General features: G+C 67.6%; 200 protein-coding genes and 3 tRNA genes (2 of these 203 running past the window's edge). 137 read left to right on the top strand and 66 right to left on the bottom strand.

The window, feature by feature from the left end; all coding sequences use genetic code 11:
• The 9 genes from JF543_RS04460 to JF543_RS04500 form a co-directional block, all read left to right on the top strand.
• On the top strand, window positions 1-110 hold the 3' end of the coding sequence (locus JF543_RS04460; RefSeq protein WP_206821020.1) for an MFS transporter. The gene continues 1345 nt to the left of window position 1, outside the view; the window shows 110 of its 1455 coding nt (coding positions 1346-1455); its start codon lies off the left edge, out of view; the stop codon is at window positions 108-110.
• Window positions 111-278: 168 nt separating this feature from the next.
• Window positions 279-1265 (top strand): hydroxyacid dehydrogenase, encoded by a 987-nt coding sequence (locus JF543_RS04465; protein WP_347401308.1) that lies wholly within the window; start codon window positions 279-281, stop codon window positions 1263-1265.
• Between the two features lie 33 nt (window positions 1266-1298).
• The gene (locus tag JF543_RS04470; RefSeq protein ID WP_206822837.1) at window positions 1299-2363 is read left to right on the top strand and encodes a substrate-binding domain-containing protein; all 1065 of its coding nucleotides are present in this window, start codon (window positions 1299-1301) and stop codon (window positions 2361-2363) included.
• A gap of 115 nt (window positions 2364-2478) precedes the next feature.
• Window positions 2479-3873 (top strand): N-acetylglucosamine/diacetylchitobiose ABC transporter substrate-binding protein, encoded by a 1395-nt coding sequence (gene ngcE, locus JF543_RS04475; RefSeq protein ID WP_206822838.1) that lies wholly within the window; start codon window positions 2479-2481, stop codon window positions 3871-3873.
• A 7-nt stretch (window positions 3874-3880) separates the two neighbouring features.
• Window positions 3881-4789: a carbohydrate ABC transporter permease gene (locus tag JF543_RS04480; protein WP_206822839.1), complete on the top strand. Its 909-nt coding sequence runs from the start codon at window positions 3881-3883 to the stop codon at window positions 4787-4789.
• A gap of 8 nt (window positions 4790-4797) precedes the next feature.
• On the top strand, window positions 4798-5745 hold the full coding sequence (locus tag JF543_RS04485) for a carbohydrate ABC transporter permease (RefSeq protein WP_347401089.1): 948 nt from the start codon (window positions 4798-4800) through the stop codon (window positions 5743-5745).
• Between the two features lie 54 nt (window positions 5746-5799).
• On the top strand, window positions 5800-7083 hold the full coding sequence (locus JF543_RS04490) for an alpha-L-fucosidase (RefSeq protein ID WP_206822840.1): 1284 nt from the start codon (window positions 5800-5802) through the stop codon (window positions 7081-7083).
• A 40-nt stretch (window positions 7084-7123) separates the two neighbouring features.
• Window positions 7124-10204 carry a carbohydrate-binding protein gene (locus tag JF543_RS04495; RefSeq protein WP_206822841.1) on the top strand — a complete coding sequence of 1027 codons (3081 nt, stop codon included), beginning with the start codon at window positions 7124-7126 and terminating at the stop codon, window positions 10202-10204.
• Window positions 10205-10257: 53 nt separating this feature from the next.
• Window positions 10258-10671: a RidA family protein gene (locus JF543_RS04500; protein ID WP_206822842.1), complete on the top strand. Its 414-nt coding sequence runs from the start codon at window positions 10258-10260 to the stop codon at window positions 10669-10671.
• Window positions 10672-10807: 136 nt separating this feature from the next.
• Here JF543_RS04500 and JF543_RS04505 read toward each other — a convergent pair whose 3' ends face one another.
• Genes JF543_RS04505 through JF543_RS04530 form a run of 6 tightly spaced genes read right to left on the bottom strand, consistent with a single transcriptional unit; the run spans window position 10808 to window position 16528 of the window.
• On the bottom strand, window positions 10808-11542 hold the full coding sequence (locus JF543_RS04505; RefSeq protein ID WP_206822843.1) for a tyrosine-protein phosphatase: 735 nt from the start codon (window positions 11540-11542) through the stop codon (window positions 10808-10810).
• Window positions 11539-12330 (bottom strand): ABC transporter ATP-binding protein, encoded by a 792-nt coding sequence (locus JF543_RS04510; RefSeq protein ID WP_206821014.1) that lies wholly within the window; start codon window positions 12328-12330, stop codon window positions 11539-11541. Before JF543_RS04510 ends, JF543_RS04505 begins: the two co-directional genes overlap by 4 nt.
• Window positions 12327-13133, bottom strand: coding sequence for an ABC transporter ATP-binding protein (locus tag JF543_RS04515; protein WP_206822844.1), 807 nt, complete (start codon window positions 13131-13133; stop codon window positions 12327-12329). The genes JF543_RS04510 and JF543_RS04515 overlap by 4 nt, the downstream gene beginning before the upstream one ends.
• Window positions 13130-14011: an ABC transporter permease gene (locus JF543_RS04520; RefSeq protein ID WP_179409100.1), complete on the bottom strand. Its 882-nt coding sequence runs from the start codon at window positions 14009-14011 to the stop codon at window positions 13130-13132. Before JF543_RS04520 ends, JF543_RS04515 begins: the two co-directional genes overlap by 4 nt.
• Complete coding sequence (locus JF543_RS04525; RefSeq protein WP_206822845.1) at window positions 14008-15024, bottom strand: ABC transporter permease; 1017 nt, start codon at window positions 15022-15024, stop codon at window positions 14008-14010. The genes JF543_RS04520 and JF543_RS04525 overlap by 4 nt, the downstream gene beginning before the upstream one ends.
• A 1-nt stretch (window position 15025) precedes the next feature.
• The gene (locus JF543_RS04530; protein ID WP_179409099.1) at window positions 15026-16528 is read right to left on the bottom strand and encodes an ABC transporter substrate-binding protein; all 1503 of its coding nucleotides are present in this window, start codon (window positions 16526-16528) and stop codon (window positions 15026-15028) included.
• A 91-nt stretch (window positions 16529-16619) separates the two neighbouring features.
• Here JF543_RS04530 and JF543_RS04535 point away from each other — a divergent pair, with 91 nt between their 5' ends.
• Window positions 16620-17435 carry a GntR family transcriptional regulator gene (locus JF543_RS04535; protein ID WP_179409098.1) on the top strand — a complete coding sequence of 272 codons (816 nt, stop codon included), beginning with the start codon at window positions 16620-16622 and terminating at the stop codon, window positions 17433-17435.
• Here the strand turns inward: JF543_RS04535 and JF543_RS04540 are convergent.
• Together JF543_RS04540 and JF543_RS04545 are read right to left on the bottom strand one after the other, a co-directional pair.
• Window positions 17402-18304: a metallophosphoesterase family protein gene (locus JF543_RS04540; RefSeq protein ID WP_179409097.1), complete on the bottom strand. Its 903-nt coding sequence runs from the start codon at window positions 18302-18304 to the stop codon at window positions 17402-17404. The genes JF543_RS04535 and JF543_RS04540 overlap by 34 nt on opposite strands.
• A 63-nt stretch (window positions 18305-18367) precedes the next feature.
• Window positions 18368-19135 (bottom strand): siderophore-interacting protein, encoded by a 768-nt coding sequence (locus JF543_RS04545; RefSeq protein WP_179409094.1) that lies wholly within the window; start codon window positions 19133-19135, stop codon window positions 18368-18370.
• A gap of 118 nt (window positions 19136-19253) precedes the next feature.
• On the opposite strand from JF543_RS04545, the gene JF543_RS04550 reads away from it, so the two are divergent.
• Genes JF543_RS04550 through JF543_RS04565 form a run of 4 tightly spaced genes read left to right on the top strand, consistent with a single transcriptional unit; the run spans window position 19254 to window position 23131 of the window.
• Window positions 19254-20246 (top strand): ABC transporter substrate-binding protein, encoded by a 993-nt coding sequence (locus JF543_RS04550; protein ID WP_206822846.1) that lies wholly within the window; start codon window positions 19254-19256, stop codon window positions 20244-20246.
• Window positions 20243-21292, top strand: a complete 1050-nt coding sequence (locus JF543_RS04555) for an ABC transporter permease (protein WP_410339602.1) — start codon at window positions 20243-20245, stop codon at window positions 21290-21292. Before JF543_RS04550 ends, JF543_RS04555 begins: the two co-directional genes overlap by 4 nt.
• On the top strand, window positions 21282-22376 hold the full coding sequence (locus tag JF543_RS04560) for an iron chelate uptake ABC transporter family permease subunit (protein ID WP_206822847.1): 1095 nt from the start codon (window positions 21282-21284) through the stop codon (window positions 22374-22376). The genes JF543_RS04555 and JF543_RS04560 overlap by 11 nt, the downstream gene beginning before the upstream one ends.
• Window positions 22373-23131 carry an ATP-binding cassette domain-containing protein gene (locus JF543_RS04565; protein WP_206822848.1) on the top strand — a complete coding sequence of 253 codons (759 nt, stop codon included), beginning with the start codon at window positions 22373-22375 and terminating at the stop codon, window positions 23129-23131. The genes JF543_RS04560 and JF543_RS04565 overlap by 4 nt, the downstream gene beginning before the upstream one ends.
• Window positions 23132-23157: 26 nt before the next feature.
• On the opposite strand, the gene JF543_RS04570 is transcribed toward JF543_RS04565, so the two are convergent.
• Complete coding sequence (locus JF543_RS04570) at window positions 23158-24096, bottom strand: DNA-3-methyladenine glycosylase family protein (RefSeq protein WP_206822849.1); 939 nt, start codon at window positions 24094-24096, stop codon at window positions 23158-23160.
• Between the two features lie 258 nt (window positions 24097-24354).
• Window positions 24355-25044, bottom strand: a complete 690-nt coding sequence (locus JF543_RS04575; protein ID WP_179409089.1) for a winged helix-turn-helix domain-containing protein — start codon at window positions 25042-25044, stop codon at window positions 24355-24357.
• Window positions 25045-25382: 338 nt separating this feature from the next.
• Between JF543_RS04575 and JF543_RS04580 the strand changes: the two genes are divergently transcribed.
• Genes JF543_RS04580 through JF543_RS04590 form a run of 3 tightly spaced genes read left to right on the top strand, consistent with a single transcriptional unit; the run spans window position 25383 to window position 29997 of the window.
• A complete protein-coding gene (locus JF543_RS04580) occupies window positions 25383-25691 on the top strand; it encodes a GNAT family N-acetyltransferase (protein ID WP_206821005.1) in 309 nt (102 codons plus the stop codon).
• A 47-nt stretch (window positions 25692-25738) separates the two neighbouring features.
• On the top strand, window positions 25739-26917 hold the full coding sequence (locus JF543_RS04585; protein ID WP_206822850.1) for an exonuclease SbcCD subunit D: 1179 nt from the start codon (window positions 25739-25741) through the stop codon (window positions 26915-26917).
• Window positions 26917-29997, top strand: a complete 3081-nt coding sequence (locus JF543_RS04590; RefSeq protein WP_206822851.1) for an AAA family ATPase — start codon at window positions 26917-26919, stop codon at window positions 29995-29997. Before JF543_RS04585 ends, JF543_RS04590 begins: the two co-directional genes overlap by 1 nt.
• A gap of 15 nt (window positions 29998-30012) precedes the next feature.
• Here JF543_RS04590 and JF543_RS04595 read toward each other — a convergent pair whose 3' ends face one another.
• A complete protein-coding gene (locus JF543_RS04595) occupies window positions 30013-30570 on the bottom strand; it encodes a nucleoside phosphorylase (protein WP_179409085.1) in 558 nt (185 codons plus the stop codon).
• A gap of 74 nt (window positions 30571-30644) precedes the next feature.
• On the opposite strand from JF543_RS04595, the gene nadE reads away from it, so the two are divergent.
• From nadE to JF543_RS04610, 3 genes are all read left to right on the top strand, one after another.
• Window positions 30645-31457 carry an ammonia-dependent NAD(+) synthetase gene (gene nadE, locus JF543_RS04600; RefSeq protein WP_218848096.1) on the top strand — a complete coding sequence of 271 codons (813 nt, stop codon included), beginning with the start codon at window positions 30645-30647 and terminating at the stop codon, window positions 31455-31457.
• Between the two features lie 96 nt (window positions 31458-31553).
• Window positions 31554-35072, top strand: a complete 3519-nt coding sequence (locus JF543_RS04605; protein ID WP_347401090.1) for a TM0106 family RecB-like putative nuclease — start codon at window positions 31554-31556, stop codon at window positions 35070-35072.
• On the top strand, window positions 35069-35857 hold the full coding sequence (locus JF543_RS04610) for a hypothetical protein (RefSeq protein WP_206822852.1): 789 nt from the start codon (window positions 35069-35071) through the stop codon (window positions 35855-35857). The genes JF543_RS04605 and JF543_RS04610 overlap by 4 nt, the downstream gene beginning before the upstream one ends.
• Window positions 35858-36089: 232 nt before the next feature.
• Here the strand turns inward: JF543_RS04610 and upp are convergent, their stop codons facing one another.
• Complete coding sequence (upp, locus tag JF543_RS04615) at window positions 36090-36722, bottom strand: uracil phosphoribosyltransferase (protein ID WP_206822853.1); 633 nt, start codon at window positions 36720-36722, stop codon at window positions 36090-36092.
• 77 nt (window positions 36723-36799) lie between these two features.
• Here upp and tadA point away from each other — a divergent pair, with 77 nt between their 5' ends.
• Window positions 36800-37255 carry a tRNA adenosine(34) deaminase TadA gene (gene tadA, locus JF543_RS04620; protein WP_423494682.1) on the top strand — a complete coding sequence of 152 codons (456 nt, stop codon included), beginning with the start codon at window positions 36800-36802 and terminating at the stop codon, window positions 37253-37255.
• A 77-nt stretch (window positions 37256-37332) separates the two neighbouring features.
• Here the strand turns inward: tadA and JF543_RS04625 are convergent, their stop codons facing one another.
• Entirely contained in the window at window positions 37333-38223 is an 891-nt protein-coding gene (locus tag JF543_RS04625) for an alpha/beta hydrolase (RefSeq protein WP_206822854.1), read from the bottom strand.
• 13 nt (window positions 38224-38236) lie between these two features.
• Window positions 38237-39208 carry a cation diffusion facilitator family transporter gene (locus JF543_RS04630; RefSeq protein ID WP_179409080.1) on the bottom strand — a complete coding sequence of 324 codons (972 nt, stop codon included), beginning with the start codon at window positions 39206-39208 and terminating at the stop codon, window positions 38237-38239.
• Window positions 39209-39259: 51 nt separating this feature from the next.
• Between JF543_RS04630 and proC the strand changes: the two genes are divergently transcribed.
• Entirely contained in the window at window positions 39260-40096 is an 837-nt protein-coding gene (gene proC, locus JF543_RS04635; protein ID WP_206822855.1) for a pyrroline-5-carboxylate reductase, read from the top strand.
• A gap of 72 nt (window positions 40097-40168) precedes the next feature.
• Here the strand turns inward: proC and JF543_RS04640 are convergent, their stop codons facing one another.
• From JF543_RS04640 to JF543_RS04650, 3 genes are all read right to left on the bottom strand, one after another.
• A complete protein-coding gene (locus tag JF543_RS04640) occupies window positions 40169-41242 on the bottom strand; it encodes an alpha/beta hydrolase (RefSeq protein WP_347401091.1) in 1074 nt (357 codons plus the stop codon).
• Window positions 41243-41355: 113 nt separating this feature from the next.
• Window positions 41356-42018, bottom strand: a complete 663-nt coding sequence (locus tag JF543_RS04645; RefSeq protein WP_374222195.1) for a potassium channel family protein — start codon at window positions 42016-42018, stop codon at window positions 41356-41358.
• A 1-nt stretch (window position 42019) separates the two neighbouring features.
• Complete coding sequence (locus JF543_RS04650) at window positions 42020-43450, bottom strand: TrkH family potassium uptake protein (protein WP_179409076.1); 1431 nt, start codon at window positions 43448-43450, stop codon at window positions 42020-42022.
• 104 nt (window positions 43451-43554) lie between these two features.
• Here JF543_RS04650 and JF543_RS04655 point away from each other — a divergent pair, with 104 nt between their 5' ends.
• The 9 genes from JF543_RS04655 (at window position 43555) to JF543_RS04695 (ending at window position 52991) form a co-directional block, all read left to right on the top strand.
• Window positions 43555-43965 (top strand): ArsR/SmtB family transcription factor, encoded by a 411-nt coding sequence (locus tag JF543_RS04655; protein ID WP_206550484.1) that lies wholly within the window; start codon window positions 43555-43557, stop codon window positions 43963-43965.
• A gap of 82 nt (window positions 43966-44047) precedes the next feature.
• Entirely contained in the window at window positions 44048-44239 is a 192-nt protein-coding gene (locus JF543_RS04660) for a helix-turn-helix domain-containing protein (protein ID WP_179409074.1), read from the top strand.
• 113 nt (window positions 44240-44352) lie between these two features.
• A complete protein-coding gene (locus JF543_RS04665; protein WP_003792170.1) occupies window positions 44353-44451 on the top strand; it encodes a 30S ribosomal protein bS22 in 99 nt (32 codons plus the stop codon).
• Window positions 44452-44533: 82 nt separating this feature from the next.
• Window positions 44534-44809 (top strand): glutaredoxin family protein, encoded by a 276-nt coding sequence (locus JF543_RS04670; protein ID WP_206820999.1) that lies wholly within the window; start codon window positions 44534-44536, stop codon window positions 44807-44809.
• Window positions 44806-45108 carry a Dabb family protein gene (locus JF543_RS04675; protein WP_179409072.1) on the top strand — a complete coding sequence of 101 codons (303 nt, stop codon included), beginning with the start codon at window positions 44806-44808 and terminating at the stop codon, window positions 45106-45108. The genes JF543_RS04670 and JF543_RS04675 overlap by 4 nt, the downstream gene beginning before the upstream one ends.
• A gap of 148 nt (window positions 45109-45256) precedes the next feature.
• Entirely contained in the window at window positions 45257-46051 is a 795-nt protein-coding gene (locus tag JF543_RS04680; protein WP_206822856.1) for a basic amino acid ABC transporter substrate-binding protein, read from the top strand.
• A gap of 22 nt (window positions 46052-46073) precedes the next feature.
• Window positions 46074-46865 (top strand): amino acid ABC transporter permease, encoded by a 792-nt coding sequence (locus JF543_RS04685; protein WP_206820998.1) that lies wholly within the window; start codon window positions 46074-46076, stop codon window positions 46863-46865.
• Window positions 46862-47617 carry an amino acid ABC transporter ATP-binding protein gene (locus tag JF543_RS04690; RefSeq protein WP_179409070.1) on the top strand — a complete coding sequence of 252 codons (756 nt, stop codon included), beginning with the start codon at window positions 46862-46864 and terminating at the stop codon, window positions 47615-47617. The genes JF543_RS04685 and JF543_RS04690 overlap by 4 nt, the downstream gene beginning before the upstream one ends.
• 136 nt (window positions 47618-47753) lie before the next feature.
• On the top strand, window positions 47754-52991 hold the full coding sequence (locus JF543_RS04695; RefSeq protein WP_206822857.1) for a lamin tail domain-containing protein: 5238 nt from the start codon (window positions 47754-47756) through the stop codon (window positions 52989-52991).
• Window positions 52992-53112: 121 nt separating this feature from the next.
• On the opposite strand, the gene JF543_RS04700 is transcribed toward JF543_RS04695, so the two are convergent.
• Window positions 53113-53295, bottom strand: coding sequence for a YegP family protein (locus tag JF543_RS04700; protein ID WP_179409068.1), 183 nt, complete (start codon window positions 53293-53295; stop codon window positions 53113-53115).
• Between the two features lie 120 nt (window positions 53296-53415).
• Between JF543_RS04700 and JF543_RS04705 the strand changes: the two genes are divergently transcribed.
• From JF543_RS04705 to JF543_RS04720, 4 genes are all read left to right on the top strand, one after another.
• Window positions 53416-54240 (top strand): sulfite exporter TauE/SafE family protein, encoded by an 825-nt coding sequence (locus JF543_RS04705; protein WP_206824229.1) that lies wholly within the window; start codon window positions 53416-53418, stop codon window positions 54238-54240.
• A 96-nt stretch (window positions 54241-54336) separates the two neighbouring features.
• Window positions 54337-55596 (top strand): ABC transporter substrate-binding protein, encoded by a 1260-nt coding sequence (locus tag JF543_RS04710; protein WP_206822858.1) that lies wholly within the window; start codon window positions 54337-54339, stop codon window positions 55594-55596.
• 44 nt (window positions 55597-55640) lie between these two features.
• On the top strand, window positions 55641-56489 hold the full coding sequence (locus JF543_RS04715; RefSeq protein WP_206822859.1) for a carbohydrate ABC transporter permease: 849 nt from the start codon (window positions 55641-55643) through the stop codon (window positions 56487-56489).
• On the top strand, window positions 56486-57328 hold the full coding sequence (locus tag JF543_RS04720; RefSeq protein WP_206822860.1) for a carbohydrate ABC transporter permease: 843 nt from the start codon (window positions 56486-56488) through the stop codon (window positions 57326-57328). Before JF543_RS04715 ends, JF543_RS04720 begins: the two co-directional genes overlap by 4 nt.
• A 134-nt stretch (window positions 57329-57462) precedes the next feature.
• On the opposite strand, the gene aspS is transcribed toward JF543_RS04720, so the two are convergent.
• Entirely contained in the window at window positions 57463-59250 is a 1788-nt protein-coding gene (gene aspS, locus JF543_RS04725; RefSeq protein WP_206822861.1) for an aspartate--tRNA ligase, read from the bottom strand.
• Between the two features lie 146 nt (window positions 59251-59396).
• Between aspS and JF543_RS04730 the strand changes: the two genes are divergently transcribed.
• On the top strand, window positions 59397-59786 hold the full coding sequence (locus tag JF543_RS04730) for a DUF5684 domain-containing protein (protein WP_206822862.1): 390 nt from the start codon (window positions 59397-59399) through the stop codon (window positions 59784-59786).
• Window positions 59787-59788: 2 nt separating this feature from the next.
• Window positions 59789-60427, top strand: coding sequence for a histidine phosphatase family protein (locus JF543_RS04735; RefSeq protein ID WP_179409063.1), 639 nt, complete (start codon window positions 59789-59791; stop codon window positions 60425-60427).
• Between the two features lie 19 nt (window positions 60428-60446).
• On the opposite strand, the gene JF543_RS04740 is transcribed toward JF543_RS04735, so the two are convergent.
• Complete coding sequence (locus JF543_RS04740) at window positions 60447-61346, bottom strand: NAD(P)/FAD-dependent oxidoreductase (RefSeq protein WP_206822863.1); 900 nt, start codon at window positions 61344-61346, stop codon at window positions 60447-60449.
• Between the two features lie 61 nt (window positions 61347-61407).
• Here JF543_RS04740 and JF543_RS04745 point away from each other — a divergent pair, with 61 nt between their 5' ends.
• The 5 genes from JF543_RS04745 (at window position 61408) to ccsB (ending at window position 65999) form a co-directional block, all read left to right on the top strand.
• Entirely contained in the window at window positions 61408-61818 is a 411-nt protein-coding gene (locus JF543_RS04745) for a MerR family transcriptional regulator (protein ID WP_206822864.1), read from the top strand.
• Window positions 61819-61927: 109 nt separating this feature from the next.
• On the top strand, window positions 61928-62518 hold the full coding sequence (locus JF543_RS04750; protein ID WP_347401092.1) for a TlpA family protein disulfide reductase: 591 nt from the start codon (window positions 61928-61930) through the stop codon (window positions 62516-62518).
• Window positions 62515-63279, top strand: coding sequence for a cytochrome c biogenesis CcdA family protein (locus JF543_RS04755; protein ID WP_179409060.1), 765 nt, complete (start codon window positions 62515-62517; stop codon window positions 63277-63279). The genes JF543_RS04750 and JF543_RS04755 overlap by 4 nt, the downstream gene beginning before the upstream one ends.
• A gap of 31 nt (window positions 63280-63310) precedes the next feature.
• On the top strand, window positions 63311-65020 hold the full coding sequence (resB, locus tag JF543_RS04760) for a cytochrome c biogenesis protein ResB (protein WP_347401093.1): 1710 nt from the start codon (window positions 63311-63313) through the stop codon (window positions 65018-65020).
• Window position 65021: 1 nt separating this feature from the next.
• On the top strand, window positions 65022-65999 hold the full coding sequence (gene ccsB, locus JF543_RS04765) for a c-type cytochrome biogenesis protein CcsB (RefSeq protein WP_179409058.1): 978 nt from the start codon (window positions 65022-65024) through the stop codon (window positions 65997-65999).
• A 175-nt stretch (window positions 66000-66174) separates the two neighbouring features.
• On the opposite strand, the gene JF543_RS04770 is transcribed toward ccsB, so the two are convergent.
• On the bottom strand, window positions 66175-68526 hold the full coding sequence (locus tag JF543_RS04770) for a transketolase-like TK C-terminal-containing protein (RefSeq protein ID WP_431522684.1): 2352 nt from the start codon (window positions 68524-68526) through the stop codon (window positions 66175-66177).
• A 225-nt stretch (window positions 68527-68751) separates the two neighbouring features.
• Here JF543_RS04770 and JF543_RS04775 point away from each other — a divergent pair, with 225 nt between their 5' ends.
• Window positions 68752-69213, top strand: a complete 462-nt coding sequence (locus tag JF543_RS04775; protein ID WP_179409056.1) for an Lrp/AsnC family transcriptional regulator — start codon at window positions 68752-68754, stop codon at window positions 69211-69213.
• A gap of 98 nt (window positions 69214-69311) precedes the next feature.
• Here the strand turns inward: JF543_RS04775 and JF543_RS04780 are convergent, their stop codons facing one another.
• Window positions 69312-71399: a YhgE/Pip family protein gene (locus tag JF543_RS04780; RefSeq protein ID WP_206822865.1), complete on the bottom strand. Its 2088-nt coding sequence runs from the start codon at window positions 71397-71399 to the stop codon at window positions 69312-69314.
• Entirely contained in the window at window positions 71396-74257 is a 2862-nt protein-coding gene (locus JF543_RS04785) for an MMPL family transporter (RefSeq protein ID WP_347401094.1), read from the bottom strand. Before JF543_RS04785 ends, JF543_RS04780 begins: the two co-directional genes overlap by 4 nt.
• A gap of 126 nt (window positions 74258-74383) precedes the next feature.
• On the opposite strand from JF543_RS04785, the gene JF543_RS04790 reads away from it, so the two are divergent.
• Window positions 74384-74998 (top strand): TetR/AcrR family transcriptional regulator, encoded by a 615-nt coding sequence (locus JF543_RS04790; protein ID WP_206822866.1) that lies wholly within the window; start codon window positions 74384-74386, stop codon window positions 74996-74998.
• Window positions 74999-75023: 25 nt separating this feature from the next.
• Here JF543_RS04790 and JF543_RS04795 read toward each other — a convergent pair whose 3' ends face one another.
• Complete coding sequence (locus JF543_RS04795) at window positions 75024-76001, bottom strand: o-succinylbenzoate synthase (protein WP_206822867.1); 978 nt, start codon at window positions 75999-76001, stop codon at window positions 75024-75026.
• Window positions 76002-76348: 347 nt separating this feature from the next.
• The gene (locus JF543_RS04800; protein WP_347401095.1) at window positions 76349-77029 is read right to left on the bottom strand and encodes a peptidylprolyl isomerase; all 681 of its coding nucleotides are present in this window, start codon (window positions 77027-77029) and stop codon (window positions 76349-76351) included.
• A gap of 71 nt (window positions 77030-77100) precedes the next feature.
• Here JF543_RS04800 and JF543_RS04805 point away from each other — a divergent pair, with 71 nt between their 5' ends.
• The 9 genes from JF543_RS04805 to JF543_RS04845 all read left to right on the top strand — a co-directional run bounded on the left by JF543_RS04805 (window position 77101) and on the right by JF543_RS04845 (window position 85864).
• On the top strand, window positions 77101-78012 hold the full coding sequence (locus JF543_RS04805; RefSeq protein ID WP_206822869.1) for a 1,4-dihydroxy-2-naphthoyl-CoA synthase: 912 nt from the start codon (window positions 77101-77103) through the stop codon (window positions 78010-78012).
• A 163-nt stretch (window positions 78013-78175) separates the two neighbouring features.
• The gene (locus tag JF543_RS04810; protein WP_206822870.1) at window positions 78176-79294 is read left to right on the top strand and encodes an AMP-binding protein; all 1119 of its coding nucleotides are present in this window, start codon (window positions 78176-78178) and stop codon (window positions 79292-79294) included.
• 29 nt (window positions 79295-79323) lie between these two features.
• Window positions 79324-80115 (top strand): class I SAM-dependent methyltransferase, encoded by a 792-nt coding sequence (locus tag JF543_RS04815; protein ID WP_179409046.1) that lies wholly within the window; start codon window positions 79324-79326, stop codon window positions 80113-80115.
• Window positions 80116-80314: 199 nt separating this feature from the next.
• Window positions 80315-81580, top strand: coding sequence for a sensor histidine kinase (locus JF543_RS14365; protein WP_347401096.1), 1266 nt, complete (start codon window positions 80315-80317; stop codon window positions 81578-81580).
• A 15-nt stretch (window positions 81581-81595) separates the two neighbouring features.
• On the top strand, window positions 81596-82231 hold the full coding sequence (locus tag JF543_RS04825; protein ID WP_179409045.1) for a response regulator: 636 nt from the start codon (window positions 81596-81598) through the stop codon (window positions 82229-82231).
• Between the two features lie 121 nt (window positions 82232-82352).
• Window positions 82353-83114: an ABC transporter ATP-binding protein gene (locus JF543_RS04830; RefSeq protein ID WP_179409044.1), complete on the top strand. Its 762-nt coding sequence runs from the start codon at window positions 82353-82355 to the stop codon at window positions 83112-83114.
• Window positions 83111-84598, top strand: a complete 1488-nt coding sequence (locus JF543_RS04835; RefSeq protein WP_431522685.1) for an FtsX-like permease family protein — start codon at window positions 83111-83113, stop codon at window positions 84596-84598. The genes JF543_RS04830 and JF543_RS04835 overlap by 4 nt, the downstream gene beginning before the upstream one ends.
• 139 nt (window positions 84599-84737) lie before the next feature.
• Entirely contained in the window at window positions 84738-85412 is a 675-nt protein-coding gene (locus JF543_RS04840) for a 2-phosphosulfolactate phosphatase (protein ID WP_179409043.1), read from the top strand.
• 65 nt (window positions 85413-85477) lie between these two features.
• Window positions 85478-85864 carry a DUF3054 domain-containing protein gene (locus JF543_RS04845; protein WP_206822871.1) on the top strand — a complete coding sequence of 129 codons (387 nt, stop codon included), beginning with the start codon at window positions 85478-85480 and terminating at the stop codon, window positions 85862-85864.
• A 7-nt stretch (window positions 85865-85871) separates the two neighbouring features.
• Here JF543_RS04845 and JF543_RS04850 read toward each other — a convergent pair whose 3' ends face one another.
• The 3 genes from JF543_RS04850 to JF543_RS04860 form a co-directional block, all read right to left on the bottom strand.
• Complete coding sequence (locus JF543_RS04850; protein ID WP_179409041.1) at window positions 85872-86360, bottom strand: SprT-like domain-containing protein; 489 nt, start codon at window positions 86358-86360, stop codon at window positions 85872-85874.
• Between the two features lie 79 nt (window positions 86361-86439).
• A complete protein-coding gene (locus JF543_RS04855; RefSeq protein WP_179409040.1) occupies window positions 86440-86970 on the bottom strand; it encodes a hypothetical protein in 531 nt (176 codons plus the stop codon).
• A 105-nt stretch (window positions 86971-87075) separates the two neighbouring features.
• Complete coding sequence (locus JF543_RS04860) at window positions 87076-87945, bottom strand: spermidine synthase (protein WP_206822876.1); 870 nt, start codon at window positions 87943-87945, stop codon at window positions 87076-87078.
• Between the two features lie 190 nt (window positions 87946-88135).
• On the opposite strand from JF543_RS04860, the gene JF543_RS04865 reads away from it, so the two are divergent.
• The 33 genes from JF543_RS04865 to JF543_RS05025 all read left to right on the top strand — a co-directional run bounded on the left by JF543_RS04865 (window position 88136) and on the right by JF543_RS05025 (window position 129695).
• Window positions 88136-89428, top strand: a complete 1293-nt coding sequence (locus tag JF543_RS04865) for a sugar ABC transporter substrate-binding protein (RefSeq protein WP_179409038.1) — start codon at window positions 88136-88138, stop codon at window positions 89426-89428.
• A gap of 14 nt (window positions 89429-89442) precedes the next feature.
• Window positions 89443-90417, top strand: a complete 975-nt coding sequence (locus JF543_RS04870) for a carbohydrate ABC transporter permease (protein WP_179409037.1) — start codon at window positions 89443-89445, stop codon at window positions 90415-90417.
• The gene (locus JF543_RS04875; RefSeq protein WP_206550461.1) at window positions 90414-91247 is read left to right on the top strand and encodes a carbohydrate ABC transporter permease; all 834 of its coding nucleotides are present in this window, start codon (window positions 90414-90416) and stop codon (window positions 91245-91247) included. The genes JF543_RS04870 and JF543_RS04875 overlap by 4 nt, the downstream gene beginning before the upstream one ends.
• Window positions 91244-92722: a glycoside hydrolase family 3 N-terminal domain-containing protein gene (locus tag JF543_RS04880; RefSeq protein WP_206822878.1), complete on the top strand. Its 1479-nt coding sequence runs from the start codon at window positions 91244-91246 to the stop codon at window positions 92720-92722. Before JF543_RS04875 ends, JF543_RS04880 begins: the two co-directional genes overlap by 4 nt.
• A gap of 14 nt (window positions 92723-92736) precedes the next feature.
• On the top strand, window positions 92737-93543 hold the full coding sequence (locus JF543_RS14600) for a MurR/RpiR family transcriptional regulator (protein ID WP_179409034.1): 807 nt from the start codon (window positions 92737-92739) through the stop codon (window positions 93541-93543).
• Window positions 93544-93718: 175 nt separating this feature from the next.
• Window positions 93719-95398 (top strand): ABC transporter substrate-binding protein, encoded by a 1680-nt coding sequence (locus tag JF543_RS04890; RefSeq protein ID WP_206822880.1) that lies wholly within the window; start codon window positions 93719-93721, stop codon window positions 95396-95398.
• 80 nt (window positions 95399-95478) lie between these two features.
• Window positions 95479-96483 carry an ABC transporter permease gene (locus JF543_RS04895; protein WP_179409032.1) on the top strand — a complete coding sequence of 335 codons (1005 nt, stop codon included), beginning with the start codon at window positions 95479-95481 and terminating at the stop codon, window positions 96481-96483.
• On the top strand, window positions 96483-97451 hold the full coding sequence (locus tag JF543_RS04900; protein WP_206822881.1) for an ABC transporter permease: 969 nt from the start codon (window positions 96483-96485) through the stop codon (window positions 97449-97451). Before JF543_RS04895 ends, JF543_RS04900 begins: the two co-directional genes overlap by 1 nt.
• Window positions 97448-99142: an ABC transporter ATP-binding protein gene (locus JF543_RS04905; RefSeq protein ID WP_206822882.1), complete on the top strand. Its 1695-nt coding sequence runs from the start codon at window positions 97448-97450 to the stop codon at window positions 99140-99142. Before JF543_RS04900 ends, JF543_RS04905 begins: the two co-directional genes overlap by 4 nt.
• Before the next feature lie 223 nt (window positions 99143-99365).
• Complete coding sequence (locus JF543_RS04910) at window positions 99366-102866, top strand: DNA-directed RNA polymerase subunit beta (RefSeq protein ID WP_206820977.1); 3501 nt, start codon at window positions 99366-99368, stop codon at window positions 102864-102866.
• 62 nt (window positions 102867-102928) lie between these two features.
• Window positions 102929-106804, top strand: coding sequence for a DNA-directed RNA polymerase subunit beta' (rpoC, locus tag JF543_RS04915; RefSeq protein WP_179409028.1), 3876 nt, complete (start codon window positions 102929-102931; stop codon window positions 106802-106804).
• Between the two features lie 256 nt (window positions 106805-107060).
• Entirely contained in the window at window positions 107061-107981 is a 921-nt protein-coding gene (locus tag JF543_RS04920; protein ID WP_206822884.1) for a carbohydrate kinase family protein, read from the top strand.
• An 86-nt stretch (window positions 107982-108067) separates the two neighbouring features.
• Window positions 108068-108149, top strand: a tRNA-Tyr gene (locus tag JF543_RS04925).
• A 489-nt stretch (window positions 108150-108638) separates the two neighbouring features.
• On the top strand, window positions 108639-109523 hold the full coding sequence (locus JF543_RS04930; protein ID WP_206822886.1) for a bile acid:sodium symporter family protein: 885 nt from the start codon (window positions 108639-108641) through the stop codon (window positions 109521-109523).
• A gap of 9 nt (window positions 109524-109532) precedes the next feature.
• Window positions 109533-110024: an FBP domain-containing protein gene (locus tag JF543_RS04935; RefSeq protein WP_179409025.1), complete on the top strand. Its 492-nt coding sequence runs from the start codon at window positions 109533-109535 to the stop codon at window positions 110022-110024.
• Window positions 110025-110075: 51 nt separating this feature from the next.
• Window positions 110076-110870: an enoyl-CoA hydratase/isomerase family protein gene (locus tag JF543_RS04940; RefSeq protein WP_206822888.1), complete on the top strand. Its 795-nt coding sequence runs from the start codon at window positions 110076-110078 to the stop codon at window positions 110868-110870.
• A 74-nt stretch (window positions 110871-110944) separates the two neighbouring features.
• Window positions 110945-111958, top strand: a complete 1014-nt coding sequence (locus tag JF543_RS04945; RefSeq protein ID WP_206822890.1) for a hypothetical protein — start codon at window positions 110945-110947, stop codon at window positions 111956-111958.
• Entirely contained in the window at window positions 111955-112755 is an 801-nt protein-coding gene (locus JF543_RS04950; protein WP_206820972.1) for an inositol monophosphatase family protein, read from the top strand. Before JF543_RS04945 ends, JF543_RS04950 begins: the two co-directional genes overlap by 4 nt.
• Before the next feature lie 157 nt (window positions 112756-112912).
• On the top strand, window positions 112913-114235 hold the full coding sequence (locus tag JF543_RS04955; RefSeq protein ID WP_347401097.1) for a M23 family metallopeptidase: 1323 nt from the start codon (window positions 112913-112915) through the stop codon (window positions 114233-114235).
• A 68-nt stretch (window positions 114236-114303) separates the two neighbouring features.
• Window positions 114304-114375 (top strand) — tRNA-Thr (locus JF543_RS04960).
• 32 nt (window positions 114376-114407) lie between these two features.
• Window positions 114408-114481, top strand: a tRNA-Met gene (locus tag JF543_RS04965).
• 109 nt (window positions 114482-114590) lie between these two features.
• Entirely contained in the window at window positions 114591-116060 is a 1470-nt protein-coding gene (locus JF543_RS04970) for a DUF3375 family protein (RefSeq protein WP_206822891.1), read from the top strand.
• A complete protein-coding gene (locus JF543_RS04975) occupies window positions 116053-116826 on the top strand; it encodes a DUF4194 domain-containing protein (RefSeq protein ID WP_431522599.1) in 774 nt (257 codons plus the stop codon). The genes JF543_RS04970 and JF543_RS04975 overlap by 8 nt, the downstream gene beginning before the upstream one ends.
• Window positions 116823-120170 carry an SbcC/MukB-like Walker B domain-containing protein gene (locus JF543_RS04980; RefSeq protein ID WP_206822893.1) on the top strand — a complete coding sequence of 1116 codons (3348 nt, stop codon included), beginning with the start codon at window positions 116823-116825 and terminating at the stop codon, window positions 120168-120170. The genes JF543_RS04975 and JF543_RS04980 overlap by 4 nt, the downstream gene beginning before the upstream one ends.
• 209 nt (window positions 120171-120379) lie before the next feature.
• On the top strand, window positions 120380-121264 hold the full coding sequence (gene truA / locus JF543_RS04985; RefSeq protein ID WP_206822895.1) for a tRNA pseudouridine(38-40) synthase TruA: 885 nt from the start codon (window positions 120380-120382) through the stop codon (window positions 121262-121264).
• Window positions 121261-121929, top strand: coding sequence for an endonuclease/exonuclease/phosphatase family protein (locus JF543_RS04990; RefSeq protein ID WP_206820967.1), 669 nt, complete (start codon window positions 121261-121263; stop codon window positions 121927-121929). Before truA ends, JF543_RS04990 begins: the two co-directional genes overlap by 4 nt.
• A gap of 214 nt (window positions 121930-122143) precedes the next feature.
• The gene (rplM, locus tag JF543_RS04995) at window positions 122144-122590 is read left to right on the top strand and encodes a 50S ribosomal protein L13 (RefSeq protein ID WP_179409016.1); all 447 of its coding nucleotides are present in this window, start codon (window positions 122144-122146) and stop codon (window positions 122588-122590) included.
• A gap of 26 nt (window positions 122591-122616) precedes the next feature.
• Window positions 122617-123102: a 30S ribosomal protein S9 gene (gene rpsI / locus JF543_RS05000; protein WP_179409015.1), complete on the top strand. Its 486-nt coding sequence runs from the start codon at window positions 122617-122619 to the stop codon at window positions 123100-123102.
• A 17-nt stretch (window positions 123103-123119) separates the two neighbouring features.
• The gene (glmM, locus tag JF543_RS05005) at window positions 123120-124478 is read left to right on the top strand and encodes a phosphoglucosamine mutase (RefSeq protein ID WP_206820966.1); all 1359 of its coding nucleotides are present in this window, start codon (window positions 123120-123122) and stop codon (window positions 124476-124478) included.
• 142 nt (window positions 124479-124620) lie between these two features.
• Window positions 124621-126036 (top strand): O-antigen ligase family protein, encoded by a 1416-nt coding sequence (locus JF543_RS05010; protein ID WP_179411657.1) that lies wholly within the window; start codon window positions 124621-124623, stop codon window positions 126034-126036.
• Entirely contained in the window at window positions 126006-127646 is a 1641-nt protein-coding gene (locus tag JF543_RS05015; protein ID WP_179411656.1) for a polysaccharide biosynthesis tyrosine autokinase, read from the top strand. Before JF543_RS05010 ends, JF543_RS05015 begins: the two co-directional genes overlap by 31 nt.
• Entirely contained in the window at window positions 127639-128799 is a 1161-nt protein-coding gene (locus JF543_RS05020) for a glycosyltransferase family 4 protein (protein ID WP_206822897.1), read from the top strand. Before JF543_RS05015 ends, JF543_RS05020 begins: the two co-directional genes overlap by 8 nt.
• A gap of 14 nt (window positions 128800-128813) precedes the next feature.
• A complete protein-coding gene (locus JF543_RS05025) occupies window positions 128814-129695 on the top strand; it encodes a polysaccharide pyruvyl transferase family protein (RefSeq protein WP_206822904.1) in 882 nt (293 codons plus the stop codon).
• Here the strand turns inward: JF543_RS05025 and JF543_RS05030 are convergent.
• Genes JF543_RS05030 through JF543_RS05040 form a run of 3 tightly spaced genes read right to left on the bottom strand, consistent with a single transcriptional unit; the run spans window position 129670 to window position 133222 of the window.
• On the bottom strand, window positions 129670-130893 hold the full coding sequence (locus tag JF543_RS05030; protein WP_206822906.1) for a hypothetical protein: 1224 nt from the start codon (window positions 130891-130893) through the stop codon (window positions 129670-129672). The genes JF543_RS05025 and JF543_RS05030 overlap by 26 nt on opposite strands.
• 24 nt (window positions 130894-130917) lie before the next feature.
• Window positions 130918-131967, bottom strand: coding sequence for a glycosyltransferase family 4 protein (locus JF543_RS05035; protein ID WP_206820961.1), 1050 nt, complete (start codon window positions 131965-131967; stop codon window positions 130918-130920).
• Window positions 131968-131998: 31 nt separating this feature from the next.
• Entirely contained in the window at window positions 131999-133222 is a 1224-nt protein-coding gene (locus JF543_RS05040; RefSeq protein ID WP_206822908.1) for an acyltransferase family protein, read from the bottom strand.
• A gap of 80 nt (window positions 133223-133302) precedes the next feature.
• On the opposite strand from JF543_RS05040, the gene JF543_RS05045 reads away from it, so the two are divergent.
• From JF543_RS05045 to JF543_RS05060, 4 genes are read left to right on the top strand one after another with little or no spacing between them, the layout of a single operon-like run.
• Window positions 133303-134343, top strand: a complete 1041-nt coding sequence (locus JF543_RS05045) for a glycosyltransferase (protein WP_206822910.1) — start codon at window positions 133303-133305, stop codon at window positions 134341-134343.
• Complete coding sequence (locus JF543_RS05050) at window positions 134328-135308, top strand: hypothetical protein (protein ID WP_206822911.1); 981 nt, start codon at window positions 134328-134330, stop codon at window positions 135306-135308. The genes JF543_RS05045 and JF543_RS05050 overlap by 16 nt, the downstream gene beginning before the upstream one ends.
• The gene (locus tag JF543_RS05055; protein ID WP_179411648.1) at window positions 135305-136210 is read left to right on the top strand and encodes a hypothetical protein; all 906 of its coding nucleotides are present in this window, start codon (window positions 135305-135307) and stop codon (window positions 136208-136210) included. Before JF543_RS05050 ends, JF543_RS05055 begins: the two co-directional genes overlap by 4 nt.
• A gap of 20 nt (window positions 136211-136230) precedes the next feature.
• Complete coding sequence (locus JF543_RS05060) at window positions 136231-137046, top strand: alpha-1,2-fucosyltransferase (RefSeq protein WP_206822914.1); 816 nt, start codon at window positions 136231-136233, stop codon at window positions 137044-137046.
• 12 nt (window positions 137047-137058) lie between these two features.
• On the opposite strand, the gene JF543_RS05065 is transcribed toward JF543_RS05060, so the two are convergent.
• Window positions 137059-138870 (bottom strand): ABC transporter ATP-binding protein, encoded by a 1812-nt coding sequence (locus JF543_RS05065; RefSeq protein WP_179411646.1) that lies wholly within the window; start codon window positions 138868-138870, stop codon window positions 137059-137061.
• 145 nt (window positions 138871-139015) lie between these two features.
• Between JF543_RS05065 and JF543_RS05070 the strand changes: the two genes are divergently transcribed.
• A complete protein-coding gene (locus tag JF543_RS05070; protein ID WP_179411645.1) occupies window positions 139016-139477 on the top strand; it encodes a hypothetical protein in 462 nt (153 codons plus the stop codon).
• A 34-nt stretch (window positions 139478-139511) separates the two neighbouring features.
• Here JF543_RS05070 and JF543_RS05075 read toward each other — a convergent pair whose 3' ends face one another.
• The 4 genes from JF543_RS05075 to JF543_RS05090 are packed head-to-tail and all read right to left on the bottom strand — an operon-like array spanning window position 139512 to window position 144671.
• A complete protein-coding gene (locus tag JF543_RS05075) occupies window positions 139512-140651 on the bottom strand; it encodes a glycosyltransferase (RefSeq protein ID WP_179411644.1) in 1140 nt (379 codons plus the stop codon).
• Complete coding sequence (locus JF543_RS05080) at window positions 140648-141685, bottom strand: glycosyltransferase family 4 protein (protein WP_206822916.1); 1038 nt, start codon at window positions 141683-141685, stop codon at window positions 140648-140650. The genes JF543_RS05075 and JF543_RS05080 overlap by 4 nt, the downstream gene beginning before the upstream one ends.
• The gene (locus tag JF543_RS05085) at window positions 141682-142815 is read right to left on the bottom strand and encodes a glycosyltransferase family 4 protein (RefSeq protein ID WP_206822922.1); all 1134 of its coding nucleotides are present in this window, start codon (window positions 142813-142815) and stop codon (window positions 141682-141684) included. Before JF543_RS05085 ends, JF543_RS05080 begins: the two co-directional genes overlap by 4 nt.
• Window positions 142815-144671, bottom strand: coding sequence for a glycosyltransferase (locus tag JF543_RS05090; protein ID WP_347401098.1), 1857 nt, complete (start codon window positions 144669-144671; stop codon window positions 142815-142817). Before JF543_RS05090 ends, JF543_RS05085 begins: the two co-directional genes overlap by 1 nt.
• Before the next feature lie 286 nt (window positions 144672-144957).
• On the opposite strand from JF543_RS05090, the gene JF543_RS05095 reads away from it, so the two are divergent.
• From JF543_RS05095 to JF543_RS05105, 3 genes are read left to right on the top strand one after another with little or no spacing between them, the layout of a single operon-like run.
• On the top strand, window positions 144958-146229 hold the full coding sequence (locus JF543_RS05095; RefSeq protein ID WP_206822924.1) for a glycosyltransferase family 4 protein: 1272 nt from the start codon (window positions 144958-144960) through the stop codon (window positions 146227-146229).
• 17 nt (window positions 146230-146246) lie between these two features.
• Window positions 146247-147134, top strand: a complete 888-nt coding sequence (locus JF543_RS05100) for a hypothetical protein (RefSeq protein ID WP_206822926.1) — start codon at window positions 146247-146249, stop codon at window positions 147132-147134.
• Between the two features lie 29 nt (window positions 147135-147163).
• A complete protein-coding gene (locus tag JF543_RS05105) occupies window positions 147164-147400 on the top strand; it encodes a PqqD family peptide modification chaperone (RefSeq protein WP_206822927.1) in 237 nt (78 codons plus the stop codon).
• An 11-nt stretch (window positions 147401-147411) separates the two neighbouring features.
• Here the strand turns inward: JF543_RS05105 and JF543_RS05110 are convergent, their stop codons facing one another.
• The 8 genes from JF543_RS05110 to JF543_RS05145 all read right to left on the bottom strand — a co-directional run bounded on the left by JF543_RS05110 (window position 147412) and on the right by JF543_RS05145 (window position 156155).
• Entirely contained in the window at window positions 147412-148077 is a 666-nt protein-coding gene (locus JF543_RS05110) for a low molecular weight phosphatase family protein (protein ID WP_206822931.1), read from the bottom strand.
• A gap of 9 nt (window positions 148078-148086) precedes the next feature.
• A complete protein-coding gene (locus tag JF543_RS05115) occupies window positions 148087-148560 on the bottom strand; it encodes a VanZ family protein (RefSeq protein ID WP_206822933.1) in 474 nt (157 codons plus the stop codon).
• A 189-nt stretch (window positions 148561-148749) separates the two neighbouring features.
• Window positions 148750-150138, bottom strand: a complete 1389-nt coding sequence (locus tag JF543_RS05120; protein WP_206822935.1) for a sugar nucleotide-binding protein — start codon at window positions 150136-150138, stop codon at window positions 148750-148752.
• A gap of 57 nt (window positions 150139-150195) precedes the next feature.
• On the bottom strand, window positions 150196-151185 hold the full coding sequence (gene rfbB, locus JF543_RS05125) for a dTDP-glucose 4,6-dehydratase (RefSeq protein WP_206824238.1): 990 nt from the start codon (window positions 151183-151185) through the stop codon (window positions 150196-150198).
• Window positions 151186-151187: 2 nt separating this feature from the next.
• Window positions 151188-152060 (bottom strand): glucose-1-phosphate thymidylyltransferase RfbA, encoded by an 873-nt coding sequence (gene rfbA, locus JF543_RS05130; protein ID WP_206822938.1) that lies wholly within the window; start codon window positions 152058-152060, stop codon window positions 151188-151190.
• Between the two features lie 38 nt (window positions 152061-152098).
• A complete protein-coding gene (locus JF543_RS05135; RefSeq protein ID WP_206822940.1) occupies window positions 152099-153205 on the bottom strand; it encodes a glycosyltransferase in 1107 nt (368 codons plus the stop codon).
• The gene (locus JF543_RS05140; protein WP_179411634.1) at window positions 153205-154515 is read right to left on the bottom strand and encodes a UDP-glucose dehydrogenase family protein; all 1311 of its coding nucleotides are present in this window, start codon (window positions 154513-154515) and stop codon (window positions 153205-153207) included. Before JF543_RS05140 ends, JF543_RS05135 begins: the two co-directional genes overlap by 1 nt.
• 92 nt (window positions 154516-154607) lie before the next feature.
• Window positions 154608-156155 carry a sugar transferase gene (locus tag JF543_RS05145; protein ID WP_347401099.1) on the bottom strand — a complete coding sequence of 516 codons (1548 nt, stop codon included), beginning with the start codon at window positions 156153-156155 and terminating at the stop codon, window positions 154608-154610.
• Between the two features lie 255 nt (window positions 156156-156410).
• Here JF543_RS05145 and JF543_RS05150 point away from each other — a divergent pair, with 255 nt between their 5' ends.
• Genes JF543_RS05150 through JF543_RS05160 form a run of 3 tightly spaced genes read left to right on the top strand, consistent with a single transcriptional unit; the run spans window position 156411 to window position 159270 of the window.
• Window positions 156411-156983, top strand: a complete 573-nt coding sequence (locus JF543_RS05150; protein ID WP_206820943.1) for a hypothetical protein — start codon at window positions 156411-156413, stop codon at window positions 156981-156983.
• Between the two features lie 44 nt (window positions 156984-157027).
• A complete protein-coding gene (locus tag JF543_RS05155) occupies window positions 157028-158065 on the top strand; it encodes a MauE/DoxX family redox-associated membrane protein (protein WP_206822946.1) in 1038 nt (345 codons plus the stop codon).
• Window positions 158065-159270, top strand: a complete 1206-nt coding sequence (locus JF543_RS05160; protein ID WP_206822947.1) for an anhydro-N-acetylmuramic acid kinase — start codon at window positions 158065-158067, stop codon at window positions 159268-159270. The genes JF543_RS05155 and JF543_RS05160 overlap by 1 nt, the downstream gene beginning before the upstream one ends.
• Here the strand turns inward: JF543_RS05160 and lepB are convergent.
• Window positions 159233-159943: a signal peptidase I gene (lepB, locus tag JF543_RS05165; protein ID WP_206822951.1), complete on the bottom strand. Its 711-nt coding sequence runs from the start codon at window positions 159941-159943 to the stop codon at window positions 159233-159235. The two genes, JF543_RS05160 and lepB, sit on opposite strands and share 38 nt — an antisense overlap.
• Before the next feature lie 104 nt (window positions 159944-160047).
• On the opposite strand from lepB, the gene JF543_RS05170 reads away from it, so the two are divergent.
• Window positions 160048-161100, top strand: coding sequence for a hypothetical protein (locus JF543_RS05170; RefSeq protein WP_206822952.1), 1053 nt, complete (start codon window positions 160048-160050; stop codon window positions 161098-161100).
• Window positions 161101-161106: 6 nt separating this feature from the next.
• Here JF543_RS05170 and JF543_RS05175 read toward each other — a convergent pair whose 3' ends face one another.
• Together JF543_RS05175 and JF543_RS05180 are read right to left on the bottom strand one after the other, a co-directional pair.
• Window positions 161107-162546 (bottom strand): polysaccharide biosynthesis tyrosine autokinase, encoded by a 1440-nt coding sequence (locus JF543_RS05175; protein WP_206822956.1) that lies wholly within the window; start codon window positions 162544-162546, stop codon window positions 161107-161109.
• Window positions 162547-162611: 65 nt separating this feature from the next.
• Window positions 162612-163979 carry a polysaccharide biosynthesis tyrosine autokinase gene (locus JF543_RS05180; protein WP_206822962.1) on the bottom strand — a complete coding sequence of 456 codons (1368 nt, stop codon included), beginning with the start codon at window positions 163977-163979 and terminating at the stop codon, window positions 162612-162614.
• Window positions 163980-164064: 85 nt separating this feature from the next.
• Between JF543_RS05180 and JF543_RS05185 the strand changes: the two genes are divergently transcribed.
• The 8 genes from JF543_RS05185 to JF543_RS05220 all read left to right on the top strand — a co-directional run bounded on the left by JF543_RS05185 (window position 164065) and on the right by JF543_RS05220 (window position 173330).
• Window positions 164065-165300 (top strand): hypothetical protein, encoded by a 1236-nt coding sequence (locus JF543_RS05185; RefSeq protein WP_206822963.1) that lies wholly within the window; start codon window positions 164065-164067, stop codon window positions 165298-165300.
• A 160-nt stretch (window positions 165301-165460) separates the two neighbouring features.
• A complete protein-coding gene (locus JF543_RS05190; protein WP_206822964.1) occupies window positions 165461-167248 on the top strand; it encodes a polysaccharide biosynthesis protein in 1788 nt (595 codons plus the stop codon).
• Window positions 167241-168374: a DegT/DnrJ/EryC1/StrS family aminotransferase gene (locus tag JF543_RS05195; protein WP_206822967.1), complete on the top strand. Its 1134-nt coding sequence runs from the start codon at window positions 167241-167243 to the stop codon at window positions 168372-168374. The genes JF543_RS05190 and JF543_RS05195 overlap by 8 nt, the downstream gene beginning before the upstream one ends.
• 1 nt (window position 168375) lies before the next feature.
• Window positions 168376-168996: a sugar transferase gene (locus JF543_RS05200; protein WP_347401100.1), complete on the top strand. Its 621-nt coding sequence runs from the start codon at window positions 168376-168378 to the stop codon at window positions 168994-168996.
• Window positions 168993-169655 carry a NeuD/PglB/VioB family sugar acetyltransferase gene (locus JF543_RS05205; RefSeq protein ID WP_206822970.1) on the top strand — a complete coding sequence of 221 codons (663 nt, stop codon included), beginning with the start codon at window positions 168993-168995 and terminating at the stop codon, window positions 169653-169655. Before JF543_RS05200 ends, JF543_RS05205 begins: the two co-directional genes overlap by 4 nt.
• The gene (locus tag JF543_RS05210; protein WP_206822972.1) at window positions 169652-170917 is read left to right on the top strand and encodes a glycosyltransferase family 4 protein; all 1266 of its coding nucleotides are present in this window, start codon (window positions 169652-169654) and stop codon (window positions 170915-170917) included. Before JF543_RS05205 ends, JF543_RS05210 begins: the two co-directional genes overlap by 4 nt.
• Before the next feature lie 38 nt (window positions 170918-170955).
• Complete coding sequence (locus JF543_RS14605; RefSeq protein ID WP_206822973.1) at window positions 170956-172032, top strand: glycosyltransferase; 1077 nt, start codon at window positions 170956-170958, stop codon at window positions 172030-172032.
• Window positions 172033-172046: 14 nt separating this feature from the next.
• Window positions 172047-173330 carry a lipopolysaccharide biosynthesis protein gene (locus JF543_RS05220; protein ID WP_242519573.1) on the top strand — a complete coding sequence of 428 codons (1284 nt, stop codon included), beginning with the start codon at window positions 172047-172049 and terminating at the stop codon, window positions 173328-173330.
• Between the two features lie 536 nt (window positions 173331-173866).
• Here JF543_RS05220 and JF543_RS14610 read toward each other — a convergent pair.
• From JF543_RS14610 to JF543_RS05240, 4 genes are all read right to left on the bottom strand, one after another.
• Complete coding sequence (locus JF543_RS14610) at window positions 173867-175048, bottom strand: O-antigen ligase family protein (protein WP_206822977.1); 1182 nt, start codon at window positions 175046-175048, stop codon at window positions 173867-173869.
• A 202-nt stretch (window positions 175049-175250) separates the two neighbouring features.
• Window positions 175251-177380 carry a cell wall-binding repeat-containing protein gene (locus tag JF543_RS05230; RefSeq protein ID WP_206822981.1) on the bottom strand — a complete coding sequence of 710 codons (2130 nt, stop codon included), beginning with the start codon at window positions 177378-177380 and terminating at the stop codon, window positions 175251-175253.
• Between the two features lie 147 nt (window positions 177381-177527).
• A complete protein-coding gene (locus JF543_RS05235) occupies window positions 177528-178199 on the bottom strand; it encodes a low molecular weight phosphatase family protein (protein ID WP_347401101.1) in 672 nt (223 codons plus the stop codon).
• A 20-nt stretch (window positions 178200-178219) separates the two neighbouring features.
• Window positions 178220-178873 carry a response regulator gene (locus tag JF543_RS05240; RefSeq protein WP_206822984.1) on the bottom strand — a complete coding sequence of 218 codons (654 nt, stop codon included), beginning with the start codon at window positions 178871-178873 and terminating at the stop codon, window positions 178220-178222.
• Window positions 178874-179113: 240 nt separating this feature from the next.
• Here JF543_RS05240 and JF543_RS05245 point away from each other — a divergent pair, with 240 nt between their 5' ends.
• A complete protein-coding gene (locus JF543_RS05245; protein WP_242519399.1) occupies window positions 179114-180256 on the top strand; it encodes a sensor histidine kinase in 1143 nt (380 codons plus the stop codon).
• Window positions 180257-180440: 184 nt separating this feature from the next.
• On the opposite strand, the gene JF543_RS05250 is transcribed toward JF543_RS05245, so the two are convergent.
• Together JF543_RS05250 and JF543_RS05255 are read right to left on the bottom strand one after the other, a co-directional pair.
• Complete coding sequence (locus JF543_RS05250) at window positions 180441-181445, bottom strand: LCP family protein (RefSeq protein WP_206820925.1); 1005 nt, start codon at window positions 181443-181445, stop codon at window positions 180441-180443.
• Between the two features lie 4 nt (window positions 181446-181449).
• Window positions 181450-182388 carry a Ppx/GppA phosphatase family protein gene (locus JF543_RS05255; protein WP_179411611.1) on the bottom strand — a complete coding sequence of 313 codons (939 nt, stop codon included), beginning with the start codon at window positions 182386-182388 and terminating at the stop codon, window positions 181450-181452.
• Between the two features lie 43 nt (window positions 182389-182431).
• Here JF543_RS05255 and coaA point away from each other — a divergent pair, with 43 nt between their 5' ends.
• The 4 genes from coaA to JF543_RS05275 all read left to right on the top strand — a co-directional run bounded on the left by coaA (window position 182432) and on the right by JF543_RS05275 (window position 186635).
• Window positions 182432-183385 carry a type I pantothenate kinase gene (gene coaA / locus JF543_RS05260; RefSeq protein WP_179411610.1) on the top strand — a complete coding sequence of 318 codons (954 nt, stop codon included), beginning with the start codon at window positions 182432-182434 and terminating at the stop codon, window positions 183383-183385.
• A gap of 142 nt (window positions 183386-183527) precedes the next feature.
• Entirely contained in the window at window positions 183528-184079 is a 552-nt protein-coding gene (locus tag JF543_RS05265) for a hypothetical protein (RefSeq protein ID WP_179411609.1), read from the top strand.
• Window positions 184080-184327: 248 nt separating this feature from the next.
• The gene (locus JF543_RS05270) at window positions 184328-185032 is read left to right on the top strand and encodes a fructose 1,6-bisphosphatase (protein ID WP_206822986.1); all 705 of its coding nucleotides are present in this window, start codon (window positions 184328-184330) and stop codon (window positions 185030-185032) included.
• A gap of 109 nt (window positions 185033-185141) precedes the next feature.
• Window positions 185142-186635: a glycosyltransferase family 2 protein gene (locus tag JF543_RS05275; protein WP_179411607.1), complete on the top strand. Its 1494-nt coding sequence runs from the start codon at window positions 185142-185144 to the stop codon at window positions 186633-186635.
• A gap of 8 nt (window positions 186636-186643) precedes the next feature.
• Here the strand turns inward: JF543_RS05275 and JF543_RS05280 are convergent, their stop codons facing one another.
• The 4 genes from JF543_RS05280 to JF543_RS05295 all read right to left on the bottom strand — a co-directional run bounded on the left by JF543_RS05280 (window position 186644) and on the right by JF543_RS05295 (window position 191342).
• Entirely contained in the window at window positions 186644-187570 is a 927-nt protein-coding gene (locus tag JF543_RS05280) for a response regulator transcription factor (RefSeq protein ID WP_206822988.1), read from the bottom strand.
• 118 nt (window positions 187571-187688) lie between these two features.
• Complete coding sequence (locus tag JF543_RS05285) at window positions 187689-188612, bottom strand: glycoside hydrolase family 6 protein (RefSeq protein WP_242519400.1); 924 nt, start codon at window positions 188610-188612, stop codon at window positions 187689-187691.
• 61 nt (window positions 188613-188673) lie between these two features.
• Window positions 188674-189795, bottom strand: a complete 1122-nt coding sequence (locus tag JF543_RS05290) for a hypothetical protein (RefSeq protein WP_179411604.1) — start codon at window positions 189793-189795, stop codon at window positions 188674-188676.
• On the bottom strand, window positions 189792-191342 hold the full coding sequence (locus JF543_RS05295; RefSeq protein ID WP_206822990.1) for a sensor histidine kinase: 1551 nt from the start codon (window positions 191340-191342) through the stop codon (window positions 189792-189794). The genes JF543_RS05290 and JF543_RS05295 overlap by 4 nt, the downstream gene beginning before the upstream one ends.
• Window positions 191343-191576: 234 nt before the next feature.
• On the opposite strand from JF543_RS05295, the gene JF543_RS05300 reads away from it, so the two are divergent.
• On the top strand, window positions 191577-192383 hold the full coding sequence (locus tag JF543_RS05300; RefSeq protein ID WP_179411602.1) for a hypothetical protein: 807 nt from the start codon (window positions 191577-191579) through the stop codon (window positions 192381-192383).
• 137 nt (window positions 192384-192520) lie between these two features.
• Window positions 192521-194368, top strand: coding sequence for a glutamine--fructose-6-phosphate transaminase (isomerizing) (glmS, locus tag JF543_RS05305; protein ID WP_206822991.1), 1848 nt, complete (start codon window positions 192521-192523; stop codon window positions 194366-194368).
• A gap of 40 nt (window positions 194369-194408) precedes the next feature.
• On the opposite strand, the gene JF543_RS05310 is transcribed toward glmS, so the two are convergent.
• Window positions 194409-195251 (bottom strand): DUF559 domain-containing protein, encoded by an 843-nt coding sequence (locus JF543_RS05310; protein WP_206822992.1) that lies wholly within the window; start codon window positions 195249-195251, stop codon window positions 194409-194411.
• A 283-nt stretch (window positions 195252-195534) separates the two neighbouring features.
• Here JF543_RS05310 and JF543_RS05315 point away from each other — a divergent pair, with 283 nt between their 5' ends.
• The 14 genes from JF543_RS05315 (at window position 195535) to JF543_RS05380 (ending at window position 208400) form a co-directional block, all read left to right on the top strand.
• Window positions 195535-196701 carry an ROK family transcriptional regulator gene (locus JF543_RS05315; RefSeq protein WP_179411599.1) on the top strand — a complete coding sequence of 389 codons (1167 nt, stop codon included), beginning with the start codon at window positions 195535-195537 and terminating at the stop codon, window positions 196699-196701.
• A 266-nt stretch (window positions 196702-196967) separates the two neighbouring features.
• The gene (locus JF543_RS05320; RefSeq protein ID WP_179411598.1) at window positions 196968-198659 is read left to right on the top strand and encodes an ABC transporter substrate-binding protein; all 1692 of its coding nucleotides are present in this window, start codon (window positions 196968-196970) and stop codon (window positions 198657-198659) included.
• A gap of 52 nt (window positions 198660-198711) precedes the next feature.
• Window positions 198712-199707 carry an ABC transporter permease gene (locus JF543_RS05325; RefSeq protein WP_179411597.1) on the top strand — a complete coding sequence of 332 codons (996 nt, stop codon included), beginning with the start codon at window positions 198712-198714 and terminating at the stop codon, window positions 199705-199707.
• Entirely contained in the window at window positions 199700-200692 is a 993-nt protein-coding gene (locus JF543_RS05330) for an ABC transporter permease (RefSeq protein ID WP_206822993.1), read from the top strand. The genes JF543_RS05325 and JF543_RS05330 overlap by 8 nt, the downstream gene beginning before the upstream one ends.
• A complete protein-coding gene (locus tag JF543_RS05335) occupies window positions 200689-201558 on the top strand; it encodes an ABC transporter ATP-binding protein (RefSeq protein WP_179411595.1) in 870 nt (289 codons plus the stop codon). The genes JF543_RS05330 and JF543_RS05335 overlap by 4 nt, the downstream gene beginning before the upstream one ends.
• Window positions 201555-202394, top strand: a complete 840-nt coding sequence (locus tag JF543_RS05340) for an ABC transporter ATP-binding protein (protein ID WP_206550384.1) — start codon at window positions 201555-201557, stop codon at window positions 202392-202394. Before JF543_RS05335 ends, JF543_RS05340 begins: the two co-directional genes overlap by 4 nt.
• Window positions 202395-202559: 165 nt before the next feature.
• Complete coding sequence (locus tag JF543_RS05345) at window positions 202560-202922, top strand: holo-ACP synthase (RefSeq protein ID WP_206822995.1); 363 nt, start codon at window positions 202560-202562, stop codon at window positions 202920-202922.
• A 159-nt stretch (window positions 202923-203081) separates the two neighbouring features.
• Window positions 203082-204182: an alanine racemase gene (gene alr / locus JF543_RS05350; RefSeq protein ID WP_206822997.1), complete on the top strand. Its 1101-nt coding sequence runs from the start codon at window positions 203082-203084 to the stop codon at window positions 204180-204182.
• Complete coding sequence (gene tsaE, locus JF543_RS05355) at window positions 204179-204658, top strand: tRNA (adenosine(37)-N6)-threonylcarbamoyltransferase complex ATPase subunit type 1 TsaE (RefSeq protein WP_179411591.1); 480 nt, start codon at window positions 204179-204181, stop codon at window positions 204656-204658. Before alr ends, tsaE begins: the two co-directional genes overlap by 4 nt.
• Window positions 204659-204707: 49 nt before the next feature.
• On the top strand, window positions 204708-205289 hold the full coding sequence (gene tsaB, locus JF543_RS05360; RefSeq protein WP_206823001.1) for a tRNA (adenosine(37)-N6)-threonylcarbamoyltransferase complex dimerization subunit type 1 TsaB: 582 nt from the start codon (window positions 204708-204710) through the stop codon (window positions 205287-205289).
• Window positions 205286-205834: a ribosomal protein S18-alanine N-acetyltransferase gene (gene rimI / locus JF543_RS05365; RefSeq protein ID WP_206823005.1), complete on the top strand. Its 549-nt coding sequence runs from the start codon at window positions 205286-205288 to the stop codon at window positions 205832-205834. The genes tsaB and rimI overlap by 4 nt, the downstream gene beginning before the upstream one ends.
• Entirely contained in the window at window positions 205831-206901 is a 1071-nt protein-coding gene (tsaD, locus tag JF543_RS05370) for a tRNA (adenosine(37)-N6)-threonylcarbamoyltransferase complex transferase subunit TsaD (protein WP_206823009.1), read from the top strand. Before rimI ends, tsaD begins: the two co-directional genes overlap by 4 nt.
• On the top strand, window positions 206898-207326 hold the full coding sequence (locus JF543_RS05375) for a DUF4190 domain-containing protein (RefSeq protein WP_179411587.1): 429 nt from the start codon (window positions 206898-206900) through the stop codon (window positions 207324-207326). Before tsaD ends, JF543_RS05375 begins: the two co-directional genes overlap by 4 nt.
• 3 nt (window positions 207327-207329) lie before the next feature.
• Window positions 207330-208400 (top strand): hypothetical protein, encoded by a 1071-nt coding sequence (locus tag JF543_RS05380; protein ID WP_206823012.1) that lies wholly within the window; start codon window positions 207330-207332, stop codon window positions 208398-208400.
• Between the two features lie 8 nt (window positions 208401-208408).
• Here JF543_RS05380 and JF543_RS05385 read toward each other — a convergent pair whose 3' ends face one another.
• A complete protein-coding gene (locus JF543_RS05385) occupies window positions 208409-209587 on the bottom strand; it encodes a THUMP-like domain-containing protein (protein WP_206823015.1) in 1179 nt (392 codons plus the stop codon).
• Between the two features lie 141 nt (window positions 209588-209728).
• On the opposite strand from JF543_RS05385, the gene groES reads away from it, so the two are divergent.
• From groES to JF543_RS05410, 5 genes are all read left to right on the top strand, one after another.
• Window positions 209729-210025 (top strand): co-chaperone GroES, encoded by a 297-nt coding sequence (gene groES / locus JF543_RS05390; RefSeq protein WP_099196502.1) that lies wholly within the window; start codon window positions 209729-209731, stop codon window positions 210023-210025.
• Window positions 210026-210224: 199 nt separating this feature from the next.
• Window positions 210225-211316 carry a hypothetical protein gene (locus JF543_RS05395; protein WP_206823018.1) on the top strand — a complete coding sequence of 364 codons (1092 nt, stop codon included), beginning with the start codon at window positions 210225-210227 and terminating at the stop codon, window positions 211314-211316.
• 95 nt (window positions 211317-211411) lie between these two features.
• On the top strand, window positions 211412-211630 hold the full coding sequence (locus tag JF543_RS05400) for a hypothetical protein (RefSeq protein ID WP_206550375.1): 219 nt from the start codon (window positions 211412-211414) through the stop codon (window positions 211628-211630).
• A 20-nt stretch (window positions 211631-211650) separates the two neighbouring features.
• A complete protein-coding gene (locus tag JF543_RS05405; protein ID WP_347401102.1) occupies window positions 211651-213525 on the top strand; it encodes a dynamin family protein in 1875 nt (624 codons plus the stop codon).
• Window positions 213522-215177, top strand: coding sequence for a GTPase (locus JF543_RS05410; protein ID WP_206823031.1), 1656 nt, complete (start codon window positions 213522-213524; stop codon window positions 215175-215177). Before JF543_RS05405 ends, JF543_RS05410 begins: the two co-directional genes overlap by 4 nt.
• A gap of 460 nt (window positions 215178-215637) precedes the next feature.
• Here the strand turns inward: JF543_RS05410 and JF543_RS05415 are convergent, their stop codons facing one another.
• The 3 genes from JF543_RS05415 to JF543_RS05425 form a co-directional block, all read right to left on the bottom strand.
• On the bottom strand, window positions 215638-216438 hold the full coding sequence (locus JF543_RS05415; RefSeq protein WP_206820910.1) for an IniB N-terminal domain-containing protein: 801 nt from the start codon (window positions 216436-216438) through the stop codon (window positions 215638-215640).
• Window positions 216439-216580: 142 nt separating this feature from the next.
• On the bottom strand, window positions 216581-219106 hold the full coding sequence (locus tag JF543_RS05420; protein ID WP_206823032.1) for a LuxR C-terminal-related transcriptional regulator: 2526 nt from the start codon (window positions 219104-219106) through the stop codon (window positions 216581-216583).
• 18 nt (window positions 219107-219124) lie between these two features.
• Window positions 219125-221101: an Hsp70 family protein gene (locus JF543_RS05425; RefSeq protein WP_206823033.1), complete on the bottom strand. Its 1977-nt coding sequence runs from the start codon at window positions 221099-221101 to the stop codon at window positions 219125-219127.
• 132 nt (window positions 221102-221233) lie between these two features.
• Between JF543_RS05425 and rarD the strand changes: the two genes are divergently transcribed.
• The gene (gene rarD / locus JF543_RS05430) at window positions 221234-222181 is read left to right on the top strand and encodes an EamA family transporter RarD (protein WP_224817368.1); all 948 of its coding nucleotides are present in this window, start codon (window positions 221234-221236) and stop codon (window positions 222179-222181) included.
• Window positions 222182-222299: 118 nt separating this feature from the next.
• Complete coding sequence (locus tag JF543_RS05435; RefSeq protein WP_206820907.1) at window positions 222300-223553, top strand: ABC transporter substrate-binding protein; 1254 nt, start codon at window positions 222300-222302, stop codon at window positions 223551-223553.
• Between the two features lie 213 nt (window positions 223554-223766).
• Here JF543_RS05435 and JF543_RS05440 read toward each other — a convergent pair whose 3' ends face one another.
• The 4 genes from JF543_RS05440 to JF543_RS05455 are packed head-to-tail and all read right to left on the bottom strand — an operon-like array spanning window position 223767 to window position 227804.
• Window positions 223767-224534: an ABC transporter ATP-binding protein gene (locus JF543_RS05440; protein WP_179411576.1), complete on the bottom strand. Its 768-nt coding sequence runs from the start codon at window positions 224532-224534 to the stop codon at window positions 223767-223769.
• Window positions 224531-225481, bottom strand: coding sequence for an ABC transporter ATP-binding protein (locus JF543_RS05445; protein ID WP_206823035.1), 951 nt, complete (start codon window positions 225479-225481; stop codon window positions 224531-224533). The genes JF543_RS05440 and JF543_RS05445 overlap by 4 nt, the downstream gene beginning before the upstream one ends.
• The gene (locus JF543_RS05450; protein WP_206550368.1) at window positions 225471-226448 is read right to left on the bottom strand and encodes a branched-chain amino acid ABC transporter permease; all 978 of its coding nucleotides are present in this window, start codon (window positions 226446-226448) and stop codon (window positions 225471-225473) included. The genes JF543_RS05445 and JF543_RS05450 overlap by 11 nt, the downstream gene beginning before the upstream one ends.
• 3 nt (window positions 226449-226451) lie before the next feature.
• Window positions 226452-227804, bottom strand: coding sequence for a branched-chain amino acid ABC transporter permease (locus tag JF543_RS05455; RefSeq protein WP_347401103.1), 1353 nt, complete (start codon window positions 227802-227804; stop codon window positions 226452-226454).
• 254 nt (window positions 227805-228058) lie between these two features.
• On the opposite strand from JF543_RS05455, the gene guaB reads away from it, so the two are divergent.
• The 3 genes from guaB to JF543_RS05470 form a co-directional block, all read left to right on the top strand.
• Window positions 228059-229561, top strand: a complete 1503-nt coding sequence (gene guaB, locus JF543_RS05460; protein WP_206823041.1) for an IMP dehydrogenase — start codon at window positions 228059-228061, stop codon at window positions 229559-229561.
• Window positions 229562-229816: 255 nt separating this feature from the next.
• Window positions 229817-230368, top strand: a complete 552-nt coding sequence (locus JF543_RS05465; protein ID WP_206550366.1) for an OsmC family protein — start codon at window positions 229817-229819, stop codon at window positions 230366-230368.
• 82 nt (window positions 230369-230450) lie between these two features.
• A protein-coding gene (locus tag JF543_RS05470) for an MFS transporter (protein WP_206823042.1) crosses the window boundary here: on the top strand, window positions 230451-230686 show its 5' end (the start). 1117 nt of this gene lie beyond the right edge of the window; the window shows 236 of its 1353 coding nt (coding positions 1-236); its start codon is at window positions 230451-230453; its stop codon lies beyond the right edge, outside the window.

Consider the following 230686-nt stretch of genomic DNA (forward strand, 5'->3'; position numbering starts at 1 on the left):
CGGTGTGGATCGTGTGCGGCGCCACGGCACTGGCATCCGCGGTGCTTCTCGCCTTCGTGCCCAAGCAGGCGTTCACCGACCGCGCTGCCGAGGTCGCGTCGACGCACTGAGCGCGCGACGGACGTCGCGACCGCGGAGCTACCACAAAGTGATCGTTTGATCGAATTCTGGTTGACCGAACAGTCACTCTCCGTGATAGTGGAGTGATCTTCTTCCGACCGCAGGAGCACTGTGATGATTTTGACCTCGTCCGCCGCAACGTCGCGTGGGGCGAGCCGGTGAGCCTGCGCCGACCGCGCGCGGCACTGGCCATGACCCCCGATCTGCCCGAACCGCTGTTCGGTGCGGACTACGCAGAGCGCTTCGCGCCGGCGGTGGAGCTGCTCGGGTCTCTCGAAGACGTCGCCCCGGAGCAGTGGGAACAGATCGAAGTGCTGATCGGATGCTGGGGCGCGCCCGAACTGGATGCCGACCTGCTGGCGCGCATGCCCCGGCTGCGCGGCATGGTCTACGCGGCGGGTTCGGTGCGCGGCATCATGACGTCCGAGGCCTACGAACGCGGAGTGCGGATCAGCTCGGGAGCCGACGCGAACGCGGTGCCGGTGGCGGAGTTCACGTTGGCCGCGATCCTGCTTGCCGGCAAGCGCGTTTTCGCCATCGACGAGGAGTACCGGCGCACGCAGCAGTACCGGCCGGCGAGCACCGCGCACGAGCGATGGGGCAACTTCGGCACGCGGGTCGGCATCATCGGCGCCTCGCGCATCGGTCGGCGGGTGATCGAGTTGCTCGCGCCGTTCGACGTCGAGGTGCTCGTGTGGGACCCGACCCTGCAGCATGACATCGACGGCGTGACCCGGGTCGGGCTCGACGAACTGCTGTCCACGTCGGACGTGGTGAGCCTGCACGCACCCTCGCTACCCGAGACCCGGGGAATGCTGGGAGAGCGCGAGCTGGCCCTGCTGTCGGACGGCGCCACGCTGATCAACACCGCACGCGGCGCGCTGATCGACCAGGACGCTCTCGTGCGCGAGCTGAACGCCAGACGGATCCACGCCGTGATCGACGTCACCGAACCCGATGTGCTGCCCGTCGGGCATCCGCTGTTCTCGGCACCCAACCTCACCCTCACGCCGCACATCGCCGGCTCGCAGGGGTCTGAGCTGCGTCGACTCGGAGACGCGGCCTTTGACGAGCTGCAGAGATTCGCACGCGGCGAGATGTTTCGCCATGACGTGTCGGAGCCGCAGTTCGCGCTGCTGGCCTGACGCGACGGAACCGCAGGTTGAGAAGGAGAAGTCATGCGAGCGGCAGAGCGACGCTCGGCGATCGAACGTGAGCTGAACCTGACCGGACGCGTCGACGTCGCGGTGCTGGCCAGACAGCTCACCGTCTCGCCGATCAGCATCCGACGCGACCTCAACGACCTCGTCGAGAAGGGGATCGCGCGCCGGGTGCATGGCGGGGCGATCGCCGCGCGGATGCCCTCCGCAAGCGGCCCGCAGATCGTGCGACGCCCGCCGCCCGCCCGCAGCGAGGGCGGGATCATCGGCCTGGTGGTGCCCTCATCGCACTATTACTACGCCGGGGTTCTGGAAGGCGTGAAAGCCGCGGCGGTCGAGGCGCGCGTGCGCGTGGCGCTGCTCGTCTCGGGGTACTCGCAGGAGCAGGAGCTGGCCCAGATCAAGCGGCTCGTCGATCGCGGAGTGACGTCTCTCATCGCCACACCCGCCGTCATCCCCGAACGCGACCCGCGCACCTACGAGGCCCTGCGGGAGGTCGGTAGTCCGGTCGTGCTGCTCGAGCGGGACGGCGGCGATGACTTCGCCATGCTCGACTCGGTGCGCTCCGACCACGAGTTCGGAGCCAGGCTGGCGTTTCAGCAGCTCGCAGACGACGGGCACCGGTCGGTGGCGCTGGTGTCGGCCGAGCGCACGCCCACGGCCGGATGGCTGCGCGCCGGATTCGAGGCGAAGCGCGGCCTGTTCGATGGTGCGACCGAGCGGATGGCGATCCCCTCGGCTCCGGAGTACGCCCCGGAACTGCAGGAGAGCCTCGACACTGTGCTGGACCGCTTCGCACAGCTCGGCACGACCGGAGCGCTGGTGCACTCCGACCTCGCCGCCGTCGCGCTCGCGCAGCGCGCCCGCGAGCGCGGCATAGACGTCTCGGTCATCGCGTACGACGACGAGATCGCGGCGCTTGCCGACCCGCCCATGGATGCTGTCGCGCCGCGCAAGCATGAGGTCGGGCGGCTTGCGCTGATGACCGCGCTGGAGCGGGCGGGGCAGAGCGCGGAAGACGTGGTGCCGCGGCATGTGACGGTGCCGCCCGCGTTCGCGCTGCGGCGTGCGCAGGACGCGTAACGACCAGCTTCTGATCGTTTGATCGTTATGGTTTGAGTCGTCCAATCGATCGGTCATAGCATCGCGTCGACGGAGAGCCCTTTCCCACGGCTCGCCCCGGACCGAAGGAGTTCCTGTGCAGATCACCCCCACCACCCGTCGGCGGGCCACCGCCACCGCAGGGGCGCTCGTGCTGAGCGCAACCCTGCTGCTCACCAGCTGCGCGTCCACCGACGCGGCACCCGCGGATGCCGGCGAGCCGGTCGGCCCGTTCGGTGCTCCCTCGGCGCAGTCGATCGAGGTCTACGCGTTCGATGGCGGATACGGCACCGAGTACACCGACGCCGTGATCAAGGTCTACAACGAGCAGCTGCCTGACAGCGAGGTCGACCTCAAGTCAGTGCAGGAGATCTCGACGCAGCTGCAGCCGCGCTTCGTCGGCGGCAACCCGCCGGACCTGATCGACAACTCGGGCAAGCCGATCGAGACCACGACGCTCGCTGACAGCGGCCAGCTTCTCGACCTGGGCGAGCTGCTCGAGGCGCCCTCGTGGGATGACCCTGACGTGACCGTCGGCGAGACCCTGACCCCCGGTGTCGTCGAGACCGGCACGTACGACGGAAAGCTGCTCGAGCTGCGCTACGTGAACACCGCCAAGGGCCTGTGGTACTCGCAGTCGCTGTTCGAGGAGCACGGCTGGGAGATCCCCACCACCTGGGACGCCTTCGTCGAGCTCGGTGAGCAGGCGAAGAACGAGGGCATCGCCCTGTTCGCCTACCCCGGACAGGTCATCAGCTACCCCGCCGACGTGTTCATCACTCTGATCGGCAAGCAGGCGGGCATCGACGCGCTGCGCTCGCTCGACAACCTCGAGAGCGGTGCCTGGGAGTCGGATGTCGTCGTCGACGCGTTCGGAGCCCTCGCCGAGCTGCACGACAAGGACCTGATCCTGAAGGGCTCCGAGGCGCTGACGCACACCGAGGCGCAGACCGAGTTCGTCCGGGGTGAAGCACTGTTCTACCCGGCGGGCTCGTGGCTCGAGAACGAGATGAAGGGCGTCACGCCCGAGGGCTTCGACATGGCGATCACGCCGATCCCGCTGCTCGACGAGGCCACCGCAGCGCTCGGATTCGAGCAGTTGCAGGTCGCGCCCGGTGAGGCATTCATCATCCCCACCGAGGCGAAGAACCCCAAGGGGGCGATGGAGTACCTGCGGGCCATGCTCTCGAAGGAGGCCGCGTCGGAGTTCTCGCGCCTGACGGGCGCACCCACCGTCGTCAAGGGTTCGCTGGAAGGCGTCGACGTCACGCCGGCACTGCAGACGGTGACCGACGCGATCGAGGTCGGCGGCAACGCCGAGCTGCGTGTGTCGTTCCGTGGCTGGTACGAGCCGCTGCGCACCCAGTGGTTCACGACTCTCGGTGACGTGCTCGCTGGCCGGGTAAGCCCCGAAGAGGCCTCGCAGACGATGCAGCAGGCGGCCGACGAGATCGCCGCTGACGACAGCATCACGAAGTACACGAGGGACTGAGCGCGCCATGAAGCACGGCCGCACCAGATTCATCACCCTCTTTCTCGCAGCTCCGCTGGTCCTGTACGGGGTGTTCATCCTCTACCCGTACGTCCAAGGCGTGATCATCTCGTTCACGGACTGGAGCGGCTACTCGCGCGACCGGGAGTTCATCGGCTTCGCGAACTACATCAAGCTGGCCGGCGATGATCGATTCTGGGCGGCCCTGTCGCACAACGCGATGTTCCTGCTCGTCCTCCCACCCGTCACGCTCGGTATCGCGCTGGTCTTCGCCGCGCTCACCAGCGTGGCGGGCGGGAAGGGCGGACGGGTCGGCCCGATCGCCGGCTCCGGCTGGTACCGGGCGATCTACTTCTTCCCGAACATCCTGCCCATCGTGATGAGCCTGGTGCTCTGGCAGTTCGTGTTCAATCCTCGTATCGGCCTGCTCAACGGCTTTCTCGAAGCGGTCGGACTCGGGGCCTGGGCGCACGCCTGGCTCGGTGACCCGAACACCGCGCCGTGGGCGGTGCTGAGTGTGCTGGTGTGGGGGCAGATCGGCTTCTACTACGTGCTGTTCTCGGCATCGATCCAGGGCATCCCGCGCGAGTACTTCGAAGCCGCCCAGCTCGACGGCGTCGGCCGGTTCCGCATGTTCTTCACGATCACGCTGCCGATGATGCTGCAGACCGTGCAGGTCGCGTGGATCTACATCGGGATGTTCGCGCTCGACATGTTCGTCACCGTCGCGATTCTCACACCCGACGGTGGACCTTCCGGCTCGACGGACGTCATCGCGACATACATGCAGCGGCTCGCGTTCAGCGGCGGTCGCTTCGGCTACAGCGCGACCATCGGCGTCGTGCTCACGGTGCTCACGCTGCTGTTCGCCTTCATCACCTTCCGTGTGACGCGCCGCGAGCGCGTCGAGTACTAGGAGTCGACGTGACCGCTCCGATCATGACCCGTCCCGAGGCTCCGTCGAAGGGCGCCTCGTCGCCGGCATCCGCTCCGGCTCCCGGTGCGGCGCTTCCGCGCAAGCGCCGCACCAACCCCTATTCGTGGCTGACCGAGTCGCTCGGCAAGGGCGTCGCGCATGTGTTCCTGATCGCGTGGGCGGTCATCGCGCTGTTCCCGATCCTGTGGGGTGTGTTCAGCTCGCTCAAGGCGAATGACGAGATCTTCGCCTCGCCCTGGGCGATGCCCGAGGCGCTGCAGTGGGACAACTACGTGCGCGCCTGGAACGAGGCCGATATCGGCCGGTACTTCTGGAACACGATCGTCGTGGTCGGCGGATCGCTGATCGTCACCATGGTGCTCGGCGCGATGGTCGCGTACGTGCTGGCACGCTTTCAATTCCGTCTGAACCGCCCGATCTTCTACCTGTTCATGGTCGGCATGATGTTCCCGATCTTCCTGGCGATCGTGCCGTTGTTCTTCGTCGTCAACGACCTCGGCCTGCTGGGCACGCATCTCGGGCTGATTCTGGTTCTGTCGGCCTACGGGCTGCCGTTCACCGTGTTCTTCCTGGTCGGGTTCTTCGCGACGCTGCCCGAGTCGGTGGCCGAGGCAGCCCTGCTTGACGGATGCGGGCATGCCGAGACGTTCTTCCGGATCATGCTGCCGATGGCCAAGCCGGGGCTGGTGAGCGTCGGGATCTTCAACTTCCTCAACCTGTGGAACAACTACCTGATCCCGCTCGTGCTCAACCCGGACCCCGAGAAGTACGTGCTCTCGCAGGGACTCGCATCCCTTGCCATCACTCAGGGCTACGCCGCCGACTATGGCGCACTGTTCGCCGGTCTGGTCATCGCGATGCTGCCGGTGCTGGCCGCCTACCTCGCCTTCCACCGGCAGCTGCAGGGCGGCATCTCTCTCGGCGCGCTCAAGTGACGCCGACGACGCCGCAGTAGTACGTCTCGAATACGACGAAGGAGTACGTTTTCCATGACTGACACCGCCGATCGCACCGCGTGGTTCCGCCACGATCACTTCGGCATGTTCATCCACTACGGCACCTATTCGGTGCTGGGGCGGCAGGAGTGGGTGAAGCGTTTCGACCGCGTCCCCGATGACGAGTACGTCCGGCTCGCCGACCATTTCGACCCCGACCTGTTCGACGCCGGTGAGATCGCCCGGCTGGCCAAAGCGGCCGGCCAGAGGTACGCCGTGCTGACAGCGAAGCACCACGAGGGCTTCTGCCTGTGGGACACGGCGACCACTGACTACTCGATCGGCACGACGCGGGGGCGCGACCTCGTGCGCGAGTACGTCGACGCGTTGCGTGCCGAGGGTCTGCGCGTCGGGCTGTACTTCTCGTTGCTGGACTGGCACCACCCCGACTACACGGTCGACTGGTCGCATCCGCTCGGCAACCGCGACGACATCGATGACCTCAACGCGAACCGCGATATGGACCGTTTCCGGGCCTACATGCGTGAGCAGCTGCGCGAGCTGCTGACCGACTACGGCACGATCGACTACCTGTTCGTCGACTTCACGCAGCCCGGCCCTGTCGACGGTGTTCCCGGCAAGACGCCCGAGGACTGGGACGCCGAGGGGCTCATGGCAATGTGCCGCGAGCTGCAACCCGAGATGATCATCAACGATCGGTTCGGCATCCCCGGCGACTTGGCCACCCCCGAGCAGTACCAGCCGGTCAAGCCGATCGAGGTCAACGGCGAGAAGGTGCTGTGGGAAGCGTGCCACACCATCAACGGTGCCTGGGGTTACGACCGCGAGAACACCGATGACAAAAGTCCCGAGCTGCTTGCGCGAATGCTGGCGCAGACCGTCTCGCTCGGCGGAAACCTGCTGCTCAACGTGGGTCCGACCGCGCGCGGTGAGGTACCCGAGGGACATGACGACATCTTGCTCGAAGTCGGGCGGTGGTTGCGCCGCAACGGCGGTGCGATCTACGGCGCCGGCCCTTCGGAGTTCGAATCGCCCTCGGGCGTCGTTTACACGCAGAACGGCAACAAGCTGTTCGCGCACATCTTCGACTGGCCGTTCAAGACGCTGTACCTGCCGGGGCTGGCCGACCGGGTGACGTTCACTCGCCTGCTATCCGACGGCGCGGTCATCAACACGTACCCGATCGTCACCGACCCCGATCACGTCGGCGCGAGTCTGCACCCGGCCGCGCCGGAACCGGGCACGCTTGTGCTCTCCTTGCCGGTCGTCCGTCCCAAGGAACTGCTTCCGGTCATCGAGTTGACGCTCACCGACTGAAGCAGAACACTCCATCGATCTACACAACGAGGTGAAGAGCATGAGAAAACACAGGACCCGCTGGGCCAGTGCGGCGATCGTCGCCGCACTCCTGGTCTCACCGATCTCGGCGGCCGCCGTCGAGGTTGGTGAGGACGCCGTCGCGAACGGCTCGTTCGAACAATTCACGGGGGCGAACCCCGACAGCTGGGGGCGCTGGAACGCAGCCGGAACGGGGGAGGTGACACGGGTTCCTGGCATCGCCGGGCAGAACGCCGTGCAGATCACGACCAACACGACTTCGTCGCGCCTGGCGTTGGTGCAGGACGTGCCGGTGACCGCCGGGCTGTACCGATTGGACTTCCAGGTGAAGCGTACGGGCATGTCGGGCAACGGCACCGCGGGCATCCGCATCAACGTCGCGGGGGCGACGTCGGCTCCGTTCATCGGCGGAAACACCGACACCGACGGCTGGACGCCCGCTTCCGCATGGGTGCGGGTGCCCGCGGGGTCGACCAGCGCGCGCGTGCACCTGTTCAACGACATGGTGAGGGGCACGATGACGGTCGACGACGTGCGCTTCTCCAGGGCGGATGCCGACGACTTCGTCCTCGCATCGATCACGGCATCCGGCGACATCGGGCTCGATTGGGATGTGACGGATGCGCGAGGCGCCGACCACTACGAGATCATGCGCGAGACGGTGGGGTCCGAAGCGGAGGCGCAGCTGGTGCGCCGAGTGCCGGCCGTTCTCACCGAAGCGACCGACCAGGACTGGAACCCCGGCGAGAGCTACGTGTACACGGTGATCGCGCGCGACAGCGGTGGGGCGGAGGTGTTCCGCACGACGGAGGCGACGATCACCGCGCCGGACGAGAGCAACATTCTGACCAGCTCGTTGGCCGCAATCGAGGCTGAGGCAGATGTGCATCTCAGTTGGGCCGCTGCGCGCGATGTCAAGGGAGCGCTGTCGCTCGTGGCATCTGACGAATCCCTCGCGGGTGGAGATCTCTCTGACGCGACGACGGTCGCCACCGGCGTTGAGGCGGTGGGATCGGCCCGAGCCCAGACACCGGCGCGGTACTTCGCGCTCGTCGCGGACGGCGAGGTCATCGCCACCGCAGCACGGGGAGCGCAGTCGCATCCACGCATCATGTTCACCGATGAGGTGCGCGACAAGATCGCGCGCATCACAGCGGTTCCCGGCACCCCGCAGGAACAGCTCGAGGTGATCACCGCGCGGGTCGACGGAGGTGTCGGGACCTCGGGAACCTCGGCACATCGCTACGCCCGCGAGGCCGCCTTCCTCTACCAGGTGACGGGTCAGCAACGGTACGCGGACCTGACATTCGAGGCGTTCGAGATCGCCGCGGATGAGACGCCATTCGGCGCCAGTCAGCCACTGGATACCGCGAACCCCGCTTCGCAGCTGGCGCTCGCCTACGACTGGGCGTACAACGGTTGGAGCAACACCCAGCGGACGTTCGCGCAGGAGTACTTCGAACGCGCTGCGGTACTGCTCGAACTCGCCGATCACCCCAACATGGTGTGGGACGACAAGGCGAGCAACTGGGTCGGCGTCACGCGCGGCGCAGAACTTGCGCAGCATCTCGCCGTGCGCGGTGACGGTGACTACGGCATGCGTGATGCGCGGATCGCGCGTCTGCTCGACCAGCTCTCGCGTCACGCGGAACAGGGCTACTCAGAGTCCGGCTGGTATCAAGAGGGGCTCGACTACCTCGACTACGACAACATGATCGCCACCACTGGCGTACTTGGGTCGTTCGATGCGGGTATCGATGCCATCAAGGAGGCATGGTACGAGCCGCAGACCGCGAGTCTGCTGCTGCATGCCGCATCGCTCCGGCAGGGGACGGGATCATCTCTGCAGTGGGGCGTGGGGACCGGCGGCCAGCCGGCATGGCCGCTGTACTTCGACCGCGCGGCCGAAGATGGTGAGCTCGACCGCGTCGCCGCGATGTTCGAGCGCACGCAGGGGCATCTCGCCGAGAACGGCTGGTACTCGCCGGGGTTCGGGCTCTACACCTTCGCCTACTGGCCGGAGGAGAGCCCGCCGAGTCTTCGGAGCGATGAGGTGCTTCCCGCGCTGTACGACGCCGAGTCCGGCGTCGCGATGTTCCGCAACCGGATCCAGGATGCCGATGATGTGCTCATTGGGCTGCACAACCGCAACCACGACCACCTCGGCTGGAGCGGCCTCGACACCTTCGGGCTCTCGATCATCGGCGGTGACACGCTGTGGGCGGGGCAACCCGGCAAGAGCGCGGCCGATGCGGCCAAGTACTCGCGGGTGTTCGTCGACAATGAGATCGCACAGGAGGTCGGGCACGGTCGTACCGAGGCATCCCGTTCGTACAACGCGCAGGGTGGCGGCTACGTGCTGTTCGACGGTGCAGGCAACCTGGGGGTCGCGACGGCCACGCGTGAGGCCGCTGTCGACATGACGCCCCGCGCGACAGCCGACACCATCATGGTGCTCTCGGACTCGTTCTCCGACGACGAGGCCCGTCGTTGGACGTGGCAGCTGGCGCCGCAAGCCGGGGTGACGGCTGAGATCGCCGATTCGGTCGACGGTGCGCGCCAGATCGTCCTGCGCAATGGTGACGCCTGGATGCAGCTCACGCTGCTTGATGCCGATGGTGCCGAGATCACGTACGCCGATGGAGTGCTGCGGATCCAGCGCGCCGGGAAGACCGCCGACTTCGACATCGTCGCGGCGTTCGGTACAGGCGCGGACCTGCCCAGGGTGGAGGTGATCGGAACCGTCATCGCCATCGACGGGTTCGTCGCGGATGCCAGTGACCTCGCCGACTTCGAGCCGGTGTCGGCGGCCAATGTGTGGGACGCATCAGCCTCGTACCGCGCTGGTGATCGAGTCAGCTTCGAAGGAAGCCTGTTCGAGGCGATACGGCCGACGAGCGCCGATGAACCGGGCGAGAAGCCGCGCGGTCCGTGGCAGCAGATCCGGGCGATCGGGGATACGTCGATCTGGACTCCGACAGGAGAGTTCCAGCGCGGCGACGTGGTCCTGCACGAGGGGCAGACCTACACGGCGATGCGCAAGAACCGCGGCTCCGAACCGGGCCGCTCCAACGACCGGGCCTGGACGCTGACCGACTGAAAGCCCGCCCGTCGCTGGGGTCGTGCGGTGCTCGGGCACGGCAGACTAGAAGGATGACCGCTGTTTCCCTGATCCGTGCCGATGCCCTCTCTGATGCCGCCCAGTACGCCTATGCCGCCACCGCCCCCAGCGATGCCCGGCTCATCTTCCTCGCGGGCGCCTGCCCGCTGAACACCGACGGAACGACCGCCGCCGTCGGCGATTATGCCGGCCAGGCAGCGAAATGCCTGGAGACACTGCACGGTGCGCTCGCCGCCGCCGGTGCCGAGCTGACCGACATCATCAGTACCCGGGTGCTCGTGGCCTCCACGCAGCAGGCCGACCTCGTCACGGCGTGGGAGGTCGTGCGCGACGGGTTCGGCGACCACGACGTGCCGAGCACGCTGCTGGGCGTTACCGTGCTCGGGTACGACGACCAGCTCGTCGAGATCGAGGCCATCGCCGCCGTCGTCGACGAGGCCCGCTGAGCGAACGCGCCCGCGCGTTCGTACTCCCGTCGCAGTTTCTCCCGCTTCGCGCCTGCGGATGCGGGAGAAACTGCGACGGGAACGTGGAGCGCCGTCGCGGATGCGGGAGAAACTGCGACCGGAACGCGGAGCGCCGTCAGCGACTGGCGGGGACGAGCATCGCCTTGCGCAGCTGCGTGAGCGCGTCGTCATCGACTCCGTGCGCTCCCAGGTACTCGGCGCTGCCGCCCCAGGTGCGTTCGATGCGATCGAAAGCTCCCTGCAGCAGCTCGGGAGGTGAGGCGGTGGCCCGATGTGCGGCCATGCCCGGCAGGTTCTCGGCGTCGACATCGGCGAAGAGATCGGCGAGGTACTCGGCGCCGAGGCGCTGCTGCGACTGCGCGAAGTCGTCGAGCACCAGGGTGCGCTCGACCCCGAGCACGTCCAGCACGAGCGCGCTGAGCACGCCGGTGCGATCCTTGCCGGCCGTGCAGTGGATCAGCACGCCCCGCTCGGCGCCCGCCGCGATGGCGCTGAACGCGCGGGCGAGGGCGGCGCCACTGTCATCGATCATCACCGCGTAGAGCTCGGCGAGGTCGGCGAAGCGGATCTCGTGCAACCGATCTTCGAACACCGGCATCGCGCGTGCGCTGAGCGACGGATGCTGCCAGGCGCCGGGCGTCGAGGCGCGCTCACGTGCGTCGCGCAGGTCGAGGATCGTTGCGACGCCGAGACCGACGACGGCTTCGCTCGCCGGCTGCCGCTGCGATAGCGGTGCGGCCGAGCGCCAGACGAGATCCGCCCGAACGACGCCACCGTCCGCGGTCGGGAGTCCGCCGACCGGGCGGAAGTTGTGCAGCGGGGTCGGGGTGATCAGCTGACCACTCATCATGGGGTGCTCCTGGGGGCGTCGGCGGGGCGGGGCGGAAGCAGAGGCACGCTCTCGATCAGCTCTCGGGTGTAGGGATGGGTGGGGTTCTCCAGTACGTCGATGACCGGGCCGCGTTCGACGATGCGTCCTTCGGTCATCACCAGCGCATCGGTGCAGAGTCCGTCGATGATGCCCAGGTCGTGCGAGACGGCCACGATCGTCAGCTCCTCGTGCGCAGCCAGGCGGCGCAGCAGGCGCAGAACCTGCGCGCGCACCGATACGTCGAGCGCGCTGACCGGTTCGTCGGCGATCACGACCTCGGGGCGCACGGCGAGGGCGCGGGCGATCGCGACGCGCTGGCGCTGCCCGCCAGACAGTTCGCGGGGCAGCCGCTGTGCCGCGTCGGCGGGCAGCTCGACGGCGGCGAGCATCTCGGCTGCGCGGGCATCCGCATCCCATTCCGGGCGGAGGGCGCGCACCGGTTCGGCGATGATGCGCCCCACCGGCATCCGCGGGCTCAGCGACGCGAACGGATCCTGCAGCACCACCTGCACGCGACGGCGGAAGTCGCGGGCGGCACGCCCGCGGCCGGCGGGAACCCGCTCACCGCGGTAGGTGACGGTGCCCGTCGTGGGGCGCTGCAACCCGAGCAGGACGCGGGTCAGCGTCGACTTTCCCGAGCCCGACTCGCCGATGATCCCGAGGTGACGGCCGGCGTCGATGCGCAGATCGATGTCCTGCAACGCCGCGCGGTCCATCCCCGGGTAGGTGACGCCGATGCCGTCGGCATGGAACAGCTCGGTGCTCATGCGGCCACAGCCTCCCGCATACGGCGCGGCTGCCAGCCGGTGGCGTACGCGGCATCGATCAGCTCGGCCGTGTAGGCGGTGCGCGGCTGGTGGATCAGGTCGGCCGGACGGCCCTCTTCGACGATCCGCCCCGACTGCATCACGATGATGCGGTCGCACTGCGAGGCGGCGACCGCCATATCGTGGGTGACGAGCAGGCTGCCCGCGCCGCTGCGGTTGACCAGGTCTGACATCAGGCGCAGCACGCGTGCCTGGACGGTCACGTCCAGGGCGGTGGTCGGTTCATCGGCGAGCAGCAGCCGCGGCGACGTCGACATCGCCATCGCGATCATCACCCGCTGGCGCTGCCCGCCCGAGAGCTCATGCGGATAGCGCCGCACCAGTTGCGCGGCATCGGGCAGGCCCACGCTCTCGGCCAGGCGGATCGCCGTCTCACGTGCGGCGCCACGGGGCAGCATCCCGTGGGCGCGCAGGGGCGCCACCAGGTGCCGGTGGATCGGGAGCAGCGGATCCAGCGCGCTCTGCGGTTCCTGAAAGACGCAGCCGACGATCTTGCCGCGCAGGGCGCGCAGCGTCGCGGCATCCGCGTCGATCGTCTCGACACCTTCCACACGAACGCTGCCCGACAGCTCTCCGCGCGGCGGGCGCAGCCCGAGCACGGCCATGCTGGTGAGCGACTTGCCGGAACCCGACTCGCCGATGAGTCCCACGCGCTCGCCGGCATCGACATGCAGTGAGACATCGTCGACGACGGTGCGTCCGTCGATGCGGATCGTGAGGTTGCGGATGTCGAGGAGCGTCATGCGGGCACCTTCTTTGTGGAACGGCGGGCGGTTTTGGGGGAGGGGCGGGCGGATGCTGCGCGCACCTGGTCGGGTTCGAGTGCGTCGCGCAGTGCATCGCCCAGCAGGGCAAAGCCGATCACCAGCGTCGTGATGGCCAGGCTCGGGGCGATCAGCACTTCGGGGCGCACGAGCACCTGCGATTGCAGATCGGCGAGCGTGCGTCCCCACGACGGGGTCGGGGGTGGCGTGCCGAAGCCGAGGTACGACAGGCCGGCCTCGGCCAGTGCCGCGACCGAGAGCAGCTGGGTGGCGCGGATCAGCAGCGTCGGCGCCGTATTGGGCATCACGTGACGCCACACGATGCCGCCAATGCTCACCCCGCCGGCCGTCGCCAGCGTGACGTAGGGGCTCGCGAGGGCGCCGCGCAGTTCGGGAACCATGGTGCGGGCCACGACGACCGCGCCGCCGAGCCCGATCGCGAGCGACGAGACCCAGATGCTGGCGCCGTACGAGGTGACCAGGATGATCGCCAGCACGAGCGTGGGGAAGGCGATCGCGATGTCGATGCCGCGTTCGAGCAGAAGACCGAGTCTGCGTGAGGCGAGTGCGGCTCCCAGTGCGAGGGGGAGCCCGACGGCGACGGCGATCAGCGTCGCGAGCACGGTGGCGAGCATCGTCGACTGGGCGCCGACGAGCAGGATGCTGAACAGGTCGCGACCACCGTTGTCCGTGCCGAGCAGATGGGCGGACGACGGCGGCAGCCAGCGGTCGGCGGGCGAGAAGACCGTCGGGTCGTACGGAACCCACAGCAACGAGATCAGCGCGGCACACGTCGGGATGCCGACGAGCACGAGCCCGGTGATTCCGAGCGGATGGCGCAGGAAGCGAGCGATCATGAGGTCCTCCGGATGCGCGGATCGAGAACGCGTGAGAGCGCGGTGAGCGTGACGGTCGAGATCATCACCAGAGCGGTGAGCACGAACAAGGTGCTCTGAATCGAGACGATGTCGCGGTTGCCCACATCGGCGAGCAGCATGCCGCCGACGCCGGGCAACGCGAACAGCTGCTCGACGATCACCGACCCCATCAGGACTCCGGCGATCTCCAGGCCGAGCACACCCAGCAGCGGAAGGGCCGCATTGCGCATGCCCTGACGCACCAGCACCGCACGCAGCGGCCATCCCTGCGCGAGCCCCGTGCGCACCCACTCCTTCATCAGCACATCGATCGTGGCGCTGCGCACGAAACGCACGAGCACGGCCGCCTGGCCGATCGCGATGGCGGTGGCCGGAAGGATGAGCGCGCGAAGCGCCTCGCCGGGCTCCGCCCACCGGTCGGCCGGGAAACCCTGCACCGGGAAGAGGCGGGTGGGAAGAGCGACGAACACCATGAGGGCGAGGCCGAGCACGAAGGTCGGCACGGCGGCGGCGAGCTGACTCAGAGCCGCGATCGCACGGCCCAAGGCCGACTCGCGGTACACGGCCGCGACGACACCGACCGGCACGGCGATGAGCACGCTCAGCACCAGGGCGAGCAGGCCGAGCGGAACCGTCACCTGCAGCTTCTCACCGAGCTCGGCCGCCACCGGACGCGAATCCAGTGCCGAGGTGCCCAGGTCACCCGTCAGCACGCCGCCCATCCAGTCGAGATAGCGCGCCCACAGGGGACGATCCAGACCCATCTGCGCGCGCAGCGCCTCGAGCTGCTCGGGGGTGGCATCCATTCCGCCGATGACCGCCGCGGGGTCGCCGGGCAGCACCGCCAGCAGGCCGAAGATCACCATGCTCGCGGCGATCAGCGACACCACCAGCACGGCGGCCTCGTTGAGCAGTTCTGCGGCGACCCGCCGGACACGGTGTGAACCGTGTCCGGCGGGCATCCGCACCTGCGCAGGTGCAGTCGTGCTCATGTCACTCGGCGGCGGTGATGCCGCTCACCCGGAAGTTGTTCGAGATGCGGTCGACGGGGAAGCCCGCCACGTCCTCACCCGCGACGATGACGGTCTGCGGCGAGTACAGCCAGTCGCTCGCCGAGTCGGCCGCGACCAGCTCGGCGACCGCACGCAGCTTCTCGTCGCGCTCCTCGGGCGTGGCCGACTGCCGAGCCTCGGTCACGAGTGTCTGCGCCTCGGCATTGTCGTAGTTCCAGTAGTAGGCGGGGTTGCCGTAGTACGTGATCGTGGCGGGGTCCACGTGCAGCACCATGGTGAGCTCGTAGTCCTTGTTCGTGTAGACGTCCTCGAGCCAGGTGGCGAACTCGACCGTGTCGATCGTGACGTCCACGCCCACCTCGGCCAGTTCGGCCGCGATGAACTCGGTGATGATCGTGTCGTAGGTGTTCGCGACGGTGAGGGTCAGGCTCAGGTCCTCCTGGCCCGCTTCGGCGAGCAGTTCCTTCGCGGCGGCCTGGTCGTACGGTGCCGAGTCGGTGGCGTCGACATGCCAGGCGTCGGTGGGCACCGTGATCGTGCCGACCTCGAGGGCCTGCCCGCCGATGACCTCGATGAGCTCCTGCTTGTCGATCGCCTGGCGCAGCGCCTGACGCACGCGCTGGTCGTCGAACGGCGCGACGGCGTTGTTGAAGCCCAGGGTCATCCAGCTGGTCGAGTCACCCTCGACCACCTGGAACTCAGCGTCTCCGCCGAGCAGCTCGGCCGTCTCGGCGCTGACGCCGGCGAGGATGTCGACCTCGCCGCTGCGCAGTGCGCTCGCCGCCGTGGTCTCGTCGGCGATGTAGTGGTACACGACGCCGCCGTTGAGCGGCGCTTCACCCCAGTAGTCGGCGAACGGCTCCAGCGACAGGGTCGCGCCGCGGTTCCACTGGCCGAGCGTGTAGGGGCCGGTGCCGTTGGTGGCCGAGGCGAGGTCGACCGACGACTCGAGCGGGACGACATAGCCCGCCGAGGTGGTCAGCGACTCGAGAAAGTTGATGTCGCGCTCTGACAGGGTGACCACGACCGTGGTGTCGTCGGTGGCCTCGACCGAGGCGACCGAGCCCATGCGCTTCGCGTCGGGGTTCGTCGATCCCTCGGCGCTGGACGCCTGCAGCGAGGCGACGACATCGGCGACGGTCATCGGGGTGCCGTCGTGGAAGGTCACGCCCTCGCGGACCGTGAAGGTGTAGGTCAGCCCGTCGTCGGAGATCTCCCAGTCGGAGGCCAACGCCGGGAGGATCTCGAGGTCCTCGCTCAGGCCGACCAGGCCCTCGTAGACGTTGCCGCGCATGACCTGCACGAGGCCGGCGCCCGAGGTGGTGGTCACATCGAGGCTGGTCGGCTCGAGTCCGACGCGGATGTCGATGATCGCGGATTCGGAGGACTCGGGGGCGTCCGTGCCCGTGGCGGGCGAGGAGGCGCAACCGGCGAGCAGCACGCCGCCGAGGATGAGTGCTGTGGACGCAAACGTTCTGCGCATGGCTTACCTTTCTGTTGCGGGGTTTCCCCGCGGCTGTGATCGAGACGTCTATATGTCTACGGATCGACGGTGTCGAGAAGAGGAGTGCCAGGTGAACGATCGGCGAAGTGAGCGTGTCCGACCGAGCACGGGCACGCCCGCGTACCGGCGCATCGCCACTGCGTTGTGGGAGCAGATCCAGTCGGGCGAGCTCGCCCCGGGCGAGCGGCTGCCGAACGAGGCCGACCTCGCGGCGCGCTTCGGCGTGACCCGGCTGACGCTTCGCCAGGCCGTGATCGAACTGCAGCGACTGGGTGCCGTCGAGATCCGACGGGGCGTGGGCACGTTCGTGATGTCACCGCCCGACCTGGTCGAGATCGTCGCGAGCGTTCCGTCACTGCGCCAGGAATCGGATGCCACCGCTGACGCGCTCGACGAGCACGCGCTGCGCCGATCCGCCCGTCCGGTGCGGATGGTCGACGAGCGCATTCTGCAGGCCGGGGCGGCTACCGGCCCGTTCGCCGATGAAGCCGCCGCGCATCTCGACCTGCCTGTTGAGCGCCTGCACCGCCTGGACACCGTGATGGTGCGCGACGGGCGGCATTGGATCGCCAACAGCTACTGGTTCGATGAGCGATGGGCCGGTGTCGACGAGCTGGTCGACGCCCATGCGCTCGTCGTGCGGGCCTTCGCCGATGGGTTCGGCCTGCAGCTCGGCTACCTGTGGCGGGCGTTCAGTGCGGTCGGGGCCGACTTCGACGACGCCGAGACCCTCGGTGTGCCCACGGGCACCGCGCTGCTCGTGCGAGACGGGGTATCCGCCGATGAGAGCGGACACCCCGTGTTCTACGTCCGTCGCCGCCTTCGGGGCGATGACGCGAAGTTCGTACTGCGTTACGACACCGAATCGGCGCGCGTCGACGGCTGACCCGCGGCATCGATGATCCGCGCCACGATGTCGGCGGGGAAGCGGAACACCTCGGTGTCATCCGACATCCGCTCGACGAACGGCGCCACCCGCACGCGCTCGCCACGGATGTCGACGACCGCGCCGCCGAAGCCGTCGATCGCGGACTCCTCGCGCGGGTCGTCGAAGGAGCGCGCGATGTTGGCGACCCCCGGAGCGACGACGACCGGGACCCCGGCGACGGTTTCGACCAGCGGCAGGTGGTAGTGCCCACTGAGCACCACGCGCACGTCTGAGCCGCGCATTACGTCGAGCAGCGCGTGGGTGTCGTCCGCATCGAGCGCGAGCGCCTGCAGCAGCTCGGTCTGCGCGTCGATCGGCGGGTGATGGATCACGAGCACCGTGCCGTTCGGTGCGGGGGTGGCCAGCTGGGAGCGCAGAAACTCGAGCTGCTCGGGTTCGATCGATCCGTATCCCCGCTGCGGGATCGAGCTGTCGAGAACGATCGTGCGCCAGCCGTCGACGGTGGCGGTGGATGCTACGGGGCGGGCCTCGTCGGTACCCGCCATCACCTGTTCGCGGGCATCCGGCTGGCCCCCACCGAGTACCTCGCGGAACGTCTCGCGGCGGTCGTGGTTGCCCATCGCATAGACGACGCGTGCACCGCGCTCACGAGCCCAGGTGCCCAGCGTCTCGCGCAGCCACCGGTACGACTCGGCGGTGCCGTCTTCGCTGACATCCCCCGAGCAGACCACCAGGTCGAAGCGCAGGTGGCCGACATGCCCGAGCGCCCGCGTCAGATGCTCGCGCGTGTCGACACGGTCGTAGTGGCGGCTGTCATCGCCGAAGAGATGGGTGTCGGTGAGATGCAGGATGCGCAGAGACGTCATGCCAGCAGCAATACCAGCCCGAGGTGAACGTCTGTGCGCACCTCGGGCCGGCGTATGCCCGGATCAGTGCGGCGCGTGGTACTCGTCCTCGCCGCGCTTCCAGTAGCCCTTCACGACGGCCTTGGATGTGTCGACGCCCCAGCGTTCGAGCAGCGCACGGCCGGGCTTGACGATGGACTGCTCTGCAGCGATGAAGCAGAACGGGTCATCGCCGACAGCATCCGCCGGTCCCAGACCGTCGAGGAAGGCGATCAGCGCCGAACCCGCCGATGCCTCGCCGCGGTGCAGCCACTCGACCGTCACGGGTGCGTCGATCTCGACTTCGTCGGCGGCCGAGACGACCTCGATGACGATGCGCGCGGGGGTGTCTGCGGGGATCATCGCGGCGAAACGACGGATCGCAGGGATCGCGGTCTCGTCACCCACCAGCAGCCACGACCCCGGCGTGCCGGTGATGACCGCCGAACCGCGCGGACCGCCGACGCCGACGAACGATCCCAGCGGTGCCGAGGCGGCCCAGGGGGCCGCGACGCCCGCATCGCCATGGATCGCGAACTCGACGTCCAGCCAGCCGTCGCCCCACGCGAGCGGCGTGTACTCGCGGCTGGGCGCCGCACGCATCTCCTCGACCGAGGCGGTCGGGGCGGAGGCGAAGAACAGGCGCATGTGATCGTCGGCGCCGGGCGAGTCGAAGCCCGCCAGGTCCTGACCAGTCAGCCGTACTCGCACATAGTTCGGCGCCAGCCATTCCCGGCTCTCGAGGGTCACAGAGCGGAAGCGCAGGTCGAGTCCCTGGCGTTCGATCGAGAACGCGGATTTCACATCGGTCATAAAGTAAGGCTAACCTAATCACGTCAGGCAAGGTTGTCCTAACCTCACTTCGCGGCGCAGGTTCGCAGTATCCCTGCAGAGCACCGCCGCATCGCCCCCGCAGAACAGGAGTCCCTCCATGTCCGTGTCCAGAATCACCACGACCGCCGCGCTCGGCGCGGTCGCCCTTCTCGCACTGACCGGCTGCAGCACCGTCGGCGCAGCCGAGGAAGGCGACGCGAAAGCACCGGCAGCCGCCGAGGGGCAGCAGTTCCCGGTGACCGTCACCGACATGGCCGGCAACGAGGTCACTATCGAGAGCGCCGACAGCGTCATCGTCACCGACAACCGCCTGTTCCGCCTCGTCGCCGACTGGGGCATTGAGCTCTCCGCAGCCCCGCGCGCCCTGATGAGCAGCGAGAACCCGCTCGCCACCGACGAGGGCATCGTCGACCTCGGCACGCACGCCGAGCCCGACTTCGAGAAGGTCGTCGAGGTCGACCCCGACCTGATCGTCAACGGCTACCGCTACAGCGGCCACGCCGAAGACATGCAGAAGGCCGCGCCCGACGCCGCCTTCGTCGACATGACCAACGAAGAGCTGAGCGTCGACGAGTACCTCGTCGAGAGCGTCACCCTGCTCGGCGAGATCTTCGGCAAGCAGGACGAGGCCAAGGACCTGATCGACGACTTCCACGCGGCGGTCGACGAGGCACAGCAGGCCTACGACCCCGAGGTCACCGTGATGGGCCTGGTCACCAGCGCCAACGAGATCCGCTACTCCAACCCGCTCGACGGCCGCGGTTCGAGCATCTTCTTCAGCCTCGTCGGCCTGACCCCCGCGCTCGAATCCGAGGGCTCGAGCAACGACAAGGGTGATGACATCTCGATCGAAGCGATCGCCGAGTCGAACCCCGAGTTCCTGCTCGTGCTCGACCGTGAGGCGGCGTTCTCCGACAGCGAGTCCACCCCGGCGCTCGAACTGATCACCTCGTCGACCGCGCTGGCACCCGTGCCCGCCATCGAGAACGAGGCCATCTACGTCATGCCCGCCGACTTCTACCTCACCGAAGACATCGTCACCTACACCACCGTTCTCAACGACCTCGCGAAGGAGTTCGCGGCTCTGTGAGCACGGGTACCACACCGCTGCCGGCGGGTCAGCGCGTCACGCACGTCGACGCGCTGGCCCGCCGCGCCGCGGTGTCGCCACCGGCGTCGCGCCTGCGGCGCAGCCTGCCGGTCATCATCGCCCTCATCCTCACTGCCGGACTGCTCACACTGTCGGTCTTCACCGGCGTCGCCGACATCACCGACACCGAGGGCCGCGGTCACGAATTCACCTGGATCACCCGCATTCCGCGCACCATCGCCCTGGTGCTCGCCGGCGCCAGCATGGCAATGGCCGGGCTGATCATGCAGTTGATGACCCAGAACCGCTTCGTCGAACCGACCACGGTCGGCACCACCGAGTGGGCGGGTCTCGGCCTGTTGCTGACCTACATCATCATTCCGATGCCCTCGCTCATGATGCGCATGACAGTCGCCATCGTGTTCGCCTTCATCGGCACCCTGATCTTCTTCCTGTTCCTGCGCCGCGTCACGCTCAAGTCATCGCTGATCGTGCCGATCATCGGCATCATGTTCGGCGCCGTGATCAGCGCGATCTCGACGTTCATCGCGCTGGAGTACGACCTGCTGCAGACGCTCGGCACGTGGTTCGCGGGCCGCTTCACCGGAATCGAGGTCGGGCGCTACGAACCCCTCTGGATCGTCGCGATCGTCGCCATCATCGTCGTCTTCGTCGCCGACCGGTTCACCGTCGCAGGGCTCGGCAAAGAAGTCGCCACGAACGCCGGACTGAACTACGAACGCGTCGTGCTGCTGGGCACCGGACTCGTCGCCGTCGTCACCGGCGTCGTCACCGTCGTGATCGGCGCACTGCCGTTCCTCGGCCTGATCGTGCCGAACCTCGTCTCGATGATCCGCGGCGACAACCTGCGCAGCAACATCTTCTGGGTGTTCCTGGCGGGCATCTGGGTCGTGACCGTCTGCGACATCATCGGCCGTGTGATCATCATGCCGTTCGAGGTGCCCGTGTCACTGGTGCTCGGCGCCGTCGGCTCCGTCGTCTTCATCTTCCTGCTGCTGCGTACGAGGAGGACCCTTGTCCGCTGACACGGCACCCGCTGACACCGCCTCCGCTGACACCGCCTCCGCAGAGTCACCGGCATCCGCTCGTCTCGCACCCGCGTCGGGCGACCGACGCGGCAGCGCGTACGCCGACGATCGTCACCGCCGGCGCTACCGTCTGACACTCGGCGGTCTCATCGTCCTCGCCGTCGCGATCGCCGTGCTCATGCTGACGTGGGACAACCAGCATCCGCTCTTCAGCGAGAAGTGGTGGCGCATCTCGAACATGCGCTCCGAATCGCTCATCGTGATCGCCCTCGTAACGCTGTGCCACTCGTTCGCGACCGTGGCATTCCAGACCGCCACCAACAACCGCCTGATCACCCCATCGATCATGGGCTTCGAGTCGCTGTACATCCTCATCCAGACCGCCGCGGTGTTCTTCTTCGGCATGAGCGGTCTGGATCAGATCGACGGATTCGTGCAGTTCCTGCTGCAGACCGCGATGATGATCGCCTTCGCTGTGCTGCTCTACTCGTGGCTGTTCTCGGGCAGGCTCGGCAACCTGCATGTGATGCTGCTCGTCGGCATCATCATCGGCACCGGACTTGGAACACTCTCGACGTTCCTGCAGCGGATGCTCGATCCCAACGAGTTCGACGTGCTGCGCGCCCGGATGTTCGGCAACGTCGGCAACGCCAACACCGACTACCTGTGGTTCGTGATCCCGGTGTGCCTGGTGACGGGCGCCTCGATCTGGCTGATGGCGCGCCGCCTGAACGTCGTCGCGCTGGGCAGCGAGATCAGCACGAACCTCGGCATGAACCACCGGCGGCAGGTGATGCTCACTCTCACCCTGGTGACGGTGCTGATGGCGATGAGCACCGCGCTGGTGGGGCCGATGACGTTCCTCGGCTTCCTGGTCGCAACCCTCGCCTACTCGATCACCGACACCCACGACCACCGGCGCATCCTGCCGGTCGCCTGGCTGCTGGGCTTCGTGGTGCTCGGAGGCGCGTACTTCTTGCTGCGGCATGTGCTGCCCATGGTCGACACCGTCACGATCATCGTCGAGCTCATCGGCGGCATCACGTTCCTCATCGTCGTTCTCAGAAGGGGGCGCCTGTGATCCGGCTGTCCAACGTCACCAAGCGCTACAGTGCCGATGTCGAGATCGGACCGATCTCGCTCGACCTGCCCGCCGGGGGCATCATCGCCCTGGTGGGGCCGAACGGTGCTGGCAAGTCGACCGTGCTCACGATGATGGGGCGCCTGCTCGCCCCCGACGGCGGTTCGGTCGAGATCGGCGGCATCGATGTGCACCGCACGCCGTCGAAGAAGGTCGCCAAGACCGTGTCGATCCTGCGTCAGGAGAACCACTTCGTCACGCGGCTCACGGTACGGCAGCTGGTCGGCTTCGGCCGCTACCCGTACAGCGGCGGGCGGCTCATCCAGGCCGACGAGGACAAGATCTCTGAGGCCATCGATTTCTTGGGGCTCACCGACCTCGAACAGCGCTTTCTTGACCAGCTCTCGGGCGGTCAGCGGCAGCGTGCGTATGTGGCGATGGTGCTGGCGCAGGACACCGATTATCTGCTGCTCGACGAACCGCTGAACAACCTCGACGCCCAGCATTCGGTGCAGATGATGCAGCAATTGCGACGGGCGGCCGATGAGCTGGGCCGCACGATCGTGATCGTGTTGCACGACATCAACTTCGCCGCGGCCTACAGCGACCACATCGTCGCCATGGAAGAGGGGCGCATCGCCGTGCACGGCACCCCCGACGAGATCATCCGCGACGACGTCCTCAGCCGGGTGTTCCGCACGCCCGTCACCGTGATCGACGGCCCGAACGGTCGTTTCGCCGCCTATCACCGCTGACCCCGTTGCGGCGCGGCGAGGCCGCGTCAACGGCGCCGGTGGTCTTCGGGGGCCAGCCGCGGTCCACGGCGCGACTCTCGGATGCCGGCGGCATAGACCAACCGGATGACTCGCTGCCGGTGACCGGCCCAGGGCGAGAGCAGCTCGAGCATGCCCGCATCGTCGGTGCGCGAGCCGGTGAGCGCGAACCCGATCTCGTGCGGCAGGTGGGCGTCGCCGAGAGCGACGGCGTCGGGGTCGCCGAGGGCGCGCAACCGTGTCTCGGCCGAGGTCCACTGCCCGATCCCCGGCTGGCTCGTCAGCACCTGGTCGCGGTCGTCGCCGTCGGATGCCGCGTGCAGTGCCCGCACGATGCTCGGGGCACGCGATGCCGCCCGCACGATCGTGCGGGACTGCGGGGGCTCCACGCCGGCGCGGTGCCACTGCCAGGACGGGATTCTGCGCCAGCTCTCTGCCGCGGGTGCGGCGAACATCGGGCGGGGCGTCGGCCCTGGGGTACGTTCGCCGAAGTTCGTGACCAGGTACCGCCAGGCACCGAAGGCCTGCAGGCCCGTCACCTTCTGCTCGAGGATCGCGCAGGCGAGGGCCTCGAAGACGAGATCGGTGCGGGGGAGTCGGATGCCTGGGAAGCGCCGCGCGATTGCGGCGAGGCCCGCGTGCGCCGAGACGTCGAAGCCGGTCAGGTCGTCATCGGCGCCGCACACCTGTGGCATCCGATCGATCGCCTCGTCGGCGCCGGGGCCCCACGCAGCCGCGTGAATGCCCTGGGAGTCCTGCCGCAGGCACAGTGTGGCGATGCCGCTCCCGGTGCGGAACGCCAGCCACAGCCGTCCGCCGTCGACGAGCATCGTCGGATCGTTCGGCCCGCGCACCAGCATCCCGACCGTCCGCATGAGGTCTACCGGATGGGCCGGACGGTAGACGGTCTGCGCCACCGGCTGGTGCGGTGCAGCATCCGTCGTCATGTCGGCAACCCTACGCGCCGGCGCCGACGCTCTCGTCTTCGGGGTTCTACGTCGCGGCGCCCGTCGTTGCGGCGCCTTTCGCCGACACCCCTACCTACCGTCGACACCCCTACCTACCGCCGACACCCCTAGCTACGGACGCCCACACCTGGGGGTCTCGGCGAGAACTCGGGGTCTCGGCGCAGAGAAGTCGCGTGACGAAGCAGTGGACAGCAGCGGCGCGCCACGCGAGGCGGCAATGAAGAGACGCGAGTCGGGTCAGAAACGGTCGGGCGACGGGGTGCCGTGGCCGTACCGGATGGAGACATCGGCGTGGCGGTCGAAGCGGTATCCGACGCCGCGCACGGTGCGCACGATGTCCTCGTGACGGCCGAGCTTGGCGCGCAGGCGCCGCACGTGCACGTCGATGGTGCGCTCGCCCGGGGCCTCTTCATCGGACGACGCCTGCCACAGCGCCGAGACCAGCTCGGTGCGCTCGATCGTGCGTCCCTCGCGCAGCACCAGGTACTGCAGCAGCTCGAACTCCTTGTAGGTGAACGCCGCAGACTCACCGTCCAGCAGCACACGCTTGCGCGAGATGTCGACGACGACGCCGGCCTCCTGGTCCTTCTCCTCCTCGACGGCGGCCTTGGCGCGGGCGATCGCACCCGGCTCGTGCAGCGCGAGGCGCACGACGTCGAGGTCGCGGCCACCGGATGCCTGCGGAGCGAGCGCCACGGTCGCGTGGGTCTCGGCACCGGGAGCGAGCTCGGCGAGGGTGCGACGCAGCGCGTCAACGAGCACGGGCAGGCTCACACCGGCCGAGGCGGCCTTGATCTCGTCGATACCGACATAGAGCGCGAAGCCTCGCGGCGAGCGTACGGAGGGGAGGTCAGCTGCGGCGTCGGCGGGGGAGATGACGCGGACGGGAGCGGTGACGGGGCGATCGAGGAGAGCAGTGGTCGACATGATGATGAAACCTTCACGGATGCGAGAGCCGGTGGCTCTGTTTGCGTTGCACGAAAGACCGGGCGGAGCCGGTGGAATGGGCGCGTAGGGTGGGCGCTCCGAGACCCGCCCCTCAGATCGAGGAGCGACAGCGGGTCAGGCTGGGTGGTTGCGCCTTAGCAACACATTCGGCAACACATGCCAACGCGGCCGGGCATCATCATCCCGGCAGTCCCGTTCGCCTCCTGGGCGGATACAGGGCATGCGTTGGTGGTCATGGGGGCGATTATTTCTCATGATGACGCGTCGTGTCAAAACGTGACAATCCGGTGTCTGAAACAGGACGTAACGTGGGGTGGGTGACATCTCCGCTTCCTGCTACCGATTTCGTGCTATCCGACGAGAAGGACGCCTCCCGATACACGCTCACACGCGGTGGTGAACTGGTGAGCGTCCTCGACTACCGCGACGACGGTCGCACCGTCGCCATGACGCGTGCCTACACGATCCCGACGCACCGCGGCCACGGATACGCGGCCATGGTCGTCGCCGGGGCGGTCGCCGATGTCGAGGCCGAGGGTGACCGGCGGATCGATCCGGTGTGCTGGTATGTCGCCGAGTGGTTCCAGGGGCATCCCGACAAGCAGCACCTGCTTCGCGCACGCTGACGGCACGCCTCGATCGCGATGTCGGTGGTCGTCCGTACGGTGTGAACATGCGCATTCTGCACACCTCCGACTGGCACATCGGCCGCACCTTCCACGGGCATTCGACGCTCGCGGCGCTGGCCGAGGTGCTCGACGCGCTGGTGGCGCAGGTGCGCTCGCACGACGTCGACGTGGTGATCGTCGCCGGCGACGTGTTCGATTCGGCGACACCGGCCGCCGCGGCGTACACGCTGCTCGACGAGGCGCTCCTCGCACTGCACGAGACCGGTGCGACGGTCATCATGACCAGCGGCAATCACGACTCGATCGCGCGACTGGGTTTCCATTCCCGGTTGCTGCGCGAGGGCATTCACGTGCTCACCGATCCGGCGGGGATCGCGACGCCGGTCACCGTGCGCGATGCGCACGGTCCGGTGCACTTCTTCGGCATCCCCTACCTGGAGCCCGCGATCGTCCGTCAGCACTGGAGTGATGGTGCGGATGCCGGTGACCAGCCGCCTGTGCTGCGCACGCAGGCGCAGGTGATGCATCACGCCATGAGCCTGGTGCGAGACGGAATGACCGCGCACGAGGGGCGTTCGGTGGCGATCGCGCACTGCTTCGCCGCCGGTGTCGAGGTCACCGACGGGCTCGAGCGTGAGGTGCGCCAGGGCGGCTTGGACGTGGTGCCGCTGAGCTCGTTCGACGGGCCCGACTACGTCGCACTGGGGCACATCCACGGCCGCCAGCAGCTCAGCGACCGGGTGCGCTACTCGGGGGCGCCGCTGCACTACAGCTTCGGCGAGCAGCACAAAGAGCGCGGCTCGTGGCTCGTCGACCTCGACGCGGAGGGGCTGGCCGCTGTCGAATGGCTGGCGCTGCCGGTTCCGCGCGCGCTGGTGACGCTGACCGGAACGCTCGACGAGATCCTCTCCGAGGCGAACGCCGCCCGGCACGCAGACCAGTGGGTCTGCGCCGTGTACACCGATGCCGTGCCGCAGCACGAGCCGATGCGCCGATTGCGCGAGCGCTTCCCGTTCTGCGCGCTGGTGCAGCACCAGCCCGACGGTGCGGATGCCGGTGACGAGCGCTCGTATTCCGAGCGGTTGCGGTCGGCGATCACGGACGTCGAGCGGATCGAGGCCTTCTTGATGCACGTGCGCGCCGGTCAGGGGGCGACGCCGCACGAGGCCGAGTTGATCCGCGATGTGCTCGATGACCGCGTGCGCGCCGAGGCGCTTGTCTGATGCGGCTGCATCGCCTCGAGGTCGCCGGGTTCGGCCCGTTCCGTGCGCGCCAGGTCGTCGATTTCGACGAGTATGCGGACGACGGCATATTCCTGATCGCCGGTCGAACCGGAGCCGGCAAATCCAGCATCCTCGATGCCGTCTGCTTCGGTCTCTACGGTGGCGTGCCGCGCTATGACAGTGGTGACAAGCGCATGCGCAGCGACCATTGCGCACCCGATGACGTCACCGAGGTCGTCGTCGAGTTCAGCACGACCGCCGGCCGATACCGGGTCACCCGGTCACCGGCCTATGAACGACCGGCCAAGCGCGGCGGCGGGATGACGACGCAGCAGGCATCGGTGCTGCTGGAGCAGCTGGTGGGCGATGAGTGGGTCGGGCGCGCGGCTCGTGCGGTCGACGCGGGCAATGAGCTGAACGAGATCCTGCAGTTGAGTCAGGAGCAGTTTCTTCAGGTGATCCTGCTCGCGCAGAACCGATTCGCGGACTTCCTGCTCGCCGGCAGCAACGAGCGTCAGGCACTGCTGCGTCGCCTGTTCGACACCGGTCGGTTCTCGGACTATCAGGCGCGGTTCGATGAGCGTCGGCGTGCGGCAGAGCAAGCGCTCAGCGGACGCCGCGCCACCGTTGATGCCCGGCTCGATGAGGCGGAGCGCATTGTCGGCGATGCTGACCTGTGGGGCGATGACGCCGATCACATCGCCGACTCCACGGATCAGCGCATCGAACGGCTGCGCCGGGCCATCACCCGTGCCGATTATCGGGTCGAACGCGCCACCGCCGAGAAGGCCGCCGCCGAGAAGGCCCAGGCGGACGCAGCGGCCGTCGTGACCGCGCTCACCGAGCAACGTCGGGCGCAGAGCGACCGCGACCGTGCGCGCGCAGCGCTCGCCGCGTTGGAAGCGCAGAACGCCGAGATCGCGGAAGCCGCGACCCGCCGCGATCGCGCTCGCGCGGCCGACAACCTACGGGCACTGATCACGGCCGAGGCACGCGGCGCTGCCGCGCTCGAACAGGCCGCGCGCGATGAGGCTGAGGCGATCGCCTCTGCACGCGCGACGGATGCGATCCGCGTGGTACTGGAGCACACACCATCATCGAGCGATGACGGCGAGGGCTCGGCCTCGGAAGCGAGCCCTGAGGGTAGCGCGGGCGCGACGCAGAGAGGCGACGCTTCCGCCGCCGCGCTGCGCGACTTCGCCTCGGAGCGCACCCGCGAGAGCGGCGCATGGCAGAACGCGGCCGAGCACGAGGCAGAGGGCGAGCGCCGTCGGTCAGAGCGCGTGAACGCCGAGGAGGCCGTTGCGGCAGCATCCGCGGTGCTTGAGGCGATCGACGCCGAACGCGACGCTCTTCCCGCGCAGATCAGCGCGCTCGAGACACAACGAGATGACGCCCGCCGAGAGGGCGCCCGCGCAGAGACCGCCGTGCAGGCGGTCGCCGCCGCCGAACGGCGACGCGACGGAGCCGCACAGGCTGCACGACTCACCGGGGCGATCACCGAAGCGGAGCGCACCGAGACCGAGGCGACTGAGGCGCACGCCCGTGCTCAGCACGAGCTCGGACAGCTGCGGCGCAGACGCCTCGACGGCTACGCCGGTGAGCTGGCGGCAGGCCTCGTCGCTGGCGAGCCGTGCGCGGTCTGCGGCTCCACCGCGCACCCGGCTCCGGCCGAGCATGCCGACCCCGTCTCGCCGGACGACATCGCCGCTGCCGAAGCTGCGCGTGACACGGCCGCCGCAGCCGAGCGGACCGCTTCGCGCGTACTCGCCGGGTATCGCGCCGAGCTGGCTGCCGCGGCGGAGCGCGCCGCCGGGCGTAGTCTCGAGCAGGCCGAGCACGAGATCACGCAGATGGTCGCCGAACGCGATGCCGCCGCCCGCGCGGCCGAACGCGCCGACGAGCTGAGCGTGCAACTGCAGATCCTCACTCGGAACGCCGCCGAGGTCGACGAGCGCCGCACGGAGGCGGCGGAGCGACTCGGCGCCGCGCGCACGGCGCTCTCGCTCATCGATCAGCGCATCGCCGATGCCGACAGGATGATCGCCGAGGCACGCGGCGACTACGACAGCGTGGCCGCACGCATCGCGCAGGCGCAGCACCACATCGCGCTCGCCACCCGCGCAGCCGACGCGATCGAGGTGCGCATCGAGCGGGCATCCGCAGCGGCGATCGCTCGCGGCGAGCTCGATGCCGCCCTCACCGCTTCGGTGTTCGACGACGTGGCCCAGGCAGAGCACGCGCTCCTGGCTGCCGCCGAGATCGCCACCCTCGACGCGCGGGTCACCGCGCACGCCGTCGAGGTGAAGAAAGAGAAGGCGCTGCTGCTCGACCTCGAGATGCGCGCCCTGCCCGAGGAACCGATCGATCTCGCCCCGGCCGAGGCCGCGGCGCACGCCGCGCGGGAGAGCTGGCAGAGTGCCGTGGATGCTGACAGCCAGGCCCGCGGAGTGCAGCGCGGCCTCACAGCGAGCGTCGAATCGGCAGCATCCGAGCACGCCGCCTCAGCGGCCGACGCAGAGCAGTTCGAGGTCCTGCGGGGGCTCGCCGACGCCCTCGCCGGACGGTCCGGGAACACGCTCAAGATGAACCTCGAGACGTTCGTCCTCGCCGCCGAACTCGAAGAGATCGTCGCGGCGGCGAACCTGCGTCTGCACGACATGTCGGACGGCCGCTATCAGCTGCGTCATTCCGACGCGCTCGCTGCGCGGGGTGCCGCATCGGGTCTCGGCATTGTCGTTTTCGACGCGTTCACGGGCCACAGCCGGCCGGCCAAGTCGCTGTCGGGCGGCGAGACCTTCCTGTCATCGCTCGCTCTGGCTCTGGGGCTGGCCGAGGTCGTCACGGCGCGAGCCGGTGGCATTCGACTCGACACGCTGTTCATCGACGAGGGATTCGGCTCGCTGGATGCCGACACCCTCGAGACGGCGATGCGCACCCTCGACGCGCTACGGCAAGGCGGGCGCACCGTGGGCGTGATCAGCCACGTCGAGGCGATGCAGGAGCAGATCCCCGCCCAGCTGACGGTGCGAATGACATCCGACGGTCCGAGCGTGATCGAAGGCCGTCGCGGGCGGTGAGCCGTGCGCGAGGGGTCAGAGCGAGTACTCGCGCTGCATGAAGTCCCACAGCTGGGCACTGCACGCGGCTACGACCTCGTCCCAGACCTGCGTCGCGCCGTCCTGCGCGCGATCCGAGACCACCCGCACCACACGGATCGGAACGCCGAACTTCTGGGCCACCCACACGAACGCGTAGGTCTCCATGTCGACGAGCACCCCTCCGAGCGAGGTGATCCGCGCGACCGCATCGACGTCGTCGACGAAGATATCGCCGGTCGCGATCGTCACGCCGGCGCGTCCGGTCTCCAAGCGGGCCGGCAGCGACACGTGCTGGCCGACCGTGCCGTCGAGGTCCTGCACATCGTGCTGGATGGCGGAGCTCACATCGTGGATGCCCGTCGCGATGGCATCCGACACGGCACCTGCGGTGCCGACCACGATGATCTCGTCGTACACCGCCGCATCCAGCGCGCGGGTCAGCCCGTACGTGGCCATGAGCTTTCCGGGGCCGGTCACGAGGCGATCGAAGCCGTCGATCTCAGCGGGGAAGGCCTGCAGTTCAGAGGCGAGGGCGGCGACGAGGAGTTTCACGTATCCATCCTGACATCCGGTGCCGGCTCCGTGGACATCCGGGCGGCCCGCGGTGAGAGGATGGGGCCGTGAGCATGCAGCAGCAGATCGCCGCAGACCTCGGCGTACGGCCCGAAATCGACCCGGCGACGGAAGCCGATGCCAGAATCGGCTTCCTCGTCGACTACCTGCGCGCGTCCGGAGCGAAGGGCTTCGTGCTCGGCATCTCGGGCGGACAGGACTCCACCCTGGCCGGGCGCCTGGCGCAGCTGGCCGTCGAGCGCGTGCGTGCCGACGGCGGCGCGGCGTCGTTTCTCGCCGTGCGCCTGCCCTACCGCGAGCAGCACGATGCGGCGGATGCCGAGGCGGCCCTCGACTTCATCGCCGCGGATCGCTCGATCGAGGTCAACATCCACCGCGGTGTGGACGCCGTCGAGGCCGATATCGAGCACGCTTTCGACTCGAGCATCACCGACTTCAACCGCGGCAACATCAAGGCTCGCATCCGCATGGTCGCGCAGTACGCGCTCGCCGGGCACGACGGCATGCTCGTGATCGGCACCGACCATGCCGCGGAGGCTGTGACCGGTTTCTTCACCAAGTTCGGTGACGGAGCGGCCGACGTGCTGCCGCTGTCGGGACTCACCAAGCGGCAGGGCCGTGCACTGCTGCAGCACCTCGGATCGCCGGAGCGCCTGTATCTGAAGGTGCCGACGGCAGATCTGCTCGATGGTCAGCCCGGCCGGGCCGACGAGCACGAACTCGGCATCACCTACGAGCAGATCGACACCTACCTCGAGGGGGGAGAGGTGCCGGCAGACGTCGCGGCGCGCATCGAGGCGAAGTACCTCGGGTCGCGGCACAAGCGCCACCTTCCCGTGGCGCCGCACGACACCTGGTGGCGCTGAGCCCGCACACTGATGCCCCCGAGCGTAAGGGGTCCATCGCGGTGAGTGTCGGCGCCCGGGGATAGTGTCGATGACAGGCAACGGAGAGGCGGCACGGTGCGGGTCATCGCAGCAGAGAATCGTGTGGTGTGGAGCGCCAGCGACCTGAAGGTCGCGGCGGAATGCGAGTTCGCCTGGATGCGTGCGCTCGACGCCAAGCTCGGGCGCGTTCCGGCGGTGGTCGAACCTGAGGATGCCACGCTCGCGCGTGCCGCAGAACTCGGCGACGTACACGAGCGTGCGGTGCTGGCCGACTACATCGCCGAGCGAGGCGAGGCCGTCGAGGGGGGACCGGGCGTCGTCTGCCTGCCGAAGGTGAAGTCGACGGATGCCACGGCGATGGCATCCGCTGTCGACGACACGCAACGCGCGCTGCGGTCGGAGGCGACCGTCGTCTTCCAAGCCGTGTTCTCAACGTCCGAGTTCGTCGGCTTCGCCGACTTCTTGCTGCGCGATGACGACGGGCGCTGGCGGGTGCAGGATTCCAAGTTGGCGCGCGCCGCCCGTGCGACAGCGCTCATGCAGCTCGCCGCATATGTCGATCAGCTCGACCTGCTGGGCATCGAACGCAGCGACGAGGTCGACCTCATCCTCGGCGATGGCAGCGTCAGCACGCACCGGGTAGATGACCTGCTGCCGCTGTTCCACGTACGGCGGGCGCGACTGCGGGCTCTGATCGCCGACCGCGACGTCACGGCGGGTGCCGCGGGTGAGCCGCTGGCGTGGGGAGATGACCGCGGAGACCTGCAGATCATCGCATGCGGGCGCTGCGCGACGTGCGATGAACAGGTGATCGGTCACCGCGACCTGCTGATGGTGGCGCGCATGCGTCCGGTGCAGCGGCAGCGCCTGCGGACGGCCGGCATTTTCACGATCGACGACTTGGCGATGGCATCCGATGCCCCGCAGGGCATGAACCCCGAGACGTTCGCCGCGTTGCGGGCTCAGGCGCGTCTGCAGCTGGGGGTACCCGTCGAGGGGACGGACACGCCGCCATTCGAACTGGTCTCGGCCAATGCCATCGGGCTCATGCCGCGGCCGAGCCGCGGTGACATCTTCTTCGACTTCGAAGGCGACCCGCTGTACACCGAGGCGACCGGCGCCGAACAGGGCGCGCAGTGGGGCATCGACTACCTGTTCGGCTGGGTCGACAATGCCGACCAGTACTCGGCGCTCTGGGCGCACAGCTTCGCCGATGAGAAGCGCGCGCTGCTCGACTTCCTCGAGTTCGTGAAGCTGCGTCGGCAGACCCACCCCGACATGCACATCTACCACTACGCGCCGTACGAGACCTCGCACCTGGCGGCGATGGCCGCACGGCACGGGGTCGGCGAGGCCGACGTCGATCGTCTGCTGCGCGAGGGGGTGTTCGTCGACCTCTACCCGATCGTGCTGCGCTCGGTGCGCGTGGGATCGCGGTCGTACTCGATCAAGAAGCTCGAACCGCTCTACATGGGCGAAGAAGTGCGCACCAGCGATGTGCAGAAGGGCGACGACTCGATCGTCCAGTACGTGCAGGCGCGGGGGCTGATCGCCGCGGGGCGTGCGGATGAGGGCGAGCAGATTCTCGCCGACCTGGCCGACTACAACCGGTACGACTGCGTCTCGACGCGACGGCTGCGCAACTGGCTCATCGAACTGGCCAAGCAAGAGGGCGTGCTGCCCGCGCCGCCGGACGACCCCGAGACCGCGGCCTACGAACCATCGCCGCTCTCGCTCGCCCTGCAGGCCGAGGCGCTCGAGGCAGAGCACGCCGGCCGCAGCGGCAGCGAGTTCCGTGTCGCCGCGGCCGCGATCGACTACTACCCGCGCGAGGCGAAGAGCTTCTGGCAAGGGCACTTCCAGAGATTGCGCGAGCCGCTGTCGGTATGGGAGAGCACGCGCGACGTGCTGCGCGTCGACGCGACACGCAGCAGCGTCGACGAGGACTGGGCGCTCGGCGAACGGCAGCGCTCGCAGTCGCGCGTGCTGCGCCTGCGCGGTGAGGTGGCCCCCGGCAGTACTCTGCGCGAGGGCAGCAGTCCGTTCGCGCTGTACGCCGTGCCGACGCCATTCGCGGCGAACGCCCCCTCTCGAGTGATCCATGTGCCGCATGCCGTCGAGGTGATCGCCGTGCTCGATGACGGCTACGTCGTGCGCGAGCGCGGCATTGACGGGCAGCTCTGGGACGAACTGCCACTCGCCCTCGCCCCGGCGGCTCCGCCGCACGTCGCGTCACAGCAGAGTGCGATCGAGCAGTGGGCGGCGCGCGTGCATCGCGCGGCCCCCGACTTTCCCCGCGACGCGGCGACCGACATCCTGCGCCGCATCGCCCCACGCACGGTCTCAGGCGCTTCTCTGCCGCAGGCCGGTGATGACACCGTCGATGCGATCGTGCGCGGCATCCTCGATCTCGACGACAGCTACCTGGCAGTGCAGGGCCCCCCGGGAACCGGCAAGACTTACACCGGGTCGCGGGTGATCGCACGCCTGGTGCGTGAGCACGGCTATCGCGTCGGGGTGGTCGCCCAGTCGCACGCGATCGTCGAGAACCTGCTCGAGCGGGTCATCGCCGATGGTGTTCCCGCTGAGCGGGTGGCGAAGGCTCCCAAGGACTCCTCTGCCTCCGAACCCGGCTACACGGTGATCCGCAAGGACGGCATGGCAGGCTTCCTCGCCGAGCACGCTCGTGGGGGAGCGGTCGTCGGTGGCACGGCCTGGGACTTCAGCAACACCCGGCGTGTCGACCGGGGCGGTCTCGACCTGCTCGTGATCGATGAGGCCGGGCAGTTCTCGCTCGCGTCGACGATCGCCGTCGCCGCGGGGGCGAAGCGACTGCTGCTGCTGGGGGATCCGCAGCAGTTGCCGCAGGTGAGCCAGGGCACTCATCCCGAGCCGGTGGACACATCGGCGCTGGGCTGGGTGATGGACGGCGAATCGGTGATCGACCCCGCGCACGGGTACTTCCTCGCGCAGTCATGGCGCATGCATCCGCAGGTCGCGTCTCCCGTCTCCCGCCTGTCGTACGCCGGCAAGCTCGCGTCGGCGCCCGGTGCCGAGACGCGGGTGATCTCCGGCGTCGAGCCGGGCCTGCACGTACTGCCGGTGCGCCATCGCGGCAATGCGACCCAGTCGCCCGAAGAGGCCGCCGAGGTCGTCAGGATCGTGCGCGACCTGATCGGACGCGAGTACACGGACGGCATGACCGACGAGCCCGCACGCCCCCTCGTGCAGGACGACATCATCGTCGTGGCACCGTACAACGCGCAGAAGCAGCTCATCCACGAAGAGCTTGTCGCGGCGGGCTTCGGCGAGGTCGCCGTCGGCACCGTTGACAACTTCCAGGGCAAAGAGGCCGTCGTCTCGATCACCTCGCTGGCCGCTTCGAGCGGGCGGGATGCGCCCCGCGGGCCGGAGTTCCTGTTGCTGCAGAACCGCCTGAATGTGGCGATCTCGCGCGCCAAGAGCGCGGCGTACCTGGTGCATTCTCCGGCGTTGCTCGATGACCTGCCATGGACGCCCGAGGCGGTGGCCCGGCTCAGCGCGTTCGCGCACCTGGTCGGCGCCGACCGCGTCGCTGACGGGCCGCGGGCATGAGCCCGGACGCGACGGTGCCCACGACTGAGGGCATCCTGCGGGCGGCCGCGGAATGGGCATGGTTCCCGCGCGGGAGCGAGCACGAGGTGAGCGAGCTGCAGCTCGTGCGGTACCCGGCACGGTTCGGCGGCGGTGTCAGGGCTTCGCGGGTCGCGTCTGATCTCGACGCGCCCGCCGTGCTCGATCATGCGATCGAGCGCACCCGTGAGTGGGGCGAGACCCGGCTGACATTCTGGACGAACGCCGCGGACTCACCCGATCTTGAGGCGGAGCTCGTCGCCCGCGGTGCGGAGCACGTCGATACGGTGGCGGTGCTCGCGCGACCAGTCGACGGCATCTCGATCGAGGTGCCCGAGGGCGTCACCGCCGAGGTCATCCGCACGCTCGACCACGTGCGTGAGATGGATGCGGTCGACGTCGCGGTGTGGCAAGAGCAGCAGCCGTTGTCACCCGAGCAACTCACACAGGAGCTGGCCGAGATCGAGTCCGCGAACGCGTCAGGCGAGGGCATCCGCGTGCTGGCTCGCATCGACGGAGTCGCGGTCAGCACGGGCGGGTGCACGATTGTCGGGGAGTTCGCTCGACTGTGGGGCGGTGGGACGGTGCCCGAGGCACGGGGTCGCGGCGCCTACTTGGCCGTGCTCGCGGAGCGCCTGCGGCGTGCGAGCGCGCTCGGGGCGACGACGGCACTGGTGAAGGGGCGGGTCTCGACGTCGGCACCCATCCTGACGCGCGCCGGGTTCGTGCACTACGGCGACGAGCGCGGCTACACCCTGACCGTCTGACCTGCCGGTTTGATCGGGTCGGCGCTCTTCGGGTTGCTGCCCGGACGCGCGTCACTGAGAACAGGCTCGTTGCCGAGAACAGGCTGGATCTGTGGGAATCGTCCTGTTCTCGGTAACCGTCCTGTTTTCAATGACGGGATGCCGGGATACCGGGCCGCCACAGGCGGTCGCCGGGGAAGGGAGCCCGGGGCACCGAGAAGACGGGATGCCAGCGCGCCGGCAACCCCGGGTGTCAGACGGTGCCGTACAGGCGGTCGCCGGCGTCGCCGAGTCCGGGCACGATGTACCCCTTCTCGTTCAGGCGCTCGTCGACGGCACCCAATACGAGGGTGACATCCTGATCGCCGACGATCCTCTCGATCGCCTCGAGGCCCTCGGGGGTGCCGAGCAGGCAGATCGCGGTGACGTCCTTCGCTCCGCGGTCGAACAGGAACTGGATCGCCGCCGCCAGCGAGCCACCGGTCGCGAGCATCGGGTCGATCGCGAAGCACTGGCGGTCGCTCAGGTCATCGGGCAGACGTTCGGCGTAGGTGGTCGGCTCGAACGTCTCGTCATCGCGCACCATGCCCAGGAATCCGACCTCGGCGGTGGGCAGCAGCTTCACGAGCCCTTCGAGCATGCCGAGGCCCGCGCGCAGGATCGGCACGACGATCGGGCGCGGCTCGGCGATCTTCACACCCATCGTGGTCGTCACCGGGGTCTTCACCTCGACCGGCGTGACCTTCACGGTGCGCGTGGCCTCGTAAGCCAGCAGGGTCACGAGCTCCTCCGTCAACTGGCGGAAGACGGGCGAGGAGGTGTTCTCATCCCGCAGCACCGTGAGCTTGTGAGTGATGAGCGGGTGATCGGCCACATGAACGCGCATGATTACAGGCTACTTGCCCGAAGCCCCTGCGCGTGTGTCGAATCGTGCCGAACTGCCCGCGCAGTAGGCTCGACGGCATGAACCGCGCCTTCGACGAGCCGATGCGGCGCGCTCTCGCGCTCGCCGCGGATGCCGGAAACGACGGCGATGTGCCTGTCGGCGCCGTCGTGCTCGACGCCACCGGCGCGATCGTCGCAGAAGGCCGCAACCTGCGTGAGCAGACTCATGACCCGACGGCGCACGCCGAGGTCGTCGCGCTGCGCGCCGCCGCCGAGCACCTCGGGTCGTGGAACCTCGAGCAGCACACGCTCGTCGTCACCCTCGAACCCTGCGTGATGTGCGCGGGCGCCATTCTGCAGTCGCGCGTCGCGCGGGTGGTCTTCGGCGCGTGGGATGAGAAGGCCGGCGCGGCCGGGTCGATGTACGACCTGCTGCGTGATCGTCGCCTGCCGTACCGTGCCGAGGTCGTCGGCGGGGTGCAGTCGGATGCTGCCATCGCCCTGCTGCAGCAGTTCTTCGACGCCCGCCGCTGACGCCCGTTGACATCCGCAACCCGCAGCCCGCCCGCCCCGGCAGGCGCGAGCTTCGGGCATCCGATCGGTACGCGACCTCAGCGTCCGTCGGTTGCGGCGTCGGCCAGGTAGTCGACCATCGTCAGGTATCCCTGAGCGTGCTCATCGAAGTACCCGGCACGGCGTACGCCGTGCTCGTCGATCGAACTCTGCGACGCGTGTCCCTGCACGGCGAGTCCGACGACCACGCCGCCCTCGATACCGGGTGCCTCGCCGCCGTCGCAGTCGTAGCCGATGACTCCGGGGATGTCGCGCGGATCGACCGGGTGCTGTCCGAGGCGGCCCAACGGAGCGATGCTGTCATCCGCGCCCTCGGTGGCGTACACGACGACGTCGCCGCGTGTGATGGCGTCGCCGATGGCGATGCTCGCAGCCTGGGTGACCCCGGCGGATGCGATCGAGAAGGCCGTGCTCACGGCGCCGGCGATGTTCATCGCGAACAGCTCGCCGAGCAGCGTCGATGAGTATGAGTAGGTGACCAGTGCGATGTGCGCGCGCGGGGTGCGTGCCTTGAGCCGGTCGAGGTCGACGGCCAGCCGGGCCGCGCCGATCGTGGCGTGTTTCGTGGCGAGTGTCGTCACGTGCGTGCCCGAGTCCCACCCGAACCAGACGACGGTGGCGACCCGTCGGGGTTCGCCGCGACTCACGCACGAGCGGATGACGTCCATACAGGTGCGTTGCGCGGCGTTCGCCCAATCCTCGAACACATCGAGCGTGGTCTCGGTGCCGTGCAGCAGATAGACGACGAGGTCGGCCTGGTCGATGTCGCCGAACGACACCACGGCGTACGGTTCGCCGTCGCTCATCCAGAACGACTCCAGTCGGGCTTGGGGATCCGCAGCGAGCACGTCCTGCACGCGGCGCAGTCGCGCCAGCGTCGTTTCCGGCAGGTCGGCGTTCGCCAGGGCGGCGCGGAACTCCTCGGTCATGCCGAGCGGGCCGTCAGTCCGATGACCTCAGCACGAAGGCATCCGTCGGCGGTTCCGGATCCAGCGACGGGCGGTACACGTCGGGCTCCAGGTAGACCACGCGGGCTGCGGGAACGGCCTCGCGGATACGGCTCTCGATCTCGTCGATGTCGGCGGCGGCTTCGCGCACCGTCTTGTCGGCGGTCAGGGCGATCTTGGCGGCGACCATCAGTTCGTCGGGGCCGAGGTACAGGGTCTTGATGTGGATGAGCTTCTGTACTTCGCGGCCGCCGGTGATCGCCTCGACGATGAGGTCGTGGTCGGTGGGCGTCGCGCCTTCGCCGATCAGCAGGCTCTTGGTCTCGAGGCCGAGCACGATCGCGATCAGGATCAGCAGCAGACCGATCATCAGGGTGCCCAGCGCATCGAACATGGTGTTGCCGGTGATCAGTGTCAGCCCGACGCCGAACAGCGCGAACGTCAGACCGATCAGCGCGCCGACGTCTTCGAGCAGGACGACGGGCAGTTCGGGGGCCTTGGAACGCCGCACGAACGAGAACCACGACTGGTCCTTCTCACGCACGCGGTTGCTCTCGCGCACGGCGGTGCGCAGCGAGAACGACTCCAGCCCGATGGCGATGACGAGCACGGCGAGGGGCAGCCACCACCAGGTCGAATCGATCTCGTGCGGATCGATGAGCTTCTGCACACCCTCGTAGACGGCGAACAGGCCACCGAGCGAGAACAGGATGATCGATACGACGAACGCCGAGACGTAGCGCTCGCGTCCGTAGCCGAACGGATGCTCCTGATCGGCCTCGCGGCGAGCCCGGCGTCCGCCGCGCATCAGCAGCAGCTGGTTGCCCGAGTCGGCGACCGAGTGGATGGCCTCGGCGAGCATCGATGCGGACCCCGAGAGCGCCCAGGCGACGAACTTCGCCAGGGCGATGCCGAGGTTCGCCAGGAATGCCGCGATGATCGCCTTGCTGCCGCCGGATGCGCTCATGCTCTGAGTCTACGACGGGCTTCCTTGGAAGGCCTTCCGTAGGATGGCGGCATGGTTGATTCGCTGCCTTCGCTCGCATTTCTCGGCGCCGGTTCGATGGGAGGTGCGATCCTGCAGGGGGTGGTCGCCTCCGGCGTGCCGGTCGACGGCATCGTCGCGACGAACCGTTCGCGGCTGAAGGCGGATGCCCTCGCGGCCCTGCCCGGGGTGACGAGCATCGCCCTCGAGGAGCGTCCCGACGGGAACGCCGAGGCCGTGGCATCCGCTCGTATCGTCCTCGTCGGTGTGAAGCCGGCGATGGTTCCCGATCTGTTGCGCGAGATCGCGCCGTCGCTGCGCCCGGATGCCATCGTCGTGAGCCTTGCCGCGGGCGTCACCCTTCACACCTTCGCCGAGGGCCTCGGCCAGCAGGCGCACGTGATCCGTTCGATGCCGAACACGCCCTCCACGGTGCGCCGCGGGGTGACGGGGATCGCCGCAGGTGCGGCGGCCACGGCCGACGACATGGCGCTCGTGCGTGCGCTGTTCGAGACCGTCGGTGCGGTGATCGAGGTCGATGAAGCGCAGATCGATGCGCTCTCGACCATCTCGGGATCGGGACCGGCGTACGTGTTCCTGTTGATCGAGGCGTTCACGCAGGCGGCGATCGGCAAGGGGTTCTCCGAGGCGGATGCCCGGCTGATGGCCGAGCAGACGTTCATCGGCGCTACGGCGCTGCTGGAGGCTTCGGGCGAGGAGCCGTCTGAGCTGCGTCGTCGCGTGACCAGCCCGAAGGGCACGACCGAGCGCGCGGTGGCCGTGCTGCAGGAGGCAGAACTCGAGGGCGTGTTCGCCCGGGCGACGGATGCCGCTCTCGCCCGTGCCCGCGAACTCGCCGCCGGAGCCTGATCCCGCGGGGACAGACAAAGAGCCCGGGGCGGTGATCTCACCGCCCCGGGCTCTTCTGCGTCGCGCAGCCTGTCAGGCGCCGTAGCCGATACGGCGCAGCAGCGCCGCACGGAACTCCTCGGGGCGCTCCAGGTGCGGTGCGTGGCCGACGCCCTCCCAGGACTCCTCGATGACGTCACCGCCCGCCGCGGCGTAGGCGTCGAGCACATCGCGGGTCTGCGACACCATCTGCTGGGCGGGTGCGGCCTCCTCGCCGGGCCAGCCCGGGATGACACCGAGGGCGCCGAGATGGTTGAGGTCGAAGAACGATGCGTCCGACACGATCGCGTCGGCGCTCCCGTGCACCCAGAGCACCGGCGGCTTGGCGTCGAGGTCGACGATTCCTGAGACATCGAAGTTCTTCGGCGTCATCGTGTTCAGCACGCCGTGGTCGCCGGCGGCGAAGCCGGGCCAGTTGTCGCTGGCGGTGCCGTCGCCCGGGTAGTTGCCCTCGGAGGTCGAGGTGGTGAGCATCGAGGCGACCCAGATGTCTTCGAGGGGTGATGAGTAGTCAGCCGAGACGTAGCCGCTGCGGAACACGCTGCGCGGAGAGGTCTGGGCCTCGGCGCTGGTGTCGCCGTCGCGCAGGCGCTGCACGAAGTCGGGATTCGCTCCGCCGCCACCGCATCCGGCGTCGTCATCGGTGAGCCGGCTGCCGTCGCGTCGGGTGCCGCCGAAGCCGTACGGCGAGACGGGCGCCTGCAGGGTGAGGCTCAGCACCGGGTGGTCGAGGGCGTACTGCATGATCACGCCACCGCCCATCGACCAGCCGACCAGGTGGACGGCAGGAAGATCGAGCGCGGTGAGCACCGAGGCGAGGTCGTCGCTGAAGTCACGCACGCCGCGGGTCGCATCGATGGGCAGCGCCTCGCTGTCGCCGAAGCCGCGCAGGTCGACGGCGATCGGGCGCACATCGGCGGGCAGGCCCTGCATGGTCTCCTGCCAGAACAGTGCTGATGAGACATTGCCGTGGACGAAGACGATGGTGCGGTCGGCGGGAGTCGCGGGGTCGTCGCCCGTGCGTTCCAGGATGTTCGCGCGCAGTCGCGGGGTGGTGACGGATCGGGTGGCGATGCCGTCGAGAAGGATGCTGTCGGATGCTGTCACGGTGTGCTCCTCGGGTGCGGTGCGGCAGCGTCGCCGCGCTTCCCGACCGATCCTAACGGGACGGAGCACTCAATGTGAACTGCCTTTCATGTTTTCTGGCAGTCCCGCCGATCTCAGCGGTCGAGGCCCGCGAAGCGCTCGATGTCGCTGTTCGTCCCCGACACGATGATCAGGTCGTGGTTGGTGACGACCGTGTTCGCCTCGGCGTAGCGGAACGGCTTGCCGGGACTCTTCACGCCGACGACGGTGACGTTGTACTTGGTGCGTACACCCGACTCGTTCAGACCGACGCCGCGGATGAACTTCGGCGGGTACATCTTGGCCAGAACGAAGTCATCGTCGAAGCGGATGAAGTCGAGCATCCGCCCGCTGACGAGGTGGGCCACGCGCTCACCGGCCTCGCGCTCGGGGTAGATGACGTGGTTCGCGCCCACGCGCGCGAGAATCTTGCCGTGCGACTGCGAAACGGCCTTCGCCCAGATCTGTGGCACCTTCAGGTCGACGAGGTTCGCGGTGATCAGCACTGAGGCTTCGATGAGCGAGCCGACGGCGACGACGGCCACCTGGAAGTCCTGCGCGCCGATCTGACGCAGCGCGTCGAGGTTGCGGGCATCCGCCTGCACGGTGTGCGTGACGCGATCAGACCACTTCTGCACCAGCTCGAGGTTGTCGTCGATCGCGAGAACCTCGCGGTCGAGGCGATCGAGTTCGCCTGCGCACGCCGCGCCGAAGCGGCCCAGTCCGATCACGAGTACCGGGGCGTCGCCCCGAACCATCTCAACCAACGATCGGCCTTTCGACGGGCAGCGAGTACAGCTGCGAGCGGGAAGTCGCGGCGATCGCCGCGGCGAGAGTCACTGTACCAACGCGCCCCATGAAGATGGTGGCCGCCATCACGTACTTGGCACTGTCGGGCAGCGCCTCGGTGAGGCCGGACGAGAGCCCGACCGTGCCGAACGCCGAGACGACATCGAAGAGCACATCGACGATCGGGGCTTTCGTGATCTGCGCGATCACGATCGTCGACAGCGCGACGATCGTGGCGCCCCAGGCGACGACGCTGAGGGCGACGCGCTGCACGTCGCTGGGGATGCGGCGGCCGAAGGCTTCGACCGACTGGCGTCCCCGGGCCTCGGACCACACGGCGATGGCGAGCACGGCCAGCGTGGTCACCTTGATTCCGCCGGCGGTGGATGCTGAACCGCCGCCGACGAACATCAGCATGGTGGCCGCGAGCATCGACGAACCGTTCAGGTCGGCGATGTCGATCACGCTGAAACCGCCCGAGCGCGTCATCGCCGACAGGAACAGCGCGTTCATCGTCGTCTCGGTGGCATCCATCGAGCCGAAGGTGCGCGGATTGTTGTACTCCAGCACCAGGAAGACCGCAGCGCCGAGGAAGAACAGCAGGATCGTCGTGATGAGGGTCAGCTTGGAGTGCAGCGACCAGCGCTTGACGTGCCAGACGTGCTTGGCGAGGGTGTAGATCACGGGGAACCCGATGCTGCCGAGGAACACGCTGGTCATCAGCAGGATGAGCACCAGGTAGTCGTCGGCGAAGACCGAGACGCCGCCGGCGTTCGGCGTGAAGCCGGTGTTCGTGAACGACATGGCCGCGTAATAAGGGGCCTCCCACAGCGCGGCGATCGGGTCGATGCCGGCCCAGATCAGCGCCGGGTACAGCAGCACGGCCACGGTGCCCTCGATCACCAGCGTCGACAGGGCGACAGTGGTCAGCAGCTGGCCGACTTCGCCCAGGCGCACGGTCTGGCTCTCATTGACCGGTCCGCCGTGGGCGCGCATCGGGTTGGTGTCGCCGGCGGCGATCAGCTTGGCCCGCAGCCCGAGCCGCTTCGAGATGACCAGGCCGAGCAGCGAGGCGAGGGTGAGGGCGCCCATTCCGCCGATGTTCACGCCGATGAAAATGACGACGTTGCCGAACGGCGACCAGTGCGTGGCCATATCGACCGTCGTCAGGCCCGTGACACAGATGGTCGACATGGCGGTGAACAGCGCATCGCTCAGCGGGGTGATCGTTCCCGACGCCGACGAGATCGGCAGCGACAGCAGACCCGTGAACAGCAGGATCAGTGCGGCGAACACGACGATCGCGAAGCGCGACGGCGAGGAGGTGATGACGTGCTTGATCCATCTGGCGGCGCCACGCAGGCCCCGCCGCGGGGTGGATGCCGACAGGATGCCCGACATCGAGCCCCCTTCTGCTGTGTGCGCTCGGCGCGCTTCGCCGGGCCCTGGTCATGGTACTCCGTGCTCGCGTGGTACTCGGTGCCCACGCCGACTACCCTGAGGGGATGACCGACATCTTCGACGTGATCGCAGACGGTACGCGACGCGACATCCTGCGGCTTCTGCTGGACGCGTCGGCCACGGGTGACGACGGGACCAGCGTGACCGGGATCGTCAGTGAGCTCGGCATCAGCCAGCCGACGGTCTCCAAGCACCTCAAGGTGCTGCGTGAGGCGCAGCTTGTCACCGTGCGAGAGGACGGCCAGCGCCGCTTCTACAGCATCTCGGTCGCGCCACTCGAGACGGTCGACGACTGGTTGGTCCCGTTCCTGGTCGATGCCTACGGCGAGCAGGCTCCCGACGTCGATGTTCCCTTCGCGCCGCTGCCGTCGGCGACCGTGCACGCCGCCGAAGCCGTCGGACGCGCCGCGGCCTCGGCGAAGCACGTCGTCACGAACGCGTTCAAGCGTCGCTGAGCTCGTTTCACAGCAGCAACACCGGTTTACACGCGTCCCGCCCGCGCCCTATGCTGTGCATCAATAGAAAGGGGTATTGGGGATGCCCGACGTTCAAGACGTTCGATTCCTGACGGTGGCCGAGGTCGCCGAACTCATGCGCGTGTCCAAGATGACCGTGTACCGACTCGTGCACGCCGGTGAGTTGCCGGCGATCCGCTTCGGTCGCAGTTATCGCGTGCCCGAGTCCGCCGTCGTCGAGATGATGCACAAGCCCATCTCGGATGTTGGCTGAGTCGGTTTCCCGGCTGCTCCGACCGTTTGCTAGAATCGTCCGAGGCATTTTTTCCGTGCCCGTACCCGGGTGCCGACTTCATGGCACCCAACCCCTGACTTAGTGAGGTTTCCGTGGGTTCAGTCATCAAGAAGCGCCGCAAGCGCATGGCGAAGAAGAAGCACCGCAAGCTGCTTCGTAAGACTCGCCACCAGCGCCGCAACAAGAAGTAAGCGGCACGACACCAAGCGCCTCCCGATCGGGCATCGAGCCCGTCGACGGGGGCGCTTCGTGTACTGCCCGCAGGAGAAACCCATGCCGTCTACCACCCTCACGCTGATCGGCAAGCCCGACTGTCACCTCTGCGACGTCGCGCACGAGATCGTCGACGCCGTCGTCGCCGAGATGCCGGATGCTGTCGCCGAGCGCATCGAGATCGTCGAGCAGTCCATCAACGACGACCCCGCACTGTTCGAGAAGTGGTGGGAGAAGATCCCGGTGGTGCTGATCGACGGTGAACTGCACGCGCACTGGCGGGTGTCGGCGGAGCGCCTGCGCGAGGCGCTGCAGAAGAAGGCAGGAGCACAATGACCATTCGTCACGTCGTGAGCTGGAAGCTCGCCGACCCGGACGCCACCGTGCGGGCCGAACAGGCGACCGAGGTGGCCCGCCGGCTGAACGCACTGATGGGTGTGATTCCGCAACTGCGCATGGTCTCGGCCGGCGCCAATGTCGCCTACCCGGACGTCAACTGGGACGTCACCCTGGTCGCCGACGTCGACACGCTCGACGATCTCGAGGCCTATCAGGTGCACCCGGCCCACCAGGAGGTCGGCGTGTACATCCGATCCGTCGTGGCATCCCGCGTCGCGGTGGACTTCGAGATCTGAGCAGAGGTCGCAACGCAACCGTGACCCGGAGAGCGGATTCCGCAGGGGTCATGGGGCGCTTGGCATGCCTATGATGATCCGTACCCGACCGAGGGTCCGCATGCCGAACCCCGGCGTGAAGTCTGTACCCCGTCACGAAGGAGTGGCCATGAACCACCGTCCCGTTCTTTTCAGCGCTGCCGTTCTCGCGGCCGCCACCCTCGCACTCACCGGCTGTGCCGGCGGCGATGATGCCCCCGTCGACGAGGGCGCGCTCGAGCTGGTCACGCCGGGCACGCTGACCGTGTGCTCCGAGGTGCCCTACCCGCCCTTCGAGATGGAGGACGGCAACGGCGGCTACACCGGCTTCGACCTCGACCTGGTCGCTGCCATCGCCGAGAAGCTCGACCTCGAGGTCAGCATCCAGGACGTCGGATTCGACGGCCTGCAGTCGGGCACCACGCTGATCGCCGGCACATGCGACTTCGGCGCATCGGCGATGACCATCACCGAGGAACGCAAGACGAACCTCGACTTCGCCGACCCGTACTACGACTCGCTGCAGTCACTGCTGGTCAAGACCGACTCGGGCATCACCGGCATCGACGACCTCGAAGGTCGCAACGTCGCCGTGCAGCAGGGCACCACCGGTGAGAACTACGCCGAAGAGAACGCCACCGGCGCCGTCCTCGTGCAGTACCCCGGTGACGCCGAGATGTGGCCCGCTCTGCAGGCCGGTCAGGTCGAGGCGATCCTGCAGGACCTGCCGGTCAACATCGAGCACGTCAAGGCCGACTCCGACTACGAGGTCGTCGAGGAGTACAACACCGACGAGCAGTACGGGTTCGCCTTCGCGAAGGGTGAGCGCACCAACCTGCGCGAGGCCGTCAACGGCGCGTTGCAGGAGCTGCGCGACTCGGGCGAGTACGACACGATCTACGACAAGTACTTCTCGGCCGAGTGAGCCGTAGAGGCGAGGACGAGCAGTGGCACTGCGCAGACGTACCCGGGGTCTGATCTACCGGGGCACGATGTACGCCCTCTTCATCGCGGTGGTCGTGCTGATCATCGCGATGACCGACTGGCAGACGATCGGAAAGCAGTTCTTCAATCTTGAGGTCGCGGCGAAGCTGTTCCCCGACATCATCATCGTCGCACTGCGCAACACGATCCTGTTCACGTTGATCGCGTTCACGGGCGGGTTGCTTCTGGGCATCCTGTTCGCGTTGATGAAGTTGTCGGTGATCGCACCGTTCCGGTGGTTCGCCACCGGCTGGATCGAGCTCTTCCGTGGATTGCCGGCGCTGCTGACGATCTTCGCGATGGCGTTCATCCTGCCGATCGCGTTCGGCATCAAGCCGCCCGGAGGCCCGGTCGGCGCCGGTCTGATCGGTCTGATCCTGGTCGCCTCGGCCTACATGGCCGAGGTGATCCGCTCGGGCATCCAGGCCGTGCCGAAGGGGCAGACCGAGGCGTCGCGCTCGCTGGGCATGTCGCCGATGAAGACGATGTTCTGGGTGGTGCTGCCGCAGGGCTTCCGCATCATCATCCCGCCGCTGACGAACGAGTTCGTGCTGCTGCTGAAGGACACCTCGCTGCTCTTCATCGCCGGCACCTTCCTGTGGTCGAAGGAACTCACCACCTTCGCCCGGGACGCGAACACGACGTACGCGAACGCGACCCCGCTGATCATGGCGGCGATCCTGTACCTGATGGTGACGATTCCGCTCACGCGCTTCACCGCGTGGCTGGAGCGACGGATGGCGAGAGAACGATGAGCACCGACCTGATCGACGTCCACGCCCCCGCGATCGAGATCCGCGGGCTCCACAAGTCGTACGGCGAGAACGAGGTGCTCAAGGGCATCGACCTCACAGTGACCGGCGGCGAAGTCGTGTGCATCATCGGCCCCTCCGGGTCGGGCAAGTCGACGCTGCTGCGTTCGGTGAACCTGCTCGAAGAGCCGACGGCGGGCAAGATCCTCATCGAGGGCATCGACATCACCGATGAAGAGACCGACATCGACCGTGTGCGCCGGCGCATCGGTATGGTCTTCCAGAGCTTCAACCTCTTTCCGCACATGACGGTGCTCGGCAACCTCACGCTGGCGCAGCGCCGTGTGAAGAAGCGGACGAAGGAAGAGTCCGAGAAGCTCGCGCGCGAGATGCTCGACCGCGTGGGACTCGCCGAGAAGGCCGATGCCTACCCCGGGCACCTCTCGGGCGGGCAGCAGCAGCGCGTGGCGATCGCTCGGGCGCTGTGCATGAACCCCGACATGATGCTCTTCGACGAGCCGACGTCGGCACTCGACCCCGAGCTGGTCGGTGAAGTGCTGCAGGTCATGCGCCAGCTCGCCGATGAGGGGATGACGATGCTCGTGGTCACCCACGAGATGGGCTTCGCCCGCGAGGTTGGTTCGCGCCTGATCTTCATGGACGGCGGACACGTGCTCGAACAGGGTGACCCGCGCAAGGTACTGGCCGATCCGCAGCATCCGCGCACGCAGGACTTCCTCTCGCGCGTGCTCTGACGACCAGATGCCCGGCCGTGTTCACCGGCCGGGCATCTGTCGTCTACCGGGGTGGGCCCGAACGGATACCGGCGGTTGCCGGTGCCCGGATAACTTCTGAGCGTCCTACCCGCTTAGAAGATCCCGGTGTATCAGCGTGCCCTCGTGTCGTCATCCCCTGTCTCTACCCGCATTCCTCGGAGCGACGGTGCTGGCCGCCGTCGTCCTGACGCCCACCGCCGCGGCAGCGGCCGGAGGTGACGCATTCGGCGGCATCCTCCACGCGTCGACCCCGACCGCTGACATCGCGCCGCCGCCGCTGATCGTGACCGAGATCCTCGCGAACACCGCCGGCGCCGACCACTTCGAGTACGTCGAGATCCACAACACGACCGCGGATGCCATCGACCTCGCCGCCGACGGGTACGCCTTCGCCTATTCGTACAGCGACTCGACCGACCGCAGTAGCGACGTTGCGCTGACCGTCGACGAGCCGCTCGTGCTTGCAGCCGGCGAGACCGCGGTGCTGTGGCTCAGCTACACGGCAGGCACGGTGGATTCCTTCGCCCGAAGCATCGACGACTTCCGTGCGTATCACGCGGTCGACGCGGCCACCCAGGTGGTGCGCCTGACCGGTCAGCCGGGCATGGCCAACGGCGGCGACCGGGGCATCCGCGTGCTCAAGGATGACGAGCTGCTCACCTGGTCGCACTACCCGACGGGCTCGATGGGCAACGACCTCGCCGTGCACTTCCGCCTGCCCGCGGCACCCGCGGCCGCGGGCGCACCCGAGAGCATGAGCGACTTCGGGCTGCAGGCCGAGCGCTCGCCGGGAGCTGTGCTGCCACAGGCCCTCCAGCGCCCGGCGCCACCGGTCGACCCCGAGCAGCCCCAACCCGGAACGGCGGCGAACTGGCCGCTGATGGTCACCGAGATCGCTCCCGACAACGCCGGTGTCGACGACTACGAGTACTTCGAGGTGCACAACACCACGGATCGCACCATCGACCTCGACGGCGACGGATTCTCGTTCGCGTACATCTTCGCCGACTCCGATGACCGCACCCGCGACGCTGCGCTCACCGTCGAGCCGGGAACGTCGATCGCCGCTGGCGAGACCGTTGTGTTCTGGCTGAGCTACACCACAACGACGGTGGACTCGTTCGCGCGCACAGTCGACGAGTTCCGCGCGCACTGGGGAGCCACCGCCGACACCCGCGTGGTCCGGGCAGAGGGGCAACCCGGCATGGCCAACGGCGGCGGCCGCGGTATCCGGGTGCTGCAGGGCGACCAGGCCATCAGCTGGTCGTACTACCCGACCGGGTCGACCGCCGTGGACCGCACGGCGCACTTCCGCATCCCGGCCGACCTCGACGCACTCAGCCTGCCGGTGCTGGAGCAGACCGGCATCGCGACGCCCGGCAGCATTGCCGCCGACGCGCTGACGGCACCCGAGCCCGAGCCGGAGCCGGACTTCGATCCGCAACCCGACCCGTCTCTCGTGACCTCGGCGCTGCAGGTCACCGAGCTGCTGCCCGACTCGACGAACGTCGGCGGCGCCGACGGGTTCGAGTTCATCGAGGTCTACAACGCCACCAGCGAACCGCTCGACTTCGGCGACTACACCGTCAACTACCTCTACGCGACCGACGAGTACGTCAACACGCAGACCAGCCGCTGGCCGGCGACGCCCGGCGATGTGGTGATCCCGGCCGGCGAGACGCTGGTGTTCTGGATCAAGAACGGCGCCAACGACGACCTCGACGCCGCCGCGTTCAACGCCCACTTCGGCACAGCGCTGACGATGGGCGTCGACCTGGTCGAGATCTCGGCGGGCGGCATGGCCAACTCGTCGCCGCGCGGCATCGAGATCATCACCAACGCCGGGCACTCGCTGAACCGAGCGCACTACCAGCTCGGCGCCTCCGACGACACGATCGCCGACCAGGGCATCCGCTATGCCACGCGCGAGGACGACCAGACCCTGCAGCGCATGCTCGGCATCGCCGCGGCGACCCCCGGCACGGTGCAGTCAGACCAGGTGCCCGCCGGACTGATGATCCTCGCCGCCGACGGCTCGGCACCGACGATCCAGGACTGGACCAAGAACGAGATCGACCCGAACGCCGGGTTCACCCTCGACTTCACGATCACCGACGACGTGCTTCCCCGCACGGTGACGTTGATGCTCAGCAACGACGTCGACGGTGCACAGGCGCCGATCAACCTCTCCGACACCGGTTCGGGCGTATACCGGCACGTGATCGACCCCGTCGATCTGATCGGCAAGTCGTGGGTCGAGTACGCCCTCTCGGCGAGTGACGGCACCAACGTCACCATCATCGAGACGGTGCGCGTGCCCGTGGCAGGAGCGAACGTCGAGCCGCTGCGGCTGAACCTCGACGATGACGCCTTCGTGGCGGGCACGACCACGGTCGTGGCCGCCGGCGAGCAGTCGCCCGACGGCATCGCCGTCGACGGCGAACCGCTCGCCACCGAGGCAGGTCTCGAAGGCGAACCGGTGTTCGTGTTCGAGGCCGCTGATGTCGACTACTACTTCAAGAACGGCGTGCTGGTCGGCGACGAGGTGCTGCGCATCTTCGACACCGGCATTTACAACGGCTGGGAGACCATCGCCACCCCGGTGCCGCTGTCGTACATCCGCGAGGGCGACGAGCTGGTCGTCAGCGTGTGGGCCGGTACGAAGGCCGCGCCCGAGATCGACGAGTTCGAGAACAACGACGATTTCAGCATCCGCGGTCTGCGCATGATCCTGCCCGACGGGCGCACCCTCACGCCGCAGGGCTACGACGACCCCAACCACGTGCTGAAGATGGGCGACAGCGTCGGCAAGCTCGACTTCTTCGACGCCCGCTTCACGCTGCCCGCCGACGCGTTCAGCGCCGTGAGCGCACAGTGGGACACCACGCCGCGCGAGGACGGCGCGGCGACGGTCACGGCGACCGCCGGCGAGCACACCGTCGCCCGCACGGTGACGGTCGACAACACCGGTCCCGAGGTGACGACCGAGATCGTCGACGGAACCGCCTACCAGGGCGAGATCACGATCGACGCCGAGATCTCGGATGCCGGTGTCGGCGGCGTCACGACGACCGCGACGCTCGACGGTGCCGAGATCACACTGCCGCACACGACCTCGTCGGTCGACCTGGAAGCCGGCGAACACCGGGTGCAGATCACGGCGACGGACGCTTTGGGCAACAGCTCGGAGTACGTGTCGACCTTCATCACCTTCGACGAGCAGCCCAGCGCCGGCGCGATCGCGCCCGTCGAGGGGGCCGAGGTCGAAGCGGGCGAGATCACGCTGCAGGCCAAGGTCGAAGACCCCACCGGTGACGTGCTCGACGTCGCCTTCCTGGAAGGGCGCCGGGTCGACCTCTCGGATGGCGACATCGAGTTGCAGGCCGGCGTCGTCTCCGACGCACTTTCACTGGACCGCGAGCGGCCGCAGGAGCTCACCTCGGAACAGGTGCGGATGCTGGCGGCCGCCGACGGTCTGGCCGGCGACGCCACCACATCGACGACCGCGTTCCCGTACCAGCTGTTCGATGTCGCCGTCGGCGACGCCGCGGACGGCTCGCTGGTGCGCGCCACGTGGACGGGCGCGGCGAACGCCGACGCCACCGTGGTCATGTACGCGCTCACCGCGGACGGTGCGACCTGGGCCGAGCAGACCCGGCACGTCGTGGCCGAGGCGGGGGAGTTCACCCTCGACGCGGCCATCGACGTCACCGCGCATGCCCGGGACGGTATCGTGCGCGTGCTCGTGCAGCACTCCGAGGGCTTCGCCGGCGCTGATCACACCACGCGTGAGTCGGATGTCGCGCTGCCGCATCCGCTCGACACCCCGCGCTCGGAGTACGACTTCACCTTTGCGTGGGAGTCGGACACGCAGTACTACAACGAGGATGCCGTCGAGGGCGAGGATCGCTACCGCCACCAGCAGGCGATCCACACGTACCTGGTTGAGCAGCGCGAAGCGATGAACATCCAGTACCTGTTCCACACGGGCGACATCGTCGACGACTACGACCAGATGTACCAGTGGCGCAACGCCGACCCCGAGTACGCCAGGCTCGATGAGGTCGGCCTGCCGTACGGGGTGCTCGCGGGCAACCACGACGTCGGAAACCACTTGCTCGACTACGACAACTACGGCACCTACTTCGGTGAGGAGCGGTACGCGGGCAACCCCTGGTACGGCGGCAGCTACGAGAACAATCGCGGCCACTACGACCTGCTCTCTGCCGGCGGCATCGACTTCATCATGGTCTACATGGGGTGGGGCCCCGCCGACGCTGAGATCGCTTGGATGAACGAGGTGTTGGCGCAGTACCCCGATCGGGTGGCGGTGCTCGCGCAGCACGAGTTCATCCTGACCACAGGCGGACTCGGCGCGACACCGCAGCGCGTGCTCGACGAGGTCGTCGCGGTCAACCCGAACGTCAAGATGGTGTTCTCGGGCCACTACCACGACGCGTTCACGCGCACGGATGAGTTCGACGACGACGGTGACGGCGTCGCCGAGCGCACGGTGTACTCGATGCTCTTCGACTACCAGGGCCTTCCCGAGGGCGGACAGGGCTTCCTGCGCCTGCTGCACTTCGACACGCAGGGCGAGCGCATGATCGTGCGCACCTACTCGCCGTCGCTGGAGGACCCCGAGCGCGGCGGCGCGCTCGGCAAGCACGACTCGGACCACCCGAGCCTGGCCGATGCCCCGCAGCAGTTCGAGCTGACCTTCGAGCAGTTGGGCATCACCACCGTCGAGCGGATGCTGCAGACTGACGCCTTCTCAGCAGAGATCCTCACCAGCACCGAGGTCGCCGCATTCGATGACGTCGCATCCGGATCCATCCTGTCGGCGGCCTGGCCGCTGACCGAGATCGGGGAGCGCGGATGGTACGTGCGCACCAGCGACCCGCACGGCGCGGTGGACTACTCGCCCGTCCAGCTGTTCACGGTGATCCCGGCATCCGATGGTGGCGACGGTGGCGACGGTGGCGACGGTGGCGACGGTGGCGACGGTGGCGACGGTGGCGACGGCGGTGACGGTGGTGACGGCGGTGACGGTGGTGACGGCGGTGACGGTGGTGACGGCGGTGACGGTGGTGACGGCGGCACGGATGGTGGCGACGGCGGCACGGACGGCGGTGACGGCGGCACGGATGGTGGCGACGGCGGCGGCTCCGACGGTGGCGACACCGACGGTTCGGATGCCGGCGGCAGCGTCGACGGTGGCGAGACCGACGACGGCGCCCTGGCCACGACGGGGGCCGACACCGGCGCGGTGATCGCCTGGACCCTCGGTGGCCTCCTGACCCTCGCGGCAGGCGTCGGCCTCATCCTGCGCAGACGACGCGCGGTGCGCTGACGAACAGTGCGCCGACGAATAGTGCGCTGAAGAACAGCGCACTGACGAACGCCGGGGCTCCCGGTCACCGCATGTCGGTGACCGGGAGCCCTGGCGTTCACCTCAGAGGTTCCGCGCCGGGTCAGCCCTCTGTCTCGACGACGTCGGCGTCGGCGGCGTTGCGGCGAACCGAGTCGATCCCGTTCAGCGCGCCCGACTTCGAGGCGTAGCCCTGGCCGGTCGCGATGACCTCGCCGTTGCCGGCCTTGAGGCGGAACCGCCAATCGCCGCCCTTGTCCTGATACAACTCAAACTTGCCTGCCATCGCGCACCTGCTTTCTACGGGGTACGGAGCGGGGCGCTCCCGAGACACAAGCTAGCGGTTCGGATGCGTCGCGTGAAGGGTGCGTCGGTGGATGCCCGTGGCTCTGGCATCCTGTTGGGGATGGACATCGGCGCGTTCCTCGGTCTCGAGCAGCTCACGTGGGGCGTGCTCATCTTCATCGTCGTCGCGGCGTTCGCCGCCGGGTGGATCGACGCGGTCGTCGGTGGTGGGGGTCTGCTGCAGCTGCCGGCGCTACTGCTGGTGCCCGGCATCACTCCGGTGCAGGCCCTCGCGACCAACAAGCTCGCCTCGGTCTTCGGCACCGCGACCAGCAGCGTCACGTACTACCGGCGGGCGAAGCCCGACATCCGCACGGCGCTGCCGATGGCCGCGATCGCGCTGGTCGGGTCGTTCGGCGGTGCGGCGGTGGCGACGATCCTGCCGCCGGCCGCATTCAAACCGATCATCGTGATCGCGCTGCTCGCCGTCGCACTGTTCACCGCCTTCCGCCCGCAGCTCGGCCAGCGCACGCTGCTGCGCTTCCACGGGCACCGCCACCACATCGCGGCGGGCGCGGCGGGCCTGGCCATCGGCTTCTATGACGGGCTGATCGGCCCCGGCACCGGCACGTTTCTCGTGATCACCCTGGTGACGCTGCTCGGCTACGACTTCTTGCAGGCCAGCGCGAAGGCCAAGATCGTCAACCTCGCCACCAACATCGGGGCGTTGCTGCTGTTCATCCCGCACGGTGCCGTGCTGTGGGTGCTAGGCGGCATTCTCGCCGTCGCCAACGTCGCCGGCAGCTACCTGGGCTCGCGCATGGCGATCGCACGCGGCACGCGGTTCATCCGGGTGGTGTTCCTGATCGTCGTCATCGCGCTGATCGTGCGACTCGGCATCGACGTCTGGCACGAGAACGTGCTGCCCTGGCTCGCCGCACGCTGAGGCGGTCTCGGGGACTATCCCGGTGCGCATCCTCCCGCGTAGACTCCCAGTGCGGCTGGGGACCGCTAGCATGTGTCGACCGGAGGAAGGACGAAGATGTCGGAGGTCAGCAAGAAGGCGCTGGCGGGGCCCGCGGTACTCATCATCGCCGCGCTCGCGCTCACCGGATGCTCGGGACCGGGCGACGACGGCGAGGTGACCCTCGAACTGCAGTCGGCGATGGCCGAGGACAGCCCGCGCTTCCAATCGCTCTCCGCGCTCGCCGCAGCGTATGAGGACGAGAACCCCGGGGTCACGATCGATGTGGTTCCCCTGGCGCAGGACTACGAGGGCGACATGAAGGTGCGCATGGCGTCGGGTGACCTGCCCGACATCTGGGCGACGCACGGCTGGTCGCTGCTGCGCTACAGCGAGTTCCTCGAGCCGCTGCAGGAGCGCGCCTGGGCAGAGAACCTCAACCCCGTACTCGACGCGACCATGCGCAACGACGCCGGTGAGTTCTTTGCACTGCCGTTGACGACCGACGTCGCGGGCATCCTCTACAACCAGACCGTCCTCGACGACCACGGGATCGACCCTGCCTCGCTGGGAACGATCGACGCGTTCGACGACGCCCTCGAAAAGCTCGCCGAGGCCGGGATTGTACCCCTCTCCGCCTCGGGCAAGGACAGCTGGTTCGCCGGCAACGTGGCCGACTGGCTGGCATCCGGTTCCTTCGACGAGGGTGAGTCCGACCGGCTCGCGGGCGGCGAGTTCGTCGACAGCGGTTTCGAGGCGATGTACTCCACGCTCGCCGACTGGGCCGACGAGGGCTACTTCAACCCCGACTTCTCGGCCGCGACCAGTGACGACATCGCCACGGCGCTCGGGCAGGGCACCACGGCGTTCGTGATGATCCAGAACAGCCTCGCGCTCAGCGCCCGGCAGTTCGTCCCCGAAGCCGAGCTGGGATTCCTGCCGGTTCCCGCGATCAACGGAGACCCCGAGTACCTCATCGGCGGCGAGGGCGTCGCACTCGGCGCCTGGCGTGACGGTGAGCACAAGCAGCAGGCGCTCGACTTTCTCGACTTCCTCGCCGAGACCGAGAACATCGGCGCCTTCGCCGGCGAAGACGGCAACCCGGCAGGACTCACCGGGGTCGACGTCGACCTGGGGGAACTCTCTGACAGCTACGAGCAGTTCTTCGCCCCCGGAGACGTGCGCATGGTGCCGTACTTCGACCGCGCGTATCTGCCCAACGGCATGTGGAACACGCTGATCACCACGACCAGCGGCGTGGTGACCGGGCAGGCGAGCGTCGACGATGCCGTCGCGCAGGTCGAGGCCGACTTCGGCACCCTGTTCGGGCAGCAGTAACCGTGCCGCGGCGCGGGCGACCGTACAGCCTCTACCCTCGGCGGTTGAACTGGCTGTACGTGCCGGCCGTGCTGCTGTTCGCGGTCTTCTCGATCTACCCGCTCATCAGCGGGATGGGGTTGTCGCTGACCAACTGGAACGGCTATAGCCCCGGCCGGGCGTTCGTCGGGTTCGACAACTACGCACGCCTGTTCAGCGACGACGTCTTCCGCACCGCGCTGATCAACACGTTCATCTACGGCGTGGGCAGCACGATCATCCAGCAGATCCTCGGGCTGGGCCTGGCTGTGGTGCTCGACCGGGTCGTGCGGGGCGCGTCGCTGCTGCGCGCGATCATCTACCTGCCGGTGATGGTCTCGCCCGTCGTGCTGGGCACGATGTACTACCTGAGCTTCCGGTACAACAATGGTGCGCTGAACGACCTGCGGGCGCTGTGGGGCGCCGACCAGGTCGCCTGGCTCGCGGACGCCTCGGCAGGCGTGACGATCATCGTGATCGTGAACTCGCTGCAGTTCGTCGGCATCTCGATGGTCATCTACCTCGCAGGGCTGCAGGCGGTGCCGAACGAGTACTACGAGGCAGCCGAACTCGATGGCGCCGGGTGGTGGCAGCGTTTCCGAAACATCACCGTGCCGTTGCTGCAGCCGGCGTTCGCGACGAGCATCGTGCTCAACCTCATCGGCGGGCTCAAGCTGTTCGACGTGATCCAGGTGCTCACCGGCGGCGGCCCCGGTACGTCGACGCATTCCGTGTCGACCCTGATCGGGCAGACCTACTTCGGCAACCAGGCGGCCGGGTATGCGGCATCCATGGGGGTGGTGCTGTTCGTGCTCATCGCGGCGGCGACGTTCGTGCTGAACAGCGCGCTGAACCGCAAGCGGGTGCAGCTATGAGAGAGGCATCTGCGGTGAAAGAGGCATCGGCGCCGTCCCGGGTGCTCATCTACGTCGCGCTCGGGTTCGTCGCGCTGCTGCAACTGCTGCCGTTCTACTTCGGCATCACCACCGCGGCCAAGCCCAAGAGCGACCTGTCTTCGCCGTGGGCGCTGCCGAGCGACATCTACTGGCAGAACTTCACCACCGCGGTGCAGCAGGGCGGCATCCTCACCGCGATCGGCAACAGCGCGATCGTCACCGTCGTCTCGACGGTGCTGATCTGCGTTCTTGGTGCGCTGACCGCCTACCCGCTGGCGCGGCGCATCACGCGCGGCAACCAGCTGGTCTACGCCGGCATCCTCGCGCTGATCATGATCCCGCCGCTGTCGGTGCTCGTGCCGCTGTACACACTCATGAAAGACATCGGTGCGCTGAACACGCACTGGGGCATCATCCTGGTGATGGTCACGGGCAACCTGCCCCTGGCGGTGTTCCTGTACACGGCGTTCATGCGCAGCCTGCCGGTGTCGATCGAAGAGGCCGCGGTCGTCGACGGAGCGAATGCGCTGCAGGTGCTGTTCCGCGTCGTGTTCCCGATGCTCAAGCCGGTCACGGCGACGGTCGCGATCCTTGCCGGTGTCGCCATCTGGAACGAATACGCGCTGAGCTCTTACTTCCTTCGCGACCCCGACGTGCGCACGATCGCCCCCGCTGTGGCGAGCTTCTTCGCCGCGCAGGGCAGCAATCCGGGTGCCGCGGCGGCGGGATCGCTGCTCTCAGTGGTGCCCGTGCTGCTGGCGTACCTCTTTCTGCAGCGCAGCTTCATCACGGGCATGGTCGCCGGCGCGATGAAGTAGTGCCTCGGGTACTCGACCCACTTTCGCCGACACCCCCAGAACGCGCCGAGACCCCTACGTATGGACGTCCATACGTAGGGGTCTCGGCGGCAGGTGGGGGTGTCGGCGAGCGACGACCGCGAGGTGGGCGGATGCTACTCCGCAGCCTCCTCCTCCTCAGGCTCGATGTCGACGCCGGCCTCGGCGCGCTGCTCGGCCGTGATCGGCGCGGGCGCCTCGGTCAGCGGGTCGAATCCTCCACCCGACTTCGGGAAGGCGATCACCTCACGGATCGAGTCGGTCTTGGTCAGGTGCTGCATGACGCGGTCCATGCCCAGGGCGATGCCGCCGTGCGGGGGAGCGCCGAACTTGAACGCCTCGAGCAGGAAGCCGAACTTCTCGTCGGCCTCCTCTTCGCTGATGCCCATGACCTTGAACACGCGCTTCTGCACGTCTTCACGGTGGATGCGGATCGATCCGCCGCCGAGCTCCGAGCCGTTGCAGACCAGGTCGTACGCATAGGCGAGCGCCGCACCGGGATCGGTGTCGAACGTGTCGGCGAACTCGGGCTTCGGGCCGGTGAAGGCGTGGTGCACGGCGGTCCAGGCGCCAGCGCCGACGGCGACATCACCCGAGGCGACGGCATCCGAAGCGGGCTCGAACATCGGTGCGTCGACGACCCAGGTGAAGGCGAACACGTCCGGGTCGAGCAGCTCGAGGCGGCGGCCGATCTCGACGCGTGCGGCGCCCAGCAGGGCACGGCTCTCCTTGGTGGAACCGGCGGCGAAGAACGCGCAGTCGCCGGCCTTCGCGCCGACGAGCTCGGCAAGGCCGGCCTTCTCAGCATCCGACAGGTTCTTCGCGACGGGCCCGCCGAGCGTGCCGTCCTCGTTGAACAGCACGTACGCGAGGCCGCGTGCTCCGCGCTGCTTGGCCCAGTCCTGCCAGGCGTCGAGCACCTTGCGCGGCTGCGAGGCGCCGCCGGGCATCAGCACGGCGCCGACGTACTCCGACTGGAACACCCGGAACGGGGTGTCCTTGAAGTACTCGGTCGCCTCGACGAGCTCGAGGCCGAAGCGCAGGTCGGGCTTGTCGGAGCCGTACTTGGCCATCGCGTCGGCGTAGGTCATGCGGGGCAGCGGCGTCGGCACGTCGACGTCGATGGTCTTCCACATCGCGACGACGAGCGACTCCATCATCTCGATGACGTCTTCCTGGTCGACGAAGGCCATCTCGATGTCGAGCTGCGTGAACTCGGGCTGACGGTCGGCGCGGAAGTCCTCGTCGCGGTAGCAGCGCGCGATCTGGAAGTACTTCTCGACACCGCCCACCATCAGCAGCTGCTTGAACAGCTGCGGCGACTGCGGCAGGGCGTACCAGCTGCCCGGGTGCAGGCGTGCCGGCACCAGGAAGTCGCGGGCGCCCTCAGGCGTCGAACGGGTCAGCGTCGGCGTCTCGACCTCGACGAACTCGCGGGTGTGCAGTTCGTCGCGGATGGCCTTGTAGACGTCGGAACGCAGGCGCATGGCGGATGCCGGTGCAGGGCGTCGCAGGTCGAGGTAGCGGTGCTTGAGGCGTGCCTCTTCGCCGACCGGGTCGGACTCGGCCAGTCCGCTGGAGACCGGGAACGGCAGCGGGGCGGACTCGTTGAGCACGACGACGTCGGATGCGATCAGCTCCACGTCACCGGTCGGCAGGTTGGGGTTCTCGTTGCCGGCCGGGCGGCGCGAGACCTCGCCGGTCACCTGCAGCACGAACTCGCTGCGCAGCGGGTGGGCGACCTCTTCATCGCGGATGACGACCTGGGCGATGCCCGAGACGTCTCGAAGGTCGATGAACGCGACGCCTCCGTGATCGCGGCGACGATCGACCCAACCCGAGAGGGTGACGGTCTGACCGATGTGCTCGGCTCGCAGCGAGCCTGCCGTGTGGGTGCGAAGCACGGAGATTTCCTCCTGATAGGGAACGAGATGCCTGCCCAGTTTACGTGGACGGCGTGCGCACCGTGGCGGGCGCGGATGCCTTCAGTAGACTCGCGAGCACGGGCAGGTCGCCCGCCAGCAGTCCCATACGCATGGAAGGCACCCCAATGAACAAGGTGGGCTCGGTGACCGACGCGGTCGACGGCATCTACGAAGGCATCTTCTCGGGCACGACCGGTCTGATCGCGCTGGCGTTCTACGTGCTCGTGGCCGTCGCGCTGTGGAAGGTGTTCACCAAGGCCGGATACCCGGGCATCCTCGCGCTGATTCCGATCGTGAACGTGGTCTTCCTGGTCAAGATCGCCGGCATGTCGGGCTGGCTCGCACTGCTGTACCTGATCCCGATCGTGGGCTTCATCTTCCACATCATCGTCTGCGTGAAGGTCGGTGACGCCTTCGGCAAGGGTGGTGTCTTCTCGTTCTTCCTGCTGTGGATGCTGCCGTTCATCGGCTACTTCATCCTCGGTTTCGGTGAGGCGAAGTACCGCAAGGCCTGAGCATGACGGCATCCCGACTGCACCTGGTCCGGCACGGCGAGGTGCACAATCCCGCGCGCGTGCTCTACGGCCGTCTTCCCGATTACCACCTGAGCGAGTCGGGGCGGCGGATGGCGCGCGCCGCCGCCGAGCACATCGCCTCGCTCGATCGCCCCGTGCGATCGTTGCGGTGCTCTCCGCTGGAGCGCACGCAGGAGTCGGCCGAGCCGTTCACCGAGCTGTTCGGGCTGGCGCCCACGCTCGATGAGCGCATCATCGAGCCGACGAACGTGTTCGAGGGGCGGCGCATGTCGCGGGCGCTGCGCGATCCGCGCAACTGGTGGCACCTGCGTCGTCCGTCGCTGCCCAGCTGGGGTGAGGCGTACAGTTCGATCGCCCAGCGGATGCAGGAGGCGATGAACGAGGCCTGGCACGGCACCGTGGAGTCCGCGACCGAGGGCGGCGACATCGTCTTCGTCTCGCACCAGGCGCCGATCTGGATCACCCACCTCTCGGTCGCGGGGTTGCCGCTGCGCCACGACCCGCGAACGAGGCGCTGCGCGCTGTCGAGCGTCACGAGCTTCGAGCGTGTGGGCGATGTGTGGCGTGAGGTCGACTATGCCGAGCCGGCGCCGAAGGGCATCGATCTCGGCGCTGTCTGAGGGCCCGCGGGTGGGGCGGTCACTGCCCGTCGCCCGCGGTCAGCTGCATGGTGATGAACGACGCGGCTCGCTGCCCCGATGCGGCCGCCGAGATCACCGACGGCATGCCGCCCGCGGTGGCGGACTGGGCGATGTCACCGGCGGCGAAGACGCCGGCGTGCGAGGTGCGGCCGACGTCGTCGATCTCAATCGCCCCGTTCGGCAGCATCCGCAGTCCGAGCTGCGCGGCGAACGGTGCGCGCTGCCGTGTGGTGCGGGGTGTCAGGAACAGCGCGGCGACGTCGACGGCGGCGCCCGCGTCGACGCGCACGCCGTCGTCGGTCTCGGACACGGCGGTGACGGGCTCGGAGTGCACGGTGACGTTCGCGTCGAGCAGACGGGAGCGGATGCCGGTATCCAGGCCGCCATCGTCGAACACGACCAGCTCGGCGGCGATCGGGCTCAGCAGCTGAGCCAGGTGCTCGATGCGGGCATCCGCGCCGAGCAGGCCGACGCGGCGGCCGACAAACTCGTGCCCATCACAGAACGGGCAGTTGAACGCGCGGCGCCCCCACAGGCCATCGAGCCCGGGGACCGGCGGCAGCTTGTCGAGCATGCCGGTCGCCAGCAGCACGATGCGGGCGCGCAGGGTGCTGCCGTCGGCGAAGACGGCCTCGTAGCCGGCATCCGCCGCTCGCACCGTCTCGACGGTGTCGTCGTGCACCGTCACGGTCGGGTAGGCGGCCAGTTGGCGACGCGCGGTCGCGCGGAACTCCGCGGGCGGGGTGCCGTCGGCCGCGAGCACGTTGTGCATGTGGCGCACGTGCTCGTTGCGGTACCGGCCCGAGTCGATGAGCGCGGTGGTGCGGCGCATGCGCCCGAGCGTGAGAGCTGCCTGCAGACCGGCGGGGCCGGCTCCGATGATGATGACGTCGTGCATTCTTCTTCCTCCTGAGGGTGCGGTGCTTGCGTTCCTCACGAGTGTGTGACTTCATGTTGACATGAAGTCAAGCGACCGGCATCCGTGGTCCATCGGCGACGTCGCCGAGCGCTTCGCCCTGCCCACCCACGTGCTGCGGCACTGGGAATCCATGGGGTTGCTGACGCCGCCCCGCGACAGCGGCGGGCGGCGGCGCTACGGCGAGGACGACATCGTGCGCGTCGCGGTGATCCTGCGCAGCAAGGCCGCGGGCATGAGCCTCGATCAGATCGTCCACCTGCTCGAGCGCGACATGACAGGTCGCCACGAGGTGCTGCACGCCCACCTGGACGATCTCGATCGGCGAATGGCCGAGATGCGGCACTCGAAGGCGATGACCGAGCACGCCCTGCGCTGCTCCGCGCACGACATCGCAGCCTGTCCGCGCTTCCGCGCCGAGGTCTCGGACATCATCGGAGACCTGCCCCGCTGACCGCTCGCACGGGGCCGCGCATGTCAGAGCGCGCATAGGAAACGTGCGTACGATTCCCAGCGTGTCATCTCGTGTTCCTTCTTCTCGTGGTGCCCGCAGCCGACGTTCTGTGAAGGTCGCGGCTGTGGCGGTCGCCGCCGCACTGGCAGTCGGCCTCAGCGCCTGCTCTGCCGATGACCCCGCCACCGAGGCGTTCCGCAACGGCGACGAGAAGGCGTACACCTCGGCCGACTTCCGCACACAGGAGATTCCGCCCGCCGACCGCGACGAGCCGGTCGAGTTCGGCGGTGTCATCGAGAACGGCGAGAAGTTCTCAAGCGCTGACATCAGCGGCCAGGTCGCCGTGGTCAACTTCTGGTACGCCGGGTGCGGCCCGTGCCGCCTCGAGGCTCCCGACCTGGAAGCCGTCTGGCAGATGCACCAGAAGGACGACGTCGCGTTCATCGGCGTCAACATCTACGACCAGCCCGCCACAGCACTCGCCTTCGCCGAGACATACGGCATCACCTACCCCAGCCTGATCGATGCGACCACCGGTGAGGCCAAGCTGGCCTTCGCGCAGGTCACGCCCATCCAGGCGCCTCCGACCACCCTCGTGCTCGACAAGCAAGGACGCGTCGCAGCACGCATCATCGGACCGATCGACGGCACCTCGATTCTGTCGACGATGATCAAGGACGTGCTGAAGGAGGAGGCGTGAGCCCCGAAGCCGTCATCGGCGCCGGCGCTCTCTGGCTCGCGATCCCGCTGGCGATGCTTGCCGGGCTCGTCTCCTTCGTTTCACCCTGCGTGCTGCCCCTCGTGCCCGGCTACCTCGGGTTCATCGGTGGCGCCGCGGGCGCCACCACGACATCCGCAGAGGGCACGCAGACCCAGACCACGACGCGTCGGCGGATGCTGCTGGGTGTGCTGCTGTTCATCGCCGGCTTCACGGTCGTGTTCGTCGCCATCACCGCGCTCAGCGGCACCTTCGGGGCGTTCGTGTTGCAGTGGTCGGGACTGATCACACAGATCCTCGGCGTGTTGATCATCGTCATGGGGCTGGTCTTTCTGGGCTTTTTCGGCTTCGCCCAGCGAGAGATGCGGATGCAGGTGAAGTCCAGCACCGGACTCATCGGCGCACCGCTTCTGGGTGTCGCTCTGGGCCTCAGCTGGGCTCCCTGCATGGGGCCGACGCTGACGGCGATCGTGGCGCTGTCGTTCAACATGGGCACGCCGTGGCGGGCCTCCCTGCTCGGTGTCGCCTATTCGCTCGGACTGGGTATCCCGTTCCTGCTGCTTGCGCTCGGCTTCGGCTGGGCGACCCGCGCGGTCGGCTTCGTGCGCCGCCACATCCGCACCGTCAACATCATCGGCGGTGTGCTGCTGATCGTGCTCGGCGTGCTCATGGCGACCGGCATCTGGACCGAGATCATGTCGAGACTGACGGCGGTGATGGCCAGTGTCATCCTCCCCATCTGACCCGACTCCGCCCGAGAAGAAGGGACCCCGCGTGGACCGCACCGGCACGTCTGCCGCCACCGACCCACGGCGCCCGTCCGACCACATCGGCGCGGAACAGCCCGACACTGACATCGCCCAGCCGAAGCTCGGACCGATGGGATGGCTGCGCTGGGGCTGGCGGCAGCTGACGTCGATGCGCGTCGCACTGATCCTGCTGCTGGCGCTGGCGATCGCGGCGATCCCGGGCTCGATCTTCCCGCAGCGCGGTGCCGACCCGAACGGTGTGGTGCAGTACCGGCAGAACAACCCCGAACTGTTCCCGATCCTCGACGGGCTCAGCCTGTTCGATGTCTACTCGTCGCCCTGGTTCTCAGCGATCTACCTGCTGCTGTTCATCTCGCTGATCGGATGCGTGCTGCCGCGCATCAAGCATCACGCCAAGGCGCTGCGCACGCAGCCGCCGCGCACCCCTGCCCGACTGTCGCGGCTCGATGACCACCGCTCGGTGCAGCGCGAGACGACCGACCCCGAGACCGAGGCCCCGGCGGCCATCGACGTCGCCGAGAAGCAGCTGAAGTCCCTCGGCTACCGCGTCGCCCGTTACGACCGGGGCAACACCTGGTCGGTGTCGGCCGAGCGCGGCTACTGGCGCGAGACCGGCAACCTGATCTTCCACATCGCCCTGGTGGGCGTGCTGATCACCGTCGGCATCGGCAGCGGCTACGCCTACACCGGCCAGAAGGTCGTCATCGAAGGGTCGAGTTACGTCAACACGCTGATCGACTACAACTCGATCGACCGGGGTCGCCTGGTCGCAGACGACGCCTTCAACCCGTACGCGATCACCCTTGACAGCTTCGACGTCACGTACGAGGACTTCGGCCAGCCCGGCGCCGGCCAGGCCGGCAACTTCGCCGCCAACGTCTCGGTGCAGCACACCGACGGCTCGACCAGCGACGGCAAGATCCAGGTCAACCACCCGCTGCACGTCGAGGGCGACAGCGTCTACCTGCTGGGCAACGGCTACGCCCCGACGATCACGGTGCGCAACGCCGAGGGCGTGGCGGTACTCAGCCAGCCGGTCGAGTTCCTGCCGCAGGACAGCGCGATGACCTCACTCGGCGTCGTGAAGATCACCGACGGCATGCCCGAACAGCTCGGCATGATCGGATTCCTGTACCCGACCGTGGTCGAGCTCGACTCGGGCGCGTACGCCTCGGCTCACGGCGCGCTGAACCTGCCGCTGCTCACGCTCGACGTGTACCAGGGCGACCTCGGCATCGACGGCGGCCGGCCCGTCTCGGTGTTCGAACTCGACACCGACGGCCTCGACAAGCTCAACGGACGCGGCACCGACGTCGCCTCGATCGAACTGCAGCCGGGCGAGACCGCCGACCTGCCGAACGGTCTCGGCACCGTCACCTTCGAAGACGCCTCGCCCGCCGACGCGAACGGAACGCTGGAGTCGGTCAAGCGCTACGTGTCGCTGCAGATCCACCACGACGCCTCGGCCGTGTGGGTGCTGGTCTTCTCGATGCTCGCCCTGGGCGGACTGGGTCTCGCCCTGTTCGTGCCCCGCCGCCGCATGTGGGTCAAGGCGACAGCATCCGACAGCGACAGCATCCACCTCGAGTACGCCGGGCTCGCGCGCGGCGAAGACCCCACCTTGGCCGCTGCCGTGGACGACCTCGTCCGCGGTCACGAGCGGCTGCTCGACGGGACCGCGCCGCAGCGCGGGACCTCCGTGAAGGGAGCATGACATGCCCGATCTCGATTCCCTCTCGATCCTGACGCTGTGGACGGCGATCGCGATCTACGCGGCGTCGTTCGTCGCCTACGCCTTCGACCTCGCGAAGCGGTCGTCGGCGAGCGACCAGGCGAAGACGAAGGCGCTCGTCGGCGCCGGCGGGGGAGAGCCGGATGCTGTCGCCTCGACCTCCGGCGGCGCCGCCGATGCTTCGCCCGCCCGCAAGCGCTACGTCTTCGGTCGGATCGGCACCTCGCTCGCGGTGCTCGGCTGGTTGTTCCACCTGACGGCGACGCTCACGCGCGGTTTCGCGGCCGGACGCGTGCCGTGGGCGAACCTCTACGAGTTCGCGATGGTCGGCACGCTGCTGATCATGGCGGTCTACCTGCTGATGCTGCTGCGTATCGACCTGAGCTTCCTGGGCAGCTTCATCTCGGGTCTCGTGCTGGTGCTGTTGGGCGCTGCCGCGGCGAACTTCTACACCGAGGTCACGCCGCTGGTCGATCCGCTGAAGTCGATCTGGCTGGTCATCCACGTGTTCGTCGCTTCGCTGTCGACGGCGCTGTTCGCCCTCGCCTTCGCTCTCTCGGTGCTGCAGTTGATGCAGGCGCGTCGTGAGCGCAAGGTCGCCGAAGCCGCCCAGAAGACCGGCCCCGGCTTCTTGCGCACACTACCCGAGGCCTCGCGCCTCGAGAACATGGCGTACCACTTCACGGTGGTCGGGTTCATCTTCTGGACCTTCACGCTCATCGCCGGCGCGATCTGGGCTCAGGACGCGTGGGGTCGCTACTGGGGCTTCGACGTGAAGGAGACCTGGACCTTCATCATCTGGGTGCTCTACGCCGGCTACATCCACGCGCGCGCGACGCGCGGGTGGCGCGGCACCCCATCGGCCTGGCTGTCGATCACCGGCTTCGCCGCCGTGATCTTCAACTTCACCATCGTGAACGTCTTCTTCAAGGGTCTGCACGCGTACTCCGGCCTGAGCTGAGCCGCCTGAGCGGGTCGCGCGCAGCAGCGCCGCGCCGCCAGCCGCGCCGCACGAGAACAGGCTCGTTGCCCAGAACAGGATGATTTCCGCGGATTCATCCTGTTCTCGGGATGTGTCCTGTTCTCGTGCGCGCAGACAGCCAGCTCGCCCGGCCCGTCGGCTCGGCGAGCGGGGTTCAGGCGGTCAGATCGAGCGCAGCGCGCACGATGCTGTCGGCGTCGATGCCGTGGTAGCGGTACACATCGGCGAGGTCACCGGCCTGCCCGAACCGGCTGACACCGAGGTGGCGAGCCGGCACGCCGTGGATGCCGGCGAGGAACGCCAGGGCGTGCGGATGCCCGTCGAGCACGGTCACCATGGGCCGGGCCCGCTCCCGCGGAAGGACCTGGTCGAGGATCCAGTCGGAGCCCTCGTACTGGCCGCCGCGTGCCTGCACGGCGTCGAACAACAGGCCGGCGCTGGTGACGCACACGATGTCACTCGTCACACCCATAGCGGTCAGGCGGTCTGCGGCTTGGATCGCGTCGGGCAGCATGGCTCCCATGGCGACGATCGTCACGGCCGGATCGGCGGCGCTGCGCAGGCGATAGCCGCCCGCGAGCACCTGACGCCGACGACGCTCACGCGCGGCCGGATCGGTGGGCACGGCTGCGAGTGACTGGTCGACGGGCTTGGTCGACAGGCGCAGATAGGCCGACTTGCCTGCGGGCCGGGCCATCTGCGACATGGCGGCCAGCAGCATCCACTCCACCTCCTGCATGAACGCGGGCTCGTAGCTCAGCAGTTCGGGCTGCTCGATGCCGATCGACGGCGTCTTGATCGACTGGTGCGCACCGCCCTCGGCGGCGAGTGAGACGCCCGACGGGGTGCCGATCAGAATCGACTGGCCACCGGCGTACATGCCGTACGACCAAGGCTCCAGCGCCCGTTCGACGAAGGGGTCGTACAGCACACCGATCGGGAAGAGCGGCTGCCCCCAGCGGCTCCACGTGGCGCCCAACTCGCTGATCAGACCGACGAGGTTGACCTCGGCGATGCCCAGCTCGATGTGCTGCCCGCTGGGCCTCTCGCGCCAGTGCATGATCGTCTCGGGATCGTCGGCGAACCAGTTCTGCCGGTCGTCGGGTGACCACACGCCGGCCTTGTTCAGCCAGCCGGCGAGATTGGTGCTGCTGGACACATCCGGGCTCGCGGTGACGACGCGGCGCGCCACCTCGGGGGCCGAGCGAGTGAGGTCGAGCAGCACGCGACCGAGGGCGGCCTGCGTCGTGCCCGAGCCCGACGGAGTACGGCCGAAGTCGGCGGGAACGGCCGGCGGAGCAGCATCCGCCACCGGCTCGCGCCGCAGGCGCGCAGCGGTCTGCGCGCACAGCACACCCTCGGCGGTGGTCTTACCGAACCGCTGCCACGGCGCGCCCGGATCCATGCCGATCTCGGCGGCGAGCTGTGCGTACTGCTCGACGGTCAGCAGCGAGGAGTGGTTCTGCGGATGCCCGGCCGTGGGCAGCCCGTTGCCCTTGATCGTGTAGGCGATGATCACGGTCGGACGGGTGTCGTCGATCTGCGCGAATGCCGCGCGCAGCGCCGCCAGGTCGTGCCCACCGAGGTTGCGGATCGTCTGCAGCAGCTCGTCGTCATCGAGCGTGTCGAGAAGGGCGCGGATGGCGGATGCTGTGGCATCCGCCCCGGGCAGGCGGTGTCGCAGCTCACCGGCGTCGCAGCGCAGCAGGCGCTGGTACTCGGCGTTGGGCATATCGAGGATCCGCGCCCGCAGAGCCTCGCCACCCGGGCGTGCGAAAACGGCCTCCAGACGCGCGCCGAACGGCACCGTGAGCACCTGCCAGCCGGCCGCGCCGAACATGCGCTCGAGCTTGCCCGCGGCGATGTTCGGCACCACCCGGTCGAGCGACTGCCGGTTGAGGTCGACGATCCACACCAGCTCGCCGAGATCGGGCACGTGCGGATCGAGCAGCGCCTCCCATACGGCGCCCTCGTCGAGTTCGGCATCGCCGACCAGCGAGTACTGCCGGCCGGCGTGGCCGCCGCCCGAGAGCGTCGCGGCGTAGCGCCGTGAGATCGCACCCCAGATCGGCGCGGTCGCGCCGATGCCGACCGATCCGGTCGAGTAGTCGACCGTGTCGGGATCCTTCGAGCGGCTCGGGTAGCTCTGGATGCCGCCGAACTGCCGCAGCGTCGTCATCTGCGTCTCATCGAGCTCGCCCAGCAGGTAATTGATCGCGTGCAGCACGGGTGAGGCGTGCGGTTTGACCGACACGCGGTCCTCGGCGCGCAACTGGTCGAACCAGAGGGCCGTCATGATGGTCGCGATCGAGGCGCTGGAGGCCTGATGTCCGCCGACTTTGAGGCCCGACGGGTTCGGGCGCACGCGGTTGGCGTGGTGGATCATCGACGTCGCCAGCCACAGCACGCGCTGCTCGATCGCGGCGAGGGTGGTCAGGTCGTCACCGGCGATGGCCATGGACGGGGCGTTGATGCCCGCGGCGAGGGTGGTGAGCGAAGGAGTCATGGGGCGGTTCCTCTGGTGGGCGGCACCACGTCATTGCGGTGCCGAGTCGCGCTGAGACCCTGGTGAGGTCGTCCTGCCCGGTCGTGCGGGTGGCTGCGGGGCAGGCGGGGAGTATGCAGATGGTGCTGTCATTGGATCAGGTGTGAACGACGTGCACAATAGAGACGATCGCAGTTGATCAGAACGGGCAATTCTTGCCCGTCGAGAGTGAAAGGCGTGATCACGATGGCACGCACCGGCCTCGCCGACCGCACCGACCGACGTCTGCTCCGAGAGCTCATCCGCACCCCTGCGGCGACCATCGTCGCCCTGGCCGAGGCGACCGGACTGGCGCGCAACACCGTCCGCGCCCGGCTGGCGCGCTACGACCAGGACGGCACCGTGCGGTCGTTCCAGCGCCGCATCGACCCCGGGGTACTCGGCTACCCGCTGAGCGCCTACATCGTCACCAGCGTCACTCAGCGCAAGCTCGATCGCGTCGGCGAGTCACTCGCGGCGATCCCCGAGGTCGTCGAGGTGCTGGGGCTGTCGGGCATCACCGATCTGATGATCCGTGTGGTCGCCCGCGACGCCGACGATCTCTATCGCGTCGCCGGGCGCATCCTCGACGTCGATGGCGTCAAGCGCACGACGACCGGACTGGTGATGCGCGAGATGGTGCCGTACCGCATCGAGCAGCTGCTCTGAGGGTGCCGGTAGGACCGCGTCACTGATCCGCGTCGCTGGTCGGCGTCACCCATCCGCGTCACCGGGCGGCGCGATAGGCACCGCCCGGTGACGTCGGATCATGCGGTCGCGAGCACCCGCTTGGCGCTGGTGGTGCGCCGGGTGCTGACGGCGAGGATCGCCGCGCCGAGCGACAGCACCGCCCAGACGATGAGCCCCGCGGTGGCGGCCCCGGTCGGTGAGATCAGTCCGGTCAGCGCGGGCGCGGTGGGCATCGCCGCGCCGAGTCCAGCGAGCCAGCCGGGCACCGTCGAGATCACTCCGGTGGCCAGGGCGAGCACGCCGACCAGTGCGCTGACCCAGCGGCCGATGCCGCCGAACACGGCCACCAGGGCCTGGTTGACGGCGGCGAACGCGATACCGGTCAGCACGGCGAACCCGGCGAAGCCCCACCAGGTGGCGGCGTCGTACTCGGCGACGATCTGCACGACGAGGGCGACGAGCACACCCTGAGCGGCGCCGATCGCGGCGGCGGGCCAGAACCCGCGCAGTACCAGGTCGAGCGATGAGCGCCGTGAGGTCAGCGCGTTGCCGGGCACCGCGCGCAGCGCGATGAACGAGGCGAGCGCACCGAACCACAGCACGACGGATGCCAGCAGCGGGATGGTCGTGGGACCGAACATGGCGTCGGAGTCGGATGACGACGCGACGGGGTCGGCGATCACCGACGACAGCGCGGTCGATTCCTCGTCGCTGAATGAGGGCAGCGAGGTGCTTGCGGTCGTCAGGCCATCGGCGAGGTCATCGGTGCCCGAGGCCAGCGCGTCAAGACCCGTGGCCAGCTCGCCGGCGCCCTCACCGAGCGCGGTCACGCCGTCGCCGAGCTGGCTGGCTCCGGTGCCGAGCTGAGATGCGCCGTCGGCGATGCCGGTGGCTCCTTCCGCCGACTGCGTTACGCCGTCAGCGAGCTGACCGAGGCCGCCGCCCAGCTGCGTGGCGGCCGCACCGGCCGTGCGCATCTGGTCGGCGATCGCCTTTGGTGCTTCGGCGTCGAGGGCACGCAGCCCCTGCGCGGTGCCGGCCGATGCCTGATTCGCGCCGCGCGCCGCGTCGGCCGCGGTCGCTGACAGCTGCTCAGCGGTCGCCGCGGGCTGCTGAAGCGATTCGGCGAGCCCGGCCATCGCGGCGAGTTCGGCGCAGAACTGCGGGTTCGCCGCGGCGTCGCAGCTATCGGCGAGGCTACGAAGCCCCGGAGCAAGTGCGGAGATACCGGTCGCCACGCCCGCGCTCGCCTGGTTCGCGCCGGCGGCTGCCTGGGCGGCGCCGTCGCTGGCAGTCACGGCCGCGTCGGCAGCGGTGAAGAGCTCGGCGGGAACGAGGCCGTTCTGCTCGAGCGCGTCGGCTCCGCCGATCAGCCCTTGGCCCAGTTGGTTGGCCCCCGCTCCGGCCTCCCGCGTCTTGGTCGAGATGGTGCCGAGTCCACCGGCGAGTTGAGACGCACCGCTGGCCAGCTCACCCGCGCCATTGGCGATTCCGCCGGCGCCGTCGGCGAGCTGCGCGGCCCCGTCGGGGATCTCGGCAGCACCGTCGGCGGCATCGTGAGCGCCGTCGGCGAGCTGGGCCGCTCCGTCGGCGGCATCCCCGATCTGGTCGCCGATGGTCTTGAAACCGACCAGCACGTTGCCCACGGTCGCCTCGCTCAGCATCGTGCCCATGGTCGACGCGGCGACCGAGGCGATCTGCTGGGTGATGAGTCCGTCGGCGACCCGGCCGTCGGGTGCGGTGGTGACGGTGATCTCGGCCTGCTGCGCATCAGCATCCCCGCTCTGCAGCGCGGTGCCGGCGGATGTGGCATCCGCCGAGAACGACTTCGGGATCGTGACGATCGCCTGGTACTCGCCGTCGGCGAGGCCCTCGGCTGCGTCGTCTTCGTTCGAGATCACCCAGGTGAGGTTGGAGTCCATCTCGTCGGAGCCCTCGACGAGACCCGCGGCCAGCTGGCGCCCGAGCGGCGTGTACTGGCCGTCGATCGTGACGGGTTCGTCGAGGTTGACCACGGCAGCCGTCATCGCGTCGAGCCGACCGGTGGGGTTCTGCAGCGCGGCGACGAGGATGCCACCGATGATGGCCGGCAGCAGCAGCACGCCGATGATGGTCAGCCAGGTGATCGGGCGCCGCGAACGTGCGCGTTCGATGGGGAGGGTCACTTCGTGTTACTCCGTTCGCTCAGTACGTCGCTTGCGTCCACCTCGGAGTCGGTTCCCTGTCGCCGAGACCCCGTGTTGTCGTCGACACCCCGTGCTGCGGACGACCGCGAGTGGGGGTGTGGGCGAGAGGTGGGGGTGTGGGCGGGGGAGGAAAGATCGGTGACGGATGCTGCGGATCGGCCGGCCGCATCGAGCAGGCGCTGAGCGGCATCGGGGTCGACGGTCGTGAGCACGACGGCCGTACCCGGGGCGGCGTCGCGCAGGCGCGCGGCGAGCTGGTCGCGCTCGGCCGCGGTGAGGCGCTCGACGCCGTCGAGGATCACCAGACGGGTGCGGCCACGCAGTGCCTCCGAGACCGCGGATGCCGCATCCGCGTCGCCCAGCAGGACGATGCCGACGTGGGATCGCACCCACGCGGCACGACCGGGCAACAGGTGTCCCGCCACGCGCAGGCGACCCGCCTCGGGCTTCATCCGGCCGGCGAGCGTCAGCGCCAGCGCGCGCAGCGTCTGCGGGCGGGCACCCGTGATGACCAGCGAGCCGGACGGTTCCAGCCGCAGGTGCGCAGCGTGCACGCCGCCGTCCGCGAGGCTGAGTCCATCGGCGGCGAGGATGCTGTCGTCACCCGGCCATTCGGCCAGCGCACGCTCGCGCTCGACGGCCTCGCCCTCGATGTCGACGTGCGGCAGGATCTTCTCCATCCAGGTCGGGATGCGCCAGGCGCGGTCGCCGAGGATGGCCATCACCGCGGGGATCAGCGTCATGCGCACGAGGAACGCGTCGATCGCGATACCGGCGGCCAGGCCCAACGCGATCGGTTTGATCGACGAGTCGCCCTCGGGCACGAACGCGACGAACACCGCGAACATGATCAGCGCCGCTGCGGTCACCACGCGGGCCGACGACGTGAAGCCCGAGCGGATGGCGCGCACGGCGGCGGCGCGGCGGTTCTCGGCGACCGTGCGGTCGGGGTCGTGCACGTAGTCCTCGCGCATGCGCGAGACGAGGAACACCTGGTAGTCCATGGCCAGACCGAACAGCACGCCCATCAGCACGATCGGCATGAACGAGATGATCGGTCCGGTGCGCGCCACATGCAGCAGGTCGGCGAACCAGCCCCACTCGAACACGGCCGCGACGACACCGAACGACGCCACGATCGAGAGCAGATATCCGGCGGCAGCGGTGATCGGCACCCAGATCGAGCGGAACACCATCGCCAGCAGAATCAGCGACAGGCCGATCACGAACACGCCGAAGGGCAGCAGCGCCGCACCCAGCTGATCGGAGATGTCGATGGCGACCGCGGTGAAGCCGGTGACCTTCAGATCAATGCCGTACTCGTCCAGCCACTCGTCGTGATGTGAGCGCAGCTCGCGCACGAGGTCGCTGGTGGCCGGGTCATCGGGGGCGGTCTCGGGAATGATCTGCACGATACCGGTATCGGCCGTCTCGTTCGGAGTGGCCAGCGCCACCTCGCGCACGCCGGGCAGCTGCGCGACCTCATCACCGAGGTCCTGCATGAGCGTGAGCGGATCGGTCGAGGTCACGATCGTTCCGGTGAGGATCAGTGGACCGTTGAACCCCGGGCCGAACTCCTCGGCGGTCAGGTCGTAGCTGATGCGCGCCTCGGAATCCTCCGGGAGCACACCGGCGTTCGGCAGTGCCAGGTTCAGGCTCAGCGCCGGTACGGCCACGATGCCCAGACCGAGTACGACGGCGATGCTCACCAGGATCGGGCGTTTGGTGACGCCGCCGACCCAGCGGGCGGCGAAGCCCTCACGGGGCGCTGCGTCACGGGCATCCGACTTCTTCGTCTTCGGGGCCTTCTTCGCGCGCCCGGCGACGCGACCCTTCAAGAAGCCGAGCAGCGCCGGGGTCAGCGTCACCGAGATGGCGACGGCGATCGCGACGGCGACGGCCGCGGCGATACCCATCGTCGTCAGGAATGGGATGCCCGCGAAGCCGAGTCCGATCAGGGCGATCAGCACGGTGATGCCGGCGAACACGACGGCCGATCCAGCCGTGCCGACGGCGCGGGATGCCGATTCCTCAGGATCGATGCCGTCGCGCACCTGGTCCTGGTGGCGGGCGATGATGAACAGCGCGTAGTCGATACCCACCGCAAGCCCCAGCATGAGCGCGAGCAGCGGCGTGGTCGACGAGACCGTCGCGAAGGCGGTCGCGGCGAAGATGCCCGCCATCGAGATGCCGACGCCCAGCACCGCGGTCAGTAGCGGAAGCCCCGCCACGACGAACGAGCGGAACGTCACGATCAGCACCAGCAGGGCGATCACCAGACCGACCGCCTCGGTGATGGTCACGGCTGGGATCGCCATGGCGAACAGGTCGCCGCCCAGGGCGGTCTGCGATCCCTCGGGCAGTGCCGCCGCGAGCTCGTCGACGATGCTCTGCAGCTCATCGGTCACCTCGGCGCTGACATCGGTGGCCTGCCCGTCGAACTGCAGACGCACGATCGCGGCCGTGTGCTCGTCATTGACCATGCCCTCGACCATCTCGTCGTAGGGGGAGGTCGCTGCCAGCACGCCGTCGAGCCGGGCGAGCTCGTCGACGGCATCCTCGATCCCGTCACGGTAGGCGTCGTCGGTCACGTCGTCGCCATCCGCGGCGACGACGATGAACTGCGCGTTCGTGCCGCTCACCTGGGGGAAGGTGCGCTCGAGCTGCTCGAGGCCCGCCTGTGACTCGGTGCCGGGGATCGAGAAGGTGTTGTCGGTTCCCGCGCCGAGCACGATCGCGCCGCCGCCGGCGATGCCGAGAACGATCAGCCAGCTGACCAGGACGCGCCAGGGATGCCGGAACGACCAGCGTCCCAGGGATGAGAGCAGAGTGGACACGCTTCCTCCGGGCAGAGAGTTCGATACACAGGTGTATTCAATACGTAGATGTATCCTATGGGAATCGCGTGGCCACAGGCTGTGCGCCGGATGTGAAGATGCGAGAGTGAGCAGCAGGAGGCCCCGATGACGACACCGACCCGCAGTCGTGAGAACACCCGAGCGCGCCTGTTCGAGGCCGCCGGGCAGGTCTTCGCCGAGGTCGGCCTGGAGGGTGCGACCGTCGAGGCCGTCTGCGAGCGCGCCGGATTCACGCGCGGCGCCTTCTACTCGAACTTCGAATCCAAGGACGAGCTGTTCCTCATGCTGGCGGGCACTGTCGCCGCCGGACGCCTGACCGCGGTACGCGAGCAGGTGACGGCGATGGCCGCCGACGGCGCCCTCGAGGACTGCACCGCGGCTGGGCTCGTGCAGCGGGTGATGGACGCCGGCGGCGACGACCGCCTGAGCATCATGCTGATGAGCGAGATCCGCATCCGCGCGATGCGCGACCCCGCATTCGGAGCCGCATACCTCGCGCAGGAGCACGAGGTTGAGACGAGCATCGCCGACATCATCCGCGAGATCGTCGACGCGGGAACCATCGCGCTGCGCCTGGACCCGTTGCTCGCGGCACGTGTGCTGATGATCGTCTGGGAGGGCATGGCCGTGCGCGGCGCGATGTCCGGCGCCGACGACACGCAGATGCACGACGTCAGCAGCGAGGTGCTCGGTCGCCTGGTCGAGGCGCTGCTGGCCTGAGCCGGTCAGCGCCGGAGGGCTCCTGTCAGTCCGCCGCAAGCAGTGCGTGGCAGCGGGTGAGGCGCTCGAGCCACCAGTCCCGACGTTCGGGCGATGCCGCCAGGCGGGTCAGCGCGGCAGCATCCGGAATCACACGCGTGGCCGATACCGACCCGCGCACCGGCCGCGCCTCGGCGACGTCGTCGGCGAACAGCGCCGCCGTGCCGAGGCCGCAGTCGTACTCCAGCGTGGGGAGGGATGCCGCCAGTGCAGCACCCTGCGCGAGCCCGACGGCTGTGTCGAGGGCGCTCGATACCACCGCCGGCAGTCCCGTCGCGGCGACGATCTGCAGGGCTCGCTGGATGCCCCCGAGTGGCTGCGCCTTGATGACGATGAGATCGGCGGCCTTCGCCTGCGCGACCGCGAGCGGGTCGGCGGCCTTGCGGATGCTCTCGTCGGCGGCGATCGGGATGCCCTTGTGCTTGACCCGGTAGCGCAGCTCGGCCAGCTCGGGCACGGTGGCACACGGCTGCTCGGCGTACTCGAGGTCGTACTCGGCGAGGGCGTGGATCGCGTGCTCGGCCTCGTCGAGGTTCCACCCGCCGTTCGCGTCGATGCGGATTCGCCCCTCGGGGCCCATGCCGTCGCGCACGGCGCGCACGCGGGCGATGTCGTCGGCCAGTTGCTGGCCGCGTTCGGCGACCTTGACCTTGGCTGTGCGGCATCCGTCGAACCGCGCCAGCACCTCGGCGACGCGGGCCGCCTCGACCGCGGGCACGGTGGCATTCACGGGGATGCGCTCGCGCAACGGCGCGGGCTGCTCGTTCCAGGCGAAGTCGATCGCGGCGGCCAGCCAGGTGGCGGCTTCGGCATCGTCGTACTCGACGAACGGCGAGAACTCGGCCCAGCCCTGTGGACCTTCCAGCAGCAGCGCTTCGCGGGTGTCGACGCCGCGAAAACGGGTGTTCATCGGCAGCGCGACCACCCGGGCCGTGGCGAGCAGGTCATCCAGCGCAGGCGTCATGCGTCCATCATGCCCGCCTGCTGCGCGCAACTCCGGAGAAACCTGCCGATCGGCGGGGAAACCGGCTGTGGGACGGCTGAATCGGGTGTTTCTTCCGGAGTTGTGAACAGCAGACGAGCGGTGCCGGGCTTAACAGTGCGCTCAGGGCAGTTGCTTCTGCCGTTGGCGTGCTCAGAACTCCGTGCAGCGCTGCTGCACGCAACTCCGGAGAAACCTGCGGCTCGGACGGGAAAGCGGCCGCCGGGCGGCAGAACCAGGTGTTTTTCCGGAGTTACGTACGCGTGCGTCGCCGTTGGGTGCTGTAGGGCTGTCGTGGGCCCCGCAGCGCCGAGTACGCCCGCCGGACCTCAGCCGGCGGTGACCGACTCGATCGTCACGGGCTGCTTCGGTGTGCCGTCAGGGCCGCCGGACTCGGTGCCCTGCTTGGCGGCGTCAGATACGGCGGCGACGCTGTCGGCGTCGAGGCTGCCGAACACGGTGTACGAGGGCGGCAGCTGAGTGTCGGCGTAGACGATGAAGAACTGCGAACCGTTGGTATCGGGGCCGGCGTTCGCCATCGCCAGAGTGCCGGCGGGGTAGGTCTCGGTGCCGGAGAGCTCGTCGGCGAACGAGTAGCCGGGGCCGCCCGTTCCGGTGCCGGTCGGGTCGCCGCACTGCAGCACGAAGATGCCCTGCGTGGTGAGGCGGTGGCAGCTCGTGCCGTCGAAATAGCCCTGTTCGGCCAGCGACAGGAAGTTGTTGGTGGTGCATGGCGTCGCCTCGGCATCGAGCGTGACGTTGAGGGCGCCGGCGCTCGTTGTCATCAAGGCGGGCACCTCACCCGAGGCGCTCGGGTCGGCGGGAGGGGCGGTGACGGTCTTGGCCGGGGTGCGTCCGTCGGCGGGGTAGCTGCATTCGCCGGATGCCACCGGTGCTTCCGCCGATGAGGTCTGCTGCGGGGCATCCGAGGTTGACGCGCACCCGGTGAGCGCGAGGGCGCCGGCGGCGGCGAGGGCGAGCAGAGAACGACGAACGCGAGAAGTCAGCACGGCACGATCGTACGCGACCACTCGACCGGCTTCCTGCGTGCGCGGGTGCAAGCGGGAATACAGTGGATGATGTGAGCTCCGCATTCGTCTCTGACCTCTTCGACCCGACCGAGTGGACGCTCGCGCCGGGCGCCGAGGCGTACACCGACATCACCGCACACGTCTCGAACGATGGGCGCATCGCCCGCATCGCGTTCGACCGACCCGAGGTGCGCAACGCATTCCGGCCGCACTCGGTCGACGAACTGTACCGGGCGCTCGATATCGCGCGGCAGGATCCGCGAGTTGGAGTCGTGCTGCTGACCGGCAACGGCCCGAGTCCGAAGGACGGCGGGTGGGCGTTCTGCTCGGGCGGTGACCAGCGCATCCGCGGGCGCGACGGCTATAAGTACAGCGAGTCGACCACCGAGGTGCACGATCCGGCCCGCGCCGGCCGCCTGCACATCCTCGAGGTGCAGCGACTGATTCGCTTCATGCCCAAGGTTGTCATCGCTGTCGTGCCCGGCTGGGCCGCCGGTGGTGGGCATTCGCTGCACGTGGTGTGTGACCTGACGATCGCCAGTGCCGAGCACGGCCGTTTCAAGCAGACCGATGCCGATGTGGGCAGTTTCGACGCCGGTTATGGGTCGGCGTACATGGCCCGTCAGACGGGGCAGAAGTTCGCGCGCGAGGTGTTTTTCCTCGCCGAGGAGTACTCGGCTCAGCGCGCTTATGAGACCGGTGCGGTCAACCGTGTGGTGCCGCATGCCGAGCTTGAGCGTGAGGCCGTTTCGATGGCACGCACGATTCTGACGAAGTCGCCGACGGCCATCCGGATGCTGAAGTTCGCCTTCAACGCGGTCGACGACGGTCTGGTGGGTCAGCAGGTGTTCGCCGGCGAGGCGACGCGTCTGGCGTACGGCACCGATGAGGCTGTCGAGGGCCGTGATGCGTTCCTCGAGAAGCGCGACCCCGACTGGTCCCCGTACCCCTACCACTACTGATGATCGTGCCCCTGCCGCACTCCACGCCCCTGTCCCCGTCCCGTGAGAAACCATCTGCCGTTCGAGAAACCACGTGCGACATGGTTTCTCAGACGGGAAGTGGTTTCTCAGTGGGGTGCGCGGCGGGGTGCGCGGCGGGGGACGCAGTGGGGAGGGGGAGTGGATGCTGACGCTCGGGGGCGTTGACGGGGGGCGCGCGGCGACGGTGAGCGACGCCCTGCCGGGTGCGCTCGCGGGGACCACGCCGATCGCGCTGGGCTTCACGCCCGCACCCGACGAGGTGGTGCCAGAGGGCACCGCCGTCGTGATCGCCACGTCCGGGTCATCGGGCATCCCGAAGCGGGTCGTGCTCAGCGCCGCCGCACTGCGCGCGAGCGCCGAGGCGACGGCCGCGCGCATCGGCACGGGGCAGTGGATGCTGGCACTCCCGGCCGCATACATCGCCGGGGTGCAGGTGATCGGCCGCTCGCAGCTCGCGGGGTACGAGCCGGTGCTGCTGGAGGAGCGCTTCGCGCCCGACGCCTTCGTCCGCGCCACGGAGGGACTGCGCACCGACGTCGACCGGTTCACGTCGTTCGTGCCGGCGCAGCTGCAGACGCTGCTCGACGCCGCCGATGATGACGAACGGGTGCTCGACGCACTGCGCTCGTACCGTGCGATCCTCATCGGCGGGCAGGCGCTTCCAGACTCGGTCCGCGGGCGGGCCGTCGACACGGGAGTGCGTATCGTGCGCACCTACGGATCGAGCGAGACGGCGGGGGGCTGCGTCTACGACGGCGTTCCGCTGGAGGGCGTGCGACTCGCGGAGGTCGATGGTGAGATCCGCATCGCCGGTCCGCACCTGGCGACCGGGTATCTGGGCGATGCCGCGCTCACCGCGGCGACGTTCGTCAGTGACAACGACGGCATCCGCTGGTACCGCACGGGCGACGCAGGAACCGTCGCCGAAGGGCGGCTCCGCATCACCGGACGTCTCGACAACGTGATCGTCTCGGGCGGCATCAACGTGTCGCTCGATCGTGTGGAACGGGTCGTGCGCAGCATCCGCGGTTTGGAGCAGGCCGTCGTCGTCGGCGTTCCGGACGAGCGCTGGGGCGAGGCATCCGTCGTCTTCGCCCCCGGTGCCGACGCGGCGAACCGTCTCGACGACGTTCGCGAACGCGTCGCCGACGAGATCGGCAGGCACGCGCGACCCGTTCGTATCCAGATCATGCCGGAGCTGCCGCTGCTGGCATCCGGAAAACCCGACCGCGAAGCGCTTCGCCGGCTCGCGCGCGGGTGACGCGGCCGCCGACCCGGCAGACTGGGCGCATGGCGACCTATACGCACGGGCATCACGATTCGGTACTACGCTCGCACAACACCCGCAACGTCTCGAACTCGGCCGCCTATCTTGCGCCGCACCTCACCGCCACGACGCGGCTGCTCGACATCGGAGCAGGCCCCGGCACGATCACCATCGACTTCGCGAACCGGGCAGCCCATGTCACCGCGACCGAGATCAACGCCGACGCGCTCGGTCTGTCACGGGCGCTCGCCGCGGAACGCGGCGTGACGAACATCGACTTCTCGATCGAGGACGTCCACACGCTGAGCTTCTCCGACGGTGCCTTCGACGTCGTGCACGCCCACCAAGTGCTGCAGCACGTCGCGGACCCCGTGCAGGCGCTGCGCGAGATGCGCCGTGTCACGAAGCCCGGTGGCATCGTCGCGGCGCGGGACGCCGACTACGCGGGGTTCATCTGGTTCCCGCTGCTGCCCGAACTCGACGAGTGGTTGCAGCTCTACCGGGCGGCGGCGCGGGCGAACGGCGGGGAACCGGATGCCGGTCGGCGACTGTTCGCCTGGGCGCGCGCGGCCGGGTTCACCGAGATCGAGGCGACGGCATCCACCTGGTGCTACGCGACCGAGGCCGAGCGCGAGTGGTGGGGCGGCATGTGGGCCGACCGCATTCTGCACTCCGCGCTCGCCGAGCAGCTCACGGCGGCCGGCATGGCGACGGATGCCGACCTGCGCCGGATCAGCGCTGCCTGGCGCGCGTGGGCATCCGACGGTGACGGCTGGTACCTGGTGCCGCACGGCGAGATCCTCTGCCGCGCCTGATCCTCTGCCGCGCCTGACACCGGGCTGACCCCGGCCGCCGTTCGCAACTCCGGAAGAACGTGGGGTTCCGGGGCGAATTCGGGGCTCTGGGAGCCTGGGGAGCCTGTTTCTCCGGAGTTGCGTACGGGGCTGGCACGGTGCACGCGGATACATCCGCAGATGGACGCGTCGGGGGCACCCGCTCCCGTAGCGTGAGAGGGTGTTCCGCCCCGTTCCCCGCACCTGGCTCGTGCTCGACATCGTCGGCGCCGTCTTCGGTGTGCTGCTGACCCTGCCGATGTCGCTCGCCTTCGCCGTCGAGTCGCCGAGCATGTGGGTGCACCCGGCATGGCTGTCGGTCACACTGCACATCCTCATCGCCATCGTGATGTGGGGCGCCGCGGCGATCAGCCGGCTCTCGCCCGCATTGGCGCTGATCATCGCCTGGGGCGCGGCGATCGTGCAGATGGCGGCAGGGCTGCCGCCGGCGGCGTACAACATCGCCATCTTCGGCGTGCTGTTCGGCACTGCCGCGTGGGGGTCCCAACGGCTGCTGTGGATGGGCGGCGCCTCGACGCTGCTGGGGGGCATCCTCGCCGGCTTCTACATCGCGGTCGTGCAGTTCGATGCGTCGTCGGTGGTCGCGCCGGCGCCACCTGAGCTGCGCGTCGTGCTGCTGGCGCTGCTCTTGGGGATCACGATCGGTTTCGCGCTGGTGATCTCGTGGGGAGCGGGGCTGCTGTGGCGGCTGGTGCGGCACGGGCAGCAGACGCGTGAGGCGCAGCTGCGTGCCGAGACGCTCGCGGCCGAAGAGCAGGAGCGCGTCAGCATCGCGCGTGACATGCACGACGTCGTCGCGCATTCGCTGGCGGTGGTCATCGCCCAGGCAGACGGGGCGCGCTATGCCGCCGCGGCGGCGCCCGAGCTCGCGCAGGAGGCGTTGGGCACGATCGCGACGACGGCGCGGTCTGCGCTGTCGGATGTGCGGATGCTGCTCACACAGCTCCGGCACCGCCAGGGCGACGGTCCGCAACCGACCCTCGCCGACTTGGAGACCCTGTTCGCCCAGGTGCGTCACGCGGGTGTCGAGCCCCGTGTGACCGTCGATCCGATGCCGCCGGGGGAGCCGCCCGGTGCGATCCAGCTCGCCGTGTACCGCATCTTGCAGGAGGCACTCACCAACGCGCTGCGACATGGCACAGGTGATGTCGATGTGCATCTGGCGTGGCTGGCCGACCGGGTCGAGATCAGGGTGCGCAACAGCATCCGCACGCCACTGCCGCCACGCGCGGTGGCGATGGCCCGCACCGGGGCGATCCCGCAGGCGGTCGGGGCGGGTCACGCCGGGCATGGCCTGGTCGGTATGCGCGAACGCGCGCAGTTGGTGGGCGGTACGCTCGTGGCCGGGGCGGATGCCGGTGTTTTCACCGTCAGCGCCACGCTTCCGATCGGGCCGCAGCACTCCGCTGCCGACAGCGCCCGCTGATCTGCTGGAGGTTCCATGATCTCGGTCGTGCTCGTCGATGACCAGGCGCTGTTCCGCGCGGGCATCCGCATGCTCGTCGCATCGCAGCCCGATATGGACGTCGTCGGCGAAGCCGGCGACGGACGCGAGGCCCTCGACGTCATCGCACGCACCCGACCCGACGTGGTGCTGATGGACATTCGGATGCCGGTGATGGACGGCCTGACGGCCACGGCCGAACTGCTGACGCAGCCGAACCCGCCGCGCGTGGTCATGCTCACGACCTTCGACCTCGATGAGGCCGCGGCCAGGGCGATCCAGCAGGGGGCCAGTGGCTTCCTGCTCAAGGACGCCGACCCGGAGTTCCTGCTAGCGGCGATCCGCACGGTCGACGCCGGGTCGAGCGTGATCGCCGCCGCGGCCACCCGCGACCTGTTCGCCCACTTCACCAGCGAGACCAAACCCGTGCCTGCGCAGTACGCCGAGCTCACTGAGCGCGAGCGTGAGATCTTCGCGCTCGCCGCGCGCGGCCTGTCGAACGCCGAGATCGCGGCGCGCGAGTTCCTCAGCGAGGCGACGGTGAAGACGCACGTCAGTCGCATTCTCGGCAAGCTCCTGCTGCGCGATCGGGTGCAGCTGGTCGTCTTCGCATTCGAGCACGGTCTGGTCTGATCCGCCCGCTGCGGGCATCCGAACGGCCGACGACGGGCATCCGAGATCATTCTGCCGATGTACGCCGGATGATCCGCCGGGGCGATGCGGCCCGGGTAGGGGCGCTCATAGCGTCGAAGGCATGCAGATCACGACCTCCGAACTCGGCCTCGCCGCGCGCGTTCAGCACCTCACCAAGTCCTACGGAACCGGGGATGCCGCCGTGCGCGCCCTCGACGGCGTCAGCGTCGGTATACGCCGCGGCCAGTTCACCGCGATCATGGGACCGTCCGGTTCGGGCAAGTCGACCCTGATGCACATCATGGCGGGGCTCGATTCGCCCACCGAAGGGCGGGCGTGGATCGGCGACACCGAGATCACCGGCCTTGGAGACCTGGAGATGACCATTCTGCGGCGCCGTCGCGTGGGGTTCATCTTCCAGTCGTTCAACCTGGTGCCGACCCTCGATGCTCTCGGCAACATCCTGCTGCCGTTCGAACTCGACGGGCGCAGGCCGTCTGCGATCGAGCGCGCCCGCATCGACGGTCTGATCGAGACGCTGGGGCTCGGTGCTCGTCTGACGCACCGTCCGCACGAGCTCTCGGGTGGGCAGCAGCAGCGCGTCGCGATCGTCCGTGCGCTCGCCACCGCGCCCGACCTCGTCTTCGCCGATGAACCGACCGGCAACCTCGACTCGGCGACGGGACGCGAGGTGCTGCAGCTGCTCGCAATGGCCAGTCGCGAGCACGGGCAGTCGATCGCCATGGTGACGCACGACGCGGTGGCGGCTAGCCACGCCGACCGGGTGCTGTTCCTGGGCGATGGGCGCATCGTCGCCGACCACCCGCGGCAGAGCGCCGAGCAGATCTCGTCGTACATGCTCGCCGCAGAGGTGGCGGCATGACCGCCGTCGCTGCGGGGGCTACCGGCGCCAGCGTCACGGCGGGGGCCGACCTGTCGAGGCCACGTGCGTCGCGTCTGGCCTGGCTCCGTGAACGCGGCATGGGTGCCAGCATCCTCGTTGCCGCGCTCTCGGCCGCGTTCGGGGTGATCCTCGTCGAGACGACCGTCTACATCGGGGCCTTCCTGCAGGCCGACCCGTACATCGGCGACAGCGAGACTCTGGCCATCGTGGTCGCGATCCTGTCGGTGCTGCTGACCGGAGTGGCGATGTACGTCGCCGCGATCGTCACCGCCAACACCTTCTCGACGATCATCGCCGGGCGCACCCGACGCATCGCGCTGGTGAGGCTGATCGGTGCCTCGGCGCGGTCGCAACGCTCCGAGGTGTCGTCGCAGGGATTCGTGGTCGGCCTGCTGGGGGCGACCATCGGCCTCGTGATCGGGGTTGGCGCGTCGGCCACCGGGATGCTGCTTGCCGATCAGCTGCTCGCCGGGGCGCCCGAAGGTGTCAGCCTGATGCAGCCCGCGGTGCTGCTGCCGTTCATCGGTGTGGCGCTCACGACCTGGTTGGCGGCCTGGGTCGGCTCGCGGCGGGTGCTGACGGTGACACCGTTGCAGGCATTGGGTGGATCAGTCGAGCGCGCTCACGACGAGGTCTCATCGCGTACCGGGCGTCATGTCGGGGCGCTGATCCTGCTGATCCTGGGCGCGGCACTGCTCGCATTCGGTGTGATGCTCGGCCTCGTCACACCGCTGGGTGTGGTGGTGGCGTTCTTCGGCGGACTGCTGTCGTTCACCGGGCTCGCGCTCGGATCGGTGATGGTGATGCCGCCGATCCTGCGACTGGTGGGGCGCGCGTTCCGCCGTTCGGCCACGGCTCGTCTCGCGGCCGAGAACGCCCTGCGCTATCCCGAGCGCTCGAGCCGGATGGCGATCGGCGTGGTGATGGGGGTGACGCTGGTGACGATGTTCGCCGTCGCGCTGGAATCGACGAAGATGCTGCTGGGACGCCAGGCCGATGAGCAGACGCTGCAGACGACCTTCGCGGTGCTCGACGGGTTCGCCGCGGTGATGATGGTGCTCGTCGCGGTATCGGGGGTGATCGCCGCAGTCGGGTTGGTGAACCTGCTGACGATCGGCGTGGTGCAGCGCACCCGCGAGCTGGGGCTGCTGCGGGCGATCGGTCTGACCGGCGGCCAGGTGCGGCGCATGGTGCTGCTGGAAGCCGTGCACGTCACCGTCGCTGCGACGATCAGCGGCCTCGTGCTCGGCATTGTCTACGGTTGGGTGGCGGCGCAGTCGCTGCTGGGCTCCGTTCCGGTACTGCCCGACTTCGAGCCCGCCGGGCTCGTGTCGCCGGCCGTGCCGTGGATGCCCGTGGCGATCATCGTGGCCGCCACAGCCGTGCTCGCCCTCGTCGCCGCTGTCGCCCCGACGCGCTTGGCGACGCGCGTCGCACCCGTCGAGGCGCTCGCCGCCGAGTAAGCCGCCCGTACGGATGGCGGGAGTGTGTACGTCGGGCGGGGGACACGCCGCAGAATCTCCCGCCATTCGTACAAGCTCCCGCCATTCGTGCGGCGCCTGTCACATCGAGCACATCGAGCGCCCCGATTAGGCTGATCGGATGCCACAGCCGACGTCGCAGACACCGCTGACCCAGTCGTCGTACCAGGTGCGTTTCGAGTGGGGTGCCGACGGGCTCGCGCGGCTCGCCCCCGCCGACGTGGTCATCGTCGTCGATGTGCTGCGGTTCTCTTCGACGATGGCGGATGCTGTCGCGCAGGCTCCCATCGCACTGGAGCGTGCACTGGCCTGGTCGGCCAACGGCGCCCAGGTCGCGGGCGCCGCGGCGCGGGTGGCCCCCGTGGTGCTGCTCGGTGGCATCCGCAACGCCTCGGCGACCGCGCGCGCGGTGATGACCCTGCAGGAGCGGCGCGGTGACCGTACCTCGGTCAGTGTCGTCGCGGCGGGGGAGCGTGATGCGGACGGGCGGCTGCGCTTCGCCGTCGAGGACCAGCTCGGGGCCGGCGCGGTGATCGCCGCGCTGTCTGATCTGGGCATCGATCACTCCTCTCCCGAGGCCGCGGTGTCGGCGGAATCGTTCCGTGCGCTGCGGCGCGGGCTGCGTCATCTGCTGATCGGAAGCGCCTCCGGGCGGGAACTGGCCGACGGTGTTGCGTCGACCGAGCGGATGCTGGCCGATGGCATCCGCCCCGCGACCATCGAGGAGTGCGCCGCTGCGGATGCCACCGAAACGGTGCCCGAGCTGCAGGGTGGCGTCTTCGTCCCGTTCGCTTGAGCCCGACAGACCAGCGCCCGCGCGCCGCCGCGCCGGGGCGCCGCAGGCGCGTAGGGTCTGATGACATGAGGTACCTGCCCGCGCTCATCGTCGACGCCGTTCTGGTGCTTGTTTTCGCCGCTATCGGACGGGCCTCGCATAATGAGGATCCCCTGGGATTCGTGCTCACCGCCTGGCCATTCCTGATCGCACTCGTGCTGGGTCATGCGATTGCCGCACTGGTTCCGGCGCGTCCGCGGCGCCCGTGGTCACTGGGCTGGGGAGTGATCGTGTGGGTGGTCACCGTCGCCGGAGGGATGCTGCTGCGCATCGCCACGGGTGACACCGCCGAGACGCCGTTCATCATCGTCGCGACGCTGGTGCTGGGGGCGTTCTTGCTGGGCTGGCGGCTGATCACGATGCTGGTGCGCAGGTTCCGGGCACCCGCCGAGGCACCGGCGACCGAGTCGTAGGTCGGCGTCAGCGCGGCATCTGCGCCGCGAGGCGATCGGCCGCGGTGATCTCGCGCCGACGCCATTCGAACAGGTATCGGCGGTCGAATCGCCGCGAGCACTTGGCGCACGACGTCTCGCGCGCCGGCCGCCGATGGCGGTAGGCGACATGGCCCGAGGGGCACTGGCCGACCCAGGGCGCCAGCTCGGTGGCCGTCTCGCCGTGATGCGTCGTGCCGCCGACGTACCCCAGGCGGCGCGCTACGCGCTTCCACTCCGCGCCGTGCCCGGCGCCGTGCCCGGCCAGCGCGTGGGCCACCTCGTGCAGCAGGGTCTGATGGATCTCGTCGTCATCGAAGCGGGCGGCCAGATAGCGCGACACGGTGATGCGCTTGCGCTGGTAGTCGCAGAGGCCCGCGCGGCGCTTGGCATGGTCGAAGTCGAAGGTCCACGAATCGTCGAGATGCATGCGGATCAGCGCTTCACCCCACACACGCACGCGGTTCAGATCGGCCATGTGATCAGAGTAGGGCGGGCGACCGACATCGGGCAGCCCCAATCCTCGGCGGGCTGCCGACCAGGTCGGCGGCGTCGACTCAGGCGAAGACGCTGGGCTCGACCGCGCTGCGGCGCTCGGCTGCCTCGATCGCGCGCAGGGCCTTCTCGAGTTCGCTGTCGTCGGCACCGGCCGAGCGACGCAGGAACAGCGACTGCTTGAAGCTGTCGCGCGCCTCGTCGAAGTCGCCGGCCTCGTAAGCGTTCTTGCCGTGGTGCTGGTAGGCGAAGGCGGCGATTCCGGCCCAGCCCTGCCCCTCAGCCTCATGCGCGCAAGTCGCGAGCTCCTGCGCGGCTGCGGCGTGGGATCCGCGGTTCTGCAGCACGGTGGCATGCAGCACGCGCGCCCGCAGCAGGTCCTTGCGGGTGCCGGCCATCCGAGCCTGACGCACGGTCTCTTCGGCCAGCGCGAGCGCCTCGTCAAGGCGGTCGAGCACCTTCAGCAACCACACGCGTTCCAGCAGCACCGGCAGGCTGCGCTGGTTCTCGATCTCGGCCAGGCGCGCCATGCACTCGCGCGCATCCACCAGTTCACGAAGCGTGTCGGGGTCGTATCCCTGGATCAAATTCACGACGTCGGCTCCTCTCCGTGACCGCTGTCCAGTCTGCCCCGCCGGACACGGAACCGGGGGAGCCACGCCCGACGCGCGCCAACCATCCGGCGCGTGTGAGGCGCCTCACTTCAGGAACAGACCGGAATCGGGTCGGGGGGACGCCACGGCGTCGGCATCCGTCACGATCGCGGCTCCGCGGGCGAAGGCCGCGACCTCGTCGCCCTGGGCGATCTTCGCGGGGTGGGGGCCGGCCGCAAGCAGCCGCGGCAACCACTCGGTGGGCAGCTCGCTCGTCGAAGCGACCAGGACGAGATTGCCGAAGCGGCGTCCCTTCAGCACCTGGGCGTCGGCGAGCAGGGCCACCTCGCGGAACACGTTCGAGACGGTCGCGACCTGGCGCCGGGCGAACGCGAGCCCGGGGCCGTCGGCGACGTTGACCAGCAGCACGCCGGTGGGTGAGAGCAGGCCGGCGATCTCGCGGTAGAACTCGATGCTCGTCAGGTGTGCCGGGGTCTGCGCCCCCGAGAACACATCCGAGACGACGAGGTCGCAGTGGCCGGTCAGCGCGGGTGGCATCCGACTCAGCCCCTCCCGGGCGTCTCCGATGCGCACGCGGATCGCCGCGCCCCGCGGCAGCGGCAGGTGCTCGCGTACGAGTGCGACGAGCGGGGCCTCCCACTCGATGACCTGTTGGCGCGAGCCCGGGCGGGTGGTGGCGATGTACCGGGGGAGGGTCATTGCGCCGGCACCGAGGTGCACCGCGCTGAGTGGGGCGGATGCTGTCGCGCCGAGCTGGTCGATGACGGCGCCCATCCGCACGATGTACTCGAAGTGCAGGTGCGTGGGATCGTCGAGGTCGACGTGCGACTGTGGTGTGCCGTCGACGATCAGCTCGAACCCGCTTGTGAATTCGGATGCTGCGATCTCGGCCGATCCGCCGTGGTCGAGCCGCGCCTGCGGGTTCCCGTGCTCGCGCCCGCGTGATCTGCCCATGCCAGAAGCCTAGCCAGCCCGCTGCGCCCGTTTCCCTGCGCGGGTGGGGTGCTGCCCAGCGTGTTCGGAAGGAATTATCACGACTCGGCCACGCCGCTGGGAACAACTTGCAGTGAATTAATTAGTAATGGATACTTTCTAATACGGAGGCGCTGGGCGCCATAGGACGTTTCAAAGAGGAGATCACCCGATGCACAAGCGCATTCTTCCGGTCATTGCTCTCGGAGCAGTGGCCACCCTCGGCCTCGCGGCATGCACCGGCGGCAGCGGTTCCGCCGACGGCGCCACCGACGGCGAGGGCCAGGAGCTCACCGTCTGGATCATGAAGGGCACCAACCCCGACGCATCCGCATTCTACGACGCCGTCTCGGACGCCTTCGAAGAGAAGACCGGCGCCACGGTCACCATCGAGGAAGTGCAGTGGGCCGACGCTCACGACCGCTTCGTGACCTCGATCGCCGGTGGCACCACCCCCGACATCGCCGAGACCGGCACCACCTGGACCGCCGAGTTCGCCGACGCCGGCGCGCTGCTGCCGATCGACGAGTACGTCGACGCCGAGTCGGGCCTGCGTGATGACCTGGTCGAGGGCCTGGCCGTGGCCGGCACCTACGGCGAAGAGCTCTACGGCATGCCCTGGTACGCCGGTGTGCGCGCACTCATGTACCGCACCGACGTGTTCGAAGAGCTGGGCCTCGAGGTCCCCACCACGTGGGACGAGATCGTCACCGCGGGTGAGGCCATCAAGGCCGCCAAGCCCGAGATGATGGCCTTCCCGGTTCCCGGTGACGCCGAGTTCCAGGTCTACCCCTGGGTCTGGGGCGCGGGCGGCGAGATCGCCACGCTCGAGGGCGACACCTGGACCAGCGAGCTCGACAGTGCCGAGTCGCGCGCCGGCCTGCAGTTCTACACCGACCTGGCCACCAAGCACGGCTTCTCGTCGGCCGGTGCCACCACGTGGCGCGAGACCGACCTCAGCGACGCCTTCTCGCAGGGCAACGTCGCGATGATGCTGAACGGCTCGTGGACCCCGAACGCACTCATCGAGGCCAACCCCGAGCTCGAGGGCAAGATCGGCGCGGCGACCATCCCGGCGCAGGACGGCGGCGTCGCCCCGTCGGTTCTGGGTGGCTCGCACCTCTCGGTGTTCAACACCACCAAGAACGCCGACCTGGCTTGGGAGTTCGTCAAGCTGATGACCACGGGCGAGTTCGCCGAGCAGTGGGCTGCCGAGACCGGCTACTTCCCCGGCGTCGCCTCGGCGATGGAAGAGGCACTCGCCTCGACCGACCCGCTGATCGCCCCGTTCGCACAGCAGATGGTCGAGGGTGGCGCATCCGTGCCGGTGACCCCGAACTTCGGTGCCGTCCAGGCCAAGAAGACCACCAACGCAATGCTGCAGTCCATCCTCAGCGGCCAGAAGGACGTCGAGACGGCGACCAAGGAAGCCGCCGTTGAGATGACCGACCTGCTCAACAAGTAAGGCACGACACCTCCATGTCAATGGTGCAAGCACCACCGCTGGCCACGGAAGCGGAGAACTCTCCCGCTCCCGTGGCCGGCGGCCGCAACCGCAAGGGCCTGTCCCTGGTCGCGGCACGTCCCTGGCTTCTGCTGGCCCCCGGGCTGATCATCCTCGCGGTGCTCATGCTCTGGCCGCTCGTCCAGGTGTTCATCTACTCGCTGCAGGACTACGGCCTGCGCCAGATCAACACCGGCGAGAACAACTGGATCGGACTCGGCAACTACGTCGAGGCACTCAGCGATCCAACGCTGTGGACTGTGGTGCTGCCCAACACGGTCGGCTTCGCGGCCGTGGCGGTGTTCGTCACGGTCGCGGTCGGCACGCTCGTCGCGCTGCTTCTTGCGCGCCTGAGCACGCTGTGGCGGACCATCGTGTCCAGCTGCATCATGATCGCCTGGGCGATGCCGGCCGTCACCGGCACGTACGTCTGGACGTTCATCTTCGATGCCGACCGCGGCATCTTCAACGCGGTCCTCAAGGACCTCGGCCTGATCGACCAGTCGGTGAACTGGTTCACCAACCAGTGGTCGTTCTACGCGATCGTCCTGCTGAACGTCGTCCACCACGGCTTCCCGTTCGTGGCCATCACGGTGCTCGCCGGTCTGCTGGGCGTCTCGAAAGAGATGCTCGAGGCAGCCGCGATCGATGGCGCCAACGCCTGGACGCGTTTCTGGCGCATCACCTTCCCGACCCTGCGCCCCGTGTTCGCCGTGGTCATCATCCTGTCGACGATCTGGGACTTCAAGGTCTTCGCGCAGGTGTACCTGATGCCGGGTGGTAGCGGCGGCAACCGCGCCGTGCTCAACCTCGGTGTCTGGTCGTACGTCGAGTCGTTCGGGCAGAACCGGTACGGCTTCGGAGCCGCACTGGCCGTGCTGCTCACCCTGGTGCTGATCGGCATCACGATCGTCTACATCCGCTTCCTCATGAAGGAGGACGAGCTGTGAACCCCCGCCCTCGTCTCAGCTCGCGCATTGGCGTCGGAGTCGCGGTCGTCGCCGTCCTCGTCTTCACGCTCTTCCCGGTGTACTGGATGGTCTCCAGCGCGCTCGACGCCAAGGCCTCCAGCGGTGGCCAGTCGCTCGTGCCGCAGGAGTTCACCTTCGACAACTTCGCCTACGTGCTCACCGACGGCGGTTTCGGCACCTACCTGCGTAACTCGGCGATCGTGGCGCTGGTCACCGTGCTGGTCAGCGCGCTCGTGTGCCTGCTCGCGGCCGTCGCGGTCGCCCGCTTCCGGTTCAAGTTCCGCACCATGATCCTGATGATGATCCTCATCGTGCAGATGGTGCCGCTCGAAGCGCTCGTGATCCCGCTGTTCCTGCAGGTCAAGAGCCTGGGCCTGCTCAACAGCATCCTCGGCCTGATGGTCGTCTACGTCGCCCTCTCGCTCGCATTCGGCATCTGGATGCTGCGCGGCTTCGTCGCCGCCGTTCCCGTCGAGCTCGAAGAAGCCGCCTACATCGACGGTGCCAGCTGGTGGCGCATGTTCCGCTCGGTGCTGCTGCCGCTGGTCATGCCGGGTCTGGTCGCTACGAGCATCTTCAGCTTCATCACCGCCTGGAACGAGTTCATCTTCGCGATGACGATCCTCGGCGGAGCGACTGACCAGTACACCGTCTCGATCGGTCTGAAGTCGTTCTTCGGATTGCACTCCAACGAGTGGGGCTACATCATGGCCGCCTCGACGATCATCACCGTCCCGGTCATGATCTTCTTCATCATCGTTCAGCGCCGGCTTTCGGCCGGCATGGTTGCAGGGGCGGTCAAGGGATGAACATCGACGAACTCGAGCGCCTCGCGAACGGTGTTCTGTGGCCGGGCTTCCTCGGCACGACCGCACCGGAGTGGCTGCAGCACGAGCTGGGCCGTGGCCTCGCCGGCGTGGTGTACTTCGGGCAGAACCTCGGCCCCGGCCTGTCGGATCTCAGCACCGAGATCCTCACCGCCAACCCGGACGCCCTGATCGGCGTCGATGAGGAGGGCGGCAGCGTCACCCGCCTCGAGGCGGTCGACGGATCGACCCTGCCCAGCGCCTACCAGCTGGGCCGTCTGGATGACGTCGCCGCCACGAAGGCGAACGGCGTTGAGATCGCGCGCCGCGTTCAGGCCGTGGGTGGCAACGTCGCGCTGGCGCCCGTCGCCGACGTCAACACCGACCCGCGCAACCCCGTGATCGGGGCGCGCTCTTTCGGGTCGGATGAGGCCGTCGTCGCGCGTCACACCGTGGCAGCGCTGGAGGGCATCCAGGGCACGGGCGTCGCCGCGTGTGTCAAGCACTTCCCTGGGCACGGTGACACCCACCTCGACTCGCACCATGATCTTCCGGTGATCACTCTCGACGTCGACGAGTTCGACCGGGTGCATGTCGAGCCGTTCCGCGCCGCGGTCGCGGCCGGAGTGGACGCCGTCATGACCGCTCACATCGTCGTTCCGGCGTGGGGCGAGCAGCCCGCGACGCTGAACGCGCACGTGCTGGGCATGCTGCGCGAGGCCGGTTTCGAGGGCGTCATCATCACGGATGCCCTCGACATGGCCGCCATTCGCGAGACGGTCGGCCTGGGTGGGGGAGCAGCCCGCGCCCTCGCCGCCGGCGCCGACCTGCTCTGCATCGGCAACCCGACCAACCCCGGCGACGCCGCGTTCCCCGATCAGGACGAGCGTGACTTCCATGCTGCCCGCAACGGCATCATCGCGGCCCTGCGCGACGGTTCGCTCTCTCGGGAGCGGGTTGAAGAAGCAGCAGCCCGTGTGGCTGCGCTGGCGACCAAGCTCCGTGGCGAGTCCCCGAACGAAGGCGCCGAGCCACTCGACCTCGACCCGATCGTGCGTCGTGCGATCTCGGTCACGGGCGCCCTGCCGGCAGCATCCGACCTGCACGTGCTCGACGCACGTCGACGCTCGACCCTCGCGGTCGACAGCGCCGCATCGTATGTTTCGCGGACGCTGGCCGGCGATGGCGCGTGCGTGCGACTGGATGTCACCACGGCCTCGCCGGACGAGCAGGACGCCGCTGTGGATGCTGCGCACGTGGCATCCGCTCTGCCGGTCATCCTGGTGGACTCGCCCGACACCAGCGCTGCGCAGCGCGAGCTGGTCGAGCGTGCCGCCGTACGTGCACCGGGTGCCGTCGTCGTCAACGTGGGCCTGGCAGCGCGGGAGCCGCTGCCGTTGCCGACGATCGAGGTCGGAGCAGCCAGCCGGATCAGCGCGCGCCTCACACGGGAGATGCTGCTCGGGCGCACGGGGTGAAGCCGTGAACCTCCGTGGACGATGACGTTCTTGAGCAGGTTCGGCGCTCGATACCCGGACTGAGCGCAGCTGAGAAGAAGGTTGCCGAGCGGTTGCTCGTCGACCCGACGGTTGTGATCGATCTCGCGATCAACGACCTGGCGAAGCTGTGCTCGACCTCGATCTCAACTGTCGCACGCTTCGCGCAGTCACTCGGCTTCAGCGGGTACCGCGAGCTGCGAGTCGCGGTGGCGCGCTCACTCACGCTGCAGCAGGCGCAGCAGGTGCGATTCGGTCTGGAGACCACCGCGATCTCGTGCGATGACAGCACCGCACAGGTCGCCGCGAAGCTGGCTGCGCGTGAGATCGACGCGATCGAGACGGCCGCGCGGACGCTCGACGTCGCGGCGCTCGATCGGGTCGCCGAGGCGGTCGCGGATGCCAGGTGCGTCGACGTCTTCGGCCAGGGTGGATCGTCTCTGGTGGCTCAGGACCTGCAGTTCAAGCTCGCGCGGATCGGGTGCGTGGCGTCGCACTCGGCAGATCCGCACATGGCGCTGACGATGGCGGCTCTGCGCGGCCCGCGAGACGTCGCGATCGGCGTCTCGCACACGGGCGAGACGATCGAGACCATTCGCGTGCTCGAGGCTGCGCGCGCGGCAGGCGCACTGACGGTGGCGATCACGAGCGCCGCCGGTGCTCCGGTCGCGACGGTCGCCGACGTCGTGCTGATCACGCACGCACGCGACTCGTCGTTCCGTGGCGCGGCGATGTCGAGTCGGATCGCGTTGCTCGCACTCGTCGATGTGCTGTTCGTCCGCGTCGCGCAGCGCCGCGGATAGTCGTCGCGACCGGGAGGGCGACGGCTGCGACGGGGTCCGGCTCAAGCCGATACCGGATCGCAACCTTCGGAGGTTTGGAATACCCGCGTCGGCTGGGTACCTTCGGAGCATCACGTGTGAGGGTGCGATGCTGCACCCGGACCGCGCAATGAAGCGTTCACAAGAGAGGTTCATCATGACCCACAGCCCCCTGCGCCGACGAGGGCTCGCCCTCGCAGCCGGAGTCGGTGTCGCGGCCCTGCTGCTGACCGGATGCGTCGCCAGCGAGCGCGACGACAGCGCCGATGACGGTGGCGGATCCGACGTTGACACGACGTTCGTCTTTGCGGCGTCGTCCGACCCGGCCAGCCTTGACCCCTCCCTCGCCCAGGACGGCGAGACCTTCCGCGTCTCGCGTCAGATCTTCGAGGGTCTGGTGGGCACCGAGCCGGGCACCGCTGACCCGGCTCCGCTGCTCGCCGAGGAATGGGAGTCGTCCGAGGACGGCATGTCGCACACCTTCACGCTGAAGCAGGACGTGACCTTCCACGACGGCACGCCGTTCAACGCCGAGGCCGTGTGCTTCAACTTCGACCGCTGGTACAACTGGACCGGCGTGCTGGCCTCCGAGGCTGTGGGCTACTACTACAACAAGCTCTTCAAGGGCTACGCGTCCAACCCCGACGATGCCGTGTACAAGTCGTGCACGACGGACGGCGACGACAAGGTCACGATCGAGCTGAACAAGCCGTTCGCCGGCTTCGTAGCATCCCTCTCGCTCCCCGCCTTCGCCATGCAGAGTCCCTCGGCGCTCGAGGAGTTCTCGGCCGACGAGGTCGGCGGCACCGCCGAGGCGCCCGTGCTCTCGGAGTACGCGCAGGGCCACCCGGTCGGTACCGGTCCCTTCCAGTTCGACTCGTGGGCCCCGGGTGAGAACGTCACCCTGACCGCCTACAGCGACTACTGGGGCGAGCAGGGCCAGATCGAAGAGGTCATCTTCCGCGTGATCGGCGACCCGACGGCGCGCCGCCAGGCGCTCGAGGCCGGCGATATCGACGGCTACGACCTGGTCGGCCCGGCCGACACGCAAGCGCTCGAAGACAAGGGCTTCACCATGGTGTCGCGCCCGCCGTTCACGGTGCTCTATCTCGCCTTCAACCAGGCCGTTCCCGAGCTGCAGGACCTCGAGGTGCGTCAGGCGCTGTCGTACGCCATCGACAAGGACGCGCTGATCAAGCAGGTGCTGCCCGAGGGCACCGAGAAGGCGACGCAGTTCGTGCCGCCGGTCGTCAACGGCTACAACGAGGGTGTCACCACGTACGACTACGACCCGGACATGGCCAAGTCGTTGCTCGAGGATGCCGGCTACACGGCCGACAACCCGCTATCGCTGACCTTCAACTACCCGGTCAACGTCTCGCGCCCCTACATGCCGGACCCCGAGCAGATCTTCACCGTGCTGGCCCGCCAGCTCGAAGAGGTCGGTGTGCAGATCACGCCCGAGACCGACGCATGGAACCCGGACTACCTCGAGAAGATCACCGCGACGCCCGACCACGGCATCCACCTGCTCGGCTGGACCGGTGACTACAACGACACTGACAACTTCGTCGGCGTCTTCTTCGGCCAGCAGAGCTCCGAGTGGGGCTTCGACAACCCCGAGCTGTTCACGGCCCTGTCCGAGGCCCGCGGTGTGTCGAGCATCGACGAGCAGACGCCGTTGTACGAGGCGATCAACGAGCAGGTCGCGCAGTTCATCCCCGGCGTGCCGATCGCGCACCCGGCGCCGACCCTGGCATTCGACGAGCGGGTGGAGAGCTACCCGGCGAGCCCGGTGAACGACGAGGTCTTCACCGACATCGTGCTCACGAAGTAAGCCGTCCACGCGGCGATCACGCGTCCTGACGCCCCACGAGGGCGCCAGGACGCGTGATCCCGCCATACCCGGAGACCACCTTGCTGCGAACCATCGGCAAGCGGCTTCTGCTGCTCATCCCCACCCTTTTCGGCCTCAGCATTCTGCTGTTCGCCTGGGTCCGCGCTCTTCCCGGAGGGCCGGCCGTCGCCCTCCTCGGTGAGAAGGCGACACCCGAGGCGATCGAGCAGGTCAACGAGCTCTACGGCTTCAATCGTCCGCTGTACGAGCAGTACTTCATCTGGGTCACTCGCCTGCTGCAGGGCGACTTCGGCTCATCCATCGTCACGGGGCGCCCTGTGACCGAGGAGTTCTTCCGCCGGTTCCCGGCGACCATCGAGCTCAGTGTGCTCGCGCTGATCTTCGCGATCGGCATCGGTGTTCCGCTGGGCTACTGGGCGGCGCGCCGCCACGGCAAATGGACGGATCACACCGCGGTCGTGTTCAGCCTGATCGGCATCACGATCCCGGTGTTCTTCCTGGCGTTCATCCTGAAGTACATCTTCGCGGTGCAGCTGGGATGGCTTCCCTCGGACGGCCGCCAGAGCGCGCGAATAGATGCCACACACGTCACCGGCTTCTACGTCTGGGACGGCATCATCACCGGCGAGTTCGACGCGTCATGGGATGCCATCCAGCATCTGATCCTGCCGGCGCTGGCGCTCGGCACGATCCCGCTGGCGATCATCGTGCGCATCACGAGGGCCAGCGTGCTCGAGGTGCAGAACGCCGACTACGTGCGCACCGGCAAGGCCAAGGGTGTCTCGACGCCCACGCTGCGCAACCGCTTCATCCTGCGCAACGCGATGCTGCCGGTGATCACCACGATCGGCCTGCAGACCGGGCTGCTGATCTCGGGGGCGGTGCTCACCGAGACGGTGTTCGCCTTCCCCGGCATCGGCTCGTTCCTGGCGCGATCGATCTTCGCGCGAGACTTCCCGGTGCTGCAGGGGTTCATCATCTTCATCGCCATCGCGTACGCGCTGATCAACCTCGCCGTTGACGTGTCGTACAGCCTGATCGATCCGAGAGTGAGGGTTCAGTGATGAGCGCAGTGCTTCCCCCCGCACAGGGTCCGGGCGCGGGCCCGCAGAGCGGCGGATCGCCCGAGACGGTCACCGTCGCCCAGGCCGAGCTGCACAAGAGCGGCAGCTTCTGGAGCGACGTGCTGCGTCGGCTGCGACACAATGTCACGGCGTGGATCGGCGGGGCGATCGTCATGCTGTTCATCGCAGTTGCGGTGCTGGCTCCGCTGATCGCGCCGTACCCCGAGACGGCGCTGCCCGGCGCCGAGTACATTACCCCCACGCACATCCCCGGGCCCGGCGAGCTGCCGCAGTTCCCGCTCGGCCTCGACCGCTTCGGCGGCGATGTGCTGTCGAAACTCATCTGGGGTGCGCAGGCGTCGTTGATGGTCGGTGTGGTCTCGACCGCGCTGGGTCTACTCGGCGGCATGCTGCTGGGACTCATCGCCGGCACCTTCGGCGGCTGGGTCGACACCGTCATCATGCGCATCGTCGACATCATCCTGTCGGTGCCCAACCTGCTGCTGGCCGTGTCGATCGCCGCGATCCTGGGGCAGACGCCCCAGGCGGTGATGATCGCCATCGGAGCGTCGCAGGTGCCCATCTTCGCGCGTCTGCTGCGGGCATCCATGCTGCAGCAGCGCACCAGCGAGTACGTGCTGTCGGCGCAGACTCTCGGTCTCGGACGCGGCCGCATCACGATGTCGCACGTGCTGCCCAACGCGATCGGTCCGGTCATCGTGCAGGCGACCCTGACGCTGGCGACGGCGGTGATCGACGCCGCCGCGCTGTCGTTCCTGGGTCTCGGCGGTGGCGGTCCCGACACGGCGGAGTGGGGGCGGATGCTGACCTACGCGCAGAGCGAGTTGGCGATCGCGCCATGGCTGGCGTTCCTGCCCGGTATCTGCATCGCAGTGACCGCGCTGGGCTTCACCCTGTTCGGTGAGGCGCTGCGCGAGGCGATGGACCCGAGGACGAGAGCGCGATGACCGAGAAGGAGAAGCAGATGAGCGCGCAGCCGCTGCTGCAGGTGTCGGGCCTGGCCGTGGACTTCACGACCATGGACGGCGTCGTGCACGCCGTCGAGGGCGTCGACCTGGAGATCGCGCCCGGTGAGACGGTTGCGATCGTCGGCGAGTCGGGCTCGGGCAAGTCGACCACGGCGATGGCCGTGATCGGTCTGCTCGCGTCGGGTGGGCGGGTGGCCGACGGCAGCATCCGTCTCGACGGACGCGAACTGGTCGGGGCATCCGAATCCGAGATGCAGAAGATCCGCGGACGTGACATCGGCATGGTTCCGCAGGACCCGATGTCGAATCTGAACCCCGTGGCGAAGATCGGCACGCAGGTCGCCGAGACGTTGCTCGCGCACGGCCTCGCCACGCGCTCAGATGTCAAGCAGAAGGTCGTCGAGGCGCTGTCGGCGGCCGGCCTGCCCGATCCCGAGCGGCGGGCCAAGCAGTACCCGCACGAGCTGTCGGGCGGCCTGCGCCAGCGCGCGCTGATTGCGATCGGACTCGCGTGCCGGCCGCGGCTGCTCATCGCCGATGAGCCGACCAGCGCGCTCGACGTCACGGTGCAGCAGACGATCCTCGATCAGCTCGGCGAGATGACGCGTGAGCTGGGCACCGCGGTGCTGCTGATCACGCACGACCTGGGGCTGGCCGCCGAGCGGGCGCAGCGCGTCGTGGTGATGCACCGCGGACGTGTGGTCGAGCAGGGCAACGCCCGCCAGATCCTCGAGAACCCGCAACACGCGTACACGCAGAGCCTGGTCAGTGCGGCGCCGTCGATCGCGGCGGCGCGCCTGCAACCAGAGGTCTTCGAAGGCGCGCAGGTCTCCGAGAGTGCAGAAGCGGATGCCGGTGCGGCGGCGCCCGAGGGGAGCAAGGCCGCGAACATCGTCGAGATCGAGGGGCTGCGCAAGGTGTACCCGGTGCGCGGCCGTTCCGACGACTTCATCGCGGTCGACAATGTCTCGCTCGCGATCCCGCGCGGAAAGACCGTGGCGATCGTGGGGGAGTCCGGCTCGGGCAAGACCACGACGGCGCGGATGCTGCTGAAGCTGATCGAGCCGACGGCGGGCACGATCCGTTTCGAGGGGCGCGACATTCAGAGCTTCGACAAGGCGCAGGACCGTGAGTTCCGGCAGCGCGTGCAGCCGATCTTCCAGGACCCGTACTCGAGCCTGAATCCGATGTTCACCATCGGGCGACTGATCGGTGAGCCGTTGGAGTTCTACAAGCGCGGCAATCGTGCCGAGCGCCGCGCCAGGGTGCTCAAGCTGCTCGATGACGTCGCGCTGCCGGCATCCATGATGCAGCGCTACCCGTCCGAGCTCTCCGGTGGGCAGCGCCAGCGCGTTGCGATCGCGAGAGCGCTGGCGCTCTCGCCCGACCTGATCGTGTGCGACGAGCCCGTCTCGGCGCTGGACGTGCTGGTGCAGGACCAGATCCTCACGCTGCTGGGCGACCTGCAGAAGGAGTACGGCCTGAGCTACCTGTTCATCTCGCACGACCTGGCCGTTGTGCGTCTGATCAGCGACTACGTGTGCGTCATGAAGGACGGCGCACTGGTCGAGGCGGCCACCAGTGAAGAGATCTTCACCAACCCGCGTGACCCCTATACGCGCACGCTGTTGGCATCCATCCCCGGCAACGAGCTGGGTATCGCGTCGTGACCACGGGGCGGGCGCGATGCGCCCGCCCCGTGCCAATACCGCAGGTTGCGGAATTGGTCAAGGATTACGCTTGCCATGTCGCACAATCGGGCTTATAGTAAAGAGTTGCGCTCGCTTCTCCGTGCCCTCATATGGTGGTCGGCATCCCGTTGAGTTTTCGAGCGCACTCACCGACGTCCAGGAATCGACCAGCCCCTTGCCCGGGCTGACGGAGGTTACTCCCTTGGCTGCTGCTCCCAACGCATCCACATCCACCACCAACAAGAACGGCCGCGGAGTCTCCCGCCTCTCGTTCGCCAAGATCTCCGACACGCTGACGGTCCCCGACCTGCTGGCGCTGCAGACCGAATCGTTCGGCTGGCTCGTCGGCAACGACGACTGGAAGGCCCGCGTGGCCGAGGCCAAGAAGGCCGGCCGCACCGACGTCGCCGAGATCTCGGGTCTGGGTGAGATCTTCGAAGAGATCTCGCCGATCGAGGACCTCGGCGAGACGATGCAGCTGTCGTTCACGAACCCGTACCTCGAGCCCGAGAAGTACTCGATCGACGAGTGCAAGGAGCGCGGCAAGACCTACGCCGCGCCGCTGTACGTCGAGGCCGAGTTCATGAACCACCAGACCGGTGAGATCAAGACTCAGACGGTCTTCATGGGCGACTTCCCGCTGCAGACCGACAAGGGAACGTTCATCATCAACGGCTCCGAGCGCGTCGTCGTCTCGCAGCTGGTGCGTTCGCCCGGTGTGTACTTCGACAAGACTCCCGACAAGACCAGTGACAAGGACATCGTCACCGCTCGTGTCATCCCCAGCCGTGGTGCCTGGCTCGAGTTCGAGATCGACAAGCGCGACCAGGTCGGCGTGCGCATCGACCGCAAGCGCAAGCAGTCCGTCACCGTCTTCCTGAAGGCGCTTGGCCTGACCAGCGAAGAGATCCTCACCGAGTTCGCCGGCTACCCCTCGATCGAGGAGACGCTCGCGAAGGACACCATCCTCACGCAGGAAGACGCCCTCCGCGACATCTACCGCAAGCTGCGCCCGGGCGAGCAGGTCGCCGCCGAGGCCGCGCGTTCGCTGCTGGACAACTTCTACTTCAACCCGAAGCGCTACGACCTGGCCAAGGTGGGTCGTTACAAGATCAACCACAAGCTGGGCCTCGCCAACCCGCTCACCGACTCGGTGCTCACGCGCGACGACATCGTCGCGACGATCAAGTACCTGGTGCGCGTGCACAGCGGCGACGAGACCTTCGAGGGCATCCGCGGCGGCAAGAAGACCGAGATCCGCATCGCCACCGATGACATCGACAACTTCGGCAACCGTCGCATCCGCGCCGTCGGTGAGCTGATCCAGAACCAGGTCCGCACCGGTCTGTCGCGCATGGAACGCGTCGTCCGCGAGCGTATGACCACGCAGGACATCGAGGCGATCACGCCGCAGACCCTGATCAACGTGCGTCCCGTCGTGGCAGCGATCAAGGAGTTCTTCGGAACGTCGCAGCTGTCGCAGTTCATGGACCAGAACAACCCGCTGGCCGGCCTCACCAACAAGCGCCGTCTGTCGGCGCTCGGCCCCGGTGGTCTCTCGCGTGACCGCGCCGGTGTCGAGGTCCGTGACGTCCACCCGTCGCACTACGGCCGCATGTGCCCGATCGAGACGCCGGAAGGCCCGAACATCGGTCTGATCGGTGCGCTCGCGACGTTCGCGCGCATCAACTCGTTCGGCTTCATCGAGACCCCGTACCGCAAGGTCGAGAACGGTGTCGTCACCGACCAGATCGACTACCTCACGGCAGCCGAAGAGGTCGACTTCAACATCGCGCAGGCCAACGCGCCGCTGGACGCGGAGCGTCGCTTCCGCGAGAGCCACGTGCTGGCCCGCCCCCGCGGCGGTAGCGGTGAGGTCGACCTGTTCCTGCCCGAGGAGATCGGCTACATGGACGTCTCGCCGCGCCAGATGGTGTCGGTGGCGACCTCGCTCGTTCCCTTCCTCGAGCACGACGACGCGCAGCGCGCACTCATGGGTGCCAACATGCAGCGCCAGGCCGTGCCGCTGCTGCGCTCGGACTCGCCGCTGGTCGGTACCGGTATGGAGGGCTACACGGCCATCGACGCCGGTGACGTGGTCACCGCCGCCAAGGCCGGTGTCGTCAGCGAGGTTTCGGCCGACAAGGTCGTGGTCATGCTCGACGAGGGCGGCACGCAGGAGTACTACCTGCGCAAGTTCGCACGCTCGAACCAGGGCACGTCGTACAACCAGCGCGTGATCGTCAACGCCGGTGAGCGCGTCGAGGCCGGCGAGGTCATCGCCGACGGTCCCGCCACCGAGAACGGCGAGCTGGCGCTCGGAAAGAACCTGCTCGTGGCGTTCATGCCGTGGGAAGGTCACAACTTCGAGGACGCCATCATCCTCAGCCAGGAGCTGGTGAAGGACGACACCCTCTCGTCGATCCACATCGAGGAGTACGAGGTCGACGCCCGCGACACCAAGCTGGGTAAGGAGGAGATCACCCGTGACCTCCCCAACGTCAGCCCCGAGCTGCTGAAGGACCTCGACGAGCGCGGCATCATCCGCATCGGTGCCGAGGTGCGCCCCGGCGACATCCTGGTCGGAAAGGTCACGCCGAAGGGCGAGACCGAGCTCTCGGCCGAGGAGCGCCTGCTGCGCGCCATCTTCAACGAGAAGAGCCGTGAGGTTCGCGACACCTCGCTGAAGGTCCCGCACGGTGAGCAGGGCACGATCATCGCTGTCAAGGAGTTCAACGCCGAAGAGGGCGACGACGAGCTGGGCTCGGGCGTCAACCGCCGCGTTGTGGTCTACATCGCCCAGAAGCGCAAGATCACCGAGGGTGACAAGCTCGCCGGCCGCCACGGCAACAAGGGTGTCATCGCCAAGATCCTGCCCGTCGAGGACATGCCGTTCCTCGCGGACGGCACGTCGGTCGACGTCGTGCTGAACCCGCTGGGTATCCCGGGTCGAATGAACTTCGGTCAGGTGCTGGAGACCCACCTCGGGTGGATCGCCAAGCAGGGCTGGAAGATCGAGGGCAACCCGGAGTGGGCAGCGGCGCTGCCCGAGGAGGCCTACGACGTCGCCCCGAACACCAAGGTGGCCACGCCGGTGTTCGACGGCGCCACCGAGTACGAGATCTCGGGTCTGCTCGACTCGACGCGCGAGACGCGCGACGGAGAGCGCCTGATCGACCGCTCGGGCAAGACGCGTCTGTTCGACGGCCGCTCCGGCGAGCCGTTCCCGGACCCCATCTCGGTCGGCTACATGTACATCCTGAAGCTGCACCACCTCGTCGACGACAAGATCCACGCGCGTTCGACGGGTCCGTACTCGATGATCACCCAGCAGCCGCTCGGTGGTAAGGCGCAGTTCGGTGGACAGCGCTTCGGTGAGATGGAGGTGTGGGCCCTCGAGGCCTACGGCGCCGCGTACGCACTGCAGGAGCTGCTGACGATCAAGTCCGACGACATCCTTGGCCGCGTCAAGGTGTACGAGGCCATCGTCAAGGGCGAGAACATCCAGGAGCCCGGCATCCCTGAGTCCTTCAAGGTGCTCATGAAGGAGATGCAGTCGCTCTGCCTGAACGTTGAGGTGCTCTCGGCTGATGGCACCGCCGTCAACCTGCGGGACACCGACGACGAGGCCTTCCGTGCAGCGGAAGAGCTCGGCATCAACATCTCCAGCCGGTTCGAAGCCGCATCGATCGACGAGATCTGATCGCAGGCACAGCTCAGGGACCGCGTCCCTAAATACATAGATTTTTCTAACTAGGAGAACTAGTGCTCGACGCAACTACATTCGATGAGCTTCGAATCGGCCTGGCCACCGCTGAAGACATTCGCGGCTGGTCCTACGGTGAGGTCAAGAAGCCCGAGACGATCAACTACCGCACGCTGAAGCCCGAGAAGGACGGGCTCTTCGGCGAGCAGATCTTCGGCCCCTCCCGCGACTGGGAGTGCGGCTGTGGCAAGTACAAGCGTGTCCGCTTCAAGGGCATCGTCTGCGAGCGCTGCGGCGTGGAGGTCACCAAGAGCTCCGTCCGTCGCGAGCGCATGGGTCACATCGAGCTGGCCGCCCCCGTGACGCACATCTGGTACTTCAAGGGTGTGCCGTCGCGACTGGGCTACCTGCTCGACATGGCGCCGAAGGACCTCGAGAAGGTCATCTACTTCGCCGCGTACATGGTCATCTCGGTCGACGAGGACGCACGTCACCGCGACCTGGCCACGCAGGAGAACAACATCCGGCTCGAGCTGAAGACGCTCGGCGACCGCCGCGACGCGAAGATCTCCGAGCGCATGGCCAAGCTGGAAGAGGAGCTCGCGGCCCTTGAGGCCGAGGGTGCCAAGGCCGACGCGAAGAAGAAGGTCAAGGACGCCGCCGAGAAGGAGATGACCCTCACCCGCAAGGGTGCCGACGAGGCCATCGCCAAGCTCGAGCGCGTGTGGGAGGACTTCCGCACGCTCGAGGTCGGCGCGCTGCGCCCCGAGGACGACGTCTTCCACGAGCTGCAGGACCGCTTCGGTCAGTACTTCGAGGCCCACATGGGCGCCGAGGCGATCCAGCGCCGTCTGCAGAGCTTCGACCTGAAGGCCGAGGCGGAGAGCCTGCACCTGCAGATCTCTGAGGGCAAGGGTCAGCGCAAGATCCGTGCGATCAAGCGCCTGAAGGTCGTCAACTCGTTCCTCGAGACCGGCATGAGCCCGGCCGCGATGGTGCTCGACGTCGTTCCGGTGATCCCGCCGGAGCTGCGTCCGATGGTGCAGCTGGACGGTGGCCGCTTCGCGACCAGCGACCTGAACGACCTGTACCGCCGTGTGATCAACCGCAACAACCGTCTGCGTCGTCTGATCGACCTCGGTGCTCCCGAGATCATCGTCAACAACGAGAAGCGGATGCTGCAGGAGGCCGTCGACGCGCTGTTCGACAACGGCCGTCGTGGTCGCCCCGTCACCGGTACCGGCAACCGCGCCCTGAAGTCTCTCAGCGACATGCTGAAGGGTAAGCAGGGTCGTTTCCGTCAGAACCTGCTCGGTAAGCGTGTCGACTACTCGGGCCGTTCGGTCATTGTCGTCGGTCCGCAGCTGAAGCTGCACCAGTGTGGTCTGCCCAAGCAGATGGCCCTGGAGCTGTTCAAGCCGTTCGTGATCAAGCGTCTGATCGACCTGGGTCACTCGCAGAACATCAAGGCGGCCAAGCGTGCCGTCGAGCGCACCCGCGGCGAGGTCTGGGACGTTCTCGAAGAGATCATCCGCGAGCGCCCCGTGCTGCTGAACCGTGCACCCACGCTGCACCGTCTCGGCATCCAGGCGTTCGAGCCGCAGCTCGTCGAGGGTAAGGCCATCCAGCTGCACCCGCTCGTCTGCGCGGCCTTCAACGCCGACTTCGACGGTGACCAGATGGCTGTGCACCTGCCGCTGTCGGTCGAGGCGCAGGCCGAGGCTCGCGTGCTGATGCTCGCCTCGAACAACATCCTCAAGCCGTCGGACGGCCGTCCGGTGACCCTGCCTTCGCAGGACATGATCATCGGTCTGCACCACCTGACCACGGTCAAGGAGGGCGCAGCCGGTGAGGGCCGTGCGTTCGGCTCGGTCTCCGAGGCGATCCTGGCCCGCGACGAGGGCACGCTCGACCTGCAGGCCAAGGCGCGCATCCGCATCCCCGGTCTCACCTTCCTCGAGGGTGAGGCTCCCGAGGGCTACGAACGTCACGGCCTCGTCGACGCTTCGCTCGGTCAGGCGATCTTCAACGGCGCGCTTCCGAAGGGCTACCCCTTCGTGCGCGGCGTCGCCGACAAGGGCAAGCTGTCGCAGATCGTGAACAAGCTGGCCGAGGAGTACCCGAAGGTCGAGACGGCCGCCACGCTGGACCGCATCAAGGATGCCGGTTTCCACTGGGCGACCCGCTCGGGCGTCACGGTCGCGCTGAGCGACATCCTCACCCCGCCGAACAAGGCCGAGATCGTTGCGACCTACGAGAAGCAGGCCGCGAAGGTCCAGTCGCAGTACGACAAGGGTCTGACCACCGATGCTGAGCGCCGCCAGGAGCTCATCAAGATCTGGACCGAGGCGACCGACGAGGTGCAGGCCGCGATGCGCGCGCACTTCCCGGACGACAACACCATCAACCGCATGGTGACCTCGGGTGCCCGTGGTAACTGGCTGCAGATCCGCAACATCGCGGGTATGCGTGGTCTGGTGAACAACCCCAAGGGTGAGATCATCCCGCGTCCGATCATCTCCTCGTACCGCGAGGGTCTGTCGGTGGCGGAGTACTTCATCGCGACGCACGGTACCCGTAAGGGTCTGGCCGACACCGCTCTGCGTACCGCCGACTCGGGTTACCTGACCCGTCGTCTGGTGGACGTGTCGCAGGACGTCATCATCCGCGAGCAGGACTGTGGCACGTCGAAGGGCCTCGCCCTGCCGATCGCCGCACCGAACTCGCAGGGTGTTCTGGTCCGCGACCCGAACGTCGAGAACTCGGTGTTCGCTCGCACGCTGGCATCCGCTGTGGTCAACGAGGCCGGCGAGGTCGTCGCCGAGGCCGGCGACGACGTGGGCGACGTGCTCATCGACAAGCTGGTCGAGGCCGGTATCGAGACCATCAAGGTGCGCTCGGTGCTGACCTGTGACTCGGCCGTCGGTGTCTGCGCGCAGTGCTACGGCCGTTCGCTCGCGACCGGTAAGACGGTCGACATCGGTGAGGCCGTCGGCATCATCGCGGCGCAGTCGATCGGTGAGCCCGGTACCCAGCTGACGATGCGTACGTTCCACACCGGTGGTTCGGCATCGGCTGATGACATCACCCAGGGTCTGCCCCGTGTGCAGGAGCTCTTCGAGGCTCGTACGCCCAAGGGTGCCTCTCCGATCGCTGAGGCCGACGGCCGCATCACGATCGAAGAGAACGACAAGGGCAAGAAGGTCATCCTCACGCCCGACAACGGTGACGAAGAAGTGGTCTACCCGGTGCTGAAGCGTGCGACGCTTCTCGTCGAGGACGGCCAGCACGTCGAGGTCGGTCAGCCCCTGCAGGTCGGAACGCTCGACCCCAAGGAGGTCATGCGCGTCATGGGTGCCCGCGAGGTGCAGCGTTACCTCGTCAACGGCGTCCAGGGTGTGTACCGCTCGCAGGGTGTGCCGATCCACGACAAGCACATCGAGGTCATCGTGCGCCAGATGCTGCGTAAGGTCACCGTGGTCGACCACGGCGACACCACGCTGCTGCCGGGTGAGATGGTCGACCTGAAGCGCTACCAGACGATCAACCGCGAGGCCGTGACCGGTGGTCAGCGCCCCGCATCGGGTCGTCCCGAGCTGATGGGTATCACGAAGGCGTCGCTCGCGACCGAATCGTGGCTGTCGGCCGCATCGTTCCAGGAGACGACCCGCGTGCTCACGCAGGCCGCCATGGAGGGCAAGAGCGACCCGCTGATCGGTCTCAAGGAGAACGTCATCATCGGTAAGCTCATCCCCGCCGGAACCGGTCTGCGTCGCTACCGTGACATCACGGTCGAGGCAACGGAAGAGGCCAAGAGCGAGCGCTACCCGAACCGGATCTTCGCATCCGACGGTGCGTACGCCGACGGTGACTTCGGCTACGTCGACTTCGACGCGTTCTCGACGGACGACATCACGCCCGGCTCGTACAACTGAGTCAGTGAGTGTCGGTGAGGCCCCGGGTTCTTCGGAACCCGGGGCCTCACCCCGTTTTCGGGCCGTGCCGCGCCGCGCGTGGGAGCCGCACGCGGCGCGTGCGTCATCGAGAACAGGACGGATGTCGAGAACAGGCTGATTCTGCGGAATTGAGCCTGTTCTCGTGAACGAGCCTGTTCTGGGTGACGGTTTCGGCCCCGGGGCGGCGCTTCCGGGCCCGATGCTGCATGTCGCCGGCTCGCGATAGTCTCACGGAATGAGCGAGACACAGCGACGGGCGGTCGTGATCGGTGACGCCCTGATCGACGAGATCCGGGATGCCGGTGGTGTGCGCGAACTGGTCGGCGGTGCTGCGCTGAATGTGGCCGTGGGGCTGCGGCGGCTGGGCGTCCCGACGACGCTGATCGCGATGGTCGGCGATGATGAACCGGGCGAGCACATCCGTGAGTACCTGCGTGATCACGGTGTGGAGCTCATCGCCAGCCCGGCACCGCGGGGGTCATCCCGCGCTGTGGTCACGTGGTCGCCGAGCGGCGAACCCCAGTACGCGTTCAACGAGGCCGCGCAGCGGCGTAGCATCCGATACGGTGACGACGCGCGCGCGGCGTTGTCCGCGGCCGACGTCGTGGCGATCAGTTGCTTCCCCTTCGACGTGCCGCCTGAGGTCGACGCGCTCGTCGACGCGCTCGGCGATTCTCGTGTCACTGTCGATCCGAATCCGCGTGCGGGCATGCTCAGCGACCGCGCGGAGTTCGTGCGCGGCTTCGAGCGCCTTGCGGCGACGGCCGACCTGGTCAAGGTGGGCGGCGACGACGTCGAGTTGCTCTACGACGGTGATCTTGACGCTCTGCGCGCTCGCTTGCGTGCGATGGGGGCGGCGGCGGTGCTGGCGACGGCGGGAGCGGCCGGGGCGGTGCTGGAGTCGGATGCCGGTGTCTTCACGGCGCCGGTGGCGAGCCTGCCCGGTGCGATTGTCGACACGGTGGGCGCGGGTGATGCCACGCTCGCGGCCGTAGCTGCGGGGCTCGCTGACGGTGCGCCGATGTCGGATGCCGGGTGGCAGGAGCTACTGGACCAGGCCATGCAGATCGCGGCGGCGACGGTGCGTTCCGAGGGAGGACTGCTGCGCACGCCCGACGCTCTGGGCGACCCCGAGCGCGGTGTATTCGGTAGCTGACGGCTCGATTTCTTGAGACCGCCGCTGACCGGTATGCTTGATACTCGCGCCCCCGGTTGGCTGGAAAAGCCGGACGGGTGTGCACTGGCGAGTTACCCAAGCGGCCAAAGGGAGCTGACTGTAAATCAGCCTGCATTGCATTCGGGGGTTCGAATCCCTCACTCGCCACACACACGACTGAGGGCCTCCGCATCGCGGAGGCCCTCAGTCGTTCACGGCGTCAGTCGTTCGCGGATGTTCAGCTCGCGCTGTCCGTCCGGGTGGCCTGCGGTCGTGCTGCCGCAGCTCGCGAGTCGGGGTCGGCGCTCCGCACAGTGGGTGCGCTGCACGCGCATCCGCCGTTTCCGACTGTCTGGTTGTGCGCCTCCGAGCGCGAGCGATGGATCTCGATGCTGCCCATGGGTTCTCCGTCTCTGTCGGCGAGGGTGCTTCCACGATCTTAGGCACCGGCGTCCCGGCGTCCCGGCGTCCCGGCGTCCGCGTCGCTGAGAAACCACGTCCCGTGTGAGAAACCACGTGTCAGGTGATGTTTCGAACGGGAAGTGGTTTCTCGCCGGCGTGAGAAGCGTGAGAAGCGTGAGAGTCGCGAGAGGCGGGCGCGCGGGGGGCGGAGGGTAGGGCTGGTACTGGGGTGCGTTGTCGGCCACACTGAGTGCCATGGGATCAGCGTTGACCACCATCGGATTACCCGTCGCCCTCGGGATTATCATGCTCGGCCTCGGGCTGAGCCTCACGCCCGCCGACTTCGCGCGCGTTCTCAAACAGCCGAAAGCGGTGGTCGTCGCGCTGGCGTGCCAGCTGCTGCTGTTGCCGGTGATCTGCTTCGGACTGGTGCTGGCGTTCCAGCTGCCGCCCGTGCTGGCCGTGGGCATGATGATGCTCGCGGCGAGCCCTGGCGGCACCACCGCGAATCTCTACAGCCACCTGTTCCGGGGTGATGTCGCGCTGAACATCTCGTTGACGGCGGTCAACTCGGTGGTCGCGGTGATCACGCTGCCGGTGATCACCAACTTCGCGATCTGGTACTTCGAGCCGTTCGACGATCAGCTGGGGCTGCAGTGGTCGAAGGCGCTGGAGGTCTTCGCGATCGTGCTGCTGCCGGTGGCGGCGGGAATGCTGATCCGCCGGTTCTGGCCGCGCTTCGCACAGGGCATGGACAAGCCGGTGCGCATCGCGAGCGTGATCATCCTGGTCGTTGTCATCGCCGGTGCCGTCGCGTCGAACTGGCAGCTGCTGATCGACAACTTCGCCCGCCTCGCGCTGATCACGGTGCTGTTCTGCGTCATCAGTCTCGCAGTCGGCTACTGGGTGCCGCGGATGCTGAAGATCGGCACCCGCCAGGCGATCGCGTCGTCGTTCGAGATCGGCATCCACAACGCCACGCTCGCGATCGTGATCGCGCAGTCGGTGCTCGGCTCGATGGAACTCAGTCTGCCGGCAGCGGTCTACGGCGTGCTGATGTTCTTCGTGGCGTTCGGGTTCGGCTTCCTGATCCGTGAGAAGCGGCCCGTAGTGGAGCCGGCGTCGGAGTCGGCTTCATAGACTGGTTCGATGCGACCGCTGACCGAAGAACAGGTGCGTGCGGCGATCCGCAACGCGGATGCCGACGAAATCGCTGAGGTCGGGATGCCCCATGACTTCCTCCTCACCGATTGGGACTACCTGGATTTCCTCGCCTGGCGGGACCCCGAGTCCAGCCGGCGCGGCATCGTGATCGTCGAGCGTGATGGTGTCGCGCAGGGGATCGTGCTGCGTGCCACCGACCCGGCGCGGGTGCGTTCAGGTATGTGCAACATCTGCCGGTCGTTGCAGCCGGGTAATCAGGTGGCGCTGCTCACTGCGCGCCGTGCCGGCGCGAAGGGGCGCCGTGGCGATAGCGCGGGTACCTACATCTGCGCAGACCTGTCGTGCCACGAGAACGTGCGCCTGGCGCATCCGCTGGCTCCGAATGAGGTGCGGGCTTCGGGACAGGCCGATCGGCGGCTCGACGGAACCCGGCATCGCATGGAGGACTTCGTCGCCCGCGTCCTCGCCGACGATTGAACTTGAGTCCCGGGTAGGCTGAGACTCCGTCCTGCGTATCGAAGGAGATCCATGAGCGACCCGATCCTGTTCACCGTCGACGACGGCCTTGCCCGTCTCACGCTGAACCGTCCCGCCAGCCTGAACGCGTTCGACGCCGACCTGGCCATGGCGTGGCGCGATGTGACCGCCGCGGCGGTCGGCCGCGACGATGTGCGCGCGATCCTGCTCGATGCCGCCGGCCGCGCGTTCTGCGCCGGGGGAGACGTGGTCGCGATGGCCACCACCATGGGCAGCGGAGCTGACATCACCTCGCTCGCACATGTGATCAATGAGGGCATCCTCTCGTTGACGCAGTCGGCGATCCCGGTCGTCGCCGCCGCGCACGGCACGACCGCGGGCGGTGGCCTGGGCATTCTGATGTGCAGTGACTACGCCGTCGTCGGCGCGAGCTCGAAGATCGGCAGCCTGTACGCGAACATCGGTCTCACACCCGACCTGTCGGTCTCGGCGCAGCTCGCGCGCGCCGTCGGCGAGCGCCGCGCGCTGCAACTGGTGCTGCAAGATCGCCTGCTCAGCGCCGAGGAGGCCGTGGAGTGGGGGCTTGTCGCCGAAGCCGTCGCGGCGGCCGATGCTGATGCAGAGGCGGATGCCGTTCGCGCGCGTGCCGAGCAGATCGCCCGATTCTGGCTGGCCGGAGCCGCCGGCGCGTACGGACAGGCGAAGCGTCTGGTGCGCTCGCAGCCGTCGCGCTCGTTCGCAGAGCAGCTCGCCGAGGAGGCGCGCTCGATCGGTGCGGCGTTCGAGACGGCGGATGCCAAGGCTCGCGTCGCCGGGTTCGCTGCGTCGCGCACGGGCGGGCGCTGAGACGTTATCCACAGGCCCCCGCGGGACGTGGGCGCACGTGGGAGGATGAGACCCGATACCGCCGGGAGGTTCTCATGACAGACGTCACACCCCGTGCCGACGAACAGCAGCCTAGAAGCTCGAAGCTGTTGCGCGGCGCCATCTGGATCGCGATCGGAGCGCTGATCGCATCAGCGCTGGTGTGCGTCGTGTGGGTGCTGATCGGTGACCAGGACGGCATCATCGCACGTGCGTTCCTGACGATCCTGCTGCTGGCGCTGTTCGCGGGCGTCGCGATCGCCGAGTCGCACCTGGCGGAGCGGCGGCCGGAGTGGCTGGCGTTGGCGAGCATGGTGACGTGGATCGTCGCGCTGCTGGTCGGATCGGTGAAGATCTGGATGCCCGAGCCGTCGCCGATGTTCGGCTGGATGAGCGAGCGGCTGTTCCAGTTCGTGCTGGTGATCGGCATCATGCAGCTCGCGCTGGTGCACGTGCGTCTGTTCCTGAAGGCGTCGCAGCGGTACGTCACCACGTTCACCCGGGTGATCGTGATCGTCACGTTCGTGATGCTCGGTGCGCTGGTGGCGATGCTGGTGTTCTACCTGACCTTCCCCGAGGTGTTCGACTATCGCGACATCTACTGGCGCATCGTGATCGCCCTGGCGATCCTGGCGGCTGTGGGCACGACGCTGATCCCGCTGCTCAACGCGTTGTTCGCGCCGCGCCGGCGTCCGCGTCCGATGCCCTCGGGGCCGATGCCGACGTCGTTCGAGCCCGCGATCGCGCGCACGCCCGTAGCGCACCACCCGGCGACGCCGCCGGTGCCCACGGAACCGCTGAGCGCGTGGCCGACGTACTCGGACGGACGCACCCCGCTGCCCGTGATGCCCGACGGATCGCCCGACTGGGGTGCGTACTACACGGGATACCCGACGCCTGTGCCCCCGTCCGCCCAGGTGGCGTACTACGCTCCGCGGGCGAGCGAAGCGCCGGTGTACCCCGTGTACTCGGAGGGTGCGCCGCCCGCGTCACAAGCGCCCGACGCGGTTGCGGCACCACCTGTGCCGCCGGCGCCTCCCGTCCCACCGGCTCCGGGAGCAGGTCAGTGACCGCGGTGCAAGTCGGCGAGCTCGTCGCCGACATCGCCCGTGAGGCCGGCGAGCTGGCGAAGCGCCGGCGCGCCGAGGGCGTCTCGTTGGCCGCGACGAAGTCGACGCTGGCCGATATCGTCACTGAGGCCGACCGCGAGGTCGAGCAGCTCATCCGTGACCGGATCCGCAGTGCGCGTCCGGATGATGGCTTTCTGGGGGAGGAGACCGGCGCCGAGCGCGGAGCCAGCGGGCTGACCTGGGTCGTCGATCCCATCGACGGCACCGTCAACTACGCCTACGGCATCCCCGCGTACTCGGTGAGCATCGCCGTCGTCGAGGGCGAGCCCGACCCCGAGAGTTGGCAGGGAGTCGCGGCCGCCGTGTGTGCGCCGGGCTTCGGTGAACTCTTCACAGCGGTGCGCGGCGAGGGCGCCTGGCTCGATGGCATCCGACTCTCCGTCACCACCGAGACGCCCGCCGGGGCCCTGCTGGGCACCGGCTTCGGCTACGACCCGGCCACGCACGACGGTGACCTGGCGATGGTGCGGCAGGTGATGCCGATCGCGCGCGACCTGCGCCGGATGGGGTCGGCCGCGATCGATCTGGCCTACGTCGCGGCCGGTCGCCTGGATGGTTTCTTCGAGCGCGGTCTGAACCCGTGGGACTTCGCCGCGGGGGCGATCCTGGTTCAGGAAGCAGGCGGTCTGGTGAGTCGGCTCGAGCTTGACGCGCTGCGTCCGATGGTGATCGCGGGTGGTCCCGTCGTTCATGCCGAGCTGCAGCGTGTGGTCGGGGGCCCCGGCAATCTCATGTGATTGAATTTGTTTGGTTCATGGCTTTCCCAGCATCCAACATGTACTGTTTATCCGATCGTTACTTTCGCCGCCCGAGGTGAGAAGTGATCAAGTACCCGGCTTGACTTCCCGACCCGAGAGATCTGATTTGCACTCTGTACGCTCCGAGGACGGCGCTGTGCCCACGCGCCGTGCCAATCGACTTCGCACCGCCGCTCAGGCGGGTTCCGCGGACTCGGCAACCCCGGACGCCGCACAGATCGTGACAGACGCAGCCGCTGCGGCCGAGAAAGTCGCGACCGCCGTGTCGACGGCCGCAACCAGTCGCCGCGCACGACGTCTGGCAGCCTCCGGCACGCCGACCGCGCAACCGATGACTGCTCCCGCTGAGGTTGTCGCCAGCCCCACGCAGTCCGCTCCCGTCGAGTCAGTCACTGTTGTTCCCGAACCGGTTTCTCTAGCGCGTCCGATCTTCGAAGAGGCGGTTCCCACCGGAACGGCCCCCGTCGCGGTCGAGTCCGCTCCTCAGGCCGCCACCCCAGTCGTTGCGGCGCCCGTCGTCGCGTCCGACGATTTTGCCTCGGATGTCGACGCGTTCGCAGTGGCATCCGAGATGCTCGGCTTTGTGGCTATCGAGGACGACGCCGAGGTCGCCTCAGAAGCTGAGGCCGAAGCACCGTCTGAGCCGACCGTTCCCGTCGCCGACGAGCCGGTTGTCGAGGGCGCCGTACCGCTGCACATGGTGAAGCCGCGTCCGCGGCGGATGCTTCGACGCGTCGTCGCAGCCGGAGCGAGCTTCGGCGTGATGGGCGTTGCCGGATTGATCGCCGTGTCGATGACGCTTCCGGTCAGCGCCGTGGCTGCGTCGCAGGGAGCGGATGCTCGCACATCGACTTCGCTGGCCACGGCCGGTGATACCGCGAGTCAGCAGGTGGCCGACGATGAGATCCAGGCGTTCGTCGCCTCGTCGGATGTCGAGGGCGACGTGTTGGCGCGGTCCGACGCATTCTCGAGCGTGTCGCTCAGTCAGGTCGCAGCTGAAGAGGGCATCAAGTTCTCCGAGAGTCTGTACACGAACGATCCCGATGCGGCGATCCAGTGGCCGTTCATCGTCGGTGTAGCGATGAGCTCGCCGTACGGGCCGCGCTGGGGTCGTCTGCACGCGGGTATCGACCTCGTGCCCGGGAACGGTGCTCCGATCCAGGCGATCGCCGATGGTGTCGTGCGTACGGCGTCTGAGGCGGGTGGTGCGTACGGCGTGAACGTCTACATCGATCACGTCATCGATGGTCAGGTCATCACGAGCCACTACGCGCACATGCAGTACGGCTCGTTGCAGGTTCAGTCCGGCCAGAAGGTCAAGGTCGGCGACATCATCGGCAAGGTCGGCAACACCGGTCGGTCGTACGGTGCGCACCTGCATTTCGAGATCATCATCAACGGTTCGCAGATCGATCCGCTGCCGTGGATGCGCGAAAATGCGGGTCGATACGAGTACTGATTCGCTCGATTTCGCGAGATGCACCGAGAGGTGATAATCTCATCTGGTTGCCCCGCGAGGGGCAGCACGCCCCGATAGCTCAGTGGCAGAGCACTTCCATGGTAAGGAAGGGGTCGTCAGTTCAATCCTGACTCGGGGCTCGTACCGTCTGCACTTTGGTTCGGGCGATTGCGGCGGAGTAGCTCAGATGGTGAGAGCGCACGACTCATAATCGTGAGGTCGCGGGTTCGAGTCCCGCCTCCGCTACAGAAACAAAACCCTCGGCAAACCGCCGGGGGTTTTCTCGTCCACGGCCTTCGGGCGGAGCCTGCACCTTCGTTGGAAGGCGCACAGGGACCCCGGGTAGGCTTCTCAGGTGACAGGTACGCGTGCCGAGGCGGCATACATCCGCTCTCTTGCAGCGTTCAGAACCCCGACCCTGGGGTTGCTGCACGGTCGTCACGCGCCGTTCGTCGTCTCAGCGTTGACGACGCTGTTCTCAGCGGATCGCCCCGCGGTGCCGATCGCCGACGCGCACGCCGAGGTCGCTGCGGCGCTCGATGACCTGCGCGCGGCGGGCTACGATGACGATGACAGGCGCATTCCGGCGGGCACGGGGCGTGAAGTGTGCCGCACATGGGCCAAGCAGGGCTGGCTGGTGCAGCAGATCGATGACGACGTCGAGGTGTACCGACTCTCGGCGCACGCGGTCGAGGCGCTCGAGATCACCGGGCGCACCGGTGCCGGGCGTACGCGCGTGTCGAACTCGCGCGTGCGCACGCTGCTCGAGACGGTCGAGAGACTGTCGGACAGCGCCGAGGCCGATCCGATCAAGCGCATCGTGCGGCTGACGGCCGAGCGTGACGCCCTCGACGCCGAGATCCTGCGCGTGCAGGCCGAGGGCACGGTGGACGTCGACGACGAGGAACTGCATGAGCAGGCCGAGAACGTGCTGCACCTGGCGCGTGAGCTGCCCGCCGATTTCACCCGTGTCGCGGAGTCGTTGAAGCAGATGCAACGTGATGTCGTGGCGCACCTGCGACGCGACGAGCGTCCCACGGGGGAGGTGCTGCGCGAATACTTGCAGCGCGCCCGCGACGTGATGCAGTCGACGCCCGAAGGGCGGGCATTCGCGGGGGCCCTGCGCCTCATCGGCGACCCCGAGCGTATTGACGCGCTCAACGAGCAGTTGCACACGCTGCTCGCGCAGCCGTTCGCACGCCACATGGATTCCGCACAGCGCCTCGAGTTCGACGCCATCGGCCGTCGTGTCGAGCTGGGTGTCGAAGAGGTTCTGGCGGCGCAGCGGCGGGCATCCCACGTCATCACCGGCCAGGTGAAGACGCACGACCCGCTGCGTGACCGCCAGATCGACGATCTGCTGCGCGACGTCATCTCTGGGCTGCACGACTGGGCCAGGACGGCGCCGGCCACGGCGCCGGTCGATCCGGTGCGCAGTCTGCCGCTGATCGACCTCGGTCGGCTGCGGCAGAGCGTGGGAGACGTGCGTCCGCCGGGCGCTCCGGCTCCGTTGGCGGATGTTGACGACGTCGAGTACATCGAGGGTGACTCGCGTTCGTGGGGCGGGCCGCGCTACGACGAGCTGGAGGCGTACGTCGCCGGGCTCGGCGACGTGTTCGATCTGGGTGAGGCCTTCGTCGGCGCTCCGGAGGACACCCGCCGGCCGGTCGACCTCGTCGGCTTGCTGGAGATCGCGCACCGCAACGGCATGACCGAGGGTGAGCAGGTGTCGACCGTCGAGACGCTGCGTCCCGACGGCACGACGAGGCGGTTCGCATTCGCGTCGGTCACGGCCCACGCACTGAAGAAGGACGACGATGACTGACACGACGACCGTTTCCGAGACCGACGGGCGCGTCGACGCGCCCGCGCAGACGACGTCGGATGCTGACATGCACGCCGTATCGGATGCTGACGTACGCGATCCGTTCGTCACCCCCGTCGCGATGGAGGACGACCTCGTCGAGCACTTCCCGGGGGATCGCGGCACGCTTGATCCCGAGGTGCGCCGGGTGTTGGCGCAGGTGCTGCAGAAGCGGTTCCTGAGCGCTGAGGGCAACCGTGCCGAGTGGGCGCTGCTGCTCGAACACCAGCAGATCATCGAGTCGCGCCTGCACGACCTCTACCTGCGTCTCGTGGTTGATCCGGGTCGCGGATTGGCCTACAAGCAGCAGGTGCGCTCTGACGAGTTCGAGGTGCCGATTCTGCTGAAGGACCTGCCGTACAACCGCACCGAGACACTGGTGCTGGTGCACCTGCGCACGGTCTTCCAGCGTGAGACGGCTGCGGGGGAGTCCGCGCCGCGTATTGACATCGAAGACGTCGAGCAGACCGTGCTCAGCTACCTCACTGACGCCGATGGCAGCATGGCGCGGCAGCAGCGGGCGATCCGCGCGGCGCTTGACCGGCTCGACCGCGAGGGCGTCGTCGACGAGGAGACCACCGGACGCTACCGGATCAGCTCGCTCGTCGAGGTCGTGCTCAGCGCCGAGAAGCTCGCCGAGCTGCGCACCTGGCTACGCGCCCAGCAGGCCCAGCCCCAGCAGACCCAGCCCCAGCCCCAGAACGTGCAGCCGGAGGCCGCCCTGTGACGATGCTCGACACTCTCTTCGGTCTCATCCCTGCGCAGTCGCGCGGTCAGCAGTGGGTCGCCGAGGACCTGCAGTTGGTGAACTGGGGCGGCTACGATGGCGGCCCGCATCGGGTGCGTTTCTCGCCGAACGCGACGATGCTCTGCGGTGGTTCCGGCTCGGGCAAGTCCACGTTGATGGACGCCTACATCGCCCTGATGATGCCGCACACCACGCCGTTCAACGGTGCGTCCAATGGAGGCATCACCGGGCGTCCTCGCGGTGAGGAGCAGCGCAACATCCTGTCGTACGGACGCGGCAAGATCGACGAGTCCCGCACCGATGAGGGCACGAAGCTGCGGGTGTTGCGCGGTGACGGTGAAGACACCTGGACCGCCATTGCCATGACCTGGGCCGACCATGACGGGTCGCGGTTCACCGCCGTGCGGGCCTGGTACATCCCCGCCGGCGCACGCATTCTCGAAGACACCGTGCGGGTGCGCGCGACGTGCGAGGGGCGCTTTGATCTCGCCGAACTCGAATCCGCCGCCGCACAGCGGCTGACCGACGCGTCGTTGCGTGAGCGCGGCCTCGAACCGGTCGGAACAGACCGGGAGTTCACGGCGCGCCTGCACACGGTGCTCGGCATCGGTGCCGCGGGGTCGGGCGGCAAGGCGATGAGCCTGCTGGCGCGCATCCAGGCCGGTCAGCAGATCACGACCGTCGATGACCTGTACAAGCGTCTCGTGCTCGAAGAGCCCGAGACGATGGCGACGGCGGATGCTGTCGTGGCCCACTTTGATGAGCTCGAGGGCACGCGCACGAGCATGATCACCGCGCGGCAGCAGGTGAGCGCGTTGGAGCCGATCGCGGGCATCCGTGAACGCATCACGGGCGCGGCCGAGCGGGTGCGTCTGATCGACGAGGTCGGCGATCTCGATGAGCCGTCGTCGCGCGCGGCGCTGTGGCGGGCGCAGCGGCGTCTGGATCTGCTGCGTGAGGTCGAGTCCGAGCTGGGGGAGCGCAAGCGGGCGCTCGATCTCAGCATCCGAGAGAAGCACGCTCTCGTCGACGGTGCCGAGGCGGAGCGCGATGGCCTGCTCGACCTGCTTCGTCAGTCGGGCGGTGACCGTCTGGAGACCGCCCAGCGTGAGTTGCGCGGGGTCGAGCGTCGCCTGGCCGATGTGCGGCGCGAGCGTGATCGCGTCGACGCGGCGCTGCGCGCACTCGGCGTGCAGGCCGAGACATCAGAGCAGTTCGCCGAGGTGGCCGCGCAGGCACGCGCCGCGCAGGCCGACGGTGGGCGCCGGGCGGCGCGGGCGGCGTTCGCCGATGCCGAGACGGCGCGGCGCGCGCTCGTGCGCGAACGCGAGCAGATGGATGTCGAGCGCGAGGGCGCCGGGCAGCTGCGCGGCAGCATCCCGTCGGCTCTGCATGAGGCGCGGATGCTGCTGGCCGAGGCTGCCGGGCTCGATGCCGATGAGCTGCCGTTCGTCGGCGAGCTCATCGAGGTGCGCACCGAGTTCGAGCCGTGGCGCGAGGCGTTCAACCTCGCCCTCGGTGGTTTCGCGACCACGCTGCTGATCGACAGTGAGAACCTGCCGGCGTTCCGCGCGGCGATTGACGAGCTGCGCAGCCCGGTGCGGCTGCGCTACGAGGGGGTTACGGCGGGCATCGCAGAGTCGAAGCCGGCATCCGATCGCACGCTTCCGGGGCGGCTCGAGCACCGGGCGACGCCCTTCACAGGGTGGCTGCAGCAGCGGCTTGAGGAGCGGTTCGACTTCGTGTGCGTTGACTCGTCGGCGCAGCTCGGCGAGCACCGGATGGCGCTGACGATCACGGGGCAGATGTCGCAGGGCAGCCGGGGTGCGCACGGCGGTCACGGCCGTGAGAACGTGCTGGGTTTCTCGAACGAGCGCCGTCTGCGCGATCTTGACGAGCTCGCTGCCGGTACCGACGCGCGGCTCGCGGCGGCCGCCGAGACGGCCGAGGCCGCCGAGGCGGCGCTGGATACCATCGAGAACCGGTTGAAGGCGTTCGCGTTGATCGAGGACGTCACCTGGAAGCAGATCGATGTGGCGTCGTTGGAGGCCGAGCGCGAGCGCTGGGCATCCGTCGAGGCCGAGGTGACCGACGCGAGCCCCGAGGTGGGGCAGTTGAAGGAACGCGCCGAGGGGCTGCGCGTGACGGCATCCGAGCTGCGTTCTCAGATCGGCGCTCTCGTCGCCGAGCGCAACCGCGTCGAGGCGCAGTGGGGCGAGGTGACCGACGATGTCGACGATTGTCAGCGCATCGCGGATGCCGCAGACTCCGCCGATCTGGTGTTGGATGCGGCACAGGCGGCGTTCCTCGATGAGCGGTTCCTGCTCGGGGGAGACGCCGACGCCGGCAGCGCTTCGGACCGGCTGGCACGGCTGGATCTGGCGCTGAAGACCGCTGCGGCGCGGCTGACGGCGGATCGCCGTGCGGCACTCGACGGGCATGACGAGCAGCGTGAGCGGATGCGTCAGCTGATGGTGTCGTTCCTGGAACGCTGGCCGAACCTGAACCTGCTTCCTGACCCCGACGAATCGGTGGACGAGTTCGTGCGGATTCTTGAGGCGCTGCGCACCAGCGGCCTGCATGAGCTCGAGAGCGAATGGCGTGACAGCCTGCTGCGCCTGTCGGGCAATGACCTGACCAGTCTGGATTCGACGCTGAGCCGGTCGGTGCGCGAGATCAGGGACCGCATCGAGCCGATCAACCGGATCATGCAGGAACTGCCGTTCTACGACGACGACCACCGATTGCAGATCACACCGCGCGAGAATCAGTCCGAGGCGCGCAAGCGCTTCCGTCGTGACCTGCGCGAGGTGCGCGGACTGATCGAGGCGGCATCGACCGATGAGGAACGTGAGAACGCCTACCGGCGGATGAGTCGTCTGATCGCCAAGATGCGGCGCTCGGCGCCCGACTTCGCCGAGCTGATCGACGTGCGCAATCACGTGCGGGTCAGCGCCGAGCGGGTTCGGGCCGACACCCGCGAGCACGTCGCGCTGTATGACCACATCGGTGAGAAGTCGGGTGGTGAGTCGCAGGAGCTGGTGGCGTTCATCGTCGGGGCCGCGTTGCGCTACCAGCTCGGGGATGCCGGGGCCGAGCGTCCGCGCTATGCGCCGGTGTTCATGGACGAGGCTCTGATCAAGGCCGATGCCCACTTCACGCGACGGGCGATCGGTGCTTGGCGGGGACTGGGCTTCCAGCTGGTGATCGGCGCGCCGAACGACAAGTACAGCGCGATCGAGCCGCACGTCGATGCCGAGTACACGATCCTCAAAGACACTCGCGGACGTTCGTGGGCCAAGCCCAAGGTGGCCGTGGCCTGATCGAGGCTCGGCCCGTGCGGGCCTCAACCTGTGTGGGAAATCCCAGACCAGTCGGGTTGTGTACGGCGTGTCCTGCACCGACACGCCGACCGGCAGGTGGTTGGTCTGTGATTTCCCACCGGGTCGGTCAGCACCAGTGCAGGGCCGGGGCGCAGCATCCGCGTCGGGATCTCGTGCGTGCGCGGGAACGCGCGGTTTAGGCTGGTTCGGTGCGCATCCGCCTCGACATCGCCTATGACGGCACCCACTTCCGCGGCTGGGCGACCCAGCCCGGCATGCGCACGGTGCAGGGCACGCTGGAGGCGGCCCTGGCGCGCATCGTCGGTTCCGAGGCGCGGCTCGTGGTCGCCGGGCGGACGGATGCCGGAGTGCACGCCTCTGACCAAGTGGCACACGTGGACCTCGATGAGACGCAGTGGGCGCGCGTGCGTGCGCGACACGGGCAGGCGGCATCCGATCCTGCCGGGTCGCTGGCGCGTCGCATCCGCGGTGTCCTCGGCAACTATCCCGACGTCACGGTGACGCGCACGAGCCTCGCGCCCGACGGGTTCGACGCGCGCTTCTCTGCGGTGTGGCGCCGCTACCGCTACCGCCTCGCCGACAATCGGGTCGGATACGACCCGATGCGGCGCAACGACACGACGACGCTGCGTGCCGATCTCGACGAGAAGCGGATGGATGCTGCCGCTCAGACCCTCATCGGACTCCACGACTTCGCGGCGTACTGCAAACCGCGCGAGGAGGCCACGACGATCCGCACACTGCTGGACTACCGCTGGCACCGCGACGCCGAGGGCGTGCTCATCGCCGAGGTGAAGGCCGACGCGTTCTGCCACAGCATGGTGCGCGCGCTGGTGGGCGCCTGCGCCGCCGTGGGGGAGGGGCGGCTCGAGGTCGCCGACGTCGCCCGGCTGCGCGACGAGCTCGCCCGCACGAGCGCGTTCAAGGTGCTGCCGGCGCGCGGGCTGACGCTGACAGAGGTCGGGTACCCGGCCGACGAACTGCTGGCGTCCCGCGCCGAGCAGACTCGTGCGCGGCGTGACCGCGAGCATGACGACAACGCACCACGCGACGGCGGTACGTTTGACGCATGAGGGTCATCTCGTACAACCTGCGCAAGCACCGCGCGGCGCGTGAGCTCGCCGATCTGGTCAGCGCCCACGACCCCGACATCCTGTGCCTGCAGGAGTGCGACACGCAGGATCTGCCCGAGAGCATCGGCGGGCTCTCTCTGGTCGAGGCGACCAGTGGCAACCGGCTGGGGCTGGCGATGTACCTGCGCCGCAACACGTTCCGCGTCGAGTCGGTGCGCACGATCGGGCTGAAGAAGTCGCTGCACGACATGGTGCTCAAACCCGCGCACGAGCGGGTGCTGGGGGCGCGACTGCTCGACATCGACACCGGCCGTGGCGTGATCGTGGCGTCTTTCCATGCCGCGCCGCTGACCGCGCTGAACTCGCTGCGGCGCAATCAGATCCGTGCGGCGCTCGGCGAACTGCAGGCGCTCGGCCCCGACCTGCCCGTGCTGATGGTGGGGGATTACAACTACCCGGTGTTCAAAGAGAACCTCGGGCAGACCGTGCGCGAACACGGATACATGCTCACCCTCAGTGACGACCACACGTACACGCGGTACCGGGTGTTCCGCGGGCACTACGACTTCGCGACCTCGGTGGGCCTCGACATCTCGAAGATCACGACGCTGCCCCAGGGCACCAGCGACCACCGGCCGATTCTGGTCACGGCTGAGACGGCGTAGGCGGCGGAACCCGGGCTGTGCCGCCGACGCCGCACGGTTGGTTGCGAGCATCGGATGCTGTAAGCTAACCCTTTGGTGCCTGGCATCCGACTCGCTCGGGTGACGGGTGCGACGAACGTGAGCCCTCCACTGGCGCGTGTTTCGCTGAGGCGAAACCCACCCCGGAGTGGGATTCACGAACCTCTCCGTTCGAATCTATGAAAGCAGCACTATCGTGACGCGCACTTACACCCCGAAGGCCGGGCAGGTCCAGCGTGACTGGATCGTCATCGACGCCACCGACGTCGTTCTCGGCCGCCTGGCTTCGCACGCAGCAGCAATCCTGCGTGGCAAGCACAAGCCGACCTTCGCTCCCCACGTCGACACCGGCGACTTCGTCGTCATCGTCAACGCCGACAAGGTCGCCCTCACGGGTCAGAAGCTCCAGAAGAAGATGGCTTACCGTCACTCGGGTTACCCGGGCGGCCTGAAGTCTGTCTCGTACGCCGAGCTGCTCGAGAAGAACCCGGTTCGCGCCGTGGAGAAGGCCGTCCGCGGCATGCTCCCGAAGAACACCCTGGGCCGTGAGCAGCTGTCGAAGCTGAAGGTGTACGCCGGTGCCGAGCACCCGCACGCCGCTCAGCAGCCCACGCCGTACACCCTCGACCAGGTCGCCCAGTAAGCGCCGTAAAGACTAAGGACATACTCGTGGCTGACATCCAGGAAACCACTGACTTCCCGCAGAACTTCTCCACCTCGACCCCTGAGGCCGAGACGGTGGAGTCGGCTCCTCGCCCCGTTCTCTCGGTTCCCGGCGCTGCCGTGGGCCGTCGCAAGCAGGCCATCGCCCGCGTGCGCCTGGTTCCCGGCTCGGGCACCATCACGGTCAACGGCCGTACGCTCGAGGACTACTTCCCGAACAAGCTGCACCAGCAGCTGATCAACGACCCGTTCACGGTTCTGAACCTCACGGGTGCGTACGACGTCATCGCACGCATCTCGGGTGGCGGCGACTCGGGCCAGGCCGGCGCTCTGCGTCTCGGCATCGCTCGCGCGCTGAACAACATCGACGCCGAGAACAACCGCCCGACCCTGAAGAAGGCCGGCTTCCTCTCGCGCGACGCCCGCGTCATCGAGCGCAAGAAGGCTGGTCTCAAGAAGGCCCGCAAGGCTCCTCAGTACTCGAAGCGCTGATCCGCTCAGTTCCTTCCATGGCACTGTTCGGTACAGATGGCGTGCGGGGGCTGGCCAACGGCCCCCTCACCGCCGAACTCGCGCTCACCCTGGCCCAGGCGACTGCTGTCGTCCTGGGCCAGGGCCGTATTGCCGAGGCGCGTCGCGCTGCCGGCAAGCGGCTCACCGCTGTGGTCGCTCGCGACCCGCGGATCTCCGGTCACTTCCTCAGCGCCGCCGTCGAGGCAGGTCTCGCCTCGTCGGGCGTGGATGTGCTGGATGCTGGCACCCTGCCGACCCCGGCAGCGGCCTTTCTGATCTCTGACATCGACGCCGACTTCGGTGTGATGATCTCTGCGTCGCACAACCCGGCGCCCGATAACGGCATCAAGATCTTCGCGCGCGGCGGAGTGAAGCTGCCCGACGAGGTCGAACAGCGTATCGAAGCCGCCATGAGCGGCCCGAAGCTGCAGCCCACCGGCGCCAACGTCGGCCGCGTCAGCCGCTTCTCCGACGCCGAAGACCGCTACGTCATGCACCTGCTGGCGTCGCTGCCGCATCGTCTCGACGGCCTGCACGTCGTGCTCGACTGCGCCAACGGGGCAGCCTCTGGGGCATCCCCTGAGGTGTTCCGCAACGCGGGCGCGAAGGTGACCGTCATCGGGGCCGACCCTGACGGGCTCAACATCAACGACGGAGTGGGCTCGACCCACCTCGACAAGCTGGCCGCCGAAGTCGTGCGCGTGGGCGCCGACGTGGGCATCGCCCACGATGGCGACGCCGACCGGTGCCTCGCTGTCGACGCCGAGGGGAACATCGTCGACGGCGACCAGATCATGGCGATCCTCGCGGTCGCGATGAAGAGCCGCGGCAAGCTCGTCGATGACACCCTGGTCGCGACTGTGATGAGCAACCTCGGGCTGCACATCGCCATGCGCGAGAACGGCATCACGGTGCGCAAGACCGCTGTCGGTGACCGGTACGTGCTCGAAGACATGAACGCCGGCGGCTACTCGCTCGGCGGCGAGCAATCGGGCCACGTCATCATGAGCGACTTCGCCACCACCGGCGACGGACTGCTCACGGGTCTTCACCTGGTCGCCGAGATGGCACGTCAGAAGAAGACGCTGGCCGAGTTGGCATCGATCATGACGGTGTACCCGCAGGTGATGATCAACGTCACGGGTGTCGACAAGGACGCCGTGTCGGATCACCTCGGCGTGCAAGAGGCGGTCAAGTCGGTCGAGGCCCGCCTCGGCGACTCGGGCCGCGTGCTGCTGCGCAAGTCGGGCACCGAGCCGCTCGTGCGTGTGATGGTCGAGGCGGCGGATGCGGAAACCGCGAACGCCCACGCCGCATCACTCGCCGATGTCGTGCGCAAGCACCTGACGCTCTGAGATCACGCGTTGAAGAAGGCGGTCACCGTTGGTGGCCGCCTTCTTTTCGTTGTCTCGGATGCAGGATGCTGATCGTCGTGTCCTTCCCGTGGGCGAGTGCGATACTGAGACGTTGAGGGGCTCCGCGGGGAAGGGGAACGCAATGGCGCTTCGTCGTACTGCTGTTGTCGATGCCCTCGGCCGCGCCTGGGCAAACCTCTGGCGTTGGACGCTGTTCGCCATCGGCACGCTACTGGCGGTCTATTTCTTGCTCGACCGCGGACTCGCCGACGGCGCGACGACAGCGATTGCACTCGCGGTGATCGTCATCGGAGTGGTGCTCACACCCCGGCATCCGATGATCCTGCCTCTGCTGGCCATTCCCGGTGCGTTCGTGACTGCCCGCGTGAGCATCGGCGTCGGCGATCTCACCGTGTCTGACCTGGCGATCGCCCTCGGCTTCGTCATCGTCGTGCTGCTGTCGCGTCGAGATTTCAGTCCGACTATGCGCGCGATGCTGTGGCTGAATGCGGTCTATCAGTTCGCCACACTGTTCACCGTCATCGTGAACCCGTATCCACAGAACACTGTCGAGTGGTTCCACGCATGGATGCTGATCAGCGGAGCCCTGTTGCTCGGTTGGGGGATCGGCCGGGCAGGACTCATGCGCACCGGGCTCATCCTGATCGTCGCCACTGGCCTCGTGGTTGCGCTCGGAACGATCGCCACCGGCGCCATCGTGTTCGTCACCGAGGGTGTGCGGCCGATCTACCCCCGGTGGCCGTGGCCGATGCACAAGAACTTCGCGGGCGCAGCGCTGGCGTTCGCGATCCTCGTCGTCTTCATCAAACCGCCACATGCCCACCTGCCTCGAAAGCTGACAGTCCCGTCTCTGTGGATCATGCTGGCGGCATTGGCGCTGACGCAGTCCCGGCAAGCGGTGATCGGACTCATCGTCGGCATGTTGCTGTACGTGCTGCGTTCCGGTGCGGGACGGCACAAGGTGCTGGTCGTGCTTCTCGCTGTACCCGGTGCCGCGCTCATCATCGACAGCGTGATCGGTCAGATCGAGTCGCAGAACAGGTTCAACTCGACGTATCAGCGACTGGAATGGATGCGTGAGGTCTACGCGCTCTGGAAGCACGAGCCGATCTTCGGCCATGGACTGCGGTACTGGTACGTGCATCCGACGGCGAACTTCCAGCCGCCACAGGCAGAACTCGAAGTCGTCGCATCGGCAGGGCTCGTCGGTCTCGCGGGTTTCGGAGTCATGTGGCTTGGCATCCTGATCGTGCTGTGGAAGTTCTGGACCACGCATCCTTCCTTTGGAGCCCTCGCGTTCGCCGTCGTGATCTCACGTTTGGTGACCGCTCAGTTCGACCTGTTCTGGGTTGCCGCGCAGGTGTCGATCCCGTTCCTGATCGCCGGAATCTGCCTGGGCGCACAGGTGTGGTGGCGTGAGCAGAATCCGGATACGAGGGAACAACCACTCGGCGGTCGCCGCGCGCAGTCTTCTAAGATCGAGATCCAGGGGAAGATGGGGGTGGCATGGAACTCCGCGACTACGCGAACGCGCTGAAGCGACACTGGCTCGGCATCGTGCTGATGACGATACTCGGGCTGGCGGCAGGGTACGGCTGGGCCGCGCTGCAGACACCGGTGTACCAGGCCGATGCGAGCGGTGTGGTCACGGTCGCTACGGATCCTGATCCCGAGATGCAGCTCATCCCGGGGGCGAACGACTCCATCGCGAAGTCGCGCGTGCCGACGTTCGTCGAGATGGCGACCTGGCGCAATGTCGCTGAGAAGGCAGCCGACGCGCTGGGACTCGACGTGGCGCCAGAGCAACTTGTGCGGCGTATCACTGTCGATAACCCGGAGGGCACTCCCATCATCAAGATCACCGCCGAAGGCCCGACGGCAGAGGGCGCACGCGACCTTGCTGAGGCCTGGGTCGTCGGACTCGCTGCGACGATCGACGAGCGCGAGGGGGTCGAAGAGCTCGGGTCCGCGCTGATCACCGTCGAACTGGCGGAGTCGGCGGCGCTGCCATCGGCGCCATCGTTCCCGGACGAGCGCATGGCGCTGGTGGTGGGAGGCGTTCTCGGCCTCGGTATGGGCATCGCCTTCGCCCTGGTCCGTGCAGTCTCGGATCGCCGTGTTCGTGCCCGCGATGACGTGGAAGCGCGTCTGGGATTGGCCGTCGTCGGCACGTTGCCCGCCGCCGGTGAGGTGCAGGACGGGCAACGGCTTCTGGCTGGCGATCAGACGGGAACGAAGTCGAGCTATGCGATGCGTGAGGCGTTGCGCGTGCTGCGGACGAACCTGCAGTTCATGAACGTCGATGATCCGCCGCGAGTGATCGTCGTGAGCAGCGCCTTGCCCGGTGAGGGCAAGTCGACCGTTTCGGCCAACCTGGCTGCCACACTCGCCGCCAACGGCGTGCCCGTCGTGCTCGTCGACGGTGACCTGCGGCGTCCCACGGTCGCCAAGACAACCGGGGTGCCGGGAACAGCCGGGCTCACGGATGTGCTCGCGGGGCGGGCGAAGCTCGTGGACGTGTTGCAGAGTTCGCCGCATGAACCGAACCTGAACGTGCTCGTCGCCGGCACCATCCCACCGAACCCGAGCGAGGTGCTTGGGTCGGCGAAGATGAAAGCCACGCTTGACGAACTCGCCGAGTACGCGACGGTGATCGTCGACGCGCCGCCGTTGCTTGCCGTCACCGACGGCGCTGTGCTTGCGCACCAGGCCGACGGCACGCTGATCGTCGTCTCGGTGGGAAAGACCACCTACGATCTGGTGGAGAAGGCGCAGGATGCCCTGACCAAGGTGCACGGTCGACTGCTCGGCGTGGTGCTCAACCGGGCCCCGCTGACAGGCTCGGAGTCGTCTGTCTACACATACGAGTACGCGTCAGGGTCGGAGCACAAGAAGCGTGGATGGCCGTCGAAGTCGAGCACGTCGAAGCAGAGCAGCTTGTCGTCCGTAGCGCAAGAAGACGACGAGCCGCTACCGGAGCCCGCCCCTGTGCCGAAACCATCCCGCCCGCGGCCCGCCAAGAAGAGCTCTGCCTCCGAACCTGCGAGCGAGGACGCCGCCGACGCCGAGGACTTCGACGAGCTGTTGCGCGGCGCGGCGGTCGAGGCCCCTGTGCGCCGCAAGCAGCGCAGCTCGAAGAATGGCTGATAGCGCCGCGCATCGCATCGCGCTGATTACGTCGTCCTTCGCCCCGCATGTTGGCGGCGTCGAAGAGCACGTCGCGCAGGTCGCGCGCGAGTTGACCGCGCGCGGACACGTCGTTGAGGTCTGGACCGTCGATCGAGGAGCGGCCCCACAGGATCCTCTCCTCGGTGCGGACGGTGTCGAGATAGCCGTGCGATACCTGCCCACGCCTCTTCCCGCGCGTTCGCTCCCCGCAATGCTGCGATTCGCAGGGCGCTGGCCGGCTGCCTGGGCGGCCTGGCGCCGCGCGCACCGGCGCCTGCGTCCGGATGTGCTGCACGTGCACTGCTTCGGCCCGAACGGTATCTACGCGGAGGCGCTTTACCGTCGGCGCCACACTCCGCTCATCATCACCTCGCACGGAGAGACGATGGGCGACGACAACGGCGTCTACGAGAGATCAGCGTTGCTACGGGCGCGTCTGCGCCGCGCCATCGTCTCGGCGCAGACGGTCACCGCTCCCAGCGAGTACGTGCTTGATGACCTTCGGGCGCGGTACGGCCTGCACTCGGGCGTCGTCGTGCCGAACGGAGTGGATCTCGCGGTCCGGCAGGGGGAAACCGCGGGCGAAGGGGACTACCTCTTCGCCGTCGGGCGCCTCGGGTACGTCAAGGGCTTCGATCTGCTCATCGAGGCATTCGCGCGGTTACAGGACACAGGCGTTCGGCTTGTGATCGGCGGTGATGGCCCCGAGCGCGATGCGCTGCAGAAGCAGTCCGAGGCGGCAGGGCTCGCGGAGCGCGTGTCGTTCGTCGGTCAGCTCGCGTCCGAGCAGGTCGACGCCTATATGCGCGGCGCGGTCGCCGTGGTCGTTCCCTCGCGTTCCGAAGCCTTCGGCATCGTCGCACTGGAAGCATGGCGTGCGGGGGCGCCGCTGGTGATGACCAGCCGCGGTGGTGCTGCCGAGTTCGTGCGTGACGGTGAGGACGGCGTTCTCGTCGACCCGACCGACGTCGACGCGTTGAGCGAAGCGCTCGCACAGGTGGGGAACGATCCGACGCTCGCCGACCGACTGCGGGCGAACGGGCCGGCGCGGGTGCGCGACCTCACCTGGCCTGCTGTGGTTTCGCAGTACCTGCGGTTGTACGACCGACTGCCAACGGACCCCCCTCGATGAGATACGAAAGTGCAGTGCGACGACGCATGCGCCAGGCGCGTCGGCTGGGGGCAGCGGCGCTGCAACCCCGCGCCTGGGGCGCGCCGGTCGTGCCGGCGTACTGGTGGGACGGCCACCCGAACTTCGGAGATGCCCTCACTCCGTGGCTGCTACCGAAGTACGGGATCGTTCCGCTGTACCGTGAGCCGCGCCATGCGCGCCTGATCGGCGTCGGCAGCTTGCTGGAGTTCTGTGCGGAAGACTACGACGGAGCCATCTGGGGCACGGGCCTGATGACCGATGTCGAACGGCGGATGCCCAACGTGCAGGCGCTCGCCGTGCGCGGCCCCCTGACCGCGGAACGAATCGATGTGTCGGGGGCAGCATACGGTGATCCGGGTCTACTGGTCTCCCGTCACGTCGCCCGACCCGCGCGCCGCGCCGCCATCGCAGCGGTGCCGCACGGACATCACCGCTCTCACGCCGGTCTGACCGCGTTGTTGAAGAGCGAGCCGGGGCGCGTGCGCGATGTGAACGTGCACCGTGAGGCGGCGCCGACTGTGCGCGAGATCGCCGGGTGCGAGACCGTGCTCACGACGTCGTTGCACGGGCTGATCACCGCCGACGCGTACGGCATCCCCGCGGTGTGGACCGCTCTCGAACCGGCGCTCACCGGCGGCACCTTCAAGTTCCACGACTACGAGGCAGCCGTCACTCCCGGACGCACCCGCTACGTCGACTTCGACGACCTGCGCACCCTGGACGACGTGCAGCGCTTTGCGTGGGCGGCCGATGCGTCACGTGTGGCGGAGCTGTCGCGAGGACTGGAAGCCGCTCTGCCGCCGTTCGCTGGCGCAGCCGCCCCGATCACGGTGACGTTCCCCCGCGGTATCACGCGCGCGTTTCGCGGTGAATAGCGCGTGCGCGCACACGGGCGAGTCCGGCGCGCGCACCGGGTAGCGCCGCCAGCCGTGAGCGCGCCGCTCGTCGAAGACGCATCACAGCGTCGTGAGCCCGCCATGCGCCCGCCCCGAGGCGGTCGCGCACACGCCAGCGCCAGTTGACGTCGACCGCATACGCACGGATCTCGCGGTCGTAGGCGCTGTCCCCACCGAGAACACGGGCGACGTAGTCATCCCGGTGGGCAAGATACGTTTCGAGAGAAAAAGCGTGGGGGCAGAACCGCTCAAGCCCTCCGGCGATCTCTATCGTCAGTAAGGTGCGCAGACACTTGTCGCACTTCGAGCAGTTGCGCGTGCGCTCCGGACTCGGATCGATGCACACATCGAGGATGTGGGCCTCGGTGCGATGGATCAGCGCGACCGTTTTCTGCACGCGGGTCGACCCCGAACCCGCAGACGTAACCGCAACACCTCGGGTCGACAGAAGCGGCAGCGCGAGCGGTTCGGCGGCGGTGATTCTTCGCGTGCTGACGTCGTCGAACCGCCCGGCCGCGGAGATGAGAAGACGGCCGATGCCTGCGCCGAGCGCATGCGCGACGGCCACGTTCCGCAGCGTCACCGACTCCAGGAAGCCAATTCTCGGGTAGTGCTCATCGAGGTTGCTATCGACCCGCACGAAGGGCAGTCCCCACGACTCGGCGGCTTCCTGCAACGGCCGGCACCGTGCCTCCCAGAGCGCCCTACCCCCGGTGCCGTGCGCTCCCACGTTGTTGTTCACAAGGTGGGTGATGTGAAGCGAACGGGGCGCCGTACCGCGCCAGAAGTACTCCTCAACAGTCGCCAATGAGTCCACACCTCCCGAGAAGCCGGTGGCGACGCCATCCGCAGGCGCAGCCGCTTCTGCGACCTGCTCTGCCGACACGGCGACCCGCGTCGTGCCCGGATTCGTCAGCATCAACAGATTCTGCAGATCGCCGTTTACCTGGTGCAGCAACGTATCGGTCACCGTACCGCCCACGTGCAGAGCTCGGCCGGACTGCATCGCCGGCAACAACAGTGCGACGGCGACATGATCGGCGCGATCGCTGAGCAGGTGCGCATAGCGGCTCTCCACCGAGAACCACAGCGGTTTCGCGCCGGCAACGTCGGCGACGATCCGCGTCTGTCTTTCCACGATCTCCCGTCGTGGTGGAGAGGTGACGATGGTGTTCACAGCGAGGGACTCCAATCAAATCGCTCAGAGCAGCGATGCCCACACAGCGGCGTGGCCCTGGGCGCTGCGCTCCCAGGTGAACTCGGCAGCGTGCGCACGCGCGCTGCCGGTCGATCGTGCCAGAAGCGAGCCTGGCGAGGTGGCATCTATCAAGCCTGCGGCCATCGCTGAGCCGGTCGGTTCGACGAGCAGAGCATGCCCGCTGGCCACCTCCGGCAGACTGCTGGTGTTGGCCGCAACCACCGGCACACCGGCAGCCATCGCCTCCAACACGGGGAGGCCGAACCCCTCGTAGACAGAGGGGACGACCACGACCGACGCGGACGCCATCACTCCGGGCATCAGTTCGTCGGGCAGGCGACCGAGCAGCACTGTGCCGGGCATGCCCTCGAACAGCGACGTGCGGGTGGGGTGAGCTGGTCCGGCGAGAGCGAGCACCCAGTCGGGACGCTCGCGGTGCACCCGTGGCCACGCCTCGGCAAGAGCCGGAAGGTTTTTGCGGGCGGCGGCGCCACCGGCATGCAACACGTATGGGCGGTTCAGCCCTAGCGGGGAGAGCTGTTCGGTGCCAAGCGGCCGCGCATCGAGATAACGCGGATCGACGCCGTTGGGCACGACGTGCGGATTCTGCACCCCCAAGAACTCGACGGCCTCGTTTGCCGTGAACTCAGAGACACAGATCACCGCTGAAGCCCGTCGTGCCTCGTGAATCGCGGCCGGCACCGGCGCCGACTCATCGGCGAACCGCCACGCGACCACATCGTGCAGCGTGATCACGTCGGCGTGCGGTGACGGCGGCAGCTCGAGCGAGGTGCGGTGAGACACTGTGTCGCCCCGGAACAACGTGCGACCCAGTGCGCGGCGCACAGATGCAGGTGCCCTCGCGACCTTGCCGAGCGGGAGACGACGATTGCCGGGTAAGGGGGAGCGCATCGACCGGAACACCAGCTCACGCACCGACCACGCCGGTCCCATGGCTTCCGCCGCGCGCGCGATCACCTGCGCCTCATAGGCTTGCGCACCCATCGGTGTGTCTGTGGCGATGCGCGCGATGCTGAGCCGTGGCTGTGACATATGGACCCCCGAGTGTTCTTGCCCCGTTCCATCATGGATGAGGGACGGGCTCGTCCGCTCTGCGCACTACGTGAGGGAAGCGCCGCACCGCATACCTGTGGCTGGGGCGTTCGACGAGCCGATACAGCGCCTCGGCAGCACAGCTCACGATCACCAACGCCACCACGCCGCCGTACAGGAGCACCACGACCGGATTCCCCGGAAGCACGGCGATGATCGGCCACATCAGCAGCACAATCGGCTGATGCATCAGGTAGAAGCTGTACGAACGCGTGCCCGCCTTGTCGAGGGTGCGCACCACCGGGGATTGAGCGAAGAGCGCGAACAGCCAGACCAAAGCTGCACCGCATATGCCCCACAATGTCAGGTTGATGCCCGGTGGAACGTCCAGGGTGCTCGCCGCGACCGCAGCGAGCGTCGTCGCGCCGGCCGCGAGCATCGCCAGGGTGCGGTTTCGGTGCGTCGGATCGAGCGCCGTCGACCCCGGCCGCATCAACACCATGGCGAGCACCATGCCCATCACGAACTGCACGAGGCGAATCGGCAGGGTGTGACTGGAGCTGAAGAATGCGTCGACGGCATTGCCGGAACTCAGTTGTGAACCGACCCACCAGGTGCTGAAACTCAGCGCGATAGCAGCGAGCACGAGTACCGTACCGCCGACGCGGTGCAACAGCACGATGAGTAGTGGGAACAGCAGATACAGCAGGATCTCTAGCGAGACGCTCCACAGCGAACCGTTGATCGCACCGAGGTTCGATGGGAACACGGTCTGAATGGCGAAGACATGAAGCAGCAGATCTCGCACGCTCGCACGCTCTGCCACCACGAGATCCCAGGCCGGGCCCAGCGCGAGGACCGCGGCGATCGCGAGCGCCGTCCAGTACGCGGGGAGGATACGCCACATGCGGCGCCCATAGAACTGTCCGACGTTCAAGGACCGGCCACGTGCCACGAGCGGCAGCGTCAGGACGAAGCCGGACAGCACGATGAAGACGTCGACGCCGTGGGCTCCGACTTGCGTGGCGGAAGAGACAAGCCGGGGAAGGCCGAGCCCACCCCAGTATGCAGCGGCGTGGCAGATGAACACGGCCAGCGCTGCCAACCCGCGCAACGCGTCGAGCCCCCCGATCCGAGGTTGCTTCATGTTCGTTCCCCTTTGCGCGCACACGTGACTTGAGGATAAGCCACGGCGGCGCTCAGGAGGAGCGTCAGAACGGGAGCGCTCCGACAGCTCCGGCGTCTGGCCGACCACGAACGCATCTGCAGCGCCTCCGATACCCGAACGGATCCGACTCCGCATGGCACAAGTATGCACGCGGGTGGATACCCACGGTGGCTGGCGGCGGTTCGCCTATGGTAGACGGGGGCCTCGGAGTAGAGGAAGAGGATGGGGATCTTGTGAACGAACGTAGTGCGGTCGTCGTCGTCGCAACGTACAAGCGACCGGACCACGTCCGGACGTGCCTCGAGCACATCCGGCAGCAGACACGGAAACCGCAACGTATCGTGGTCGTCGATGCGTCGCCAGACATCCTCACCGAGGCAGTAGTCGCAGAGTTCCCCGAAGTCGACTACCGGCGCAATGATCTCGGTATCGGGACGCTGGCTGCGTCGCGGGCCATCGGTGTTCAGGGCGCGACAGAGGACGTCATCGCGTTCATCGATGACGACGCATATGCAGAGCCACAATGGCTCGCCGAGATTCTGAGAGCCTTTGATGCGCCCGGGGTGGGCGCGGTCGGCGGCAGGGCCGATAACAACCGTCCGGAAGAGGAACGGGAAGGCTGGGACCGCATCGGGCGTTTTCTGCCCAACGGCACTCTGACGGGTAACTTCGGCGCGGACCCCGGGCGGATCGTCGAGACCGATCACATGCTCGGAGCCAACATGAGCGTGAGCTCGAACGCACTGCGCGCCATCGGAGGTATACACGACTACTACCCCGGCACATGTCTGCGCGAGGATTCCGACCTCGCCTTGCGCGTCAAGCTCGCCGGATACCGTGTGGTGTTCGCACCCCGAGCGGTCGTCCTGCATGTTGCGGGCGAGTACGCCAAGGGCAAGCGCTTCGATCTGCGCTACCGGTTCTATGCGGCGCGCAACCATGTCCTTCTGCTGACCACGGTGCTCGGCTGGCGGGATCCCCACCTGCTACGGCACATCGCCCGAGTGCTGCGTATGGCAATACGTGAAGTGTGGGAAGGCGTGACCGGAACAGTCGCCAAGCCGACCGTTCGGGCGAAGGTGCGTCGGCTCGGCGGAGGGATGGCGCGAGCCGGCGCCGATCTCGTCGGTACCTGTGTCGGTCTTGGCGCTTCACTCAAACCGAACGACCGCGCGTACTCAGCGTCGTCGGAATGGAAGGCAAGTTGAACGACGGCCCTGTCCGGGCCGTGTATGTCGTGCTGACTCACCGGAACTGGGCGCAGGTGCGCCGCCTCGCCGGGGCGATACTGGCTTCCAGCCCGGACGCGCGCGTGCTGCTCGCGCACGATGCGCGGAGCGAAGTGTTTCCTGCGCACCTCGATGACCCGCGTATTCGCGTGTTCGTGCATGGGCTCGAGTGCGACTGGGGCTCGTGGGAGCTCGTCGAGGCGACGCTACGAGCGATGGAGCGAGCGCGGGAACTCTGGGACCCGCAACTGGTTACCTTGATCTCGGGCGACGACTATCCGATGCGCCGCCTGCCGGATTGGGAACGAGAGGCGCTCGCGGCATCCGGCTGGATCGGAGAAGCTCATGCGCTGACGTATCGGCCTCGCTGGGGTCGTCGGCGTGGCGAGGGCGACGACCGGCTGAACCGATACACATTCTTCTGGTTTCGTGCGTCCGACGAGAACAGGTCGCTCGGTCTGCCCGAATGGCTCCGCGCGTTTGCGTCTCGTGTGCGCCGGGCACTCGCCGTCCGGCTCGAACCGGTGTTCGGGGTTCGCTACGTTACTCGAGGGCGCGGACGGTACTTCGGAGTTCGGCGTCCGACACCGTTCACCCGTGCGATGCCCTGCCATATCGGCGCGCAGTGGGTAGCTCTTCGCCGGCACGAGCTTGACGTTCTTCTGGACGAGGACTTGGCGCCGCGCTCACGGTTGCGGCGGTTCTACCGAAGGACCATCATCCCCGACGAGTCTGCGTTGGTCACCCCTCTCAGCTGGCGAGGTGCGCCCGCGGATCTGCCGCCGGTGACCCTGTATCAGTGGGACCCTGCGCTTGATACCACGATCACCTGGACGCATAATGATCTCGATCGACTCCTCGCATCCGGTGCGCCGTTCTGCCGCAAGATCGATGCAGACCGTAGCGGTGCGCTGATGGACTCTCTCGACAGGCTGATTGCATGAGCGACCCAGACGCACTGCGGATCAACGCCTACGTGCTCGTCGCTGATCCGAGTTATCTGCGCGAGAGCCTGGGCGCGTATTACTCCAGCGTGGAGCGCATAGTGGTGTCGTACGATCGCACCGCGACCTCGTGGACGGGCACCCCTTTGCCGATCGAGCAGTGTCTCGAGATCATCTCTGAGGTCGATGTCGAGGGCAAGTGCATACTTGCCCCGGGCGATTTTGCGCGCCTCGATCACACGCCGCTGGAGAACGATACGCATCAGAGACAGGTGGCACTCGACCAGGCATCGGACGGTGCGGACTGGGTGATGCAGCTCGATACGGACGAGGTTCTCAGCGACCCGCAGACCTTCTTCGTGATGCTGCGGCGGGCGGCCGCAGCGGGAGCGGGAGGGCTCGACTATCCGGCTCGCTGGCTCTACACCCGCACGGGACGCGGACGATACCTCGAAGCGAGCAATAGATGGTGGCGACGAGCAGCCTCGTACCCGGGCCCGGTCGCAGTGCGAGCCGGAACCCGGTTGCGTCACGCGCGTCAGGCCGACGTGCCTCTGTTCCGGGTCGACTTCAGGACACGGAACTCAGACCCGTGGCGCGGGAGGGATTCGCCGGTGCACACGACTGTGGATGCGTCGCAGGCCATCCTGCACTTCTCTTGGGTGCGCGATCTGGATGTCCTCCGTCGCAAGTTCGGGTGGTCCGGGCACACGCACGCCATGCGCCCTCCTGCCGTCTTGAGGCGGTGGCTCTGGCGAACGAAGCACCCACTGCTGACGGTGCTGATGACGCCGTTGCGTCGAAAGGGCGACGCGCGGTATCGGCTCGTGCGTATAGCGGAACCACCGGGCGGCAGCCCGATTCGGGTGGACTACTCGGTGAGGGCAGCGGCGGGTGAATAGCGATGGGCTTCGCGCGCCGCGTGAAGCGGCTGACCCGGCACAGTATCGACAACGGTCGACAGCGCCTGGGCGCCGCTGTTGACACGCTCAGGCGAGGCGACAACTCTGTGGTGTGGGCGCCACAAGCGGGCCTCAGGCTCGGAAACCTGCTGTACTTGTGGCTGCACGCGCATCAACAGTCGGCGATCGGAACACCCGTCGTCGTCGTGGAGACGCAAGGCATGCAGGATTGGTGGGAACAGTTCCCTGCGCTGCGGTCGTTGAGTGTCACACGGGCAGAAGTCCGGTTCTCAGACCGACGCGAATGGGACGCGACCTGGCTTTACCAGCGTTTCGGCGTGGACTTCGAGCGCGCGGAACTTCGGGCGTTCATCCATGACGTGTTCGCGGATCGTGCTGCGGGCGCCGTGGACGAGAGACTGGTGGTCAACGTTCGGCGCGGAGACTTCTATGGAACGGAGTTCGAGGCGAAGCACGGTTTCGACGTCATCGGCTACACGACGGCGGCAGTGGAGCGCTTCCCTGCTGAGCAGCGCGTACTGGTCGTCTCAGACGATCCGGAGTGGTGTCGCTGCCACCTCGGAGATCACCTGAGGTCGCGGTTCCGTGACGTCGAGTACGCCGCTCCCGACCCGCTGCAGAATCTGCTGGCACTCGCCAGCGCGCGGCGGCTCATCGGCGCCAACTCCACGTTCTCGTACTGGGGCGCGTACATCGCCGACGCCCTGCATCCCGACGTGGAGATCGTGATGCCCCGCTTTCACGCGCGAATGGCGCACGGCACCGACGCGCACCAGCTCGATCCCAGATGGACTGCGCTCGCGGGCTTCCACTGAGTCGGAGCCCGGCTACTCGAGCTTTCCCAGCTCCACGAGCCTCGCGAACTCCTCGTTCGCCTGACGCACTTCGTCGAACGTGCCACGCGTCGCGATGCGACCCGACTCCAAGAAGATCAGCGTGTCGGCGTTTCGCACGGTCGACAGCCGGTGCGCGACGATCAGCACCGTCATGCTTCCCCGCAGACGATCCAAGGTCGTCGCGATCTCGTGCTCGGTCGCGTTGTCGAGCGCGCTCGTCGCCTCATCGAGCACCAGCACCCGGGGCCGACGGTACAGTGCCCGTGCCAGGCCGATGCGCTGGCGCTGCCCTCCCGACAGGCGCACGCCGCGATCGCCGACCATCGTGTCGAATCCGTGCGGCAGGTCCGCGATGAGCGCATCGAGTTGCGCGACCGAGGCCACTTCCCGCATGCGGTCGGGGTCGATGTCCTTCGGGGCGATGCCGAAGGCGATGTTCGCGGCGACAGTGTCGTCCGATAAGAAGACTTCCTGTGGCACGACACCGAGTCCTGAGTACCAGGTCGCCAGATCCTCGTCGATCGGGCGTCCACCGCAGGAGATGGATCCTGAGGTGGGGGCGAGTAGCCCGAGCACGAGGTCGAGCAGAGTGCTCTTGCCGGCGCCGCTCGAACCGACGAACGCGGTTGTCTCGTTCGCCGGGATGCGCAGCGAGAGTCCGTCCAGCACCGGGCGGTCCGCGTCGGCGTATTGGAACGTCACGTGGTCGAGCTCGATGTCGCCGCGGTACGGCGCGCCGACCGTCGCGCGCGCGTCGTGTACACCGTCGGACTCGAGCTCTGCGAGCGCTTCGGTGAAGATGCGGAGTCCGGCGCGTCCCGCGCGCATGGTCCCGACGTTCGCGGTGATGCGGTTGAGAGTCGGTAGCGCGCGCATGGACGCCGCAGCGAACAGTCCGAGGACGGGCAGGACCTGGTCGGCCTGGCCCGTCGCGAACAACAGCACGGCGATGCCGACGATCGCCAGGATGAAGCTGACCTCGAGCAGATACCGCGGGATGTCCGAGAGCACGGCCATCAGCCGAGACTGGTGCGCTCCGTCGAGCTTGGCTCGGCGATATCCGTCGATGAACCGGTCGGCGCTGCCTGTCAGACGGGTCTCGCGAAACCCGTCGAGCCCCGGCATCAGCGATTGCCACGCCCGCAGTCCGGCTTCGGCGAGGTTCTCTCCGATGCGCAGCTGGCGTCGGCGCAGCACGTGCTGAACGCCGAACACCAAAAGGCCGAAGAGTGCGACCGCGAAAACGGTGACACCGGGTGAGCTGACCAGGAGCACGGCGACGATCGCGGTGAGAACCAGCGCATCCGTGAACAGCGTCAGCCCGGCCAGCAGTACGCTGGCCGACTGGTTGGTCGCGTCATTGATGTTGCGGTAGACCGTGCTCAGACTGCGCTGACGGTGCTGACCGTAGGGGGCGAGCACATACCGCCGCATCAGTTCGACCGATGCCAGAGCCGACAGTCGCGTCGTGCGACCCAGCAGCCACCAGCGGAAGAGCAAAGAGCCTGCGCTCTTGAAGACGAATGCCAGCGCGACACCACCCGCCACGACGGGAATGAGGACCTGCAGGTCGGTCGTGCCGAGCAGATCGGCGATGAGTCGGTTCGCGCCCTCCAACGGACCCGACGAGGTGACGAGCTGCATCAGCGGGATCATGGCGGCCACGCCGACCAGATCGAGCGCGGCGAGAATGACCGAGGCGATCACGGTGGTGACGATCCAGCGTGATGGCTTTGCGCCGGTGACTCTCAGCAGCGCCAGCATCTGCGCGACTACACCCGGGTTGTTGTGCACGTCAGCCATCCCGGAACCCCTACATCTCGCGGCATCACGGGGTTTCCGTGGGCCTTGCCATACGCTAGCATTGTCGCGTTGGCGCGGCCGCGTCATGGGATTCTGCATCACGCACTGGGGCAAACGGCGGGATGCATGACACTGGGGGCATCACATGTCTGAAACCGAACAGAACGGCATCAGCCGGCGCACGGTGACCAAGGCTATGGCCTGGGCAGTTCCGGCTGTGGCCGTCGCATCGACGGTACCGACGGCAGCCGCGTCGTGCATTCCGACAATCAGTCTGGGGCCGGGTAGCTGTAAGTGTCCGGGGCAGAGCACCAACAGCCCCTGGTACTACTTCCTCCGCGTGTGCGCAGGCGGAACGGCCTGCCCGATCGGATCGCTGACGATCACGATCACGAAGGTTGTGTCGAACAGTGGCATCACCATCTGGCAAGGCTCCGAGCAGGTCGGCGTCGACGGTTGCGTGATCATCCAAGGAAGTTCGTCGAATAGCGCGAACTTCCTCGACATCTACTACAGCATCGACGGTGACGCGCAGAGCCCGACTCGCGTCAACGCCCCGCCGGACTGCGACAAGACCCCCGACCCGATCGGACGTTGCGCGCGCTGATCGCGAGGAAGCTCCTGCGATGCGCGCGCGGGAGCTACCGCCGGTCGGACGTCGGCGTGATGAGTTTCTCGAAGACTTCGCGGAGCTGATCCACCCGATCCGTCCAGCCCGCCGAAGCCAGGGCATCGGTTGAGGCCATGGCTTCAAGGGAGTCCGCCGCGAGGCGAGCAAGGAGGTCGGCGACCTCACCGGAGAACGACGACGACGCATTGCCGACGACAACGTTCGGTGCGTCTCGGAACCCCGCGACCGGCGTCGACACGACCGGCTTGCCGACGGCCTGATACTCATAGAGCTTGATCGGGTCGAGGCTCTCGGTGAAGTCGGTCACCACGTGCGGCACAACGAGCACGTCGGCGTGTTGCAGATACGCCGGCACCGCATCGCGAGGCTTGGCCCCGAGCACCACGACGCCGTTCCTCTGCAAGGCTGCGGTGTCTTCGACGCCCAGGGCGTTCGGTCCGACGAGCACCAGTGTGCCCTCCGCGCCCAGCGCTCGGGCGGTCTCGACACACAGCTCCACATCCAACCGGTCGCGGTGCAGAGTCCCGACGTACACCGCGGTGCGTCCTGCGGGCAGATCAGCCGGCCGTTCCATCGGCACCCGGTAGCGCTCCACATCGACCGCGTTGCGCACCAGCACGATGTCATCACGCTGGCCGCTCTTGCGGCGCACCAACTCCGGCGAGCAGGCAACCACGCTTGCCGCGTGCTGCAACAACCACTCTTCGCCACCGACCAACCGTGCGCGCTCGGCATCCGGACGATCGGCGACCACCCAGTCGTCAGTCATGTCGTACAGCGTCGGCCAGTCGGTCAGCTGCGCAACGGCGGCAGCGCCCGGATCGTTGATCCACAGCAGCGGCTGACTCATACCGAGTCGCTGCGCCGCACGAATCACGGCCCGAGCGATCCGGGCATCCGCCGCACGATCCACCCGTCGGGGCAGGGGCTTGACCGGACGGAACGTCCACAGCCGCTCCATCACCTCACGCGGCGCGTGCCCGAACGAGGGCCGTGACCCGCCGCGCACGGCGTGCAGCGGGTCATCCGATGGCTCGACGAACAGCACGCGCAGCTCGGGGTCACGCGCGAGCAGCCCCGACACCAGGTACTGATTGCGCCGCCAGACGTCGTCCCACGCCTCGAGTGACACCACGACAAGATCGGTCATCGACGTTCTCCCGCGATTGCGGCGCGGTAGACCGCCTCGGTCTGATCAGCCTGCGCGCGCAACGTGAACCTGCTGCGTTGCACGGCTCGTTGTGCGGCGCCCAGTTCGTCGCGCCGCTGCGCGTCTGATGCCAACTCCCGCAACCGTAAAGCCGCCCCGTCGACGTCTGCGGCAGCGAACAGCGCGCCACCCTCGACGCCTCCGATCGTGTCGAGGTGCCCTCCCGCCGCGCTCGCGACAACCGGTAGTCCCGACGCCATCGCCTCGATGACGGTCAGCCCGAGTCCCTCGTTCGGCGTCGTCGCCACGAGCATTCCCGACGTCTGCATCAGGTGCGGCAGATCGTCTCGAAAGCCGAGAAAATCGACGGCGTCCGCAATGTCCAGCTCGGCGACGAGCGCGCGCAACTCGGCCTCCTGCGCCCCGATACCCGCGATCTGCAACGTCCACCCATCGGCGGCGACCCCCGACGCCGCGAATGCTCGGATGCCCAGCGCGGTCTGCTTCTCGGGCTGCAGTCGCTGCGCCATCAGCACCGTTCGCGTGCGTTCGAGGCCGGAGAGTTCTACCGGATCCACCCCGGAGTGCACGACTGTCGACGGCACGTGGATCGAGTCGGCGACGGCGCGGCTGATCGCGATCTCGGCATCCAGCATCCGCTCCACCACGCGATACGGCAGCCCCGGTCCGCGGGTTCCGCGACGCAGTGCAAAGTGCCGCGTCGACACCAACGCAGCCTGTCGCGGACCGCCAAGGCGACTTGTCGCCGCTGCGATGTCGGCGGCGGTCATATGCGAGTTGACGACGTCGACGTCGATCGAGCGGATCGCTTTCACCGCCGCGCGGATGCTCGTCACCGGCACGAACCGTACGCCCGCGTCGCGCAGGGGACCGGCCAGCGCATCGGACGCACCACCGGCGACGAACACGTCGTGCCCGTCGGTGGCCTGCACGATCGCCAGGCGACGTACGAACTGCTCGACCCCTGCGAACCGGTCCGAGACGATCACGTGCAGAATCCGCAGAGGCGTCATGAGGCAGCCCGCCCGGCACGCTCGGGCGCCACACGTTCGAGTAGCGTGACGTACTGCTCGGCCGTGGCCCGCCACGACAGGTGCTCGACGCTCGCCCGGCAGGCCTCGTGCCAGTCCGCGACGTCCGTCGCGGCGATGCGCTCCATGGCGTCGGCGAAGGCCGCCGCCGAGCGCTCGACCAGGTAGCCGTTCTCGCCGTCCGCGATCACATCGGGCGCGCACCCCACCGGCGCCGAGATCACCGGCACACCGCTAGCGAGTGCCTCGGTGATCACCAAACCGTACGACTCGTAGACGCTCGGGAAGACGAACATGTCGGATGCCGCGAAGTAGGCCGGCAGGTCGGATCGCGGCCCTACGAACAGCACTCGATCGGCGACGCCGGCTGCCTCGGCGCGCTTGCGCATCCGCTCGATGGCCGATGCATACCCGCCGACGATCAGCAGCAGCACGGTGGGCGCGTGCACGAGCGCGTCGATCGCGATGGGCACGCCCTTGCGGTCGAGCTCGTGCCCGATGAACAGCGCCACGCGGTGCTCGTCGTCGAGGTTCAACGCGGCACGCGCCTGCGCCCGCTGCTCGAACGTCGGGGGAGCGAAACGGTCGAGGTCGACGCCATGGGGAATCACGGTCACCGGGGGCGCGACCCGGCCGTACACGTCGCGCAGCACGTCGACCTCGCGGTCGGTGAGCGCGACGATGCCACGGTGCGCGTGCCCTCGGTAGCGCAGGCGATCACGCACGAACGTGAAGGTATGCAGGGGATTGCGCAGCATCCGCCACACGGTGTCGCCGCGGGCGCGCATCGCCGCCATCACCACCCCGTGGTTGACGTAGAGATCGCCGGTCATCACCGCGTTGTGGCAGATCGAGACCGCGCCGGGCCGCTCGGCGAGGAATCGCTTGGCCTTGCGCGTGCCGGCGATCGAGAAGTCGATGGCGTACCAGACGCGTGAGAGGCGGTGCAGGAACAATGAACGGAACCGTTTGCGCGCATGCCCGCGCGCGTCGTCGGCGGTGAACGATTCGACCGTGTGCCCGAGTTCGCGCAGGTGCGCGCCCAGTTGGTTCGCGCTGCCGGCGACGCCGGACCCCGATCCGATCACGGGGATGATCTGCACGATGTGCATCACGCCTCCTTTCGGAAGCGCGCCTCGACGCGCACCGGGCCGAGGCGGTACAGCGCGGCGCGACGTCGCGCGGCGGCACCGCGCTCGCCGCGCAACACGAGCGCACGAACGGATGCCCCCCACCACGCGGCCAGGCGAGCGGATGCCCACCCACCGGCGCCGAAGTGCTTGCGCAGATAACGTTCCTGCGAGGCGAAGAACATCGCATCCCGGCGGCGCGGATCCGAGCTCGTGCCCGCTCCCACGTGCATCGCCTGCACCTCTTCGACGACACCGTGTCGCCAACCGAGCAGGTGTGCCCGGTACGCCCAGTCGGTCTCCTCGGCGTACAGGAAGAACCGCTCATCGAGCCCGCCGACCTGCGCGAGCGCCTCGGCGCGCAGCAGTAGCACCGAACCGATGACGAATCCGTGGCGGTCCGAGCGCATCCGCCCGAGTCCGAGGGCATCCACCCACGACCCGAACGGCGACGGGAAGGGCCACCGCACCCGCGCGGACTTGCCGCTCTCGTCGACCTGCGCCGGTCCGACGCTCGCGAGCGTCGGACCCGCGCGCAGCCGCTGGTGCAGGAGCTGCACGTCGTCGGCGCCGATGACCGCGTCGGGGTTCAGCAGCAGCACATCGGCGTCCGCGTGGCCCGGTTCGCGCAGTGCGAGGTTCACGGCCGCACCGAAGCCGAGGTTCGCACCAGGATCGATGTAGCGCACGCCGAGGTCGGCGCACAGCTCGCGGATCTCGGGCATCGACGAATTGTCGACGACCGTCACAGGTAGTCCGCTGACCGGTTCGAGCGCGCGCCGCAGCATCTCGGGCCCGCCGTAGGCGACCACGACGATCCGCAGCTCGCGGTGGCCGGCATCCGTCGACGTTCTGGCCGCCGCGCGGTAGAGCCGCTGGTACTGGTCTGTGACGGCATCCCACGAACACTCCGCGGCGCGCGTGAAGCCCGTCGCGCGCAATGCGTCGCGTTCGGAACCGGCCGCCCGCAGCAGAGCTCCTGCGAGTGCGGTCGGGTCACCGTGCGGCACGACGAGCCCCGCCCCACCGACCACGTCGGGCAGGGCACCCGCGTCGCTGGACACCACCGGAACACCGGTCGCCATCGCCTCGACGGCCACGCGGCCGAACTGCTCGGTCCAGCGCGCGGTCGGCACTGACGGGACGGCGAGCACGTCGAGCGACGCGTAGAACTCACCCATCCGCTCGGGGGCCACGGCGCCGACGAGCTCGACGCGATCGGCGACGCCCAACACCTCAGCCCGCGACGTGATCTCGGTGGCCAGCGGCCCGCTGCCGGCCAGGCGCGCTCGCAGCCGCGGCTGCTCGGATACCGCCTCGAGCAGCACCTGCACGCCCTTCTCTTCGACGAGACGCCCGACGAATCCGACCACAACTGGGCCGCCGGCATGCGGATGCCCGCGATCGGCGTCCACGCTGGCATCCTCAGGAGCGCCCGCCTCGGCATCCGTCGAGGCATCCACCCCGAGCGGGATCAGCGTCGGCGCCCCGGGGAACCCCTTCGCGACGCAGATCTCACCGGCCGCGCTGTTGCACACCGATAGTCCCGCCGCGCCGCGCAGCGCGGCCCGCTCGAACCACCGGAACGGCACCGGGTAGCGCTTGGCGATGTTCTGTGCGGAGTAGAGCACGTAAGGTGCCGGTTGGCGGCGCAGCCAACGAAGCAGCAGCACCTCGGCGGTCACGACGGCGAATGGCTCCTCGTGGAGGTCGATCACATCCCAGTCGCCACCCAGCGCACGCCACAGCGCGAGGGGGGAGTAGAGGAACAATGCAGGGTGCCTGCCGAACGTGCGAGCCGGCAGCACCCACTGCTCGGCATCGGTATCAAGTGACACCGGCACCCCACCGGCATGCCATTTTCGGGCAGTGACCAGCCGGATGTCCTCTCCGCGGCGAGCCAGTGTTCGCTCCCGCGTGCGCCACGGCCCCACCGTGGCGCTGTGAGAAATTCTCAGTACGCGCAACCCGACTCCCCTGTAGGCTAAGCACCACAATAGACTGCGCTTCTTCTTCCTGTGGGCGCGGACTGCATGCAGATGTCGTCGGGGGATGACATCTGTTCTGGGGACAGGAAGCACGGCTGGGGAGCCGTGATCTGGGGATTGCTGGGGAATTCTGGGGATGGGACTCTCACGTTCCGCGAGCCCGCACATCGTGCACCTCGCGCACACGACCGCAGCCGGCGGCGCAGAGCTGGCGCTCAAGCGACTGCTCGACACCAAGCCCGACTGGGAGCCGAGCCTGCTCATCCCCGCCGAAGAAGAAGAGAACGTCTTCGTCGGGGTCAGCACCTCGACCGGTGGCGTGCGCCAGCTCTCCGGAGCCAGCCGTAGTGGTGCGCTGCGCGCGCTCGGACTCGGCACACGGCTGATGGTGCAGGCCGCCATCACCCGCTGGCATCCGGCCGTCCGTCACAGCGACCTCGTCGTCGCCAACTCCACCCGTTCGGCCGCCTACGGCGCGCTCGCGGTGCTGGGCACCCGGCGTCCGTTCGTCGTGCACCTGCGTGATCACATCTCGCCCGAGGCACTGGGGTCGGTCGGGTACCGCATCATGACGCGTTTGGTGCTGCCGCGCGCCAACGGCGTGGTCGCCAACTCGCGAGGCACGCTCGACACGGCGCGTGAGTTCCTGCACGACGACGCCGTCGTCGCGGTCATCCCCAGCCCGTCGGGCCTCGGCCGCCTGCAGCAGCACGTGCGCGGCGACGGTCCGCTGCGCATCGGGATGCTGGCCCGCCTCGACCCATGGAAGGGGCAGCTCGCGCTGCTCGATGCGTTCGCGCAGGCGTTCCCCGACGGTGACGCGCAGCTCGACCTGGCCGGCGCGGCGCTGTTCGAACACGCCGAGTTCGCCGACGAGCTCCGTATGCATGCCGAGGAGCTGGGCATCGCCGATCGGGTCAATCTGCTGGGACACGTGCACGACATCGCCCCCTTGCTGGCGACGTGGGATGTCGCCGTGCAGTACTCGCTGCGCGCCGAGCCGATGGGGCAGAACGTGTTGCAGTGCCTGGCAGCCGGCACCGCGGTCGTCGTCGCCGACGAGGGCGGGCCGACCGAATGGGTGCGGCACGAGCACAACGGCCTGCGGGCCGCGCCGCGCGACACAGGTGCCCTGGCTGACGCACTGCGTCGTCTCGCTGACGACCCCGTGCTGCGACAGCGTTTGAGTGCCACCGCCGTGCGCACCCCGGGTCTGCTCGGTGATGCCGAGATCGCCGCGATTCACGCGGGCGTCTACCGCGACGTGATTACTCTGGCGGCTGCCGACCGCCACACAGCAACAGGACGTGCCGCCCGCAGCACGGCGCCGAGCATGCGCACGGTCGGCGCATCGCTCGCCGCGCTCCAGGTGCCCGACGCTCAGCCCGTGGTGGCTCGCACCCCGTGATCGTCTAGGCTGACGGCGTGATCGAACCCGCGCCGGAGGCGGCTGCCGAGCGCCGTGCAGGTGCGGTGCCCGCCAGCATCCGACTGCGCCTCGCCCGCGCCGCGGTGCAGGCGCTGGCCGAGGAAGCCGGGGCGCGGATGCTGCATATCAAGGGCGACGCGATCGACCCCGCCCTGCGTGCCGTACCGCGGTACGGAACCGACGTCGACGCACTGGTCGACCCGCGCCGGATCCGTGCGATGCACGACACGCTGCTCGCGCACGGATGGCGCGTCTACAGCACGTTCCGGTTCGGTTCGTCGTTCGAGCACGCGCAGACCTATCTGCACGACACCTGGGGCTACTTCGACCTGCATCGCCGGTTTCCCGGCATCGGGCTCGCCGATCAGCACGCGTTCGACCTGCTGTGGGCGCAGCGCTCGCCGCGGGCATCCGCCGGCAGAACCTATTGGGCCCCCGGCATCGATGCGCAGGCCATGATCCTGGTGCTCAACGCAGCGCGCGGAAAGAGCGGGATGCCCCCGGTCTGGCACGAACTCGACGACGACGCGCGCGCACGTGTGCGCGGGCTCGTCGAGGAGCTAAACGCCGACGTCGCGTTCGCCGCGGCCTCGGGAGATCTTGACGGCTACCGCGACCACCGCGAGTACCTGTTGTGGAAGGTGACGGCGCAGGGCGGGCCACGCGTCGTCGAATGGTGGGCGCGCGTGCGCGCACAGCCGACGATCGGTGGGCGTCTGCGCGTCGCAGTTCAGGCACCCTTGGTGAACACCGACCGACTCAGCCGCAGGCTCGGCCATGCGCCGACCCGGCGCCAGGTGGTCGTGGAGTTCTTCCACCGTGCGGCACGCGGGTTCCGCGAGACGGCGAGCATGATCGGCCGCGGACTGCGAGGCCGGCGATGAAGCGTGTACGCCCCAGCGATCAGTGCGCGGTGATCGACGATGATGGCGTCGTCTACGTGGCGCCGCTGCCCGATGGGCCGATCCTGGTGCTCGACGGAGTCTCGGCGCTGATTTGGCAGACCGTGTGCGATTCGCAGATCGATGACGCGGTGGCGTACGTGGCGGATGCTACCGGGCAGCGCCCCGAAGATATCGCCGGGCATGTCGATGCGTTCGTCACCGATCTCGTGCGCCGTGGCGCGCTTGTGGTCGACGACCACGGCTGATCGCGCCGACGCTACCCCCGCAGAGCCGCGCGGATCACCCGGGCGACCTCATCGATCGCGGGGAGCAGTTCGTTCGCCATCTGCTCGTAGACGGCATCCGACTGCCGATAAGGGTCGATAACGTCCTGCGCCTCCGACAGCGTGCGCGACCGCGTCACCGCCGCGACGGCAGCGGCGACGCGCTGCGCGGGAATCGGGCCCGCCGCGTGGGCGGTCGCGGCGATCTGGTCATCGGTCAACGTCGCGCTCAGTGCGGCGAACTCGCGCACCGCCAGTACGTGCCGCTGCTTGCGTGGCATCAGATGCACCGCCGCGTCTCGGTGCTCGGCGGTCATGCCCAGGACGAGATCGGCCTCGGCGATCATCGGTTCGACGAGGTACCGCGCGCGATGACTCGCGATGGCGTCGTCGTCTGCTCCGGCACGGGCGGCGATGCGCCCGGACTGCGGTGTGATGCTCTGCCCGACCGGGGCGTGCGTGCCGGCGCTGTGCACCACGACCGGAAGATCGGCCAGCCGCGCGGCCAATACGGTCGCGGCGACGGGGGAACGGCAGACATTGCCCGTGCACACCGTCAGGATGCGGACGAGGGCTCCCTCTTGCATGCGACGGCGATCACGGCGCGTCAGAGGGCGCGGCGCCGAGCCCGCTGTCATCCGCTCGACGTGTTCTGACATCTGCTCAGCCTAGGCGTCGACGGATTCGCGTAGCGGCGGCACGCGGCGCGCACGCGGTGGATGGCGCCGCACGAACAGGCGGGCGACGAGGCATCCGATCGCTGTGCCGAGTGTGTTCGCGATGAGGTCAGACAGGGTCGGGTGGCGGCTGGGCATCACGGTCTGCACCAGTTCGATCGTCGCACTCGTGGCGTAACCCAGCAGAAGGACCACCCATGCGCTGTTTCGGGGGAAGGCCGCGACCAGCAACAATCCGAGCGGCACGAACAGGGCGATGTTCGCCAGGAACTCGAACAGCGTGTAGGTCGTCATCATCGACACGTCTAACCGGGAACTGACGAACTGCGCGAGCCGGTAGACGATGCCGGTGACCTTTGAGGCCGCCGTCGCCGGCAACCACACGATCAGCGCGAGCGCGACGCCGTAGGGCACGAGCATGACGCGCGCGACGATCGCGAGGAACGGAAGACGTCCAGACGGCATGCGACTCAGCCTATGGATGCTGCATGGGAGCGCCCTGAGCCGCGAGTGGAGCGGCGGACGCTGGGGCACAATGAAAGGGTGTACATGTCCGTCGATAGCATCACGATCCTGATCGGGATCGCGTCTGTGCTGCTCGCGATCGCTCGCGTCGAAGGACCACCGCGACACCTGCTGACCGGCCGCTGAGCGTCAGCGCAGGTATTCGGTGAGGCGGCTTGCGCTGTCTGCGGGCACGAAGCCGGTCGCCTCGATTTTGCGGAGCTCGAGCACGCTGTTGCGGGGGCGCGGGGCGATCCGGTCGGTGGCGTTGGCGTAGTACTCGTCGGTGCTGACCGGGCTCACGCGCGCCGGGTCGTGGCCGGTGAGGCGGTAGACGTCGCGGGCGATGTCGGCCCACGTCTGCGGTTCGCCGCCGCCGGTGAGGTTGTACGTGCCGTACGGCGCCACCGTGCCGAGCAGATGGCGGATGCCCCGGGCTATGTCGTCGGCGAAGGTGAGTCGCCCGGTCTGATCGTTCACAACCCTGGGGTCGATGCCGCGGTCGGCCAGTGACGCCATGGTGCGCACGAAGTTGTCGCCGTCGCCGATCACCCACGAGGTGCGCACGATGTAGTGCCGGGGTGCGGTGGCTACCGCGAGGTCGCCGGCAGCCTTGCTCTGACCGTAAGCGCTCATGGGCGACAGCGCGCTGCCCTCGGTGTACGCGCCCTCCTGCGTTCCGTCGAAGACATAGTCGCTAGAGACGTGAATGAGAGTGAGCCCGTACTCGGCGGCGATCGCGGCGAGACGTGCGGGGGCCGCGGCGTTGATCTGCCAGGCCGCTACGCGCCCCTCGGTTGTCTCGGCGCGGTCGACGGCGGTGTAGGCGGCCGCATTGATGATGGCCCCGTAGTCCCGCCACCGGCGTGCCGTACCCAGCTCGGGGTCGGTGAGGTCCAGCTGCTCACGGCCGGCGTACTCGATGTGCGCGGCGCCACCGAACTCTGCGCGCAGCGCCCGACCGACCTGGCCATCGGCGCCGGTGATCAGGATCTTGCGCGGGGTGATCGGGGTGACATCCTGCAGACGCGGGTGTTGCTTGTCTTTGGCAGAGATCTCGACCTGGTCGAGCGGGATCGGCCAGTCGATCGCGGCGGTCTCATCGGCGAGGTTCAGAAAGGCGTAGTCGGTGTTCTCGGCCGACCAGTGATCGTTGACCAGGTACGTGTACGCGGTTCCGGGTTCAAGTGTCTGGTAGGCATTGCCGACTCCGCGGGGCACGAAGATCGCCCGTGACGGGTCGAGTTCGGCGGTGAACACGGCACCGAAGGTGGGGCCTTCGCGCAGGTCGACCCAGGCGCCGAAGATGCGACCGGTGGCGAGCGAGACGAATTTGTCCCACGGCTCGGCATGGATTCCTCGGGTGGTGCCGACCGCATCGTTGAACGAGATGTTGTTTTGCACCGGTCCGAAGTCGGGCAGCCCCGCGGCGATCATCTTCTCGCGCTGCCAGTTCTCTTTGAACCATCCGCGGTTATCGCCGTGCAGCGGCAGGTCGACCAGCACCAGCCCCGGAATCCTCGTCTCAGTGAGCACCATCAGCGGCCCCCGCCTCCCGGTCGTTGAGCGAGCGCAGCGAGACGAAACGCATCGGCATCACTGCCCCCGCTCCGTATAGAACGCCTCGGTCGCGTCCTTCGCCGGCGCCCACCATGCTTCGTTGCCGCGGTACCAGTCGATGGTCGCCGCGAGCCCCGCCTCGAAGTCGCCGTACTGGGGCGTCCAGCCGAGCTCGTCACGCAGCTTCGACGCATCGATCGCGTAGCGCAGGTCGTGCCCGGCCCGGTCGGTGACGTGGTCGTACGCGTCGGGGCTCTGCCCCATCTGCGTGAGGATCAGCTCGATCACCGACTTGTTTTCTTTCTCGCCGTCGGCGCCGATCAGGTAGGTCTCGCCGATGCGCCCCCGATCGAGCACCGCCAGCACCGCCGACGAATGATCATCGGCGTGAATCCAGTCCCGCACGTTGTGTCCGGCACCGTAGAGCTTGGGGCGGATGCCACGGATCACGTTTGTGATCTGTCGGGGGATGAACTTCTCGACGTGCTGATACGGCCCGTAGTTGTTCGAACAGTTGCTGATCGTCGCACGCACCCCGAACGAACGCACCCACGCCCGCACCAACAAATCGGATGCCGCCTTCGTTGACGAGTACGGCGACGATGGGTTGTACGGGGTCGTGTCGGTGAACCGCTCGGGGTCGTCGAGTTCGAGATCGCCGTACACCTCATCGGTCGAGATGTGATGGAACCGCACATCGTGCCGGCGCACCGCTTCGAGCAGTGTGTACGTGCCGACGATATTGGTATCGAGGAACGGCCGCGGATCGGCCAGCGAATTGTCGTTGTGCGACTCGGCGGCATAGTGCACGACAGCATCCGCCCCCGCGACCAACCCGTCCACTAACTCGGCGTCCGCGATGTCACCGCGCACGAACGTGACACGGTCATCGGGCAGCCCCGCCAGCGACGCACGGTTGCCCGCATACGTCAGCTTGTCGAGCACGGTGACGTGGTGGTCGGTGTGCGCCACAACATGGTGCACGAAGTTCGATCCGATGAACCCGGCCCCGCCGGTCACGAGCATCCTCACCGCGCGCCCCTCTCGAGCAACTGCAGCAGATAGGTGCCGTATCCCGACCTGACCAGGTTCTCGGCACGCTCGCGCAGCTGGTCGTCTGAGAGGAGCCCCTGCCGCCAGGCGACCTCTTCGGGCGCACCGATCTTCATGCCCGTGCGGCGTTCGATGGTGCGCACGTAGTCGGCGGCATCGGTCATCTGGTCGAACGTGCCGGTATCGAGCCACGCCGTTCCGCGCGGGAGCACCTCGACGTGCAGCTTGCCGCGTCGCAGGTACTCGCGGTTCACATCCGTGATCTCGTACTCACCACGGGCGCTCGGCTGCAGTGACCGGGCGATCTCGACCACATCGTTGTCGTAGAAATACAAGCCCGGCACCGCGTAGTTGCTCTTCGGCACGACCGGCTTCTCCTCGAGCGAGACGGCGTGGCCGTCGCCGTCGAACTCGATCACGCCGTAGGCCTGCGGTTCGGCGACCCAGTACGCGAAGACGGCACCGCCGTCGATATCGCGGAACCGGGCCAGCTGGGTGCCGAGGCCGGGGCCGTAGAGCAGATTGTCGCCGAGCACGAGGGCGACCGAATCGTCGCCGATGAAGTCGGCCCCGATCGTGAAGGCTTGCGCGAGGCCATCGGGCGAAGGTTGTTGTGCGAACGACAGGCGGATGCCGAACTGTGAGCCGTCGCCGAGCAGACGCTCGAAATGTGTCGCGTCATGCGGCGTCGTGATCACCAGGATGTCGTCGATACCCGCCAACATCAGCGTCGACAGGGGGTAGTAGACCATCGGTTTGTCGTATATCGGCACCAGCTGCTTCGAGACGCCGAGCGTGACCGGATGCAGACGGGTTCCCGAGCCGCCAGCGAGAATGATCCCCTTCATACGTTCATCGTGGCACGGAGTGAAGCCCGAGACGAGCCTCAGGCCTCGCCGACGAACGCGCGGATCTTTTCGGCGAAGACCGCTTCGCTGAACCCGGCGGTCGCCGCCGCAGCGTCGAACGACGGCAGTGCGATGGCCGCGGTGATGGCGGATGCCAAATCGCCGGGATCCGTCGAGGACGCGACGACTCCGCTGACGTCGGCTGTGAACGTCTCGAGCTGTCCTCCGACCGGGCCGGTCACCACCGGGGTGCCAACTGCCTGTGCCTCGACGGGAACGATGCCGAAGTCCTCTACGGCGGGGAAGACGAACACCGCGGCGCGCTGCATGAGCGTGTACAGCAGGGCATCCGACGGGAAAATCACGAACGCGACCGGCACGTTCGCCTCTGCGGCGAGAGCGCGCAGACGCGGCTCATCCGGGCCGCTGCCCGCGATCACGACGGGCAGCCCCGCACGTTCGCCGGCCTGGATCACCAGGTCAAGGCGCTTGTAAGGGGTGAAGCGCGAGACGCCGAGTATGTATGTGTCGGGCAGGGCATCGCGCACGCGCTGCTCGTCGTCGTCGGTCACGGCCTCTTGCCAGTCACCCTGTGCGAGCAAGCGGTCGACGGTGACTGGGGGATGGATGACGGTCGCGTCACGATCCCACACTTGGCGCACGCGGTCGCGAACGAAACGACTGTTGGCGGCGATCGCCAGCGGCTCTTTCGCGCGCGCCCGATCCAGGCGCTGGAACAGCGGGGCCACGGCGCGCACAGCCGGGCGGGCGCCGCGTTCATCCAGCTCGGGCGCCCAGATGTACCGCGCCGGAGTGTGCGCATAGACGAACTTCGGTACGTCGCGTCCGGGAAAGTGAGCGTGGTGCGCGAAGACGTACGAGCTGATCAGCATCCAGTCGTAGTCGCGTCCTGTGCGCAAGGTACGCCACGTCGCCGGCATGAGCGGCAGCGCCAGCGCCTTGCGTCCGCGCAGGGGAGTGTGCGCCAGCCAGCTCTCGTGCACGGCGTGCCCTGGGAACCGTCCCGGTGCGTCATCCCACAGACACAGCAGATCGGCATCCGGAAAGTTCTGGGCCATCGCATCGAGCACGCGCTCGGCGCCACCGGACTGTTCGATCCACTCCTGAACGAGCAAGCCCGCCACTACGGCCGCCCCATTCCGAAGTAGGTCCAGCCGGCAGCACGCCACGCGACGGAGTCGTACGCGTTGCGTCCGTCGACCATTACTCGTCCCCGGGTGAGAGAGGCCGCATGCTCGGGTGAGAGCTCGCGGCGGTACACGTCCCACTCGGTCACCAGCAGCACGGCATCCGCGTCGCGCAGGGCAGTGTCGCGGTCGGCGACGTACGTGAGTTGCGGATGCAGTCGGCGGGCGTTCTGCAGCGCTTGCGGATCGGTGACCACCACCTCGGCACCCAGGCCGTGCAGGCGCACGGCGGCGTCGAGGGCGGGTGAGTCACGTACGTCGTCGCTGTGCGGCTTGAAGGCTGCGCCGAGGATCGTGACCTTCTTACCGTGCACGCTACCGCCAAGTCCGTCGATGACCAGCTGAACGGCGCGGTCGCGGCGGCGCAGGTTGATGGCATCGACCTCGCGCAGAAAATTCACCGACTCGCCCCTTCCGAGCTCTTCAGCGCGTGCGGCGAACGCCCGGATGTCTTTGGGTAGGCATCCGCCGCCAAAGCCGATGCCCGATCCGAGAAACGGCCGGCCGATGCGCTTGTCGTGTCCGATTGCCTCGGCCAGCAGGGTGACGTCGGCGCCGGTCACCTCGGCGATCTCGGCCATCGCGTTGATGAACGAGATCTTGGTGGCGAGAAACGCGTTGGCCGAGACCTTGACGAGTTCGGCGGTGGCGTAGTCGGTGACGATGAACGGCGTGCCCTTGGCGACTGCCGGGTGGAACACGTGGCGTAGCACGTCGGCGGCGCGCTCGCCGTCGACGCCATCGGGCACACCGACGACCACGCGGTCGGGGTCGATGGTGTCTTGCACCGCCCACCCCTCGCGCAGAAACTCGGGGTTCCACACCAGCGTCGCGTCGGTGGTCGCCACGCGTTCAGCGAGCATCGCCGCCGTGCCGACCGGAACAGTCGACTTGCCGGCCACGACGTCGCCCGGCCGCAGGTGCGGCAGCAGTGACTCGAACGCTGTGTTCACATCGCTGAGGTCGGCGGCGTGCCCGCTCAGTTGCTGCGGGGTGCCGACACCGACGAAGTGCACACTCGCTCCGCTGGCGCGCGATATGTCGGTCGTGAACTCGAGTGTGCCCGCTTCGACCCCCGAACGCAGCAGTTCGGGCAGACCCGGTTCGAAGAATGGTGCCTCGGCGCGGGAAAGTGCGTCGACCCGCTGAGGGTCGATGTCAATGCCGATCACGTCGTGGCCGATCGATGCCATTGCCGCGGCGTGCACCGCCCCCAGGTACCCGCATCCGATGACAGACAGCTTCATGCGAGGTCCCCTCCCCATCGAAGTGAGCGCGTACGCGCCGTGATGGCGCGACCTCGCGGTCACGCGATCATCGTAGCGGGGTGCCCGCGGGCTCAGTACGCACCGCGGCGCTCGGCGACGGCGCGCACGGTGCGCCAGATGATCACCAGGTCGCCGGCCAGCGACCAGTTCTCGACGTAGTACAGGTCGAGTCGCAGGCTCTCTTCCCACGACAGGTCTGAGCGCCCGCTGACCTGCCACAGCCCAGTGATGCCCGGCTTGACGAGAAGACGGCGTTCGGCCCAGCTCTCGTAGTCGCTGACCTCGCTCAGCAACGGCGGGCGTGGACCGACTAGCGACATGTCTCCACGGACCACGTTGATTAGTTGGGGCAGCTCGTCGAGGCTGAGGCGGCGCAGCACGCGCCCGATCGGCGTCACGCGCGGGTCGTCGCGCATCTTGAACAGCACGCCATTGCCGTCGTTGTGCGCGAGCAGTTCGGGCAGGCGTGCTTCAGCGTCGGGCACCATCGACCGGAACTTGAGCATCGTGAACGTGCGACCGTCGAGGCCGACGCGCTGCTGACGGAACAGTGCGGGACCGCCGTCGGCGCGCACGCGCAGGGCGATGAACAGCAGCAGCGGGCTGAGCGCGATGAGTCCGAGCCCCGCGGCGATGATGTCGAAAGCGCGCTTGGTGATGTAGCGCGAGCCGGTGAACTCGGGGGAGTCGACGTGCAGCAGCGAGAGACCGGCGACCGGCCGCGCATGCAAACGGGGTCCGGCGACGTCGGTCAGCGCAGCCGCGAGCACCAGCTCGATGCCGTGCGACTGAAGATCCCAGCCGAACTGGCGCAGTTTGGCGGGCGAGATCAGGTCGGAACCGCTGTACACGACGGTGTCGGCGCCCGAGCGTTCGACCGCGGCGACGATGTCGTCGAGTCCGCCGATCAGCGGCACACCGGGAAGTAGTTCGTCGTCGGCACGGTTGGTGATTGCGCCCGAGACGACGATGCCGGCGGCGCGGTCGCGGGCCAGCTCACCCGCGACATGCTGGGCGTTGCCGTGCTCGCCGACGACGATCGCGCGGGCGAGATAGCGGCCGTGTGCACGTTCTCTGCCGAGCCATTGGCGCCATACCCAACGGCTGACGACCAGGGCCACCAGGCCGACCGGCATGGCCAGCAGCAGGTAGCCGCGGGCGAGGTCGACACGCAGCAGGAACGCCGCGATCGCGAACAGACCGAACATGCGCAGGCTGGCGTCGACGACCAGGCGGTACTCGTCCCAGCCGCTGGCGACCCGCTGTACAGAGCGCGTGCCGAGCAGCTTCAGCGTCGCCAGCCAGGCGACGATGACGATCAGCGAGACGAATGTGTAGGCGAGATTGAAGCCGTCGCCCGAGAGCCCGGGGATGTGCAGTCCGGCGGGGGCGCCGAAGCGCAGCTGCTGCGCGCCGAACACGGCGGCGATGACGATGATCGTGTCGGTGAACGCCAGACGGCGGCTGTACGTGCGCTGCCAGCTGACAGTGGATGCTGCCGCGGCGGCGCTGCGGCGGGTCGGCGCCTCGACCGGCCGCACGGTAGCCGGGCGCGCTTCGAACGACGGTGTGGCTATGCGCGGTTTGCCGCGCAGAGCGAAGTCCCCAGAAAAAACCACGACCCCTCCCCAGAGGATCCGTACTTCACACATCTCTGCCCCCGCAGAGATGAACCTCGATGTTCGAGTCATCGAGCGACGATCCCGCCCCAAACGGGATCTTCGGCCGAGTCTAACCCCTCGACGGGCGATGTGGTAGGTGCGCGTCGAGTATGCGGTAGCATCAGCCTGCGCCGCGAGCCCACCGGATCTCGTCGCGTTCGCCTGTCGATCATCCTGGGGGATGGGGCGAGGGATCATCCGGAGGGGAACTCGATGTCTGAGAACGTAGAGCCGGGCGGCGTCAGCCGTCGCACCGTGACCAGGGCGATGGCGTGGGCAGTGCCCGCCGTCGCCGTTGCCGCCGCCGTGCCGATCGCCGCCGCGTCGGTGAACGAACCGCCGCCGCCGGTCTTCGCGTGGTCGAGCGGCTGCGCCACGACCGGCAGCGGAGGCGGTTGCGCGGGTGCGCGGAAGACGCCCCAGGTGCCGTTCACGATCACCAATCCGACCGCGATGACCGTGCAGTTCCAGGTACTCGGCCAGAAGTCGTGGATCGGACACGGAGCTCCGCCGGCGAACTGGTCGCCGCTGGGAGGCATCTATGCCAACCACGGCACCCAGCACAGTTGCGGCCCGCGTCTCGACGTCGTCGGATGCGACGGATACCGCAGCATCGTGCTCGCCCCCGGTGCGAGCCTCAACCTCTGGTTCGTCGGTTCCGAGATGGGCAGCGCCAACGAGTTCTCGATGCGCGTCCACTATCGCTGGGTGACGTCCACCTGCGGGATTCTCGTGGCGCCGGCCGAGATCGGCGCGCACATGTCGTCGAGCACCAACTGCAAGTGAGGCGTGGCCGGCCCGTGTGATCTCATTCGCGAGAGAATGAAGCTGTGCCAGGACCGTTGACCGTCATTTCGCCACTGCTGCTCGCCGCCGTGCTGGTCGCCAGCGGAGTCGCCAAGCTCCGTCGACCCGACGATCTCGCCGGATGGGCCGACCTGGGTGTTCCGGCGGTGTTCCGGCGCACCTGGTTGCTCAGACTGCACCCGTGGGGTGAGATCGCGCTCGGTCTGGCGTTGGCGTTGCTCGGCGGCCTGCTCGGCGAGCTCGCCGCCCTCGCCGCCGTAGCGCTGATGGCGGGTTATCTGGTCTTCGTCGCGCGTATCGTGCGCAGCGGCACCGATGCGAGCTGCGCCTGCTTCGGCGCGCGCAAGCGCGTTACCGGTGCGACGGTGACGCGCAACGCCTGGTACGTGGCGCTCGCCGTCATGGCCGCCGCGACGACCTGGGCGAACCCGCCGTGGGGCGGCCCGCTGCTGGCGCTGCGTGGCGACAGCTGGCTGTGGGCGCTCGGCCTGCTTGCGGCCGCCATCACGGTTGCCATCACGATGTGGCCCGCACCCGAAGAGACCTCGACCGGCGCACAGCCGATGACCGAGGTGACCGGCGCATCGGCATCCGATGACGATCTCGACTACATCCGCTCGCGCACTCCCGCCGTTCCGGTAACGCTCGCCGGAGGCGAGCTGACCGATCTGCGCACGCTGAGCATGACCGGCCGCCCGCTCCTGACGCTGCAGGTGAACCCCGGATGCGGCTCGTGTGTCGACATCTACGAGCGTCTGGATGTGATCCGCACGACTTTGCCCGAGGTCAGCGTTCGTCTGCTGCTCACCCAGGAGCCGGGTGATTCGGCGTGGACCGAGAAGGGCGAGTCGCCCTCGCTGCACGACCCGCACCGATACGTGGGCCAGACGATCGGGCAGAACGCCACGCCGACCGCGGTGCTCTTCGGCCTGGACGGCCTGCTGGCCGGAGGGCCGGTGGTCGGTTCGCACGATATCTTCGGGTTCGTCGACGACATCTACGAGAGTCTGCACGGCGAACGTCCTGCACAGCCCCTCGCCGCCGAAGCGGGGCAGAGCTGATGCGCGTTCTGGGACTGCTCTCGGGCACCTCGCACGATGGCATCGACGCGGCTGTCGTCGATCTCGTGGTGAGCGGTGCGGATGCCACGGGCAGGGTCGATCTGCGCGGCACGGTGATCGCCGCTGCGAGTGTGCCGTACGGCGCGCCGTTGCGTGCACGCTTGATCGACGCGCTGCCCCCGGCACCGACGACCTTGGCCGAGGTGTGCGAACTCGACACGCTCATCGGGCAGGCGTTCGCCGAGGTCGCCGCTCAGGTGGCAGACAGCGCGGGTGGGGTGGATGCCGTGTGCTCGCACGGGCAGACCGTCTACCACTGGGTGCAGGGCGCGCACGCGCTCGGCACGCTGCAGATCGGGCAGCCCGCGTGGATCGCCGAGCGGGTCGGCGCCCCCGTCGTCTCGGATGTGCGCGTGCGCGACATCACCGCCGGAGGTCACGGCGCGCCGCTGGTGTCGTTCCTCGATGATCTGCTGCTGCGCTCGCGCGCGGGCACGTCGGCGGCACTCAACCTCGGCGGCATCGCGAACATGACCGTGGTGGGCCCGAACGCTCTGAGCGCCTACGACATCGGCCCCGCCAATGCCCTGATCGACGCGATGATCGTCGCCGAAGAGCTCAACGGTCTCGGCTACGACGATGACGCGCGCATCGCCCGCTCCGGTCGCATCGACGAGTCGCTGCTCGCCGCGATGCTCGACGACCCGTACTACGCACTGACACCGCCGAAGAGCACGGGCAAGGAGCACTTCCACCTCGACTACGTGCGGCAGCATCTGGCTGCGCAGCAGCGCTCCATCCCGGTGGCAGACGTGGTGCGCACGCTCACTGAGCTCACGGTGCGCACGGTGGCTCAGGACGTGCGTGCGGCCGGGATCGACTACCTCGCGGTGTCGGGCGGCGGATGTCACAATCCGCTGATCATGGACGGATTGCGCGCCGCGCTACCCGAGACCGATGTCGTGCTGTCGGACGCGCTGGGCCTGCCGGCGGATGCCAAAGAGGCGATCCTGTTCGCCGTGATCGGCTGGTGCACGATGAATGGCGTCGCCGCGGTCGTACCGGGCGGAACCGGGGCGCCGCAACCGCGCATCCTCGGCACGATCACACCGGGGGCTGGGCCGTTGCAGATGCCGGCGCCGGTCGCGGGCATCCGATCGCTGACTCTTACAGACCGCCCCACCGCGACGCCGGCCACAGAATAGCGCTCGCTCGGCCGACGATGTCTTCGTCGCGGGCCCACAGCCAGCATCCGCTGTCGTTGTCCGCGTCTCTGCGACAGTGCTGGGCGCTGTCGGCGGACAGCGAGCGGTGATCACCGAGCACGAGGTAGCGCCCCTCGGGAACCGTGACCTCAGGCAGGCACCGGGGGGACGCCGGTGTGGTCGTGCAGTCAAGAACGCCGGGTTCGAAGGCGAGATCGTCGAACACGTACGGTTCGTCCAGCGGCTCGCCGTCGACGATCACTGCGCCCTCTGCGGTGCAGCACGCGACGGTCTGACCGGGACCAGCGATCACCCGCTTGACGAGTGTGTGCGGACCCGACGGGCCGAATCCGCTCACCTCGCCCAGCCAGCGCAGCGCGCTCTTGACGGGACCCTCGTCGAGGTGGGCCTCGGCACCCCAGGTCTCGTCGGCGTCGAAGACGATGATCTCGCCGGTGCTGGGGTGCGCGTCGCCGACGTACGCGAGTCGATTGACGAGCACGCGGTCGCCGACGAGCAGGGTCTGCTCCATCGACCCCGACGGTACCCAGTACGGTTTTGCGACGAACGAGAGCAACGCGCCCACCACCAGGAACGCCAGCGCCAGGTGGAACCACGCGCTGCCGGTGATGCGTCGCCACCGGGCGGGGGAGGGGCGTTCAGCGTCGGTCATGCTCCCATCCTGCCCTGCCGCCGCCGCGCCCGGCAGAGCCGCCGCGCCGCTGTAGTAGGTTCGGAGCGGGTGCTCGATCGGGGGAGCAAGGGGGAGCCGCACACATGACGAACGTGTTCGATGTCGCAGCTCTCGGCTCCCGAGTGCGGCTGGCCTTCGACGACGACGTGCCCACCGCGACCGTCGAGGCCGTGCGCGGCGCATGGATCGACGCGGCGCTGCGTACGCCCGGAGCACCGGATGCCCTCGTGCCGGTCACCGCCGAACGCGAAGCGGACGCCATGGCCGAGCGCCTCAGCGTCGAGGTGACGCTCGCGGCATTGCGGCAGCGGCGCGGAGAGCTGCTGATGTTCCACGCGGCGGGGATCGCCGATGCGCGCGGCCGGGTCGCGGCGTTCGTGGGCCCGTCCGGTCGCGGCAAGACCACCCTCGCTCGCGCGATCGGGCAGCACTTCGGGTACGTCTCGGACGAGACGGTCGGTGCCGAACCAGGCGGGCGCGTGCTGCCGTACCGCAAGCCGCTGTCGGTGGTGCGCCGCGGTGCGCCCAAGCAGCAGGTCGCACCCCGGGCGTTCGGGCTGGTAGGTGCCGATGACGTTCGCCTGCGTTTGGAGGCGCTCACGATTCTTGATCGGGATGCCACGGTCGAGACGCCTATTGTCGAGTCGGTCGATTTCTGCGATGCGGTCGCCGAGATCGTGCCGCAGATGAGCTATCTGGCCGACCTGTCCGCGCCGTTGCAGACGCTCGCGTCAACGGTCGATCGCATCGGCGGGTTCACGCGGCTGCGGTACTCGGATGTCGAGTCGGTGGCTCCGCTGCTGCCGGGGCTGCTCGACCACCGCGGCGCGGGTGCGACGTGGCACGCGGTTCCCGCCGCGCAGGGCACGGTGCTCGGCGGCAGGTACACCGCGGCCCCCGTGCTCGATGCTGTGCGTTTCGGCGACCGTGCCGTGCTGTTCACCGGTCGGCGCGTGCAGGTGCTCGACGGTATCGCCCCAGTGGTGTGGGATGCGCTTCGCGCCGGCCACGACCTCGATGGCGTCATCGCTGCTGTCACCGACGAGTTCGGGGAGCCTCCGCACGGCGACGCGCGCATGATCGTGGAGTCGACGATGGATCAGCTGGTCGGCGAGGGGATCCTCGCCGGCGCGTGAGGGCTGTCAGGCCTTCGCCGTCGTCCGGCGCTTGGGCTTGGCCTGTGCCTGGCTCAGCTCAGGCTCGGCCTGCTCGGTGGTGTGCGTTGAGCCGTACGTGTAGCTGCCGTAGCCGTAGCTGTCGGGCCCCTTGGTGGGCAGCATCGTGACAATGGTGCCGAGCAGGTCGACGCCGGCGGTCGCGAGGGTGCGCACAGCGCCGGCGAGTTCCTGCTTCTTGGTCTTGCCTGACGCGGCCACGAGGATCACACCGCGGGTCTTCTTGCCGAGCACGGCGGCGTCGGTGACCAGTAGCAGTGGCGGTGCGTCGATCAGCACGTAGTCGAAGTACTCGCCGAGCGGCTGCAACACCTGGTTCATTGCGGCCGAGCCGAGCAACTCGCTGGGGTTCGGGGGCACACGCCCGCTGGTGAGTACGAACAGTTCGTTCTTGCCCCACTTCTGCAGGGCATCGGCGACGTCGACGCGGCCGATCAGCACGTCGGTGAGCCCGACGCCGCCCTCGAGCCCCATGTAGTCGGCGATGCGGGGCAGGCGCAGGTCGCCATCGACGAGTGCGACCCGTGCTCCGGTCTCGGCCAGCGCGATCGCCAGGTTGGCGGTGGTGGTCGATTTGCCCTCGCCGGGGCCGGCGCTCGAGACGACGAACACGCGGCCGCCGCCCTCGACATCGAGGAACTGCAGGTTGGTGCGCAGGCTGCGGAACGACTCGGCGCGCGGGCTGCGCGGGTCGGCGTGCACGATCAGCGGACGCTTTTGTGCTTCGGGGTCGAAGGCGATACCGCCGAGCATCGGGCGGTCGGTGATCTCTTCGAGGTCGTGCAGCGTGTGGATGCGCGTGTCGAGTACGGTGCGCAGCATGGCGATGCCGATGCCGAACGCCAGGCCGAGCAAACCGCCCAGCGCGATCAGCATGCGCACGTTGGGGCTGGCTGCCGCGGTGGGCGCGACGGCCGGTTCGGTGACTGTCACCAGCACGGGGCTGGCACCGTCCTCTGATGCGGGCTGTTCGAGGGTGTTCTGCACGACGTCGGTGAAGCTGCCGGCGACGGCGTTGGCGATGACGGCGGCCTGTTCCGGGTCGCCGTCGGTGACCGAGATATCGATGAGTACCGTGTTCAGGGGCGCCGAGGCCGACACCTGCGGGGCGAGCTTGCCGGCGGTGGTGTCGAGCCCGAGCTCGTCGATGACCGGGTCGAGCACGAGCGCGGTGTTGATCACATCGACGTAGCTGGTGACCATCTGCCGGGCGAAAGTGGTGCCCTGCACGAGGTCGCCGGTAGCGGCACCCTCAGTGCGCACCGAGACGTACAGCTGGGTGGATGCCACATACTTCGGCGCCTGCAGCGCGGCGTAGCCGGCACCCCCCGCGAGTCCGAGCACAAGCAAAGCCAGGATCAGGATCCAGTTCTTGTGCAGGATGCGTATGTAGTCGCGAAGCTCCAACGCAACTCCCCCTCGTTTAGGTCAATCTGTCGATTCTCACACACCGGGCCGGACGCCCTGGGCGCTCAGGACTTGGCGAGTGCGCCGTACCCGTAGGTGCCGTAGGCGGTCTTGTCGGCGCCGCGGATGGGCAGCATGGTGACGACGGCTCCGAGCACACGGCCGTCGGCCGCGGTGATGCGGTCGGCGGCGGCGGCGAGGTGGTCGCCGCTCGTCACGTCGGCCGCGACAACGAGAATCACTCCGGTGGTCAGGCGCGAGAGCACCGCGGCGTCGGTGACGGGCAGCACGGGCGGTGCGTCGATGATGACGACGTCGAAGGCCGCCTTGAGGTCATCGATCAGGGTGCGCATCGCGTCGGAGCCGAGCAGCTCGGCGGGGTTCGGTGGCACCGTGCCGGCGGGCAGGGCGAAGAATGTGCCGCGTCCCCACCGCTGGATCACGTCGTTCACGGCGACACGGCCGATGAGCACGTCGGTCAGGCCGATCGCGCCTTCGATGCCGAGCAGTCCCGCGACGCGGGGCTTGCGCAGGTCGGCGTCGACGAGCGCGACGCGGTAGCCGGCTTCGCCGAGGGCGATGGCCAGGTTCGCGGCGGTGGTCGACTTGCCTTCGGCGGGGCCGGCGCTGGTGACGACGAAGACGCCGGTCTCGTCGATCGGAAAGAGGAATCGCACGTTGGTGCGCAGGCTGCGGTAGGCCTCGGCGCGCGGGTCGCGCGGGGCATTGGCCATGATCAGCGGGCGTGCGGCCGCCTTCGGGTCGAGAGCGATGCCGCCCAGCACGGGGCCGATCGCCTTGTCGACGTCTTCGATGCGGCGGATACGACGGTCGAGCGTGCCGCGCAGCAGGGCGATGCCGATGCCGGCGCCCAGGCCGAGCAGTGTGCCGAGGGCGATGTACATCGGCACGTTGGGTGCGGCGGGCGTGGTGGGCACGGTCGCGGTTTGCAGCGGGACGATGCGGATGCTGTAGGCAGCGCCGTCGCGCTGTTCGACGCGATCGGTGATCACGGTCGAGAAGCTGTCGCCGATGGCGTTGGCGATGCGCGCGGCTTGGCCGGGGTTGGCGTCGGTGACGGTGACGGTGAGGATCACGCCGCGGGTGGCGACGCCGACATCGACCTTGGATGCCAGTTGCTGAGTGGTGAAGTCGAGGCCGACGTCGTCGACCACGGGTTGCAGCACGAGCGAGCTGGTCACTACACGGCGGTAGCTTTCGACGACCTGCTGGGCGTAGCTGTTCGCCTGGTTCATCTCCCACGATGTGGCGCTGTCGCCGGTGTCGACGGCGACCATCAACTGCGTCGAGGCTTCGTAGCGTTGTGGGGTGAGCAGAGCTGCGAGCGTGCCGGCACTCAGACCGATCAGGGTCGCCGCGATCACGACGACGAGGTGTCGTCGCAGAACGCGGATGTAATCGCGCAGGTCCATCGTGCTCCCGGTCGGCGGGCCACGGGGCTGTTCCCCGAGTATCCTCAGAGGCTACTGGGTGTCGATGTCGACACCAGAATTCGCGATGAGGACCACCGATGAGCACACACCGATGACGACTCTTGACGATCTCTTTCCCGACGGCCCGCGCCAGATGGCGGCGCCTGTGGTCGATGACCACCACACGGTGCGACGACTCGATGCCATGCTCGGTGATCGGCGTGCTGATCTTGACCGCACGCAACGGGCATCCGCTCGGCCTGCGCTGGTGGCGATGGTCGACGGCGCTGTCGCCGATGCGCGCCCGCTCGGCGAGGTGCCGCCGGTGTCGCGCCCAGACGGGCGTCGGCGACGCCGGTTCGACGCGATCAGCGTCGCGGCGGGTGGGCTCGCGGTGGCTGCTCTCGTCGTGACGGGAGCGATCGGGGGAGTGCAACTGGCGACGGCCAGCCCTGCCGATGAGGCGCTGAGCGCGCTGGCAGCCGATGAGAAGACGATCGACAGTGCGATGGCGGGACTCCAGTCGGCGCACGCCCGGCTCGCCGAGTCGATCTCCGAGGCGGATGCTGCCGCGGCCGCGCTACCGGCCGAGCTGCAGCAGGTGCGTGAGGCGACCGACCCGGCGGACATTCCGCCGGGATGGACCGAGGCGCCCGAGGATGCCGGTGTGATCGCGATCGCTGACCCGGCCGCGCTTGATGCGGTTCTGGCGGCGGTCGAGTCGTACCGCACGGATCTGGCGGCGGTTGAGTTGTCCGAGGTTCCGGCGGAGTACGCCCGGGCCGATATCGACGCGGACTCGCTTGATGAGGTGGCTGCGGCGATCGATGCGGCGCAGCAGCAGCTGGCGCAGATCGACCGGGCGACGGCGGCGCTGCGCGAGACGCGCATGGCGGTCGATGCGCGGACGGCGCAGTTTGAAGCCGAGTTGGCGGTGTTCACCGCGACGTTCCCCGGGCTGGCGCAGACCGTGGTCGAGCAGAATCCCGACGCCGAGCCCGAGTTAGCCGCAGCCGTGGTCGCGGCGGGGCAGGCGGTGGCGCGTGCAGACCTGCTCGAGGCGCACGGCACAGCGGTGCTCGTGCCGTATCGCGAGGCCGTCGTCGCTCTGGTCGAGAGTCAGGTGTATGCCGACCGGGTGCGGGCAGAGCAGGAGCGGCGCGAAGAAGAGGAACGTCAGCGCCAGCAAGAACAGCAGCCGCAACCGGAAGTCTCGCCCGACCCGGTGGAGCCCGATCCTGAGCCCGACGATACACCGGTCGAACCGATTCCGGCCCCGGTGGAACCGACGGATCCATCTGAGGCGGGCGCTGGCGTATAGTGGCCGAAACTTAGAGTTTCATGTGAGAATATGTACGCGGCGTTAGGTTATGCGGAGGGACGACCGGATGGTGCCACGGGGGGCTGATGTTGTCGCGCCAGCGACCGGAGAGATCACTGTTCCATTGCACGTGAGGGTGGGGCGCCGTCGTCGTCGCGTTATGGCTGCGATCGTGGACGGCGCCGCGTGGGTGCTCGGTGTGCTGCTCGCGGTGATGCTGCGGTTCGAGCTTGCGATGCCACCGCACGGTTGGGCCGCGACGATCGTGCTCGCGCTCGTCGCAGGGGCGCTACAGGTTGCGGCTGGCTACGCCACGAAGCTGTACCGTGGCCGGCACACCTATGGGTCGTTCGATGAGGTGCTGCTTCTCGGCCTGATCGTGCTGAGCAACACCTTCGTCCTGGGCCTGCTCGTGATTATGTTCGGGGTGCAGACCGGCGTGCCGCGCGGCACGATGTTCTTGGCGGCGCCGATTGTGCTGCTGTTGATGTTCGGCGTGCGCTACATGGCGCGTCTGATGATCGATCGTTCACGCAAGCCAGGCAACGACGCCGAGCCCGCGCTGATTGTGGGGGCGGGGTACATCGCCGACAAACTGCTGCACAACATCACCACCGATCCGACATCGCCGATCCGGCCTATCGGGCTGGTCGATGACGACGAGGCTAAACGCAACCTGGTGCTGCGTGGTGTTCCGGTCGTCGGGCGCACGTCCCAGATCGAGGAAGCGATCGCACGTACCGGCGCGAAAATGCTGGTCATCGCAATTGGCCAGGCCGACAGCGTACTGCTTCGCTCGATCAGCGACCGCGCCGTCAAGGCGGGCGCGCGCGTTGCGATCACGCCGTCACTGAACGCGCTCGCTTCGGGCGAGCTGTCACCGACTGATGTGCGAGATATCAGCATCGAAGACCTGATCGGGCGTCACCCGGTCGACACGAACGTCGAGTTGATCGCCGGGTACATCACGGGAAAGCGTGTATTGGTGACCGGTGCTGGCGGCTCGATTGGCTCGGAGCTGTGCCGGCAACTGTCGAAGTTTGGCCCGGCCGAGCTGATCATGCTCGACCGCGACGAGACGGGTCTGCAGCTCGCCCAACTGGGTACGTCGGGGCATGGGTTGCTGCACACCGACGAGGTGGTGTTGGCGAACATCCGGGAGGAGGAGGTCATCACGAGCCTCTTCGAGAAGCGGCGGCCCGAGGTCGTCTTTCATGCGGCGGCGCTCAAGCACCTGCCGATGCTCGAGCAGTATCCCGATGAGGCATGGAAGACGAATGTGCTCGGCACACGCAACGTGCTGGCGGCGGCGATGGCGGTTGGTGTTGAGCACTTTGTCAACATCTCGACTGACAAAGCCGCGAACCCGACCAGTGTGCTGGGGCACTCTAAGAGGGTGGCCGAGAAGCTCACCGCGTGGGCGGCCGAGCAGAGCGGCATGAACTACGTGTCGGTGCGATTCGGCAACGTCATCGGCAGTCGCGGGTCGATGCTACCGACGTTTCAGGCGCTGATCCGTGAGGGCAAGCCGTTGACGGTGACCCACCCCGATGCGACGCGGTTCTTCATGACGATTCCCGAGGCATGCCAGCTGGTGATTCAAGCTGGCGGCATCGGGCGTCCTGGTGAGGTGCTGATTCTCGACATGGGCGAGCCGGTGTCGATTCTTGAGGTGGCCAAGCGCATGATCGCAATGTCGGGCAAGAAAATCGAGATTGTGTTCACGGGGCTGCGCTCGGGCGAAAAGCTACACGAGGAGTTGGTGGGATCGCGTGAGAACCTGGAGCGACCGTTTCACCCGCAGGTCTCGCACACCCGGGCGGATTCGATCAGTCCTGAACGACTCGACAAAGCAGGTTGGAAGGCACGTATGAGGGCTGAGCCCCGTGACAATGACACCTCACTGATCGAGATGCTGAGCATCGAGACGGTGCGTTCGAATGGCTGAACGGATCTACATGTCGTCGCCCGACGTTGGCGAACTTGAAGAGCAGGCGGTCGTCGCTGCGATGCGGTCTGGGTGGATTGCGCCGCTGGGGCCCGACGTCGACGCCTTCGAATGCGAGCTGGCCGAACGTGTGGGAGTGGCACACGGCGTCGCACTGAGCTCGGGTACCGCGGCGCTGCACCTAGGCTTGCTGACCTTGGGTGTCGGCCCGGGAGATGTCGTATTGACGTCGACCATGACGTTCGCCGCGACCACGAACGCGATCGTGTACACGGGTGCCGAACCCTACTTCATCGATGCGGACCTCTCGACAGGGAACATGGATCCAGCGTTGCTGCGTGTGGCGTTGACGAAGTTGCGCGCAACGGGTGAGCGAGTCGCTGCGATCGTGCCCGTCGACCTACTCGGCAAGGCGGTCGACTACACGAGTATTTTGGCGATCGCTGACGAGTTCGGCGTGCCTGTGTTGGCTGATGCGGCCGAGTCGCTGGGGGCGACGCACCAGGGTAAGGCAGCGGGCAGTTTTGGACGGGCCTCGATCGTCTCGTTCAACGGCAACAAGATCATGACAACGTCGGGTGGCGGCATGCTGCTGACCGACGACACGGACTTCGCACATCACGTGCGCTACCTCGCAACGCAGGCGCGTCAGCCGGTCGTGCACTATGAGCACACCGACGTCGGGTACAACTACCGCATGAGCAATCTGCTCGCGGCGCTCGGCAGGGCTCAACTGTCGCGACTCGATGAGATGATCGCTCGGCGGCGTGAGATACGCGAGCTTTACAAGCAGATGTTCGCTGGTGTCGATGGCGTCGAGGTCTTCGGCGCCAAGGGCGATGAAGCCGACAACGTGTGGCTGACGTCGATTCTGGTCGAGGGGGATGTCGCGGGCTGGCGGCCTTCAGACCTATCGGCTGCGCTGGCTGAGGACAACATCGAGAGCCGACCAATGTGGAAGCCGATGCACATGCAGCCGGTCTTCGTGGGGCATCGCGGTGAGATCAACGGCGCGTCTAGGAAGCTGTTTGAGCGTGGCCTGACGTTGCCCAGCGGGTCTGCACTGACGCGGGAGCAACGCGCTCGTGTCGTCGGCAAGCTCGATGACTTCTTGGCGGGGCGGTGACGTGGCAGATCGTTCTCGCCCTTATGACGCGCTGAAGCGTGTCCTTGATGCTGTCAGTGCCACCGTGGCACTGATCGTGCTGTCGCCGATCATGCTGATTGTTGCGGCGCTTGTCGCCGCAAATCTCGGACGCCCAGTGTTGTTTTCGCAGGAGCGCCCTGGCAAAGACGAACGTATCTTCACGCTCCGCAAGTTTCGTTCAATGCGTGACCTGGACGAGGCAAAAGGCTTGGTGACTGATGAGCAACGTCTGACGCGCTTTGGTAAAGCGCTCCGGTCAACCAGCCTCGATGAGCTTCCCTCGCTGTGGAATGTGCTGCGCGGGGACATGAGCGTCGTCGGGCCCCGGCCGTTGCTCACGTCGTACCTGCCGCTATATAGCCCGGAACAAGCGAGGCGCCACGAGGTGCGTTCGGGTATCACCGGGCTCGCGCAAGCGAGTGGACGGAATGCCCTCACTTGGGAAGACAAGTTCGTGCTTGACGTGCGGTACGTCGACAGCCGAAGCTTCGCCCTTGACGCACGAATACTGTTCGACACTGTGAAGTCAGTTGTGTCGCGCGAGGGTGTCTCGGCCGAGGGGCAGGCCACGATGTCGAAGTTCGAGGGGAACGCGGGTTGACTGAGCAGGTAGTAGTCGTCGGGGCCGGGGGATTCGGCCGAGAGACCGTCGACGTTGTCGAGGCTGTGATCTCAGGGGGAGGCGGTATCGCGCTACTGGGTATCGTGGACGCCAATCCACGTGAGGCCGACCTTCAGCAGTTGTCGGCACGAGGTATTGCCTACCTTGGAACCGAGGAACAGTGGCTTCCTTATGCACCAACTGGCAGCCGCTTTATTGTGGCGATCGGTAATCCTCGCGTACGCGGGGCGGTGGCAGATCGCCTGCTTGAAGCCGGGCTACACCCCATCACAGTCATTCATCCGCAGGCTGTTATCGGTTCGCAGGCAACGATCGGTGCAGGAGTTGTAATCTGTGCAGGGGTTCAAGTTTCCACCAACGTCACACTGGGCGATCATGTGCATCTGAACCCCGCGTGCATCATCGGCCACGACGCAGAGCTTGAAAACTGCGTGTCAGTCAACCCCGGGGCGATAGTCTCAGGCAACGTGCGGGTGCGGGAGAACACACTGCTGGGCGCGGGGTCGATGGTGTTGCAAGGCTTGACGATCGCGGCTGGCACGACAGTGGGCGCTGGTGCTTGTGTCACGAAGGATACGCGGTTCGGGTGGACAGTCGCGGGCGTTCCAGCCAGGCCGATGCGCGGGAGAGACGTATGAGCGCCAAGCAGTGTATCTGGATCATCAATCATTACGCCGCACTCGAGTCCAAGGACGGGTGGGCAGGGCGCCACCAAGCGCTCGCATCCCACCTTGCGCGTCAAGCGTGGGAACCGATTCTGTATCTCGCAAGCACTGGTCACCCTGTGGGACGGCAGCACCTTCGGGGCATGACTATGCGCGTTTCTGCTGAAGAGGACGGAGTGCGGCATCTAATGCTCCGCACGCCAGGGTACGAGGGGAACGGGCTCGGTCGAATGCTGAACATGGCTGTCTTCGGCCTCCAACTGCTTCTGCCATGGAACAGGCGCGGCATTACCGCGCCATCCTTGGTGATCGGTAGTACCGTCCACCCTTTGGCAGCGTGGTCGGCGTACCGACTCGCTCGAACGTACAAGGTGCCCTTTGTCTTCGAGATCCGCGACGTCTGGCCAGATGCGCTGGTACATCTTGGCCAGCTTGATGAGGACTCGCTCCCGGCTCGCGCCATGCGCAGACTCATGAGCTATCTGATTAGGAAAGCCGATATGGTGCTGTCCCCATTGCCCGGTGTTGCTGACTATGTGTCGGCACTAGGTGTGCAGGGCAAGCCTTTCCTCTGGGTATCCAACGGTGCTGAGGCGGCGGATCTGCCAGCACCACGGGACCGAGAGGACCGGGATGAGTTTGTATTCATGTATCTTGGCTCGTTTGGCAATGCCATGGCCGTCGAACATCTCGTTTCAGCTTTCGAGCGTGTCTGCGAAGCACGACCCGATCTACGTCTTACCTTCCGCCTGATCGGCGATGGGCCGAAGAAAAGTGAGTTTGAGCGACAGTCCGCTGCGAGCAGCGTTGCAGATCGCATTCACTTCGAGCCGCGCATCGCGCGGAAGGACGTTGTCTCCCGGGCGGGCGAAGCAGACTGCCTTGTGCACTCGTTGCACGACCACCGAGTATACGACTTTGGGATCAGCCCGAACAAGCTCTTTGACTACCTCCTCGCCTCGCGCCCAATCGTTTTCGCCACGAACGCGCAACATAACCCGATCTCCGACTCTGGGGCCGGACGAGTGGTTCCGGCAGAGAACGTGGAGGCAATTTCGGACGCCATGCTCGCGATTGTGTCGATGTCACAGGAGGAGCGTGTCGCACTTGGGCGGAAGGGCCGCACACACCTGCTCGAGCACTACACATACGCTGCTCTGGCGGACAAGCTCTCGGAAGGTCTAAGTGCACTCACGGGGGAAGCGATCGATAACTCCAACAAGGTACAGCAGTGACTCAGCATCATCGGCCCCGCGTAGTCCATGTTAGCTCCGTGCACCCCTGGACAGATAACAGAATTCACTATCGCGAATGTGCGAGCCTTGTGGGTGCTGGTTTCGACGTCACACTAGTCGCGGTCGAGAGCGTTGTGGATGGATTGCGTGATCAGGTAGAGGTAATCGAGATCCCGCGCCTTCCGCGCGTGAAGCGTTTGCTGCTGTCTTCGCCGCGAGCGATATGGATTGCGCTCAGGACAGGCGCAGACATCTTTCACCTGCACGACCCAGAACTCGTCTGGGCTGTCCCATTACTAAGGGCTCTGCGTAAGAAGGTTATCTATGATGCGCACGAAGACCTTCCGGTTCAGGTCGTGAGTAAACCGTACGTGAACGCGCTCGCACGCCCATTCATCGTCGCGGCGGCGCATGTCGTGATCGCGACGGCATGCCTTAGCTCACATATTGTCGTCGCGACCGACGTGATCGCTAAGCGATTCCCGAGTCGAAAGACCAGCCTCGTGCGCAACTATCCGCCCCTTCGGGTCGAGGAATCTGTGGCCCCAGAGGTGACTGACCGAATGAAGGCTGTCGTTTATGTCGGGGGAATAAGCAGTGGGCGCGGTGCCGAGGTTATGGTCGCCGCGGCGACTGAACCAACCTTTCCGGAAGGCTGGCGTCTCACCCTCGCTGGTGCGATCCCTGCCCAACTTCAGGCCGAGCTCGAAGTACATCAAGGGGCTGAACACACAGACTTTCTTGGGCAGATCCCGCCCCTGGAGGCACGGGATCTGCTTCTCAATGCGCGGGTCGGGCTCGTTGTGCTTCAAGATACCCCGGCATATCGCGATTCGCTCCCGACCAAGATGTTCGAGTACTTCGCCGCAGGCGTGCCGGTAGTGGCCTCCGATTTTCCGCTTTGGCGAGATATCGTCACGCAACACGAGTGCGGGATACTGGTCGATCCTTCATCGCCAGCCAAGATCGCCGAGGCCATTCGACGCTACGCGGATGATCCCCAACTGCTGGCTTGTCACTCGCGGAACGCCCGTCGGCTTGCCATTGAGCAGTTGAACTGGGCGAGCGAGGCTCAGGTGCTGCGCGACACTTACAGTAGGATCGCCCAGCTGTGACAGCCGTGTCAGCGATGGCGCGTAGGCTGCGTGCCCCGGTTGCCCGCATTCTCATAGGAAGTGCGATCGGACAAGGCGCGGTATTCGGGGTCTCGCCACTTCTGACCCGCATCTACTCACCGGAGGACTTCGGAGCCCTCGCTCTAATCACGGCGGTCTGTGCGGTGCTCGGAGCAATCATCACCCTCGGCTGGGAGCGTGCCGTAGTGCTGCCTCCGGACGGGGCGACGGCGCGGGCATTGGTGCGACTCGGCTGGATCAGCCTGCTCGGCGTCGGCAGCGCGCTCGCAGCGATCGCATACATCGGCCGATCGCTATTCTCTGAGATCCTTGGTTCTCGAGTGTTTGAGGACTACTGGTGGCTTGCGCCGGTGACTGTGGCGGCTATTGGTGCGTATGCCCTCGTCTCATCGACCATGGTCCGTGCCCAGAACTACACGGCTCTTGCGTTTCGCAATGCTACTCAGGGTCTGAGCCAGGCCGCGACGAGTGTCGTGTTGGGGCTCGCCGGAATCGTGCCTCTTGGCCTTCTCGTGAGCGTTGCTGTCGGGCGCATCGCGGGACTGGTCGGGCTCGGGGTTGGTGGGCGTCGTCGCGCCACGAACAAGGCCGATGGCACGCGAGCTCGGCTCTGGCCGGTCCTTCGACGCTACCGCCGGTTCCCACTGGTGAACACCTGGTCCCGAGCTGTAAACTCGGTCGGGCTTCAGCTCCCAACGATCTTACTTATCGCGCTATACGGCTCACTCGAGGCTGGGCTGTTCGCCCTGACGGTGCGAGTGATAGCAGCCCCTATCACGATCATTGTCGATGCTGGAAGTCAGTACTTCGAAGGCTCATTCTCCAGCCGATTGCGCGGTGGTGAGGGGACTTTGACCCGCAGTGTGCTGCGACTCGTGCGGCAGCACCTGCTCATTGGGATCCTGCCGACGCTGGCGGTCGCCGTGCTGGGCCCAGCACTCTATGGCTTCATTTTCGGCGCGAACTGGGCGGAGGCGGGGGGCTACGCGCAGATCATCGTCGCAGCCTATCTAGCCCAGTTCGTTGTGGTGCCCGTCTCCCGCGCGCTGGTGCTACTCGAATATCAGACCACGCAGCTCGTTTGGGACATCACACGTGCGGTGCTCACCTCGGGAGCAGTCGTCGTGTGCGCAATCTCGGGGCTGGAAATGGTTTGGTGCGTCGTGGCGCTTACTCTCACATATCTGGCGACTTACGGTGTGCTTCTGGCATTGATCCTTCGAGCGACGCGGAAGTACGATCAAACGATCGAAGCTCGCACGCTTGGAGCCACCTGATGGTTGTGGCGCCACTACGGGACGGGAGCCGGAATCATACGTTCGTGCGCTGATCCTGCCCGTGGAGGCTTCACGCTTGTAGTTGCCATACACAGGGTGTGCGCTTCGTGATCGGGTAGCCGCAGCGCGGTTGAGCTGGCTCGGCGCGTCTCTCGCTCATCGAGCCGAGATCCCATTGACTTCCGACAAACCGTCAAGTGAGCGCTCGAACCTCTGGGTGCCATCGGGTATTGAACTTCAGGACGCCTCGGATACTGAGGTTGAGTACGAGTGCATGTCGCTGGTGACCTTCGCCCGGTCGGAGTAGTGCTCACCAGCATGGCTCAACTGGTCGTGGCGGTGTGTTCGCGCATGTTGACGTCGCCGGTCTCGCATCATCTGGTGTTGTTAGCGATGCGGTCCGTCATCGCGTCGGCGTGGGCTCGGCCGCCGAGGTGCCCGTGCCAGTCCTTCTTCGCGTACTGAGCGCAATACACGGTGGAGGTGGAGTCGTAGCGGCGTTTGGGTAGCTCGAGGTCGTCAACGATTCAATTTAGTCAACGTAGTTGTTGGCCGGCGAGGCGAGTCCGTGCGCCCATCGTTCTCGCGACCTGGTGAGCTTCGTTAAATGACCATGCAGCGAACAGGGTCACGACCATCATCCGGGAGCCATTCACGTCCGACGACACCATGGCATTGAAGATACTGAACATTAGGAGCGCGAAGAACGCAGTTTCGGATACGTCAGTTGCGCGGCGTGCGGCCGCGGCGACTGCCGCCACGATCACGATGATCGTCACCGCAGCTGGGATTACGCCTAGTTCGTAGCCAATCTCGAGCAGGAGATTATGCGGGTAGAGGTTGGCGCCGCCGAGTGGAGCGAATGACCCCCATCCCTGCCCCAACGGATGCTGTATCAACCCTTGCCACGCCGATTCCCAGAGCAGGGTACGAGCGCCCGATGAAGTGTCAGATTCGCCGTTCAGAAAGCTGAGTATGCGGTTGAAACCCGCGTTGCCCTCGCTGGCGACAACTAGTACAGTGACTGCGCCGAGTGCACCGACGCCTACTAGCGTTCGCACCCGTCGCCTCCCGAACATCGGTGCCATCGAGACGGCGATGACGAGCGACAGTGCCGCCGCGATAGCCGGACCTCTACTGCCGGTCATCACTGCGACGGCCACAAGCACGACCGCAAAGCCGACAGCGAATAGTCGACGGGAGCGCCCGCGGCTTCGGTCCATAGCCGCGAAGGAAAGCGCGATGGCTCCGGCCATGGCAAGGCGCGCCGTTCCAATCGTGTCGGTTCCCTCGGCAGATACTCGGCCGTACAGCTCGACTGCGCTCCCGCCGAGGCTCGCATCGAGTGCAGCGACGCATCCCGCCACGATCACCGCTTGCAGGAATGACTGCCGTTGCAGCTGTGTTCGAAGCAGGAAGAACGGTGCGATCGCAAGCACGAGGGTGACGGTGAAGAGCGTCGTAACCTTCGACTGGCCGTAGAGTGTTGGTGCATAGGTCGCCAGGGTTGGTAGCAGTGCCGTCCAGATCAGCACTGGAATGACGATCTTTCGGGAGGGCCGGCCGAGCTCGAACGCGGAGACGGCGCAAAGGACGCAGACGAGCGCCGCGCTCAGCAACGTAAGGTCGATCGGTAGCCAAGCTAGCGCCGGATGCTGCTTGAATTGTCCAGCCGTGACGAGCAATACAAGCGAAAAGCCACCAAGTCGTTGTGCCACCGCCGTAGCATACCCGCTCTTGCGAGCAACCAGATCCGGGGACTGCTGCAGTCCCCTCCAATCCACACACCGAAGAAGGGTGCGTCTTGCCTCTGTCGGGATCGTGCGCCAGCAGGGGGCGCTGTCTTCTGGAGTCGCGCGGCCGCGTACGTAGTCGCTGGCGGGGGCCAGCCCTGGTCGTTCGACCCCTACACCTGCGCAATCAGCGCTGTGACTTGCGGTAACCTGCAGCGACCGCCGCCGATTCGGTGCGGAAGCACTCCTCGGGGTTGGTGCGGGCGTAGTACTGGCCCCCAGGCACGTGGTAGATCATCGAATCTGCGTTGCCTTTGATCGGGGCCCACGACGGGCAGTTCCACGTGCCCGAGATCGGAACTGTGCGCGACGGGTATCCAACCGCCGCGGTCGACGCCGACGTCATCGTGCGCGTCGTGTAGCCGCTGTTCAACCCGGTCACCCGCACCGACAGACGTTTGCCGGCCATGCCCGCTGTCACCGACAGGGTCGAGCCTGTCGCACCCGAGATGGCGGCTCCGTTCGCCAGCCATTGGTAACGGAACGTAGTGCCGGACGTCCACGCGCCCGGCGACGCAGTCAGCCGCGATGTCACCGTTGCCGAGCCCGAGATACGCGGGGCCGACGCGCTCAGGCATCCGGTGTTGCCGAGCGCCGTGTTGCTCACGACAGCCGTGCCGCCCAGCGCCACAGTGCTGCGCGCAGAGAGTGTCTTGAGCGAGCGATGAGACGCTTCGGGAACGCACGCAGCTGTCGTCACGTACACCGGGCTCTTCAGACGCCCCGCCAGCGCAGCGCCGGCAAGTGCGTCGGGAAAGTTCTGCCCTGTGGCCAGGAATGCCGCAGGTGCAGTGCCAGCCGAGAAGAACGCGTTATTGATGTTCGCCGCCGTCGCGTAGCGATCAGCGCCGCCGATGCGGCTCGTGCTGTATCGCTGGCGTAGCTGCGACTCGATGCTCGACGACACGGCGCCCGTGCCGCCGACGATCGTCACCGACTTCACGCCCAGCCCCGCCAGCATGTTGAGAGTGGCGGCCGGCACAGACCTGCTCACGCCGTCGACGAGAACAACCGGCGCGGCGTTCGCCCCAGCAGCACCGGTCGCAGCCAGCGCGTCAGGGAAGGTGCGACCGGTCGCGATGAACGCGTGTGACGACGACGGGAACACGCTTTTGACGATCTTCTGACCGGTCTCGTAGCGTGACGCCCCTCCCAGCCGCTGAACGGGCGCAATAGCGCTCAGCGATCTGCGGATGCTCTCGCTCACGACCGCCGAACCACCGGCGATGTAGATCTTCTTCGGCTTCAACCGCTTGATCTCGTCTCGCACCTTGAGCGGCATGCTCGAAGCAGGCGTCAGCAGCAGGGGACCGTTGAGATAGGCCGCCGCAGCTGCCGCCGACAGCGCATCGGGGAAGTTCATCGCGGTCGCGACGAACACCGCCTCTACACCGGGTGCGTACTTCTTCGACACGGCGATCGCGGTGTCGAAGCGATCGGCGCCGGCAAGCCGCGACGTGCCCGCGGGGAACGTGATGGGCTCAGGCGCTGGCGTCGGCTCAGGCGTCGGCGTGGGCGTTGCCGTCGGCTCGACGGTCGGTGTCGGTGTCGGTGTTGGCTCTGGGCTGGTGGACGCGAGCATCACCTGAGGCAGGTCCACGATGGTTTCGCCGCACGAGCCGCTCAACGTGGTCTGCAGGGCCGCGAGTTCGGCCGAATCTACCGTCAGCGACCAGCGGTACTTCATCAGCGCCCATGACGTGACGTACTCGCACGCGTACGCTCCATTGGTCGGCATCCACCGCGCGGGGTCCTTGTCGGACTTCGACTGGTTCGACAAGGTCGACGCGGCTGTGAGCGCGTACCCCACACCCAGATCGTTCGCAAAGTCTTCGCGTTGCTGGTCTGACCACGCCCACGCACCCGAACGCCAAGCCTCAGCCAGAGCGACCACATGGTCGATCTCGATCTCAGCCGGTGAGTACGCCGTCAACCCGTCGTAGGGTGAGACCCACGTTCCACCCGTCAACGTGCACCGCTCGCTGATCGTCACCGGGGTGGTGCTCTCGTCGATCAGCACCTCGTAGCGAGTGTTGCAGCCGTCACCATCGGCATCGATCCAATGCTCGAACGCCGCTCGGTCATACGAGTGCGTGGTGTCGGGTGCCTGCACTGACAACAGACCCGGGAGCGCAGTCGCCGTCGTCTGTGCGCCCTGCGCGGTGCCAGTGGGGGTCGCGAGGGCGGGCTGGGCACCCAGAAGCGAAACGATCAGTGCGGCGGTGGTCGACACCGCGATGATGGCGCGTTTGGGCACGGTTTTCAGACCTTCCGAGTTCGGGTAGACACGGGAGGACGGCCCGTTGAGCATCAATGTAGCGGATGATCCGGGTCTCAACGGACTCTGTCGGCGTGGGTGCGTCGCGGCGCTCCAGATCGGTGCGCGTCTCCCAATCGGAGGCCGTCAGCCCAGCGCCACCCGCACGACGCGCTCGACCTCTGCAACAGCCGGAACCAGCTGCGATGCCGAGAGGTCATAGGTGTTCTGTGAGCGGCGGTAGGGGTCGATCACATCGTCCTCATCCGGCTGCGCAGGCACCATGCCGCGCTGGCCGCCGACCAGACGAGCCAGGGCCTGCAGGCGCGCGCCAGCATCCGATCCTGCCGCGGCCACACCGCCACGTACGTCGTCGTCGGTGAGCGTCGCCGCCAGGCGCGCGAACTCGCGCACCGTGAACGTACGATGCAGCACCGCCGGCGCCATCTGCACGATGTGCGACCGGTGCTCGCGCGCCATCGCCAGAATCAGATCGCTCTCATTCAGCAGAGCCTCAGTCAACAGGCGCGCACGATGGGCCGACGAATCAGTGGCATCCGCCCCATGCGTCACCGCAAGCTGCTGCGCCTGCTCGGTCATCTCATGATCGACCAATGCATGCGTGCCCCCACTGTGCACTCGCACCCCAGCGTCACTCAGTGACGCGCGCAACAGCACCTCGCCCATCGGCGAGCGACAGATGTTCCCCGTGCAGACAGTGAGAATCGTCGCGGGCGCGGCGTCGTCAAGAGCTTCGCGCATACGGCGAAGGTCAGCGCGCCGCAGAGGAGGTCGCGCAGAACGGGCGGCGTTGGTCATGGACACAGGCTACCCAGCACTCACCGGAAGTCGATAAGGCCGGCGCGCGCAGCCACTACCAGGATCTGCACGCGGTCGCGCACATGCCACTTCGCCATGATGCGCCCCAGGTGTGCCTTGACCGTCCCCTCAGACACGATCAGCGAGTGCGCCATCTCGGCGTTCGACATACCCTGCGACAGCCGTTGCAGAACCTCGGTCTCGCGCTCGGTCAACTTCTCAAGCGCGCCCGCGTCGCTCGCGGGCGCCGTGCTGCGCACATGCTGCACCAGCAGCTCGGCGATGCGCGGCGACAGCGAACTGGCGCCGCTGTGCACCTCGCGCACACCAGCGAGGATGCTCTCGGCGCTGGAGTCTTTGAGCATGTATCCGGATGCCCCCGCGCTCAGCATCGGTAGCACCGTGTCGCTGCCATCGAGCGTGGTCACCGCGAGAATGCGCACATCGGGCCAGCGCTTCGCGATCGCGGCCGTCGCCTCGATGCCGTTCATCTCGGGCATCTGAACGTCCATCATCACCACGTCGGGCAGATCCCGTTCAAGGAAGGCGATCGCGTCACGTCCGTTGTCGGCCTGACCGATGACCTCGACCTCAGGATCGCGCGATACGAAGTGCGATAGGGCAGAGCGAACCAGCGGGTCATCGTCGACGATGAGGACTCTGATCTCGGGCATGGCTCGAGCCTAATGGGGCCGCCAGAAGGTCCGAAGAGATGTAGACGTTTGGGCAACCAAGTATGGCCACGAGGCAGATGTGCTCTCTCGGCCCAACCGAGAGGATCAATACGTACCTAGCCAAATGTTCACTTGTGGAGGTGAATTCCATGTCCTTCTGGGAGCAGCTTGCACGTCTGTTTGGCGCTATCCGCTGAGTCTATCCGCCAAGGCTGCAAAGCCTTGGGCGATACTGGGGCGATGCCCCTTCGCCTGTCGCCGCGCGATGATCAAGGTCGCCTGCGATTGAACCGCGGCGAGCGTCTGACCACCGTCGAGCGCATCGTCATGCTCGTCTTTCTGGGCGTTCTGATGGCGTTCGATATCTTCAACGCGATCTTCACCCCTGGAGTCGGCATTGCTGGCCCGGTGTTGAGCGTCACCGCTACAGCGGTGTTCATCCTCTATCTCTGGTGGCCAGCCACGGCCACGGCTGTCCTTGGCCTGGTTTTCGTCCTCTCCGTCGGCGCGGGCAAAGAGGGGGCCGTGCTGTTCGCGGCCGCAATTGCCGCGGGAATGGTGCTACGCCTCGGTGCCACGGCGCTCGTGCTGTCATACGCGGGTGGTTTCCTCATCGCCACAGGCGTGGTCGCCTTCGTCGGTGATGGGCAATCGGTGAACATCGGCATCTACCTGGTCGTGGCCGCCGTCGCGGGCGCGATCGGCTTCGCACTACGACTCGCATCTGCCCGCGGTGAGAGTCTGGAACAGCAGCTGGCGGCACGCGCCGAACAAGAACGACAGGCCGTGCTCGCCGAACGTCGGTGGATCGCCGGTGAACTGCACGACAGTATCGCCCACCACCTCACCATCGTCTCGCTGCACGTGCAGATGCTCGACGACCCGAGCGCTCTCAAGGGGTCACAGGACGCGATCCGCATCGCCACCCGCAAAGCGATGGCCGACCTGCGCTTCGTGATCGACCTCGCGGACGACGGGCCGCGTTCCACCGTCGCGCACACCGGAGACCTAGCCACGGCGATCACCGAGGCCGCCACTGAGATCGAAGCTGCGGGCTACCGGGTGATCACCGAGGGGAACACCAACGACGAGCGCATTCCGCGTATCGCCGAGATCGTGCTCGCGCGCATCGTCCGTGAGTCGACCACGAACATCCTCAAGTACGCAGGTCACGGTGACGTGGTCATCCGTGTCGAGACGGATGATGACACCGTCGCACTGACCATGCTCAGCCCGCTCGCCGACACGCCCCGCCGCGACGTGCCCTCAAGTGGAACCGGACTCAATCGCATGGCCGAACGCGTGATCGGTGCCAGCGGAGACTTTGCCACCGGCCCCGAAGGCGACCAGTGGCGGGTCGCCGCACGCCTTCCCGTCACTTGAACCCGCGAGCTGTCCATGTAGACGAAAGTCCACCGCAGTCTCGCCGTTCGGACGTACCGTCGGCGATGACGGGCGCAATATCCTGGCATCTCCCCAGTAACGGCGTCCCCAGCGCCACGATCGCGGGCGCACACCCCAGGGCTTCGAATCTATTGCGCCCGCGATCAACTGTTAACGCGCAGGGTCAGCCCGCCGCCGCGAACTCGGGAACGGTGTCGTTCTTCAACGCCTCCGACAGGGCCGCGAGCCCCTCCCAGTCCGGTCGCACGATCGACTGATCGCCGACCATGCCGGTGCCCAGCGTCGGCGACGTCATGAAGATGATGTCGCCCTGATCGATACCGCGCAGGCTGAACCCGAGTGAGCCGATCGTGGCCACATCGAGCCCGGAATCGACCGTCAAATACGGTGACATCGCATCTACCGACGCGGCGATACGACCCGGGTCGGTCAACGTCTCGCGACTGAGCATCTTGTCGAGCACACCCTTGATGAACGACTGCTGGTTGCGCACGCGCTGGTAGTCGCCGTCTGTGAACGGGTAGCGGGCACGCACGAACGCCAGGGCCTTGTCGCCGCGCACGTCGACCACGCCCTGCTCGTAGGTGAAGCCTTCGGACGTGAACGGGATCGAGTTGTTCACGGACACCCCGTCGAGCGCCTCGGTCAGTCCCTTGAACCCTTCGAAGTCCGTGATCGCCACATGATCGATCGGTACATCGATGATGCTCTCGAGCGTTTCGACCAACAGGGGCACGCCACCCAGCGACAGTGCGGCATTGAGCTTGCGCTCGCCGTGCCCGGGGATTTCGACCCAGTTGTCGCGCATGAACGAGATCACCTGCGCCCCCGACCTGTCGGCGGGGATGTGCACGAGCAGGATCGAGTCTGCGCGTTGACCGCGGATGCCCTCGAGATCGCCCTCCAGGCCGCTGCGCGAATCCGACCCGAGCATCAGGATGTTCACCGCTTCGGGATTGGATGCTGTCGGCCGCACCGTCGGGAAGACTTCTGCCGCCGGCAGCTTCTCGGCCTTCTCGAACGACGTGTTCAGATTCCAGAGATAGACGCCCGCGGTCGCGGCGCCGGCCAGCAGTGCGCCGACCAGCACGAACACGATCACCCACGGCCAGCGACGCCGACGACGCGGCGTTGCGTCGAGGGCGAAATCGGAATCAGTCGAAGTCATGCCCTCAGTATGGACGGTCGAGGTGCATTGATTCTGTGTAACGCAACAGCACACCCTCGCGCAGCGCCCACGGAGACACCTCCAGCTCGTCGATGCTCAGCATCTTCATAGCGGTGTGCAGGCACACCGCCGCCGCGACGATCTGAAAAGTGCGGTCGGGCGTGATGCCCGGAAGCTCCTGGCGAGCGGATGCCGGAAGCCGGGCCAACCGTGGAATCCACGACTTCAGCGCCGAGCGCGACATCACCGTGCGATCGAACCCCAGACCCGACACCTCGCGCCCCGCGAGGTTCGCCAATGACCGGATCGCCTTGGATGAACCGACCAGGTGATCTGGAGCATCCAGCGTTCTCAACTTCGCCACCACCGGAGCCAACACAGTGCGTGCATGCGCACGCAGCTGCTCGACAGCATCCTCACCCGGGGGATCCTGCGGCATGAACTCCACCGTCATGCGTCCTGCCCCCAGCGGAACCGACTCGGCCACCTCAGGCACCTCGTCGCCGCCGGCGGCGAACTCGAACGACCCACCGCCGATGTCGAGCAGCAGAATGCGCCCGGCATCCCAGCCGAACCAGCGCCGCACAGCCAGGAACGTCAGCTCGGCCTCTTGGACGCCGGTGAGCACCTGCAGCGGTTGGCCGAGGGCATCCTCGATGCGCGCGATCACGTCCTCGCCGTTGCGCGCCTCACGCACCGCGCTCGTCGCCGTCGCCAGCAGCGTCTCGACGCGCTCCTGCTCGGCAACCTGCCGGGCACGACGCACCGCCGCCACCAGCGCCTGCACGCCCTCTTCGCTGATCGACCCATCGGGAGTCAGAAACCGCATCAGACGCACGACACTGCGATCGCTCGTCGTCGCCTGCGGACGGCCCCCTGGGCGGGCATCCGCCGCCAGCAGGTGCACAGTGTTCGAACCGATGTCGAGAATTCCCAAACGCACGGAAAGAGACTACTCGCCGGGCGCTCGCGCGTCCGCCGTTACGATGGAGCGCGTGACCGCCGCAGACCCGACCCTGCCCCTGTCTCCGTACCGCGAGATAGACAGAGCTGACTGGGCGCGCCTGGCCGCAGGGCTCACCCAGCCGCTCAGCGAGACCGAGATCGTCGAATTGCGCGGAATCGGTGACCGCCTCGACCTCACCGAGGTGCGCGAGGTATACCTGCCGCTCAGTCGACTGCTCAGTCTCTACGCCAGCTCGACCCGTGCACTAGGCGCAGCAACCAGCGCCTTCCTGCAAGAAGAGGACACCACCACGCCGTTCGTCGTCGGCGTCGCTGGATCGGTCGCCGTCGGCAAATCGACCATCGCCCGCCTGCTGCGTGAACTGATGAGCCGCTGGCCCGGCACCCCCCGCGTCGAACTCGTCACCACCGATGGATTCCTGTACCCGAACGCCGAGCTCGAACGCCGCGGAATCATGGACCGCAAGGGCTTCCCCGAGGCCTACGACCGACGTGCACTGCTGCAGTTCCTCACCGAGGTCAAGAGCGGCGCCCCCGAGGTGCGCGCACCCTTCTACTCGCACATGCGCTACGACATCGTGCCCGACGCACACGTCGTGCTGCGTCGCCCCGACGTCGTCATCGTCGAAGGTCTCAACGTGCTGCAACCGCCGCCCGCGCCGCACGATCCCGCCGTCAGTGATCTGTTCGACTTCTCGATCTTCGTCGACGCCGACACCGAACACATCGAGCGCTGGTACATCGACCGGTTCCTCGCGCTGCGCAAGGGGGCCTTCAGCAACCCCTCGTCGTACTTCAACGTGTTCGCGCACCTCACCGACGACGAAGCCGTCGCCACGGCATTGGGGTATTGGAACGAGATCAACATGCCCAACCTCGTCGAGAACGTCATGCCCACCAAACACCGCGCCACCCTCGTGCTGCGCAAGGGCGCCGACCACGCCGTCGAGAGCGTGCAACTGCGCAAGGTGTGAGGTTCGTATTCGACTTTCGTCGTAGACCGCACTAGCCGATAGTCTGGCCGCACGAGGGTATAGGCGACAGGAAGGGAAGCAGATGCCGGGTCGACTAGGCGTACGAGCCATCATCGCGACTTGCTGTCTCGCCGGCTTGACCATGTCGACGGCATGCGGACCGGCGCCGTGGGAAGAACCGGGCGCGAGCCCCAGCGGCACGCCCACGTCCACGGTTGCCGCCCCGGTCTCCAACGATCTATCGACGGGGAGTACTGCCCGCGAGCTCACTGCGGGTGCCGTCACCGCCTCGATCGAGTACTGGTCGACGCTTTCGATGGACAGATGGACAGCTGCCACCGTGAAGCCCCTCAGCCTGTCGTTGGAGACCACCGTGGCACCCGATGACGGTCAGAAGGTGTATCTGCAGCGGGCCACGATGATCGCCGTCCCGGGCACCAGCACCGGCGATCTCGCTCCGTTGGAGGCGCAAGTCGACGCTGCGACGGTTTCCCCGGGATACCTCGTGCTCAGCCCGTACAGCTACTCCCAGACGTTCAACGTAGGCCCGGTCGACGAAGTCGCCACTCACGTGACCCTGCAGATCACGTTCGACTTCCTGGTGCAGACCACGCCGACGTCGAAAGAGTATGCCAAGCAGACCGCCACTGACACGATCACGGTCGCGATCGTCGCCGACACCTCTGACGACTGACTCTCGTCACGACACACGCGCGAACCTCAAGATCAGCGCAAGATCGTCTTGAGGTTGTGCGATTTTGCGGCGACGCGGGTGCCGCTGCCAGACGCTGCGAAGTACCGTGACGGTACGCATCGGGCCTCCGATGCGGACCACCGGGGCATGGGGCCCGCATTGCGCGGGAGCAGCTAGGGGACCGGGGACCACTGGGGATCGGAGGCCCGAGCGTAAGCAAGCTGTTTGTTCCCAGGAATCGGTGATCAATGTCTGCGCCTCGCGCTCGCCCCCTCTACCGCCTCACCGCAACGGCGATCACGTTTGCGGCGGTGATCGCGCTCACCGGGTGCGCCCAAGCGCTCGACCTCTTCAACGACGGGCAGGCGGTGCAGTCGATCACACCACCGGCTCCGACCGATGCCACCACCGAACCGCCCCAGTTCGAGTCCGCATTCACCCGAGACGGATCAGTCTCGCTGTCCACCGAAGTCGCCGACGATCTCGAGGTGCGCCTGGACGTATGGGCGCACGCACCGAAGCGCACCATGCAGTGGCATCCGTCCGGCGAGAAGAGCTTCGGATTCGCCGTGAACGTTCACGATCACCGTGTCGATGAGAAGGCCATCCTTGCGCAGAAGCGTCGGGTCTACATTTCGCAGGTCTCCATCACCTCGCAGACTGCCCAGCGATCTGCCCAGACTTCGGCACCGTTCCAGTTCGACGCCGATCCGCGCGCGCTTGTGCCCACCGACACCCTGCGCTCCGATCGCGGTCTGCTGCTGAACAGTTTTCAAGGGGGCCTGCTCGTGCCGGAGACGGCGATCCACGAGCTGCCCGAAGACACGTATGGCATCTCGCTGCAGTTCACGCTGACCGTCTCGGTCGAGGGAGCCGCGAACGACGACGCATCGTTCAGCCAGCAGACGGTTCACCAGGTGCTACCGATCGCCATCCATTCCTCAGAGACTTGACCCATTCCTTCGGCAAGATTGCGCCGATCTAGCGAACTCGTATACCGATATACGGCAGGATCGATCGTGACGGGGCGACACCGAGCGCCCGCCGACGCAGGGAGAGAGCATGGCGACGCCGTACACGCACGGGGATGACCCGTACGACCTCGCCGACGAGCGCGAGTTCCCCCCGAGCCGTCAGGCCGGCGGGTACGAACTCACACCGGCCGTGGGATTCGCTGACGACTTTGCCGATGTCTTCGAACACACCTCGGTGCACCGTTCCACGATCGGATGCGTGATCCCCGCTTACAACGAGGAGGAGTCGATCGGCGATGTGCTGACCGCGCTGTTGGGGCAGACGAGGGTGCCCGACGTCATCCATGTCGTGGTGAACAACAGTACGGATGGCACCGTGCGCGTCGCATCGCAGTTCGCCGGCCCCCACGAGATCATTACTCCGCTGGGCGAGCAATTCACCGAGGTGTTCGTGCACGACATCGGTAAGAACCCCGACAAGAAAGTCGGTGCACTCAACTACGGCTATGCGCTTGTCGAGGGGTACGACTACCTGCTCGGTGTCGACGGCGACACCATCGGCGATGAGCGGGCGGTGGAGTATCTCGAGGCGGAAGCCGTGTCGGACTCGCGCATCGGTGGTATCTCGGCGATCTACTCCATCGACCCTGCGCCCATCACGGGGGTGATCCCCAAGTTCCTCATCACCGGGCAGCGCACCCAGTTCGCCGCCTTCAACCTGCAGAACCTGCTTCGCGGGCGCAACATGGCGGTGCTGGGTGGGCAGTTCTCGATCTTCTCGACCACGGCATTGCGCGCGGTGATGAAGGCCAATCATCAGCGCACGCCCTGGGTGCGAGACAGCGAAGTAGAGGACTCGCTGCTCTCGTTGCAGATCAAGAGCGCCGGATACCTGACCAAGATCAGCCCCTACTCGCGTGCGGATGTCGGCGGTATGACAACCCTGCGCTCGTACGACGCACAGCAGGTGAAGTGGACCTACGGAGCTATCGAGTTGATGTGGCCAGGGCAGCGAGGCGACACCAAGGGCCAGCCGTTCCACCCCAACCTGCGTCTGCGGTGGTTCGAGAACATTTCGATGCTCACCAACCTCTTCGTACGTATCGCGTTCGTCACGCTGCTGGCCGGGTCGCTGTCCATCAGTGCGTTCGTCTTCTCCGCGTGGTGGTTGATCCCCGTGGCAACCGCCGTCCTGCTCAACGTGCGTATCGCGATGACCATGAACGACCGCACCAGTCGGGACGTGCTTTTCGCGGCGTTAGTGATTCCTGCCGAGATCTTCATGTGGATCCGGCTCAGCCACTTCACCCGCTCCTGGGCGCGTTTTCTTTCCCGCAAGAAGGTTGACAACTGGGCGATGCAAGCCAAGGCCGAACGCGGCAGCGGTGCCGGTCACTGGACCCCGATGATATTGCTCGTCGTGGTGCTCGTGGGGATCGCCGTTGCGTGGAACTTGCTCGGACCGGTCACACAATCAGCCATCCTTTGGGTGGGATGGCCCATCGTCGGAGTGGTCACGGTTGTGCAGACCGTGCTCATGATCTTCAAGCTGATGCGGCGCTACCAGGGGTATCGGGTCTGAATGCGCGCTTACCGAGTCTCCGTCGAGTCGGCGGTCAAGCGGTACCCCACCCCGCGCACTGTCTCGACGTAGCGGGGCTGAACTGGGTTGTCGCCGATCTTGCGGCGCAGGTTCGTCATATGCGCCTCGATGGCCCGCTTGTCGGCATCACCGACGAAGTAGCTCGTCACGTACGATTCACCCCGCAGCACCAGAGTCAGATCCGCTTTGCTCCGCACACGCCGTTTCGACTCCATCAGCGCACACAGCAGATCGAACTCCGTGCGTGTGAGGTCAATCTCCGACTGGCCAACGCGCACGATACGTGTCTCCCTGTTCAGCCGGAGGTCTCGGTGCGCAACCCACGTTCCCTGGCCCACCTCGTCGTGCATCCCGTGCCGCTGAGGAGCCACCTGAGGTGGGTATGCCGATGCGATGCGATCGTCCCCGGATGCGTTCAGCGACGGCATCTCGTGCAGCGCCTCAGGCCCTGCGTTCGCCACGTGGGGTGGATGCGCAACGGGGAAGGAGGGCCCCGACTGCTCTTGCCGCGGCGCGACAGCATCCGTCCTGCCTCGGGGGCGACGCAACAGCGCATCGATCCGAGCCCGCAGCTCGCGTGGGCGGAACGGCTTGTTCAGGTACTCATCGGCGCCTGCAGTCAGGCCGAGGACCACATCGGCCTCGTCGCTGAGAGCCGTGAGCATGATGATGTACGTGTCGCTTTGGGCGCGGATGCGTCGAGCCGCCTCGAACCCGTCGATGCCCGGCATATTGACATCGAGCGTGGTGATGAGGGGTTGATACGTCAGCACCGCGCGCACGCCGTCGATGCCATTGCCAACCGAGACCGTCGAGAAGCCGGCGGCTTCAAGCACCTCAGCCAGCAGGTGGCGCACATCAGGATCGTCCTCGACGATCACGGCCGTCTTCGTCACAACATCCGCGTCGTACATCGCAGAGTTCTCTCTGTCTTGGGGAACCGGACGCTGGGGACATCCGGCGCATCGCGCAGTCGAGTGCGCCGCGTTGCCCGAAGCCTATCGGAATTCGGGGCGGTTCCCCGCGAACGCGTCAGCCATGATCGCCGAGGAGCGACACCGCGTGATCAGGCCACCACGCCCCGGCGGGTGGCCCGCCATGGCATGGTCCATCGCTCTCGCCAGGCGGCTTGATCCACAGGTTCATATCAACGACATCGTCGCCGTAGGTGCCGGAGGGTTCGCCCACCCGCTGCGACGGTGGATTGCACCAGTCGGCTCCCGCGGTGGCTGCACCATTGCGAGACGTGTCGATCACCGCATGGCTTCCGCCGAGTTCCTCGGAGACCGCGCGTGCGTAGAGGAACTCGTCGTGCGTCGAACGGTAGTTGGAGACGTTGGTAGCGAACCCCCGCACCTGATCGGTCACGCCGACGGCCTCGATCAGATCGGCCATCTGCTCAGCGGGAAGCCACCCGCTGTGCCCGCCGTCCAGGTAGATCCAGGTTGCCGGACCCGCCAACTGGGCCACGGCTCCCGCCAACTGCGGTACCCGCTCCTCGAGATTGCCACACTGCGGCGCCAGGGCCAGGCTGTCGGGCTCGAGCACGATGATCTTGCGGACATCGGGCGCGGCTTCTAGCGCATGCCCGATCTCCCGCGTCCACGTCATGTAGTCACTGGGCTGCAGACCTCCGGCGGAATGATGACCGCAGTCGCGTTCGGGCAGTCCATAGACGACCAGCGCCACTGCCACGTCCGCATCGCGCGCTTGAGAGGTCAAAGACGACACCGTGCGTCCCACCGTGCCGGGTGGGTCCTGTTCCGGGGTCAACCAGTAGGCGGTGGGCTGCGCGGCAAGGTACTGGGCGGCCTCGGCCTGTGTCTCCGTCAGCTCCCCGCTGAGGAAGGCTCGCTGCGCTTTCGACTGCTCGGGCGCAAGCACTGGCGTCCCGACAACGGGAGGGTGCGCGGTCACGGTGAACATCCAGCGCTGCGCCAGAACGACCACGAGCATCGCACCCACGATCAGGACCGCGCCTGCCGCACCGAGCAGAACTATGGGCAGTCGGCGGGGCCTAGCGTTCCTGCCCATGCACCCGCTCCCAGCGGTCGCCGCCCTGCGACGCGGCCAGCTCGGCGGCATCCGAGGCTCTTTGCAGAAGCAGGGTGAAATCGTAGTCGCCCGCCGTCGCAGGAACCCAGCCCACGCTCGCGGTCAACCGCAGCGGCACTGCCTGCCCGTCCTCCTCTGTCGAGACTCGCTCGAGCAGCTCTGCCAGCAGCGCCCGCACCGCGCCCTGCGGGCGGGGGAGCAGCACGACGAAACGCGTCGGGTTGACACGTTCGATGTCGGCATCGGCGGGGAACGACTCGTCGACATCACGCATCAATTTGCGCGTTACGGCGTTGAAAGCGGCCGTGCTCGAGGCTCGCCGCAGATCGTCGGGGTCATCGAGTCGAATATCGAGCACGGACCACCAGTCGTCGCCCCGTGAACGCGCGCGATCCAGACGTCCACGTGCGGTGCGCTCGAAGGTGTTGCGCGGTGAGATCGCGGTGTCGTCGGCCCGCACCGTCAGCAGCAACGTCGTGGTGAGGGCGCACACGATGTACACCGCCATCCCGATCGTGTTCAGCGTTCTGAGGAACTGTGTGCCGTCTGCGTTCCCCACCTCGCCGATTGCGACGAGAACGCCGTTGGCGATGAAAAGTGCCGCGAAGGCGATGAACAGCAGTGAGATACCGATCAACGGCAGTGCTTCATCGCGAAGACGCGGACCGAGTCTGACGAGTTCGACGAACGTCAGCGCCGCGAACACCGCCATCAGGGTGAAGGCGCCCCGGAAAGCCACACCGAACAGGTCGAAGGGGCTTGCCAGCAGCAACACCAACGGCACCGAGAAGAGAAAGGCGACTGCTACCCAGACGTATGGTCGCCTGCGGCGGTATGCGCGCAACCCCGACCAGAGCAGAGGCATCGGCGCGAGGACCAAGCCCGCACCGACCGCACGCGCGAGGCTGGACGACGACACCTCATACGTCAGCCAGACGTATGAGCCGACCATCGCCACGGCGAACGCGCCTGACCACAGTGCGGCCGCATGAGACGGGCGGGGCAGGAACCCGAGACCGATGTAGACGACCAGTGCCAGTGTGGCGAGTGCGATGACGGTCACCGTGGGCAGTGCTGTGATCATGCGGGAATCCGTTCGTGATCGGAGGGCACCGGTAGCAGAATGCGGATCTGCGTGCCTTGTCCGAGCTCGCTGTCGACCTCGAACCTACCGCCCTGGGAACGGACGATGTCTTGCGAGATGCTCAGGCCGAGGCCGGTGCCGGGAATGTCACGGTTGCGAGCGGGCTCGGCGCGGAAATCGCGCTCGAAGATCCGGGGAAGGTCGTCGGGAGCGATGCCGATGCCGTTGTCGCTGACCTGTAAGCCCACCTCTGATGCAGCGTGCACGCCGGCAACCGTGACTCGGCCTCCTCGTTGGGTGAACTTGATGGCGTTGCTGACCAGGTTGTCGACCGCCTGTCGCAATCGGAACACATCCCCGTGGATCGGCAGCGCCATCTCGAGGTCGCAGTCGATCGCGACACCGTTCGCCCGAGCGGCGGGTCTAAAACCCTCGACCGAAGCGCGCGCGAGTTCGGTCAGATCGGCCGCTTCGTCACTCTCTGGGGCCCCGGACAGCTGGTGTCCGCTTGATGGAGTCGACAGGGAACGCTGCAGGAGCTCCTGCATTCGAGTGCCGGCCTGCTCGACGACCTCGAGCTGGCGGCGCGCGGCGGGGTCCAGATCTACGCGCTCTAGAACAAGGTCGAGGTGCCCGAGCACCGCGGTCAGCGGGTTGCGCAATTCATGAGCGATCGAACGGCGCACGGCCTGCTCATTCGCGCCGGGATCCACGTGTTCGGTGATGTCTTCGGCCAGCAAGAGCAGGCCGTCTTCCGCGGAACCGTGCTCGATCACCTTTGTCGACGCGCGTAGCGCCCTCCACTGACCGTCCACTCCGAAGAGCCAGATGACTTCGCCCTCAAAAAGCTCGCCACGCCCGGCGCGGGCGATCGTTGTCTCTGAAGCCGGCGTCAGTAGTCCGCGGCGACTGCGATACTCCACGGCACGGGCAGGATGATGGTGCGCATCCGGTTCGAGCGCGTACAACGCCCGGAACGCCGTGTTGGCGATCTCGACGACGCCGTCCGCGCGGACCCGTGCGATCGCCACGTCGAGGGAGTCCATGATGCGCTGATGCCTGGCGCGCTGATCCTCTACCCGTCCGAGCGCTCGTGCCAACCGATCGGATTGTGTCCTGAGCAGACGGCGGCCGGAACGATTGCGCTCCGCCCCAACCGACATGATCACACTGACGAAGATGAGTGTGAGCATCAGGATCACCGTGTTGATCGTGCCCGGCACGGTTGCGCCCAGCACCGCGAGCACCGTCACCCGCAGCACAGCGATCAACGAGACCATGCCGATCAGGACACCGATCGAGAAGTACGAGGCGACCCAAGCGACCGGGAACACCCATAGGTATGCGGCTGCTGGCGTGTCACCCGTGACGATCAGGCCGATCAGAAGCGCATCCAGCACAGGAACGGCGAGGATCACACGCGAACTCAGACGGTGCCACGGCAGCGCGAGCACGACCATCGTCAGTGCCACGAACGACATCACTCCGGTCGTGAACCGCCAGTCGGTGAACCGGTCGGGGGTGAGAAGAGCGACCACGGCAGTCATCGCCACGACCGTGAGTGCCGTGATCAGCTGCCAGTGCCAGATGGATCGACAGCGATTATCGCCGAAGTATCGGGTCGACAACTCTGCTCTCGTCCCGGACACCATGCCTGAAGCCTATCCAGTGCGTGGTGTGGGCCGGTGCTTGTCGCCCACCATGTCTCCCGCTAGGGTCGAAACCGCGTGTGTACTCAATGGCTCGTGGGGAGCCAGTACCCACGCGGACTGGGGAAACATATGAACAATGACGTTGAGCGCGCCCAAGAAACGGGTATCAGCCGCCGAACCGTCGCCAAGGCCGTCGCCTGGAGCGTGCCGGCCATCGCCGTCGCCGCCACCGTTCCGATCGCCGCGGCCTCGTGCGTCGAGACCACGAGCTTCGACAACCTGCGGGTCGGATCACGCCCCTCGATGCTGACGTTCGAGCCATCTGGCGTCACCGCGAGCCTTAGCTATAGAGCGAGCGGGTCGGACCGCACACCCGGCGTCACCAGTGAGGTCGCGGCCACGTCGACCAATCCGAGCTGGCGCTACATCGAGTTGCAGCTGGTCGAGCGTCTCGACCAGGGTGACTGGGTCGAGTTGAACATCGCGCTCAGCCAGCCCGTCACTGGTCTGTCGTTCATCGTGCACGACATTGATAAGTCCCGATCGGATGGGCGCGTCAGCTGGGTCGACGAGGTCGTGGTCTCGCCGGCAGGGTTCACGGCGCAGCGCGGCAGCAACGTCGTCGGCAACGGCACCACCTCTGCACCGTTCACCGCGGACGCCTGGGGCGACACGCCCATCAGCGGGGGAGCGGGTCGTGTCACGCTGACGTGGGGCAATACGGTGCAGAACGTGACGGTGCGCTACCGCGCGGGTCGCACCGGCAGTGCTCGTTCGCAGCACGTCGGCATCGGCGCGTTGCGCTACGACGCGTGCCTCCCGCCGACGCAGCAGATGCGTTCGATCACTCCGCGGAGCGCTCCTATTCCGCTCGACGGCGACATCTCGGTAGGTGAGCCGCCCGCGGCGCTGCACGACGCAAACGTCGACAGCTGACCACCCGGGTTCCGCTCCGGAGAGGGCGTCCGTCGTGCATGACACGACGGACGCCCTCTCTGCGCTCGCCGCTTTGCGCACACCGCCAGCATTTACGTATGGATCCCTTGCAAAAAGTCACGTTTACGCTGTAGTCCATGTGTGGAATCGTCGGATACGTGGGCCCGCGGCCCAGCCAGGACATCCTTCTCGCGGGGCTGGCCCGCCTTGAATACCGCGGCTACGACTCGGCCGGCATCGCCGTGATCGATGAGCGGGGCGAGCTCGGCATGCGCAAGAAGGCCGGCAAGCTCTCGGCGCTGCGCGACTCGCTCGCCGATAGCGCCCTTCCCGAAGGCACCACCGGCATCGGGCACACCCGCTGGGCCACCCACGGCGGACCCACCGACCTCAACGCCCACCCGCACCTCTCTGACAACGACAAGCTCGCTGTCATCCACAACGGCATCATCGAGAACTTCGCCGCACTGCGCGCCGAGCTCGAAGCCGAAGGCGTCACCTTCCGCAGCGAGACCGACACCGAGGTCGCCGCCGCACTGCTCGGGCGCGAGTACCGGGCATCCGAAGACCTGGAATCCGCGTTCCGCAACGTCGTCAACCGCCTCGAAGGCGCGTTCACCCTGCTCGCCATGCACGAAGACCAGCCCGGCCTCGTCGTCGGAGCACGTCGCAACTCGCCGCTGGTGATCGGTCTCGGAGAGGGGGAGAACTTCCTCGGTTCCGACGTCGCCGCCTTCGTCGAGCACACCCGCAACGCACTCGCGATCGGGCAGGACCAGATCGTCGCGATCACTCCGTCCGAGGTCACCGTCACCGACTTCGACGGCAACCCGGTCGAGGCGCAGCCGTTCGAGGTCTCGTGGGACGCCGCCGCCGCCGAGAAGGGCGGCTGGCCGTCGTTCATGGCCAAGGAAGTCGCCGAGCAGCCGGACGCCGTTGCGAACACCATCCGCGGACGCATCGCAGACGGCGAGGTCGTCATCCCCGAGCTCGACGGACTGGACGCCCTGTTCACAGGCATCCGCCGCATCATCATCACCGCCTGCGGCACCGCGTCGTACGCTGCGCTCGTCGGAAAGTACGCCGTCGAGCAGTGGGCGCGCGTGCCCGTCGACGTCGAGCTCGCCCACGAGTTCCGCTACCGCGACCCGGTGATCGGCGACGACACCCTCGTCGTCTCGATCAGCCAGTCGGGCGAGACCATGGACACCCTGATGGCCGTGAAGTACGCGCGCGAGCGTGGGGCACGCACGCTGTCGGTCTGCAACACGCAGGGCGCGACGATCCCGCGCGAATCGGATGCCGTCGTCTACACCCACGCCGGACCCGAGGTCGCTGTCGCCTCGACCAAGGCGTTCTCGGCGCAGATCACCGCGCTGCTGCTGCTCGGCCTGCACATGGGGCGCGTGCGCGGGGTTCTTCCCGACTCTGCCTCGGATGTCGTCGCCGAACTGCAGGAGCTGCCCGGACACGTGGCGCACGTGCTCGCTGAAGAGACCGAGCACGTCACCCAGCTCGCGGGCTGGATGGCCGATACCCGCTCGGTGCTGTTCCTCGGACGACACGTCGGTTACCCGATCGCCCTCGAAGGCGCGCTCAAGCTCAAGGAGATCTCGTACATCCACGCCGAGGGCTTCGCGGCCGGTGAGCTCAAGCACGGCCCGATCGCCCTGATCGAGCCCGGCCAGCCCGTATTCGTGCTCGTGCCGTCGCCGCGCCACTCGGCGCTGATCCACTCGAAGGTCGTCTCGAACATCCAGGAGATCCGCGCCCGCGGTGCCCGCGTGATCGTCATCGCCGAAGAGGGCGACGCCGCCGTGCTGCCGTACGCCGACGAGGTCATCCGCATTCCGCTCGCTTCGCCGATGCTCGAGCCGCTGCTGGCCGTCGTGCCGCTGCAGATCTTCGCCATGGCGCTCGCCACCGCGAAGGGCCTCGACGTCGACCAGCCGAGAAACCTGGCGAAGTCCGTCACCGTCGAGTGAGGGGTTGGGGGCCAAACGTACGGGGATGTCGGGGCGGTAGTCAGTCCTGGTTGCGTCGTAGCGCGGCGAGGATCGCGGACAGCACGGATGGCCAGTGCTTGATGATCTGGTCGTAGTCGAAGCGCAGGGTCTCGTACCCCAGGGCGGATGCTGCAGCATCCCGCACCCGATCCCTGTGCATCTTGTCTTCGGCCTCGTGATTCGCGCGGCCGTCCGTTTCGATGATCAGCCGTCCTGCGACGACGATGTCGACCTTGCCGACGCCCGACAGGACGACCTGGGTCTGCACCGCGATGCCGAGCAGATGCAACCGCAGGCGCACCAGCGACTCCAGCCCGCTTTGCGCACCGTCGTGAGCGAAATCGACGAGCCAGTGCGCCGTGCGGGGGAGGGCCGCACGGATCCGCGCTCGTGCACTCGGCGAGAGGAGCCGCTTGTTCCACGCAGACTCGAATGCACAGAAGAAGAACTCCTCGCCGTAGCAATGGAACGCATGCACCAGAGCGTGCTCCACGTCGGCGACGCCGAGCGCCATGCGGCCCGGACGAAAGTGGGCGACGCACGAGCATCCGACGTGGTGCTCCCGTCCCGCCGCACCCATCCACACGTGCGCAACGGCGTCGTCTCGGAGTGTCCAGATGCCGTGGAGCCGCAACGCACCCGCGCACGTGAGCGCGCCGCCGTGGCTCGCGGCTGTGCGCACCCGCGGTGATAAAGCATCGGTCGCGAACACGCCGCGGCGGATCCTGGATATCTCGCCACGCGCGACAGCATCCGCAAGATTGCGGCGAGTGAATCCGAACGCGGTGAGCTGGCGCCCGCGCGCGAGCGCCCCGAACCGATTGACGAGTTCACGGGCGGTGATCGCAGTCGGAGCGGGCATGCGGTCAGCCTGCAGGTTCGTGTGGCTTTTCGGATGCTCGATCCCAGCGCCCGGGGAGAACTCGGGTGACGTTGGTGACTGGGGACAGCGACTGTGCACCGTACGTTTGGCGGGAGTTTGTACGTCTGCCGGGGGACACGCCGGTGGTTTCGCCTGCATCCGTACGAACTCCTGGCAAACGTACGTAGGGCGAGGTGGGGGAGAGGGCGTGCGCGGCGCGCGGTAGTGTCGCCCTAAGCGCTGTACGCTTTTTGTTCGTAAGGGTTGCTAACAAAGGTGTGAGATGAACAGACCCCACGACGCCCGTGGCGATCGCTTCGGCAGTGCCTTCGGGCCCTCGCGTGAGTTGCGCTCCCGGGTCAAGCTGCTGCCCGAATACGCCCGCGCGCACAATCGCGCCCTCGTGCTGCAGACGCTGTACCACGCGGGCGAGCTCAGTCGCGCCGACCTCGCCCGCGAGACCGGGCTGACCAGGGTCACGATCTCCGACCTTGTCTCTGAGCTCATCGCTGACGAGATCGTTAAAGAGAAGGGCACCCGAGAGTCGTCTGGGCCCGGCAAACCCGCGACGCTGATCGACATCGACCGCGACGGGCATCAGATCATCGGCATCGACCTCTCCGGTCCGTCACGGTTCGAAGGTGCGGTCATGAACCTCGACGGCGAGGTCATCGCGCGAGACACGATCGACCGTCCGCCGGGAGATGACGGCGAAGCCGGATTCGCCGGGATGCTCGAGCTTGCCAGGCGCATGATCGCAGCATCCGATCGCCCCATTCTCGGCGTCGGCATCGGCACGCAGGGAGTCGTCAGCGCCGACGGTGTCGTCCTCAGCTCGCCCAACCTCGGGTGGCAGGGGATGCCGCTGCGCGACCGCACCCGCGATGAACTCGATCTGCCCGTCATCGTCGGCAACGACGCCAATGCGGCCGTGCTCGCCGAGTACACCTTCGGCGGCGACCGCAGTGACTTCATGCTCATCAAGGTCGGACGAGGCGTCGGAGCCGGGCTGATCACCGGCGGACAACCCCTGACCGGCAGCCGCTTCGCGGCGGGCGAGATCGGTCACGTCGTCGTCGGAACCGACGGGGGGCCGCGGTGCGTGTGCGGCAGGGACGGATGCCTGGAAGCCTGGGTCAATGTCGTGCGCCTGCGCTCGGCGATCGCCGAGAACCCGGCCTCTCGCGAGGAGATTCTGCGGGATGCCGGAGCGCGCCTGGCGATCGGCATCGCCCCCATCGTGGCGGCGCTCGACCTGTCGGACATCATCCTGTCGGGGCCGGCCGAGCTGCTCGACGACGTCTTCATCGCCGCTGCGCTCGAGACGCTGCATGAGCGCACCCTCGACGGCGTGTTCGACGACATCACGATCCACCGCACCGTTCAACCCGACATCGTGCTGCACGGCGCTGCGGTGATGGTGCTCGCCGCGCAGCTCGGCATCTCGTGATCGCCCGGTAGCGGGCATCCGCCACAGCGTTCTCCCACGCGGAGGGCGCCGCTTCGGCATGCCCTCGCGCCTGTTCGACGCGCCCGGCCGGGCGCCCTGCGGACGCGCGATCGGGGGTTTTGTCGCCGAGTCTCAATCGTTATCGGAGAACAGGTGGCTCCACTCGTTTTTATTTGTTAGGTTGCTGTCCTAACAAACCCCATCCCGCGGGTTTGCCTCCGCCCGGAGGGCTCCCTCCTGCAATGCAGCACCGAGAGGAATCTGAAATGATCCGCACCAAGACGCGCAAGATCGCGTTGACCACCGCCGCGGGGGCATCCGTCCTCGCCATGGCACTCACCGGCTGTTCCCCCGCCGACGCGGGTGACTCGGGTGAGGCGAACGAGCGCCCGCTGCGCGTCTGGGCAGGTAGCCAGACGCCCATCACCGCGAACTACAACCCGTTCGCGCCCACCGTCCTGCACGGCGCCCTTGGTCCGATCTACGAACCGCTGTTCTTCTTCAACAAGACCGCCGACACCGAGCCGGTCGGCCTGATCGGCGAGTCGTACGAGTACAACGAAGACGGCACGCAGATCACCATCACGCTCAAGAGCGACCTGAAGTGGTCGGACGGCGAGCCCCTGACCGCAGCGGACGTCGCCTTCACGTTCAACTATGAGCCCAACAACCCCGAGGGCAATGGGCTGACCTCGGCCGAGGCCACCGACGACACCACCGTCGTCCTCACCTACAAGGCCGCGCAGTACACCACTGAGTTCCAGCGTCTCGGCTCGACGTACATCCTCCCGCAGCACATCTGGGGCGAGATCACCGATTTCGAGAACTTCGCGAACGAAGAACCCGTCGGTTCGGGTCCCTACGTCGTGAAGACCACCAACAGCGAGTCGTACATGCTGGTGGCCAACGAGAACTTCCGCGACGCGGACGAGCTCGGTGTCAAGACCGTGCAGTACGTCGGCGTCGACAACAACCAGACCGCGCAGGACCTACTCGCCGCGGGCAAGCTCGACTGGGCCGGCATGTTCATCCCGAACCCCGACTCGGTGACCGGCAACGGCAAGATCGAGTGGTTGAACACTCCGCAAGACCCCGTGGTGCTCTACACGTGCTCGAACGCCGACCTCGGTTGTGTCGGCGCCCAGACCGACGTCGCCGTCCGCCAGGCGCTGAACGTCGCCGTTGACCGCGGCACCATCAAGGAGAAGGCGTTCGTCGGCCTCACCGGCGACATCTCTCCCACCTACGCTCTCCTCCCGCGTGACGAGAAGTGGGTCGCCGACCCCGCCAACGAGCTCAGCCCGCAAGAGGCCGACGCTGCTGCGGCCGGTGAGATCCTCGAGGCGGCCGGCTACGCCAAGGGCTCGGATGGCTTCTACGCCAAGGACGGCAAGACGCTCGAGCTCAGCCTGACCTCGGTCGACGGCTGGACCGACTTCAACGACGCCGCCAAACTGATCGGAGAGCAGGCCAAGGCCGCCGGCATCAAGATCAACGTCTCGACCGTGCAGTGGCAGGAGTTCTCGGATGCCCGTCAGAGCGGTCAATACGAGCTGATCGTCGGTGGCTCCATCGGCACCTCGGTCGCTGACCCGTTCCAGATCTACCGCGACTGGTTCGGCGGAGAGATCGTCGGATCGACCGATGTGGTCGGCGAAGAGGTGCCCCCGGGGCGCTGGAACTTCAGCCGCTACAGCAACCCGATCGTCGATGAGGCCATCCAGGCAGCGACCAGCACCAACGATGAGGCCGTCAAGCAGGATCTGTACGGCACCATCCAGGAAGAGATCGTCAACGACGTTCCCTACATTCCGCTGGTGATCAACGCGACCCAGACCTTCTACAACTCGAAGGACTTCACCGGCTGGCCGACCGAGGACGACCTGTATGCGTTCCCGCCGTCGTGGGGCGCGATCGCCACGGGCTACATCCTGCAGCAGCTCGAGCCGGTCGGCTGAGACAAGTAAGGAACAGATGATGTCCAGTCGGGGAAGCAGGAAGTCCAGGTAGATGAAGTTCTATGCACGAAGGATCGGGTTCTACGCGTTCACGCTGTGGGCCGCGATCTCACTCAACTTCCTGCTTCCCCGGCTCATGCCGGGGAACCCGGCAGACATCATGATCGCCAAGATGCAGCGGGCCGGGGGTGAGGTCTCCGAGACCACCATCCGCAACATCCGACTGCTGCTCGGAAGCGAAGACATCCCTCTCTGGCAGCAGTACTTCCAGTACTGGGGCCAGATGTTTCGCGGCGACCTCGGCATCTCGGTCACGGACTTCCCCAAGCCCGTCGCCGAACTCATCGCCGAGGCGCTGCCGTGGACGCTGATCCTAGTCGGCACAGCCACCGTCATATCTTTCCTGCTCGGCGTCGGTCTCGGAGCCTTCGCCGGTTGGAAGCGCGGCACCTGGGTCGACCACCTCATCCCGGCCACCACTGTGCTGCAGTCCATTCCGTACTTCTGGATGGCACTGGTGCTGGTGTTCGTCTTCGCCGTCACGCTGGGATGGTTCCCCATCTTCGGCGGGTACGACGTCTTCGAGTTCCCATTCGGACCAGAGGCGAGTTGGGCGTTCTTCGCGGATGCTGTTCGACATGCCATCCTGCCGGCGCTGACGATCGTGATCAGCTCGGTCGGCGGCTGGCTGTTCGGCATGCGCAACATGATGGTTTCGACCCTCGCCGAGGACTACGTCCTCACCGCTGAGGCCAAGGGACTGCATCCGCGTCGCGTCATGACCACCTACGCCGCGCGCAACGCGGCCATCCCGTCGATCTCGGGCTTCTCGATCACGCTCGGCTTCGTCGTCGCCGGCTCCATCGTCATGGAGCAGGTGTTCACCTACCCGGGTGTCGGAAAGCTGATGTTCCAGGCGGTCACCATGAACGACTACGCCCTCATGCAGGGGCTGTTCCTCGTCATCACGATCGCCGTGCTCGGCGCCAACTTCTTCATGGACCTGGTGTACGGGTTCATCGACCCGAGGGCTCGCCAGAATGTCTGAAACCAAGATCGCACCCACCCAAGCGCAGGAGAGCACCGCCGACGCGCCGACCACCGGCCCGGCCAGCACGACCGCGCTCGCCACCTCGCGCATCCGCCGTGTGCGCAGCGGATCCCCGTTGCGCTCGGCTAAGTTCGTCACGGGCCTCGCGCTCGTGCTCGGCATCACTCTGTTCGCGGTCATCGCGCCGATGTTCGCTCAGGATCCGACCTTCACCGGCAACGAGTCCATGCAGCCGCCGTCTGCGGAGCACTGGCTGGGCACCACCAAGCTCGGCAACGACATGTTCTCGCAGCTGGCCACCGGTGCCCGCGGCTCGCTGCTGGTAGGCGTTCTCGCCGGTGGCATCGCCATCGTGTTGTCACTGATCTTCGGTGTGCTGGCCGGTTACCTCGCCGGCTGGCGCGAAGACGCCCTCGCCCTGATCACCAACGTCATGATCGTCATCCCCGGCCTGCCGCTGGTGATGGTCATCGCCTCGTTCGTCTCGAACCGCAGCTGGCAGCTCGTCGCAGTCATCCTCGGCATCACCTCCTGGGCCGGCGCCGCCTACGTGCTGCGCCTGCAGGCGCGCTCGCTGCGCTCGCGCGACTACGTCTACGCCGCGAAGGTCGCCGGTGAGAAGTCGTGGCGCACGATCCTCGTCGAGCTCATGCCCAACCTGCTGCCGCTGCTGACGGCGCAGTTCCTGTTCGCGATCATCTTCGCCATCCTCAACGAGGCAGGGCTGTCCTACCTGGGTCTCGGCCCCAACTCGTCCATCACGTGGGGCACGATCCTCAACGATGCGCAGTCCGGTCAGGCGCTCAGTCGCGGCGCCTGGTGGTGGTTCATCCCACCGGGGGTCATGATCGCCGGACTCGGCGCCGGCCTCGCGCTGATCAACTTCTCGATCGACGAGGTCATCAACCCCAAGCTGCGCAACGCGCCGCAGGCCGCCCGCAGCGTTCGCAAGGCTGCCAAGACGAAGGGGGCATCGGCATGACCGCGACAGCGCTCGAACCCGTGCTGACCGCACGCAACGTCTCGATCGAGTACGAGGTCGACCCACCCGTGAAGGCTGTGCGCGACGTGTCGCTCACCCTGCACCGTGGCGAGATCCTGGGTCTCGCCGGCGAGTCCGGCTGCGGCAAGACGACACTCGCGTACGGACTGAACCGTCTGCTCAAGGCACCGGCCCTGATGGAGTCGGGCGAGATCGTCTTCCACGACCGCAGCGGCGAGGACATCGATGTGGTCTCGCTCGGCAACGAGCAGCTTCGTGCGTTCCGCTGGGACAAGATCTCGATGGTGTTCCAGGGAGCGATGAACTCGCTCAACCCGGTGATCAGCGTCAAGGCGCAGATCTACGACATCTTCGACACGCACCGCCCGGGCACTTCGCGCGCCGAGAAGAAGCGCCGCGCCGAAGAGCTGCTCACCCTGGTGGGCGTCGACCCCGACCGGCTCACCAGCTTTCCGCACGAGCTGTCGGGTGGCATGCGCCAGCGCATGATGATCGCGATGGCGCTCGCGCTCGACCCGCAGGTCATGATCATGGACGAACCGACCACTGCGCTCGACGTGGTGGTGCAGCGCGACATCATCCGCGAGATCATGCGCCTGCGCGAGAAGCTCGGCTTCGCGGTGATCTTCATCACCCACGACCTGCCGATGCTGATCGAGATCAGCGACCGCATCGCGGTGATGCTGCAGGGACAGATCGTCGAGCAGGGCAGCGCGGAGGAGATCTACCGCAACCCCCAGCACGAGTACACCAAGAAGCTGCTCTCCAGCTTCCCGAGTCTGCGGGGCGAGCGCGGCGACTTCGTGCGCCATGGCAGCCGACCCAGTCAGGAGCAGGTGCGATGAGCACTCCGGCCACTCTCGAAGCCCGCGACCTGAACAAGGTCTTCACTTTGCGCTCGGGCCTGCGCACCCGTCAGCTGAAGGCCGTCAACGACGTGTCGTTCACGCTCGAGGCGGGTAAGACGATCGCGCTGGTGGGCGAGTCGGGGTCGGGCAAGTCCACGATCGCGCGGATGCTGATGAAGCTCGAGACGCCCACATCGGGCAAGATCCTTCTGAACGGCCGCGAGACCGGAACCGGCGGACGCGATGTCGCCCGCTACCGCTCCGACGTGCAGATGGTCTTCCAGGACCCGTTCGCGTCGCTGAACCCGTATCACTCGATCGGGCATCACCTCGCACGTCCGCTGCGCATCCACCACCCTGAGCTGAGCCGCGACCAGGTGCGCGCGCGTGTGCTGGAGTTGCTCGAGCGCGTGCGCCTGAGTCCGGCCGAGAGTTTCGCCGACCGGCGTCCGCACGAGCTCTCGGGTGGTCAGCGTCAGCGCGTCGCCATCGCCCGCGCTCTCGCGCCCAGCGCCCGGTTCATCGTCGCCGACGAGCCGGTGTCGATGCTCGACGTGTCGATCCGTCTCGGGGTGCTGAACCTGCTGGCCGATCTGCAACGCGAAGACGACCTCGGAGTGCTGTACATCACCCATGATCTGGCCACGGCCCGCCACTTCAGCGACGAGATCATGGTGCTCTACCGCGGAGACGTCGTAGAACGTGGGCCCAGCGACGAGGTCATCCTCAACCCGCAGCACGACTACACCAAGCGCCTGCTGAACGCGGCGCCCGAGCCCGAGAACCTCGGACGCCTGCGCGACGAGGTGCGCAAAGAACTCGCCGGAGCCTGACCGGCGCAAGATCCCGGATGCCGGGTGCGGATGCTACGAGGGGTGGCGGCCGCGCCCGGCATTCGGTTTTTCACTCGGGCATCCGCGTTCTTCGCCGGGCATTCGCGTTCTGCGCCGGGCATCCGCGCTTCTCACCCGGCTCCGCGCCCCGAGTAGGCTGATCGGGTGATCATCGGTACCGGCATCGACCTCGTGGACATGGCGCGGTTCGAGCGTTCGGTGACCCGCACGCCCCGCCTGCTGGAGCGCCTGTTCACTCCGGCCGAGCAGCAGCTCAAGCTGCGCTCGCTCGCTGCGCGCTATGCCGCAAAGGAAGCGCTGATCAAGGCGCTCGGCGGTAGCGACGGTGTGTACTGGACCGAGATCGAGATCGCCTCGGAACCTTCGGGGCGTCCGCACTTCGTGCTCAGCGGTTCGACGGCTGCCGTCGTCGCCGAGCGCGGCATCACCGCCCTGCACCTGACCATGACGCACGACGCGGGCCTCGCCGCCGCGTACGTCATCGCCGAGCGGACGGATGCCCGATGATCCGGCCCGACCGCGCCGACACCCCCACTTCGCGTCGACACCCCCACGTGTGGGCGCCCGCAGGTGGGGGTCTGGGCGACAACTGGGGGTCTCGGCGAAGGCAACGGGGCGAGACAGCGATTCCACACCGACCGGACGCACGATGACGGGAGCAACCCGATGAACCCCTTCCGCGAAGCGACGATCAGCCTCGACGCCATCGCCGACAACGTGCGACACCTGCGCGCGCTGACGGGGGTCGAGGTGTTCGGCATCGTCAAGGCCGATGCGTATGGTCATGGTGCGCCGGCGGTTGCGACGGCCGCACTGGCGGGCGGTGCCACTCGCCTGGGCACGGCCACCCTCGACGAGTCCTTCACGCTTCGCCGCGCCGGCATCACGGCACCGCTGATGGCCTGGCTGCATGAGCCCGGCCGCCGGTTCGACGACGCCGTCGAGGCCGGCATCGAGATCGGCGTGTCGTCGATGGATCAGCTCGTCGCGGCATCCGAGGTCGGCCGGCCACCGGCATCCGTGCACCTCAAGGTCGACACCGGGCTCTCACGCAACGGCATCGCCGCGCACGACCTCGAACGCGTGCTCGCCGAAGCCGCGCGGCTGGAGCGGATCGGCCGCATCCGCATCGTCGGCATCTTCAGCCACCTCTCCGGCACCAGCCGGGACGACGATCTCGCTCAGCTCGCCCGCTATCAGGACGTGATCGCGCAGGCCGAGTCGGTCGGCATCCACCCCGAGTTCCGTCACCTCGCTGCCACGGCCGGTGCCATCGACATCCCCGAGGCGCGCCTGGATGCCGTGCGCATCGGCATCGGTCTGTACGGGCTGTCGCCGTTCGCCGACCGAAGCTCGTCGGATCTGGGCCTGCGTCCTGCCATGACGCTGCGGGCATCGGTCGCCGCGGTGCGCCGCGTCTCCGCCGGCGCCGGAGTCTCGTACGACTACGCCTACCGCTGCGAGAACGAGACCACCCTCGCTCTCGTGCCACTCGGCTACGCCGACGGCATTCCGCGCCAAGCCTCGGGCGCCGGACCCGTGCTGATCGGTGGGCGCCCGCATACTGTTGCGGGGCGCATCGCGATGGACCAGTTCGTCGTCGATGTGGGCGATCAGCCGGTATCGGTGGGCGACGAGGTGATCGTCTTCGGTGACCCGACGCTCGGGCAGCCGAGCGCCACCGACTGGGCCGATGCCGCCGGCACCATCAACTACGAGATCGTCACCCGCATCGGCGCGCGGGTGCCCCGCCGGAGCGCGTCATGAGCATCGACCCCGCCTTTCTCGGTCGGCACGAGATCGCCACATCGGATGCCATGGAGAACCTCGGTTACCGCATCGGCGAGCAGCTGCAGGCCGGTGACCTGATCGTGCTGACCGGCCCGCTCGGCGCCGGCAAGACCACGTTCACCCGCGGCCTGGCCGACGGCCTCGGCGTGCGCGGGCCCGTGCAGAGCCCCACTTTCGTGCTCGCCCGCACCCACCCGTCGCTCGTCGAGGGCGCGCCGCTGGTGCACGTCGACGCCTACCGGCTGGCATCCGCCGCCGAGCTCGACGACCTCGACATCGACTTCGCGCGTTCGGTCGTCGTCATCGAGTGGGGGCGCGGGATGGCATCCGCCGTCGCCGACACGTGGTGGGACATCGAGATCGAACGCCCCGTCGGTGGAGCCGACGTCGCCGACGAGGACCTCGACGCCGACGCGCCCCGCTTCGTGACGATCACCCACCCGATCGACTGAGCGGCACTCTCTGCGGAGACGCCCCAGGCGGGGCGACTAATCTGGAGGAGTGATCCTCGCCGTCGATACTTCTCTCGGCACGGCCGTCGCCGTGATCGATGCTGACGGGCGCACGCTCGCCGCGTCGGCCACCACCGACCCGCTCGGGCACGCCGAGGTGATCGGCGACCTGATGGCCGAGGTCGCCCGCCCCGGCATCACGCATGTCGTCGCCGGCATGGGGCCAGGACCCTTCACGGGGCTGCGCATCGGCATTGCCGCGGCCCGCGCCTTCGCGCTCGGCCGCGGCATCGAGGTGATTCCCGTGCCCAGCCACTTCGCCATCGCGCAGGCCGCGCTTGACGACGGCGCGACCGGTCCGATCACCGTGATCACCGATGCGCGGCGACGCGAGATCGCGGTGAGCGTTTTCGACGGGGTGGATGCTGATGGCATCCCGCGCCTGGTCGAACCCACCCATCTGCGAAAGCGCGACGGCGAACCGGTGACCGAGTCGCTGTCGGCATCCGCTCTTGCCACGGTCGGCGCCCGCGCTCTCGCTGCGGGCCGCGTGCTCGCCGACGCCGAACCGCTTTACCTGCGCTCACCCGACGTGGTGCAGCCGGGCGCACCGAAGCGGGTGGGCACATGACTCTGCGCCTCGCCACGCTCGCTGATCTCGACGCCGTGATGGCGCTGGAGCGCCGCAACTTTCCCACCGACGCGTGGAGCGAGCAGACCATGGGCACAGAGATCGCCAGTGCTCACAACCACTACCTCGTCGACGAGCAGGGCGGCCGCATCGTCGGCTACGGCGGGTTGCGCGCCCTGCCGGGCGGGACGGATGCCGACATCCAGACCATCGCGCTCGATGCCGAGGTGCGCGGGCAGGGCCGGGGGCGGATGCTGCTGCGCGCACTGCTGGACGAGGCCGTCGAGCGAGGCGCAAGAGAGGTGTTCCTGGAGGTGCGGGCCGACAACCCGGTCGCGATGGGACTGTACCTGTCGGAGGGCTTCGCCGAACTGGGGCGCCGCCCGCGCTACTACCAGCCCGACGACGTGGATGCCGTCGTGATGCGGCTCGATCTGCGCCGGTGGGCGAGCACTGACGGGGCGGTTCAGGGGGAGGCCTCCTCCGAAAGCGCCGGCGCGGCGCAGACAGGAACATCGGATGCTGGGCAGGAGGCCACCGCATGACCACTGAGCCCCTGGTGCTGGGCATCGAGACCAGCTGTGATGAGACCGGCATCGGTATCGTTCGCGGACGCCGCCTGCTGTCGAACACGATCGCGTCGAGCATGGACGAGCATGCCCGATATGGCGGTGTGGTGCCCGAGGTCGCTGCGCGCGCCCACCTGGAGGCACTGCAACCGTCGATCGACCGCGCGCTCGCCGAGGCCCAGGTGCGTCTGGAAGACCTCGATGCCGTGGCCGTGACCAGTGGGCCCGGACTGGCCGGTGCGCTCATGGTCGGCGTCGGTGCGGCCAAGGGACTGGCCGTCTCGCTCGACAAGCCGCTGTACGCCGTGAATCACCTGGTGGGGCACATCGCGGCGGACATCCTGCACGATGGTGCCGATGAGTCGGCGCCGCTGGAGTATCCGACGATCGCGCTGCTCGTCTCGGGCGGGCACACCTCGCTGCTGCACGTGCGCGACCTCACCACCGACGTCGAGCTGCTCGGCGAGACCGTCGATGACGCCGCGGGCGAGGCTTTCGACAAGGTTGCCCGCCTGCTCGGACTGCCATACCCGGGCGGACCCCACATCGACCGGGTCGCTGCCGACGGCGACCCCAAGGCGATCCGCTTTCCGCGCGGCCTGTCGAAGGCATCTGACATGGCGAAGCACCGTTACGACTTCTCGTTCTCGGGTCTGAAGACCGCCGTGGCGCGCTGGGTGGAGCGAGCCGAGGCGAACGGCGACGACGTGCCGCTCGCCGACGTCGCCGCGAGCTTCCGCGAGGCGGTCGTCGACGTGCTCGTCACCAAGGCGCTCGCCGCGTGCGAGGACCGCGGGGTGCCCCGGCTGCTGCTCGGCGGCGGCGTGATCGCGAACCGGCGTCTACGCGATGTGGCACTCGAACGCGCGGCGGCGGCCGGCGTGGCCGTGCGCATCCCACCGCTGTCGCTGTGCACCGACAACGGCGCCATGATCGCGGGGCTGGCAGCCGAGCTGATCTCCAGCGGTCGCCGCCCGTCGACTCTGGCGTTCGGCGCCGACTCGACTCTGCCGGTGACCGAGATTCAGGTGAGTCCGGCATGACCGAGCCGCGCATCGAGGGGCCGACACCCGAGGTCGTCAGACCCGAGGGGGCGGCCTCGTTGCCCGGTGCGTCGAAGGGGTACGGCGAACTGCCGACCGGGCCGGTGCCCACCGATGCGACCCGATTCACGGCGCCGGAGGCCGACGAGTTCACACCGCGTGAATGGACTCCGGAACCCGCCGATGACGGACGGTTGGCGCCCTGGGCGCTGTTCGCCGCGATCGTCGCGCTGGCGACGTCGATGTTCGTCGGCTGGGGGATTCCGGTGGCGATCGTTGCCGTGATCGCGTCGATCATGTCGCTGCGCAGCCCGGTCGAGACCCGCGGCGTGGCGGTCTGGGCGCTCGTGCTGGGGTGCTGCGCGACGCTGTTCAGCGCAGGGTGGCTGATCTGGGCCACGATGCAGTTCGAGATGATGGGGTGAGCAATGCCGCACAGCGCACGACGACGTGAGCTGGAACGCCGGGCTTACGCTCCCGGCGGTGAACTGACGGATGCTGAAGCTCACGAACTGCAGGTGCTGAGCCGACGGGAACCCGTGCCCCAGCAAGAGCCTGTGGTCGAGCATGAGCCGGTGGCTGAGCAGGCACCGGTGCCCGACAGTGCGGCGGCCGAGGACACGGCTCCAGAGCCCGTTGTACAGGGTCAGCACACTCTTCTCGACGAGTCTGCAGCATCCGAGTCTGTGGCATCCGACGACCCGGCGTCCGAAGACCCGGCGTCCGGCGCAACGCGCCGGCGCTGGCTGGCGCCCCTGGCGATCCTGGCCGCGCTGGTGCTCGGGTTCGGCGGAGGCTGGCTCGTATTCGGGCGGGGCGACCCCGTGCCGATGACCGACGCTCAGCGCGAGAGTTGGGCGCAGCTGCGGGGCAGCGGCGACTATGACGATGGATCGATACAGCTGTTGGGCGCGGAGCTCGGTGCCGATGCCTGGTACGCCACGCGTCAGGATGAGACGCTCGAGTGCCTGGTGCTCACCGTCGGTGAGCGCACGGTTCCCACCTGCGAGCCGGTGAGCGCGGAGGGCTCCGACACGGGACTGGGCCTGCACGCCGTGACTACGGTCAAGAGGGACGGCGAGCATCTCAACCTGTGGGCGTCGCTGGGGCGCGACGTGCGCGGTGAACGGACCGTGCTCATGCAGTACCAGAGTGCAACGTGGGACTGGCGCTCGGTGTACTCCGAGACCGAGCTGCCGATCGCCGAGTTCCTCGATGCGGCGGGCTACGACGGCCAGATGCTGCAGGTGATGGGCTACGACGGCGACACGCCCATCTGGCTGCACCAGTCCGACCGCGCCTGCATTCTTGTCGCGACAGCGGACGAGCTGATCGCCGAGGCCTGCGGGCAACCGACCGCGACCGAGCCACTGGGCCTGGTCATGCCCCATGCGACCTACAGCGTGCTGATGACCGACCCCCGCGGGCCCGTGCTGACGGTCATCCGCGATGCAGCCGAGGCGACGATCGACGACACCACCGGCGACATCATCGACTGATCAGCCGCTCACACCCGGTCGGCGAGGATCGCCACGCGACCTGCTCCCGTGCGGGTGAGGATCAGCGTCGCCGCCTGCGAGCCCTTCAGAGACAGCTTCTTGCGGAAGACCGCCGGGTCGACATCCATGCCGCGCTTCTTGATCTCCAGACGCCCGATGTCGTTCGCGCGCAGCACCGCGTTGATCGCCTTCACGTGGGCGGGCATCGTCTCACGCACCCGGAACGACTGCACGAACGGGCTCGTCAGTGCGGCATCGCCGGTGAGGTACGCGATCTTCTCGTCGAGCATGCCGGCCTGCAGCATCCGCCCGGCCTCGCCGATCAGGCGGGCGCGGATCACCGCGCCGTCGGGTTCGTGCACGAACGCGCCCAGCTCGCGCAGGGGCGCGTCGTCGGCATCCGCGGGGGCGGTGAGTTCGTGCGTCTCACCGTCGCGCACGATGAGAGCGGAACGTCGGATGCCCTCGCGCGCCAGCGCGCCGCTCCACAGCACCAGCTCGACGACGCTGCCGTCGGCGCTGACCCACTGCGCCTCGACATCGTCGGGGATCAGATCGCGATCCAGTCCCGGCCCGAGCTTGATGCCGGTCGGGTGGGCGCGGGCGACCTCGAGGCACCACGCCAAGGACGGCGACCAATCGGATGCTGCCGTGCGCCGCGTCTCGGCATGACCGGCCGTACGGCGGGCGGGGTCGAGCCACACAGCGCCGTCGTCGGGGACGGCGTCCTCGGCCAGCCCCTGCCGCACCGTCGCCCCGAAGGGGGCCAGATTGTACGAGGCGATCGCCGCGGTGACCTCATCGGCATCCACGGCCGTGACGTCGAGCCCGGCCGCCGCGAACGCCAGACTGTCACCGCCGATGCCGCAGCCCAGATCGGTCACACGCGTGATGCCGGCCCGGCGCATGCGCACGGCGTGCAGCGTGGCGACGTTCAAGCGGGTGGCCTGTTCGAGCCCGGCGCGGGTGAACAGCATCCGCCCGGCGAACTCGCCGAACTTCGCTCGCGCCCGCACGCGCAGGTGCGCTTGCCCGACCGCGGCCGAGACCAGGGCGGGGGAGTGGCCCTCGGCGCGCAGCCGCGAGACGGCGCTCGCCACCTCGGCCGATGACTCCAACGGCCCGACCGCCTCGAGCAGGTCGAGCCCTTCGCGGGTGAGCAACGCGGTCAGCTCAGACATCTCCACAGGTCAAGCCTATTGCGCACCATCATTGGGTTGGCACTCGCATTGCATGAGTGCCAGCCATCGGCATACACTGGAGTTAGCACCCTCGGCATGAGAGTGCTAACAGTCTTCTGATCTCAGTCACGAAAGAAGAGGTACACCGTGTCGGTTTCCATCAAGCCGCTCGAGGACCGCATCGTCATCCAGCAGGTCGAGGCAGAGCAGACCACCGCAAGCGGTCTGGTCATCCCCGACACTGCGAAGGAGAAGCCCCAGGAGGGCCAGGTCGTGGCAGTGGGCCCCGGCCGCATCGACGACAACGGCAACCGCGTTCCGCTGGACGTCGCCGTCGGCGACCGCGTGCTCTACAGCAAGTACGGCGGCACCGAGGTCAAGTTCGGCGCTGACGAGTACCTCGTGCTCTCGGCCCGCGACGTGCTGGCGGTCGTCGTCCGCTGACGAACCCCGCTCTCAGAAAGACCCGGATGCTTCGGCATCCGGGTCTTTCGGCGTTTCCCCTACCGTCCCCCATGACACCCCCATCGAACCCCCGGGGGGTCCCGACAATGCTCGGGATGGCCCCCGATGCCGCATCGACGCAGACGCCGCACACTCTTATCAAGCGCCAACTGGCACTCACGATGAAGGGGAATCAATCATGGCTGCTGATGACAACATCAACGTCCTCGGTGCTCAGTGGAATCTGGGCCTGGACGTGTCCGACTCGGGGAACGACAACTCGATGACCGACAACTCGGACCACTCCGACAACTCGGATCACTCGGACAACTCCGACAACTCGGACTGGATGTCGCACAATGACACCGACGTCAGGGACTCGTTCAACGACAACTCCGACAACTCCGACAACTCGGACTGGATGTCGCACAATGACACCGATGTCAGGGACTCGTTCAACAACGACGAATCCACCAACGACTCCTACAACGACAACTCCGTGCACGACTCGGGCAACCAGACGCTCAACGACCACTCGGTCAACGCCGGCATCCGCCAGTACGACACGGGTATCAACGAGCTCAACATCGGTCTGTCGGGCGGCGGCGGTGGCGGATGGTCGAAGATGATGGGCGGTGGCGGTGCTGACGTCGACGTCGACATCGATGCCCGTTCCACGGTCAACGACCAGTCGGTCAACCAGAACATCTCGACCTCGTCGGGTAGCGGTGGCGCAGCCATCGCCGTCGGCGGAGACGCGGACGGCGGCTGGGGAGGCCCCGCGCTCTCGGGTGCGGCCGGTGGTGACAGCGGCAACGGCGGTGCTGGCGGAGACGGCGGTGACGGCATCGGCGGACTCGGCAGCGGCACCGGTGGCTCGGGCGGCGACGGCGGGGCGACCGGTGATGCGGGCGGCGCTGGATCGCTGGGCCTCGGCGGTGGCGGCGGAGACGCCACGACCGGTCACACCGGGGCGATGGGCGGAGACGCGACCGGCGGCAACGTCGGACAGTACTTCGGCCAGAGCAGCGTCATCTCGTCGGGCGACAACTCGGTGGCGGCCGGTGACGATGTCACCATCAACAACATCGACACCGACATCTCGGTGGGGGACATCTCAATCGGGAACACGTGGAACACCGACTCGTTCAACGACGACTTCTCGGACAACTGGTCGGTGAACGACTCGTTCAACGATCACTCGATGAACGCCGAGTTGGACGTAGAGGTAGAGAACTCGAACATCGGCAGCCCGTTCGGCGACGCCAACGAGCTCGACATCGACCTCTGAGCCGCGCAACTCGCACGACCGGCCCGGCTGTCCACTCTGGTGGACGGCCGGGCACACCACTACACTCCTGAAACACCCGATCCGGAGCGAGAGCGATGTCTTACGAACACGACGACCGAGGGGCAGAAGGCCTGCCGGGCCCCGTCTGGGGAGACGGCGCCCTGTTCGACCCGCTCTCCACCGACTCGTTCAGTCAGGAGCTGGCAGGCATCGACGAATCCGTCTGGGGAAATGCCGATCTGCTCTGGGAAGACGACGCCGTGGGAATCGTCGACCCGGGCGGTGACGCACCGGACGCCGATCCGCTCGGCTGATGGGCGCAAGAGGGGGACACGTGCCGGAGCAGCGCACATTCGCAGACAACAAGATCGTCGACGTCATCCATGAGGTCGGCGATCTCGCCGCGTCGGCGGGACGCGACGACCTCGCCACTCGGCTCGCGAACACACGCGCCCGCTTGGCGGACCCAGCCGTGCGCGTGATCGTGGTGGGTGAGTTCAAACAGGGCAAGAGCAAGCTCATCAACGCACTCGTCAATGCCCCGGCCTGCCCCGTTGACGACGACGTGGCGACCAGCGTGCCGACCACGGTCGGGTACGCTGATCAGCCCTCGGCATGGGTGCTCGAACGCAGCGACGACCACAGCGAACCACAGCGGCGGCAGATATCGCTCGAATCGCTCGCCGAGTACGTCTCGGAGCGCGGCAATCCCGACAATGAACGCGGAGTGCTCGCGGCAGAGGTACTGCTGCCGCGCGAGATCCTGCGCGGCGGACTGACGCTCGTCGACTCGCCGGGGGTCGGCGGGCTGGAGTCGTCGAACTCGTTGGCCACGCTCGCTGCGCTCTCGTCCGCGCATGCCGTACTGCTGGTCTCGGACGCCTCGCAGGAGTACACCGAACCCGAGGTACAGTTCCTGCAACACGCCATGCGGATCTCGCCGAACGTGGCCGCCGTGCTCGCCAAGACCGACCTGTACCCCGAGTGGCGGCGCATCGAACGAATAGACCGCGAGCACCTGACCGGCCACGACGACGTGCCGATCTTCTCGGTCTCCAGCGACCTGCGCCTGCTCGCGGCCGAGTTGCAGGACCGCACGCTCAACGAGGAGTCCGGCTTTCCAGCCCTCGTCACGCATCTGCGGCGAGAGGTTCTGGGCCGTGCCGAGGTGATCCATGAGCGCAGCGCTGTACATGAACTCGCTTCGGTCGTCGACCAGTTGGAGATGTCGCTGAAGGCCGAACTGAACGCCCTGGTGAACCCAGAAGACACCCCACGCATGATCGCCGAGCTCGAGAACGCGAAGGCGAAGGCCGACGAGTTCCGCGGCCGCTCGGCCCGATGGCAGGTCACCCTCACCGACGGCATCGCCGACCTCGTCGCCGATATGGAACACGATGTGCGCGATCGGCTGCGCAAGGTGCAGCGCGAGGCCGAGAAGGCGATCGACGACGGCGATCCGGGGCCGGTCTGGGACCAGATCAGGGAGTGGTTGGACCAGCGGGTGACCGCGGCGGTGTCGGAGACGTTCGTCTGGACCGATGAGCGTTCGCGATGGCTGGCCGAAGAGGTCGCCGACCTGTTCAGCCAGGACCAATCCGAGATCCCGATCCACGATGTCTCCGACATCCAGGGCGTGCTGGACCCGGTCGATGACATCGCCGGTCTGGACCCCGGACAGCTCAGCGCGACCGAGAAGATGTACATCGGCGTGCGCGGGTCGTATGGCGGTGTGCTGATGGTGGGCCTGGCGACCGGACTGATCGGTATGGCGCTGATCAACCCGCTGTCGCTGCTGGCCGGTGTGCTCGTCGGCCGCCGTGCCTACCGCGAGGACATGAGCAATCGGCTCAGTCGCCGCCAGCAGGAGGCGAAGGTGATCGTACGCAAGTACATCGACGAGGTGACATTCCAAGTCGGCAAACAGCTCAAGGACCGGTTGCGCCTGGTGCAACGGGGAACACGCGATCACTTCGGCGCTCTCGCCGAGGAACTGCACAGTTCGCTGGCCGAGGCGCTCCAACGGGCCAAGCAGGCAGCATCCGGATTCACCACCACCCGTGACCAACGGGTCGTCGCACTGCGCTCGCGCCTGGCGGAGCTCGAGAGCGTGCGCAAGGCCATCCCGGCGCTGCCACCCGTACCCGAACCCGCCGTGCGGGCCGGTGCGCAACCCGCCGGCGCGATCGGTGCGAAGGCGGCACGATGATCGCAACGGCCGCCGAGCCGGTGACGGACGACGTGATCGCCGACACCGAAGAGCTGTTGCGCACCAGTCGCATCGTCTACCAGGGCGACCGCGAGGCGACCGCGTTGATCGACCAGCTCGAGGTGCGGCTGCACGAACCGTTGCGGCTGGCGCTGGCCGGGATCGTCAAGGCAGGAAAGTCCACGTTGCTGAACGCCCTGCTGGGCGAGCGGATTGCCGCGACCGACACCGCTGAGTGCACGCGGATCGTCACCTGGTACCGCTATTCATCGACCCCCGTCATCACGGTGCACCTCCGGGATGGGCGTACCGAGCGGATGCCCATCCGGCGTGACCAGGGCCTGCTCGTGTTCGACCTCGGTGGCCGCACCGCCGAGGATATCGACTGGATCGACGTCGGGTGGCCGCTGGACGGGCTGGAATCGCTGATCCTCATCGACACCCCCGGCATCGCCTCGCTGTCGGGCGACACCTCGGCGCGAACGGCCCGCTTCCTGACCCCTGAGGACTCGCCCTCAGCGGCCGACGCGGTCGTCTATCTCATGCGGCATCTGCATGGTTCGGACGTGCGGTTCCTCGAGGCGTTCCGCGACACCGCCGCCGGAGCCGCACAGAGCGTGTGCGCGGTGGCTGTGCTCTCGCGCACCGATGAGATCGGCTCGGGCCGCATCGACTCGCTGCTGTCGGCACGCCGCGTCGCCGCGCGCTACGAGCGCGACGGAGCCCTGTCGGCACTCGCCCTCGGCGTCGTCCCTGTCGCGGGGCTGCTGGCCGAGGGGGCGCGCACCCTACGTGAGAGTGAGTTCATCGCCCTCCGCACACTCGCCGGGCTCGAACGCGACGAACGTGAGCGGCTGCTCGTCTCGGCCGACCGCTTCACCCGCCCCAGCGATGCGACCGGACTCAGCGTCACGGTGCGTGAAGAGCTGCTCGCGCGCTTCGGCATCTTCGGGGTGCGCTTGGCGACCGCGATCATCCGCGGCGGTGTCACGACCTCGTCAGAGCTGTCGGATGCCCTCGTACAGCAGAGCGGGCTGATCGAACTGCAGCAGTTCGTGTACACGCAGTTCCAGCCCCGTTCTGAGACGTTGAAGGCGCGCGGTGTCGTGCTGCAGCTGCAGGCACTGGTGCAACGCGCTCCGCGTCCCGGCACCGATCGCATCCGCTCAGGTATTGAGCGGTTCACCGCCTCCGCGCACGTCCTGCGCGAACTCGCATTGCTTGCCGAGGCGCGTTCCACCGGCTTGCCGTTGGGCGAAGCGGAAGCAGCCGACGCGGCACGCATCCTCGGGGCGGGCGGCGTGACGGCATCCGATCGCCTCGCCCTGCCTGCCGACGCCACTCCGGTGGACATCGGTGAACGTGCCTTCTCAGAGATGGATCGGTGGCGCGCGCTCGCCGCGTCACCGTTGGTCGAAAGGAACGCGGCAGCGGTGTACGAAGCCGTTCTTCGGACCCTGGCAGGGATCGTCTCAGAGCTCGGGCTGGCCCGGGCCCTCCGGCCCGCGGCGCACATCGAACCGGCGAGCGGACCAGGCGATGGCGCGGGGCATGACGCTGGCCAGCAGAGCCAGAGCGACAAGCGCGGCTTGCGCCGCAAGAAGCGGCTGAAGTGGTTCCCCTTTGGCGCCCAGCGCGATCCACTCGGGTGACATCAGCACCAGCAACGCCAGCAGCCCGAAGGTCAGCAACTGCCACCAGCGGATGTGCGGGCGCCGCCCCATGAACGACACCAGCAGTGTCAGCTGGATGAACAGCACCGCCACCAGCAGCCCGAACACGACCCAGAAGACGATGTCGGCGGCGCTCTCATAGGTGGCCTCGGCCCGATCCTCGGTCACCGTTTGAGCGACCTCGACGATCTCGGGCAGCAGATCCTCTCGGATGACGAACAGGTAGACGATGGTGAAGGCACCGACCGCGAAGCTGATGATCCACAGGAACTGACTCAGTCGGATCGAGAACGGCGGAGTCGCCTTGATCACCACCGGAGGCTGGTTGGGGCTCGCCAGCGTCGGCCGGGCCGGCAACTCGCGCGCGCCATACCGCGCGACCGACCCGCCGGCCCCCTCCCGAGAAGGAGGAGGCGGCGGGTCGGTCCTGCGGGATGCGTCAGTCATCCTCGAGCGGTGCATCCAGCGGTGCGTCGTCCACGGGGGCGGAGGACTCCGCACCGTACGAGTCGCCCTCGCCAGCGGTCATGTCGCTCTCCAGTACGTCCGCGGGCTCCGGTACATCGGCCGGTGGCGGCGGGGGAGCGGCGGCAGGGGCCGCGGCCTCGGTGACCTCGGTCACCGCAGCAGCCGTCGTCGCCGTGGCCGTGGCGACGTCCTCGGGAGTCGCCTCTTCGGCAACCGTTGCGTCGGCGCCCTCGTCGCCGGCGGCACCCTCTTCGGGCACCGTGCCGGTCTGGTTGAAGCTGCCGTCGTTGGTCTCGTTGCCGATCGAGACGTCGCCGACCGTCATGTCGACGTCGGAGTCGACGACCGACACATCGTCGCCGGCGGCGATCGAATCGTCGCCCGAAGCGACCACGGCCTCTTGATCGAACAGCTGCGTGACGTCGCCGCCCTCGGTCCAGATGTTCTGGTTCACCGACTGGTCAACGATCGTCGAGCGGGCATCCACAGTGGTGTACTGCTGCACCATGCGGACGATCTCGCGCACCGTCTCGTGGTTGTCCGGGCCGGGAGGCGGCGGCGGAGGTGGAGTGTCGTGATGGATCACCCGTGGGTGATCGACGATGACCGGCCGCACGGCCGCGACGTCGGCCATGCAGACGTCCTGCAGGCCATTGTCGGCGAGCGTAGCGGTGGGCCGCGCGACGAACTCGTCGGCGGCCTCCTGATCTCTGAGCAGACTCAAGATGAACGCGAACAGTGCGTCCGCGATCGTCTCAACTGGTGAAGTCATCTGCAGCCCCCTTCAACATCTGTGATCATTTCTCGCATCCCGGCTCTACCCCCTCCGGCGGCCGGAACCACATCTTGTTTGGATCGTATGCGCCCTCGTCCTCGCACGGCATCGGGGGATTGCCCGATACCGCGTAGGGGGGTCACGGGGGTTCGGTCGAATACCCCGCGCCGATCCCGCCGTCACCGAACAACTGACGCAACCGCGCCAGCAATTCGGACCGGGAGGTTGCACCGAGCCGGCGTCGGATGTGCGCGATGTGGTGTTCGGCTGTGCGCGGCGAGATGAAGATCGACTCGCCGATCTCGGCGTACGTCTTGCCCTGCACGACCAGCCTGGCGACCTCGATCTCGCGTTCGCTGAGCACCTCTTCCGGCGGTGACTGCGCTGCGCTCTCGGCGTCATCGCCCGCGTTCGGAGCAGGCCGACGCGTGCCGTCGTTGGGATGAAGCTCCCGTGCACAGGCGAGCAACTGCGTTGCCGTCTTGCGGTCGTCGGTCTTGGCCGCGCCATGTCCGGCCAGTCGTGCCGCGTCCCACATCAGGCCCACCGAGGCCAGACCTTCGGCGGCGCTCGCGACGGCATCCGCATCGACCGAGCCAGCGAGCACGTCGGTCCAGACCTTGCCGGCGCGCGCCATGCTCGCCGCCACACGGCTACGGCCGGCAGCGGCGACCAGCGCCTTCGCATGCGGAGCGAGCAGATCGGGTCGGCTCAGCAGAATGCCCTGCTGGATGCCCGCCCAGTGGACGTGCGCCGACCAGGTCGACGGATCGCCGAGACCCGCGACGATCCGCTGTGCGCGGTCGAGCAGAGGCGCCACCCGGGTCGCGTCGCCGACGCGCGCCGCGGCGCTGATCAACTCGGCCAGCGGATGCAACAGATACAGGTCGACATCGATTCGCAGCAGGCTTCCGCGCGCCTCACGCCAGACAGCTTCGAGCCCCGCTGCGTCGTCGTAGCGGCGTGCAATCGCGACACGGACGCTGTGCAACAGGACTGCGTCGCGGGCGCTCAATGCCGCGGGGGCCGTCGTCATCGCCCGTTCGAGCAGCTCCTTGGCGTCGACCGGGTGCGCGCGCTGCACCGCGACCCACGCGCTCCACAGCAGTAGTCGCGTGCGCGCCCACGGGCCGCCATGGTCGCGCTCCACGGCATCTCCGAGCACGCTCTGTGCGGTCGTGAGGCGGCCCAGATTGAGTGCGACGATCGTGGTGATCACCGCGGGAAGCTCGACGACGGCATCCGTGCGCTGCGCACTGGAGTACATCTCGGCGGCGCGCACCAGCTCGGGCAACGCGGCCTCGGGAGGGCCCGGCGACACGGTGCTCAGCAGGCCCGTGCGCAGCAATCGCATTGAGACCCCGGCCGCGGTCGGCAGCTCCGGGTCGTCAGGAGGGACGGATGCCGGTTGCTCGCCGACGCCGAGGGCCGCGATCGTGGCGTTCATGAGGGCGCTGACGGTGCTCGGGCGTACGAGCTGATACACCTCGTGTGCCTGCGCCATCATGCCGCGCGACGACCACATCGCCGCGGATACGTCCGCCATCGGCGAGAGCTCGTCGGGCGATGCCGAGCGCACCCCCTCATCGACGAAGCCTGTGGCCCCTTCGAGATCGCCCGTCGCCCAGGCCGCATGCGCGCGGCGGGCCGCCAGTTGCTGGGGCGGGGCGCCGTACTCGGCGGCGGTGTCATAGAGCTCGGCCGCGCGGTCGGGGCGGGCTGCCAGCATCCGGTCGGCCGACACGATCAGCGCCTCAGCCAGCCGCGGATCGCGCATCGCCCGTTCGTCCTCGCGCTGAGTCAGTGCGTCGGGGTGGTGCGCGTACAGGTCGATGAGACGGCGCGTCGGCATCGCCTCGCGCACGGCGGCGCGCACCAGTGGTGAGGCGTCGCCGCTGCGCAGCAGCAACCCCTGCGCGTACCCCTGCAACGCCCAGTCATCCGCGCCGTCGGCAGCGTCGGATGCGGGATAGGCCTCACCCGCCGCGCTCACGCACACCGTCTCGACAGCGCGCCGCAGTGCGTCGTCGAGGCTGTCGAGGCGGTGCGCCACCAACTCGCTCAGCGCACGATCGAGCGCCACATGAGAGCCATCGAACGCGCAGTCGCGCTGATCATGGTGCTGCACTGCGGCGGCGACCAACCACGACATGCCGCACGTGCTGCGCAGCACGTGACTGATGCAGTCGTCGCTCATCGTCACATCGAGGGCTTCGAGATGGTCGAGCACGTCCGAGCGCGACACGTGGCCGAGCACGATGGCAGGAACCTGCTGCTCGAGGCGCCGGGTGATGGCGCGTACCGCGGGCCGTGCCGGCCAGGGGCGTCGGGCGATGATCAGCGCCGCTGACGGATCCTCGGCGCGCGCGCCCAGCTGCGTCAGCTCGGTCTCGGAGAGCAGGTGCAGGTCGTCGACCAGCAGCACGTGCTCGGCGGGCACGTCGTCGAGCGCGTCGACGGCATCGTGGGCGAGTACGACCTCTCGCGAGTCCTCGACGAGCAGATCATGAAGGTGATGGAGCCCTGTCGACTTTCCGGATCCCGCGGTGCCCACCAGCGCGGCTCGGGGGATGCGGTGAGTGACGGCGTCGAGTGCAGGGCGCAACGGGCGCTCCCATGTCAACGGCCCGCCCGTGGACGGACTCTCGACGATGAGCGTAGACATGCGACTCAGCACTTCCGGTCAGGGGGTCGGATTCACGGTGGGAGCGTCTGAGGGTGTTGGCTCGGGATCAGTCGGGGCAGCCGAGGACGTCGGGTCGGGTGTGGGATCCGGCGTCGGGTCGGGCGCGGGATCGGGTGTCGGGTCGGGTGCCGGCGCAGGGTCGGGATCGGGTGCGGGGTCGGGTGTCGGATCGGGTGCGGGGTCGGGAGTGGGATCGGGCGTCGGGTCGGGAGTGGGATCGGGCGCGGGGTCGGGCGTCGGGTCGGGTGCCGGATTCGAGGTCGGGTCAGGCGCGGGGGCCGGTGTCGGATCCGGTGTGGGTGTGGGAGTCGGGTCGGGGTTCTCGACCTGCGGGCCGCCCGCCGACGCGGGCTGCGGGGCCGGGGGAGCGGGATCCGAACCGAGCTCCTCAGGCGCCTCCACCGTGGGACCACCCACGCCGGGCGCCGACTTCGGAATGCGGGAAGAGTCGGATGCCGACGACTCATCCGCAGCATCCGCGCGCGCCTCAGCGCTGCTCGCGTCGTCAGCATCCGCGACCGTCGTCGCCTCGTGTGCCGAGTACGCCGACGCCGAACGCAGCAACGACATCGTCCCCGGCCCCTCCCCGCTCTCGACCGAAGCGCCCTTGGCCGCTTCCCCACCACCGCCCAGCGGCGTCGTCGACGCGAACACGATCCCCGTCGCCACGACCACCGCGCCGGCCACCAGAGCCGCCGCGCCGCCGTACGTGATCCGGAACCTCGACGGACGCACCACCGCAGCGCCCGCGGCGGCCGCAGGCACGAGCTCTGCTGCGCTCGCCGCCGGCACCACGTCCGTCGCACTCGCCGCGGTCATCGCCGAGGCAGGCGCCGGCACCACCGCCGACGTCGCGATTCCCACCGCAGCGGATGCCGGCGTCTGGCCCACCGGCAGGCCGGCGACAGCATCCGATCGTTCGAGACGCGTCCACGCGGCGTGCGCCGCGCCCGTCGCGGCGGCGTACTGCGGGTTCTCCGGCATCGTCAGCGGCAGGTCGAACCGCTCCGACAACAGCTGGGCGATGAGCGGCATCCGCGCCGCACCACCAATCAGGATCAGCTCGTCGAGCGCCGACATATCGAGCCCGGCCGCCTCGACGGCTTGCTCCAGTGCCTCGATCGTCGCATCGATCGTGGGCCGCGCCATGGCATCCAACTCGGACCGCGTCACACGCACGCTCGGGGTCGCCCCCGCGAGTGTGATCGCCACCGACGCACCGGTGCTGAACGACAACGCCTCCTTCGCCGTGACGATCGCGCGGTGCGTACCACGCAACTCGGCGCGCGTGGAGTCGGCGATCGCCCCGTCAGCGCCCGTCAACGGCAGCACATGCCGCAGCAGCGCCGCATCGATGTCGGCGCCCCCGATCGGGAGCGGCTGCGGGTCGTTCAGCAGGTCGAGCCCGCGCAGGGCGCTGGCCTCGAACGTGCTGCCGCCCAGGTCGTAGACGCCGACGCGATGGGCGCGCGTCTCACCCGTGGCGAACTGCTCGGCGGCCACCACCGCCGACGGAACCAGCAGCACATCGTCCAGGCCCGCCTCGCGCAGTCGCCGGCGAACGGCATCCATGCGGTGCCCCGCCCACGACGTGGGGTGCGCGATCGCAACGGCGCCGGGACGCAACCCGCGCTCGGCGACGACCGTCGACACGATCCACAGCGCCATCCGCGCGACCAACTCCTCGGCGTGCACGGCGTAGCCGCCCGCGACGATCGGTACCGCATCGCCGACCGAACGCGTGAACTCGCGCACCAGCCGCTCGGGGTGATCGAGCCCGCGCTCGGCGGCCTCGGCGCCGAAGAGCACGTCACCCTCTTCGGTGACATACGCGGCCACCGCGATATCGGCCCTCTCGCGTCCCACCGCGAGGGGCACCACCTGCAACCCTCCACGCGCAGCGGCGCTGGCCGACACCGTCGTCACACTGGTCGTGCCTACGTCGAGCGCGAGTACGTACTCCGACTCGCCCATCACTTCCGCCGAATCCCCAGTCGTCCAGAAATTGGATCTGGCGCCCACTATAGGACTTTCCTCAGGCGTTGGGAAGAGTGATCTACGCGCGTAGGCGCCCCCGGTGCGGCGCCCAGGCAATAGGGTGCAAGGGTGACATCCGACCTCTCCGTGTCGGGCCCTGCGGCCCGCGGAACCTCGCGCAGTGGTGTCGCTTACACCATCGGTGCCTACCTGATGTGGGGTGTGCTGCCGCTGTACTTCGTGCTGCTCGCACCGATGGGGCCGTGGGAGGTGGTCGCCTGGCGCGTGCTGCTGTCGTTCGCCTTCTGCCTGGTGCTCCTGACCGTCACACGGGGGTGGCGGCCGCTCTGGGGCATTCTGCAACGGCCGAAGCTGCTCGGATGGACGGTGCTGGCCGGGCTGCTCATCTACGTCAACTGGCAGGTGTTCCTCATCGGAGCGCTCAGTGATCGGGTCATCGAGACGAGCCTCGGCTATTTCATCAACCCGATCTTCACGGTCCTTCTCGGGGTGCTCGTGCTGCGCGAGCGGATCACCCGGTTGCAGACCGCCGCGATCGGCATCGCGGCGATCGCCGTCGTCGTGATCGTCGTCGCCTACGGCGACTTCCCCTGGATCGCGGTGGGGCTGACCCTGACGTTCGGCCTGTACGGGTTGGTCAAGAAGCGGATCGGCTCGGCGGTGGATGCCGTCAGCGGCCTGACGCTCGAGTCGTTCTGGCTGATTCCGGTAGCCGTCGTCTCGCTGGTCGTCGTCGGGCAGACCGCAGGGTTGACGCTGGGAACGGTGTCGCCGGTGCACACGCTACTGGTCGCCTTCGTCGGTGTCGCCACGGCAGTGCCGTTGCTGCTGTTCGCCGCCGGCACGCGACGCATCGACTTGAGCCTGGTCGGGCTGCTGCAGTTCATCGCACCGGTGATGCAGTTCCTCGTCGGCTGGGCGGTGCTGGGTGAGCCCATGCCGCTCGAGCGCTGGGCCGGGTTCGTGCTGGTGTGGATCGCCATCGTCGTGTTCGTGGTGGATCTGCTGCTGCAGCGCCGTCGGGGACGACGTCAGCGGCCTGCGCCTCTGGTGTGAGAGCGGTTCAGATCGTTAAGCGACCGAGACAGAAGACCCGTTGCGACGGGCAGTCAACGTCCTAAGGTGAGAGTCACCCGCAAGTGGTAAACCACGTTCAGTTACGCAAGGGAGCAACATGAACGCAATGAAGGGCTCGCGCACCGCGCGGATCTTCGCGGCCGCGGCAATGGTCAGCGCGTCCGCACTCGTCATCTCGGGCTGCAGCAGCACGCCCTCCGAAGAGCCGGATGATTCCGCCGAAAAGCCCGCAGCGGTCGACCTGACGCTCAGCATGGGTTCGTTGCTGCCGGCCACCGGTACGCTCGCGTTCTTGGGCGCGCCGATGGAGGCCGGTGTGCAGCTGGCCATCGCGCAGATCAACGAGGCCGACGCCGGCATCACCGTCGAACTGTCCGCCGCCGATGAGGGCGACCTCGACAACAAGGCCTACGAGACCTCGGTGTCGCGTCTGCAGAGCGAGGGCATCACTGCCATGGTCGGCGCCGCGTCGTCGAGCGTGTCGAAGCTGATCCTCGACGGCAACGTCGGTGCCGGCATCGTCACCGTCTCGCCGTCGAACACCTCGGCAGACTTCACCGGTCTCAGCCCGATGTACTTCCGTACCGCTCCGAGCGACAACCTGCAGGGCGAGGTGCTCGGCAACCAGATCGCTGAGGACGGTCACACGACCCTCGGCATCATCTACCAGAACGACCCGTACGGCACGGGCCTGGCCGAGGCCATCGGTGCCACATTCGCCGCCGCCGGTGGCGAGGTCGTCGCCGAGGCGTCGTACAACCAGGGCGACGGCCAGTACAACGCCCAGGTCGAGACGGTCGCCGCAGCCAACCCCGACGCGGTCGCCATCGTCTCGTACGACCAGTTCGCCACGATCGCCCCGCTGCTCGGCAACGCGGGCGTCGACACCGGCAGCCTGTACCTGGTCGACGGCAACCTGAAGGACTGGCCCGACCTGCCGGTCGACCTGACCGGATCGAAGGGCACCCGCGCCGGTGCTGTGCTGCCCGATGACTTCATCGACCAGCTCAACGAGATCTGGACCGGCCAGGGCAACGACCCGATCGACGCCGTGACCTACTCGGCCGAGGCGTACGACGCCACGATGCTGATCGCACTGTCGGCACTGGCCGCACAGTCGGTCGAGGGCGCCGACATCGCCAGCAAGATGCGCGAGGTCTCGGGTGGCGAGGGCGACGGCGAACAGTGCACGACGTTCGCCGATTGCGCCGCGATCATCAACGACGGCGGCGTCGCCGACTACGAGGGCCTGTCCGGCTCGATCACGTTCGATGAGAACAACGACCCGAAGGGCGCAGCCATCGGCGTCTACGAGTACGGCGAGGGCAACATCCACACCCGCATCAAGTAAGTCGCGGTAGAGAAGGCCCCGGATGCCAGCATCCGGGGCCTTTTCGCGCGCCGCGCTTCGCCCCGCGCGCAGGCGGCGCGCAGGCTGCGGCAGGAGACGTGGGGTCGGCCGCAGGCATCCGCTCGTCATCCGGTGAGAAACCACATGCCGCACGAAAAACCACCTCCCACGTGGTTTCTCACACGGGAGGTGGTTTCTCAGCGGAAGGCGTGGCTATGCGGCGTCTTGGCCCAGCGTGCCGAGGTAGAGACCGATCACCTTCGGATCCTCCAGCAGCTCGCGGCCGGTGCCCTCATAGGCGTCACGGCCCTGATCGAGCACGTAGCCACGGTCGCAGATCTGCAGGCAACGCCGTGCATTCTGCTCGACCATGATCGTCGTGACGCCGGCCTTGTTGATGTCTGAGACACGGATGAAGGCGTCATCCTGCCGCACGGGGGAGAGGCCGGCTGAGGGCTCGTCGAGCAGCAGCACCGACGGATCCATCATCAGAGCGCGCGACATCGCGACCATCTGGCGCTCACCACCCGACAGCGAACCGGCGCGCTGATTCAACCGCGCGCCCAGCTCGGCGAAGATGTCGGTGACGAACGCCAACCGCTCCTTGTAGATCTTGGGGTTCTGGTACAACCCCATCTGCAGGTTCTCGGCGATTGTCAACGACGGGAAGACGTTGTTGGTCTGCGGCACGAACGCCACGCCCTTCGACACCAGCTTGTCGGCCTTCAGCCCGACGATGCTGTCGCCGTTGACGGTGATGTCTCCCTCCCGCACCTGCACCATGCCGAAGATCGACTTCAACAGCGTCGACTTTCCGGCGCCGTTCGGGCCGATGATTCCAATCAGCTCACCCTGGCGGGCGACGAGGTTCGCGCCGTTGAGGATGTTCACGCCCGGAAGATACCCGGCGTGCACGTTCTTCAGCTCGACGACGACATCGCGGTCATCCTCGGGTGCGGCGCCTGCGTCAGCATCCGTCATTTCTTCTCCTCCTCTTCGAGCTCAGCCTCGGCCTCGGCCTCGATCTTCTTGCGCACGCGCGACGCGTCGGCATCCGACACGACGCTGATGCGTCCGGTGACCTCGCCCAGGTCGACATCCTGATGGGCCCCCAGGTACGCGTCGACGACAGCGGGATCCTCCATGACCGTCTCGGGCGGACCCTCGGCGACCACACGGCCCTCGGCCATCACCACCACCCAGTCGGCGATGTGACGCACCATGTGCATGTCGTGCTCGACGAACAAGACCGTCATGCCGCGATCCTTCAAACCGAGGATGTGATCGAGCAACGACTGCGTCAGGGCCGGGTTGACCCCGGCCATCGGCTCATCGAGCATCACCAGTTGCGGATCACTCATCAGCGCGCGTGCCATCTCGAGCAGCTTGCGTTGCCCACCCGAGAGCGCGGCGGCGAAGTCCTTCTCCTTCGCATCGAGTTTGAACAGCGTCAGCAGCTCGCGCGCCTTCTGCTCGATCTCGGCTTCCTTCTTGCGCCACAGTCCGGGAAACAGGCTCACCCAGAACCGCTCGCCGGGCTGCTCGGGCGAACCGAGCTTCATGTTCTCGAGCACGGTCAGCAGCGACAGGGCTTTGGTCAGCTGGAACGTGCGCACCTGGCCCATGCGGGCCACCTTGAACGACGGGACGCCGGCGAGGTTCTTGCCGTTGTACTGCCAGGTGCCGCTGTTGGGTTTGTCGAAGCCGCACAGCAGGTTGAACAGGGTGGTCTTGCCGGCACCGTTCGGGCCGATCAGTGCGGTGATCGCCCCGCGGGGGATCTCGAGGTGCTCGACGTTGACGGCGGTCAGGCCGCCGAAGTGCCGCTCGACGCCGTCGACGACGAGGATCGGGTCGACTTTTGCGACACCGGGCTTAGCCGGGCCGGTCGCGAGGCCGGTCGACTTCTGACGCTTCTCACTTGACAAAGGTCATCTCCCTCTTGTCTCCGAGGATGCCCTGTGGGCGGTAGATCACGATGAGCATCAGTGCCACGCCGGCGAGGATCCAGCGCACCACCTCGGCCTGTGTGGTCGACATCGGCAGGTATCCGGCCGACGCCATCTGCGGCAGCAGGTTGCCGAGGAAGGCGAACAGCACCCAGAACAGCACAGCTCCCAGCGTCGGACCGAACACGGTCGCGGCACCACCGAGCAGCAGCACGGTCCACAGGAAGAACGTCAGCGACGTCGAGTAGCTGCCCGGCACGACCGCCGAGGGCAACACGAACACGATGCCGCCGGCGGCACCCATGACACCGCCGATGACGAGCGCCTGCATCTTGTACGAGAAGACGTTCTTGCCGAGCGAACGCACGGCGTCCTCGTCTTCGCGGATGCCCTTGAGCACGCGCCCCCAGGGGCTGCGCATCAGCGCCCAGACCAGCAGGATGGCGACGGCCAGCAGGAACAGCCCGAACACGCGATCCCACAGCTCGGTGGCACTGTACGTCCACGGGCCGAAGCCGTAGACGCCCTCGGGGAAGGGGTTCGCCGCGCGGAAGCTGCCGTGATAGCCCGAGCGGCCACCGGCCGCGCCCGTGACGTCCTCGAACAGCTGGGTGAGGAACAGCAGCCGTACCACCTCTGCCGTCGCGATCGTCGCGATGGCGAGGTAGTCGGCTCGGAGACGCAGAGTCGGGATGCCCAGAAGCAGGGCGAACACGGCGCCGCCGAAGAGCCCGATGAGCATGCCCACCCACCACGGAACCCCGAGCATCAGGACGGGGATGGCGTAGCCGTACGCCCCGATGGCCATGAATGCGGCCATACCGAAGTTGAGCAGTCCGGCGTAGCCGAAGTGCACGGCGAGGCCGGTCGCCGCCAGCGCGTAGGCGATGGTGACGGGGCTGAACAGGTAGGCGGCGGTGTTGCCGAAGATCGATCCGAAGTCCATGTGTCAGCCCAGCCTTTCCTTGCGCCCGAGCAGACCCTGCGGCCTGACCAGCAGGATGACGATCAGCGCCACCAGAGCGGATGCGTACTTCAGATCCGACGGCACTCCCAGCAATGTCGAGACCTCGACGGCGATGCCGACGATGAGCGATCCGATCAGAGCGCCGATCGCCGAACCCAGGCCGCCGAGCGTGATCGCGCAGAAGATCAGCAGCAGCATCTGCATACCCATGTCCCACTTCACGCCGGGGCGGAAGTAGGTCCACAGGATGCCCGAGAGCGCCGCCAGCGAACCGGCGATGATCCATACGATCCGCACGACCTTGTCGACGTCGATGCCCGATGCCGCAGCCAGCTGCGGGTTGTCGGAGATCGCTCTGGTCGCCTTGCCGATGCGGGTGCGGGTGAGGAAGTACGCCATGGCGAGGATCACGACGATGCTGATCGCCATGCCGATGAGGTCGATGTACGACAGGGTGATCGGCCCCAGCTTCATGGGCGTCGGGCTGGCGCCGGGCGCCTGGTGCGTGCCGCCACCGATCATGTACTGCATCGTGTAGCGCAGCGCGAGCGAGAGGCCGATGCTGACGATCATCAGCTGCACGATGCCCAGACCACGCCGGCGCAACGGGCGCCAGAGGCCGGCATCCATCGCCCAGCCCAGGGCTCCACCTGCGACCACCGCTGCGATCAGGCCGAGCCACAGCGGCAGCTGCCAGAACGAGGTGACCAGCACCACGACGACGCCACCCCAGGTGACCATCTCGCCGTGTGCGAAGTTCGACAACCTCGTGGTGCCGTAGATGAGCGCGGCGCCCATCGACGCCAGACCCAGCAGCAGACCGAAGTTGATGCCGCCGACGGTGCGCGAGATCAGCTGGTCGAGGAACGATACGGTGACCCGCTCGCCCTGGCCGAGGAAGAGGTTCACGATCTTCGTGCCGGTGAGGCCGAACTCGGCCTCGAACGACCCGCTCGTGCCCTCGACGGCACTCACACCTTCCGGCAGCAGTGCCGGATCGACGATCACGCCGTCGGGCAGCGTGTCTTCATCGATCGAGATCGTGTACTTCTCCTTGTCGGGCACGTAGAGGCGCCAACGGCCTTCGGGATCCGTTGTGGTCTCGCCTTCGAAACCGTTGCCCTCGACTGATACGCCGACGCCGTCGATTGGCTGGCCTTCGAAGGTTATGTTGCCGGCGAAGTAGAAGTCCGTCACCTCCTGCCCGTCATCGGTCGTCTCTGCGAAAGCAGATCCCGCGGGTATCGCGAGCACGAGAAAGGCGGCCAGTAGCGCTGTCAACAGCGCGATCAGCCCGTTTCGGGGACGCCGAAGCGCCGTTGATCTGAGTCCCACGCATCCTCCACATCGAGTGCTCCGAACAGCTCCGGGTGGCTGTTCGGTGACGGACGTCGCACTGAGCGTAACCTGCCCGATACGAAATCCGCACCATCCGTGTCCGTATCGAGATTCCGGGCGGGTTCATTCTCGGAATACCTGCAGGCGTCTGGCGCTTAGAATCGATAACACGACGGAGTCGGGCCGTCCCCGCTCCGCCGAAGCGCATCCGCCACGACACGGCGCCGATACGGCGCAGAGGAGCAAGTCTCATGCAGCAGAACGACCCCTTCGGCTTCGTCGGGCTCACCTACGATGATGTGCTGCTGCTGCCGGGTCATACCGATGTGATCCCCAGCGACGCCGACACCTCGTCGCGGATCACCCGCCGCATCTCCGTCGCCACCCCCCTGCTCTCCAGCGCTATGGACACCGTCACCGAGGCGCGCATGGCCATCGCCATGGCACGGGCCGGCGGCATCGGCATCCTGCACCGCAACCTGTCGATCGCCGATCAGGCCGCCGACGTCGACCGCGTCAAGCGCAGCGAGTCGGGCATGATCACCGACCCGATCACGACCGACCCCGAGGCGACCGTCGAAGAGGTTGACGGACTCTGCGCCAAGTACCGCATCTCGGGTCTGCCCGTCGTCGATGGCGACGGACGCCTGGTGGGTATCGTCACCAACCGCGATATGCGATTCGTGACCGGTCGTGAGCGTCAGACCACCAAGGTCAAGGACGTCATGACCAGCGAGAACCTGGTCACCGCCAAGGTCGGCGTCGCCGCGGGCGAGGTCATCTCGCTGTTCGCGAAGCACCGCGTCGAGAAGCTGCCGCTGATCGACGACGCCGGCAAGCTCGCCGGGCTGATCACCATCAAGGACTTCGACAAGAGCGAGAAGTACCCGCTGGCGACCAAGGATGACCAGGGGCGCCTGCGCGTGGGCGCAGCGATCGGCTTCTTCGGCGACGCGTGGGAGCGCGCCGAGGCGCTGCGTGACGCCGGCGTGGATGTGCTCGTCGTCGATACCGCCAACGGCCAGTCGCAGGGTGTGATCGACCTGGTTCAGCGTCTCAAGGCCGACGCCTCGTTCGACCACATCGACGTCATCGGCGGCAACGTCGCGACGCGCGAGGGCGCGCAGGCGCTGGTGGATGCCGGTGTCGACGCGGTCAAGGTCGGCGTGGGCCCCGGCTCGATCTGCACCACACGCGTGGTCGCCGGTGTCGGCGTGCCGCAGGTGACCGCCGTCTACGAGGCCTCGCTCGCTGCCGGCCCCGCCGGTGTTCCGGTGATCGCCGACGGTGGGCTGCAGTACTCCGGCGACATCGCCAAGGCGCTCGTCGCGGGTGCGGATGCTGTCATGCTGGGATCGCTGCTGGCGGGCACCGACGAGTCGCCGGGCGAGATCGTCTTCCAGGCGGGCAAGCAGTTCAAGCAGTACCGCGGCATGGGCTCGCTGGGTGCGATGCAGACCCGCGGCAAGCAGACCTCGTACTCGAAGGACCGCTACTTCCAGGCTGACGTCCCCAGCGACGACAAGCTGATCCCCGAGGGCATCGAGGGCCAGGTGCCCTACCGTGGCCCGCTGTCGGCGGTGGCGTACCAGCTGATCGGCGGCCTGCGTCAGTCGATGTTCTACGTCGGCGCGCGCACCATCGAAGAGCTCAAGCAGCGCGGCAAGTTCGTGCGCATCACCGCCGCCGGCCTCAAGGAGTCACACCCGCACGACGTGCAGATCATCGTCGAGGCGCCGAACTACAAGAAGTGAGTCTGCGCGTGGGCCGCTGACCCGGCTCGCGCTGCATGAGAACAGGCTCGTTGTTGAGAACAGGACGACTCCGCGGGAATCGTCCTGTTCTCGTTAACCGTCCTGTTCTCGGGTGCGGGTGCAGGCAGCGGGGTGCGCCCCGAAGGCAAGGGCGGATGCCACAGGCGGGCCCGTATGTTGCATCCCGTGACGGTGTGTTGCGGGGCATGACGGATGCCGTGGCGCTCGCTTCGGGCATCCGATTACCGTCTCGGCATGACCCTTCTCACCCAGCAACTCGCCGCCATCTCTGACGTCACCGCCGCCGAGCGCTCGCAGCGCCTCGCCGAGGCCGGCACCACCTGGAACGAGCGCATCGCACGCGACGCCGGCAACGCGCAGTTGACCTACCGGGTCACGGGGCGCGGGGTCGGGTCGGTCGGCACCGAGATTCGAGCCGGCAAGCACCGCTTCCTCGTCGACGAGCCCGGCGCGCTCGCCGGTGATGACGCCGCCGCGAGTCCGGTCGAGTACGCGCTCGGTGCGCTGATCTCGTGTCAGATCGTCGTCTTCCGGCTGTACGCCGAGGCGCTCGGCCTGACCATCGACGACATCGAGATCGAGGCCGAGGGCGACCTCGATGTGCGCAAGCTGTTCGGCATCGACGAGTCCGGCCGTGCCGGTTTCCACGATGTGCGCGTGCGCGTCGACATCACAGGACCCGATAGCGCCGAGCAGTACGAGAAGCTGCGCACGGTCGTCGAGGAGCGCTGCCCCGTGCTCGATCTTTTCGCCAACACCGTCCCCGTCTCGGGCCGTCTCAGCTGAGTCTGTTGCGGGCGAGCGCAGGGCGCGTCGGGCCCGGCCCGCCCTGACCAGAACGTCGGATGCCCGTCGATAGAGTGGGCTCATGGATTCAGCGTCGAACCTGACCCGCGGGCAGGTGGCCAGATACGCCATGGGGTCACTGGGTACCGGCGGGTTCGCCACCCTGCCCGGTCTGGTGCTCGTCTACTACCTCACCGACTCGTTGGGGGTGACGGCGCTTGCCGCGGGGGCGATCGTGACCGCGGCCAAGGTCTGGGACGTGCTGATCGACCCGGTCATCGGCGGGCTCAGCGACAACGGCCTCGCCCGCACCGGAAG

Source organism: Microbacterium esteraromaticum (assembly GCF_017303215.1).
Classification (GTDB): domain Bacteria; phylum Actinomycetota; class Actinomycetes; order Actinomycetales; family Microbacteriaceae; genus Microbacterium; species Microbacterium esteraromaticum_C.

What these genes read in the sequence shown, in the direction of transcription:
- JF543_RS04470 (WP_206822837.1), top strand. Translation starts at nt 1,299, where the DNA reads ATGCGAGCGGCAGAGCGACGCTCGGCGATCGAACGTGAGCTGAACCTG.
- JF543_RS04480 (WP_206822839.1), top strand. Translation starts at nt 3,881, where the DNA reads ATGAAGCACGGCCGCACCAGATTCATCACCCTCTTTCTCGCAGCTCCG.
- JF543_RS04490 (WP_206822840.1), top strand. Translation starts at nt 5,800, where the DNA reads ATGACTGACACCGCCGATCGCACCGCGTGGTTCCGCCACGATCACTTC.
- JF543_RS04495 (WP_206822841.1), top strand. Translation starts at nt 7,124, where the DNA reads ATGAGAAAACACAGGACCCGCTGGGCCAGTGCGGCGATCGTCGCCGCA.
- JF543_RS04500 (WP_206822842.1), top strand. Translation starts at nt 10,258, where the DNA reads ATGACCGCTGTTTCCCTGATCCGTGCCGATGCCCTCTCTGATGCCGCC.
- JF543_RS04505 (WP_206822843.1), bottom strand. Translation starts at nt 11,542, where the DNA reads ATGATGAGTGGTCAGCTGATCACCCCGACCCCGCTGCACAACTTCCGC.
- JF543_RS04510 (WP_206821014.1), bottom strand. Translation starts at nt 12,330, where the DNA reads ATGAGCACCGAGCTGTTCCATGCCGACGGCATCGGCGTCACCTACCCG.
- JF543_RS04515 (WP_206822844.1), bottom strand. Translation starts at nt 13,133, where the DNA reads ATGACGCTCCTCGACATCCGCAACCTCACGATCCGCATCGACGGACGC.
- JF543_RS04520 (WP_179409100.1), bottom strand. Translation starts at nt 14,011, where the DNA reads ATGATCGCTCGCTTCCTGCGCCATCCGCTCGGAATCACCGGGCTCGTG.
- JF543_RS04525 (WP_206822845.1), bottom strand. Translation starts at nt 15,024, where the DNA reads ATGAGCACGACTGCACCTGCGCAGGTGCGGATGCCCGCCGGACACGGT.
- JF543_RS04530 (WP_179409099.1), bottom strand. Translation starts at nt 16,528, where the DNA reads ATGCGCAGAACGTTTGCGTCCACAGCACTCATCCTCGGCGGCGTGCTG.
- JF543_RS04540 (WP_179409097.1), bottom strand. Translation starts at nt 18,304, where the DNA reads ATGACGTCTCTGCGCATCCTGCATCTCACCGACACCCATCTCTTCGGC.
- JF543_RS04545 (WP_179409094.1), bottom strand. Translation starts at nt 19,135, where the DNA reads ATGACCGATGTGAAATCCGCGTTCTCGATCGAACGCCAGGGACTCGAC.
- JF543_RS04550 (WP_206822846.1), top strand. Translation starts at nt 19,254, where the DNA reads ATGTCCGTGTCCAGAATCACCACGACCGCCGCGCTCGGCGCGGTCGCC.
- JF543_RS04570 (WP_206822849.1), bottom strand. Translation starts at nt 24,096, where the DNA reads ATGACGACGGATGCTGCACCGCACCAGCCGGTGGCGCAGACCGTCTAC.
- JF543_RS04575 (WP_179409089.1), bottom strand. Translation starts at nt 25,044, where the DNA reads ATGTCGACCACTGCTCTCCTCGATCGCCCCGTCACCGCTCCCGTCCGC.
- JF543_RS04585 (WP_206822850.1), top strand. Translation starts at nt 25,739, where the DNA reads ATGCGCATTCTGCACACCTCCGACTGGCACATCGGCCGCACCTTCCAC.
- JF543_RS04590 (WP_206822851.1), top strand. Translation starts at nt 26,917, where the DNA reads ATGCGGCTGCATCGCCTCGAGGTCGCCGGGTTCGGCCCGTTCCGTGCG.
- nadE (WP_218848096.1), top strand. Translation starts at nt 30,645, where the DNA reads ATGCAGCAGCAGATCGCCGCAGACCTCGGCGTACGGCCCGAAATCGAC.
- JF543_RS04610 (WP_206822852.1), top strand. Translation starts at nt 35,069, where the DNA reads ATGAGCCCGGACGCGACGGTGCCCACGACTGAGGGCATCCTGCGGGCG.
- upp (WP_206822853.1), bottom strand. Translation starts at nt 36,722, where the DNA reads ATGCGCGTTCATGTGGCCGATCACCCGCTCATCACTCACAAGCTCACG.
- tadA (WP_423494682.1), top strand. Translation starts at nt 36,800, where the DNA reads ATGAACCGCGCCTTCGACGAGCCGATGCGGCGCGCTCTCGCGCTCGCC.
- JF543_RS04625 (WP_206822854.1), bottom strand. Translation starts at nt 38,223, where the DNA reads ATGACCGAGGAGTTCCGCGCCGCCCTGGCGAACGCCGACCTGCCGGAA.
- JF543_RS04630 (WP_179409080.1), bottom strand. Translation starts at nt 39,208, where the DNA reads ATGAGCGCATCCGGCGGCAGCAAGGCGATCATCGCGGCATTCCTGGCG.
- proC (WP_206822855.1), top strand. Translation starts at nt 39,260, where the DNA reads ATGGTTGATTCGCTGCCTTCGCTCGCATTTCTCGGCGCCGGTTCGATG.
- JF543_RS04645 (WP_374222195.1), bottom strand. Translation starts at nt 42,018, where the DNA reads ATGGTTCGGGGCGACGCCCCGGTACTCGTGATCGGACTGGGCCGCTTC.
- JF543_RS04650 (WP_179409076.1), bottom strand. Translation starts at nt 43,450, where the DNA reads ATGTCGGGCATCCTGTCGGCATCCACCCCGCGGCGGGGCCTGCGTGGC.
- JF543_RS04655 (WP_206550484.1), top strand. Translation starts at nt 43,555, where the DNA reads ATGACCGACATCTTCGACGTGATCGCAGACGGTACGCGACGCGACATC.
- JF543_RS04660 (WP_179409074.1), top strand. Translation starts at nt 44,048, where the DNA reads ATGCCCGACGTTCAAGACGTTCGATTCCTGACGGTGGCCGAGGTCGCC.
- JF543_RS04670 (WP_206820999.1), top strand. Translation starts at nt 44,534, where the DNA reads ATGCCGTCTACCACCCTCACGCTGATCGGCAAGCCCGACTGTCACCTC.
- JF543_RS04675 (WP_179409072.1), top strand. Translation starts at nt 44,806, where the DNA reads ATGACCATTCGTCACGTCGTGAGCTGGAAGCTCGCCGACCCGGACGCC.
- JF543_RS04680 (WP_206822856.1), top strand. Translation starts at nt 45,257, where the DNA reads ATGAACCACCGTCCCGTTCTTTTCAGCGCTGCCGTTCTCGCGGCCGCC.
- JF543_RS04690 (WP_179409070.1), top strand. Translation starts at nt 46,862, where the DNA reads ATGAGCACCGACCTGATCGACGTCCACGCCCCCGCGATCGAGATCCGC.
- JF543_RS04700 (WP_179409068.1), bottom strand. Translation starts at nt 53,295, where the DNA reads ATGGCAGGCAAGTTTGAGTTGTATCAGGACAAGGGCGGCGATTGGCGG.
- JF543_RS04705 (WP_206824229.1), top strand. Translation starts at nt 53,416, where the DNA reads ATGGACATCGGCGCGTTCCTCGGTCTCGAGCAGCTCACGTGGGGCGTG.
- JF543_RS04710 (WP_206822858.1), top strand. Translation starts at nt 54,337, where the DNA reads ATGTCGGAGGTCAGCAAGAAGGCGCTGGCGGGGCCCGCGGTACTCATC.
- JF543_RS04720 (WP_206822860.1), top strand. Translation starts at nt 56,486, where the DNA reads ATGAGAGAGGCATCTGCGGTGAAAGAGGCATCGGCGCCGTCCCGGGTG.
- JF543_RS04730 (WP_206822862.1), top strand. Translation starts at nt 59,397, where the DNA reads ATGAACAAGGTGGGCTCGGTGACCGACGCGGTCGACGGCATCTACGAA.
- JF543_RS04735 (WP_179409063.1), top strand. Translation starts at nt 59,789, where the DNA reads ATGACGGCATCCCGACTGCACCTGGTCCGGCACGGCGAGGTGCACAAT.
- JF543_RS04740 (WP_206822863.1), bottom strand. Translation starts at nt 61,346, where the DNA reads ATGCACGACGTCATCATCATCGGAGCCGGCCCCGCCGGTCTGCAGGCA.
- JF543_RS04745 (WP_206822864.1), top strand. Translation starts at nt 61,408, where the DNA reads ATGAAGTCAAGCGACCGGCATCCGTGGTCCATCGGCGACGTCGCCGAG.
- ccsB (WP_179409058.1), top strand. Translation starts at nt 65,022, where the DNA reads ATGCCCGATCTCGATTCCCTCTCGATCCTGACGCTGTGGACGGCGATC.
- JF543_RS04770 (WP_431522684.1), bottom strand. Translation starts at nt 68,526, where the DNA reads ATGACTCCTTCGCTCACCACCCTCGCCGCGGGCATCAACGCCCCGTCC.
- JF543_RS04775 (WP_179409056.1), top strand. Translation starts at nt 68,752, where the DNA reads ATGGCACGCACCGGCCTCGCCGACCGCACCGACCGACGTCTGCTCCGA.
- JF543_RS04790 (WP_206822866.1), top strand. Translation starts at nt 74,384, where the DNA reads ATGACGACACCGACCCGCAGTCGTGAGAACACCCGAGCGCGCCTGTTC.
- JF543_RS04795 (WP_206822867.1), bottom strand. Translation starts at nt 76,001, where the DNA reads ATGACGCCTGCGCTGGATGACCTGCTCGCCACGGCCCGGGTGGTCGCG.
- JF543_RS04810 (WP_206822870.1), top strand. Translation starts at nt 78,176, where the DNA reads ATGCTGACGCTCGGGGGCGTTGACGGGGGGCGCGCGGCGACGGTGAGC.
- JF543_RS04815 (WP_179409046.1), top strand. Translation starts at nt 79,324, where the DNA reads ATGGCGACCTATACGCACGGGCATCACGATTCGGTACTACGCTCGCAC.
- JF543_RS04825 (WP_179409045.1), top strand. Translation starts at nt 81,596, where the DNA reads ATGATCTCGGTCGTGCTCGTCGATGACCAGGCGCTGTTCCGCGCGGGC.
- JF543_RS04830 (WP_179409044.1), top strand. Translation starts at nt 82,353, where the DNA reads ATGCAGATCACGACCTCCGAACTCGGCCTCGCCGCGCGCGTTCAGCAC.
- JF543_RS04835 (WP_431522685.1), top strand. Translation starts at nt 83,111, where the DNA reads ATGACCGCCGTCGCTGCGGGGGCTACCGGCGCCAGCGTCACGGCGGGG.
- JF543_RS04840 (WP_179409043.1), top strand. Translation starts at nt 84,738, where the DNA reads ATGCCACAGCCGACGTCGCAGACACCGCTGACCCAGTCGTCGTACCAG.
- JF543_RS04845 (WP_206822871.1), top strand. Translation starts at nt 85,478, where the DNA reads ATGAGGTACCTGCCCGCGCTCATCGTCGACGCCGTTCTGGTGCTTGTT.
- JF543_RS04850 (WP_179409041.1), bottom strand. Translation starts at nt 86,360, where the DNA reads ATGGCCGATCTGAACCGCGTGCGTGTGTGGGGTGAAGCGCTGATCCGC.
- JF543_RS04860 (WP_206822876.1), bottom strand. Translation starts at nt 87,945, where the DNA reads ATGGGCAGATCACGCGGGCGCGAGCACGGGAACCCGCAGGCGCGGCTC.
- JF543_RS04865 (WP_179409038.1), top strand. Translation starts at nt 88,136, where the DNA reads ATGCACAAGCGCATTCTTCCGGTCATTGCTCTCGGAGCAGTGGCCACC.
- JF543_RS04870 (WP_179409037.1), top strand. Translation starts at nt 89,443, where the DNA reads ATGTCAATGGTGCAAGCACCACCGCTGGCCACGGAAGCGGAGAACTCT.
- JF543_RS04880 (WP_206822878.1), top strand. Translation starts at nt 91,244, where the DNA reads ATGAACATCGACGAACTCGAGCGCCTCGCGAACGGTGTTCTGTGGCCG.
- JF543_RS04890 (WP_206822880.1), top strand. Translation starts at nt 93,719, where the DNA reads ATGACCCACAGCCCCCTGCGCCGACGAGGGCTCGCCCTCGCAGCCGGA.
- JF543_RS04900 (WP_206822881.1), top strand. Translation starts at nt 96,483, where the DNA reads ATGAGCGCAGTGCTTCCCCCCGCACAGGGTCCGGGCGCGGGCCCGCAG.
- JF543_RS04905 (WP_206822882.1), top strand. Translation starts at nt 97,448, where the DNA reads ATGACCGAGAAGGAGAAGCAGATGAGCGCGCAGCCGCTGCTGCAGGTG.
- JF543_RS04920 (WP_206822884.1), top strand. Translation starts at nt 107,061, where the DNA reads ATGAGCGAGACACAGCGACGGGCGGTCGTGATCGGTGACGCCCTGATC.
- JF543_RS04930 (WP_206822886.1), top strand. Translation starts at nt 108,639, where the DNA reads ATGGGATCAGCGTTGACCACCATCGGATTACCCGTCGCCCTCGGGATT.
- JF543_RS04935 (WP_179409025.1), top strand. Translation starts at nt 109,533, where the DNA reads ATGCGACCGCTGACCGAAGAACAGGTGCGTGCGGCGATCCGCAACGCG.
- JF543_RS04940 (WP_206822888.1), top strand. Translation starts at nt 110,076, where the DNA reads ATGAGCGACCCGATCCTGTTCACCGTCGACGACGGCCTTGCCCGTCTC.
- JF543_RS04945 (WP_206822890.1), top strand. Translation starts at nt 110,945, where the DNA reads ATGACAGACGTCACACCCCGTGCCGACGAACAGCAGCCTAGAAGCTCG.
- JF543_RS04975 (WP_431522599.1), top strand. Translation starts at nt 116,053, where the DNA reads ATGACTGACACGACGACCGTTTCCGAGACCGACGGGCGCGTCGACGCG.
- JF543_RS04990 (WP_206820967.1), top strand. Translation starts at nt 121,261, where the DNA reads ATGAGGGTCATCTCGTACAACCTGCGCAAGCACCGCGCGGCGCGTGAG.
- glmM (WP_206820966.1), top strand. Translation starts at nt 123,120, where the DNA reads ATGGCACTGTTCGGTACAGATGGCGTGCGGGGGCTGGCCAACGGCCCC.
- JF543_RS05010 (WP_179411657.1), top strand. Translation starts at nt 124,621, where the DNA reads ATGGCGCTTCGTCGTACTGCTGTTGTCGATGCCCTCGGCCGCGCCTGG.
- JF543_RS05015 (WP_179411656.1), top strand. Translation starts at nt 126,006, where the DNA reads ATGGAACTCCGCGACTACGCGAACGCGCTGAAGCGACACTGGCTCGGC.
- JF543_RS05020 (WP_206822897.1), top strand. Translation starts at nt 127,639, where the DNA reads ATGGCTGATAGCGCCGCGCATCGCATCGCGCTGATTACGTCGTCCTTC.
- JF543_RS05035 (WP_206820961.1), bottom strand. Translation starts at nt 131,967, where the DNA reads ATGTCACAGCCACGGCTCAGCATCGCGCGCATCGCCACAGACACACCG.
- JF543_RS05050 (WP_206822911.1), top strand. Translation starts at nt 134,328, where the DNA reads ATGGAAGGCAAGTTGAACGACGGCCCTGTCCGGGCCGTGTATGTCGTG.
- JF543_RS05055 (WP_179411648.1), top strand. Translation starts at nt 135,305, where the DNA reads ATGAGCGACCCAGACGCACTGCGGATCAACGCCTACGTGCTCGTCGCT.
- JF543_RS05065 (WP_179411646.1), bottom strand. Translation starts at nt 138,870, where the DNA reads ATGGCTGACGTGCACAACAACCCGGGTGTAGTCGCGCAGATGCTGGCG.
- JF543_RS05070 (WP_179411645.1), top strand. Translation starts at nt 139,016, where the DNA reads ATGTCTGAAACCGAACAGAACGGCATCAGCCGGCGCACGGTGACCAAG.
- JF543_RS05075 (WP_179411644.1), bottom strand. Translation starts at nt 140,651, where the DNA reads ATGACCGATCTTGTCGTGGTGTCACTCGAGGCGTGGGACGACGTCTGG.
- JF543_RS05080 (WP_206822916.1), bottom strand. Translation starts at nt 141,685, where the DNA reads ATGACGCCTCTGCGGATTCTGCACGTGATCGTCTCGGACCGGTTCGCA.
- JF543_RS05085 (WP_206822922.1), bottom strand. Translation starts at nt 142,815, where the DNA reads ATGCACATCGTGCAGATCATCCCCGTGATCGGATCGGGGTCCGGCGTC.
- JF543_RS05095 (WP_206822924.1), top strand. Translation starts at nt 144,958, where the DNA reads ATGGGACTCTCACGTTCCGCGAGCCCGCACATCGTGCACCTCGCGCAC.
- JF543_RS05110 (WP_206822931.1), bottom strand. Translation starts at nt 148,077, where the DNA reads ATGTCAGAACACGTCGAGCGGATGACAGCGGGCTCGGCGCCGCGCCCT.
- JF543_RS05115 (WP_206822933.1), bottom strand. Translation starts at nt 148,560, where the DNA reads ATGCCGTCTGGACGTCTTCCGTTCCTCGCGATCGTCGCGCGCGTCATG.
- JF543_RS05120 (WP_206822935.1), bottom strand. Translation starts at nt 150,138, where the DNA reads ATGGTGCTCACTGAGACGAGGATTCCGGGGCTGGTGCTGGTCGACCTG.
- rfbB (WP_206824238.1), bottom strand. Translation starts at nt 151,185, where the DNA reads ATGCTCGTGACCGGCGGGGCCGGGTTCATCGGATCGAACTTCGTGCAC.
- rfbA (WP_206822938.1), bottom strand. Translation starts at nt 152,060, where the DNA reads ATGAAGGGGATCATTCTCGCTGGCGGCTCGGGAACCCGTCTGCATCCG.
- JF543_RS05140 (WP_179411634.1), bottom strand. Translation starts at nt 154,515, where the DNA reads ATGAAGCTGTCTGTCATCGGATGCGGGTACCTGGGGGCGGTGCACGCC.
- JF543_RS05150 (WP_206820943.1), top strand. Translation starts at nt 156,411, where the DNA reads ATGTCTGAGAACGTAGAGCCGGGCGGCGTCAGCCGTCGCACCGTGACC.
- JF543_RS05160 (WP_206822947.1), top strand. Translation starts at nt 158,065, where the DNA reads ATGCGCGTTCTGGGACTGCTCTCGGGCACCTCGCACGATGGCATCGAC.
- lepB (WP_206822951.1), bottom strand. Translation starts at nt 159,943, where the DNA reads ATGACCGACGCTGAACGCCCCTCCCCCGCCCGGTGGCGACGCATCACC.
- JF543_RS05170 (WP_206822952.1), top strand. Translation starts at nt 160,048, where the DNA reads ATGACGAACGTGTTCGATGTCGCAGCTCTCGGCTCCCGAGTGCGGCTG.
- JF543_RS05180 (WP_206822962.1), bottom strand. Translation starts at nt 163,979, where the DNA reads ATGGACCTGCGCGATTACATCCGCGTTCTGCGACGACACCTCGTCGTC.
- JF543_RS05185 (WP_206822963.1), top strand. Translation starts at nt 164,065, where the DNA reads ATGAGGACCACCGATGAGCACACACCGATGACGACTCTTGACGATCTC.
- JF543_RS05190 (WP_206822964.1), top strand. Translation starts at nt 165,461, where the DNA reads ATGGCTGCGATCGTGGACGGCGCCGCGTGGGTGCTCGGTGTGCTGCTC.
- JF543_RS05195 (WP_206822967.1), top strand. Translation starts at nt 167,241, where the DNA reads ATGGCTGAACGGATCTACATGTCGTCGCCCGACGTTGGCGAACTTGAA.
- JF543_RS05210 (WP_206822972.1), top strand. Translation starts at nt 169,652, where the DNA reads ATGAGCGCCAAGCAGTGTATCTGGATCATCAATCATTACGCCGCACTC.
- JF543_RS05220 (WP_242519573.1), top strand. Translation starts at nt 172,047, where the DNA reads ATGGCGCGTAGGCTGCGTGCCCCGGTTGCCCGCATTCTCATAGGAAGT.
- JF543_RS05235 (WP_347401101.1), bottom strand. Translation starts at nt 178,199, where the DNA reads ATGACCAACGCCGCCCGTTCTGCGCGACCTCCTCTGCGGCGCGCTGAC.
- JF543_RS05240 (WP_206822984.1), bottom strand. Translation starts at nt 178,873, where the DNA reads ATGCCCGAGATCAGAGTCCTCATCGTCGACGATGACCCGCTGGTTCGC.
- JF543_RS05245 (WP_242519399.1), top strand. Translation starts at nt 179,114, where the DNA reads ATGCCCCTTCGCCTGTCGCCGCGCGATGATCAAGGTCGCCTGCGATTG.
- JF543_RS05250 (WP_206820925.1), bottom strand. Translation starts at nt 181,445, where the DNA reads ATGACTTCGACTGATTCCGATTTCGCCCTCGACGCAACGCCGCGTCGT.
- coaA (WP_179411610.1), top strand. Translation starts at nt 182,432, where the DNA reads ATGGAGCGCGTGACCGCCGCAGACCCGACCCTGCCCCTGTCTCCGTAC.
- JF543_RS05265 (WP_179411609.1), top strand. Translation starts at nt 183,528, where the DNA reads ATGTCGACGGCATGCGGACCGGCGCCGTGGGAAGAACCGGGCGCGAGC.
- JF543_RS05270 (WP_206822986.1), top strand. Translation starts at nt 184,328, where the DNA reads ATGTCTGCGCCTCGCGCTCGCCCCCTCTACCGCCTCACCGCAACGGCG.
- JF543_RS05275 (WP_179411607.1), top strand. Translation starts at nt 185,142, where the DNA reads ATGGCGACGCCGTACACGCACGGGGATGACCCGTACGACCTCGCCGAC.
- JF543_RS05280 (WP_206822988.1), bottom strand. Translation starts at nt 187,570, where the DNA reads ATGTACGACGCGGATGTTGTGACGAAGACGGCCGTGATCGTCGAGGAC.
- JF543_RS05285 (WP_242519400.1), bottom strand. Translation starts at nt 188,612, where the DNA reads ATGCTCGTGGTCGTTCTGGCGCAGCGCTGGATGTTCACCGTGACCGCG.
- JF543_RS05290 (WP_179411604.1), bottom strand. Translation starts at nt 189,795, where the DNA reads ATGATCACAGCACTGCCCACGGTGACCGTCATCGCACTCGCCACACTG.
- JF543_RS05295 (WP_206822990.1), bottom strand. Translation starts at nt 191,342, where the DNA reads ATGACTGCCGTGGTCGCTCTTCTCACCCCCGACCGGTTCACCGACTGG.
- JF543_RS05300 (WP_179411602.1), top strand. Translation starts at nt 191,577, where the DNA reads ATGAACAATGACGTTGAGCGCGCCCAAGAAACGGGTATCAGCCGCCGA.
- glmS (WP_206822991.1), top strand. Translation starts at nt 192,521, where the DNA reads ATGTGTGGAATCGTCGGATACGTGGGCCCGCGGCCCAGCCAGGACATC.
- JF543_RS05310 (WP_206822992.1), bottom strand. Translation starts at nt 195,251, where the DNA reads ATGCCCGCTCCGACTGCGATCACCGCCCGTGAACTCGTCAATCGGTTC.
- JF543_RS05315 (WP_179411599.1), top strand. Translation starts at nt 195,535, where the DNA reads ATGAACAGACCCCACGACGCCCGTGGCGATCGCTTCGGCAGTGCCTTC.
- JF543_RS05320 (WP_179411598.1), top strand. Translation starts at nt 196,968, where the DNA reads ATGATCCGCACCAAGACGCGCAAGATCGCGTTGACCACCGCCGCGGGG.
- JF543_RS05325 (WP_179411597.1), top strand. Translation starts at nt 198,712, where the DNA reads ATGAAGTTCTATGCACGAAGGATCGGGTTCTACGCGTTCACGCTGTGG.
- JF543_RS05330 (WP_206822993.1), top strand. Translation starts at nt 199,700, where the DNA reads ATGTCTGAAACCAAGATCGCACCCACCCAAGCGCAGGAGAGCACCGCC.
- JF543_RS05335 (WP_179411595.1), top strand. Translation starts at nt 200,689, where the DNA reads ATGACCGCGACAGCGCTCGAACCCGTGCTGACCGCACGCAACGTCTCG.
- JF543_RS05340 (WP_206550384.1), top strand. Translation starts at nt 201,555, where the DNA reads ATGAGCACTCCGGCCACTCTCGAAGCCCGCGACCTGAACAAGGTCTTC.
- alr (WP_206822997.1), top strand. Translation starts at nt 203,082, where the DNA reads ATGAACCCCTTCCGCGAAGCGACGATCAGCCTCGACGCCATCGCCGAC.
- tsaE (WP_179411591.1), top strand. Translation starts at nt 204,179, where the DNA reads ATGAGCATCGACCCCGCCTTTCTCGGTCGGCACGAGATCGCCACATCG.
- rimI (WP_206823005.1), top strand. Translation starts at nt 205,286, where the DNA reads ATGACTCTGCGCCTCGCCACGCTCGCTGATCTCGACGCCGTGATGGCG.
- tsaD (WP_206823009.1), top strand. Translation starts at nt 205,831, where the DNA reads ATGACCACTGAGCCCCTGGTGCTGGGCATCGAGACCAGCTGTGATGAG.
- JF543_RS05375 (WP_179411587.1), top strand. Translation starts at nt 206,898, where the DNA reads ATGACCGAGCCGCGCATCGAGGGGCCGACACCCGAGGTCGTCAGACCC.
- JF543_RS05380 (WP_206823012.1), top strand. Translation starts at nt 207,330, where the DNA reads ATGCCGCACAGCGCACGACGACGTGAGCTGGAACGCCGGGCTTACGCT.
- JF543_RS05395 (WP_206823018.1), top strand. Translation starts at nt 210,225, where the DNA reads ATGGCTGCTGATGACAACATCAACGTCCTCGGTGCTCAGTGGAATCTG.
- JF543_RS05400 (WP_206550375.1), top strand. Translation starts at nt 211,412, where the DNA reads ATGTCTTACGAACACGACGACCGAGGGGCAGAAGGCCTGCCGGGCCCC.
- JF543_RS05410 (WP_206823031.1), top strand. Translation starts at nt 213,522, where the DNA reads ATGATCGCAACGGCCGCCGAGCCGGTGACGGACGACGTGATCGCCGAC.
- JF543_RS05415 (WP_206820910.1), bottom strand. Translation starts at nt 216,438, where the DNA reads ATGACTTCACCAGTTGAGACGATCGCGGACGCACTGTTCGCGTTCATC.
- JF543_RS05420 (WP_206823032.1), bottom strand. Translation starts at nt 219,106, where the DNA reads ATGTCTACGCTCATCGTCGAGAGTCCGTCCACGGGCGGGCCGTTGACA.
- JF543_RS05425 (WP_206823033.1), bottom strand. Translation starts at nt 221,101, where the DNA reads ATGGGCGAGTCGGAGTACGTACTCGCGCTCGACGTAGGCACGACCAGT.
- JF543_RS05435 (WP_206820907.1), top strand. Translation starts at nt 222,300, where the DNA reads ATGAACGCAATGAAGGGCTCGCGCACCGCGCGGATCTTCGCGGCCGCG.
- JF543_RS05440 (WP_179411576.1), bottom strand. Translation starts at nt 224,534, where the DNA reads ATGACGGATGCTGACGCAGGCGCCGCACCCGAGGATGACCGCGATGTC.
- JF543_RS05450 (WP_206550368.1), bottom strand. Translation starts at nt 226,448, where the DNA reads ATGGACTTCGGATCGATCTTCGGCAACACCGCCGCCTACCTGTTCAGC.
- guaB (WP_206823041.1), top strand. Translation starts at nt 228,059, where the DNA reads ATGCAGCAGAACGACCCCTTCGGCTTCGTCGGGCTCACCTACGATGAT.
- JF543_RS05465 (WP_206550366.1), top strand. Translation starts at nt 229,817, where the DNA reads ATGACCCTTCTCACCCAGCAACTCGCCGCCATCTCTGACGTCACCGCC.